Below are 230,686 nucleotides of genomic sequence, written 5' to 3'. Positions count from 1 at the left end.
TCAATCCTTGCAAGATCAACTCACAGAATGGGAAAGTGATAGAAATATTCATGCGGTATTGATTCAGGCTACACCTGGCAAGTCATTTTGCGCTGGAGGGGATGTTCGCTGGCTTTATGAAAGCGGCTTGCGTAAAGACGCGCAGCAGATGGAGTTCTTTTCGCATGAGTATCGATTAAACCATTATATACATCGCTATTCGAAGCCGTATATTGCGCTAATGAATGGAATAACCATGGGGGGCGGGGTGGGTATTTCACTTCATGGTTCGCATCCTGTGGCCACTGAAAATTTTGTGTTTGCCATGCCGGAAACCGGAATTGGTTTTTTCCCGGATATCGGTGCTAGCTATCTTCTGGCAAGGCTGCCTAATTATCTCGGCGTTTATCTGGGTCTAACGGGCAATCGTCTGCGGAGCCAGGATGCATTGGCCGCTGGATTAATCAAAAAAATCATTCCTGCTGACTATTCGCAACAATTCATTGAGCTGTTAAAGGAGACTGATCTTGCGGTTAATCCTCATCAGAAAGTGGATGCTTGCCTCGGAGAACTCCCATTCAATGAAGCGCCGCTGCCAGTGGCTGACATAGTGCAGATTGAAAAACATTTTAAGTTCAATACGATTGAGGAAATTCTTGTTTCCTTAAATGCCGCAGAGGACGAATGGTCACGTGCTTGTCTCGATAATTTAAGACAAAAGGCGCCTTTAAGTCTGAAAATAACGCTCATGCAAATTCATAAATCCCGTTTCTTATCAATGGCTGAATGCATTAAAATGGATTATTGCCTGGTTCGTCATTTCATGAAGGACTCTGATTTTTATGAGGGGGTACGGGCGCTATTAGTTGATAAAGATAAATCCCCGCATTGGAATCCGAAGCAGCTGGAATCTGTTTCAGAAGCAAAGGTGGCTGATTATTTTGAATGCGAGCAGAGTTTAGAGTTGGTGGATTGAGCTTGAATCCCTCTCGTATCACCGGTGAACGACTTGTATCCCGGGGTGAAAGATTTCGAATCCCCGCGGCTGCGACACCCAATCCCCGCGGCTTCGACACCGAATCCCCGCGGCTTCGACCGCGGGGCCCATGCCTGTCGGAGTAGCATGGTCGTCAGGCAAGTCTCAATGTTGCCAAAAAATAGGGTTTAACAGGTAGTCATAAACATGTGTGCTTAACATTAAATTGGCTTCGTGTGGACCCCGCGGTCGAAGCCGCGGGGATTCGGCGCCTGCTAGGGATTCGCCGCCTTTGCTAGGGATTCGGCGCCTTTGCTAGGGGTTCGGTGTCTTCGCCGCGGATTTGGGCAGGGAATTCAACGTCTTGATATTCCCATCCAGTAATTGGCAATATCAATCCGTCTTGTAATCCAGATATCTTCAAACTGCTTTATATAATCAATAAATTGCTGCAGTGCCTGACACCTCCCCGGACGCCCGCTTATTCGAGGATGCAGGCCAATAGTCATTAGCGCCATGCGCTGCTCCTGATAGAGATAATCAAAACTGTTTTTCAAATGGAGATAAAAATCATTGCCGACGGCGAAGCCGGGGTTCGTTGAATAACGAAAATCATTACAGTCCAGGGTATAGGGTATAATGAGATGCTTATCGAGAAAATAAGGTAGATCATCGGCATAACTCTCAGAGTCATATTTAAATCCGCCAATTTCGATAAGCAGTTCACGCGTATGACTGCTTCTCCGCCCGGTATACCAGCCTTCGGGTCTTTTACCGGTTAATTCACAAAGTACATCGATGCATTGAATAATGTGCTTTTTTTCTTCTTTCTTCGAAATTGCGGCGTAATCAATCCAGCGCCAGCCATGGCCTGCAGCTTCATGGGCGGAGTGTTGCAGATAAAGAGCCAGCGCAGGATTCATACGAACTGCCAGACCCGTTAAAAAGAAGGTCAGCGGAATTTGTTTCCGATCGAATAACCGGATTAACCGCCAGATCCCGCAGCGGCTTCCATATTCAAATAAAGATTCCATGCTTAAATTGCGCATGCCCTCCGGTTTGGCCGCCAGAGGAAATTCGCCGCCGTAAGTCTCCGCTATCGAATCGCCATTGACTGGCGTTAACTCAGCACCTTCCTCATAATTGATTACAAAGTTAATGGCGAGTTTAGCGTCGCCCGGCCAGCAGTTTTGCAGCGCTTCGGGGCCATAGCCAACCATATCACGTCGCATGCTTTATCCCAGCTCAAACGAAGTTATGCCATAAATTGAATGAATATCTAACTTCGGTTCTCCTTTTAAATACATACGGGCGGTGGTGAATACTTTTTTCATCTGATAGCGGGTAACCAGCTCGATGGCATGACGATTAGTTTCGGGTATATCCAGATAAACAGGGCTGTCTACAGCTTTTTTACTGAGTTCCAGCAATAAATCATTTGCAATGGCTGGCGTATCAGCAAACAGGGGACCTATACGATATCCCTGATGTGCAGGTCGAATAACCCCATAGCCGCATAATTTATCCTTGTGAATATAAGCAAGACTGACAGTGTCTGGCTGGTTAATCCAGCAGCTAAGAAACGTATCGCGCCGGGCGGGAAAGTGTTTACGGTCATAATCGCTAAGTGTTTTCAAATCCAGCTGTCTTAAATCGATGATAGAAGCATTAGATCCGGCCTTGACTGGTATCGGCTCGAAACGATAACGTGCATTGGTATGCGCTGAGCGGTAACCCAGGCGGCTGTACCGGTTAACCATCTCCGGAACTCCATCGATACCTGCATTACGATGGCCGACATGCTCAAGTCGTTTCCGGGTTAAAGCCAGACCGTAGCCGCTGCCGCGATAGGCTTTGTCGACAATATAAAAACCGCAGAAGGCGAATTGTTCATCATAGCAAACAGCTGAGCCAACAGCGATCACTTTTCCGTTAAGCTTTCCAGCAAAAAAGCCTTCGGGATCCGTTTGAAAAAAACAAGCCATATCATGTAAACCCGGATTCCAGCCTTCTTTTACTGCCCATTCAATGGCTAATTCTGCTTGCTGCCTGTTCATCCGTTCAATGATATAATCCATAACAGTCCTTGCAATAAAAATTTGAAGCCCTCTGATTACTATAGCTTAAGGCATTGTAGTTTTGCGACTTTCAGGCTTTCCTTCCTCCAGACTCATGCGTTCCTGGTTTAAAACCATTTTGGCTTTTTCTGCAAAAATCTGACCCTGCGTTTTGGGGACATAATGGCTAATCAATTCCTGCAGTTTGCGATAAATTTTATGAAATATATCCTGATGCCGATGCTGGCTTAGCGTCCAGGTATTATCATTTAGCGCTTTTCCTAAATGGTCCAGTGTGCTTGCTTCAGTTTTTTGCAGTGATGCATCCCGTAACTGCTCAACAGCTTTGAGCTTAGCCCGTAACAAGGACGGATTTTTATTGGAAAGCTCATCTTTATCAGTGCATTCATTGAGTAAATGAGCTTTATACTGATGCGTTAAATGGTTAAACGTCAGTAAGGTTTCCGTATTTTTTATGAGGGTTTGCGGCTTGTTGTTATCTGGTAAAGCAAGCATCGCATTGTCGATCATTCTAAGTATGTCGAGTCGCTGCTGGTCGGTACTGGCAGTCTTTAGAAACCGGACTTGCAAGGTCTCAAGCGCCTGTCTGTTTGCATGCGAAATGGCTGCTAAATCAAGACTCGAACGGTCTTTTGGTAAAACACCCTCGCAGGCAAACCAGGTTGAATTCCTAAATAATTGTTGCTTTATTTCCTCGGCAGCAGGCCAGGATTTGAATTGGTTCCACAAAGCCAATTTCTCCTGATGCAACTGCAGTTGGGTTTGCATCAACCCTTGAGGGCTCAGATAATACTCATGCAGCCTGAACAGATAGCTGCGATTTTCAGCTGTATCGATAAAGTCTTTTTGAAGAATATATTCAGCTATTTCAGGCGCGGCATAAACCAGGGAGCTGGCCAGATAATCCCTTACTTTAAGAAAATCAGATTGTTTTTCGATAAAGACCGGATGGCTGCCAATCACAGAATGATCCCGCGCTGAGTCCTCATTGGGATTGATTTGCAAAGCAGCCAGGGTTACCGGGTCAATTTCATAAGCTTCATCCCGATAATGAAGCTGCACTTTGGCTAGTTCGGCATCATTAACGCTGACAATATCGAGCATACCACCTTTGGCAAACCCCCAACGTTTTTTATCAGCAACTGATGGCATGTCTTTTTGATTATTTTTATAGGTGGATAGACTAGACTCCTGGCGGTTTCCCAGCGGAGCCATAATTAATTCCTGCATACCAGGTTGCGCTTTGAATTCCCAGGGATTGCGGGATATGGTTTCTTCTCCCTGGTTTTGCAAATAGTTACGGGTATTGGCATCGTAACCATTTGCTACCATATCCGGTGTTTTACGGCAGAGATCGTCCCAGTCATGCGCATTGAATTTGCGCACTTTGTGAAGATTTAACCAGTCCTGTGCTCTGGCGTCTTCCCTGAAAGCATCGAGATGCGCATTAACAAGGCTGAGTTGATAGGGGTCTTTTTCTCCTTTTTTTCGAAGAGAAAGATTAGTATAAGTTCCGCCTTTATTATACCCGCTCCCTGTCCTTCCTTCTTCACGACGGACTACTTGCGTCTTGCTATGGACAATGTCTACCTGGGGTTTTCGGATAAGAATGGTTGCCATGCCGGTCTGATGATGAAACTGAGTATCGAGTTTGGTATGGGTCACCATTTTCTCGGCAAAATCAATCTCAATCTCTTTATCAAACTGTTCGCGAAGCTGACGATAGGTTTTATCAAAATCCACTTCCTGACAATGGAGGATAATCACATCGACATTACTTATTTCCTGCGCTAATTGCTGAACGGCAGTAGTGCCCGGAGTATCGTTACCGCAATTTAAGGTGAAAATTTTGAGTGATAATGGCATGGAGAATCTGAAAAAAGAGGAGTAATTTGATTATAGAATGTAACTAAGTGCCAATGCGAGTCCCTAATCCCGCGGCGAAAGACCACTCGAATCCCCGGCTTCGACCATCCGAATCCCCGCGGCTGCGACCGCGGGGCCCATACCTGATGGCCAAACATACTCCGCAAAGCTTTTAAGTAAGTATATTCTAATAGGCTTCGTGTGGACACGCGGTCGAAGCCGCGGGGATTCGGAGCGGGAAAATATTTGTGTAGATATCTATGGGTCTGCGCCTCAGGGATTCGGTGTTTTATTTCCTGATAATAATCCGATTTTCAACTGTCTTGACTCCATTCACCTGTGAAGCAATTTGCTCAGCCACGTCCGCCTGGCGTATTTTTTTTACATAGCCGCTTAAAGTCACTACGCCATGATCACTGCTTATTTGAATAGGGGCATCTTCAAGAATTTCATTTTCGCTAAATGAGGTCCTGATTGCATTGCTGATTTGCTCATCGCTGTTAGCGAGGAATGGTTGATTGTAACCGCTAAAACCGGAAATGGACTGGCAGCCGGCAAGAAGGCTTAATGTTAATAATGGGATGCAGAATTTTTTCATGGATTGCTCCTGTTACAAATTAAACGGCTAAATTGCGCGTTTTAAAGTCATATGATTTATAAATACGCTACTATAGTAACAGAAAAGGGGCCTGACAAGCTTTATTGAAACAGATTAAATTGTCTGTTGGTGCAATTTCTTTTAAAATACCGCTTTATTTTTTTGAGTGACCTATGTCCGATTTTTACGAAGACTTCAGCAAAAGGCGCACCTTTGCCATTATCTCCCACCCTGACGCTGGTAAAACAACAGTAACTGAAAAACTGCTTCTATTTGGAGGTGCTATCCAGTTGGCTGGAACAGTCAAGGGCCGAAAGGCGGATCGACATGCGACCTCCGACTGGATGGAGATGGAAAAAGAGCGGGGAATTTCCATTACCACATCGGTCATGCAGTTCGTTCATAATGAGCATGTGATTAATCTGTTAGATACCCCGGGACATGAGGATTTCTCTGAAGATACCTATCGCACACTGACTGCCGTAGACTCGGCATTAATGGTAATTGATGTGGCGAAGGGGGTAGAAGACCGTACTGTAAAACTGATGGAAGTCTGTCGTTTGCGCGACACTCCGATCATGACTTTTATCAACAAACTGGACAGGGAAGGGCGCGAGCCTATTTCCTTATTGGATGAAGTGGAGTCAGTTCTTGGAATTCAGTGCGCTCCAGTCACCTGGCCGGTGGGCATGGGAAAACGTTTTAAAGGAATCTATCATTTATATGAAGATGCGGTTTATCTCTACCAGTCAGGCAAAAATGCCCAGAAACAGGAGGCGACACGTATTCAGGGGCTTGATAATCCCGAGCTTGATACCATCCTGGGCGATGCCGCCCAGGAATTACGCGATGAAATCGAATTGGTTAAAGGGGCTTCTCATGAGTTTAATCTTGAGGAATACCTTGCCGGGCGATTGACCCCGGTTTATTTTGGTTCTGCCATTAATAATTTTGGCATAAAAGAGTTACTCGATGACTTCGCCCGGAATGCCCCTGGCCCTCGACCCCGAGAAGCGGTGGAGCGGGAAGTGTTGCCTGAAGAGGAAGCCTTCAGCGGATTCGTCTTTAAAATCCAGGCCAATATGGATCCCAAGCATCGTGATCGTATTGCTTTCTTACGCATCTGCTCAGGCCAGTTTACAAAAGGGATGAAATTAAGCCATCTGCGCATTGGCAAGGAAATTCAGATTTCCAATGCCTTAACCTTTATGGCTGGCGATCGTTCCCATGCAGAGCTTGCAATGGCGGGTGATATTATCGGTTTACATAACCATGGCACCATCCGGATCGGCGATACGTTTACCCAGGGTGAGCAACTTAAATTTACCGGGATTCCTAATTTTGCCCCTGAACTGTATCGCCTGGTGCGTTTGCGTGATCCTTTAAAAAGTAAAGCCTTACTAAAGGGGTTGATTGAGCTTTCCGAAGAAGGGGCTACTCAGGTGTTCAGGCCATTGAACAGTAATCAGCTGATTCTTGGCGCTGTGGGGGTTCTGCAGTTTGATGTCGTTGCCCATCGCCTTAAGAATGAATATAAAGTGGATTGCGTTTATGAATCAGTCAATGTGACCTGTGCCCGTTGGGTTTATTCTGAGGATGAGAAGGCAATGGCTGAATTCAAAACCAAAGCCTATGATTATCTGGCTTTAGATGGCAGCGATTCCTTAATGTATCTGGCGCCGACAAGAGTCAATCTGACTATGGCACAGGAACGTTATCCCAAAATTCAATTTACTGCGACAAGAGAACATTAATGATAGTTAAAACCTTGATGATGACTATGCATTAAGGTTTTAACTGTCCCTCAATTTGCCATGCAAGCAAAATAACTGTATCTTAGTTCCCAATTTTATCACTATGGAGATTTTTAATGTTTAAAAAAATTGGTATGTTCTGTATTGGTGCTCTTCTAAGCACTCAGGTTTTAGCTGCCAATCACTCCCTGGCTCCAAATCTCAGCATTGAATATGATTTGAAGCCAAGTAACCCTGAAAAATTCGCAAATTTTACTTTATTTGAAGTAAAGGCTGAATGTGTATTACAGACAACAGAACCTCAGGCAATCATTCATGTACTGATGGAAAAACGCTCTGGGACAATTGATAAATTACCTATTTCTCAAGGTGAAGAACGGGATCTTTTGATCGAAAATGGAACAGTGCTGGAGCTCAAAGTGCAGTCAGCCGCAGTAGTGGAATTGGAAAACAGAAGCAATAGTGTTATTCATGCTTCTTGCAGGACGGTTAAATAATAACCGCCTCTGCTTCCCGTGGATTGTCTTTTATGTCCGCGGCATCGACCCATACTATCTGCAAAAATGCAGTCGAATCCCCGCGGCATCAACCGCGGGGCCCATGTCTGATGCCCGAACATGCTCTTCAGATGAATTCCAATGTTGCCGAAAATAGCAATTTAAAAGCAGTTAGAAACAAGTCTTTGAAACATTATCCTTAAATTAGCAAAAACCGATATTCTATATAGGCTTCGTATGGGCCCCGCGGTCGATGCCGCGGGGATTCGGAGCGGGGAAAACATTTGAGTAGATAGCTATGGGCTGCGACCGCGGGGATTCGGAGCGGGAAAACTTTTGTGTATATACCTATGTGCATGCCCTGGGATCTAGTAAAACACCCTAAATCTCGGCCAGCGATTTGGCAATTGATTCAGTCATCACCTTTGCATCACCAAACAACATATAGGTATTATCGCGGAAGAAGAGATCATTCTCGACACCTGCATAACCCGCATTAAGGCTCCGTTTCACAAACAATACGGTTTTTGCCTTTTCAACTTCCAATACTGGCATTCCATAGATCGGTGAACTCGGATCCGTTTTAGCCGCGGGATTGGTTATATCATTGGCTCCAATCACAAAAGCCACATCTGCTGTACCGAAATCCCTGTTAATCTCGCTTTGTTCGAACACGCGATCATAGGGGATATTGGCTTCTGCCAACAGCACATTCATATGGCCGGGCATACGTCCAGCAACTGGATGAATAGCGAAGCGAACCCGAATATCTTTCTTCTCCAGCGCATCCACCAGCTCTTTAACGGCATGCTGGGCATGTGCTACTGCCATACCATAGCCTGGAACGATAATCACATCTTTGGCATTGCTCAGCAGGAAGGCTGCATCTTCGCCATTCGCCTGGTGCACTTGCTGATTGCTATGGCTGCCATTGATAGGGGATGATGCACCGCTTCCCTGGATTCCGCCGAAAATCACGTTAATAATTGAGCGGTTCATACCTACGCACATGATATAACTCAGAATGGCCCCGCTGGCGCCTACCAGCGCGCCGGTGATAACCAGGAGGTGATTACTTAAGGTAAATCCAATTCCGGCAGCCGCCCATCCTGAATAGGAGTTCAGCATGGAGATGACGACAGGCATGTCGGCACCGCCAATCGGCATAATCAATAAAAATCCAAGTACAAAGGAAAGCAGGGCGAGCAAAGCAAATGCCCAGAATGGTTGTGCAATAACGAAATGAATTAATAAGGCAAGGATGACAATGCCTAATAAAAGGTTGACCACATTTTGCCCTGGATAGCGCAAAGGCTGGCCAGACATCAGGCCCTGAAGTTTTAAGAAGGCAATGATTGAACCGGAGAAGGTAATTGCTCCAATAATTAATCCCAGACTCATCTCAATCAGGCTTGAGGTATGGATTTCACCGGGTTCGCCAATATTAAAAGCAGTGGGGGACAAGTAGGCGCAAAAGGCGACAAGAACCGCTGCCAGACCAACAAGGGAGTGAAATCCTGCGACTAATTGCGGTATGGCGGTCATGTTAATCTTCAGCGCAATAAAAGTGCCGACGATTCCGCCTGCAATAATCAGGGCAATCAGCAGCCCGTGATGATTCATCCCCGGCATCATCAGCGTGGCGCCAATGGCAAGCGCCATTCCAAATATACCTAATAAATTCCCTCTCCTGGATGTTGATGGGCTGGCCAGACCTTTAAGCGCCAGAATAAAACAAACAGCCGCGATTAAATAGAAAAATGAAATCATTGTCGTCATGACGTTACCATCCATATAATTATTTTTTGTACATACGCAACATGCGCTGAGTGACCACAAATCCGCCAAAAATATTAATTGCAGTGATAAAAATTCCAAGACCACCCAGCCAGCCGATGCTTCCGCTAAGCTGAGTGCCGGTGGCAATGAGCGCTCCCAGAATAATAATACTGGAAATGGCGTTAGTAACGGACATCAACGGCGTATGAAGTGCCGGCGTCACTTTCCAGACCACGTAATAGCCAACAAAGCAGGCCAGGACGAAAATAGTCAGTGTGGCAATATAGGGATTATTTATAAAAACAGCACTAGGCATTTTGGGCCTCCTTAACCGATTGGAATGGCATGTAGGCACCCTGATGGCATAAAAGTGCCTGCTTCATAATTTCATCTTCCTTATTAAATGACAGGGAACCTGGTGTTTCTGCCATTAAGCGGATCAGATTGAGCACGTTGTTCGCATAAAGCTCACTGGCTGTTGCCGGCACAAGACCAGCCATATTGCTTATTCCAATGATGCTGACCTCATTTATTTTGATAATCTGATCCTTCTGACTGCCCTCGCAATTGCCTCCTCTGGACGTTGCCAAATCAACAATGACCGAGCCTTCTTTCATATGGGCAACGGTAGCGCTTTTAATGAGGACAGGCGCTTTTCTTCCAGGTATTAATGCAGTACAAACGATGATATCGGCCATTTGGGCATACTTATCGATCAACTCTGCCTGAAGCGCTTTGTACTCTTCACTCATCTCACGGGCATATCCCCCGCTGGTTTCAGCATCGGCCTCTTCACTGACTTCAATAAATTCAGCCCCCAGACTCTCAACCTGTTCTTTTGCAGCCCGGCGCACATCAAAAGCATACACAACAGCGCCTAGCCGTTTGGCAGTAGCTATCGCTTGTAAACCGGCAACCCCTGCACCCAGGATCAGCACTTTGGCGGGATGAATCATACCAGCTGCTGTCATCATCATTGGAATGGCGCGGTGATAATATTGAACTGCCTCAAGGATTGCACGATAGCCAGCCAGGTTGGCCTGCGAGGACAAACTGTCCATGCTTTGGGCGCGGCTTATCCGCGGGATCAGATTCATGGAAAAAAGGCTCATTTGTCTGGCAGTAGCCCAGCTGACTATTTCACTGTCTATCTGATTGTCAAAAGGACCCACGATCAGGGAGTTTGACTGTAAGCCATCCAGTTCGGAGGGCGCTAATTCACTGACGCAAACCAGAATATTGGTTTGACCCAGCAGTTCCTGACGATTTGCAATAATTTTGGCGCCAGCCTGTACATAATCATCATCGCTAAAGCCTGCAGCAGCCCCTGCGTTGGTTTCGCAGCATACCTGAAGTTCAAGCTTGTTATAATGTTTGACGACACTCGGCGTAATCGCTACACGGGTATCATGTGAATTCTCATTTAAAGCGGTAATTATCATAGTAAAGATCCTTTTTACCAGCAGTATTGATGTGTATCATTCTAGATAATACTCGATTTTACGTTTGGTGGACAGAATCACCGTAAAATTTGAGTTTGCAGTTCTTTAGCGGTTTCGATAAAGTATGCGTCCAATGGAAGTCCAAACTCATCATCATGGAAATTTTGTGTTTTTATGCAGGGATAGCTTTTTTCTATACGCATTCTCTTTATGCTGCTTTATTTGTCCTGATTGGCCTTTTTTTCAAAGCAAGCCGATGGATTCCCCTATGGTTTTTTGCAGCGATCGTCTGGTGCTTACTGCATCAATACTGGGTTGCAGAGCAGGGGATGCCGAATACTGAGCTTATTACAAAAGCCGTAGTACGAGGCAAAGTAGTGTCCATTCCCGCGGTTTCAGAAGACAGAACGCAGTTTCAATTTCGAATCACAGCGCTGGATGGAAAAAAGGCAGATGCTTATGCAATGCTTTCCTGTTATCAGCATTGTCCTGAAATTACCACTGGCCAGAATTGGCAGTTCGAAGTCAAATTGAAAAAACCGCAGCCTCCAGGGAATCCAGGGGCAATAAACTATCGCCAGACATTGCAGGCTCGCCATATCGACTGGACGGGGTATTTAAAAAAAAACGCCGAGCTTCTGCAAGACGACTCAGGATCAGCTGGAATATTAAATGTGCGGCACTATCTTTCGGTTTTAATTCAGCAGCATCTTGATGATCCAATCAGCTCAGGCATTATACAGGCTCTCACCTTAGGCGTAACCAACCATATCGCGAGGGCGGAATGGGATTTATTTCGGCGGACGGGCACTACGCATCTGATGGTTATTTCGGGTGCGCATATCGGTCTGGTTGCCGGACTGATTTACAGTTTATTCCGCTGGTTGTGGACGAGGATTCCAAGGCTTTGCCTCTATCGGCCTGCGCAGCAGGCGGGCAGTGTCGGCGGTATACTGGCGGCATTGGTTTATTCATTGCTGGCTGGTTTTGCAGTACCGGCGCAACGTTCTTTGATTGCTTGTATCTTTATGCTGAGTAAAAACTTTGGCAAACAGAAATTTACTGGCTGGCAGACCTGGCGTTACGCATTATTCATTGTCTTGCTCATTGAACCGCACGCGGTTTTACTGCCAGGATTTTACCTGTCTTTCCTGGCCGTTGCGACATTGATTTCTTCCAGTCAGAGAATCAGTCATTTACGCGGATTCAGAAAAACGATCGCCCTGCAAATTGCCTGTTTGCTGGGTTTAATGCCCTTTACGCTATTCTGGTTTTCTTATGGGGCGGTTAATGGTTTATTGGCGAATTTAGTCGCTATTCCATTAGTGGGTTATGGCATCGTCCCTTTGGGGCTTTTGGGCTTGCTATTGCTAGTGGTTTTTAAAAGCGCGGTGTTTTTATGGCCAGTTACCCAATTAATTCATCTATTAATGGGATATCTCCATGGCATTAATACCTTTGCATGGATTAATTTTGATTTTGGACTGACTAATCTATTGCAACTTTTTGCTTTGAGTTCTGCAATTATAACAGCTGTTTTTCTGCCCGATAAAAAATTGATTCTGGCTGTGATTCTTCTGGTAGTCTCGGCATTGTTTCCTTCCTTCCCCAAGGTTGGGCAGGGAGATTTTATCCTGAATGTATTGGATGTAGGACAAGGCTTGTCGCTTGTCGTTCGAACGGCTAACCATAGCCTGATATACGATACCGGTATGAAGTTTTTTCAGGGAAGCGATATGGCCGAGCTTGCAATCAATCCCTATCTTCATTCAATAGGGGTTAAACAAATTGATAAGGTGGTAATTTCCCATCCCGATCTGGATCATCGCGGCGGTCTGCCCAGTCTTGAAAAAAGCTTTCCCATTGGCGAGCTACTTGTTGACAATGTGAATTTTTATAAACGAGGGCGTAATTGTCATCAGACGCCAGACTGGGATTGGGATGGCATACATTTTCATTTTTTCCCAATAAAACAAAGCTTCAGGGATAAAAATAATTCGTCCTGCGTTTTGCAGATAAGCAGTCGCACCCGAAAAATTCTGCTGACTGGCGACATTGAAAAAAAAGCAGAACATTATCTCACTGAAACCTACGGTAAACAGCTGGCTGCTGATCTATTAGTGGTGGCACACCATGGCAGTAAAACGTCTTCTACAAGGGATTTCATTGATGCAGTAAATCCTGAGTTTGCAGTGATCTCTGCAGGGTTCGATAACCGCTACCATTTTCCGCATGGCATTACACTGGATACATTAAGGGAAAAACATATCCAAATCTACAATACCATAGATTGTGGGATGCTCTCCTGGGATAACTCAGGAGAGCCTTATTGCTATAGAATACCTGAACAACAAATCAGGTATTCGAGAGAACATACTAGTTCAAAGTAAGCGTAGAGCTTTCTTTCTGGGCAGTATGCTGGACCGCATTAGGTGCCATGGTTTTGATAATAGCGAAAAGATCGTTCATCAGCGCAGTATCATCAGGAAAGCCTTCATGCCATCTTAGGGGTAAATCACTATTTTGGCCCATGATTTCTATATAGTCATGCAAATCGTTTAAGGTGTCGACCCTCGTTTTTTCAGGGATGTCACTTATTTTCTTTATATCAAATATTTTGAGGATAGTTTCAGCCAGCTTACTGTTCGCCGCTTTTTCTTCTTTGCCGTATTCACTGGTAATTTTATGCAATACATAAATACAGGTTCCAGCGAGCACATTGGTCAGAAAATCATTCTTTCTCTGTTCAAGATTAATTTCTGGTGCAAGGGCTGATTCTGATAGGTCAGCCTTTTTTTCTGGCTTAAACCGTTTGTCAATATTGTGATAAGTTCCTTTATACCGGTAAATTGATCGTCCAACCGCCTCGACAAACGATGAATTGGCAGTTCGGGTGAGATTCTGTGACGCCAATAGTTTCGTAAACCAGTATTGTTGCTTCGCATGCTCCTCTCGTGCTTCCTTATAAGTGGTATTAATGTTTTTAGTGGCAAATATAAGTTGCTCAAGAGATGGAATCTTAAATGGCATAATAACCTCACTGTTAAAAAATACCAGACGGACTGTGCATAGTTTTTCCCTTCACATTTACCACATTATGGAAATCCAGTTGTATAGTCAAGTCATTTTATTTTTATTGATCAACAGTGAAGAAGAATCAGAAGCGGTTAATAATTGACAATTTAATGGACATATTGTATTATGCGCCAACTTTGTTCTTGCTGGTGAAATTGAATGCGAGTAGTTTTTTTTCTGCTAAGTTGCTGTTTTTTTCTTCCTTCGGCCTATGCAGCGCAAGAAAACTGCGAGCAACAACAATGCATCGCCATTGTTGATGCAGGAAGCACCGGATCGCGTTTACATGTTTACTCCTATGATTTGGAAGACAACTCACCAGTTAATATTACCGAACGATACTCCAAAAAAATAAAACCCGGGCTAGCAACCATCGAGGCCAATGCACCGACTATCGATGCTTACATGACCACGCTTTTTTCAGGCGCGCCAAATTATCCAGTCCCTGTTTACTTTTACTCAACCGCCGGTATGCGCTTATTGCCTCAACCCAAACAACAGCAGATGTATGATCTGGTTCAGCAGTGGTTTGCCAATCAGAGCCAATGGCAGCTTGCAGAAGCAAAAACCATTACTGGTACAGATGAGGGAATGTATGGCTGGCTGGCCGTTAATTATCAGCTTGGCAACTTAAAGGGCAACAATGAGACTGTAGGCACCATGGATATGGGCGGTGCCTCAGTACAAATCGTTTTCCCGGTCAATGCGGCCTCTGAAGCCAACAGCCAGGATATCCGCGAGTTTGATTTATACGGTCAACATTTCAAATTATTTATTCATAGCTTTCTAGGTTTAGGACAAACTGAAGTAACCCACCAGTTTCTTGATGATTCCGTCTGCTTTGCCAACGACTACCAAATGCCTGCCGGCGAAAAAGGGCAGGGCGACGCCTACGTGTGCGAAGAGGAAGTCTCCAGCTTAATGAATGCAGTACATCACGTTAACCGCACCGTACAACCCGTTCTCCAGGCCAACCCGGTTAAAGATTGGTACACAATGGGCGGGGTAGTCGACCTGGTAAAAAGCCAACCCTTCAATTTCATTGATCAGGAATTCAATAATCAATCCCTCCTCGACGAAGCCAATTCAGAAATTTGCCAGCAACAATGGTCTTCTTTAAACAGTCAATATCCCGGTAACGAATACCTCTACGGCTACTGCCTCTTCCCAGCCTACTATTACGCCCTTATGGTAGACGGCTACGGTTTAAACCCGCAACAACCGCTCCACTACCTAAGCGCCGACAAATCCGGCGACTGGACAATCGGAGTTGTCTTAAAACAGCCCAAATCTTACTCGCAAACCATTCAAAATTAGGTATATAATCATAGCACTGCCGTTGTAGCTCAGTCGGTAGAGCAATTGATTCGTAATCAATAGGCCAGCGGTTCGATTCCGCTCAACGGCATAATAAAATCAATGAGTTAAGTTTTTTATTTCCTTCTGATGCACTTCTTTGGTACCGATATTGGTACCTAGATCCAAATGTAATTACTTGATGCTTTTTGTTATTTAGTTTATGAATTGGTTTAAAAAGACTGGGAAGACACTAAATAGAAGCATCGCTTCCACCGTTTTGATGGCTCTACTGGTTAACAAACAGAGCACTCTAACATAAATATATAATTTCAAGATTCTCTATAGGTCAGTATGTATAAAAACAGATCCGAAGCTGAATTGCCTGAATGATACAATGAATTTATAATCGGCACTCTGATAAAAAATGATCTTTAAATAGGGAGATGTTATGAAAGAAAATTATTTTGATGCAATTGATACAGAAGAAGATAAAGATGAATACATGCCTTGGTAATCCAGGGCTGCGAAAGCATTCCCTTTTAGTAGTTTCGCTGTTGATATGAAATTAACTCTAAACAATGATGTGTTTGCAGTAATCGATGATTTCTTAGAACCATCAGATTTTGAGAAAATTTGGAGTTATATTCAAACTGAAAATTTTAAGTTTGTTCATTCTTCCAGATGGGTAAATGCTTTTAGCATCGAAGATGGCGCCCCTTTATGGGGCAACGTTACAATTTCCCATCCTAGACCAGAACCTTGCACTACAGAGCAAGTATATCCTACCGCTACAACAATCGATTTATTTATCCAGGAGCTGATTGTAGGCTCTGCCGAGTTCCCTCATTTGATAGGTCTTAGAGACCGGGATTGGGATTTCTTCTATGCCAGACCTTATCTTTATCCAAGAGGTTCAGGGCTATCTTGGCATACTGATGGAAAATACAAAATCTCAGGCGCCTATGTATATTATTGCCATCCTAACTGGGATATGAATTGGGGAGCTGAATTATTAATTAACCCTATAACTCAAAAAGATTTTGAATATCCTGAAGTAACTTTGATTAATAACCAGAAAAAAAGGGTAGGGTTTCATCTTAACAGTAAAGAGTTAAATACTTATATGGGTGATGGAATAGGGTATTACATTGTGCCGAAACCTAATCGGTTAGTTATTTTTAGGAATGATATTTTGCATTGCATAAAAAAGGTAGAAAACGCCGCAGGAAACCAGATGAGGGCATCAATAACTGGTTTCTTTATGAGTAATGACAAAATACACGAAGCAAAAGAAGCTGAAAATTAAACAATGAATTTACTATATGACATACCACCTGCACAGGCTCAAGAAAAAGTAAATTTTGTTATTTTGATGCCCATAATAGATAAAGTAACTTTATATAATTTTATCCTTAGGCAAGAAGATATCCCTTATAATGAACAACCCAGTCGCTATCAATTTACAAAATGGTCTACCTGGTGCTCAGCTCATTTTTCCTCTTACTCCTTCTTTGTTAAATATAAAAATGCTCTTTTACGATGCAAACAATTTTTGTATGACTTTGGTCCTCTATCCACATTAGATCATGCTGCTTTATATGATCATTGGGTTTGGGAAATGAAGCCGCACATATTGGGGCAGGAAAATATTGGCTGGATGGGTTATGATTATTCAAAGTCAAAAACCTTAAGTTTTTTCTCATATGGAACTAACATTGAACTTCGTTTACTTGAAGGGGATTTAAACGATGATGAGTTCTTAGAGCTAGGTAAGTTTTTTTCTCCTCTCCCATCATCAGAAAAAATTTTAAAAATGAATTTTTTTGAATTATCGTATTGGTCCCGCTACAGCAATTGTATAGAGAATGCTTGCATTGATAGAGATAAATACAAACCACCTTCAAGTTTATGGAATGTAAGGTGGCCCACGCACAATATATTCAAAATCGGTGAACCAGACTGTCTTAACTATTTGAATTTTCTAAATTTAGACTTTATTCCAGACAGCCAAGTGACTTATAGGGATGAAAATCAGGTAGTAGAAACTCAAATCGTACTGTTTCCGAATAATGGAAAGAAAAATCAAATCGCCTGGTTTCGCGTTTTCAATCAGACTTCTTTTCCAATAAAGAAACCAGCCTTCTCCAGATTGCCTAATATGAATTCATTCAGTGGCTATGGCAATTTTAACCTCACTGTCTTGCGCCCAAAGAATGAGATGGTTACGAGCAATATATATATTGCCAGTGTTAATAATTGTTACGGACCACATGATGCTCTTTGGTGGGATGACGAAAAGGCTTATCTATTGCAGTTAAGCGCTGGTGTAAATAATTCTATAGATTATTTTACGAAAATTTTTTGTCAGCTTGTATAGTTAAGGCAGCTTCTTAAAACTGACGCACAGCGCGTATACGGCCTAAGGAACTTGCTTTATCACTGGCGATCACTTCGCCGGTACTAAAGTTTTGCAGCCATGCCTTTGAGACACTCGCTTCAGTTGAGCTCCAATAATAATCAGGTGCAAAGCTTGTTAAACCCTGCTGTTGCAAATTGGTTTTTAAAAGGCTTAACTCATAAATTGAAGGAAGATACCAGCCACCATAGCAAATACTTTGCGTATTCGCTGGTGTAATACAAGGCGTCTCCCCATCTTCTGCAACACTGTATTGATGAGCGAGAAGCGCTGCAAATGTTCCCGTTTGGTTATCAACCGTTTGCTGGGCGATAATTAATCGGGTATTAGTTTCACCTGCGCCGATACCATCCGCGCGTGCATTGGTGACTTTATTCCCGCTTTCACCATTTCGCCACTGAATGCCCTGGGTATAGACGTCATTTACACTGGTAATTAAGCCATGCTGGCCTGTGTCATCGACCCAGAAGACAATACCACCCTGATAGCATTCGCCAATCTGATGGCTGATGGTATTATTGGTACTAATTACATCGCCTTCAATGTGAATGCCGCTACCGGCCTGATAATGGCCAGCTGGCCCTCGTTCGCCCTTTGATCCAGGGATACCCTGTGGGCCTTGAGGACCTGCGGGAATGGAAGCAATTTGCCTGGCTAAGGCTGCAATCTGATTGGAAACCACGACCATCTGGTCTTGCAGCATACCAATGTGCTGCCAGATATCAGTATCGCCTGCTTTTGCACTGTTAAAACACAAACAAGAAAAGGCGGTTATAACTAACTTTTTCATGAATCACCTCATTAACGGTTCCGGGGTTGCTCCTTTGAAATAAATCCATGAAATGCCGCTGGAGGAGATTGCAATTTGGTAATGTACTTCAGGTTATACTGGTGTTGGCCATTCATACCACTGGTTGCAGTAGATCTTTTCCATTGGTTTTTAGAATTTAAGTAGCCCCCAAAGGGGCTTAATAGTTTAAAAAAACATAGGTCTGACCATCAAATTCTACCGATCTATAATCATTAATAAAAAGATCACGAGCAAACGCCTCATAATCAAAATAGCAAATTAAATTATCCGGCAATTGATGGTCATAACACTCATCAAACAACTGTTTGGCAAAATCAACCTCTGAATCATAAACACCTTGGTAATGCTCATCCAACATCAGTCGTGCATCGTCTATCGAATAATCAGGAAGAAGAGCTAAGCCTAGCTTTCCATGTTCTTCAATAAAAGATGCGTACTCCGTAATATTGCTTATTGCTTCGTACTCATGGATCTTGATGTTGCCAAATCCTTCATAATCATGGATGGCGTAATCTCCAGCATTGGGTTCAGTACTGTTATCTAGCATGTCCCAAATGTTCTCCATGATTTCGTCTTCACTTTGTGTGGCATCAATCCAAACACCATGCAGGACTGCATTGTTGTAGGATGCTAAACAGGCGACATAAATTGAAGGGGTATCCATGGGATTGTCTCCTTGTGTTAAGGGAGCAATCCCACACGGGAGCTTGCTCCCGTGGTGGGGTTAAAATTAAAACGGAATTTCTTCTGAATCAGTTCGCAGCATTTCACGCATGTGCGCTAAATGTTGTTCTGCGGTTTTATTGCCTGATTCATCAGCCGATTTAAGGTAGTTGAGTAGCTGAATATGATTGACGACAATGTTTAAGGCTTGGCGAACGTTACCATCATTGTCTGTCCATTGATTAGAACGAAGTTTACCTTCCAGATATACTTGCGAACCTTTCTTTAAATACTCAGCCATTTTAGTCAGTCTTCCAAAAAGTATCAGCTGATGCCATTCCACTCTGGTTTGCCATTCGTCATTTTGTTTGAATGACTCATTGGTTGCTAAAGTGGCGGTGACAAAAGATTGTCCGGCTTTTCCGGTGATGCTCTTAGGATCAGCACCGAGATTGCCAATTAATTGAACGCGGTTTAAAGATGTAGTCATTGTATCTCCTGTTATTAAATGAAGGCCGCATAACAGAAAAACATCCGCATAGGCAGGTGGTTTTCTGTTATGCGGATAGACTCATTTGTTTCAACTGATAAGCAATCGTTGAGTATTGAACAGTTTGACAAAGGAAATTAAGATTTCCAGTTTGTGCAAACTCAATTCGGCTCGCTGAATGTCATGGGAACTGATTTGAAGTCGTTGGCGACTTAAATCATTAACACAACAATCCAGTTCAAACAGCAAATGTTCAATCTCAAGTTGTACTGGTTCCTGTCGTTGCATAGTAAGCTCCTTGAAATAGGGAGGATTAGCCCCAAAGGGACTAGAAAAATCCCGTGGGTTATGCAAAAAAGATCACCGAAACATCGGTTGATTTACCTGATTATTAATGATGATGTGCTTAAAGCACTCCTTGGGCATAAAGCCGTAAATAACTCCTGATGGGTTTCCCTGCTAACGCTCTGCCATGGAATTAGGGAACAAGATGGCATATCACAAGACCTTAGGTTTCGTCAGAGTTACACTGACTCTTCAGTTGTGTTGCTGTTAGATTATCAAGCTATTATTGGGAATCAAGGACTTTTTCGCGTTGATATTAAATGAACATAATTGAACCACGACAGACTTTAATGAATGAAATAATAGAGGGCTTTTCAGAGGAAAATAATGGAAGCAACTTGGACTACCAGGGAGCCAGCCATTTTAATACCAGTTGTATAGATGCAGTAATTTGTTGCTGAGTAAGGTAAAAGCCCCATTTGCAGGGGCTGATAATAGAAATAACATGACTATTTCCATCAATCTCAACTGAACAAAAGGCATTGATATTTGAATCACGGGCAAATGCCTCATAATTGAAATAACATAATCAATTGTCCGGTATTAGATTACTGAAGTATTCTCCAAAACATATCGGGCATAATCAACCATGATTGTTTCACCGTTCAGGTATTTTCTCTAAAAAAAGGAATACCTTCACAGGGAAGAATTTCCAGGGGGGGTAAACTACAAATTAATGAATCACTTTAATTAAGGTTGTCAGATAAGCTGCCAGTGATAACCCAATGGTAACCACAGTTCCTATCATCCATCTTCTTGAGGCCAGAATCTCATCTCTGAGTTCTTTACGAGATTCAAGCATTTCTTGCTTAAGCTCTTTACGAGATTCGTCAAACTCGCGCTTCTGCTCAATAAAACGCTTGTCCCTGTCTTCAAAGATTTTGTTTATAGTCTCAGATAGCATGCTGTTAACCTCGTTATCACTATAGATATTAAAGATTTCCATTTCAGTCAGAAGCTCAACAAAAGCTCTTGCATAATGTTTGGAAGCACCTTTCTTTTCTAGTAGTGTAACACATTTAAGCGAGTCGCATTGAAGTTTCATTAGACACTTGCTCCTTGAAAACCGGATTAAAGTGCCCTGCCGGACATTTAAATCCGGCCACCCTTAGGGCTTTGGTTAAAAAAATTGTATTTCAGTGATCATAGGGTCATTTTTTTAAATTAAAGTACTCAAACAACCATTACAAAGTAATTCTCCTTCCAGCTGCAGGCTTAAAGGGATCAGAGAACGTAAGCTTATTAACAAAGACCGCCATTCATCCAGGTTTAAATAAAGCCACTGGCCATAAGAATCATCTGAGCCATATCCGTTTATGTTCAGCGTGGTAAAAATACATTATCAATGTTTGTTCTTTACTCATACTTTCTCCTTAAAAAAGGAACCATGATCCCCAAAGGAGTGGTTCCCTTTGGGTTAGAATTACTCACCAAAACCGAATTTGGTAGATTTGCCTGATTGTTAAAGAATGAATCCAATAGCTATCCCTGACCAATGTCATGGAAACTGTCCATTAGCGTGAAAAATTATTGTATCTGTAGGATATACAATGAGTCCTTGAGATTTCCCGGCTAAGCGCTCCACCATAAAATTAGGGAAATATATGGTGTATCACAAGACCTGGTGGTTTCGCTTGAGTTTCACAAGCTCGTCAGTTGTGTTTTGTGTATTAAACAGGAAAAAAATACAGAGTTCAAGAGTAAAGAATACTCTGATATTAGATGAAATTATTTGATATTACTTGATATAAATAGATGTATATATTATGTTTATTTACTAACAAAATTATGAGACACTTTACAGTTTCGTTTGCATCCAAAATCATGAAAAATTAAACCCCTATCGGGGTTTAATAAGTTACTGGTTATTACGTTTTTGTATTTTTTTATAATATTGCTTACATGTTCTCAGGGCTTTTGACCAAGATTTAGTTAAACAAAGGGTAGTTTCATATTCCCAGTCAAGAGCAGGATATATTTCTGCTGATAAAAACTCAGTCTTTATCACTTCAAAGCTGGATGCATTTACAAATCTTATCCATAGAAACTCATAAATTCTGCCCTTATCATAACCAAGATACTCCTCTTTTATAAAACATACGGGTAGCTTTATGTATGGTTCACAAACAGTGGGATCATAATAACCCTTTGAATTTTCAACACGCCAAAACGCAGCTGCTTTTTTAGCAAGACATTTTAGTTGCTTCTTTACATCTTTTTCAGCAAAAAGAACGGTCATTTTTTTTCCTTAAATAAATGAGCCGTTCACCAAACAGGTAAACTAACCCATCTGGTTAAATTAAACATATCATAAACAATATGTCATAAATATCCCGACTAAACGTTCCACCATCAAATTAGGGAATAAATGGTGTATCACAAGACCTTTTGGTTTCGTCTGGCTCACACAGACTCATCAGTTGTGTTGGTTTCAGGTTATCAAGGCTTGGCTTGGAATCAAGCACTTTTCGCATTTGATATCAAATGAACTTATTAGATAATTTAGAACAATGTCAGCCTAAATAAGTTTTAGTAATGGCCATGCGAGAATGACCTAACTCGCGGCTTATTATTTCTCTTGCTCTGCGATCCCATTCGAGCTCTATACCTCTGAGCTGCCTTGAAGGTATACCGCTATCAATTGGGCAAATCAGCCTATTGTGAGGATCAAATTGTTGTGTCAATTCACGATATCTTCTTTGAGCATAGGCATGGCGCAAACCGTGACATTTACTTAAGCCCATCAGTTTTAGCTGCTTTTGATAATGACCCAGATGTTGTTTATAGGTTCTATCTTTCGGAATTAATGATTGACCTGCAGATATTTGTTCCATTGTTTTTGACAGCCATTGTCGTTGTTCATCATTGATATTCAATGTTCTTCCAATTCCCCCTTTGGTCCAGCTTGGCTTGATTTTCAGGCTATTTCCTTGCCAGGCTTCGCTGACTATCAATTTAATAGATTCTTCACGGCGCAAGCCAAATAATGATTGTGCTTCAAGTGATAGGCGAATTAATGGATCAGTGCATTTGCTAAAATCATTTTGATGAATGGCTTTGTTATAAGTTGGCACATAACTACGCCGGTTTATTTGATAGGTATCGTTTCCAGGCTTAACAAGATGAGGTTTATCCAGTAACACACCAACTTTGCGCAATTTTGCCATGTAATTTTTAATAGTGGCGGTACTTTTACCTTGAGCTTTCCATAGATCAACCAGAATATAAATATGCTTTGGCTTTAGGCCATTAAGATGCCCCAATTTATATCCCTGCTCATGCAAGTCCTTGATACATCGGTTCAGCATGTGACGCATGTCTGCTTTGCTAGCAAAAGAATAGCCTTTAATATTTTTAACACATTCATTGATAGAGTACTGGGCGCTTTTCAATTTAGATTTACTCATGGAGGTATACCCATAAGGTATTACGTGATTTAATCCCCATCTCATCCCTGATAAGCCAATCAGTTTGGTAGTTACCAAGAATAGGTAAAAGTTCTTTTTTTAATTGTCTGGCATAGAGATAGCGATAGGTTTTGTTTGTTGGTAAGTTGAAAGCGCTTAATGCCATACGCCATTGTGAGAGAATGTCGTCATAATCATGCAATTGAAGCAAGCATTTGTCACTCTGAGTATAGTTATATAATTCAGCAAGAATGAGCGTTTGATTTTTATTACGAAAGGGGATTGTCCTGTCTTCTGAATTAAAAGAAATTTCGCGAGTAATCCACAGCATTTCTTCTTTGGTATGAATCCCCGGAATCACTTGAATTGCTTCGCTAAAAGTTAAACCAAATTGCGTCTGCATACCCATAATAATTTTTGCAATTGTCTGGGGTATTTCAGTCCAGATATCAGGAGATGTTTTTTTCGCTTTTCGAGTATTACGTTGTCGGTATAAGCCAAGGCTTTTATTATCGATATCAGATAAAAGACAATTAATGCCCTGCAAAAATCTTCTGATTGTTGTCATATAATCCATTATTGTTGCTGACTTAATTTTATTTTTCTGCCAGAATTCGATCAGTTGTTCTATGTGATATTTTTTTAGAGCATGCCATGAGTGTGGAACATCGCCCATTAGAAACAAATCATCTATCATTTTATGAATGACGAATGCACAATGTTTTTTATCCTTGAAGCTGCCTCGATTGTCCGTTTGTAAGTATCGGTTGGCAGTCTGTCTCAAAGACTGTTTACGCATTTATTCTACTCTAAAAAGTACTTGCCCTGATTTTGGTTTAGTGTTGATCGAGCGGCTCACTCAAAAGCGATACCAGGCTTGCGCCACTAGGCTCTGTTTAGGGGCAAATCAATCGTTATAAGGCAAACGATATTGCCGGTTTACAGCTGTTTTTTGTTGGTAGTTTTCTCCTTTTTAGTTTAAACAGATTAATGAAGTGACAAAGTAAAGCTTTGTCCTGATTCCTGGTCATTACAGAAGTGTTGATGACAGCAAGTTTAAGAAAACTTACCCTGCTGAGAAGCAGATTATCCATGAGGGTTTCCCGACTTGACGTCCAGCCACTGGGTTAGGGAACAAGGTGGCTCAGCGTAAGACCATTTAGGTTTCGCCTGTACTTCCCAGGCTCATCAGTTACGCTTGATTAAAAATTATCAAAATGATGCTTGCCAGGCAAGCGGTTGGATATGAATATTTTGTCCTGTCGGATCCTGCCCGACAGGACAAAATTATTTAATATATTGATTTTATTATGTAAAATCAAAGGTTGTGTTATGCGTCACTGCAACTATTAGCAGTGACGCATACTATCTAATGTTTCTTATTTTTGAGGATAGAGATCTTCCCAACATGGTTCATAATTTTGACAGTGATAACATCCGCTTTCCATTTCTTCAGGTCCTAGACCATGACAATATATACATTCATTTAAATCATCTTGAGGGAATTTCTTTTTGCATTCAAAACAAAAATAATCGTTTTGGTATTCAATAAGACTATGAGATCCGCAGTAGCAATGAACATCGAAATGATCTTCTAACTTGAAAATATTTATTTTAGTTAATAATTCAACCCATAAGTATTTTTTGTGGCAATTGTTACAGATGCATTTTTCTTCTGAAAATACATTTGGTTTTTTGCATTTTTCACAAGTTGCAAATAAGCTTATTAATTCATATCCACACAATTTGCATGAACTATTAAAAATAATATTTTCTGTGTATCTCGGTCTAATTGCACAAAAAAATCTACAGGATGGACAAACTGATAATCTAATATTTAGACGGTCTTTCTTTATAATGTTAGCTATTTCGTCATGTATATAGTATGTATATACGAATTTTTTATAAGGTCCATACTCTTCTTCGAGTTGTTTGTAAGCGCTTTTTATTTGATAATTAAAATCATAAAAAACAAATTTCCACCGGCTATTCAAATATAAATTTAAAATATATAATCCATGCATTTGATCAGATAACAATAGAGCCTTATCCTTTTCAGACAACGGATTGCAAAAATGAATCCATTTGTTTCGATGATTTTTAATGTTGGTTAGTATATTTTTATGAGCTTTATCTATTGGTGAAGAAATTACTTTTTCTAAAACATCACACATCTCATCAAAATTTATAGAGCAAAAATCCCCACTGAGATATTTATCTAAATTTGGTTGCCCTTTTACGATTAATGACCAGTGCTCACTAATGATTCGAGCTTTTAATAATAGCTCTACACCGGTCCAAAAATTTATATAAGAGAATTTTAAATCCCCATTTATGTCTTCAAGAGATTTTTTTAAAAAGTCTATAGCATTTTCGATAATAAATTGTAACTGTTTTCGATTTTTCATAATTGTCCATTTTGTAATTATCAAGTGCTAGAGTTTTTAACCGATATACTAATCTGAAATAAAATACTCATTTCCTTTTGATATGTATCTTTATATTTTGTATTTTAGTTGAGATTTTGTTCGATTATATTTAATGGTTTTTCTTGTTAATCTTTCTTTATGTTTCACTAATTCTAGCAATATATTTTCTGCGAGATAAACAAAAGTGTAGTCAGTTATATATATATTTTAACTGCAGAAAATAATATTGGAAAAATAATTATAAAAATTCAAGAGAAAGCGGGGCGGCCCTTTTCGCAAACCTTACTATGTAATTATCAGTCAAATCATTCTACAACTCCATGGGAGTAAATTTTAATAAAATAGATTATTTCTTATCTATTTATTTTTGTAATTAATGAATCAGAACTCATCTTGTTTCCATTTAATGGCAATGGCACCCTAATTTTATATAGTTCACCACCATTGACTAAAACAAAAGCCTGCCCCTTAGGTAAAGAAATAACATCATTCACATCAATCATAGGTACAGAAGATGTTTGAACCCGATCTTCATTGGTGGTATTAAAATAAACGCCATCTTCGCCATGAGGAGTATCATTAACCATAGAAACCTGCGTGTAATCAACCACGCCAACTTGGGGCAGCATTTTAACCAACAGGTTAGCTGTTTCTTCATTTTTAACTCGAAGCATAATCAGGGTATTAAAATTGCCTTCTGTTACCTCCGCTTTGGCTTTGGATCCGAGGGCAACCTCCATGTCCTGTATGGTTTGGGCGTATGCTGTAACCTGAAAACCAGCACCACCGGCCTTATTGAGAATCTTCACAAATGAATCCTGAATAATTTCTGATAGCTCGTCACAGTGCAGGTTCAAACGGTAATTAGCGTTACTTTCCTTATAGATCTTCCCGGCTGTAGATACTAAGTCTGATAAAAAAGCCTTGCCGACTGCTTGTGCTATGTTGGGGTTGGTTAAGCTATCAAGTCCAATGTAAATGACTTTTTTCTTTTTAATAGCGGTCATTAGTTCAATCTCATTCTGGCTTTGATTAAATGAGAAAATACCTGTCGCATTACTTTTATTTATTTCTGAGAGGACAGGACCAACACTGGCTGTAATTTTGTCGTAGTAATGTTTGTCCATAATGGCTGCATCGTAGAGATCAATCAGGATTTGATCATGCAGGCTTTCCACATTGCCGGCGGTGATTGTCTTGCTAATATGCTCTTTGATGTATTCAATAACTGCTTTGGTTCTGTCCATTGGAGCTGCATTCTTATTTTTACGGCTTTGGCGTTCTTCATGATGCGTCAGTATTGCATCAACTTGCTTATGATAATCCTGATAGTGAGTAGGCATAATGGTATCTGCATAGGCCATGAGGAGTTGATCAAGACGGCTGATATAAAACGCTATAGATTTATAAGTGATGGGCTGTTTCATTTCTTCCAGACAAATTGCAACGATATTGACGTATTTCCAGGCGAAGGCTGCGAATTGTTTGCCTTCACCTTCTGCTGCAATGGCATCAGTGATACGAGTGGCAACTTCGCTGACCTGATCATAGTTTTTTAATGGGTTGTAGTGGGCTGACAGCTCGGGAAAACCTAAATGGACTATACGAAAATCATACAAGCGACCGGATGCTTCACAGGCTGAATACATATCGCGAACCAAGTCCAGATCGCCTTTAGGATCAACTACAATCACCGCATCGCCATTTCTAATGTCCTGATTGATGAGAATACTGGCTAATCTTGTTTTACCTACGCGAGTAGTACCTACCACAAAGGTATGGCCAACTCTTACATCTTGTGGGATGTAGACCGGATCGTCTTTTTCACCTAAACCATGCAGGTAGGGACTACCTCCCACCGGTGGATCAGGTCTAAATGGATTCAGTTTGGATGAACTGTTGAGTAATCCTGCCACGTATGATTTTTCATGCTTTTGACAAAATTGCCTGATGGCCTGGTACCATTTGCCACGTTGCATAAAGGCTTCATTTTTTATTTGCTTAATTTGGTGCAATCGCTGCGTATGATGTGGCAACCATCGAAAGCCTTTACCCAAAAAGAGCCATTTTTGAGAAACAGGCACTTGAGTCGTAGATAAAGCGTAGTAAGGCATAGCAATTAAACGCCGATGGTAGCGTTTGATCTTAAATGCCTGATATCCCCGGACCAAACTCAAAGTCATCAAACTTAGACCTGCGTAATAGCCCATGTATTGGGTTAATAAAAATAAATGAGGTTGAGTTGCAGCAAGCAAGGCGAGGGCTGTGCAGGTCATGCTGGTATAAATTTCTGTTGGTTCGCGAAGCAAGTTTTCAACGGGATAATTACTCATGATTATCTCCACCAAACCAATGCTTCAAAAAAGATCAGCGCTGCCAGTAAATACCATTTTGCATTTAAGGCGGAATTGATTTGCTCTTGTGCTATTTCATGAGAACTGCGATTCACGAATGCATGGATAACTCGAGGCCATAAGCAGAATAGGGCAATATAAAAGAGGCTGTGCAGAAGAAGAAAGCTAAGCTGATGTAAATGAAAGAACTGGTTAGCTTGGGTTAGCTGCGGGCTAAACTGTATAAGCTGAGGGGCTAACAACACAAGCAGTACTACTGGCAGAACATATTTTGTTATGGCTATAATGGCTGTACGGGTGTACTTATTTAACATGGACAACTCCTCATGATTGGGAAGAACAGAAATCATAAATCCATGACCTTTACGGCATTGAGAATCCTTGGGAATGTAGTTGTTGTTGCTTTACAGGTGATAGCCTCCTTTGCCTCGGATTCGCGAGGAAAGCCCCGTTATACCGCTGGAAAAGCTCAGCAGCTTTACGAAGAGGGGGCTATTAGCGGTACTGAACTTGCACGTCATATTCACGGCGAATAAAATTACCTGGTTCATGTTTTTCCTGCACTAGCAATTTTGGCACCCTGCCTTATAGTATCGGAGGCAGAATTAGCAACCTTGTCGCTCTGTTGGCCTGCTTCATTTACTAAAGCGCCTAAGACCGCTCCTGCCTCACCGCCAAAATGACTGGAAAGCTTTAGCAGTAGCATTGGACCGATAAAATAAAACAAGACCGCCATATTTCTCATGGCTGAAACGGCATCATTTTGTCCTAGAGGATCCAGCACGCTTCGTTCGACAAAACCGACCAGATGCCAGAGGTATTGCAGAAAAATTGCCATAGTGAATAATCCACAGATACTGCCTAATGCCTTCGGGTTGTAGCCGCTTAGGGCCAGAACAACCGGTGTCATAATAATGATAAAAAAGTATAAAAAGGCTTGCATGACCGGCAGTGTTTGCATGATTGCTTCACGCTTTAAAGGCGTGGAGGTCCATGATTTTGTCCATTGACCGATGTTAACCAGCCCCTGGGAAATTGCACCACCAAAAGCCCCATTGGTGTTATCCATCATGTTTTTAACACTATTGGCTTGCATGTCACGGCTGTCATTCAAAAGCATTTTTGCAATATAATCCTCTGAACTTAATTGTGACCCCCATGCTTTCGGATGATTATTCTTAAAGGTGCGCACTCTATCTAATACGGCATAATAATTAAGATGGCTATCAAAGACGCTGGCATTATTGGCCACTTGCACCAAATCGTTTCTCAACTTTGACCACCACTGGTTACAGCTGGGGTAACCTTGTTCTGGAAGATGTTTGGCATCGATATCACCGCGTTCAGCAGCTTTCTCCAGATTTTTATTAGGCGCTTCATTGAAGCTAAATCCAGGAACGGGTTGGCGAGCATATATTTTGCTGTAATACAGCGTTTGAAATACTTTTGATCCAACCCATTTCAAATCTTCTTCACCACCGTATTTCTTTAAGATCTCATCTACCTTCGCTTTGTCATGCTTCTCATTGTAATAAATGCTGCGTGCTTCAAGGAAACACTGGCGATGAAAGTTTAGCGCCTGCTCTCGTACATCAGCTGGTAGATATGTAGAAATCAAATCGCCCTCAATGGACTGCAAGCTATCCGTACAGCCAGTCACCTTCATCAAGCCATAGGTTAAGCCAGACATATAGTTTTGCAAGATTGCAAATCCTAAGGGCATTTTGACATTGGGAGTTAATACATCAGCAAAGGCTTCATCATAAGTTGTTCCAGTATCTTTTAAGGTGGACGTTTTGGCGTCAGAGTCTTTTTTGATACCGCACATGGGCTTAAAGCTCATGGCTTTTTCTTCCAGTGGCACGCAAGGGTAGACAAAGAGTCCGCAAATTAAAAAGGTTATTGCCAGTTCATAAAGAAAGTTGTTAAGGGCGTGTTCTGCGGCATGATGGGTAGAACCACTAGGTGCCAGTACGTTCTTCAAAAAACGATAACCGACCATTAGAAAACCAAGGTATAAAAGCCCTGTCTGCCACAGGGCATTAAATAAGACTTCATACTGCTGCCAGCCTAAATAGGTGGTGTAAAGCGATAATGGGCTAAAAACTACCATATTAGGCTCCTTTGGAATTTGGTTTGACATAAACGGCACCATTTTTCACTTGCGATTGCTCATGGTCATCACCAGGCAAACCTTTAGCGATTTCATTGCTGCGCATGTCCATTAGAAGTCCTAACGTTTCGGTCATCATCTTTTTACGCACGTCATTTTCAAATGCGAGAGAATGGATATCATCATCCAGTTTCTTCAAGGCAAATTTCACCATATCTAAAGCGGGTTTTAGGTTTTGTACTTCTTGCACCTGCAAGCCGGATTGCAATATTCGGCGCATCATCATGGCCTTATCCAACATATTTTGTACGGCAATTTCTTCGGCCAGTTTGGATACTGTTAGAATTTGTTCCTCACGTGGCATTCTTTGAATAGTGATAATGATTTCATCGGTAATCATCAAATTGGATGCGCTGACCAGTTTGAGTTTTTCCTCAGTTAGCGGCCATTGTTTGTCAACCAGTTGCCACAATGCTTTTGATACATTGGATGTACACGTGTTAGAGCTGTCACAACTTTGTAGTAACGCCGATAAACCAATACCAGCTTTGGCATCATGCTTAGTTTTATCCGCGGTATCTTCTGAACTGCTAACATGAATATCGCCCAACACCTTCACAGCCCAATTAGCTGCTTCGACAGGCGTTTTCCAGTTTTGAGTCATGGGAGTAACGGTAGTCGGTTGTTGCTCATTATTGAGGGGTTTGCGGTTTAGCAGAATATTGTATCCAGCAATGACTACATCATTAATGACCTTAATAGGGCGTTGATATTTACCACCAGCATTACCACTTTCTTTGCCTATCCAGGGTAAGCCATACTCATCTCTTTTTTTAGCAATGTTTTTGGCTGTTGCAGTCACATCAACATTTTCAGTTTTGGCGCGCTTGGCTGCATCCAGCCAACCTTGGCTATCAGAAACAGACAACATGCTTTCCATTGGGGATTGTCCTTCTTCCAGCGTCTTTTTAACATCCTGACAGTCTTTTACTTTGACAGAAAACTCATTCATGGCATTTGCTGCGGTATTCTGTAATACGTTATACAAGGCGGGCATGGATTGCTGAAGTTTATACATGGGGAAGCCGGCTACAGAGCCTTTCAAGTTATCAATAACGCCTCCTGGGATATTCATGGCCGAGGATTTCATATCCTGAAAGGTATTGGTAATTGAAACTACAGGGTTAAATCCGTTGCAGGTAAACCCTAAACGAGTATCGACATTTCCGCCAATAGTAATGGTTTGATCATTATTTACTGGTGGCACATAAAGATTTGATGAACCGCCTAGTTTATAGTAATAATCCGATTGATTAGGTAACAGTGAGCTGGCAAGTACAGCTTGTGGGATTATCAAGGCGAATAAAGTCGCAGGTAATTTAGTCATAATAGTTCCTATCGTTTTTGAGGTTGACCCACTTTGGGATATGACAAGGCATGTACCAGCTTTCCTTTATGCTGAATGCAGCCGCGATATTTGCGCCAGACGACAAAGATATAATTGCCGTTTCCTGATTTTTCATCTTTAATGCCCATATCAGAGTTACTGAAATTAATGTTGCGATTGTTTGGATATACCTCCTGCCAAATGACATTTTTGTGATGGGCATCGAATACCACATTAGCTACCACACAGTTTGGGCCACAAGAGTTGCTCGTGCTTTGGGTCACATGAAGACTGTTTTTATTGGTCACGATGTCTGCAGCATGAAGTGCTGCAACTACGGATGCTCTAAAACGTGAGGGTTGAGTAACTCGCATAAGTCTGGGAATTTCATGCCCCCACGACTGAGTTGAAGACCCTATATCATGGTTGAATAACAGATCGGGATGCGTTGCCATGTAGGCAATTTCAGCAAGCTCTGTGCGGTCTGAAACCGCATCTGCTTCACTGATATAGTAAGGATAACCAAAGCGGGTTTCAGGTTTATGCGATAAATAAGGGAAGCGATACACGCCAGCCGGACTGCCAATCACATCGACAACCCGTGTGCGCTCTTCATTAATATGCATGTCAGAAGTTTGTCCTGCGTCATCGCCGAATCCAAGCGCTGAACCTGTTGCTAGTTGATAGGCCTTTTGGTACAAAGCCTGGCTTGCGGGATTCTCATAAAGTGCATGCGCTTCAATCCACGGATTAGTTTCTGGGCGATTAGACACCGTGATAATGAGATCAGGTAAAAACTGTTCAATTGCAGGAACCACTTCCATCTTAGGGGGAAATTTACCCACTGCCCAGGTACAGGAACCAATCACCTTGTAATGCGTGTTGATAAATAGCTTACTTAATACTTTAGCGGCAATACCAAAACTAGTTTCAGGATGAGGTGGTTCAATGCTTTCTGTTGCATGAATCATCGGACTAATCAGCATAGAAATAAGCATCATGACTTTGGCTTTGTTTTTTATTTTCAAGTTGTTCTGCGAGCAATTCGGCCGCTTTGAGGACATCATGTTGTTTCTCCAGGGTATGTCGCTGTGCTTTTTCTGATTTTTCAGTCATTAAAAGAGCAAGCAGATAGCGAGGGGGAATGACTCGAAATAATCCCTGGTAACGTGAGCCTAATAAAACTGCTTCCGCATATAAGCCTTTTTGCGAATCAATATCCCTGATTAAGGCTTCCTGTTGTGGGGTTAATGATTTAAAGCGTTTGACATCGGTAATTTCCTTTTCATCAAGCCCCAACAAAATCCAGGTTTCAATTAGCGATAAAATTTTAGTGGCCTTTTCCGAATTCATGTCCGTAACGTTTTGAGTAATGGCAACTAGCCAAAGACCTAACTTTCTGGCTACTTTAGCAACCAGTAAACAAACGGTTACTACAGATGCAATTTGAAATTGCAAATGAGACTCATCAATAAACAGAAAGGTAGGGCGGTTGTCGTTTTGAGTGGCTTCTGCCATAGCCAAGATTCTTGGTAATAAAGACACCATGACTAAAGCCAGCTTTCCCGTATCATCTTTAATCGCTGAGATATCGATATGAAAAATATCAAAATCCCCTAAAGGTTCAGTAGGCACATTAAAAAAGCGTGATTTGGCGCTGTTAATGACATAACTATTTAATCGATCGTGCATATCTAAAATACGGTCTTTTTTGCGTGGAACTGTTTCCTTTTCCAATCGCCGTTTAAAGCTACTTACGATATGTTCAGTCAACATTTGCGGGATGCCATTACTAAAAGAAGTTAAGATGGCGTCACTTAATACTTCAATTAACAGCGTCTCATCAGCCAAAGTGAATTGCTCTTCCTCCAAGGCATTGGCTTCTGTAATCATGGTTCGCAATGCCAAGGCCAGTTCTGCTAGATAGGAGCGAGAGCCATCATCACAAGCGAGTTCTTCTGAATGAGCAGGCTGTTGAAGATTTTCTTTGAGTGCCATGATTTTTTGCGCAATCAGGGCTGCTTGCTCAGCATTTAGATTATCTGTAATTTCGGGAATGGCTTTATAGGCTTCGCAAAATGGATTTAATGGAACGGCTTCATTCTTTTTATTACTTAGTAGTAACTGTTTGGTTTTTTTACCATGGGCTTTGGCATGAATAAGCATACGGTCAAAGGAGTTACCCATTTCAAAAAGGATAATACGAGCATTTTTAGTGGCCATAAGTGAATTAATCATCCAGCCTGTAGCCACTGATTTACCGCCACCTGAATTGGCAAATAATGCCATGTGGGAGTTTTGGCTGATAAAATCATGATGTAACACGTCAAAGAGAACTGGCTCACCTAAACGGTTAAAAAAAGTAAAACAAGGAAGGTGTCTCGCACCTTGATTGCGCCCATACACAGGCAATAAGGAAGCTAATTCGGAAGCATACATCAGCCGATCAAAACGCAAGTATTTGCGAGCATATTGCGGAATAAAATTAAAAGGTAAAGCATTGAGATAACTGTTGATAGGATGAACATCAAAACAAGACGAAATCAAAGGCATTTTGGCTTCAATAAACAATTCTTTCAGTTCTTTTTCAATGCGCACTACTTCATCTTTCGTGCTAGCACGATAAAAGATCGATTGATTAACCCAAAACAGACGATTTCCCATAGACAATTCATCGCGCGCGGTTTTGATATCTGCTTTGACTTGTGAGGGCTTAAGGCTTGTTCCTACAATGCCTTTTTCAAGACGCATAAGATGTGTATCCAAGGCTTCATCATTTTCAAAAATAACCTGAATGGTGTAGGTAGCGCCTTCGGGAAGTTTATCTAAAAGAGCATATCGATGTTTGGGGTTCGCTTGTGTTTTTTCCCGTGATAGAAGACCAATTTCAGGAGATTCTTTCAAACCGTCAATATATAGAATGCGGTGGTGAAGCTCATCAAATATAAATCCATGTTCATCACTTTGTGGTTCCTGAAATAAGACATTTTGGCTAAAGGTGAAGCCCGCTGGTTTATTGTCTTTTGGATAAGGAAAACAGGTCAGTAATTCTTCAGCGTCAGCTGCAAACCAGCGTATCAGCCATCGATAATAATCTTTGCCAGTTAGCTGTTTTAGTTGAAGACCAGGTGATTGTAGTTTGCTTTCTATTTGAGCCATGACCTCTTGATGCTCTATAACTGCCTGCTCTCTGGTGGCTGGTGTTTTTTGATAGAGGCGATAAAACAAAACTCTGACTCTTCTTCGTCTACCGCGATAAGGAGTGTCAGTTTTAGGATCAACAAATAATCCTTCGGGTCTTGTCATCTTACAAAAAAGATCATTCAATCGTGCCAAATAGTCATGGGTAAAAGATGTCTTGGCAATCTCCGGTGCGATACTTTGTTGGATATGTGTTAGAACTGGTTTTAAGCTGTATTCGTCATTGACATACATTTGCATCACCCAGGGATCTTCTTTGTGTAAAGGAACGACTGTGGCAAACGTATCTCGAATTTTGTTAAAAACAGCGTGTAAGTGTTCGCTAGATGCGGCCTCTGCCGGAATGGAGGCTAACTCAAAGCCTGAACCAATGCTGATACCGTCATTGAGTAAAAAGAAATTAAGCTCATCGTTGAAATCCACCATGGACAATTGATTGGCAAAAGAGGGGTTATGATTCTCAAATCTTTTTTTAATACTCTGTTGGGTGATCGCTGTTTCATTTTGTTGTCCGAGCAGCCAATCACTGACTTGATTAAATAACTTCATTGTACCTCCTTAATAACGCTCTGAAGCCAGGGCAAACTGGTTTTGTTTGTAGAGAAAAAATGCTGTGGTATAGCCTGGTTTCAGCAATTGCTCATCACCGATACGTGCTACATGAGGAAACACATAAATCGGTATTTGTGGGTTATCCAAGGGTTTGAATAAGTGTTGAATCTCGTTGGAAGCGTCTCGTGTATACCCTGAATAATTAACCGTAGTGGTCTGTCTTTTAGGAACAGACCAGCTGGGCATCGCATCTCCTAAGCTTTGCTGATAAAGCTGACTAACAGTTAAACCACCTTCGGGAATGGCAGTGGAACTAACCGAGGAAGATGCACAAGCACTTAATACTAAAGCACTACCTAAGACTAAAATCGTGTGCAGTTTGTTGTAAATGACCATAATCTAATACTCTCCCATTGGTTTCTTTATCAAGGTTTATGGTTTGGGTGATGTGAAACGAAAGCTGTGTCGGTCTGTATCCAATCGATGCTGGAACAAAAACCATGTCGAAACTGCCCTGAATGCGTTTTTCAAGCCAATCCGCTCCCTTCGTTGTTCCTTGGGAAAGAGCGCCACCCAAGGCGTAATTGCCCATAGAGCCGGTAGGTATACTTGTTGTTCCAGTCGCATTGGCGGTAGAGGTCATCTGCCATTGAGAAAGGGCATTACCAAATCCTTTGATGCCATCTGAAGCCATAAGTGCTGTAAGTACTCTAGGTGCATTGGTGAAATATTGGCCTTTGATACAAGGATTACCGTAAGCAGTGGTGAGATAGCCTAAACTTTCGTTATTGACCATTTCAGCGGTTCCGCTCATCTGCTCTTTACCCACAGTTACAAAATGACCGTCATCAAAGACAAATAAAGCGGATGTCACATAAGCTCGAACACAGCTGATATTATCCAAAAAAGAACCAACACCTATTGCATAACCGCTCACTTTCATGCCAGAAATATCAGAGGGTAAAGCGATGCCGTTGGCCGCCATTAAATCCCCGCGATTGACAATCGCCGAAAAGGGGAAAAGGGGCTGCATTAATTTTCCTTCAACCGGTACTTCTCCGATCAGGGCAGATAACAAGGTTGTGCGACCAAGATCAGAACCTGCTGGGATGGTATAGTAGGGAATTAATTGTTTTCCTTCATTTTCAGCTGTACCTGATTTGGTTTGTTGAGTGAGTGCCTTGCTTTTTTCTTTCAACCGCTCCCAGTAAGCCAGTTCAGTTTGACTGTTTTCCTTTTTCATTAATAAGAGATCAATATCTTTAATATTTTTCTCTTTTTCAGGGATTGTCGCCGCTTCCCCATGAACTACATAAGGTTTGTCCTCCTGTGATGTTTCATTGATTGTTTTAAGCGAAGCAATCTCCTCTTTAAGTCTTTCTAAGTCTTTGAGGAGCCCAGAATTGTTGTTTTCAGGTATCTCTGAAGTGCTTAATTTAAGGCGATTGTTTTCAGATTCAAGGCTAGCCAGTTTCTTCTCGGTTTCTTGTAACCTTGCGGCAACATCACGAATGTTGTCGTTAAATTGGCTGGCAATGGCTGCATTCAGGTTATTGGGATCGCTTTGTTGTTTGGCTGGCTCATTGGAATGATGGTTGCTGTTCATTAAAATGAGTACCGCCACGCCAACGACAACCCCGGTTAATACTTTTAATCCGGAATTTTTTTTCATCGTATATACTCCCGACTATTGGCTAACGCAGTGCTGAATGGTCTGTCAGAAACTAGAAAGACTGTGGTTGTATCTTCTTTACCTCGGGGCGCTAAAGTATTGCTGGGGTAAAAGGCAACTGTTTGCCAATTACCAATCATCCGGCGAGGATCGATAATGACCTCCTTGTTTAACAAATTTTTCAACTCTATTGCGGTGACATAAAAATTACCGCCATGCCATGAAATCAAGGGCCGTGCCTCAATGCTTGCCCCATAAAACAGATTTATTTGGCGTCGGGTTTGCATAGGTGTTCTACCTATCCCTTCAGGAATTACCAATAATCTTTGTGGTGCATACAATGACTGAATGGCAAAACGGGTCAGTGTGATGGCATTCATGTCAAAGGAATTTGCGGGTTCTTGAGTGGTGTTGTTTGTCTCTTCCTTACTCTCAAGCAATATTTCAATGGGTTTGCTAACAACGGCTTTTTCTTTAGTAGTGAGATTAAGAATAATTACTTCACCCTGGGGCATGAGCTGTACCAGCAGGCGTTTGTTTTCAAAAGCCTCTTTTCCTTTGAGATATAAAGTATCCTGAACTTTGAGCACTGCAATTTTATTGCCTGCCTCATTGTCCACAATGCTCACTGCCTGAGGGAAATGAACCAGACGTTCTTCATTCAGAGATAAGTCCAGTGGAATGGGTGTTTTATCCCATAACACGTGCTCAGCATCGAGAGCAAATGTTTGAATACTGCAAGCCATGCTCACCAAAGCCAATAGCCATTTAAATTTTTTCATTTGGTTTTTCCTCCGAGTGAGTAGCTAATAAATCTTTAACGAGAGTTTCTGGTTGGGTGTACCCATCAAGGGCAAGCTGAAAGGGGTTTTGCAGACGAGACAGATTTACTTTGACGACTCGGATATGGTAATCAACCACCTTGTCGGCTATGACCATGGGGCTGTCATCTTTTAGTCTTTGGGTAATACGCAAGACCAGATGGACTTCCCATGTATTATCGTCCAGAAGGGTTACATCACCGTCTTCCATGAAACGATAAAGGCTTGCCACCTGGGCGCGATCAAAGAGTTGGGCATCCTTGTAAGCACCTAATGTTTTTTCCATTAATTGCTGATGGCGAGGGGTAAAATAGTAATGGAAGCCCGCGAGATTATTAGTGAACTCTGTTTTTCCCTTGTTTGACCAGGTATTCAATGCAGGTATCAATGTGGCAACAAAGCCTTGTATGTATTCTTTGGGAACTTGATTTTCTTTTATTAAACCTCCGTTGATTGTCATGGCTGGGGTTAGCCAAAACTCGAAGCGATTAGGTAATTTGGCAAGCGTAATAAGTAACCCCACTACAATTAAAATGAGTACAGTAACAAATGCCAGTAGCAAGCGATTGATATGATTTAAACTGTCAACTTTTTTCCAGTAATTAAACATGAGATTTCCTCACAATTTTGGATTTTTGCCAGGTACCGACATGGTGTAGATAGGGAGAGCGCCTTAAGCCCAAACGAGTCAGAATCAAAATGGTTTTCTTCATTAAATAACCATGCGGTTTTCCTGCTTTCAAACGAGCGGCGCGTTTGGGGCATACGGTAATAGAGACAATAAAACCCACCAGAAAACCGACACAGCCACAAGCGAGAGGATATCCGGTAAAGAAACCGCATAGGCTAAACAGAAGGCTTATAGTGGGTGTTGTGATAACTACTATCCAGAATAGCTCTCTTAGACTTAAGCCCTTATAGGCCTCATAATCATGAGATAAATGACGTGATGACGGTTGATTCATGGTAATACCTTAAATCTTGAACTTGGTTATCATGCTGTATCCCACATAGCCTGCGACAATACTGATGGCGAGATAGGTGATTCCCATGACAGCAAAAGTACCGAAGGCCACCATAGAACCGTCATTTTTCTTGGACTCTTCAATACCATGTTGTACCGTGGTGATGAATTTGATAAAGCTCATAACTGCTGCAATAAACAACAATAGACCCAAGCCCTGTCTGACATAGTTGCCAGTCACAGTCATCATGCTTTTATTGCCGTCACTGATATCATCTGCGTTGGAAATCTTTGGGAACCAGTTGTCAGCAAATAAAGCGGGCGCATAATTTAAGGTCATAAAACTCAAAGCCAGCCGTTTTACCCATTGCTTTGTTGTGACGATAGTTGTGTTCATAGTTAACTCCCCTTGACGATTAAAATAAGAATGAATAAACAAAATCCTAAAACGATGCGGATTAAGCGCGAGCCGAGAAGAATTAGAAAACCTTCCTGCTCTTTTTCTGTATGCCCCATGAAATGGTTGATGCACCACATCACTGCAAGGATGACCAGCATGATTGCAATAAAACGGATGCAACCAGAGTAGCTACTTGCCGCAGTATCTCCAGCGGCCTGTTTGAAACTTGCTGCGAATGTTTTAGCAATATCAATTTTGCTCATGGCTACTTCCCGATAAAATCAAGCGACAGCGGCTTAATCGTTTTTGGTTCGATAGCGGGCTTATTGATGTAATCAATCAAGGCATTTCTGATAGCCAGTAAATCATTACGAAGACCTGCGTGAGTTTTTCCATCAGATCCTTCAAAAGACTCAATATGCAATTGAATGCGAGTGTTAGGTTCAATTTCAGCTTGCGCTTCATCCAGTAAAGGCATGAGCGCATTAATTTGATTAATAACTCTGACCAATGTTTGATTTAAAGCTTCTTCACTGGCATGTGACGAAAAAGACAGGCTTAACATCAGCGCTAACAACAGTCGTTTCATTTTTTTCTCCTTACAAATATTTCTTAAAGCGACTTGCGGTGACAGAAACTATGACACTCAACAAGATGCTGACTGGTACAAATACAAAAGCAGGGGTAATGCTTATGGGTATTGCCAGCCATGCAGCCAGCAACATTAATAAAGCTCTTTTGAAATAATGATTTAAGCGATGGAAGACATAGGAAGACTCTCGTCCTAAAGAAGCTGTGCGAATGGCGCGCTGATTAAGCCCATCAATAAGACCCGCAGTCATGGCCAGCATAAATAAGGGGATAGCTGCCAAGAGGATAAGCAGTTTTATCAACATAATTTGTATCGTAAGACTAATCAGCGACCAGACCTGCCTGCTGATATGAATGAAGTCATCAGTAATCTCACTAAGCTCAGAGGTTGTATCAGGAAGTACATTGTCCAGTTCATTTTCAATTAATAGACGCGCTTGTGTTACTTTCTGAGTGACTTCACGAGTAGGAAGTAGCCCGAACCATGTTCTAATCTTCTCTGCTATTGTCGTATCATTGAAATCAGCAACAGCTGATGTCTGGTTTTTGAATAGAGTGGTAGCCGAATTAAAGGATGTATCAAAACCTGAATACCACCAAAGACTAAAAACCCAACCTAATAAGATCAACCAGCCTAATAGAACCAGTACTAACAGACTCATAATGATTCTTTTAGATTGTTTAGGGGGTTGAGTCTTCATTGCCATAGTTCACCTTCAATAAATGCCAGTGGGTAATGGCCTTCTTGAAAGAGAGCCATCAAGTCGTCTACATTGGCTGGTAGCAAGGGGGCTTTGGTTAGTTGTTGAAGGGCTTGTAATTGCTCGCTTTCTGTTACATTGGCAACAAATCCCAACGCATGCGCTGCTTCTAATTCTTCTGCATGTTCTTGAAGCCATTGACGTGAAATCTGATCATTGCCAATGATAAAAACAGACTGGGTGAAGTTTGTTAGTTTGATCTTTTTTCTATCTACTTTTCCCGCAGCTGCATGGCTAGATACTGGTAATCTAGCATCGAGCTTTTCCTGAAGCTTTAAAGATTCTTCGGTTAATTGAGATTGAGCCTCTTTGATATATTGTTCTGTATTGATAATTTGCCATGCGTAGCAAGAAATGCTCATCAATAAACCAGCAATAATGGAGAGTTTCTTCATCACTAAAACCTCCCCAAATCAACTATGCTTGAGTGGCCATTTTTAGAAAGTAGCAACAAAGGGGATGTTTTTTTTGTTACATTCAGTGCTTGGTAACTGAGCTCACCATGGTTCAAACTGATTCGTCCACTATTCACAAGATGTTGTGGTATTTGGTGTTGATTAGCCCATATCTGGATAGATGAGTCATCAAAGCCCAGCAACATTAAATGCAATTGTGTATTCGGGGTTTGTTCTATTGCCTCTGTGAGCATTAACACAATGGTTTTGGCGGTATCAGTTTCTTTCACAAAAAAATAGAGGGTGTCACCTTGGGCTAACTGAACCGGTTTATGGGCATAGGGTGAATAAGGGGATGGATCAAAGTCACCAATTACTGGAACATTGGCAAACAACTTGTTATATGCTTTGTAAAAAGCATTGTTCCATGCAATATTTTTACTGACTTTCTGTGCTTCTTGCTTTGCTGCCAGTTCTGCAAAATGATTACGTTCTGTTTCGTTGCGCGCATTAAGCCCCAGAATATCAATCGGTGTTTGTCTTAACCCCTCATAATAGAATTTGCTTTTATTTTTCATGAGCAAGAGGTATCGTTTTTCCTCCTCTGGCGTTAATTCCCATACTTTTGCTTCATGAAGTTGGCTCTCATTGAGTTTGATTTTATTGATGTCTTGTTCAGAGGTCAGATCATCTTCATTAAGAGTTAATCCCGTTTTCGCCAATGTTTGATCTTCAGTGGCCAAAGTATTTAACGGCTGCTGATTTAAACCGGGGATGTTTAACTCGGCGTGTGTAAGTTCACTCGCACACAAGGCAAGCATTAATACTGGATATTTAAGCATTTTGATCACCAAGAAAATCAGATTCAATCGTTACCACAACACGCTCTTTATTATTGTTTTCGAGCTCAACACGTTGTTGACCAAAATCAATCTGTAATACTGTCCACCCGGCTAATTTGTCGCTTTTTTCCAGTGGAATGGTTTTAAAGTCATATGCAACAGTTGCAATACTGACTTGCTGAATGCTGTCTATGCTGATGAGTTTAAAGGGTAAGGCGGTTACTGGGAGGTACTTAATAGGATGTTCCTTTTTATCGAGCGAATTAATTACCTCATGCAGTGCATCCAGCTTTTGAGATAAGTCTGTACGATTCTCACTGATAAGCTGGTTTATGGTGTTGTCATCTTTGGATTTGAGTTGCTCAATCAATGTGGTCAGTTTATTGAGGTCATGATTGATGGTGCTTAAATCCATCTTCTCATCAGGTTTTTTTGCTGCCTGTTGCAGGTTACTGAGCTGAGTCTGAATTTCATTTAAACGCGTAGTTATAATCTCGACATCTTTTGTTTTTTGCAGGAAATAACATTTGATTACAACAAAACTGCTGATGAGCGCTATTCCCAAACTTGCGATACTTATATATTTTTTGACTAAGGGGCAAGTAATCATTATTTACTCCTTGGCTTTACAGTTGGTTTTAAATGAAAATTCACCTGGCGTAGCAAGGAGTCTTCAATCAGAGTAAAGTCTTGTTGACCAACGAGGACCTCCAGGCCGCCTTTGACAGTTAAAGGACCTAAGTTTCTATCAACCTGAGGTAAAGATTGAGACATAACCGCTTGCAGGCTTTCGGACTGCTTTTCTTTATCGACTAATGTGAAACCTGAATATCGAAGCCACCATTTAACGGCTTGACCAATGGTTTTAACTTCTTGAGGAAAATGGATTTGTTGTACCGCTAGCAATGGATTTACCTGGGCAGCCAGTGGTTTATTGGCAACAGTGGCATAGCGGTTAATTTGTGTAACATCTGCTGCCTGAGTTGCTAAGGTCATCAAGGCTAAAAGAGTAACAAATGATAATTTCAACATGGCAAAACTCCAGCCAAGCTTTATTGCCTGGCTTTTATGGTTAATTGGATTCGACGGCAATACTTTCGGGGTTATCTTGTTTACGGTAGTAAATTTCTTCACGATCCACGTCTACCTGTGACGGTGCTTGGATCCCAAGGGCGATATTCCCATTACGAACAAAGAGAACCTTAATTTTGATTTGACCTTTATCGATGAAGATTTGCTCTCCAATACGGCGTGTAAGTACTAGCATGGGTATAGCTCCGGTTATTATTAATTTTTCAGCATCTGCTTCATGGCAGCGAGGTGCAGTTTTGCAGTTTCGAGACTTGATGGGCGTCTTTCCTCTCTCATTCTTTCAGGTGGCGGTACTCTGCGTGCCTGAGCCGCTCTGCAACTTTCAACAAACTGAGGTAGAGAAGGGGGATAGTTTTTTTGTTCGCGATATACCACCAATACGTCTTTGAAAATTTGGTTATCGAATCGCTTTAAGCCTTCGGACCATTCCTGTTTGGCTAGTAATAGCAACTCTTCATTTCTATAGTTGTTCCACCAAAGTTGTCCATAAATAGCGCCCAAACGTGTGAATAAAATATCTATTCGCAAATCGTAAGTTGATGACGTTTGTGAGTGAGTGTTCATGCTATCCCTCTTACTGAATTGCTTTGATGTCATCGAAGTCGAGGTGCGCTCCTTGACCGCAGGATGCCCAGAAGACATCGAAAGAAGTTTTTGGTATATGACTTCGTTGGCTCTTTTCATTTCTTGCTGACTCCTTTGTTGTTTGTACTGTTAGAACCTGATTCCAGCTTTCCTGAGCTAACCAATTGGCAGGATACTTCCAATTTGGAACCCATTCTCCTTGCTTCTGAAGTTGCTGATGGGCAATGATTTGTTGTTTGAGGGCGCTCATCATTTTGGCGAATAAAGCTTTGTCAGGATTGACTTTGAGAAACTCATTCCAGGTTTTAAGTTTGTCTGCGGGTTGGGGATAACTTTCCCAAAATTTTTCAAACTGTTCGCCTAAACAAACAAGATCAAGATCTGAGTTATGAGGTGTGTCGGGTTTTACTATTTCTTCTGTGTTGGGTTTTGCTGAGTATTGAGTGTAATTACTTGGAATTTCAGTATTTTTTCTCTGGTTTACTATGCCTGATTGCTGTGCCGGCTTTGTGTCGGGTTTATTTTGGTCAGGAATATCTGAATTGACTAAAAGGCATTTTAAAATGAGGTGCATATCAGCAGACTGAATTTGAATTAATCCTGCCTTTTCAAGACCTTTAATAATTCTTCGTAATTGTTGCCGGCTTGGACTGCCAGAGTTGGTAATGCCTTGATGAGGCTCAACATAAAGTGCTTCAGATAATGACTGATAACTTATTCGTCGGTTAACCCCACCAACAATGGAAGTTTTACGATCCATGTAAGGTCTTATACCAGTCAAATACGCAACTTGTTGTACATAAGGAAGACCAGCTAATGCCGATAATTCCTGAGAGTTTATAAATAAAAAATCCATCTTACATCCATCTTTCTTGTTATTACATTTGATATCAATCAGCATCAATCGATATAAAATAATTAAACATATTGTTTAATTTATGATTTATATTTGCGTGTTTGATTGATAGAGTCAATGGATTTTTGAGAGTGTTATTAAATGAACTTAATTGAAACTGAAAGTATCCTGTGCTCGCTAAAGTGAGAAGTAAAAGCCTCAGGCATTGAAGTGTGATCTCATAAATCGTCGTTAGTTGAGCAAATGGATCACCTTAAAAGCATAGGGATGAGATGAAAAAAAGTGAAATGTTTATGGATGGAGAAGTACAGTAAATGCCTATTTTGAGTGCCAGTAGTATGAGTAGACCGTCTCGCAGCATTCCGTGTGATTATAATTTTGCTTTGCCATATGAAGGTATCAATCCAGTTGAAAGCTATGACCTATAATAAATATATCTTTAGAGCTATTTACGTAATATGCCTATACCATCCAAAGATAAACTAGAAAATATAGTTGAGCCTGCTTATATTCCAGGCGTAAGTTATGCTTATGTCGAAGCTAAAGAGGGAAGCGGGCATGAGTTTGCAAGTACTTCACTCGCTGTTGGAAAAACTACAAATTCTGGTGAGGATGAAGTAGATAATGATACTCAATTTCCAGCATCTTCACTTAGTAAAATTGTATTTACATATTTAGTGTTACAGTTGGTCAAGGATAAGCAAATCGATTTAGATGAACCATTACTTCCTATAATGCAACAGAAAGAACGGGAATATGAAAGATTAAAGGTAAACGGTGCCTATCCTGAGAAAGCTATGCAATTAACAGCCAGACATGTATTGACACACACTACTGGATTGCCCAATTTTGGGTCAGGGTCGGATTTATCTTCTCCACTATCCTTTGATGATAAATCAGTTCTAGGCAAGGGATATTCTTACTCAGGCGAAGCTTTTCTTTACTTACAAAAAGTCATTGAAACAAAAACAGGTAAAGATTTAGAAACCTTAGCTCATGAGCATGTCTTTGAGCCTTTAGAAATGAAGCATTCTACGTTTTTACCGCAACCAGATAGCAGAACCAATATTGTATCAGTTCATACTGAGCTAGGGGAGCCGACATCAATCTATGAGAGCATCCCAAATCTTAGGTATGATCTTAAATTGATGTCATCATTGTCTGATCTCAACCAGTCTGAAAATGGTACAATTTATTTATCTGAAAATCCCTGTAAATACTACGTAAAAGGAATGAGTGAGCCAGTGTCCTTTCCTCCAGAAATTGATTTAACAAACCTGGCAACTAAACTGAATAATCCCTCATTCAAACGCGATATCTTAGAGATAACATCAAAAGCAGGTCATACCCCTCATCTTAATGCCGCCGGTACACTACTTACAACAGCCGAAGATTTTTCAAAATTCATGACCGCTTGGTTAAAAAATATGGACGATCCTACTTTCCAACAAGCATTTGAGTTTGAAACGAGTTTCGCACTTTCCGATTTGACACCTGAAGAGTTCAAGCGCCTAAGCAAAGCTGATAACACTCCAAAATACCTCAAGAATGCAACAGGTGATAATTATAAGCGTGTTTCTTTCAGTAAAACGGAGTTTAATGACTTAAAACGTGTAATAGACGAATCTACACAAACAGAAATCAAGGTGTTTAGTGAGAAACTTGTGCCAACAAGGGTTTACAGCATTACGGAAACCTGCGGCCTAGGCTGGCATATATATAAAAATACAGATAATAAGGTAATCGCTTATCAATATGGTGAAAACCTTAATACACGAGCTTTTATGGCTATCAATGTCACAGATAAGAAAGGTGCGGCATTCTTTACAAATTCTGAACAGGGGATGAGTATTGCAACTAAAATATTGAGTTCTCCTGATTTAGCGCCTATTGGTGAGACACAAGCATTATTTGAAAAAATGCCTCAATATCCCCAAAGTGATAAGCCAGGATGGAAAGAAACCCTGGAAGGGATGATCGCGGAAAATCAGGGTGGCATTAAAGACCTTGAAAAGGCTAGAAGTTGTTTTGCGGCAGCGGTTGTGTCATCACCCGATGACACAACCAAGAAGCGTTTAGAATGGTTCGATGCGGTACAAAAATATAAACAAAATAAGAAAGAATTTACACCACCATTGGAATCATTTGCGGGAGTGTATAAGAACCCTTTTGGCGAGAAGAGAGAAATATACAGCAACGAGGGCGCTTTAATATGCAAAGAATTCGACCGTGAAATAAAACTGGTGCGAATCTCTGACACTGACTTTTTACCTGAAAAGAATCAAGATTTCAAAATTAGCATTAATGGAGAGCAAGTGACTATTGAGTTTATCCATAGCAACCCGAAATTTTTATTTGAACAGTCTTTACCAGAATCTCGAGAGCACTCTTCATTTTTTGCAGCTATTTCCGAATTGTCAGGCCGTCAGCCTGCTCAACAGGTACAACATACTGATAGGGTTGATGTGCCTGTGCATGAAACACTAGAAGTGGCTGATTTAGAATCCGCTCGGGATTTAAATCAACGATTTCGAGAAGCTGTGGGCAATATTAGATGTGAGGAGGTAAAACCTTCGGCAGCTGAAGAGGTATTAGAAACAAATAGTTCGCCATCCTTCTCTTAGATACTGGAAGAACTGACAAAAAGTGGGATTTCAGAGCAAGGCCAACAATTGGTATAATATTTAAACAGATCGCTAACAATAAAACTAATTCATATTATGGTTTCTATGGTGGTTTTGGAGTCGTTGAAAAGGGAGTATATTTTTCTCTTTCTTTTGCCATAGAGGATTCTGTAGGAGCCATATACCCTGGATCAGATTTCCTTATTTCTTGCGTTTTATCTCTGTACTGCTTTGTCATTTTTTGTGAAACATGTGATTCTGTAGGTGGTTTATCGACCGCATCTATATGTGTTGATTCAGGTACTTCTCTATGTTTTTGATCCCTAGCCACTGCGACAGTTTGTTCATTATCATTGTGAGCGTTTGTTCTATGTATGACAGCTTTTAGTTCTTGATGAAGCATTATTTTTTTATCGTGCATATTTCTACGATCTATCATGTCTGTTTTAGAATTTTGTATTCGTCTTACAATCTCCTCGTTTGGAGGCTCCGGTAAAACGACAGGGAATTTATTCACAGTATCGAGATAATTTTTAAGTGCTAATGGAGGCTGCCCATGCTTGATATATTCATCAGCGATTTGAGAATATGCCCAGAAATCTCTAATATTAAAACTAAGCTGTTCTTTATTTTCCTGGAGTATTTGATCCATTTTTTCAAAATCACCATGTCGTGCGTAGGCAAGCATTCGCTCTCCTATTGATAATTTTTGGGATATTGCAAGTAAATCTTCTGAATCGATGGTTACATTATCAATAACAGGCTCTAAACCAAGTTTCATCGCACATACATTAACAGCCCTAATGTTTGCTGGTGAAAAATATGCATGAGTAAAATTAACAAACTCATTTAAATCCACTTTTCCTGTGTGCATTGCATTAAACAATTCATTTGTATATTTTCCAGTGTCATGTTTAATAGCGCTACCAACTTTAAATTGCCAATCACCAGTTTCGTCTTTAAAAAAAAGGATGTTTTCAAAACCCATAGCATCGAGGATGATATCTGTTTTTTGATAAAAATCACGATAATGATTTAAAAATTCAATCATAGTGTCTCTGAGCTTAGGGTCGTCATCCAAGCGTTGCAAAATAGCACCAATTCTTTCGTCAATAATTGCATAATTATTAAGATCAAAATCAGATTCATTTACCTCTTTATGAGTAAGCGCTTTATTTGCTTTATCGAACAATTCCTTGTTGTGCTCCATTAAGTAAGGATCGAGTTCAGCAGGTTCTATTTTAAAATCAAATTTTATTTTAGCTTTAAAGCACTGTTCATATGGAACCAATGATAAAGCTGCGTTTTGAGGTTCTTTTCCAGGAAGTAGTACTTGATGGGTTATATGTTGTTCTCGAATACATCGTTGTTTCCCATCTTTATCAAAAGAATCATATAATACAGCATACTTCCTCTCTAACTCGTCAAGCTCTTGTGGGCTAGGATTTTGCTTCATTAATTTAATAACAAAAGGAGCGTCTGGAAATCGATAAAGCATATGAGTCCCCCCCTCTGCAATATGCTCGGCTTTTGTTAAATCAATTGCACCAGACTCTGTTTTTGGTGCTGAGCTAATGGCTAGAATAGGAGAGTCTGTTTCTTTTGGCATAGTCATCCGCCAGGTTTTTGTGACAGATATCGTTATTATAGCCAATTGATCCATTATTGCAGCCTATGGAATCCATAAATCCACTACGTCAGTTCGTTTTGTTTTTCTTATTAAACACCTAAGCTTAGATCAGTTATAACTATAAAAATTAGCTCAGGCTCTATCCAAGATTAGTTTTGAAATCAATTGCAATAATTTCACACGAGGTGTTGAAGAAAAATCATGATTAGCCTCTTTGATGCTATAGGTTGGGATATGACCGATTGGCTGTTGATTTCCCAGAACTTGATCATTTTCAGCAAAGACAATACGAACATCATTGTGTTTAGCAAGATCTCTGTATAATGATTGTGCATCAATGGTTTTGAATTCAGACCAAAAATGCGTAGGAACCTCAATAATTAGATCGGAACGAACTAAACGAGAGTTGCCTTGAATATTTAGATGTGAGCCTGGATTTTTCCATCCTTTCGTGTTAATAAATTCTTCAAAAGGAGACAAAATTGGCGGAGCCAACAAAAGGGTTAATGCATTATGAGGGAGCTCGAGAGCAATAGTAATACAACCTTGGGAATGACCAATAAAAATGCAGTTATCGATATTATAATGATCCTGAATATAGTGGATAATTTTATTTAAGCGTTGGCGCTGAATCTGAAAAGGTAAAGCAATGCATCGGTCATCTAACACTTGTGAATACTCAGCCCGCACTGAAAGCATAGTATCAAGACAGATAGATTCTATATCTACAAACAATCCTCTGGATTGACGTTTTACGCCAAAACCGTGCACAAAAATAACTGCAGTCTTAGCCTGGAGATTACCACTATTAAATTCAACTTCAAAACGCTCATCAGCATGGAGTGTTATTATCTTTTTTAAAGATGTCATATTTATTGCTCATATGATTAAATCTCTAATCATATATATTAATAAATAAATGAGAACCTGTTCTGAAAATTAAAGCGATATCATGGCCTAATACATCCACTGTTTTGAAAAAAAAGCTTAGCCGGGTTACCGGGGCGCGCCGGTGATATGTTACATAGCTTATTTGCATGCAATCATCTTTATACTTCCCTAGGTTGACAAAAATTATATTGACATCAGCAACTATGTTGCATTAAGATTTCAATCTGACTTAAAACCATACAAAAGCAGATTCGTAACGCCATGAAAATTACATCTTAAGTACGCCCCTCTATAGGGCAAATAGAGAAAACCCTTGTTGGTTTCTATTTTTTTATTGTCCTAAAAGACATGCTTAAGAGTAACCCATGCACCACAAACCGATTCAATTTAAAGACCTAAGTCTTATCTATCCGCATAAAACCTGTTTTCAAGACTTCAGTGGCGAAATTCGCTCTGGTGAGCGTATTGCACTGATTGGCCGAAATGGCTCAGGAAAATCAAGCTTACTTAAGATGCTTGGTGGCCTTTGTTCGGCCTCTGATGGCGAGATTAAAATACCTCAGGATGTTCATATTGGTTATTTACCCCAAGTGATTGAAGAGTATCCTGATTTAAGTGGTGGTCAACGATTAAACCAAAAGTTGACCAAGATATTGACTAAGAATCCTAATGTTTTGCTATTAGATGAGCCAACGAATCATCTGGATAGACGTAATCGTCGTTCTTTAGTGCGTAAGCTTCTGCATTATACTGGGACGTTGGTTATCGCTTCTCATGATAAGGAGCTCCTCAATACAATCGCAGATACTCTATGGCATATTGATTTAGGCCAAGTGACTGTATTTCGAGGAGCTTATTGTCATTATCAGCAAATGCTTGACGATAAGAAGGGATCAATTAAACAGGAATTAACACGGATTGCACATCAGAAAAAAGAATCACATCTTGCTCTAATGAGAGAACAAGAACGGAATAAACGTTCTCGTGTTCAGGGTGAAAAAAAGATAGTGCAGCGTAAATGGCCCACGATTCGGTCTCATGCAAAGCTCGCCAATGCAATAACAACAGGAAATAAACGATTAAGTCAGATTAATCAAGAAAAACAACACTTGCTTGAAGAGCTATCTTCTCTAAACCTTCCGGAAACGATTAAATCCAAATTTAAATTAAATGGTATTGACCACCGTAAGCCCTTAATCAGAATTCAAGATGCTTCTATTGCCTATGAGTCTACAGATGTGATTCTTGAAGAGATTCATTTTCACTTGAATGGCTGCGAACGGGTGGCCTTGTATGGGGACAATGCATCAGGGAAGTCCACCTTTGTTAAAGCGCTCTTGGGGGATAGTCAAATTAAGAGAACAGGTGAGTGGACTCTGCCTCAGCGCACTACAGTTGGGTATCTCGATCAGCATTATCAACATCTGGATCGTAACGAAACAGTTCTGGATTTGATGAAAAGTCAGATGCCCCATGCTTCTCATACTGAACTTCGTGTCCATTTGAATGATTTTTTATTTCGCAAAAATGAAGAAGTTGAAATAAAGATCAAAGATCTTTCTGGAGGTGAGAAGGCAAGACTTTCTTTCGCCTTAATTGCTGCCAATCCACCGAAGCTACTTATTTTAGATGAGGTAACCAACAATGTAGACCTGGAAACTCGTACTCATATCATCGAGGTATTACGTCAATTTCCAGGAGCAATACTTGTTATTTCTCACGACCATGATTTTTTAGAATCCATTCACATTGAAACCAGGTACCACGTTCATCAACGGAAGATACATCATTTCAATGAGGGACAATCAGAGGGTGTTCACTATGACTAATCGTTTGCCTAATCACATAGCTCCTTTTATGTGGCATTTTTTAAAACCGTATCGTCGCATGGTTTTTTTATTTATCCTGCTTGCTTTAATGGCTGGATTTTGGGGACCATTTAATAGTTTATTGATTAAATCCTTTATTAATACCCTGGCTGCCAAAACAAGTACGGACTTTTCCTCTTTGTATTGGATTGCTGGGCTACTGGTAGTGAACTTTATTGTTTTTGACAATATCACCTGGCGAACAATCGGGTACTTGAATTATAAATATGAAGCAGTGATTAAAAACCAAATCATTAGCCAAATGTTTGAGTATGTGTTGGGAAGTAGTACGCAATTTTTTCAGGATAATCTATCTGGGCGAATTGCCACACAAATTACCATTCTTGCTGATAATCTCGAGATTATTTTGCACCGTGTGTCGGTCGACTTTCTTCGTGGTGCTTCATTATTAGTGGTTTCATTTATTACAGCCTATTTTGTTAATGTCCTGTTCTTTTATATTTTATTTCTTTGGTTCATTGCCTTTGCTTCATTTAGTATTTGGATGTCGGCGCGATTGGTTCAATTGTCCGATGACCATGCAAATTCTGAATCGCAGCTTGCTGGGCAATTAGTCGATAGCCTGGCGAATCAATCCAATATTCGTATTTTTTCACGGAAAATCTATGAAGTGGAACGTATGAACACGTTTTTTAGCTTGGTACAACGGGCTTTTCAAAGAAAAGAGCTGTTTATTGTTTTGTTATGCTGCGCACAAGGAGGAATGATTGCGGTAATGATGGGTTTGGCATCAATTAGCTTAATTCACTTGTATGGCAAGGGACTGGTGAGCATTGGTGATTTTGCTTTGATTCTTGGGCTTTCCATGGAATTGGGCCATATGATGTGGTACACCATGTACCAAGTGGACCAATTTAACCAAGCGTTAGGCAAGGCAAGACAAAGTTTAAATGCATTAGTCATTCCCCATGAGATACAGGATAAAAACAATGCGTTCCAATTAGTGGTCAGGCAGGGACGAATTGATTTTTCCAAGGTAAAATTTCATTACCAGGGTGGTTATTCCCTGTTCCAGAATAAGTCGGTAACCATTGAAGCCGGTCAAAAAGTGGGGTTGGTGGGCTATTCAGGAAGCGGCAAGTCCACTTTTGTTAATTTGATTTTGCGGCTATATGAAGTAGTGGATGGGCAAATTTTAATCGATGGTCAAAATCTATCCGAAGTGACACAAGAGAGTTTAAGGCAAGCCATTGCCATGATTCCACAAGACCCAACTCTTTTTCATCGAAGCCTAATGGATAATATTCGTTATGGCAGGACAAACGCTTCGGATGAGGAAGTCATTTCAGCCTCCCAGAAGGCCCATGCACATGAATTCATCAGTCTTTTGCCAGAAGGTTATGAGACCTTGGTCGGTGAACGTGGCGTGAAGCTTTCAGGTGGTCAGCGCCAGCGCATTGCCATTGCTCGTGCAATTTTAAAAAATGCGCCCATTTTAATGTTGGATGAAGCCACGTCACAGCTCGATTCTATTACAGAATCCAACATTCAAGACAGTCTTTGGGAGTTGATGCAGGGAAAAACAACCTTGGTCGTTGCACATCGTTTATCGACTCTGTTGCATATGGACCGAATTTTAGTATTCGATAAAGGCCATATCGTTGAAGACGGGACCCATGCTGAACTACTAGATCGCGGTGGTTTGTACAAAACACTGTGGGATGCGCAGGTAGGTGGGTTTTTACCCGATGAACGAAAGGAAGAGTCTCAAGACTTAATGGATAGTTGGATAGCAAATGAATAAACCACATACAGAGTTTAGGGTAGTTAATCATTTACTTACTAACCTATTATCTGGTTTGCAATCAATTTTAAAAGAACATTTGGTGGGCGTTTACGTGTATGGTTCATTCGTCTGGGGTGATTTTGATGAAACAACCAGCGACATTGATGTTCTTGTGGCATTAAACCAAGAAATGACATCAGAAGAATTCGCGGCTTTAGATGATTTTCATTCCAATCTGGTTCGGCATTTTCCAGATTGGAATGACCGAATTGAAGTGGCTTATGCATCGTATAGAATGTTACAACGTTTTAAAACAGAGCAAAGTCAAATTGCTGTCATTAGCCCAGGAGAACCATTTCACCTCAAAAAAGCAGGAACAGATTGGCTTATTAATTACTATTTGTTGCAAACAAATAGCCTCACTCTATACGGTCCATCAGCAAAGTCGATTATTGCTCCTGTATCAAACAGTGAATTTATAGAACACGTCAAAAAACAGGCTTATGCGTGGCAAGATTGGGTTGTTCATACCAGAAATTGTTTAGCGTACCAATATTATGCTGTATTAACTCTATGCAGGGCTTTGTATGTGCTCCAACATCAGAAACAAGGCTCTAAGTTAGAAGCTGGAACTTGGGCTAAAAATCAATTCCCGAAATGGCGAGTTTTAATTCAACGAGCATTAACTAAAACTGAACTAAATCATGCAAGCGATATGTTGACCGGCGAAACCTATCAAGAAGTCACTGCATTTGTGGGTGAAATGGTTCAGCATATTCAAGAGAGAGAAGATGGAAGTCAACCAAGAACAACGGCTTATTGAAGTAGTTTCTTATGATGCTAATTGGCCTATGCAATTTGAACAGGAAGCAGAGCGAATTAAAAAAGCATTAGGCAGTAATTGCATTGAAATTCATCATATCGGTTCCACATCAGTACCTGGTTTGGCTGCAAAACCAGTCATCGCTATGATTCCAGTTGTTTTAGATATTAGCAAAGTGGACAGTGCTAATGCTGCCATGCAGGCATTGGGCTATGAAGCCAAAGGAGAATACGGCATCCCTTTTCGCCGCTATTTCCAAAAGGGGGAGAACCTACGAACACATCATGCTCATATTTTTGAGTTTGGAAGTTCCGAAATCGAGCGGCATTTAAAATTTAGGGACTGGATGAGAACACATCCGGAAGATAAAGAAGCTTATGCACACTTAAAACAGGAGTTGGCGCATCAACATCCCTATGACATTACTGCTTATTGCTTGGGTAAAGAAAGCTTTATTGCAACAATTGATAAAAAAGCAGGATTTAATGGATTAAGAGTGGTGAAGGCATTAACACCGCGCGAATGGGATAAAGTACGTCATTTCAGACAGTTCTATTTTTTTGATAGAGCAGGTCTTTCTGACCCTTACACTTGGACTTTTGAGCATGATGCTCATGTTCATTTCGTTTTATCTCAGGGAAGTGACATGATGGGTTATGCCCATCTGCAATTATGGCCTCACAAGAGAGCAGCGTTGCGTATCATTGTGATTGATGAGGAAAAAAGAAACCATCGATACGGTAGCCAATTCTTGGCGCTATGTGAAAAGTGGCTCAAAAAACAAGGCTATCAAAGCTTGCACGTGGAGTCCTCACCGGATGCGCTAAGATTTTATAGAAATAATGATTATATCGACATGCCATTTGATGATCTGGATGGCTATGAAGGTGATGCGAGAGATACTGCAGTAGGGAAAATACTATGATTCAAATCGAAAAAATAACCCGGGATTTGGCTCAATCCTTATGTCGAGCCATTACAAAGAATTTGCCAGAATACTTTGGTTTACCAGAAGGGAACGAGCACTACGCAATAGGTGTAAATCCATGAATTAACAATAACCATCGCACCGGTATTGCTTGGTTCGGGTCGTTCATTAGTTGGACCTTTGATGCAGGACCTTGAGCTGGAACATTCTGAAACAAAGTATTGGCGGGGTGTTCAGTTGAAATATCGGATTAATCTATCAACCAAGAAGAAATAAAAACAAATGTCTATTTGCCTCAGATTTGGTATTTTGAAGGTTTAAGCACATTAATATTGTAATAAATTAGATGTTCGTTGCAATTGATTAAGGAATATGGGTAATCATTATGAGTGTAAATCTAATCTTGTGCATTTATTCATTTTTGACTTTTGTTTTATTTCCTGCTTATGTTTCGGCTGGAGCAAATTCTATAAATTGGAATAAAAACAAAGTAATAGAGCGTGTTAAGAAAGCAGAAAACCATGTTGCACATCATGGAAAAGAAAATGCAATTTTAGAGTTTCGGAAAAAGTCCAGTCGTATTTTTGCAATTAATTTTGATGGCATAGTTCTAGCCTCTCCAATACACCCTGAAACTGTTGGAACAAATCAAATCAATTTTAAGGACCAAACTGGAGTTTTTGCAGTTAGGGAGGAAATTGAGAAAGCTAAGATTGGTGGAGGTTGGCTAAAAGGACGTTATAGGAAAAATCACATTACTGGTAATTATGGCTGTAGAAAACTCTATATTCATCCGATGCCTGGTAACTACTTTATTGGCTCTTGGTATTACTATCCCGCAACAAAAAAAGGAAACTGTGAGTTTTGAAGAAAGAAAGTTGTGCAAGTAAAACTATTATATTACTCAGCAGGAATTAATTTAGAAAATCTTACCTCCTGGTCTACAACCCAGAACATATCTGAAATTATTTGTTTGAAAAATTGGTGGGGTTTACAGTGGTAACTGGTAATACTTGTTGATTCAACTCGATAATTGTAGTTTTATGAATAATAACTAACCCTTACTGCAGCGGCTACACCACTTTTCCTTATATAATATCTTATCGGCACGAGATTCCCATTGATGGCCATTCTTACAAATCATTATAATTTTGGATTTACCGTTCAAATACTCTGTTGTTAAGCATATACCACCATGTCTGCTGGCGAATTGGTGGAAATAGTCTATTGAATATTTTCGAGAATTTCTACGCGCACAGGTGGGGCATCCCGACTTATTTTTCGTTCGATTATAAATCGTAGCCTGCCAAGTGTGGTTTTCTTTGCATTTCCACCATACTATCTTGCCTACATGCGGAGTAAAGTCAGATGGATTTAATCCTTTATTCAATTCGTAATCCCATTCGGCCAACAGTTCAGGGTAAGAAACAGCTAGGTTATTTGTTTTTGAAGCATACCGGCCATAACAAAATGGACAACCCGTCCCACGTGTTCTACTGTGAGGTGCTGCTTGCCATTCATGACCATCGTTACATTTCCACCAAACTTTAATATTCATGTTTGGAGTTATTTCTTCGGGAAGAACTCCTCCATTTTTTTCATGATGCCACTCGTTAACGAGCTGAGGGGTTATTTTTGCAAAATTCCACTCAGTGGTCGCTTTGTTCGGAACAATACGAGGACAATGAGGGCAACCAGTGGTTTGGCATGAGCGATTATTTAGTGAAGTTTCCCAAGTATGACCTTTCTCACATCTCCACCAGACATTTTTATTTGCCGCAGGGCTAAAATGTTCAGGAGACAATGGAGCATTCAAATCATAAGCCCATTCTTTTGCAAGCTCTGGTTTTTTAGCAGCTAATGAAAGCTCATATGGTGGAGCAGGAAGCTGGGAAACTATTTCCCTATATAAAGTGTTATTAATAAGTAAGCCATTATTAATATAATCCTGTAGCCTTTCGCGCTCTGAATCGGAAAAATCAGTAAACTTAATGATTTGGTTAATGAGACTAGAAATAATTGGAAAAGTATTGCCTGACCATTTAAAAGAGATATCTCGAGCACTTAATAACGATAGTCCCTCTTCTCTTAAGCGAAATAACTGAATACCTTGTTCTTCAAACAATTTTTGCTTGATGGAATCAATGTTTGATCTTAGCTTATGCCAGTAAACACCGTCAATTTCTATCCCAATCTTTTTATCAGGAAGAAATATGTCACATTCGTATTTTTCAATTTTTTCACGCCAAGAAACATTAGGAAACAATGCTTTTATTTCAGTGTAGACAGCAATCTCGATTCTTGATGTTTGAAGTGCGCACTTCGAGCAACCAGTGCCATTGTGAACTCTAGTTCCTACTGTTGCTTGCCAGTCATGGCCATGCTTGCAAGTCCACCAGACCTTTGTTCCACCGCCGGCAATAACATCATGAGGCGTTAATGGCTGGTTCTTACTAGGATGCCAATCTTGAGCAATATCAGGGCGAAGTTGAGCAAGACTGTTGTCATTACATATCTTGCGATTTGTACAGTAAGGACAAGAATTGTTGTATTGTTTTCTTGTTCGGTTTGTAATTGTAGCTTGCCAAGAATGACCCTTTAGGCATTTCCACCATACTTTTTGCTTCGCTCTGGGAGTAAGGTTTTCCGGTTTAAGATTTTTGTTTTTAATTAAGTCAAACTCTTTCAATAACTCAGGGTATTCAGTAGCAAAATTTCTATCCCTTGTTGGTTTTTGGCCAGCACAGTAAGGACAGCCGCATCCACGATTCCGGCTATTGATGACAGCTTCCCATTCATGGTTATTTGGACATAACCACCAGACTTTTATTCCTGATCCAGATGAAACATCTTGAGGTTTTAAAGGTAAATTTTTATGTGGGTGCCATTGTTGTGATAATTTTGGATTTTCTAACTGTAAGGTGCCAATTCTTTTAACCAAACCAAGAGATTGTTCAATTGAACATCCTTTCTTTACCATTTCAATAACGTGTGTATAAGCTCGATTATAGTATTTTGCTGCATCTTTTAGAGTTTTAAACTCTAACCCTTCCACTTGAACAGAAATACCAGTGGTTTTAGATGCAAAATCTGGAGGAGGTTCAAGTCCTAGAGCTTGCTCAGGAGTCCAACCTTTTGAAAGACGATAATTTACTGTGTTTCGGGATTTACCAAATGCTTTAGCAGCACTCTCAAGTGAGTCAAATTCTTTATCTTGAATAACTACTTTTCTCTTCATTGCCTGCTTAGACATTTGCATCGAATCATATGTCAGATGCCGAATAATAGCATTTTCTTAGGCATGCAAGATATAAACATCAACAGCAAATCTCAACAAATGAGTCGGTTTTGGGAACTGCCCTGAGCTTTAGTAGTTCACATCAATAAATTATTATTTAATGAAATTTCTATACTGTATGTCTCTTATAAAATTCTGATTATTCATCATTAGCCTGGTGAAACGGCGAATCTATCTCTTAAATATTTCTATTTACTTGAGGAGGATTTAGCTATCTTATCTAATCGTAATTCTTGAACTTTATTATCACGAATCCACTCAATAGGATGTTTTCTTATTAGTTTTCTGGATTTTTCATTTAACTCAGTATCCTTGGGTAGCATATCCAAAGCAATTATTGGACGTGACATGTGGAGCCGTAAATAATTTTTTTTCAATTGGACCAATAATTTCTTATGGATTTCATCTGTTGCTTGTTCTGGTTCGCATAGGCCAAAAGAATAGATTAAAGCAGCGGTGACTGCAGGGTAATAGGCTTTAATGAGGTTGGCTTCAATTTTGTTATTTAATAATGTTATTAGGCGGGTACGTAATGCTTCTATGGTTGGGTTGATATTCATTGAAATGATAAAGATATGAACAAGTAGAATGCGTATATTTTCAAAAAAATAATCCATCCTAGATAATTGTTCTATAACACTATAGATGCCATTAGCTATTGCTCCATGAATGTTGCGATCATTTTTAAAATATGAATAATCTTCATTTTCTATATTGGGTGCAGGAGGAAATTTTGAACCATTCTGCTGGAGAAAGTGAACGAAAATATCTATAGTAAACGAGCAACTCTGAATGATATTATAAGGTTCTGACAAGTGTATTTCTGTGCTGGAGATATCGGTCAATTTAATTATGTTGTGATCGATGTTATTTTTAATGACCTTCAAAGCAGAGTGAACTATATCTGGTTCGTTTACTCCTTCTATTAAACAGAGTTCCATTACATATTCAAGGACCTCAGAATATTTATTGATACCTTGATGAGTAAGAAAAAATTGATTAAAAAACGGTTTTGACAGTGGTCGAAATTCACTTCGTAAAAATTTTATGTTTCCAAAAAGCAGTTTTTTGAACGTACCAAACTTTCCCAACCCTCCTCCATAACGCTCTTCACGATTTAATTGAGACTCCGGTTCAGAAAACATTAGTAAAATAAGTTTATTAACTAATGTTGTTCCTATGGGATATAAGCTCGAACAATGACTGATTACTTCTTCAAAAATAATAGAAAAAGTTATCGGGTTGTGATTAACTATGTGTTTACAAAACTTTTCGTCAGAGAATAATTCTAATAAAGCCAATGCGTCATTTTGCACACCAGATATATCTTGCATTGCTGTATTAAATATTGGCGGAATACTTGGAGCAATTTCTGAAGTAAGCCTCCTAATATTTTCCTCTATTCCGTCTGATATAATACGATTACATTCATGAAGAAATCTGCTTGCATTTTTAACAGAAAATTTTACAGGTTGTATGAGTTTATAAAACAGATAAATACTTATTGCTACTAATGCATAATTCCAGATTAATAGGACGATTTCGTAGAAAAATGACTGGAATCTATTATCTGAAGTCATATTGTAGTAGCCTGCAGTGCCGTCTAAAAGACCAGATTCAGTAAGAAATATTTTTCTAAAAGGATGGTCTAGTATAGCTATTAAGCCAAGGATGATTAATATCCATAAAATCCTGCGCATGGGTAACCAACCCATATTCAGCCTAAATTTAATAATAGGATCCACTAACGCAAAAAATGCAAGTAAAAATGCTGCTAATGTGATGAAAATACTAATCATATTTTTTTGCACTCTTAATATTTGGAAAGAACCATATTTCAAAAAAATAGCTAATTCTCTGAGTCATTTTTATTTGCGTTTTAGCTAATATATCTCTGATATTGGTCTTACCCATAACTGAAGCGTAAACGGTTTTTTCAGTCATCTATCTATGCGCTCAGATGAGCGCAGCATAGATGGGTTTAAATAGATTGTATGTAACTGCATATAGTAAATAATAATGTTTCCGATTGGTAGGCCAAAGCATGCTATTAAGCTGTTGCTGAATATTTAACTTTTTCTTTAGTACGTCTGTAAATCATTATCATAAAAATAATAGTGATGAGTATAAAAACCAAAATAGATGGTGAAGCTGCTATACTTGTTTTCTTTACAAGTAGTAGAGAAATTAATGGAGCCAGTCCTGCCGATAAACTTGCTGCTATGGAATAAAGTATCGATAAAACGGTACAACGTAGCTTAATAGGAAACATCTCCGCTAGCATGACAGGGACGGTTGCATAATAGGCTCCAGCCGGAATCGCAATTAAGGCTTGACTTAAAATGAATCGATAAAAAACATCTTGTGATAACGAGTTGAAAAACGGTTGAGACAAGATCATAAAGCCTAGGCTGGCAACAACGACAATTGTTTCTCTATTCACTCTATCAGAAAGCTTTCCAATAATAGGGAATATGCTAAGTAAAACTATTAACGATATAATGTTGGAAGTAAGAATCTCATAGTCTTGAAAACTACTATATAAATGAGCTTGCATAGGTCCATAAATATAGATCTGAAAGGTAGTAGTCACGCCCAGGCAACTCAGAACAAATACATAAAAACATTGCATTTTATGATTTTTAATATAATTGGCAGACTCTGCAAGAAGGGAATTAAATTTAGGTTTAGGTCTGTCTGCATAGTACATTATGTATTCCATACTCTCAGGAATGCATAACCGAATGTACAAGCCAATGGATGAGCCTAACAGGGCAAGAACAAAAGGCACACGCCAGATTAGCCAATCGAGCTCAGGGCAGTAAGTAGTAAAATAAGTTACCATTAGTGCTATCAGCGAGGCTACCAACAATCCTGACATAGCACCAAAAGAAGCCCAGCTTCCTGAATAACCTTTTCTTGATGTTTCAGCATTTTCAATAAGATAAGCGGAGGAATTTAGATATTCTGCACCACAAGAGAAGCTCTGGATGATCCTCAGTGCTAATAAAGCAATAACAGAAAATGTCCCTATGGAGCTATGCGTAGGGATGAATCCGATAAGGGCTGTAGATACTCCCATTGAGAGGATCGAGGCTGCCAGGATAATTTTTCTACCATAAATATCGGATAGTAATCCCATGATCATAGCCCCAATGGGTCTAGCGAGATATCCGGCAAAAAATGTTAGAAAGACTAGAATCAAACCTTTAGTTGCATCACCAATCAGATATTTCGCAATGTAAACAGAGAGTAGACCGCAAATAGCCATATCAAATGATTCAATTAGATTGCCTAATGTTCCTGCGAGTATGATTCTAGTTTGATGCTTCATGCGATTATCCTTTATTTAACAGCGCCGAACGGGTTGTTAGTGATTCTTTGTCTTTTATTCGGTCTACAAATAAAAATCCATTTAGATGATCAATTTCATGCTGCAGGATTCGAGCTTCTAAACCTGTAGCTTTTTTAGTAAGTGCATTTCCCTCAATATCGAAACCTGAATATTCGATTTCCATAGCGCGAGGTACTTCACCCATTAATTCACCACAATTCAGACAACCTTCAAAACCTGTTTGGATTTCCTCTGATAATACTTTAAGCGATGGATTGATTAGCACTGTGTCAGGAATAGGGTATTCCGGTTTTCTGCTCTTAGTATAATTTGTACCAAAAACGATAATGCGCTTACTAACTCCAATTTGCGGTGCAGCAACCCCAACAGCAGCTTTTTCTGCCATGATATCAATCAGTGTTTGCGCTAATTCTTTAAGCCAGCTACTTCCAAACTCTGATATATCGATCGCTTCGGCTGTTTGCCTTAAAATAGGATCTTCTTTATCCAGTAGTGTGTTCATAGGTTTCCTGATTGTTAATGATGAGTGTAAGGGTGGGCTTGGTCTTCGCAAGTTTGTCTGGAAAAACCAGGTATTCTTGCATCTGCTTTAATGCAAACTTACCCATGGCTAACAGTTTTTCACAGTGAAGTGAGCTCTTCGTTTGAATATGAGGATTTATCCGTTTTAGCCCGAATGAAAAGATTGCTCTATAAGATTCATATTGAGTGGGGATGGAAATGCCTGTAACGAATCCTGGCTCCATTTGTCTGTACTTTTTAATTTCCTCTGTATAGTCCAAATGAGAGAATTCACTCCATAATTTTGGCTGCTCTTGGGTAATGAAGCTTGGTTGATAGCAGCCATCAAATAACCAAAGCTGTTTCTCAATTAAATTTTGCTCTATAGAAGGTTTAGAAGAGAGGAAAAAGATTTGGCCTGATAGGTTGATAAGAGCAATAGATATATAGTCTGTTTCAAGTAGCCCAATCACATTAGAGAATACTTGACGCATTGTGAAGAAATGCTCAAAGAGAAATTCTTTGGCTTTTGGGTGAAGATTTACTTCAACAGCTGTTACATCCATATTTACAAACTTCTTAAACTGCATGACTTTTCTGTTTTCTTTTTTCCTCATAGGAAGAAATTGATCCAATAGCCAAGTCAATGATTTTTAGTAAATTATTTTCCGATGTGTCGATTGCACGTACTTCTTTGATTAATCCTAACACAAAGTCGGCATAATCGTCATTACTCCCATGAGAAACAGGGTACAAGTGATGACTCTGCTTCAAGATGTAATGAAGTAGAGCTTCATCGATTTCGCTTTTCCTAGGTTCAGTATATTCTTCTTCACCAAAGAGCAACCAGCCTGGGTTTATTTGAAGATGTTGTGCCAGTTGTTTTACTTTTTCATAATCTGGCAGAGCATCACCTCGTATATAACGACGGCAAATTTGTTCAGATGCGCCAGTGAACTCTGCTAAGGTCTTAATACAGATCCCATTAGGCGATCGCGAAGCAGTATGTCCTTTGTCTTTGAGAGTATGGATTAATCGATTTGCGAACGATTGATAGGGTCCTTTACTCATAAATTATCCTTGTAACCATAACATCGTAAAAAAATTATCATATAAAACGATATCATTCAATATCATATTGTATATTAATTTAAATTTCTTGAATTTACATATTGATAATAAAATTAATATTGTATTAATATAAGTTTCGATAAGTGATATCGAATGTTACTTTTGTGCGAATTGGACCCTGGTACTATGTTTTACAGGAGTATGTTGTATGTTTCATGATCAAAAAGTCACCATTTATAAAGGCATTATTCAATATTTGTTAGATTCTACCAATTATTCCCTGCAACGAATTGCCAATTTATCTAACTGTTCAGTCGCTCATCTGCGGTTAATTTATGAACACGAGCGTTTGCCGAAGGAAAGAAAGGTTGAATTGGATCTCCTAAAGCTATTTATTATCGTAATCGATATGGAGTTCAAAGGTGAATGGAAGGCGCGTTTGCAGCTTAAATGATAAGGAATTGGGAGAGTAATAATGCAAGCAGTTAATGAAGTATTTACACAACAAATATTATTTATCAACGATCTCGAAGTTATTATCGGCAAGGACCGATTGACCTTACGGCGCTGGTGGAGTGAAGGAAAGTTTCCCAAGCCAGTAAAATTACATGGCAGAACTTTAGCTTGGCATAAAGAAGTGATTGATAATTGGATTAACCAATATGTCAGATAGACCTCATTTTCATTGTCTGAAGTGGCCAGTGGCTGCTTTAGACAATTGTGTAAATTGTAGTAGTGTAAATGCTAATTCATGTAAATACCTTGAATGCTGTAAGTTGAATCCTGGTTAAAGTTTTTTCTTTTGCGTCCAATTACCTTCCAGTATTAAGTCCTGTCTTATTTTCTAGCGCGGATATAAGCTTTAGGCTAGAATCACTAATAACGAATTTTCTTTGCAGATTTTTGTTCCCGCTAAAAAGAACAATCAGAACTCGCTCAGCAGACTTACTTATTATTAGTTTAACTAGATGAGATTTTATACTAAAAAAGAAATCTTACATATACAGCTAAAATGGGCGTTGGCCACACCCATTTTCATTGCGTATTTTATCTACATCGTTATTTCCGGACCTTTCTCTTTCTGATGCTCCGCCTTCAAGGCTTCAGAGCGCCGTAGTACATCCGCCATTCCAAAAAAGGTAAAACTTAGATCGGCACATTTGGATTTTTTAAGAACTCGTTCATTTTCAGAGTTAAGCGTATCGAATTGGACTGTATTCCTCGAGCGAAATGCGGATTTAACCGCTTCATTAGAATAGATTGAGTACATTTTCCAATTGTCATTTCCAATACATCTCCATACAGGAGTAGAAAAAACGAAGATACCCGTAAGTTGCTTGACTCTTTCTTTGATATTTGTCATTTGAATGGCTCGCATATAATTCACTAAGAACTTTTCATGCTCATCACTTTTTACATCCTTCAATACGCTACTGTATTTATGAGCCTTCTTTGGACTACCAAACTCTTCTTCTACAGCTCTTCTCTTCAAGTTTGCCATTCTTTCGATAATGGATGCTCTTTGTTCATTATAAAATGACTCTAATCCATTTGTCTGAATTGTAATGATTTCATTAGGGGAAAAAGTTTGAATAATTTTGCTTTCTGTACCGCAAGCCTTGAAATAATCCTGTAGATAAGAAGATAGATTTGACAATGTATTTAAAGCAGATTGCTGTGCCCTTATCCTTTTCTCCATATTGTATTCGCAACTTGATATTAAGGATAATTGAACATTTTGAATCAAGCAGCAGGCAGCTTTTGATAGTGTAATTTTGAAAGGCCCTTCCTGATGCGATTGAGGGAATAGGGAAGATACAGCAATAATATCGCCATTTAACCATGGCACCGTCTGATTGGGATCATATATCAGAGACCCTAAGTTCAGCGCAACAGACTTTTCCATAGGAATTGAATCTGTCCATTTGTGCTGACCAATTTCAACATCTGTATCGGCATAGCTACCAATACGAAGCAAAACAGAACTCCACCGAATTAAATCAGATACAACAGCTAAATTACCACCGTTCTGATTAGAGTATTTGCTAAGCTCATACGAGGCTAATTGGTAGCATCGTTTATCTGTCGCTGTACCAAATTGCTCGATAAGTGTTTTGAGATCATTTTCAAATGAAATGAGTGAAATTTGATTCTTTTCTGCAAACTCTGATAATTCCAATAAAGCTGAAGTATTTAAAAGAGACTTAGCATACACCAGCGACAGAAAGCCTGCAGGATTTTTTTCGCGATATTCTCTAAAATCATTCTGATAGAGATAAGGCATAAAAATTGCGGGATCGTGCGCCAACCAGATTTTATAATGGGCATTACACAGAAAATATTGCCTACTTCTCTTTAACATAGGTTCCGGGTCGGAAGAGGTCAATTCTTTTTGTTGCAAGTAATCGATAGCTGTTTTTCCTTCATTATCTTTACAATAAAAATTTGCACCTTTTTCCAACAACCAATATATGGTTTCAAAATGTCCTCTTTCAGCTGCAACATGAGCAGCAGTTTTGCCAGATTGCGGGCCAGGTTCATCAATATTAAAATCCTCACCTTTGACATCCCATAATCTTTTTAATTCGGACAAATCATTAGCTGCAGCCGCCTTTCTAAACTCTAACATAAAAATAAATCTCCAATATTCTCGGGTTGGTATTATACTTGCTGAGCTATTTTTGTCCATCTCTTTCACCTAATTGATACTTCACCTTCAAGCTGGATAAGGTTGTAAATGGTGAACCAGTGCCTTGAATCTTGAAGATGTAACAATGAGAGCGTTTGAGCTGCAATGGTTATTGAACCAGTTTCTTAATTTCTCCCATTTAACTCCACGTTTTACATCAGTATGCACTCTTCGCTTCTGGGGGTTGATAAGACTACAGATTGGTCCGCTTGCATTACAAGCAAATCTTGAATGAATAATGACCATTTTTCTAGAACCTCTTTCCGTTGAGGTAGCATTTCATTCTTATTATATGTTGCCATGATTCTTGGCATTTTGTGGCCTAAACACTTTTCAATGACAACTGGATCAGCATGTAATGTAGAGTTATTGTCAAATCTGGTGTATGCCCATTAGGCGGCCACTCTGTTTGACTGCTCATTAACTTGCACTCCGTTTACAAATTTCACATTATTAACAACTAATGTTAATAGGTTAAACCCTCTAATTTTAATCCATCGTTTTTGAGCCACTTCCATGAGCTTAAAGACCATTGCCAGGGTGGTGTCTCTGGAGCCACAGTTTCTGGACTTATTAGTCCTCAGACGCACTGTAGCGAAGGCAGATTCAATGGGATTGGTTGTCCGTATGTGAATCCAGTGTTCGGCCGGAAAATCGTAGAAGGCCAACAGTTCCTCTTTGTCCTTGGCCAGGCACTCCATCGCTTTTGGGTACTTAGCGCTGTAAAGCTCCACCGTATTATCAAACGCCTTATAGGCCTCTTCTTTGGTCGATGCCATCCAAATCTCATGCAAAGCGGCCTTTACCTTTGGCTGCATCGATTTGGGTAGCTTGTTTAATACATTCGCTGTTTTGTGCACCCAGCACCGCTGTTGCCGTGTTTCAGGGTAAATGGCTCCAAGGGCACTCCAGAATCCCAATGCCCCATCCCCCACGGCTAACTTCGGAGCCGTTGGAAGGCCTCGTTGGCGCAGGTCAGTAAGCACCTCACTCCAGCTCGCTGCGGACTCTCGATACCCATCATTAACCGCTACAAGCTCTTTTACCCCGCTCTCAGTAACACCAATGATGACTAGAAGGCACACCTTGTCATCCATGCGAACCTTGCTGTAAATACCATCAGCCCACCAATAAACATAGCGTTTGTCGCTTAAATCCTGGCGTTGCCACTCTTTGTGTTCATCAAGCCATTTTTCTTTTAATCGCGACACTGTATTGGCTGACAGTCCGCGCGCACTCTCGCCAACTAACGCGGATAAGGCTTCTGTATAATCTCCTGTTGATAACCCTTTTAAATACAGCCAAGGAATGAGTTCTTCCATGCTCTTCGTCCGTCTCAAGTAGGGCGGCAACAACTGACTGCTAAAATGAATACCTGAACCGCTACGATCTCGTACCTTCGGGACTTGAACCTCTACTTCTCCTATCCCCGTCTGAAGCTGTCTCGCGGGGAGATAACCATTCCTGACTACTGCTGGACGACCATCCAGTAAACGCACGTCTGAGTACGCTGAGAGCATCTCTGATAGTTCGGCCTCAACCGCTTTCCTTATCAACTCTTTTGCTCCTTGTCTCAACACCTCCGTTAACGGGTCTTCAAAGCCCTTGGCTACCGCTGGTGTCGATGACTGCTTTAGATTACAATCCTTCATGGCGTATCTCCTTTGTTGATTTGTGTTCCGACAAGAACAAGCAACAGAATACGCCACCTAATTTATTTTGTCATACACCACTTTCGACTATAACTCATGTAATGTTTCGCCAAGTTGAGTGGCAAATGTTCTTCTCAGATCATGCGGTGTCCATTCTGGGATTCCAACACGCTTTTGGATTCGTTTGACTGCACGTGGAATGGCGTTATCTGATAACGGTATTTGATCATCTAAACTGGGTAAGACAAAAGGGGAGCTATTTGTTTCTTTTAATTCGATCAATAGCTTTTTGACGTGATGGCTAAGATGTATTTTAACGACAATTGCTCCTTTAGAGTTTTCTGCTGGGATTGTCCATATAGATTTGTCAAAATCGAACTCTGACCAACGTGCAAGGCGTAATTCAGCAGTTCTTACCCCTGTGAGTAAGATTATTTTAAGAGCGTTTTTAATGTTTAATGATATTTTGTTTTTATCGCTATCTAAGAAGTCCCAGAGTATTTTAATTTCATCAAGGCTTAAATAGCGTTCTCGTGGTTTTTCAGATCCTCCAATATCACGAGAACGGATATTAGCTGCAGGATTTTGTTGTAGGGTTCCTCGACTGACAGCATAATTAAATGCTTGCTTAAGTGAGCTTAGCACTCGATTAGCTTGAATAGGGGCGCCACGTTTTACAATAGTATCTAGCGCTTTTGTAATATCCCTAGCTTGTATTTTTTCTAATTCCATATCGCCTAATAAAGGGATAATATCCATCTCAATCTGTTGTTTAATTTGCAGAGGTTTTTTACGATTTTTTTCAGCATATCCCTCATACCAGGCAAGCATTAGTTTTTTTACAGTATTCTCTTCGCGAAGTTTCTGCTGTTGCTCAAATTCGACAGGATTTATTCCTTGCTCTTTTAAATTTTGGGCTTTGTTTTGAAGTTCTCTTGCTTGCTTTAGACTAATACCTGGATATTTGCCCAAAGTCATTTTTTGACGTTTACCATTCATAGTAAATCGGTAAATCCATGACTTATTGCCGCTAGGCATGACACGAATGCCAAGACCTGTGGATTCAGTCTTCTCGAACCAGTTAGCCTCTGGTCTTAGGTTTTTGATGTAGCTGTCTATGAATTTCATCCCTGGTACCTTATGTGTATTTGGTACCAATTTTGGTACCAAAATTTTTGTATAGGTATAATATCATATGAAACTAATTGAGCTACAGAATTTTATAAATTACTATATATATAAAGGGATGTGAGGAAAATATGAATTCGTTTGATAGTCTTTGAAATCGATGTGATATTGATTCGTAATCAATAGGTCCGCGGTTCGATTCCGCGCAGCGGCATTTTAAAATCAATGGGTTATTAGAAAATTGAATTAAATAATTTAATCGTGTCGAATATGTGTCGAATAACCAAATGTTCAAATAGTTTATAAAAGGTTGGCGAGTTATTATGAGTACGATTATTTATAGTTACAGATCTACCTCGACATCCTCAGCTATCATTGAGGATATTGAATTTGGTAGAACTTCAACAACAAGACGATTAATTCGACCAACGATTGTAGATAATAAAGAACAACCTGATGCAAGCGTTAAAATTGAAATTATTCATCAAAAAGCTGAAAAAGGAACGTTTGAGGATATTCCTACCGAAAAATTATCTGAATATAAGGCTAAAGACATAGGTAAGTTGATTTTAAGTAGTGATGAAACAATTTCCCTCTTTAAGCATCTTTGCAATTTGTATGCTATTCACAAAGAAAATGGTGTCCCCTCTGGTCAACATTCCTTCAAATTTGATAATGATAGTAAATTGGTGCGAGTTGAATCAAAAAGAGCTGAGATTATAGAAACACTTATTCAGCAGGGATATTCGGAAGAAGTGTGGGAAAGGTTAGTTGAAAACTCTCCTGATTTAGCAACTAAACTCAGTCTAGCGCATATTTACCAAAAGCGCCTAACAGCTTTAGAGCAATTTAAAATAATGCTTTCTTGTGATCATAGTGAGCATGATTGGCAATCCTTTTTTGAAAATAATAATTGGATATTTGGTTATGGTCTGAATTATAGGATTTTAAAGACAGTTACAGATCAACCTCACTATGGTGGTGTCGTAATTGAAGGAGTTGGAGCTAATAAAGGCGATTTTTTAAGTGCTACCCAAGGGACTCTAAAATTTACTGTTTTAGTTGAAATTAAAAGAGCAAATACTAAATTATTAGAATCAAAAGAATATAGAAACGATGTGGTATTACCTAGTGAAGATTTAATAGGAGGAGTCTCTCAATTGAGAGTGAATGGTCGGACTTGGGAGCAACAAGGATCTCAAGTACCTAAAAATAGGGATTTGTTAGAAGAAGCCTCTATTTATACAATTCAACCACGAAAAATTTTGGTTATCGGTAATACTAATGAATTAAATAATCGTTTAAAGCGAGAAAATTTTGAGTTATTTCGTAGAGGACAAAGTGATGTTGAAATCATAACTTTCGATGAACTGTTATATCGAGCGCAATACATAGCAGAACATACGGAGGAAATTAAAGGATGTTAAACCCAATGATCAAAATGATTAAGGGAAAAAACTAGTTTTCGAGCTAAAGCCAGCATCGCTCGTGGAGTAAATCTTAATAGAAAGGCGACTTTAGCCGCCTTTTTTATATTTATATTAGTGACACGCAGGAATACAATACTCTTTTCCTTGGTAGTACAGATAATCACCATATTGATTTGATACATTCCAACAACACAGGCCTTGAGTCACATTAGATTGCATTGATTTATTATCTGATGACTTGGCTTTTATTTTCTCTAGACATGATTCTATATTTGAATCAGTCTTATCGCAAAATGCCATCAATTTATTGAATTGATCTGGTTTAATGCTATTACTAGACATATTTTTAAATCTATTTACATCTGTGTCTGAAATTAAGTTAAAAGCATGACAACTCATGGTCATTGCTAACATTGATACTGCTATTGCTTTTTTCATTTATTCATCTACCTCTCAGTTAATTGTAAAAATCTCCATCTAGCCCACCAGTTATTAATCCTTTACCCACTCAAATACCTTAAAACTCTTTAGTTTCACTAGGGTTAAAGTTAAAAGTTTGTCTATTGTTTCGACGTTGGTTTAATTGATTCTTTACTGTTATTTTTCAGAACAGTATTCAGAAAGAGGTATTGGTTTCTTTGCAACCCTCAAATATTCATTATAATTTTTATGGCAACCTTCTTTTGCCTCTGCCTTTTTTGCATTTGCGTACTTAACAGCGCCAATGCCAGCACCAATCGCTGCTACAGCACATCCTTGTAGTTGTGATACTGCTAAAATTACTCCCATTAAAAGAGATAACGTTTTTAAAATTTTCATATTGATACACCTGATTGTTTGAATTTAATGCACTTTCTTGGGGTTGGGTATTTCGAATACATTACAACCGAAAATCCAAAACCCAATAGATGGGGAGTTAACTCCGGATTCTCCTTGTATTGCTCAGTTAAAAATTGAACTCCATCCTTAACGGATTTTTTTTCTAAGAATGGGTAATGATTTCTATAACACTTGGCTAACTTCTCTCCGGAAAATAATTCAAGGGATACCAGATAAGTTGCGAATGCTTGAGTTATAGCTGTATTACAAACGTCTTGATTTTGAGTGTAATTTTGATCTGTGCATGCCAAAATAAAGTCCTTACCAGTATATATTCCTGCAGAATAAGTTGGTTTGATAATAATACTAAGAACCATCAAAATTATTTTTTTGTCTAAAAACATAGCGCCATCCACTATAGTGTTAGTAACAAACATTATTGTGGCAGTGAACACCGGCTTTAGGATTTCCAGCCCGATGTCTTTTAACAAAAGTTCCATCTCTTTTTATACAAGGTTTAACAGTATGTGTTCTTCCATAAGAAGAACTGTATATTGGAGTTTTATAAGAATAGGAGTAGCCGCGTTTTGCATAACTTACAGATATAGATAATAAAGAAAAACAACAGAATCCTAACAATAAAAATTTTGCTTTCATGATAGCCTCATTATAAAAACATGAGTAACAGAGCCGAATTCTTATTGTTGATTTAAAGTAAAATAAAATTACTTGTCGGATGATAACAAATTAACCTGATGATCATATATTAATCACAGAGGCCGGATGGTAAGAAATCCTTAGTATCCTGTCAAGAAAAATATCAAGATTCTTTTAGCAAGCGTCGTCCGTATTAGACGAAGTCGTAATATGAGAAATCATCTTCATTAATGCCTATACAACCTAATAGATTTTTACCTGCATCTAGAAATACGTGGAACTAGTGGAACAAGTGGAACACTCTAGTAGTTACTGGACTTTGGATGTTTCACTATCAAAATCGACAGTGGAACGAGTGGGACAATTAATAGTCGTCAGACCAAACTTTATCAGTGAAAATATAACATCTAGGAATACCAATCCCTTTAATCCTTCGTTTTTGAGAGGCTTTTCCATCATTCCCAGGGACTATCCATCCTGCGTTAATAAGCACTTTATTCAGCATTTTAGGCTCAAATCCTTGGCAAATTTCCTTTCTGTACACTTCTGATAAAACCATATAGATACGGAAACCTTCATCATCAGTTCGATAAAAACCAGCTCGATTGTAAAGTCGTTCACTATTAGGATGATTTTCGCTTTCAAACCGACTTGCTCCTTCTTCGATTAATTCAGCACGCTCCGGCTTATCTTTTTTGCTTTGACGCTGCAAGTAGCTGTAGTACCCATTGCGCTGTACGCCCAATAATCGACACATCATAGCGATTGGCCAGCTCTTCTTCTGTTGGGCTATAAACTCATACTTCATTTCGTTTCTTGAGCAAAGAAGAGCGCCGCCTTTTTTAGGATTTCTTTCTCCATTTTTAGGCGTTTATTTTCTTCACGTAAACGGCGGATCTCCGCCTGTTCTTCTGACAGTTTTCCTTGCCCTCTAAACGCTTGACCATCTGACTCATTCGCTTCTTTTATCCACCGACATAGCATTTCATACTTGATCCCCAGGCTTTCTGCCGCTGCCTTGCGCTCATATCCTTGCTCTAGTACCAGGCTTATCGCCTCCAGTTTAAATTCTTTTGAATATTTTGCTCGTTTTGACATCTTTTTCTCCAGTTAAGGTTATATCTCTTAACTGGGGTGGTCGCTTCTATTAGACCACGTCATATTTTTTTGTTTCTTTAATTTGGTACACGGTGTGTTCCAAATTGGATAGACCTGATAAACATGCAGTTCTTCTAAATTAATTTGATTCGAATGTTTCGTTTATTTCGATTGATTTGCTATAATGTAAATTATAAGAAATTGATTAGTGCGAGGGTTTTATATGAGTTTACATCATATTCCAATTGAATTTGATCCTAAAAAAGAAAAGAAAATAGCGAAGAAATCTTGTAATCATTTGGAAAAGGCATTATTGCAAAATTTTAAAGGGCCAATTTTTTTAAATATAAATAATGAGTCTGTGGAGTTACCTGTATCTATTGTTAACCCTTTAGTTGATCTACTTAATGATATTTCAAAAGGACAACCGCCTAGCGAGATTGAGAAAGAAACATTAACTACCCAACAGGCAGCGGATTTGTTAAATGTATCCAGACCTTTTTTAGTTAAATTAATTGACGCTAAAGAATTGCCTAGTTTCAAAGTGGGAAGGCATAGACGAGTTTTTAAATCTGATTTATTAACCTATAAAGAAAACTCTTTAAAAGAGCGTAAGAAAATCTTACAAAAACTTGTGGATGAGGCCCAAGACTTGGATCTGGGATATTAATAATGGCGCATTTAGTTGTCTTTTGTGATGCATGTATTCTTTATCCCGCACCTATTCGAGATTTATTAATGGAGTTAGCACTTAATGATTTATTGCAATTAAAGTGGTCGCATAAAGTGTTAAATGAATGGATAGATAATCTACTTGAAAATAGACCTGATCTAAGTAGAGAAAGATTAGAAAAAACAGTTGCAGGTATGAATAATGCTTTATTAGATTGTCTTGTGGAGGATTATGAGACTATGGAAGCGAAATTAACTTTACCAGATGTTGATGACCGGCATGTCTTAGCAGCGGCTATAGTTTCTAAGTCAAAATTTATTATTACAGCAAACTTAAAAGATTTTCCTAATAAATATTTGTCAACATTTAAAATTAAAGCATGTCATCCTGATGATTTATTTTTGCGTCTTGCGAATAAAAATAAAGAGAGTTTCGCTGCATCAGTTAAATCATGTTATAAAAAACTGAGGAGACCACCTCAAACTCTAGAACAGTACATATTAACTTTAAAAGATAAATGCCAATTAATTAAAACCGCTTCTTTTGTTGAGCAGAATAAATCTTTCTTTGTTTAGAATGATAAGATTATTAGAGTTAGCATTTTAATGCTTCACGTTGAGTACAGAGAAGTTCAGTTCTCATTTAGTTGTAATGGATTGCTTGACAACTGAAAGTCTTTTTTATTCATGGCAGTAAGTTCTAAAATGGAACTTACTGAAACTCACATCTTTAGAGTCAGGTATTTCTGTGATTTTCAATTGTCCAAAATAAAGTATTTTCATCTTTGGCCAAAGGCTCATCTAAATTAACTGACGTGGTCAAGTAAAACGTTACAACCCAGTTAAGCTATTTTTTGTAACACCAATTTAGCTTGTTTTTCATACTGCTTGGGAGAAACATATCCTAAGAATGAATGAAGACGCTTGCTGTTATAATGCATAGCAATATAACTCAGAATATCCTGTTGCGCCTCCAGACGAGTCTGGTAGTTTTTCCACTGCACTAACTCTTGTTTCAAGGAGCCAAAAAAGCTCTCAGCTACGGCATTGTCCCAACAATCTCCCTTGCGGCTCATGCTCCCTGTACATCCGTGTTGAGTCAACAATCGAGTATAGGGTTTGCTGGCATACTGAACCCTCTATCTGAGTGAACAATCAGCCCACTCGCAGGCTTACGCTGCCAAATCGCCATGCTCAGTGCATCACAGACCAACTGGGCCTTCATGCGAGAACTCATGCTCCAGCCCACCACTTTTCGTGAATACAGGTCGATAACGACCGCCAAATAAAGCCAGCCTTCCTGTGTCCAAATATAAGTAATGTCTGATACATACGCTCGATTAGGTGCGGATACAGTAAACTGACGATTTAATTCATTATTAAATAATGGTTTTTTATGTTTACTGTTAGTCGTCACCTTATATTTCTTTCTATAACAAACCCATACACCAGCCTCTTTCATCAATCTACGCGTCTTCTTACGGCCAATTGGGTAGCCCAGAGCATTCAAAGCCTTCATAATGCGACGGCTTCCATAGGTATGCCTGGAACCCTCTGAAACCTTGTTTATCCACTCGATTAATTCAGCACGCTCCCGCTTATCTTTCTTGCTTTGACGCTGCAAGTAGCTGTAGTACCCATTGCGCTGTACGCCCAATAATCGACACATCATATCGATTGGCCAGCTCTTCTTCTGTTGGGCTATAAACTCATACTTCATTTCGTTTCTTGAGCAAAGAAGAGCGCCGCCTTTTTTAGGATTTCTTTCTCCATTTTTAGGCGTTTATTTTCGTCACGTAAACGGCGTATCTCCGCCTGTTCTTCTGACAGTTTTCCTTGCCCTCTAAACGCTTGACCATCTGCCTCATTCGCTTCTTTTATCCAACGACATAGCATTTCATACTTGATTCCAAGGCTTTCTGCCGCTGCCTTGCGCTCATATCCTTGCGCTCATATCCTTGCGCTAGTACCAAGCTTATCGCATCCAGTTTAAATTCTTTTGAATATTTTGCTCGTTTTGTCATCTTTTTCTCCAGTTAAGGTACATTATATCTCTTATCTGGGGTGGTCGCTTCTATTAGACCACGTCAAACCTCTACATTTGCAACCAAAGATTGAATGCGAGTTAGTAAATCTTGATTAATGGTTGTCAGAATTTTTGAGTTATTGAGAATGTCTTTAGCGATGAAATTCAAAAATTCAACAGTTATTGGATCTGGTTTCTTTGCTCGGGTCATAATGACATTACCTTATCAAGCGTAGTACATTCTATAAGAATCCACGAGGTTCTTTTTTTATTTGTTCTAGTGTGAGTATTTCTGCTGATTTTACTACTCCCATGCACTTTAAAATATAGTCCGTAATTAATTGCATTGGCTTTCTAAGGCGCTCAACATCAACAATAATATATCCAGCAGTTACATCATTACTCATCTTATGGTTCATTAACCGCTTCAATGCATAAGCAGGAATATCCAGACTTTCTGCAATGGTGATAAAAGTACGCCTCAAATCATGTACAGTAAAATGAGAGTTATAGTCGAATCTGGTGTATGGAAAAATAAATTAGGTGGCGTAAACTCCTGTTGATTGTTCCGGAAGAACATAATCAACAAAAGGAAAATACGCCATGAAGGATTGTAATCTGAAATCAGTATCTACACCAGTTGAAAAAATCACTGATCCATTAACCGAATTATTAAGGAATGGTGCACGTGATTTAATTAAGCAAGCGGTTGAAGCAGAGTTATGCGCCATGCTTTCTGACTATGAGGATTTAAAGCTAATCGATGGCAGGCAAGCCGTTGTGCGCAATGGATATTTGCCGGAGAGAACGATTCAAACAGGCATTGGTGATGTCATTATCAAGGTACCCAAGGTGCGGGATCGAAGTGGTTCAGGGATTCAATTTAATAGCAATCTACTGCCACCCTATTTAAGACGTACGAAGAGCATTGAAGAATTAATCCCCTGGCTCTATTTGAAAGGCTTATCGACGGGTGATTATTCGGAAGCATTAGGTTCACTATTGGGAGAACATGCAAAAGGCTTATCCCCAAATACAGTATCTCGGCTAAAAAGCCAATGGCTTGAAGAGCATCAGAGCTGGCAATGTCAGGATTTAAGTCAAAAGCGTTATGTTTATTGGTGGGCTGATGGTATCTATAGCCAGGTTAGAATGGATGACCGCTTATGTTTGCTGGTTATTATTGGTGTTACGGAATATGGTCACAAAGAGCTGGTTGCTGTGAGTGATGGGTATCGTGAGTCATCGGCAAGCTGGGAGGAGTTGCTCACGAGCCTGCGACAAAGAGGTCTTACACATTCACCAAAATTGTCTGCTGGTGATGGTGCACTGGGCTTTTGGAATGCGCTGAGTAAAGTCTATCCCGACTCGCGTCATCAGCGCTGCTGGGTGCATAAGACGGCCAATATTCTCAATAAATTACCAAAATCTGTGCAGCCAAAAATAAAAGACGCGCTGCATGACATTTGGATGGCACCGACTCGCAAGGACGCTTACAAGGCTTTCGATAACACATTGGAATTATTCAGTGCCAAGTACCCCAAAGCAATGGGTTGCTTGAGTAAAGATCGAGAGGAACTGCTTGCGTTTTATGATTTTCCCGCAGAACATTGGATTCATATTCGAACAACAAATCCAATAGAATCCGCTTTTGCGACTGTGCGCTTACGTACAAAAAAATCGCGTAATTGTGGCTCGAGAGATAGCACGCTAGCAATGGTGTTTAAGCTAATGGAATCCGCTCAGAAGCGGTGGATAAAAATTAGAGGGTTTAACCTATTAACACTGGTCGTTAACAACGTTAAGTTTGAAGACGGAGTGCAGGTTGTTGAACAATCAGACAGGAAGGCCGCCTGATGAAATTTTGGTCATACACCAGAATTGACAATAACTCTAAAATGAACACCGGAATTTTTTATCACGTGTGCCATTGTCTTACGTGGTTCAATAATATGACCTGCTGCACCCGGTCCCGGGAAAATATAGTCATTAATTGCTTTTTCTTTTCTGGCAATCAGTAGATCATAAAGAAAGTCAGAAAGGGGGAGGGTGTGGGATTCATTGTTTTTGGTTTTATTGATAGTGAATGATTTTGCTTTTAGGTCGAGATCAGACCATTTCAAAGTCGCTGCTTCTTGTCGGCGTAGACCTGTTAATAAGATTAACAACAAATAATCTCGTAATGTATCGTTTTGGATTTGCTGTAAACCAGCATACCATGCGGCTAGTTCATGAGACTTTATATAGGTCTTGCGTCTTTCAATGCGATACCAGGCGCGTGTTTGGGACAGGCGTTTTACTGGGTTATCGATGAAAAGAGAGTGACCACTGTTGTCTTCATATTGGCCAGCTGCAAAATTGAATAAGGCTCTTAGGATTCTCATGGCAAGATTAGCATAGGCTTCTCCATGTTCATTGCCCAGCTTTTCGTGATATTTAGCTACGCGATCTCTGGTGATCGATAACATTGGTTTACTCTTCCAGCTTGTGAAGGCTTTATCTAATATGTGTTTGTAATTATCTATAGTTCTGGGTTTTAAGTTCTTTCTGGTTTTTAGGTAGTCTTTAAAGACTTGATTCAAAGTTATATCTCGAACCTCAGTTGCCTTCTTCTCAGCAACTGGATCAATGCCCATGGCGATTTGCCCTAAAAGATGCAGGGCTTTGTTTTTTGCCATTTCAGCAGTCAATTCCGGGTAATGGCCTAAAGTAATTCGGCAGCGTTTCTTATTTATGAATTTTTCAACGAAAAATGCTTTTGCCCCTCCAGAAGTAACACATATGCCGAAGCCTTTCAGGTTATCATCGTAATATCTTTTTTGTGTCGTTTTTCCTACTTCCGTTGCTTGAGGAAGAGGGAGGTTTTCTACGTTTGTTTTGTTTATTTTCATAATTAAGTTTTACACTTGTTTTTGAATGTGTCGCAACTGTGTCGCACTTGTGTCGCACAATTATTTAAAATCCATTAATAGAACTTTTAACGTAATAATGCTGTAACATCAAGTAAATAAAGGGATATTAAAAGAGTTTCAAAAAGTGTCTAAGTGGCTAAAACCCATAATTCACTAATTCGTAATCAATAGGCCAGCGGTTCGATTCCGCGCAACGGCATAACAAAATCAATAAGTTACAATTTTTATTTCAGGGGTACATTCTAGCCCCAAGTGCGACAGACATTTTTATACTGCTGTATATAGAGTTCTTTAGGCGTTTTATGGCCAATACATTTCCTCGGGCAGCGGTTCATTTGATCAGCTATTAAATCTAATCCCTGTTGGGTCATCAGTTCAATTTTTGCATTTTTGGATAGATAACGTCTTAAGCCTCCATTCATATTTTCATTGTGCTCGCTAAAGTCAGAAGTGAAAAACTTTGACATTGAAGTGGGATCCACAATCCATGTTTATTAGATCAAAGAGACATCTAATAAACATGGGATGTGATAAAAAAGTGCATTGACTAGTTTGGCTGTTGACCGCTCTAAATGTATTTTATGAACAATTTATCGGTCCAAATCACACTGGCTTGTCTAAAGCCATGCATTAATTATCGTATTTTTTACCGTATTATGTGTATATTGTGATGTATGATTGAAGTCAGTCCAGTTTGAGAAAAAGTTGTTCTATCCTGTGCGCGTTTAGAAGGAACAGAAACTTGCTTCCTATAGATAGACTGGATTAAGTGGAATCACACTAGCCATTTATGGCCATCGGCTTTACGAGTTAATGGCTTGACTTTTTTGGGGACACCTGAATGAACGACGCTATTTTAAATGACATCAATCTGCTTTTATACGGCTATAAACAATTAAGCTGGCTTACGCGTTGGTCTTTTCCAAATGAGCTTGCTATAGCATTAGACGCCTTTGATGCTAATAATCCCACGGCACAGCAGGCAGCTAAAGTCTACGGTGCTTATTTGAACAGCACCGGTGCTTTTACCCGCGGGCTTGTTTCTTCCATAGCTAAACTATCAGTCTTTTCTTCCAAAAGGGAAATAAAGGATCAAAATATGGTCCCTATGACTGACTCTAATTGGTTAATGAGTTTTGAACAAGCCGATACTAACCGCCAAGCGCTAGGACAGTCTTACAAGCCTGGCGATGTAGCGCATGGCCTGGCCATCCTTCACAATGCCGGTCTCTTGACCGGGGAAAATAACCGGCAAGTGCTAGTGCGATCTGATAGGCCTGGGAATATTGCCCCTGTCCTAAACATCTTAAACAACGCAGGGCTCGTACAGTTAGAAGAAGCCGAAGAGCCAGAGCAACTGAATGAAGCTCAAAGCACCCATACAGCCAGTGTGCATGCAGCAACCGATTTAACGATGTGGTTATTAGCCAGTAAATACCTGCAATCGGATTCGCGGCCTGCTGTTTCAACCTGGAACGAGATTGGTACGGCGATTGGTGCTTTATCGCCCTCTGCTGATTTGCCAGCTGAGGTCATTGCCGCTGCCAACCGGGGCATGACAAGGCTTGGGCGCACTCCAATTAACCTCACTGTGGATGCAGAAAAAAAAAGCGCTTGGCTTAAATCTGATAGCCAAACTTCAATTAACCAGCCATCCTGAAATAAGCCTCTTATTAGCAACGATGCAGGCAGACAAAGACAAGTCCCTGACTGTTCCATTAGCTGATTTTATACGCTGGTTATGGACCGAGGTTAAGGATAAGCCTGATTTTATTGTGCCCTTTGCTCAAGCGCTCTATGAAATTCAGCGTGGTTACAATCTTAATAAGCAAGGCATTGATATGGGTGGTAATGATAAACCCATTTGCTATGGTGGTACGGCCAATAAGTTTTGTGAAAAACTTTCAAGCTTATCGCCGTTAATCCAGTTTCTTTATGTTAATAAAAAAACCATTACTAAAAAGCTTAAACAATTAACCGAGGAAGCCACTTTTGGCTTTATTAAAGAATTACGCAACCAGGCCATAACAGGTAGTGAAGCAGAGCGGGAGAGGTTTAAGCAGGTTATTGCCCAATTAACTGATGATGAGAGGGTTAGTATCTTATTAAAGGATGTTTTTACAAAATCGGCCATCGCTAGTGCGGTGAACAACGAGTTTAGCGGTCGATGCCGTGAGGAAGACCTGGTTAAATGCGTGGAGGATTTCCAGGCAGCGTTACCATATTTACAATTTGCTGACCAAAAGGAGCTCAATACCCTTGTTCGTCCACTACCCGATAAAATCCAAGCAAGTGCCAGCCGATTGAACACATTTTTTCAATCATCAACCAACAGTACGGACAATGACCCAATACAGTTTGGCTCATCCAATAGCCAAACCTTTTTGCTTGAGGATGAAGAACTGCCAAAACAATCGCACCGCCCTTAATCTCAAGGAATGAGGAAGGGGCATTAGCAAGGTGTTAAGGGTAAATATGTGTAGACACTTTGATTTAGCAAAAGTAGGTTGAACTGCTTTCTGTAAGTCGGTTCTTAAGAGCGATCTGCTGGAGCGATCTGGTCGTTCCAGCAATAGTTATTTTCAAATTAACAGATTCCTGCTGTCGTTTTCCCATCCAGCAAAGGGGAGTTTTCTGTTTGAATCTGCATATATAATCACCACGAAAGTCAAAATACCCTAAAGTTTATCTCCGCACTAATTACCGTATTTTTTACGGTAATATGTGCATAAATTACGATGTATGATTGAAACCAATCCAGAACGAACAATGATCCCTCGGGCATGTGCGGGTTTATTAATAACATAGATTCATTATTAGAGTTAGGAAACTTCTACTTAATGATGGAAGGTTATTGTGTGGAAAATGGAAAAGAATAACTGATTAGCGAAGACATGGAATCCGTCCATACATAAGTTTAAGCAGCTCCAACCTTTTTTTCCCATAGGCAGACTGGATTAAGTGGAATCAAACTAACCATTTATGGCCATGGGATTTACGCGTTAATGGCCTGATTTTTTTGGATACACCTAAATGAATGATGCTATTTTAAATGACATTAATCTGCTTTTACACAGCTATAAAAAATTAAGCTGGCTTACGCGTTGGTCTTTTCCCAGTGAGCTCGCTATAGCATTGGACGCCTTTAATACCAATAATCCCACGGCGCAGCAGGCAGCCAAAGTCTACTATGCTTATTTGTACAGCACCGGTGCCATTGCCCGCGGGTTTGTTTCTTACATTGCCAAACTATCTACATTTACCCTCACAACAAAGAGTCCAAATATGGTTCTCATTACGAACCCTAATTGGTTAATGAGCTTAACGAAGATAGTTAAAGCGGTTAACTCAGAAGAAATTATGCCGGCTATTAACCGGCCTAACTTCTCTACTGATGAGAAACTCCATGCTAACCTACTAGCAGTAGTTCAGTCCGCTAATCCTAGAGAGGCAACGTATGGCCTGGAAATTCTTAACAACGCTGGCCTCTTAACTAATGAGCAAGCTGATTCTAACCGGCAAGCTTTAGTGCAGTCTGCTAATCCCAGAGGGGTTGCGATTGGTCTAAAAGTTCTTAACGAAGCCGGTTTCTTAGGCGATTATCGTGCTGATGCTTTCCGACAAGCTATAATTCATTCCGCTGAACCCTGGGAGACGGCCTATAGCCTTATAAATCATTATAATGCTGGCCTCTTAACTGGTGAGCAAGCCAATGCCAACCTGCAAACGCTAGTGCAGTCTGCCAAACCTTGGGATGTGGCGATTGGTCTAAAAATCCTTAATAAAGCCAGACTTTTAACCACTGGACAAGCTGATGCAAACCGGCAGGCGCTAGTGAAGTCTGCAAATCCGAAGGGGGTTGCGATTGGTCTAAAAATCCTTAATAAAGCCGGTCTCTTAACCGGTGAGCAAGCTGATGCCAACCGACAAACGCTAGTACAGTCTGCTAATCCTATAGATGCAGCGTATGGCCTGGAAATTCTTCATAAAGATCGCTTCTTAAGCGATGAGCAAGCTGATGTTAACTGGCAAACGCTGGCGGAGTCTGCAAATCCTGGGGACATGGAGATTAGTCTGAAAATTCTCAAGCAAGCCGGCCTCTTAACCTGTGAGCGGGATGACGCTAATTGGCAAGCGCTAGTGCAGTCTGCTAATCCTATTGGTGTGGCGATTGGCCTAAAAACTCTTAACAAAGCGGGCCTCTTAACCGGTAAACAAGCCAATACCAACCGGCAAACGCTAGTGCAGTCTGCTAATCCTAGAGATGTGGCGTATGGCCTGGAGATCCTTCATAGAGATCGGTTATTAAGCGGTGAGCAAGGCGATGCTAACCGGCAAGCGCTAGTGCAGTCTGCTAAACCTGAGATTGTGGCGCATGGCTTAAAAATTCTTAGCTATGCCGATCTCTTGACCGGTGAGCAAGCCGACGCTAACCGGCAAGCGTTAGTCCGGTCTGCTAAATCCAGGGATGTGGCGCGTTGCCTGGAAATCCTTAACAAATCCGGCCTCTTAAGCGGTGAGGAAGGCAATGCCAACCGTCAAGCGCTAGTACAATATGCCAATCCTAAGGAGATGGCAGATGCTCTAAAAATACTTGAAGTCGACTTCTTTAAAACAGGTCTATTAAGTGGGGAGCAAGCCAATTTCAACTGGCAAGCGCTATTACAGTCTGCCAATCCAAAGGAGACGGCGCATTACCTGAAAATCCTTGGCAAAGCCGGCCTCTTAACCCGTCAGCAGGCTAATGCTAACCTGCAAGCGCTATTACAGTCTGCCAATCCAAAGGAGACGGCGTATTGCCTGGAAATCCTTCACAAAGCCGGCCTCTTAACCGATGAGCTTGCCGATGCCAACCGGCAAGCGCTAGTAAAGTCTGCAAATCTTAAGAAGGTGGCAGATGCACTAAAAATCCTTAAAGAAGCCGACTTCTTTCAAACAGGTCTATTAAGTGGGGAGCAAGCGAATGCTAACTGGCAAGCGCTACTGCAGTCTGCTAAACCTGAGGATGTGGCGTATGGCCTGGAAATGCTTAGCAAAGCCGGCCTCTTAACCGGTAATCAAGCCAATTCTAACCGGAAGGCACTAGTTCAGTCCTCACAACCTGCTTTTGTGGCGTATGGCCTAAAAATCCTTGATGAAGTTGGTCTCTTAACCGGTGAGCAAGCCGATGCTAACCGGCAAGCGCTGGTGCAGTCTGCAAACCCTGAGTCTGTGGCGTATGGCATAGAAATGCTTAACCAAGCTGGTCTTTTAAGCGGTGAGCAAGCCGATGCCAACCGGCAAACCCTAGTGCAGTCAGCTAATCATAAGGAGGTGGTGGAGGGTTTGAAAATCCTTAACAAAGCCGGTCTATTAAGAGGTGAGCAAGCTAATTCTAACTTGCAAGCGCTAGTGCAGTCTGCACAACCTGCGTCTGTGGCGTATGGCCTGGCAATCCTTAACAAAGCCGGCCTCTTAAGCGGTGGGCAAGCCGATGCTAACCGGCAAGCGCTAGTAAAGTCTGCTAATTCGGATGGTGTGGCGTATTGCCTTGAAGTTCTTTACCACGCAAGCGTCTTAAGCGGCGAACAAGCTGATGCTAGCTGGCAAGCGCTAATTCAGTCTATTAATCTTGTAGATGTGGCATGTGCCCTAAAAATTCTTAACGAAGCCGGTCTCTTAAACTGTGAACAAGCTAATGCTAACTGGCAAGCGCTAGTGCAGTCTGCTAATCCTGAGGATGTGGCGAAGAGCCTAAAAATCCTTCACAAAGCCGGTCTCTTAAGTGGTGAGCAAGCCAATCCTAACCGACAGGTGGTAGTTCAGTCTACTAAACCTGAATTTTTGGCGTTTAGCCTTGAAATCCTAAACGAAGCTGGTCTCTTAAGCGATGAACAAGCCAATGCTAACTGGCAAGCGTTAGTGCGATCTACTAATCCTCCCGGTATGGCGAAGGGCCTAAAAATTCTAAACGAAGCCGGCCTCTTAAGCCGTGAACAAGCCAATGCGAACTGGCTGGTGGTAGTCCAGTCTGCTAATCCTGCATCTGTGGCATATTGCCTTGAAATACTTAACGAAGCCGGTCTTTTAACCGGTGAGCAAGGCAATTCTAACCGGAAAGCACTAGTGAGGTCTGCTAATCCTCAGGAGATGGCGTATGGTCTGGACCTCCTTAACAAAGCCGGCCTCTTAAGCGGTGAACAAGCTGGTGCTAACTGGCAAGCGCTAGTTTTGTCTGCTAAACCTTGGGATGTGGCGTATGGCCCTACAAGCCTTAACAAAGCCAACCTCTTAAGCCGAGAGCAACATGATGCTAACCGGCAAGCTTTAGTGCAGTCGGCTAACCCTGCTGCTGTGGTGAAGAGTCTTAAAATATTAAACAAAGCCGGTCTCCTAACCGGTGAACAAGCCAATTCTAACCGGCAGGCTGTGGTGCTGTCTGCCGATCCTAAGGAGGTAGCTTATGGGCTTAAAATACTTGGCAATGCCGGTCTTTTAAGTAGTACGCAAGCCGATACTAACCGGAAAGCGCTAGCTCAGGCTGCTAAGCCTAAAGATATGAATACAGTTCTGCTCAGTCTTAAGGAAGCGCGGCTGTTAACCGGTACTCAAGGCCAGGCAAACTATATAGAGCTCGCGGTTAATCATGTCCAGTTATTAACTCACGAACGACTAATGAACTGCTGGAGGAATACGCCTGAGCACTTGCTGACCCAGGCTCGCTTTAACGAGATACTTAGGCTTGCGAGCAGGTATCAAAATAACATAGAAGCCGGTATAACCGCACTGGAGCGCTATTTTAACAGACTAGTTAACCTGCAAGAAACCGAAGAGCCAGAGCAACTGAATGAAGCTCAAAGCACTCATACGGCTAGTGTGCATGCGGCAACTGATTTAACGATGTGGTTATTGGCTAGTAAATACCTGCAATCGGATTCTCAACCTGCTGTTTCAACCTGGAGCGAGATTAGTACGGCGATTGCCGCTTTATCACCCTCTGCCGATTTGCCGGCTGAGATGATTAACGCTGCTAACCGGTGCATGACAAGGCTTGGGCGCACTCCAATCAACCTCACTGTGGATGCAGAAAAAAAAGCGCTTGGCTTAAATCTGATAGCCAAACTTGAATTAACCAGCCATGCAGAGATAAGCCTCTTACTAACCACTTTGCAGGCAGACAAAGACAAGTCCCTGACTGTTCCGTTAGCTGATTTTATGCGTTGGTTATGGACCGAGGTTAAGGATAAGCCTAATTTCATTGTACCTTTTGCTCAAGCGTTCTATGAAATCCAACGTGGCTATAATCTTGATAAGAAAGGCATTGATATGGGTGGTAGTGATAAACCCATTTGCTATGGCGGCACGGCCAATAAGTTTTGTGAAAAACTTTCAAGCTTTTCGCCGTTAATCCAGTTTCTTTATGTTAATAAAAAAACCATTACCAGAAAGCTTAAACAATTAACCGAGCAAGCCACTTTTGGCTTTATCAGAGAATTGCGCAACCAGGCCATATCAGGTTGTGAAGCAGAGCGGGAGAAGTTTAACCAGGTTGTTGCCCAATTAACTGATGATGAGAAAGTTGGCACCCTATTAAATGATGTTTTTACAAAATCGGCTATCGCTAGTGCAGTGAACAACGAGTTTATCGGCCTATGCCGAGAGGAAGACCTGGTTAAATGCCTGGAGGATTTCCAGGCTGCTTTGCCTTATCTACAATTTGCTGACCAAGAGGAATTCAAGGCTCTTGTTCGTCCACTACCCAATAAAATCCAAGCAAGTGCCAGCCGATTGAACACATTTTTTCAATCATCAACTAACAGTACGGACAATGACCCAATACAGCTTGGCTCATCCAATAGCCAAACCTTTTTGCTTGAGGATGAAGAACTGCCAAAACAATCGCACCGCCCTTAATCTCGGGAATGAAAAAGGGGTATTAGCAAGGTTTAAGGGTGAGCATGTAATACACTGATTTTATCGAGAGTCGGTTGAACTACTTCTATCAGTCTGGTTCTTAAAGGAATGGGCTGGAGATCTGGTCGTTTCAACAATAGTTGGAATGTCGCCTTCGCTCATTATTAATAGTGATCATAATATTTTCCCTAAAGCAGTATTAGCCGGGGAGCTCTCATAACCATCAGGATCGTTAAAGGGCATCTGGATATACCCATGGTTTCTATAAAATTTCAGAGCATTTGGCGGGGATTCAATATGTAAACTTTTATACCCCTGACTTTTAAGCCATTTTTCGCATAATCCTAAAAATTGACTGCCGTATTGGTGATTTCTTTTCTCCTCCTTAATAACAATAATACGCATGGCTACCCTGTGATGGGGCCATAGTTGAAGGTGAGTATAACCAATAATTTCGGTACCTTGATATAAAACCCAATGAGTATGTGCATCATTATCAAAAGTCCAGGTGTAAGGATCTGCAAGTCCAGCCTTATCAAAAAAGTAAAATTGCCTGAAGTGGCGCAGCATATTCCATTCTCGTGTAGTTAATGCTTTAACCATTCTTAGTCCATTAAATCCTGTTTTCTTATCAATACTTGTAATAAACTCGTCCTTACCTAAACAATAAGCATCTATATCATCAGGATATTTATGCGCTAATCCTTGTTTTAAGAGAGCATAAGCCTCCCTGTCTTCTGAATGATCTCTCATCCAATCGCGAAATTTTAAATGCCGCTCAATCTCGGGGCTGCCCACCTCAAAGACATGAACATGATGAGTTCTTTGTTTACCTCCTTTTTGGAAATATCGACGGAAAGGCATACCATACTCACCTTTAGCTTCATACCCAATTGCTAACATTGCAGCATTAGCATGTTCTACTCTAGTGATATCTAACACCACAGGTATCATGTCGATTACAGGTTTTGCAGCGAGGCCAGGAACAGAGGTTGATCCAATATGATGGATCTCAATGCAATTAGCTCCCAAAGCAACTTTAATTTCTTTTGCTTCATCAGCAAACTTTAGAGGCCAATTGATATCATAAGGTACCACCTGGACAATTCGATTTTGATTGATAGACATGAGTTATTTCCGTTTTTATGCATTTCAATACTTCGGGGTTTTAATTATTCCAGTAGGAAAACATTGCAAATTTAAGCCCTCAGAAGCATTGACTACTCCCAGAGAAACTATCCCCGGAAGATGTAAATTGTATTTTGGATGCTGATTATTGCTAATCAATGATTTAATTTTTTCTCTCATTTTTCATACTTAAACTCTAGTGCAATTCGATTAATATATGGTTAAATAATAGAAAGTTTATCCTACGTTAATTTTATATGAAAAAAGTATTTTGGGAAGATCCTTACCAACAGCAATTGATAACTTACGTTTCATTAGTAGATAATAATTGTGTCTTATTTGAAGAAACCATAGCTTTTTCTTTTTCAGGCGGTCAAGAAAGTGATAAAGCTTATATAAATGAACTGCCTATTTTAGATTCTCAGATAAAAGGAAATCTTATCTATTATACGCTCCCTGATGGTCATAACTTAAGACCAAACATGCAAGTAACAATGACAATCGATTGGCTTAGGCGTTATCGGCTTATGCGTTTGCATTTTGCTGCTGAATTAATTCTTGAGTTAGTTACTCAAAAACTTCATGTTGAAAAAATTGGTGCGCATATTGCCGAAACTAAAGCTCGTATTGATTTTGCTTATGATAAAAATATTTCCTGCTTTTTAGATGAGCTATTGAATGACTATAATGAAATAATTAACCAAGATAAACCCATTACTACAGGTTTTTCCGATGTGAAAAATGAACGACGTTTTTGGGAAATTGAAGGCTTTTCTAAAGTTTCTTGTGGAGGAACGCACGTGCGCTCGACGGCAGAGGTTGGCTTTATTGCTTTGAAAAGAGTCAATATTGGGAAGTCAAAAGAGCGTATTGAAATAAGCTTGCTTAATTGTGATTTAGGGTTAACGACAGAGAAAAATATCCAGCGTTCTCGCTTACGACTGGAGTGAATTATTTCGTTACATTCTATTGTTATTATAGTCATTACTATCACTATTCCATACAACAGCCATATTTTGATTACTGTTTCAACTATTATTTCCAGTATCAGATTGCGGTTGTTACCCATTCAGCAAAGAGATGCTTCAGTTTGAACCGCACAGATAGTCTACATGAAAGTCAAATATCTACTGTATACATAGACACCAAGCACTGATTACCGTATTTTTTACAGTAATCTGTGTACAAATTATGTATTATGATTGAGGTTGATCCAGAATGGGCAAGTATTTCTCTGCGAACTTACTAGTTTAAGCATTACTAATCCTTGCGTTCATATGAGCAAACTGGATGAAGGTGAGTCACACCAATCATATTAAGATAATTTACACGAGGAATAAGGCATGATTAATGAAAAATATGCACAGAAAGCTAAGCAAATTAAAGAAAAAGTACTAAAAGACTTTTCACCATCTTTGTACGATGGTCATAAAGAGTCATGTAATCAGCGACTTATGAATAGTCTTTATAATTGCAAACCCGTTGTTATGTCCTCATTGCAATCCGGCCATATCTATTATGGTAGTATCGTAGTCGATGATCGAATTTTTGTTGTGGGAAAGGTTAGAGTTTTAGGAAGTAATGAATTCGAAATTTTTCCTTGCGCTAATCCAGTACGCGAGATGTATTTTATCAATTCGTTTGGTCAAAGCCAAGACACTGATTCTCTCGTTGAACCAGTATAGATGGTATTGGTTATGAGGGAAAACATATTATAGTTACAGGAAAAAAAGTCATTGTCGATGGTGTAGTAATTGATTATTCAGTAGAATCAGATGCGCAAGAGGAAGTCATCTATTCACCTCAAAATGCACCTACTTAATTAAAGAATAATTTAATTTATAACATTTATTTATCATTGTTCCAGTATGTATTTTAATGCTTGAGCAATGATATACGTGAATTAATTCTGACTTAATCTGAGGTATGATAATGACAAGGTTCTACCTTGCTTTGAACACCGTCAACCTGGATATTTCGCACTTCAACCGATAGAGGTACTGATTATTTCGAGAGGTTTGAGCAACACGATTATTAGCGGTATCTGGCAATTAACAATATCGACCATAAGAAAATCTTGGTAAACAGGAAGCCTCGATAATGCGTTTTTAGCTGCTGCAGCCAAAGAGTAGGTTACATGCCAACACGAAGAGGAAAAATCTTATTCCATTAAATTTGGGTAATATTCAAAAGCCAATGGTAGTAATTCAGAGCGCTTATTAACACCAAACTTATTTTTAATGTTTACCATATAAAATTCAATGGATCTGGAGGAAAGGTTCAAATACTTGGCAATATTCTTTATTGTATACCCCTTCATATACAAACGCAGGCAATCAATTTCTCGAGGTGTTAAATTAATAGAGAGTGGTTTTTTATTTATACAATTTATCTCGCTTATTTCATTGGATAAGCTTTGCTGAAAAATAGTATTTATTATAGAAATAATGCTGTTAAAATCCCCCAGGCTGTACTGCTCCATTTTTAAGGAGATTCCTAGCAGGCCTACAATATTTGTTCCATTATATAATGGCGATTTTATGGAAATAAACCCTTGTTCATAAAAAACATTAGGGCATTCACTCTTTTTAACAAGCTCGTCATTATTGAGGACGGCATTATAGATCTCAATACTTGGAAGTACCTCGATCTCTTTTAGTTGCAATAATTGTGAATGATCTGGCAGGTCAAAATAATGCAAGATTGAATCATTTGCCCCAAAATATCCACCATCATTTTTTTTAAAATAAACATGATGGTAAATCTGTGATAATTCAGGAATACTTCGATTTTTTAACAAAAACTCATTTAAAAAATTAGTGGTGCTCATTTTCCTCTCGAGCCATAAATTAACAATATATTTAACTGTTAGCCACATTAATTGTAGCGAAATAACTCAAAAAAATCAAAGACAGCATTAGGTTGTTCATAACAATGAACGTCTTGCCAAGTTAACCGCATAGAATTGACGCCTGCATGCTAGAGTCCCTCTCTCCCTTTTTTAATTCAGTCTGTTGCGCTGGACATTATTAGGCCGTTACAGTTTGCATGCCTATGGACAATTTGGTTTTAAGATGCCTTCTGCATTGCTCTTTTCTACAACACCAAATAGTTCGATAAATTTGTCTCTTTCAGTTCCAGTTAGTTTGCTAAAATAGTAATCCATATCAGCTTTATTAATTTCAAATTCTGGGTTTAAATTTGACATAAAACGATAAAGCCCCTTTACTGTGCATTGTGGAATAGGTAGATGGAAAATAGAATTTGCTACAATATTGGGGAATTTCTCATAAGTAATTCCATCTTGAGATAACTGAACGGCAGCTCCTGTTAATGGTGTAACGTCTTTATAGTTTTTACCATCGATTAATAGAGTTTTGTTATCAAATTGCACGTCAAAACCTTCATAGTCTTTATCATCAATGGTTATTTTTAATTTAAGATCTTGATTTTCATTGGATTTAAAAAAATTGTTGTGCCCTAGGGCAATTAGCAATTGATTTATAAATTATTATTTCGCCGTTTTTAAGCGAAGAAACGCCTTTTGAATAAAATTCATTTGTCTCAGTGTTGTAATAGATATTTCCTTTAAAGGAAGGAATATCAAAAGGTTTTTTACTGGGTAACATAATTTCTCCTGAAATGATAAAAAATCTACGCTTATATAAAGAAAGGCTTAATTAGCACAAAGATATTAGAGTCATTAATTAAGTGTCTAAATAATCACTCGCTATCGATTAGCCTCGTGAAACTCATTCGTACTGGTACAACAGCCATATTTTGAATCTTTGGTTCAACTATTATGCTCAAAATTAACAGATTCCTGCTGTTATTTTCCTGTCCAGCAAAGTGGAGTATCTGTTTGAAGCTGCATATATAATCCCCGTTAAGGTCAAAATATATACTGAATTTTATATCATCACTATTTATTTAGTTACCGTATTTTTTACCGTAATATGTGTATAAATTACCATGTATGATTGAAGTCAATCCAGATCGGGCAAGGGTTTCTCTGCCTTACGCGTATCTATTAATGATATAGATTCATCATTAGAGTGAGGAAACTGCTCTTAATGATGGATGTGATTATTGTGTGGAACGCGTTAGTGGCCTGACTTTTGGGGGCACCTGAATGAATGACGCTACTTTAAATGACATCAATCTGCATCTTTACGGCTAAATCAATTAAGCTGGCTCACGCGTTGGTCTTTTCCATGTGATCTTGCTATGGCATTAGACGCCTTTGATACTAATAATCCCACGGCGCAGCAGGCAGCCAAGGTCTACCGTGCTTATTTGAACAGCACCGGTTTTTTACAGCTTGGCTTACCCAATAGCCAAACCTATTTGTTTGAGGATGAGAAGCTGCAAATACAATCGCATCGGCATTCATTCTAAGGTAGGAAGCCCGGCAAGATTATATTTTATCGAGGTGTTATTATTAGCGTTTTGTTTTTTAAAAGGAATATGATAGATGCTGACAGCCAAATTATTAAAGAAATTAGTTTCAGGCTATATCAACAAACCTATGGTATTTCCCTCCCACATACCACCTGCAATCAAAAAAATTATGGAGCAAGAATCGGCTTTTTCTTACAAACATCTCCAAAGTATTGCCGGTTGGATGGCTGAGGGTTCGAGCGATAAAGCCAAACATTCTATCCGAGTTTTTTTAAAAGAACGGTGGCTATTTATTAAAAAAACAGGCTGGGCTTATCCGCGCTATCCTTTTTTGCCAATTAATCAACTTTGCTTACAAATTGCAGAGCAAATTGCCGGAGAAGATGAAGCGATTTGCCAGGTTCTGATGCCAGGAATTAAACAAATTGGCCGTATACCCGCAAGCACCGGCAGTTTAAAGAAGGAAACCGAGGATAATGGACATTTCCCTGTACATAACTATATTTTGGCAAAAAAAGAGGGCATGTTGTTACCCATTGAGTCTATTTATATCGATGCGGTTGCTGATACCAATTGTCTTTTTTCTGATTTTCAAGACAATTCATTAAAACTCCGGTATTCAGTACAAAGCGAGGATCTGTGGAACATAAGGCAAGCGGCAGGTGAATCCAGTAATCGGTTGATGGATAAGCTATTTCAAGTTCATAAGCAGCAGCATGATAACGGTAGTTTGGGTTTTGCCATAAAAAATCTGGCGCAGCATATTCTCGAAAGATCAAATCTGGATGCGGGTATTATCGATACAATAGCCGAAGTGAAACTGGAGCTGGTAACAGAGCCTATCAGAGAGTTTTATGCTATCTGGCGCGCACTTCCCAAAGAAATCAAAAACGAATTATTTCTAATGCGCGAGGGAGGATGTCAGTCTCCAGGATACCCTTTGCCATTGTATTTTTTTCGACTGTTTGCCAGTGTACCCGATTGTCCATTGGAAGAAGAGGAATGGGCAGCACTTCAAAAAAGCCAGCTTACAGAGTGTGCTGTTCGAATAGCCCATACCCTCAATAAATTCCTGTCTGATTATGGGCTGGACGACAATTGTGTTTTAGGTACAAGCCAGAGAGAATCAAAGGCGCAAATTAAAAACTCTCTTCTGGATTTACTTGAAAACACCCTGAATGCGATTAAAAGAAGGGGGCCTGTTTTTGAAATTGAAACGCCACTCATTCTTAGCGAATTGATTACATTCATGCGGGCAGTTGGCACTAGTGTTGACAAGATAGCGGAATTTGCTTCCCCTTGTGTTTACAGCTTTCAGGACTTGGCCACCCTAACTATGATTCCTGACTTATTAGATGCGGCGATTCCTCATATTAGCCCACGTGCTGATGGATTTGAAAAGACTAACCCAATTTATCTGGCAGCCTTAACGGAAGATCAGCAGAAAAAATTTATTACCGAACGCTTATTAAAAAAAATGAGCACTGAGATTGAAACGCGACTTAGTTTTCATAATGTGGGATATCCATTGAAACCAGCCTTGAGGGATCGACTTAACAAAATTCTGATTGCCAAACTCAAGGATGAAGTCCACTGTTTAGCTGATTTGAAAGCCATAGCCCAGCGTTTTAGTGGCGGTGGTCCTATATTGGGGCTGCTTCGTGCATTAAAAAATGACCTGGATCAATATTTTGATAACGACATTGAGGAAGCATTAAGCTTTTATGCAGAGCTCCGTTACAATTGCCAACGTTTCCTAAACAATTGGCTCCTGAAATTTTGTTACCAAAAGATAACCCCTGACAATTTTGAAACCCACTTCTTGAGAATTCCTAATATTGTAATGAGTGGACTGCTTGTCAAATGGTCCGAAAATACAGGGTCATTCGCTGATTATTTGAAGCTGCTAGACAAATGGTCCAGGTGTCCTCGCTTATTGCCTGAGTTAAATGCTTCGAATAAAAAAAAATTGAGAGCCTGGGTTACCAGTGAAACGCTCCTTGAGCAATTGATACAAAAAATGCCAGCCAGTGATAAAGGAGCCACCATTCTATGGTTTCGAGAGAGGATAAGCTCGCGAGTTTTTCTTTATAGATACTGGTCATTTATCCCCGAGAACTTACAGACTGACTTTTTGCTTGCGGTGAATCTTAAACTAATAATCACAAATGTTGATGAATTAAAGCTTGTGCTTGCTTTATTAGATACAAAGGGCAAAAAAGCTCGAATACTTGCACAGTTTCAGCCAGCTGATTTAAAGTGTACACCCGAATATTTAGCTAAACTCCAAAAGTCATTTGCTGTCGATAATCAAGATATTATTGATGAAATTACTTCGTTGAAATCACGATGTCAAAATAGAGACAACTATCCCTGGGGACTTACAGAACTTGATACTCTAAAACGTAATTTAATAGAAAGCGATAGTAGGGATGCATCATTTATTTTGGTTTGGCGACTCCACGCGTGGATTAGCCAAGCGCATATGAATTACCAGTTTGATCCATTAATTTACCGAGTGCTGAGTAGGATTATATCTCAAGAATCAACAAGAATATCATACGGTTTAGAGAGAAGTGGGTCAAGCCTTAATGGAAAGGCACAAGCCATCGCTGAATTAAAGCAGGCGCTTAATGGTTCTTATATTACCCCATTCCCTAATTATAATAGATATAGATTAAATAACCTGCTTAAGTCTATCGATACAGAAACATCTCCAAGGCAGTTATTGCGGTTGCTTGAAACTGCAGAACAAGACTTGGATTACGTGAAAAGCTCCAGGGTGCTCAAATTTATAAAAAAATCAGAGATAGAATTTATAGAAACTGAAATTATAATGTTTACCCAAAAAATCTACACAACGACAGGAGATCGAGATTTCTTAAATAAATTGGTACTATTATATAATAAATACGGCCATGTTGCAGTCGAATCACCCCCAGCAAACTATCCTCAAGACAATAAAGGATTAATACCCTTGCCCTATGTATCGAATCGACATATTCATACAGCAAATACCTTGCTAAGAGCTATTGAGAAAGAAAAGTCTGATTTATACCCATTATTAGAGCGATTATTTAAACAACTTTATTTGATTAAAGCAGACCTTGCAAAGTCTTGCGATATCAACCATGAAAAGCAGTGTTTAGCAGAACAAATTAGAAGCAAGCGAGCGTTAACTAAAGCCTTGATTGAACCAAAACGCATAAAAACCCCAAAAAATATGGAAACAACCATCACCGCAACTCAAATAGAAGAGAAAGTGTATGAGGAAATGAAAATGCTAGGCTTAAAACAATTATTACGGAATTATCCCAGTAAAAAACCTTACAGACCTGAGCCTTCAGAAACAATGATTACAACCAGTAACACTTTACAATTGACTGCTAACAGTGCAACTATCGCGAAAGATGATAAATTACATTTGGAATGCCTGTTTTCAACGCAAGAAGAGGAAGCACAATCCTTATTTGCAAACAGTTATCAATCCTTTTTTAAAAGAAAGCAATTGAATATAACTAAGACCCGTGGAAGCACCGCAGTTATCAAGCATCTTAACAAAAAATCTATGTGAAAATTGGGGAAGGAGTATATATGCAAGTTACCATTATCGGAATCGCTGGAGCATCTGGTTCCGGAAAGACAACAATTGCCAAAAAACTTAGCGCTTACTACGGTGAGGAAAATTGTACAATTATCTCGGCTGACAATTACTATAAAGGCTTGTATTTGGAAGGAATCCCACCAGAAGAACAGCGCGATGTCAATTGGGACCACCCCGATAGAATTGATTTTCAGCTTTTGGCTGAACATCTAAGTAAATTGAAATCAAATGAAACAATTCAGATTCCATTATATGATTTTAAAACCTCAAGCCGTATGGAAGAAACAAAAGAAGTCACACCCAAAAAATTTATTATAGTCGAAGGCATTCTAGTCTTACATCCTAATTGTCTGGTGAAATTGTTTAATACTAAGATTTTTGTAAAAACCGACTCTGATTTATGTTTTATTCGACGGCTAGAGAGAGATACTGAAGAGAGAGGATTCACTCCTGCTGAAGTGGTAAAACAGTATAAACTAACTGTAAAACCTATGTATAAAGAGTATGTCAAACCCTCTAAAAAGAGGGCTGATTTGATAGTTGAGAACAGTAAGGATTTTGCAGAGCATTTACATTTTGACATGACCCCTATAACTCAAGCTGTAGAGCAGGCTGGAAGTCATATAAAACAGAGGCGATATGAGTTATTTTCGAAATCTTTAACACAGGTCACGAGCCAGGAATCGTCACGTTCCACATCTGCAGCTTCTTCCTTATTCTGAATTTTAATCCATTGGGGAGTTGAGAAGAGCGACTATATCACTCCCAATCCCTCTTAGGAAAATTATTTATAAAAGGACCATTTAACACAATAAGATAAAAGGTCCTTTTAGCGTGAAATAAGTGAGGAATGGATTATCATTTATGACAAATCCATACTCATCGTATCAACCTCCTCAGGTTTGGGGGCAATCTGGGTGATATCCTTTTGATGTAATGGGCTGCCACTTTGGCGTAGAGTAGCCAGGGAGGAGGCTATAGAAGTAGTAGCTGCTGACGCTACTTTGCGTTTTCGGAGTGCTGCTAATGCACGCCAAAAACCTTCATCTCCATATAGCTGGCATGGCGTTTTATCATTTTTATTTAGCACATCAAGGTTAGCCCCTATCAATTTCAAATAAGTCATCGCAGTAACATTTCCGATACGCGCGGCACAATGCAAGGGGGTATTCCCATCCTTATCTTGAGCCTCAAAATTTGCATGGCAGTCTAATAAGCGGTCAATAATTTGTTCATATCCTTTCCATAAATGTTGCCAATTTATACATGCTAAGGTATGCATTGGTGTAAAGCCTTGATTATCGGCGATGCTTGCATCAGCACCATTATCTAATAGAAAGTAAATAACTTCTAATTCGTCAGCAAAGGTTTCTGGATCAGTATCAAACAATTCCTGTTCATCTTTTTGCAGAATATTTTTACCTAGTCTCTTTTCATAGTTCGCGATGTCTCGTAATTCGTGAGCAGAGTGTCTTGGATCAGATTGATATAGTTCACGGTTCGCAACCAGATCTTTAGCTTTTTGAATTCTACGAATCAATTCATTAAAAGAAGGAAGATTACTTATAGCACTGTGTAACAAAGTGCGGCCAAAAAACCTATCTTTGGGACTATTAAATTCAGCGCCATGTTTTTTAAGCACCGTTAAAAGACCAATGGGATTGCGTGAGGCCAAAGCTTTAAAAACAAATTCACTGTACCATGCGTTATAAGTAATAATGTTATTCTTCAAATCAATGCCTTCAACTAAAGGTTTTTCAGTCATAGCGCATAAGAGTAAATCGGTAGCTTGTACAGCTCCTCCTTTAATTGTGTGGTTCAGCGCGTGCGCACAAACTTCATTAATATAGGCTTGATTATTTTTAACGTGGTTAAGTAAAAGCCTCATCACTTTCAAATGGTTTTCCGATTCCGATTCTTTTAAAAATTCAGCCAATTTCGCTATTAGGACTAATGGTGAATCGCCATCTTTATTAGTAATCGTGACATCAGCGCCACGTGCTAATAATTTACTCACCGCGTCAATATCGCCTTTAGCAGCAGCTTCATGCAATAAGGTATTACCTTCTTTATCTTGAGTATTAACCTCTTGGTGCTCCTCAAGATAATTAGCGATATTAAGAAATTTATTCTCCTTAGCTTTTAAAATAGCGGTAACCACATCTTTTTTATCAATATCTGGATGGTTAGCAAGTAAAGCTACAACCTCAAAATGTCCTTTTTCAGCAGCAACAACAATGGGATAAACTTCTGCAAACGAAGCATTTTTGCCTTTTTCATTGGGGCTAATACCAGCTGATAAGCGGACGACTACGGTGTTGACATCACCTATGGCGGCGGCTTGCCATAAAGGAACTAAATTTAAAATCCCATCTAAATCAATACGGCCACACTGTTTTATTTTTTGATTTATACGGTTGATTAAAGCTATTCTACGTGTTGGTTCAGTGAGGGCTGCCACATCGTTTAAAGTGTATAAAGCTTTATCTGCGCCGGTAAACCCTAAATTTGTTAATAAATTGCGAGTTACTGGTACACCATCCACAGACACGCCAACGAAATTAAGACCACTAATATCTAAATCATCTAAAAAAGCTAATATCGTTTTTTTTGAGCTACCATAACTTTCTTTTTGGGCTGGAAACTCCATGCCAACAGCATGGTCTAGCAATAATTTCATAAATTGATATTGCTTAATTTTTATTTTTTCAAGTTCGTCCTCTAACTCTTTTATATTATTATTACATTTAGCTAATTCCTCGGTATGATGTTCTTTCTTTTTATTACGTCTACCTAACTCTTTTAAATGATGATCTTTATTACGTTTTTGGAACATAATTTGATTTTCATAAGCATAGATAATGTTTCTATATTTTCTAACCGGACTGCTTATAGCATCTCCCACACTTGCGCCCATCGTAAGAGCATCTCTCACACTGGCCCCTTTAGCAATTAAAGCTTCAACTAGGGGCTCGTTATCATTAACCGCTGCTCGTGCTAGAAACGTTTCATTAGCGAGCATATCAAAAAAACCTACCCCGTTTGCTCCCTTGTCTAATAAATAAAGAGCAATTTCAGTTTTATTCTCTTTGATTGCCATGTGTATACCAGCATTATTAGCCCAAGAAACGCCATTGATATCTTTTATATGGCCATTAATGGGAACACCTGCTTCAACCAACAATTTAACGATGTCTAAATAACCTGCTTTGACTGCAAAAGAAATCAAGGATAATAAACAACCTGACCTACCTTCAATGTAAGCAGAGACATCTGGATTAAATTCTTCTTCTTCAATAAAATAACGAACAATATCAATATTGCCTAATAAAATCGCATCACGCACCGCGCATATAATGGCCTTGTCATCGTCATGTATCCAGAGCCAGCCTTTTAATGCTTTATATTGCTTAACAAGAGGTTTAATTGAATCTAAGTCTCCGGCTTGAATATAGTCAAACAGCTTGTTGATATCTATTGGTTGAACACCAGGAGTAGTATGGGGCATAAAAATTCTCCATTCATTAATTAAAGTTCTTTTAAAAAAATGATAATAAATAAGTTTCGATATTATATGTTTTGATAAATATCTGTTCAAGAAGTATATATAATATCCATGAATTAAGTTACCGTATTTTTTACCGTAATATATGTATAAATTGTCATGTATTATTGCATCTGTAGCTTGTTTTTGAAGCGCTAAATTCTAAGAAAAATTAAGGCAAGATCTGGTGTGGGAATGGAGTAGTTTAAAGACATTTAATAAAATAGTGACAATATGAAGATAAGAGAATTATATAAGAAATTACATTTTATAGTTGTAGGCGATGAGAATACAGGTAGAAGATGTTTTATAGATAAAGCAGTGCTTGATTTTTATGAACCACGTGCTCATATTCTTACAGAAAAAAGAGCTAAATTTCATCCCTATAAGAATGAAAACTTTTGTATATTTTTTGATTCAAAAAATCAATTTCAGCCAATTACTAGAGATGAACTCGTAGATGCTTTTTTTATTACTTTAGACGCATCGCAAATAGACGAAACAAAATCCAATTGGATAGAAAGTACTGAATTTCATATTAACAGGATTGCAAAATATTATCCCCAAAAGCCAATTGTTTTGCTTGTCACCAAAGCTGATCAGTCTCCTTGCGACCATAATCTTATGAAACGTATAATAACTAATTTGCGAAACCAAAATTATAATGTTAGCTATATCGAAACATCGGCGAAAGATGGGCTAAATATTGAGCAAGCAGTTAATCTAGCTGTGGATATGACACTCCACCAAGCGGAAATAGAACGACAATCTGCCAAACGCAGGAAACAGGTAGCGAAAACTTTGATGAAAGATTTGAACCAATACACTTCATTGGGTAATAAGCTAATAGCATATGGCAAGTTAGTTCTTTCATTTGGTCAGTTTGGATTGGCAGCAAGAAAACAAGCTTTAGCTGAACAAATCAAAAGCAAAACTTCAATTAATGTGGAGCACTTTAAAAAATTAAACAAAGACCTGGTCGAATACGAATTTAATCATTCATGTTTTTTTGCAAAACGTTATACCCTCTCTAACTCTCAAGAAAACATTGAGCCAACGCTTGATTTGGGTGAGCTGGGTAGAATTCTTAATAAGGCCAAAATATAGAATAATATATATTTTGTACAGTGTGATATAATGTGCATCTTTAAGCTATGGTAAATTATTATGAAAGAATTTCTAGAGGTTTTAGAAGGTCAACTAGAACACCCATCTGTATTATTTGAAACGATTACTCTTGATGGAAAGGAAGTGAGCCTCAAGTCTGAGATTGGAGATGAGATTTACCTTTTATAAAAACAATATATCACAAACTAATTTGTTTTATGATGTTTCTCCCGAAGAAAGATTAAAAAACATAGGTCAATATACAGTTTTTGCTATTAAGAGCCAGAATAGACACCTTCTTTCCTGGTGCCTATTTAAATTATTAGAGCAAATCCATTTCGCTAGCTTTTCGTTGGCAGGTTCTCCTATACGCATAGTAAGCAAAGATCTGGATAAAGAAGTTCTACCTAATAATTTTACTGTCCTATATTTGTGGTATTTACACAAGCTATTCCATTTAGAGAACAATTTGCCTTGTGACGAAATACTTAAATCTGCCATGGTAAGCATAAATACAAAGAACTTCAGTGATGAATTAGAATCACTTCATAAAATATTGTTAGAGTTATAGTCGAAAGTGGTGTATGACAAGTTAAGTTAGGTGGCGTATTCTGTTGATTGTTCTTAGCGGGAACAAAAATCAACAAAGGAGATACGCCATGAAGGATTGTAGTCTAAAGCTTGCGTCAGCACCAGAGAGAGAAAGAGGTCTAGAAGACCCGTTAACTGAGGTGTTAAGGGAAGGAGCCAAGGAATTAATAAGAAAAGCAGTAGAAGCGGAGTTATCCGAGATGCTGTCAGCCTATTCTGAAGTGCGTTTACTGGATGGCCGTCCTTCAGTGGTTAGGAATGGTTATCTGCCTTCTCGCCAGATTCAGACAGGAATCGGCGAGGTGGAAGTTCAGGTACCTAAGGTAAGGGACCGCAGTGGCTCAGGCATTCACTTTAACAGCCAGCTATTGCCGCCTTATTTAAGACGTACTAAAAGCCTGGAAGAACTCATTCCCTGGCTGTATTTAAAGGGGTTATCCACGGGTGATTATACGGATGCCTTATCGGCATTGGTTGGAGAGAGTGCGCGAGGTTTATCGGCCAATACAGTATCCCGCTTAAAGGAAAAATGGCTTGATGAGCACAAGGAGTGGCAGCGCCAGGATTTAAGGAGCAAACGCTATGTTTATTGGTGGGCAGATGGTATTTACAGCAAGGTTCGTATGGATGATAAACTGTGCCTTCTAGTGATTATTGGTGTCACCGAGAGCGGATTAAAGGAACTTGTTGCCGTTTGTGATGGCTATCGGGAATCAACGGCTAGCTGGGAAGAAGTGCTGTTAAACTTACGTCAACGCGGTCTTCCTACAGCGCCTAAATTAGCGATTGGGGATGGTGCCTTAGGGTTTTGGGGAGCGATAAGCAAGGTTTATCCAGAAACCCGGCATCAACGATGCTGGGTGCACAAAACAGCTAATGTGTTGAACAAACTTCCCAAGTCTATGCAGCCTAAGGTAAAAGCCTCGCTACATGAGATTTGGATGGCTGAAAAGCGAGAAGATGCCTATAAGGCGTTTGATAATACAGTTGCGCTCTACAGTGCTAAATACCCAAAGGCCATGGAGTGCCTTGTCAAAGACAAAGAGGAGCTGCTGGCTTTCTATGACTTTCCAGCAGAGCACTGGATCCACATACGGACAACTAATCCTATTGAATCAGCCTTCTCCACAGTACGCTTGAGAACTCATAAGTCTAGAAACTGCGGCTCTAGAGACACCACTTTGGCCATGGTATTTAAACTGATGGAGGTCGCTCAAAAACGCTGGATTAAAATCAGAGGGTTTAACTTATTAACTTTGGTTATTAATAATGTGAAATTTGTAGATGGAGTACAAATTAGTAAACAGTCAGACAGAGTGGCCGCCTAATGGGCATACACCAGATTTGACAATAACTCATATTGTTACCATTAGCATCTAAAATAGATACTATCTCTATTGCTCAGGGCCAACTGTAAACCTCCCCTTATTAGTGCCAACCGAAACTAGAGTTTTCCGACTTATTTTTAATCAATCTATAATCAAATGGTGACAGATCTCCCAGTGATTCATGCGGTCTTTCTTCGTTATATTCTTTCATCCATTTCCCGGTTATTTCCCGAACTTCATTGAGATTTCTGAACAAATAAAAATCCAGTATTTCATTGCGATAAGTTCGATTAAACCGTTCAATAAATGAATTTTGAGTAGGTTTTCCGGGTTGAATAAACTCAAGAGTAACTCCGTGTTTTTCAGCCCAGTCAGCCAATACCAGAGAGATAAACTCAGGCCCATTATCAAGACGCAGTTTTGCCGGATATCCTCGACTGGCAGCAATGCTGTCAAGCACCCGGGTAACCCGTCGGGCAGGCAGGCTCAGATCCACTTCAATGGCCAGTGCTTCCCGGTTGAAATCATCAACCACATTAAATGTCCTGAATCGTCTGCCACAGTTCAATGCGTCGCTCATAAAATCAGCAGACCAAGTATGGTTAACTGTAGCGGGAACCGCAAGAGGCTCTGGGTTGCGTGTAGGCAATCTCCGCTTTCCTTTACGGCGGATATTCAACTGCAATTCACAGTAAACCCGGTAAACCCTTTTGTGATTCCATGTAAACCCCGCCTGCCTCAGTTTGACAAACACTTTCCTGAAGCCATAACGCGGATAGCGTTCGGTAACTTCCATCAGCTCTTTAATCACCGTCTCATCCTTATTTACTGCCGGCTGATAATAGTAACCTGTGCGACTCAGGCTTAAGGCGGCACAGCTCTGTCTAAGACTCATGCCGTATTCATTTACCAGATAATCAGCCATTTCCCTTTTCTCTGCCGGCTTTAAAGCTTTTTTTCTATCACATCCTTCAACGCACGGTTTTCCAGCGACAAATCAGCGAACATCCGTTTCAGCTTTGCATTTTCTTCCTCAAGTTGCTTCATTCGTTTAATATCTGAGGCCTCCATCCCGCCATATTTAGCTTTCCAGTTGTAATACGTGGCATCGGATATTCCATGCTCACGGCAGACATCCTTTACCAGACGGCCATTCTCTACATATTTTAAAATATTTAATATTTGATGCTCTGTAAATCGGCTGCGTTTCATCGTTTCTCCTCCTCTTGCCTATTATGCCGGAGAAACTCTATTTTTGAATGGTGCTATTTTACGGGAGGGTTACACAACGCTTTGCTGATGTTTATGAAGACCATCTATCTATAAATAAGACGTTACCGAAAATTAAACATCAGTCAAAATATGAGCAATATGAAGAGATATTTTCAAGTCTTGATAACGATCCACTGTCTCTCTTTTTAAATTTGATGACAGATTATATACAATTTGAAACTAGTAGAACCTCCTCTCTTCGAGAACGATTTTTTCGAGTGGTAAGTGGTAAATGGAACCAACATCATGTTGAAACGGTAAAGGGTTTAATACTTTCTAATTTTCTCCATACTATACCCAAACCTAACCTTGATATCGAATTCCTTCTGGAAGGATTAAGATCCCGACTTCTATCTGCAGGACAGAACGTAAACCCTGAGGGCACTTTAGCACAAATCATTAATTTCACTCAGCTCAAATTACATCAAGAGGTAATTAATATCGATGAATTGAATTGTGCCATATCAAAAAATAAAGAGAATAACTTATCTGCAGCTTCTGAACTCTCAGTGCGCAGGTAGACCCTGTTTTCTGTGGAAAATTTTCAACCGGCAATACATTGGAGAAAGTCATAGGTAGAGGCTGACTATTGCCCAATGATTTTTGGGGTACGCTTAAACAATTAACAAGATGCAATCATATAATTTCTACATATATTACGGTAAAAAATACGGTAACTTAATTTGATCAGATGGTTCAAAATACAGCCTCTTTTTATTTGATTTAAGGTGATGATGAGTCTATTAGAATTAAGGATACCTAAAAACTCGGATGATGGTTATTTTGAAACAAAGATTGTTTATTTAGAAAAAGCCTTTGAAACTACCCTTAGTGTGTTCTTTGGAAGTATTTATCATTTACCAGTAGATTTCTTTGCAAATGCTAGCAATCTGACTGTTTTGTATGATGATGAGCCAATTGACTTACCTGAAGATATTTCTTTTAATCTGCTAAAATATCTCACTGGTTTCAATAGACTCTACAACTTACACACCCAATTTACCTGCCATCAATTTGCCTTTATGTTGCAAACTGATGCTTTTGTAGAAGACTATGGGATGGAATTAAATACCTCTCAGGAATCTCAGCAAACTCCAGGAGACATAGTTCAATTTGTTAATCAAACGAGTGAGTTCGGAATGAGACAAAATGCTGAGTTCATCCATTCGGCGGTCTCTTTGGGAAACGGATTATACTTCTCAAAGAATGGTAAATTGCATCCAGGTATCTATACTCTGGAGGCTTTGCTGGCAGTGTATCCCTGCGATTACCTTACTGTGGTCTCAAAAATATATCTGGAGCCGAATCATATAAGTAGCAAATCAAGTATTCACAGATCTTTTAGGAATAAAACCTATTTACGAAATGGGCTTGCATACAGAGCTTTGAACACCAATTGTGAATCTCCTGGACAACTATCACCTCAGGCAATCAATACTCTTTACAGACATGCCTCAAGACATTTCCATCCGGATAAAACAAATTTGCCTCAGGAACAAGCTGAAGTGTTTTTAGGATTAACACAAAGGATCTTTAATTTTCTTTCAGATCCAATAATCAGAAGCGAATATAATGTTTCCCTGCTTGCAGGAAATGATTGGTCTGTTGCACGTATTTTAAATTTAAGCTTTGAGTCTTTGCATGCTTCATCCGTCATTGCTGATTTTGAAGCCTTTATTGCTCTGTTAAAACATTATGGAAGATTCACACCAGCTGAAGAACAAAAAATAAAAAGTGAGCCCCGGTATAAACAGGCCTTATCACAAGTTCCAGACTTTCATTCGAGCGATATAGTCATTCATATTGGTAATGATGTTGATCGTTTGATTAATCAGGATCCTTATCTTCCGACCTCTGTTTCATTTGGAGGAACGAAAAAATATCTAAGTGACACCCTCCATTTCCCCAGGCATACGAGGATTGGTGGTTTAAGAATGTATACGGGAAACGGGCTTGCCATACGCTTTAATATACACACCTTTAATGAACAATCGATGCAATCCGATGAGTTTAAAGAATTACCCCCAGGCTTAATCGATTACTTGGATATTATAAAAGGATTGGAACTGTACTCGGATTATATAAAAGAATTGGAACTGCAGGCAGCTTCAAAAGACTCCCAGGCGCCAATTTTCTTAAACCCTGATTATACGCGAAAAAGACACTTAATTCAGCATCAAAATAACTTTATATATCTTACCGACTCACAGACTAGATTAATACATCTAAGTGTATATCTTGGTGGGAACTTTTATTTATCTAATATTGATTTAAAAGGGGGAGTCGCTTACATTGCTAATGTTGCCTGGCTACAGCAGCATGATCAACTTTCACAGCTGTGGTCCTTAACGGATAAAGATATGGTAGCGCCACACCAACTCAAATCAGCAAAAAAATTAAACGTTGCTGAAGCAGAATCTTTACCAAGACTATCGCGTGAGCAGGCGGAATCCTTTAAGCACTATTTGCTCAGTTTCCAGGCTTCTAAAGAGTATCAATTCCCAGCTTATCTTCATGGGTATAAATTACAAAAAACAAATACTATTCAATATAATGTCGATCCACATCATTCCCAGAGTGTCCTGAAACAAGGTCAAAGCGTTGTATTTTGCAAAGGTAAAAGAAGGGTTACCGAAGCCGTCTACTTAGGTAATTATTTATTTTTGCTTGCGAGTACGACAGGTTACTTGCGAGTAGCCAATATGCTTATGCTGTCTGAAACCGCTGACTGGGACACGCTGTTTGCAGTGCAGCCAATCACTGCTCAGGGGGATGACAAATATGCCTGCGAGATTATTAAATATAGAGAAAAGGTTAAATTTGAACAAATACAGCAACCTTTACTTTATGAATTGCTAGGAATCCCCTTTGACTTAACCAATCTAAGTATGATTACTGAGCAAGTGGTAATTGAACACTATGAAAGACATGTGCAAAATGAAAGCAATCCCGATGTATTAAGAGTTCTAAATTGTGCATACAAATTGCTAATGAATGATTATTATCGCGCATTTTACGGTTCAGAGATACTCTTTGGCGGTGAGCCAGAGTTAAACGTTTATACTTTGCTTAATTTTACCAAGTCTACTCCTCCTGTGGACATCGCAAAGGGATATACTGCTTGCTTAGGATTGATCAGCAATAAGGCTTTAAAAGAGCGTGTAGCGAATGAGCCTGAGTTTGAATGGGCTAGAAAAGATGCCACTGCAACCTTTATTGAGTATCTGCCCGCACCGGTTACAAATGATTCCACTTGGGAGCAACGTAAAGGATGGCGGTTAGGAGCGGATTGTGAGCTTTCGCTTGAAAGTGTATTGGCAAAATGTCCGCAAGCCCGTGTTGCATTTGAACAATTAGAGACGCAATTTCAATTGCAGAAAATTGATATTGGCAAGTTATCAAGTGTGAGTAGGGATAAGTTATTAAATTATCTCTGGGAAAAGGTCAAGCCGCAATTTGCAGAATTATCAATGAAAACAAATAACACAGACCGTCATGGAGCTTCACAATATGGAACTTCTGCAAGAAGTATATTCAGCGCTCCATTAACTAACAATGAAGCAGCATGGACAGACAACCATAATAATTTGGAGTTTCTCATTCAGAATCATAATCGATGAGATGCATTTGTATGGCCATATAGAGATTTGTTAGCATCGGTAAATGTAAATGTAAATGCAAGAGATAAAACAGGCAGAACACTTATGTATTATGCGAACGACTCAAACAATAGCATTGAAAAAAACTTTTAACGGAGAAGAGGGCAGATAGCAGTCCATTATTCCATAAAACTGATTGTCATAATTCGCCGCAACATAGATTTTGACCTCGCATAATTCAATTACGTAATAAGTATCGGTTCAGTCCTGAAGCGGTACTTTTTTTAGCGGCATAATATGCCCGGACATTTTTATAGTTCTAAAATAACCAATAGAGTGAAGGCAATGAATCAAAAAGAAAGATACCATATTTTAGTTTGGAGTTTAACAAGAGGCTGCTCAATTGGTGTTATCAAGAGGCTATAATCTTATTGGTCTATAATTTACACATTGCTTAACCAATATAAAATTCATATGTTTGATTTTTTTAAAAATAAATCTGTTCAAGAAGCACTTAATGACTGTATTTCTTTTTTTGCATCCTTTGCAGAAAATGATTTAACGACATTACGTTATAATATCCCCAGCCAAGAAGTTTGGCGTTTATTTGTAGATGGCTGTCGTCAGAATGGTCGAGGGCTTATTAAATGTCCTATGTTTAATAGCAAACTTCCAAATGGACGGAGTGCTATGAATTATCAATCACTGACAGTAAAAAAATACATTACGGAAATTGAAAAATGTCAAAAATTGGAAGACAGTACACTTTATATGTCAGTAGGGTTTACTTTATCTTGGTGTTTATCTGAAGAAGAGATGAACGATTTAACCATTGGTGACTTAATCAAACTAGATAAAGCCTGGTTTACTTTTGAATTAACAGAGCCTGGTTATTTAAGAGCTATGTATCAAGCTTATGATGAGCTTTTCCAAAAAGAAAATACCCTTAGCATTGCGACCATAAAGCGTATACATCAACTAGCAACAGACAAGGTAGCTAACTTACTTTATGATAACTCAGATAATATGAATGCCAAGGGTGATTTTAGAATTACTGACTCAAGTTTAACGGGTATAAACTTGTCTGAGCAAGGTATTAAAGAGTTTGTGGAAGAATTGCTTTCAGAGCATTCAAGCAAACAAGATATTTATTTACATGCGTCTTGTGGTGGCTCAGAAGGTTTTAATTTTACACGAGCATTTTTTAAAGACATGGAGGATATTTTAAAAAATCAAACAACGAGAGATATAGAGCATTTTAAACAGTATTGCACAGGAGACAATGATCACGAGAAAAATATGTCCTTTCGATATTTAAAGCCTTACTTAAATAATCTACTAACGTGCCAATCTATAGATGAGGTCATTTCAATTGTGCATACCTGCTTAAAAAAATCTGATTTCCGCTATATGCAAAGTTATCAGCCTAACGATACTCAAGCAACATTAGAAAGAACTATGCAGCAATTTATTAGTAAATGTGACTTTTCATTAAGTCAGGCTACTACGCCATTGCAAAAGTTAGAAACTATTATTGATTTTATCCAATCATGTGAGCAGCTACATCCTTTTAGTGATGGAAATACCCGCACTTTTTCTATGTTATTATTAAATTATTTATTGGTTAAAAATGGCATGCCACCAACCATATTAACTGATCCCAATAACATAATTTTAGGCACCAAACAAAGTCTGATAACAGATGTTGTGAGCGGCATGAAGCGTTTCATAACATTAGTAAATGAAAAAAAATTATATGGATTTAACACCAATGAATTTATTGATTTTATTTCACATAAGCCAAGTTTATTGCCACGCTTACAATATTTCATTAATATCACTGGACAAGAAAACCACGCAAAAACAATGTTCAAAAGTGAGCAAACTCAAATGTTTCGTTCTCAGTAAAAAATATTAGACAGTGAACTTAATTCAAAATGATTTTAATCGATTAGAAATTATTCTTTTCCTTGTTGTCCTCACGAATTAAGAGGGTAATCCCCCTAAAAATAACTGGTGTGTTAAAAGTAGGATTTTCTTGCAGTAGCCATGGCTATCGCAGGGTTACAACGCTTCTTAATCACGAGTTAAAAAAGAAAGGTCTTACCTGCGTAAATCATAAACGTGTATATCGTATTATGAAGAAAAATCAATTTTACTGCCGGCGTATGGCAAAAAACAAACACGAACACATGATGGGAAAGTAATTACATTGCATAGCAATACTCGTACCTTAGCTCTCTGATTAATAACCTTGTGCTTTATTAATCACTTTTGTGCTATTATTCGATTAATAAAATATGAGGTTATTATTTATGAAATGGAATTGGCAGCTTGAAAATTGGCCGAATTTTACTTGGAACTCAGATAAATTAGCTGTGATTGAGCATTGTTTTACTGAGAATGGAGGTATTATTATTGGTTCCTCGCAACACATTCCTCAGGAAGGTAAGCAAAACTTATTTATCGATTTAATGTGTACGGATGCTTTGGATAGCTCTGAAATAGAAGGAGAGCATTTAAATAGAGATAGTGTGCAATCTTCTATACAAAAAGAGCTAGGCTTGTCTGCAGAAGCTCCCAGAGCTAGCCCCGCAGAGCGGGGAATCGCTAAAATGATGGTTAATTTATATCAAACGATTTCTAATCCACTAACCCATCAGGTTTTATTTGAATGGCATCAATTTTTAATGGGGGGTAGCCAGCATTTAGAAAATATTGGTCAATATCGTAAGCATGAAGAGGCAATGCAAATTGTTTCAGGACCTGATTATGATCGAAAAATCCATTTTGAAGCGCCTCCTTCAACATGTGTTCCAGCCGAAATGAATCAATTCATTAATTGGTTTGAAAAGAGCTCTCCAGTCGGATCAACGCCTTTACCCACATTAACTCGAGCAGGGATAGCCCACTTATGGTTTGAGAGCATCCATCCATTTGAAGATGGGAATGGAAGAATAGGCCGAGCTATAGCAGAAAAAGCTTTTTCTCAAGGGTTTTCAAAACCAGTAATGACAGTATTGGCAAAAATATTATTAAAAAAGAGAAAGGAATATTATCAACATCTAGGTTTGGCAAGCAAAACCTTAGATCTCACTTCCTGGTTGATATGGTTCGCTAACATTGCTTTAGAAGCCCAACAAAGCACATATTTGTATATTGATTTCATTATTAAGAAATCTGTTATTTTAAAGGAAGCAGAAGGAAAAATTAATCCAAGGCAAGAAAAGGTATTATTAAGATTATTTCATGCGGGACCTGATGGATTTACAGGTGGTTTAAGTGCTAAAAATTATATGAGTATAACAGGCGCACCTATCGCTACAACGACAAGAGATTTGAATGACTTAGTTAAAAAGAATATCCTCAAACGAACCGGCGAACTTAAAGCAACTCGTTATTTTTTAAATCTCCACAAGACTTAAATTGCTTTAGTCAAACTTGATCTGACAGCTGCCGATTTTTTAGAAGTATCTGTCAGGTCAAATTTAATAGGATGTACATAACTAGCTGGGTGTATACTCTGTTGATGGTGAAAGCAATTGTGAGAATACCGAACTTATTGAAGGCCGATTGTTATTGTTTGTTTCCCAAAATGTATTTCGATTTGGACTAACGCCGTTATCAGCAGCGGGTTGATCTGAATCGTATGAAATTCTTGCTGATTCACGAGCTAGTATCTTTTCTAATCCTCTGAAAGTGAATCGATTATAGCAATAACAACTATGCCTTTGATTGATCTGCTCATAGAGTTCCCTAATAAGTGCAATTGACGCTATTCGGCTATCGCTATCTAATAGATTGCGCTTCAAAATATCAAGTTGCTCGAGTCCCCAGGGAGAATCGCCCCTATATTGGCATCTTAATTTCAATTCAGTAATGTCTTCAATAATATCTTGGTTATTGACAGTAAATGACTTTTGAAGTTCAGCAAAACGTTGGGGTGTACAATTTTTTAAATCACCAGCCTGAAACCGTGCAAGGATTTGAGCTTTTTTGCCCTTTGTATTCAATAAAGCAAGCACAAACTCTAATTCAAGAACAGTCGTGATTATTGATTTAAGATTCACCGCAAGCAGAAAGCCAGACTGTGAATCTCCTGGAATTAGCCGCAAGTATCTGTATAGGAAGCTTCGAGAGCTGACCTGCTGGGGGAACTCCAGGATGACGTCTTCTTTATAGCCTGCGGGCATTTTTTCAATTAATTGCTCCAGGCATTCCTCACTGGTAACCCAGGCTTTTAAACGTTCTTTATTCACTGCATTCAGCTTGGGTAGTAAGCGGGGACACCTTGACCACTTATCTAAGAGCCTCAAATAATCAGCGAAAGAGCCTGTGTTTTCGGATAATTTGGCAAGCAGCTTGTTTTTTAAAACTTCAGAAATCCTCCAGCTGTGGGATTCAAAACCATCAGGGGTTATCCATTGGGAGCAAAATTCCAGAAGCCAACCCTCCAGGAAATCCTGGCAATCGGAATCGAGTCTTGTATAAAATTTTAATGCTTCCTCAATATCATTATCAAAATATTGATCCAGATTATTTTTAAATTCCCGAAGCAACCCTAATATAGGGCCTCCTCCACTAAATCGTTGAACCAATGCTTTTAAATCCGCTAAACCATGGACTTCATTCCTCATTTTTGCCATCAGAATTGTGTCAACTTGCGACATTAAAGCAGGTTTGAATGCATATTTTATTCTTTCATAACTGACTAGCGATTCAATCTGACTAATCATTTTGTTTAATAAGGGCTTGTTAATAAATTTTTTCTGCTCCTCTTCGGTTAAGACATTCAGCAATGGATAGAGTCGAACAATATCTAGGAATCCATCAGCACGTGGGGCAATCTGAAGAAGCAGAGCCTTTAATAAGTCAGGATTGACAATAAGATTGCTCAGATCTTCAAAACGGGAAACACAGGGGGCAGTAAATTCCGCTATCTTGTCAACGCTGGTACCAAGCACCCACAGAAATGTAAGAAACTCCTTAAAGATTGATGGCGTTTCAATATTAAAAACAGATCCTCTTGTATTTAGGGCCTCTTGGGCATCAGTACACATAGTCTCGAGAGGCAGCAAGACTCCCTCTTTTTTTGCCAAAATAAATTTATGGACGGGAAAATGGCCATTTTCCTCAGTGTTCTCCTTTAAAGCGCGAGTGCTTGCGGGGATACGGCCAATCTTCCTGATGCCTGGCATCAGGATTTGGCAAATCGCTTCATCCTCACCCGCAATTTGCTCTGCAATCTGTAAGCAGAGTTGATTAATTGGCAAAAAAGGATGCCGCGGATAAGCCCAGGCTGTTTTTTTAATAAAAAGCCATCGTTCTTCTAAAAGAAATCGGATTTCTTCATTCGCTTCAAGCGGCAATCCATCAGCCAACAAGCCGGTAATTCCTCGGATATACTCATAGGCGAAGGCTGACTCTTGCTCCATGATTTTTTGGGTTACAGGACATGTATGGAGATGAAAATCCGAAGGTCTCTTAATATAGCTTGAAATTAATTGCTCTAAAAACTGGGCAGTCAGCATCTATTTAAATCTTCTTTAAAAAGATCTAATGATAGCGCCTTTTAATTTGAAAGGAAGTAAAAGCTTCGTTGCCTAAGGTTACAATGCTGCTTAATCTCTTTCTGCCACCATTAGCCTTTGGGCAGCTTAGAATCAGAGTGAATGAGCATCGGAAAACTGCCCCAATCAATAAGTAGTGAATTTGTGATTATTTAGTAAATTGCCACCGTTTAGTTGATAAATATTTAAACATTTTCTATACTAGATAAGCAAGATATCTTGCCACAGGAGATACTTATGTCAGAAAAATCTACACCAAAAGATAAAATACTGGATAAAGTTTCAGATACTGAACTGGAAAAACTCTCAGGGGGGGTTGGCGGCGGCGACCTGGGGGTTGGCGACATGGGGAGTAGCGACATGTGGCTGAAGACTGGTGGCGGCAAACAGAAAGACAAGAAAAAAAACAAAAAGAAACACAAATAAGCCTCTCATCCATATTCACTCTTTCGCTTCTGGATTAAGCAGCTCCCGGAGCTATAATCAGATCACTAAAATTCAGGCTAATTACTTACGCGATGACTGCGTAAGCCTGGGCGATCATAAATTGATCAATAAAGCCGCTTATGGTATATTAACCGCTCTTTTTTGACAAAAAAACATCTTAAAGGAAAATTGTTTTATGCCTGAAATCGAATGGTCAGTAGAAGAAAGGGCATTTGAATGGGATTTTGCCAAAAAAATATTAATGCCAGAAGGGAGGCTATTGCCGGACGGTAATAAATTGCGCAGGAAAGATTATCCCGGTATTTTAAATCACTCATTTATAATTATAGATCGGCAGATTATTGCTATTTCAGGTAAAGGGATCTATCTGGGGGCAGGAATAAATGGTCATGCAAAACTGGCTGAAGGGGAAAGTGGTCATTTAATCGCTTTAAAAGTGGTTACGAATGAAAAGGAAGCTGCTAATTCTGCCGAGGAGTCTAAAGTAGCTCAAGATTTAGGAATGGCTGGACAAAGAGTAACACGGACAAGCCGCTCAAAGAAAAACCCCGTAAAGCATTATATTGCCTATCAATTTCTCGGTATTCGCTTATTTGAATATATTAATAGGCATAAGGCCTCGCTCGATAAGCGATATGAGCTCGGAATTAAAATTGCTCTTGCTTTAAATGAAATACATACTGGAAAAAAATCCCTTTCAAAAACACCGTATATTCATGGTGATATCCATGGAAAAAACATTGTCGTTAATGAAAAGGGCACTCCTCATTTAATCGATTACGGGCGAGCCAAGCGTTATGATATTGCCGATGCTGACGCATGGCGAGATGATATTGTTAAAATGCTGCATGTGTTTTTTACCCCTTTTTCAGAGCGTATTCGCTGGTATACAGACTGGATTTTCGGTGACTGGCTGGGCGAATATCAGTTTGAATTTAACCCTCCCCCAGAAGCTCCCTCCAAACAAACCATATACGTCTATTTAAACCCCGATGATGTAAGCGGGAGTGGTTTATACTCCTGGGTCCAATATGCCGTTTATGATTCATGGGGAACTTTTCAAAGAGAAATAATTCAACTAGATGCATTAGGGCTTCATCCTTTGACACCTCAGAATTTTAAAGAGAAATGTCGTTTTGAATCGATTGATGATGAACTAAAAACAATGATTGAAGTAAAAGTCCGTGAAATAACGGATAGTAAAGGCTATACCACCCGTGTAGAAAATAGAAATAATGTTTTATTTGACCTATTAAAAAAGCCAAGCGATTTTTATCAAATCAGGAATACCCCAACCGCACTTGATGTTGCTGAAATTCTTAGCTTGTGCCGTATTGGACTAGAACAATATCAGGAGCGATTTACAGGCTTATCTGCAGATGCCCGATTGAAGGCCATTCATAATTTAAATGAGGCTGCTAGGGTCATTTTAGCGCTATATGAAATTTTGAACTCCTTATCTGAGCCCCATGATCAGATTGATTCAATGATAAAAAAGCTCATCGTATCCTGTTGTCTTGGATGGAATGAAGCAGTTCTTAAACAGATTAAAGATAAGCTAAATATCGAATTGGATACCCTGAATTTTGAAGATGCCAGGAAAATAAAAATCAGTTTAGATACAATTATTATGTTGGTCACGAACAAAAATGGCCAGACTAACGGTTTACAATCACCATCGGCTCTAACAGCAGGTTGTACATTTGCGGAAACTAATTATGCATTTTTCCAAAAACCTTGCTCGACCATGACAGAAACGCGTTTGTCTATCCCTAAACAGGGAGACGCTTTTGCCAACCGCGAAACAAGATAGTAATTTTGCAGTGTCTGTTTTACACGTTATCAAAGAGGATGCTGACAGCAAAATAGAGATTGCTAATGCTGCTTTGAGATTAAGAGCGGTGGTTATTACTCCCATTCTAAATAAATTAGAAGCAAATGTTGAATTGAATGCATCAGAGGAGAAATCACTGGGTTTTCTTATCTCTGAACATTCATCGGATGATCCGCAGTGGGAAGGCGTGATGCAGGATTATTCTACCGCTGAAATTAAGAACAGTAAGGAGTTGCTGAAAGAGCTTTTAAGAAGATTTTCGGCAATTATGGATTCGGAAAGAATAAGGGAAAATAATGATGTTAATTGCCTATGCAAAGTAGTGAAAATGATTACTGATTGCTCTTTTTGCTATGTAGAACATCTGGCACGGACAAAGACCGGACAAAGTAAAGTGAAGTTTGAAAGCATCTATGAGTGGATAATGCCGACTGAGGCAGAGCTTGATATGCGAGTACGCCGAACCCCGGAGCATCTTGCCATAACCCGTGGCCTAGGCATGGAGATTGGCACCGACATCGCACCACGTGCTGCTATTCATACTCCAGCATATCGAGCTGGAAAGGCTGCTTTTGCCGCTGCCGATGTCTATCAGAAGGCAAAGGTGGTCGTGGAAAAATATGATGCCGCAGTCGCTGCTATAAAATTGGAAAATGATTCCCCTGATTCTCATAAAACCCATCTAGCAGAGAATCCAGCGCTAAAAGCGCTCGAAGAAAAAATGACTTTTTACAAAATTCCTTTAAACCCCGCGGATCGTCCCAAAGATTTTATAAAACGCGTTCCTGTACCCTATATCCAACATCTCGCAAGCTGGGGTTCCGTGAATGGGGCTCCTTTGCCTTTGATTGCCAGTGCGTCATCAACTGCGGCTAGAGTTTTAGTCGCGTTACACGATCTTGGTTTTTTTTATGACTCATTGGGAATTTTTCAATCCCGATCCGCAGGCTATCTAGCGATAGTTTTATGTGGAGTCATTGTCTATAACGGCCATCATTCCGTAATTGAAGTTGGAGAAATATATAATCGTTTAATTGACTGCGAAGCTGTTCGGCATCTTGAGGCTCTCGCCTCCGGTGAGCCGACAGGGTTAAGTGAAGAAAAGATGCCCTATTATCATATCGGCGATTCTGGTTCTTTAGTTCCAAAAGCACTTCGCGAGCGTGTTTTTTCTGAATATCACAGAAGAAATCAGAGGGATTTAAATGGGGCTATTAAATTAGCTCCTGGTTTATCTCGCTTCTATGATGCCAACACAATGAACAAGAAACAAAATGCGAGTGATGATTCCCTGATTGGAAGGCTGATGATCTAGGTAATGATTAGGGACTTTTACGGTTGGATGAGGATTCGTTTTCAGTTTGATCTGTCTTATCATCTTCCTGTGCTATTTTTTTGGCATGACACTCAACATTCAATGCCTTTTCAAGTACTCTCACAACCTGAGAAGTCACGCGCATCGGATCATACATTGTGGTCATTACTCGCTCCAGATTGTTCAGAACCCGTTGTCTCGCAAGTGTGTCTTCTTTTAAATTCAAGATGGTTTGAAAAAGAAGCTCTGCTTCTGGATCCATCGTGTCCAATAAAACCAAAGGCAATTCTTCTTCGGGACAAAGATTAAAAACAGGGTTCATCATATGGGTCTTGTTTGAAATCACAATCAATCCGAAACCCATCATGTTAATGATAGTTGAGGCATTATCGCAAAACCCTTTTTTGTCGAATTTAATACCGTAGCGAGATTGATGACATAGTGTCCTGAAAGACTCCTCACTCACATCGATATGAAATTCAATGGGCAGGGCTTTAGGTCTTTTTTTGGTGACTTGCAGCTCGAGATCGCTGACTATTTCTTTACATAAAGAATTGAACTCGTTTTCATAGTCATCTAAGGATGATAATTTTTCTACTCTATGCTCTTTTTCTGCGAGCATGCGTTCAAGAGGTTTAAAATCAGCACAAAATCCCAGGCGCTCAGGAAAAGTAGACAATACATATTGTCTGAAAGAATTAAAGCCATTCATATCAGCAAGTACTTTACCTACAATTTTAATCTGAATAGTTGGAACTCCTTTATCCGCCAGCAATTGGGCTAAATTTAGCGTGGCAGTATTTCCTTTGTTTCGTCGGATTGTTCCAAACATTAATATATTATCTGGTCTCTCTTCAGGACCTGGATCATATTTTTGTGCGCTTAATATCGGCGCTGGAATAAGAGATATTCTTTCTTCTAATGAGGATGGTTCAGGGTATGCATTACCGACCTGAAAAAGAGTCCATGCATTGCTTTTAGCTAAGGTCTTGTTATCTGCACAGTGATAAAAATTTTTAGTTCCTGCTGTCTCAAGTAAGCCTGCTTTATCTATCGGATTAAATGTAATAATTTGATCAAAAAAAGGAATTAATTGGGCTGTTTGATAATTTCTTTCTATCTCGGTGGGTTCCTCTCTATTGCAGCTATGCTCGTTAATCAAAGCACATATTTTATATCCTGCTGCTTTTAGCTGGGAAAGATGCTTCGTTGAGAAGCTAAATCCAGTATGAGGAATTCTGAAATGCATAAAAAGAACAGTGTCTTTGGGGATTGTTGTCAAGATACAATGCAGTAATGAATCGCCAATTTTTTTTAGTGCAGCGTAAGTCACACTTAATCTAACAGAGGTATCAAGCGCTTTACTCACTTCAACGGCTAAGCCAAGCTCTTGGGCTCTCAGATAAATTACTTCATGTCCCAAATTTCTTAAACATCTCTCCATCTGACGCGCATAGCTGATGTCTCCTGTATTTTCGGCCTCGAAAGGAGCGGTAGTTATTAATATTTTCACGTCATCGAAGTAGTTAGCAGGGCTTATTTGTATAGTATATATAATAATCACACTGCTAAATTATTATTTCTCCTGAAATAAGGGGGGTCTTAACTCCCTTATTTTATTTTTATTTCTATGATAATTCATTAAGCTATTACTAAAGACGGCGTTGAAATGATTTATTTTAGAGGTATATACAGCTATTCTGGCGAAACCTCTATTTCTTAATGCATAGCTATCTACACAAATGTTTTCCCCGTCCAAGCGCATGAGAATTAAAAGCTATCGAATCCCAGCGGCTTCGACCGCGAGGCCCATGCCTGTTGGAGCATAGTCGTCAGACAAGTTTCAATGTTGCCAAAAAATAAGATTTAACAGGTAGTCATAAACAAGTCGTCTAGCCTTTTAATCGCAATCATTTATTCCTCATGTGATATTTTTAATACACTTTTAAAACATAATGCTAAGATAGCCCAATCCTGGTTATTATTAAATAAAGAATTTCAGGGTGGACTCTTAATGGATAAAGTTAAAATTGATACACAATTAGTCCACAAACTGATTGCGGAGCAATTCCCTCAATGGCAATCATTACATATTTATCCAGTTGCTCAAAGCGGCTGGGATAATCGGACATTTCATTTAGGTGATGAAATGCTGGTTCGCTTGCCTTGCGACAAGCAGTATGAGCCACAGATAGAGAAAGAATATCAATGGTTGCCGTGGCTCTCTAAACAGCTGTCATTTGAAATTCCACAACCTGTCGCACTTGGAAAGCCCTCATCCGCTTATCCCTGGTATTGGAGCATCAATCGCTGGATTGAAGGGGAGTCTGCTTCAAGACAGAATATTCACGATATAAAATGTTTTGCAGAAGTATTAGGAAAGTGTTTAAAAGAATTTCAATCTTTAGATGCTACAGATGGACCTTTAGCGGGTGCGCATAATTTTTATCGGGGCAGTTCATTAAAGGCCTATGATCATGAAATGCAGCTTGCAATTCCTAAAATAAAAAACGCTCATGAAAAAAAACTTGCAGCATCATTATGGAAACGGGCGCTTTCTTCTGAATGGTGCTTAAAGCCAGTATGGGTTCACGGCGACATAGCCGTTGGCAATATTTTGGTCCGCAATGGAAAATTATGTGCCATTATCGATTTCGGTCAGCTTGCTGTTGGTGATCCTGCCTGTGATCTGGTCATAGCCTGGAATTTATTTTCCAGCGAAGAACGAGAAGTATTTAAAAATGCAGTTCAACTGGATAATGAGACCTGGATACGGGCTCTGGGATGGGCTTTTTGGAAAACCTTGTGTTGGCCCATTAAGGGTACAGATGTTAAAGTGGTTTTGCATGAGATTTTTACGGATTACAATGCGCTTAAGTAATGTTGATTAATAAAATCTTTATAATTAGCGAGCTTTAATACCAATTCAATTTGGCTCGAACATCCCAGTTTGTTTTTCATATTTTGGATGTAAGATTCAATGGTCCGAACCGATAATCCTAGCATTCTGGCAATCTCTTTTACTCGCATTCCGTTTAACAAGGCAAATGCACATTCCAGTTCACGTTTTGAAAATCGAGGTTGATGCATACTGGACGTTGATAACATCTTTGATTTATCGGCTGTCCTGATAATTAACTTTTCCCGGCCTGCTTGTTCAAGCAAGCCTGCCGCCTGCTCTTTAAACTTCAAGCCGTATTGATGCAAACGATCGAGATTGCCCAGGTAAAATTTGTTGATAATTGACTTGTTATTCGTGTTAGTCGCAAAACAAAAATACTCAATAGAATCGTCCTGTTTTACTGCAATGGAAATCCCGTTAGAGGTATCAAAATTAATTGCTGCATCGAGGAGCATTTCTGGGCAATCTTCTGTTAGCCAAATAAAATAATTAACAGGTTCTGTGAGATAGGTATCGGGAACCGTCAATTTGCTAAGATAATCTTTTTTAAAAAAATGCTCTGTCCATGCTCTGTCGCTGGAAAAACGAATGGCTGTTCCATCAAAATACATGCGGTAATAGTTAAATGCTGTAATCTCATGTTGTATTAGCTGAGGAATTGTGAGTGCATGAACTGCTTCGCAGGCACTCAATGCGATCGGAGTTTGCAAAATGACTGACACGTTATTGGACCGATCCCTATTATAAACAATTTAACTCATTGTGAGCAAATACAGCTCACTAGGGTGGTGGAAATAGCTCGTCTGAATCCGTCTTCCCATAAATATGATTATGTTATCAGAAACTCCCATCACGAAATCGAGCAGCCCCAGCCGGTCGAATCCTCCTGGTTTGGTGTGTCTTGATTTTATGCATCGCTATCTACACAAATTTTTTTCACGCTACGAATCCCCGCGGCTGCGACCGCAGGGCCCAGACGAGGCGTATTTAAAATATTGGTTTTGCTAATTTAGGATGATGTTTGAAAGACTTGTTCTTAACTGCTTTTGCTATTTACGGCAACATTGGATTCCTCTGAAGAGCTTGTTCGGCAGCAGACATGGGCCCCGCGGTCGCAGCCGCGCGGATTCGACTGCATTGGTGTAGATACCTATGGGCATTGTGTACAGGGCTGTACACGATGCCGTGGGGATTCAGCTTAAGTATAAGCCACCGGCAAATCTGCCCAGCGGGTGGTGTAGCAAGGTGACATTAATTGCCTTTTCATGGACCATGATTTCTGGAAGCCTTCCGCTGCAAGACGTAAGGTTCTAGCCCCATATTTGTGGTTGATGCTATCGATGAGATGCATTAAGGAATCGGACTGCGTTAAGGCCTTATCGGTTGGTTGGTTAAATAAATCAGTCTGGTAGTAGAGTTTGCTTGTCAGATCATTCAACAGCACACCGGACTTATGATAGAAAATGCCTGGCTGATAAATACGCTTTAAACAGTATTTCGCCCATTTGGTAATAATCCGTACATCATCGGTAGGATTGATTAGGCGAAATCCAATCGAGTTGGCATATTGCCTTGTGTCTTCCCGAAAGGGGTTTGAACGAACAAAGACCGACAGGTATTGAGTGATTAATCCCTGTTTTCGCATTTTAGCAGAGGCTGTGGCGCAATGATGGCTAATTGCTTCCTGAATGTATTCGTAATTGGATTGCAAGCCGCCAAAAGAACAAGATGACATAATGGATTGACGCGGTTCTGGCTCCTCAAGCTCCAGGCAGGCAATACCATTTAATTCCATGATAACTCTTTGCATGACCACACCAAACTTTTGGCGCATCAGTGTTTGGTCCGCTTGGGCTAAATCCTTTGCAGTGAAAATCCCCAGGCTATTGAGTTTTTTTGACCACTGCCTCCCAATCCCCCATATATCCGACACCTCGAGCTGATCTAACCATCGGGCTTCATGGCCGCTGACGTCAAACACAGGGGCTTGCAATTTCTTTTTTGCGATAAAATTAGCGACTTTGGCAAGTGTTTTAGTTTTGCCGATACCGATGGATGTGGGAATATGCACGCCCTTGAGAATCATTTTTTGCAGTTTTTCGCAGAAAGAAACTCGTTGAAGCTCGGGTAAAGTGGTTAAATTAAGGAATGCCTCATCTATAGAATAGATTTCTGTTTCTGGCCAGTTTTCTTCAATGAGCCGCATCACCCGGTGGGATAAATCACCATACAGCGTGTAATTTGATGAAAAGACCTGGACTCTGTTTTTTTTACATAAGGTTTTGACTTCAAAAAACGGGGCGCCCATTGCAATGCCTAGTGCCTTCGCCTCATTCGAGCGTGCAATGACGCAGCCATCATTATTACTCAGCACCACAATGGGAGTAGTGCGCAGGTCTGGCCGAAACAAACGTTCACAACTTGCATAAAAATTATTACAATCTATTAGCGCATACATGGCAATTCTCAGTGAAAGGAGTTGTTATAGCCCGCATCCGTATGAGTTATTCTTCTCGGAGTGATTTAAATTGAAAAGTGTACGTCATTCAAATATACTCGTCTTTTCCTGGTTGTGTCAAATATTGACAAAATGAGTAGGGGAGGCAGCAATGGGCAGAGGTGGAAAACGAGAAGGGTCAGGCCGGCCAAAAGGCAGTAATCAATACGGCGAATCAACTAAAGCAATGCGGATACCCCTGTCGCGAATTGAAGAAGTTAAACGTTTAATCAACATCCCGAGTCCATTCACTCTTCCTCTATACAGTTGCAAAGTCAAAGCAGGATTTCCTTCGCCCGCTGATGATTATATTGAAGCTAACTTAAATTTAAATGAGTTTCTAATTCGACATCCCTCCTCAACCTTCCTATTAACCGCCTCTGGGGATTCGATGAAAGATGCAGGCATTCATAACGGGGATTTACTGATTGTCGATAGCAGCCTTGAGCCCGCGCACGGAAAAATTGTGATCGCCGCTCTAAATGGCGAGTTAACAGTCAAGCGTTTATCGCGAATGAATGGCCAGGTTCAGCTTTTACCTGAAAACGACTCCTTTCCACCCATTGATATCACAGATAGTCATGACCTGGTGATATGGGGAGTTGTGACCCATGTAATTCACCAGGCCGTTTAGGCTGTAATAGATTATTTCGCCAAGTCTTAATTCAGTCGAGGCGTTCCATCATCTAATTTATCTTCAGAGTCTGCTTGGGCTCTGTTTTCTGCACTTGATTTTAAAAAACCGCCTTTAATTAAGAGTTTAACCACATCAGGGGAAATGCTGATAGTTTTTGGCCTGTGGATTTCCTTTCTTTCATGTTGTTGAAGCAGGAAACCACAGGATAATTCTTGCAAATCCCCGCTGCTATAGCTCAAGAGCTTTTTATCATGAGGATTAAAAAACAAATAAGTTGCAGGATGTACAGTGAAGGATTTTAACTCATGATCGAAGCCGTAAGTGTCATTAAGACGTTGAATTAATGCCAGTGATAAGGATTTCATTAAGCCGTTGCCCTGGTAAGCCGGTGCAACAGCCCTATTTGCAATGAGAGTATAATTCCCGTCTAAACGAGTGGTCCAGGTAAAAACTATAGGATATTTGGCATTATTTGATGTCCATTCATTTCTTAAATAACTGATGATATTGGAAGTGGTATCATTGACATATGCCATTAGTTTATTGCAAAAGAAACTGTTAATTTCTGCTTTCCTGCAAACGATTATCAGGCTATCAATTCTCGGAGCATCTGTGTGCTCAACAATTAAGGCAATGGCTAATAACTGCTGCTCTTTAGAAATGAGAGCCAGTTGTTTCATTAACTCATCCCCAAACAGCAAAGAAGTTGAATTAATTAAAATGAACACAGGATCTTCCCCTGGAATTTCTCCTAAATTTACTTTTGCAAAAATGTTTTGTAATTCATGCAAATTGGCAATTTTCATGAGGTTAAAATGAGTGATTATGATATTTAAATTATAGAAATAATTTCTCGGATTGCGCGTAGGGTAGACTTAGCGATTTGCTGCCTGCTGTAATAAGCTTCTTCAACAACTTGCTATTATAGGAAATTAAAAAAATATTTGTATATGCATGAATTCTTGACAACATATAGGGTTCAAAATAATATCACCATGATTTAATTAAGTTCAATTGTCGAGCCGTTCCCATGCCTCAGAAAGAAATTCTTGAAAACATCCTCACAGCCATTCGTCAGCGTGAGTCTCCACAGCCAGGGGGCTCATTCTTTCAAAAACAGATATTCCTGATTCCAACAGCTTAAACGTCGCATTGATTCAAGCTGCAGCCAGTGGTTTATGGGAAACGGTTAATGAAATATGTCAAATTACGGGAGATAATCAGCCGGATCAGGTAGCTGTAGATGAGGTATTATTACCGTTGTGCTTATCGCTTAATACCAGGCATAGAATCGATCGCCTCTGTAAACTCGCTAAGGCTGCCAATATTCCTGTCTAAAAGTCTGCTGGCATGGCCATCATTGACAAATTGTTGCAATAGTTCAACTAGCGAGCTGTTTTGAGGTGCCGATAAATGATTGAACACATCGGCAGGAATGTCAGTTAATGCCAAATGGAAATCACTGATTGCATTATGGCATTTCTGGTTAGCGTTGAAAAAACTGCCATAAACTGATCCTTGGGCTGCATTATTTGCTCGTTGCATGTAATCTGATAATAACTTGCTAAGCCTATCGATACTGAGTGTTTCAGCTTCCGTAAAATTTACTAATGAATTGTCAGCGGTGAGTGCGGCAAGTTGTTCATTAAAGCGTCTTAAAAAGTATTTGAATTGATAACTTTGATAAATTAACAAAATGAAATCCCTGAATTGATAAAGATCCATGGGTTGGTTTGAATTATCTTTTTCTGTATCTGGAACATTCTGATTAATATTTTTAAATATTTTACGTAAGTCATATCGGTTAATTCTTAAAATAGGCATTAACATTTTTTTAATTTCAGGATCATTAATTTTCAAAAGATTCAGGGTATTGACTATAGTTTTTTCATCATAAAGCCCGTTTCTACCTCCTGATGCTTCTTTTATCACTGCCAGAAACCTTGCCAAACCAGGAAATTCAGCCAGCGATTTTATATTGAACTGATAGTTTTCATCAGCAATTTGTGATAACTGTTCAAATTGCTTTTTGGGTAAATAAGGTAAAAAGGATTTAAGTATTCCTGTCGCTCTGAAACTGCCCATCTGTTCTCTATCACTATCTATATTTAATTCGCTGAACAGAGGTTCAAAAACGGTCAATTTCCCCGGGTTTACGGTCATTCTTTGAATCACTCTTGTGATTAAAAGAGTATAAAATTCAGTTAAAAAACGAAAGTCGGTCAGTGCGGCCGCTGTAGGGCCACGCCATTGTAATTTTATTAATTGACTTTTTACCTCGTTCTCATCCCATTCGCCATTTTCCAAACTCGTAAGCAGTGCATCGATAAATTGGTCCAGATGGTTCCGGTGATTGGCAAGGGTCCACAGGATGGATGGATAAGTGGTGTTAGTATGAACATGACCGAGAAAAGAGATATCAAGATATTTAATAAAATATTCCGTTAGATAATTAGGGGTTTGAACTAATCTCTCCGTTATTTGATCCAGCGAAAATAAAATAACGGCTGTGATAATTGTATTTTCAGCGTCATTTTTAAGGGTAATTTCGGATAGGGTAGTGTTTGCTGCCATAGAATCCAATTTTATTAAGCCCGCTATTTGGGTTATTCTGTCATCAATATTGATACCAATCATGACCATCTTGATAGCGACAATCTTTGTTATAATATCAATTTTAATTTCAAAAGTTGCTGAGTGATTGCGTAGCGCTAAATTATAGCGATAAGATAATTCAGGAAATTTGAAATCATTTTTTAGTAAAAAAGGTTTAGAATAAACATAATCTGAATTTTGATAGTTTATGTGGGCAAAACTATTAATTATCAGTTGAACATTGACCGGAAGATAGTCTTCTTTTATCAGTTGTGGCGACGTTTCACTTTGAATACAAGCCAGGCATTCCTGATGGAAAAACGAAAAAAAATCCTCAAGCTGCATTTTGGGCTGGATAAAACTGCGTAAAAATGAACTAGGCGTATTAATTAATGCTGGATAGACTGAAAACTCGCCGCTGGATAGTAATTGCTCTTCACCCATCTTCTGGTTAAGCAGAGCAGTGAATTTTTTATCAATTGCATCAAGCATGCCTGCCACAGTATAAGGTTCACCTGCTGTCTGCACAATATAGCTCTGTCGATATTGCCGGAACGTGTCGTGATCAATATCCAGCGTCAGCAGCAGATCAGAAAAATGTTTGTAAACAGCAATCATGTCTATAAAACGAGCCAGTTTTTTGGCAATAGGTAATTGATTACTGGCTTTTAACGTTTTAATTGAATTATCCACCAGATCAATGAATCTCAGTTTCAATTGACTGATAATATACTGATTATTGGTAGAATCACGCTGACTTAACAAGCTGATGCCGTCTTGCTTAAGCTGCTCACAGCGTTTTGCAAATTCCCCATCACTTAAGTCTGGATCACCCCATTCAGATATTGCATTTTCCCAATGAGTAAGCGTTTTGTTATAGCTAGTGTAAAGAGCTTGCTTAAACCTGATAAACGCTTCCATTTCATTGATAATCGCTGAAAAATCAGCTTGTGGATTTTTAAGAGCAGGAACGATGATTAAATACAGTACTGTTTCAAGCAGCTCTTCTTTATTGAGTGTGTTTAATTGCTTTAAAAACACAGCGGCAAGTTCAGGCTGCTGAACGATTAGCATAAAGCAAAAGGCGTCCCACTCTGTTTTACCCTGCTCAGTCAGTAGATAGGCATTAAAATGCAGCAGTTGCACTAACTGGGCTTTTTGTGCTGTTTTTAATTGCTGATAGTTTTGGCCAAACTCATTCCTGGCCTGTGTGAACAAAAAGCTGAGTCTTCTTTTTTCTGCCAGCAGGCTATGCATGGAGTAATTAAAATCCTCTGATTTTGCTTCACTAAACAATAAACCCTCTATTTTTTTAGCTAAATCAAGTAACAGTTCATGTTGTGCTACAGTATCCGTTTGCTGACGGGTTTCCATGTATTCGGCTGCGAGCAGTACTATATTTTGAAAGATCAGATTGCTTTGTGAGTTGTTGATCGTTTTATTTAATCTCAAGCTATATCGTAATAATTTCGCAATGGCCTGATAAGCCGCCTCATCTCTATTTGGGGCTAAATTAGTCAAGATGGTATGGCAAACAAATCGGGCATCATGAGTGGTTAAAGGTTTTGAGTGATCACTGCCAATAATCCCCATTATATGGGCTAATAACTCATTAAGGGCAGGTTGGGCTATTACAGGATCTGAGTGCCGTGATTGTTCAATTAATGCAACCAATGGCTGTTGCTTAGGTTGTTCCCTGTGTGAAATAGTCACAGTGGGATTAAATCCAATTGGCAATGGAGTCGATCCTGCGGATAATGATGAGGCAAAAAGCCCGGTTTGAATCCACTGCTCGCTGGGAAGCTGAATGCCGGTCAGCGATACAGAAGCTACGAATGCGCTGCGTTGCCGATCAAAATAGACGGGGTGCTTCATGCTGGCTTTGGACAAAATTTGCTTTAATGCCGTTGTATTTTCCATTGTAATGATGGGTAAACCTGCTCCGTTAAGGGTCGCTGCTTCATGAGAGGTGGCTGGCAAAAAATGCTCAACTACAATAACTTTAAGTTGATTGGTCTTAGCCATTTCAATCGCTTTTTTTAATTCCTCATCATTCATTTTTTTAATAATGAGTACTTCATTCGCCTGATTTATCGTTCTGACATGAGCGAGCGGCAGGCTGTTTCCAGGAAGTATTACCGATTGACCAGCTAGCCAGGCTTTGTTTTCAAGCGCTACATCCACCAATTGTGGGTCTAATGCTGAAGGGGATGGGCCATGCTGTACATTAACGACAGGCCTCGCCTGTACAAGATAAATGGTGTCGTCTTCCGGTGAGTAAACATACTCAATGTCCATGGGTTTATGATAATGATTGTGAATTATTCTTGCACATCTTGCCAAACGCTCAACAATTGCTGGCGATAAACTGGGAGAGTTGGCTAATTGAGCCGGGTTATTAACCATTGTTAAGGTGCCATCCTGCTCACTGGAAGGTACAATCCGAACCGGCTTTTCAACAATGCTGGCTATCAGAACATGATTAGGTGTAAACCAATAACTATCCACCGGCCCTTTACTGTTGACTACTAATTCACCATGACCTGGCGCAGCTTGCACAAAAACGCCATTACTATTTATATAAATTACCCCCGATTTGACTGCTTCAGCAGTGATCATTTCCTGCAACAATGCCGGAATAAATGGCAGTGCAGTAATGTCATCATTAGCCAATTGGCGTTGCAACAGTGATTTTTCGCTTAAATAAGAGGCTAGCACTGTTCCGATAGCGTCAGAAATTGCCTTGAGATTTGGTTGTACATTAGCAACACTTTCGTTGCCGCCCGCATTCGCCAGTGCTTCTGTGTCTTCTTTGCCGGTACTTCTCGCAATCAGGTTTTTTATTTTGCTGACTAAGGGCGTCAGGTAGTCAAAGGTTAAAGGATGGTTTTTCAGACAGGCTTTAATATCCTGAGCTAATTGTTGTAGCGCTTTTGTGGTATTGGGATTTAAGGCTGGTGGAGTACCCATCGTCAGCGCGATCAATCGCCAGCGTTCAACCAAATCAACTCCGTATTTCATTAAGTGCGATTTGAGTTCATGATGAGATAGTCCAATAAACTCCGGGATGGCTACTCCTGGAACCTGATCAAACAGTTTTTTTAATTGATCCAGATTGGCCGTTTTATTACCGTAATCTTCAGAGTTATAAACAGGCATTTTTGAAATTGTCTTATTTGAGAACTGATAGGTAGATTATAATGCATTTCAGAATGAACGGCCTTGTTTCGGCTAATCCTCATCTTGACTGATTAAAGTTAACATGCTCATGTTGATTAAGTATCTACGAAAAAGGAGTTTGTTTATGCTTCGTTCGCTTATTTCCCCTGTATTCATGGTGCTTGGCTTATCCAGCCCCTCTGTTTTGGCTTCACCCGAGCATATGATCATCCACAATAAAACCGATCTGATATCCAATGCCTTCGTGGATGAAATGCCTGGTCCAAGACCCACTTTAGCGCATTCGACCAGTCGTGTTTTATGGTTTATCGTTCAGACAGGTTGCCGCAAACATAAGGCAGAAGGTATTTGCCCTGCAGTAATCAAAATGGGCATAGACAGAGATAAACCCATCCTGGTGGGTACGCTCTATATTGATATATCTAGCGGTGAAATCACACCCGCGCGTATCAGCGCTAATGGCTTTAATGTGGATGTTGATGCTCCCGGAGAAATTACCATTTCCGAAGATAAATAGACTAAGCAGCAGGGCTAATTATCAAGCCCTGGACTTTTTATAATTTTTGTGCAAGCAGGAGACTAAACAGGCCTGAAATTTGTCTTCCTGATTCATCCTGTTTATGTAGATGGCCCGCTGATTCCCTGTATTCGAGTATTGACCATCCGCTATCCTGATACATATGATAGAGTTCTTCTTTTTGAGGCAGGTAAGTAAAGGATGCTGGCAAAGAATAGGATTTTGATTGAACAGGAGTCACTAAAAAATGGTAGCCTCCTTTCCTGGTTATCTCTTGAAGCGTTTCAAGCAGCACTGGAATACGTTGTGGATTTATAAATTGCAGTGTAACGGTTGATAATACTAAATCATAGCCCTTCGATTCGAGTTCAAATGCCTGATTTAGGTCACAGAGTAGCGTGCTAATATTGGATAGCTGTTCTTTTTCTGCGATTTCCTCAATCGTACTCAATGCGTTTTGATTACAATCAATTCCTTTAACAGAATGTCCCCTCTCTGCTAAATAAAGCAGATTTCGGCCTGAACCGCAGCCCACATCCAATATTGAAGCGTTTTGCAGATGGCTCAAATACGTTTGATAAACGTATAACAGATCATTGTGCACTCTGCCTGTACCATATTTCTTATTGAAGTAGCGTTGGCGGATGCAATAAAATTTAATAGTAGCGGCAAAGTGCTTCTCATCAATGAGGGCAATTTTATGCCATGAGGCCGGCGGGATAATGAGTTGAGGGTTTGTGTGATCAACCCTGCAGCGCGATAACTCCTCCCCATGGCCATTCATAAAAACAAAATCAATTGCTCCTTCTTTAAGCAAAAGCTCACCCCAGGTCCCTTCTTTGGTGCTATGTTTTTCAAGGAAGAATTTCAATTTTCCATGGCGGTCAATTTCGATCTCTTTGTAGCAAATTAATTCGTTATTATTTTCTAACATCCTGGTTATTCCTCTCTGATTTGACAGTTTGTACTTAAAATGCAGGCAGAAAATATGAAATTGTTTCTTAAGCTTGCATCAAAAACCACCCTTGGGTAGTTTGTTTTTCTGTCAGCAAGCGCTAAAAACTGGGAAATTCTACGCCTGGTAATGTCATTCTTTTTAAAAAGCTCTTGGTATCTGCAAAATTCGCAGACGGCTCACCCTGACAATCTTTGCTATTGGCCAAGGTTTCTATCTCGGTGACTGAATTACCACTGAAAAACATATCCGCTAACTTTAGGGCACAAGCAGAGCTTTCCACAATTAAACCATGTCCTGCATAGGGATGCTCCCAGAATAAGGATTCAGGAATCAGTTGATGCATTTCGCGCATAGCCTGAATAGGCGTAACGGGATCATATCGTCCTCCCCAAATAAATACAGGTATATCTAATTTTTTCAATTCCTCAGAAAAGGCCATGGGATTGCGATATTTTTTAAATACACCGCAATCCCTGAATGGGGCAAAATAAAAGGCGTTTGAATCCTGCTCAGCTGGATAATCCCATATTTCCTCACAGACAATATGGCGTGACATACCCGTTAGCGGCAAACTTCTGGTATTCCCTATCATCTTTCTGGCATCTTTTCTGGAGGTGGTATTCGCCAGTTGTTGCAGGAAAATGGGGATAGCCTTTGTGCGTCCATCATAGCCGTAGCTATAATTAAAGATAGTACGAAGTATAGCGAATTGAAGATCGCTATATTTTTCAATTACCTGATCAAATAAATCACTCACAGTCTTATCCCCGCGAATATAAAGGGACATAAACTGCTGCCGGGCAATATTGATGGCTTGGCTGTCATGAAAAGCCGAGTCTAAAATCATGCCCCCGATGTGCTCTGGATATTTAATCGCATATTGCTGGCCCAGCATGGTTCCATAGGAAACACCATAGACAAACCATTTTCCATCTTCCCCGAGCAGATCTTTACGAATTGCTTCAATGTCATCAGCGGCCCGGCCCATTGAATAAATGCCTGCTTCATACGTGGGCATCCAGGGGGAGAGAAAGCGGGTACAACCTAAGCCTCGATGATCGAAACCCACAATATTCATTTTTTTATCAAGTTCTGTTCCACGGAACAGATCAATTAGATTATGGTCTCCGCCAGGACCGCCATTGATAACCAGGAGAGTCGGCTTTTGCGGATTGAATGGGCTTAGAAGTTTATAGTAAATCTGAATTACATCAGCGGCATCTTTTTTCTTTTCAGCACGCAGTTTGGTTAATACATAATGATCATAAGCGCTCGGAGGGGGACAGATAGCTGCATAGACTGTTCCATAGAACATCACTGATGCAAGCAGGAGACATGAATGTATAAGATATTTCATAATTTCTCAATTATTATGTGCCGCTACGGAAGTGAAAGGTTAAATCACTGCCTGATGAGTATCAAGCATTTCTAACTCTTCAACGCTTGTCGGGGCAGGGGCAGAGTGAAAAAGACCAGCTTTGGGGTATACTCCCTGATTTTTTTGCAGCTTTCTCTTTATGTAATTCTGAATATCCGTCTTTTCCATGACATAAGCGCAGGTTTCAGCATCATAAAATTTCTTGCTTATTTTAAGTGAGACACCGTACTTGTATAGCAGTTTTACAACTTCTAAATGCCCATAAATAATCGCCATATCCAATGCATTATCTGAGTAGCCCCTCGGAAATGGGCTAGCATTTTTCTTTAACAGAAATTCGACAATCGCGGTATGTCCGAATGCGCAGGCAACAATGAGTGGGGTACATCCATCCGCAATGGGGGTGTCAATTAAGGCTCCATACCTTACTAATTCCTCGACAACCTCAAAATGATTACCCCGTGCAGCCAGGTACAAGGGGGTTGAGCCATTTGAGTCTGTTTGATTAGGGGATGCGCCATGGCTTAGTAACAAACTAACGCTATCCTGATCACCGTTATCTGCGGCAATTACCAAAGGGGGTTGTTCATGTGTATCCGTTTTATTAGGATTGGCTCCTAAAGCAAGCAGGATTTTCATTAAGTAAGCCCGTTTTTTTAATGCTAACAACGCCAATGCCTGTGGGAATGTTTGGCTTCGCTCAAACATTTCAGCCACGGAAAGATTTGTTTCTTCGATATAAAGCCTGAATATTTCAGAGGTTAGTTTTTCATTACTTGTCATGATTGCGGTTGCTAAGGAGGCTGTTCCCACCGCATCTCTGATATATAACTCATGCTGATTTTTACGTTGCTCCAGTAATGATAAAATATATTCATTAATTGGGGAGAAGTTAAATGTTTTATTACAGGATTCTGATTCAATAATCATTAAATAGAGTCCCATAATCTGATTTTTATTGGCGGAAAAAATAATGGCAATAAACCGGGATAATTCTTCCAGGCTACTAAATTGAGCTGTTTCGTCACAGTCTGTAGCATAAGCTTGATAAGCATTTGCTTCATTTTTGTCCAGAGTAATGACATGCGTTCTATTAAATAAAAGAAATGTTGAGTGGATATCAAAGGCTAATTCTAATAGCCTTGGAAGTTCCGTGGTTTTAAATACAAAACCTACTACTGCTTTTTCTTCAAAATCCTCACAGTCCTTTCCTAAAAATGCGTGAGCATTCAAATGTTTCCTTGGATTTAAAAAATTTGTCGGGCTGTGCATGTGAAGAGACATAATACTGTCTAAACATGTTCGATAAGTCTCGAAGAGGAGAGAGCCAGGATGGCAGGATACGAAATCAGAATGATTAGTATTTGCAATTATATGCAAAGCCTTTTGTAAAAGATACGTTTTTTTATGCCTGATAAGAATCGCACAAAGAGCAGCATATCCGAAACAAAAGCCTTGTTTAGAATGTTTGTTAAAAAAATCAAATTGGGTTGTGCTATATAAATTTGGATGATTTTCCTCAAGATATTTTAGAAAGTGCTGCAGCTTTCTCCTTAAAGTCAAGGGTCCCGGTTTATCAACAGGGACAATCCCTTTTTTTTGAAACAACTCCTCAATGTCCATCCGCTCAGCGTGCTCAGCTGCATTGCGACCAAGTGCATCAACGCTTGTAAAATCAATCGATTTATTCAGTAATTGCCTGACGGTAATTTCATCGCCTTTGCTTGCTGCAGTCATTAATGGTGTGAGCCCATACATGTCGGTATGAGACCAATCAGTGCGATTGTCTTCAAGAAAACGATCAGTCAGTTGGCGATACCCACACTGGATTGCTATATAAACTGGCGTGCGCCCAGCCTTTTCGTTAGCCAGATTAATATCAGCCCCGCCATTTAATAATAAATTAACACAATCAATATGATTATTTTCTGTGGCAATAGCCAGTGGCGGCATGCGGCGGCATATAAGATTGGGGTTGGCGCCATGTTTTAGAAAAATATCAACAAGTTTGGCATATCCCTCTTGGCAAGCTTTCCATAAGGCCGTTTGTTTAAAGCCATCCAATGCGTCGACATCCATACCTGATTCAAGCAACTCTTTAACCAGCTCGGCATGATTAAATTGTGTTGCCAGGTGCAGGGCATTGGCGCCATGGTAAGTCATATTTACATCTATATTCTGTCTTAGGTAGTCACGAACTCTAAGGATATCGCCTTCGCGGGCTGCAGCGAGGAATGGATGGATTGCTTGGGGCATAAGTCAAATTGATTTTATTATTTATACTTGGACAACATTTTATCATTAAAGGGTAGATGAAGGTTAATTAATTCAATTAATCTGACAATTTGTGGTACTATATGCTTCGTTTACAATCCAAGCGTCCCAGAAAATGGATACTAGTTCAGAAAAAGCATTTCCTGACTATAGTGGGGAATTATCTTTTTCTTCCCTGGCTCTGCGAAAAGAGTTATTGAATAATCTTCTCTCGCTAAATTATCACCAGATGACAGCCATTCAGGCACAAAGTTTACCCTTATTGCTGAACAGGACTGATGTTATCGCTCAGGCACAGACAGGCAGCGGTAAAACAGTCGCTTTTGGTTTAGCACTGCTTCATCATTTGAAAACAGACCGGCCTCAAATGCAGTCACTGGTACTTTGCCCCACACGGGAACTTGCTGAGCAAGTCTGCCAGGTTTTGCGCCGTCTCGCCCGGCTTTTACCGAATATAAAAATTTTAAACCTTTCCGGGGGAACTCCAATCAGGGCGCAGTATGATTCCCTGCGACATGGCGCGCACATTATTATTGGTACGCCGGGACGGGTTCAGAAGCATTTAGAGCAAAAGAGTTTGAGTTTGTCTCATATTGACACGGTCATTTTAGATGAAGCAGACAGAATGCTGGACATGGGATTTGTTGACTCATTACGGCAAATACTTGGTTTTTGTCCCTCCAGGAGGCAGACCTTGTTATTTTCCGCGACTTTTACGCCAGAGATTAAACAATTGGCAAAAGAGTTTATGCGTCATCCTCAGGAAGTAAAAGCAGAAGAGCCAGCATGCGCACAAGAGATTGAGCAACGATTTTTTGAAGTAGAGAATCAATCTGATAAATACCCCATATTGAAAAAAATATTAATGCATTATCAGCCAGCTTCCACTTTAATTTTTTGTAATACTAAAGAAAAAACCCAGGAGCTAGCGAGTCTGCTCAAGCAGGATGGCTTTAGCGCCGGCGTTCTCAATGGGGATCTGGAACAGGTAGAGCGGGATCAGGCTATTATTCAGTTTGCCAATCACAGCCGTTGTATTTTGGTAGCAACAGATGTTGCTGCGCGAGGTTTGGATATAAAGGAGCTTCCGGCAGTTATTAATTTTGATCTGGCTTTCGAACCGGAAGTACATGTCCATCGTATAGGACGTACCGGCCGCGCTGGCAGCAAAGGCCTGGCCTTGAGTATAACCACTCCCAAGGATGCGGAGCGCTTATGTGCAATTGAAGAGCTGATAAATGAACCTCTGGTCTGGGGAACAGTGAATGAGTTAAGCGCCATCCCTTCTTCAAGTCTATCGCCATCCATGATCACCCTCGGTCTCATGGCTGGAAGAAAGGATAAGATCCGACCCGGTGATATACTGGGTGCCTTAACAAAAGATGCAGGGCTAAAAGCAGAGGCAATTGGAAAGATTGATATTTTAAGCGCACATTCCTATGTGGCTATTGAGCGAAGTCAAATAGGGAAAGCCTATGCCCAATTCCAGAATGGAAAGATAAAAGGGAAAAAAGTGGGCGTCAAACGTCTGTCATAAAATAGAAGGTTAAATAATGAGTCAAACAGGTACAGTGCAGCGCTTCAACAGAATTAAAGGTTATGGTTTTATCATTTCCGATGAAAATCAGCAGGAAGTGTTTGTCCATTTTTCTGAAGTCCAGGGATCAGGATACAAGGAGTTGACTTCTGGTCAGCGCGTTTCCTATACCTTAAAGACCGGTGAAAAAGGCGACTATGCGACGCAAGTCCAGGTAATTGATTAATTAACGAGTTTTTCTGTATGTTAGATGTTCGAAGTTTAAGCATGGTTTTTGGCAAAAAATCATTATTCCAGGAAGTGGATTTGGTCCTGTTACCCTCGCAACGCTATGGGGTGGTGGGAGCCAATGGCACTGGTAAATCCACTTTTTTGAAAATTCTTGCCGGGGAGGAGTCCGCTTCTCATGGTTCCGTAGAGAGGGCAAAGAGCTTAAACCTTGGCATATTAAAGCAGGATCATTTTCGCTACGAAGACGACAGGCTTGTCGATGTAGTGATTCAGGGAAATGCAGTTTTATGGGAAGCCCTTACTGAAAAAAATAAATTGTATGCCAAAGAGGACTTCACTGAAGAGGATGGGTATCGTCTTGGCGAACTGGAAGAGATTGTTATGCATCATAACGGCTATGATGCCGAGCCTTCCGCAAAAAATCTGTTATCCGGCCTCGGCATTGCAGAGAAATATCACGACAAGCCACTAAGCGCTTTGTCTGGAGGTTACAAGCTAAGAGTTTTACTGGCACAGGTTCTATACCAGCAACCTGATATTATGCTATTGGATGAGCCGACCAATCACCTGGATATTACTTCCATTGCCTGGTTACAGCAGTTTCTAAAAACCTTTCCCGGGCTGCTGGTTTTTATTTCCCATGACCGCAGTTTCCTGAATGAAGTATCAACCAATATTCTCGATATTGATTACGACACTATATTGAATTATCCGGGAAATTATGATCAGTTTGTTGCGACCAAGGAAGAGCGATTGTTATTGAAGCAAAGCGAACTGAAAAATCAGGAAAAGAAGATTAACGCGATGCAAACCTTTGTGGATCGTTTCGGCGCTAAAGCGAGTAAAGCCACACAGGCTGCCTCCCGGCAAAAAATGATTGATCGAATTCAATTGGTGGAAATAAAAGAGTCAAATATTCAGAAGCCTTATTTTAATTTCCAGCAGCGCAAAGCCTCAGGTAAATCGATTATTAATGTAGAAAACATCCATAAATCATTTGCTGAGAAAAGGGTATTAAATAAAATTAATTTTGCCTTATATCGCGGCGACAAATGCGCCATTATCGGACCTAACGGGATTGGAAAATCGACTCTTTTAAAAATTCTCTTAAATGAATTTTCGGCAGATAATGGGCGCTTTGAGTGGAGTGAAACCGTATCAATAGGTTATTTCTCACAGGACTACCACAGCTTACTAGATCCCGAACAAACCATATTACAATGGATGGAAGACAATGTGGTTGCCTCTTCCCAGGAAATACGCAATATCCTGGGTCAGGTTTTATTTCGTGGTACAGATGTTGATAAAAAAATTGCGATGTTAAGCGGGGGCGAATCCGCAAGGCTGGTCATGGCAAAAATCATTCTTGAAAAGCCGAATGTCCTTATCCTTGATGAACCAACAAACCACCTTGATCTGGAGTCTATTGACGCCCTGATTGAAGCCTTGAGGGCTTATCCCGGCACCGTTTTATTTGTCAGCCATAACCGCCATTTTATTGATAATATTTCTACCCGGGTTCTCGTTCTGACTGAGCAGCATGGGGCTAAAAACTATTTAGGGAACTACCAGGAATACCTGGAGCAGTTTGGCCAGGATTATTTGGTTACAGCCTAAGTATTCCGTTGTGGGGATGGAGATGGGCCCCGCGGTCGCTGCCGCGGGGATTCGCATGGTCAAGCCGCGGGATTCGAGTTCGAGAGGTGCTTCCCAGGAACCACGAATCCCCGCGGCGAAAAGACCGCGGGGCCCATCTGGAACTTCACTCGAGACGCTGCAATGGATTAGATGTATAATTCCCCTTTTTGTAAGGAGACCCTATGTTTGCCGTGAAAGCACTGTTCGGAATAAAAGCTAAACAAGTCATCACTCATGTGAATGCCGATTCTCCAAGTCTGGAGACAATCCCTGAAAATACCAATTTTATACGGGAAGGCAGTGGAACAACGACTATTACTGGCTCAATCGTAAAGGTCAACGTGACTGTCAGCAATGCTGCTAGTTTAAGGCTTAGTGGGCAGGTGGGGGCTGGATGTGTAATTTTAAAAGAGGGGAGTGGAACCCTCACGTTCGAAAATGCGGTGGCTGATGATATGCAGTTAACCGTTTATGGTCAGGGAACTATTATTTTCACACAACGACCGAGCCAAAATGTTATCAATTCGATTGTAGTTCGAACAGGGAATGCCCGCATTATTTGCGAAGGCGCACCTTTAAACCTGCCAAGTCAGGGATATCGCCGTCACAATTTAGGCGCGTCTACAAGAAACGCAGTACCTGAGCCGCAATTTCGGCAAACCAGCGCTGCCTTGAGCCGTTTGTCTGAGAATCCCCCTGTGGGAGCTTCGCGTCAAGGAAAGATATTTAATAAGTTGCTTCAGGACCACATAGACTCCTGTAAAGATCGTAAAACAATAGCGACGCTTGTTGCCGAGTTGAACCTATCTGCCGAAGAGGAAATCTTATTCAATGAGTTAAGGGACAGCATTATGATGGACTATTTCACTGATGTGCCAGTGAAATATGGCAAAAGCGTATATAATCTGGATTGGTTAATGGATTGGCATAATAAAGGCAACCCTGATCCCTACACCAAAAAACCAATAGATACCCTGAGCATCTCTGAGTATCCTGCCTATGGGGCTTTAAATGATGCCATTGTTGAGCTTAATAAATTACGGGCAGCAAAAAAAGAGGCGGTTAGCGCAGAAGAAGAACATCCAGTCAATGACCTTTCCATGTAATTTCAAGCGGTCTGACGACATCTGCGTTAGGGATTTTTTCTCTGACGCGCCATAGGGCATGCTGCATGGTGCTGGAATATTCACACAGGGCTTTAACGGGCACCTCCCTGTCTTTCTGTTCCCCTGTTGAAGTAATTGTGCTGTTGTTTTGGACAATCACCCGCAATAGTTTCTGCATTCCTGTATGCCGAATATACTCCGTTCCGGGCGTCAATCCTTCTAATGCGCGTAAAATATGCTGGCAACGCCAGGCGGCGTGATCGAGCGATTCAGTTTGCTCGATTTGCTGGTTTAACAAGCTTCGAATGGCTGATGGATCAGTGATTAAATGATTTAACCAGGCCAATAGGGCTTGTGATTCGCTCAAGCGATTAGTCAACTTTCTTTCATTCACCCAGGTTATGTCATCTAAGAGGCGGTTCATAAATCCATTCATCGTGACATTAAGCCATTCCTGGAGAGGGCTTTTTAGGCTGAACCAGGTTTGTATTTTTATGGCTGCCTCATAGAACTCATCAAAAGCATTCGTGCATTTGAGGTTTGCCACTGCAGTTTTATAGTGGGAAAGAAGCGCATCGATACTTGGATGATTTAGCGGCTCAATTTGCCTCTTTATCTCTTTGATTATGGATGCCACCTTATTGGCTGGCAGGAGTTGGTGTTGCCATTCCCGCTCTACGAATCGGGTTAACTTCAGATGTGCGCGATTTTTGGTACTTAATGAAGAATCATTAACCTCATGAATTAGAGTCCGCTTTAAAATAAGGGTTCTAATCGTGGGAGACGAAATGGTTTTATAGCAGTTGGAACATTGTAAAAGAAAGGTTCTTTCTGTTTCCTGCAACTGGTAATATTTTAGTATTTCCCGGTCGTTTCCTGATTTGGAGAAAAGCGTGTGTAAAATTTCTTTCATACTATCAGGAAGCTCTAAGACAATCTCAGCCAAAGTGGCCTGATTGAGGAGAATTTTATAATGATTCAGTGAGTGGCTAAGTAAAACCTCTAACGCCCATTGCCTGTCCAGAGCATTATTCAACCAGATTTGTATTTTACGTAGACTGCGTTCTTTTTCGCGAAGCCTGTTTAATGCGGCACCATTGAACCGATATTGAACAAGTTCTGTTCTTCTGGCTTCAGGATGGCTGTCATAGCAGGAAACAAAGGCAGTCAGTGCTTTATCATGGGGATCTTTCAACTTATGCTTCGAAATAACCGATTTGATGATTTCATCCGGGGTTTGCCCGTTTTTGGGAGCGGTTAAGCATTCATATAATGCATAAATTAAAACATTATCAATTTGTAATGCATGTCGATTAACTAGCTGTTGCAGGGCAGGGATGCTGGTCTCAATCGCTGGACTAAATAACAGTTTCCATTCATCAGCTGCCAGGGGAAATGATTCAGATAATATTTTTCTATAGTGTTCTTCTTTCTTGATTCGGCCTGACAATAAAGAGGGATGTATTTTCTTTACATGAGTCAGCAGGATATCAACTAATTGCCCCTGCGATGGTTCATGGCCATTTGCCCTCGCCATAAGCTGCAGCAAGTGGTCGCGAACGGCCATCATTGCTTCCATCCTCAATCCTGGCTCATTACCGGGTGCGGCTGAGATAGCGAGTGGATGGTTGGCTTTTTGCTGCCGTTCTACGGAGGCAAACAAGGCATTATAAATCGTCTTGGGTATTGAGCTCAGGCTATCAATAGCACCTAGGCCTATCCCATAAATAAAACCGCCTGTGCCGGATAAAATGGCTTGAATGATTCTGAATTGTTCCCTGGTGTTATACGCTTGATGGCCTGCAATATAGGCTTGTGCAAAGGGTTGGGTTAACAGGCTGAGCAGGGTTTTATCACGATGGATTAAGGGCAATAATGCGCCAACTGTTTTGATGATCAGATCCAGCCCCATTTCCCGGGAAGAAGGAGTGGCAATCTGATTGCCGTCGAGATCGCGATAACCTGAGTGAAGATTGACGATATGCCTCCGGACATAAAAATCATCCGCTATTTTGGGAGAGGGGGCTTGGTAGGCAAGGGCATTATGCATCAGCCCTGGCGAGATTTTTTTTGAAATATTGGCAGTCGAACCTTTCTGCGTTAAATCGGCAAAATAGTCTTTTATTTCCTGTAATGCCAGTAAAGGCTCAACATGTATTCGGGCTTGCTCGGCTATGGCTGCAGCTGTTTCATCACAGGGCAGCGGATAGAAGAACTCAGTTAGCTGAGTAAGATAAGTTAAAACATTTTCATAGTACTGCAGACCTTTTACATTTTGCAGTGGTTTTAATGTGGTAAGTTCGCGTATTAATCGCTCGCAAGTCGCGCGGCTCTGAGGTTTAAAGGCTTCCTCAGAAGTGGTCAGGGTCATAAAATAAGAATGTAAATCCCGATCCTCTTTCGTCAGGGAATACAGGCTAAAAATAAGTTCCTTAAATAAGGAGAAAAAGGCTTCATGGCAAAAGTCAGCTGATAGCTGGGAATGATGTAATGCGTTGTCAAGCGCCTGCCATTTACGTTTGATTTCGGAGTTAGCGCCATGGATTAGGGGCGGCGTAGTTTTATCCTCGGCTGGAAGAAACCGGCTGGCAATTGCCATAAAACAGGCTCGAAAAACAGGGCAATAGACCATTAGGCGTGATGACTGCAGCATTCGTACAACAAATGAAGCACAAAGCTCTTCCTCCTTGTCGAAATTTTTTGGAACTACGCCGATATAAGGTATGAAAATTTCATCTGTTTCACGAATGACCTGGCCATAAAATGCATCCGGTATAAATTCGTCTGGCCCGATGGGATTATAGACGACATGCCCGCGTGTACCGGTGGAGGAACATTGTGCATACTGCAGTTGAAGCGGCCATAGAGGATTGGCAACAGAGAGTGATTGCAGGCATTCTCCAGAACCTGTGTCCCGCGGAAATGCTTCAACACGCAGCGATCCCGCCTCGCGATACATCGGCGTTTGTTTAATATTGCCCTTAGCCGTTTTAAAATGCGTGCCCTGTGGATCTGGCTGAGGAAAAGAAATGATCTCTTGCATGCCATCATCAGTATAAGTGCATGCGAAATGCAGACGATATTTTGTGTATGCCTTGTTTTCAAAATAAGGCGGCTCAGGAAAAAGTGTCGCCATAAGATTGTCCAGCAGGGCACTGTAAAGCGTGTCGGCGTACTCGGCGGGTTGCAGTTTCGTCATATACTCAAAGCTGGTCAGAAGTGCCCCAAGTTCATATCTTATTCCGATTGCAGCATTCATACGCGCCTCGGCAGGCCCTTGCCGATGGAGGCTTAAGTGTTTAAAATGATTGGACCAGTCCGGATCATTCAAGCGAAATGTGTCCATCGCGTCTTCATTCGAGTCATTGATCACACCTCCCCAGTTGGCGCCAATCCCCAAGGCCTGGCCGCGATTATATTGAAAGGGCTGTAAAAATCGAATGAGATAGCGGCTAATGATGGGTAAATAGACAGGGTCAATTATGAAGCTGGCCTGCTGGCACTGTTCTTCCAAAATACGCATGACCATTTCTTCATTGAGCATATTCAATATCGTCCTAGTATCTAAAAAAGGACTCACATAGCAATGGTAACTGGCAGTATTTAACGGGATAAACTGGATACCAAGGCGGCGCAATACCGTTTGCATCCAGTCAAAGAATTCCTGACTAAGCGGAACATCAACCAGTTGGGATAACTGGCGTGCGATCAGTTGCTGCCAATCTGCCCAGGGTAAAAACCCGGGCGTCCTTTTAGCCAGGGCATCGGCATGGCCGCCTGGTTTTAAGGCAAAACCATGAATAGTGAGATAGACACTGTCAGCAAGGCGTCCCGCCTCGCTAATCAGATAATCAGACGTTGAAGTAAAAGGATTTAAATCAGTTTGCTTGTTGGTTCTTACCGCTGGATTAATTGCAGTAACTGGTTCTTTGGGCAAGGCGGGTAAATCTACCTCAATGGAGGGGGAGGCGTTGGTAACAGGATTTAATAAAAGCGGGTAAGCGGACAATAATTCATCAATAGGGCGGGTTGACCAGGTGCTCATCGATTTGAGTAACTGCCATAACTGGTAAACATTACATCCCATATAATGTTTTTTGATCGCTTTGAGAATATTTTGATAGGCCTCGTTTAAAGCCGAAGGATTGAGATCCTGATAAGATGCTTCCTGATGATAAATTTCAATTAAACGGTTGAACCGATTGATCTTGTTATTAATTGCCCGGCTGTGAACCGGGTATTCGCCTAAAAAATGAGGCAGGCGGAATTTGAATGGCGCTTCATGGTTGCAGGGGCTTTCCTGTAATTGACTTACCAGGGACAGTGCCTGTTCGATTGGCGTTTGGGAGGAAGGGGGAGCTTTGTACTGCTCCTGCAAAAGTTGATGGAGCCTGTGCACACAGGCATCATTGCTTAGCATGGCCAATAAAAAATATGCCTGTATTTGCGTATTGGGGCTTAACTGCTCGCGCATGCTGCGCGGCAGTCTGGCTCGCAGCTCTTCCATTAAAATAATGGATTCACTGTTGCTGTCAGGGATACTGATATAGTCTGAAGGCATACTAATTTAACCCGATAGTCCCGGGAGCTTCCGCCTGATTCTGGTCCTCATCATTTGCATCGGCTAGTGGCGGTGCTTGAACCAGGCCTAAATCACTCAGGAATTCCTCATGCGTAGGTACCCGCTTTCTTGAGCTATGTCTCGCAATATCCATCATTTTAATTTGCTTATAATGTTGGTAGAGCTCCTCATAAACATGAGTATACAAGGTCTGTGCCTTTGTGCTTCTTTGCGCTTGCGGCAGCTGTTCATGCAGGGACTTAAACAGGCTGAAATCATTTTTAGCTTTATTGATAAATTTGCGCAATAGTCCCTGGGCATCGTCCTGATTGGCAAACTGAGCTACAAAGCTCAAATCAGGGACTGGGCAATCATTATATGCGCCAAAGCTGCTATGATAACTGGATAAGGAAATACCGCCGAAATCCAGACGTTTTACTAAACTGTCGCAATTTTCTTCTGAAGCATCCGGCGCTAATAAACGGATAATAACTTTATAAAACGCTTTTAAGCCTTTCGTTTCCTGACGCTCTTCGTCATCCTTCAACACTTCAATGGCTGCAATTTGTTTATCAATTATATCTTGCAGATTGCGTTGGGCATTTAAAGTTGATTGAGTTCCCGAACTTTGATCCAGCGTTTGGAAAGCACCCAGGAAATTTATGAGAATTGCGCTGGTTCCCGCAACAGAACCAGCACTGGGCTCATCAATCGAATTAATGGAGATACCGTTGGGATTGGAAGAATCAACCGATTCCAGTTTTAACGCGATGTGGGAATCCCGGTGCAAACTGATAATTTCCAACAGTTTCATCAGCTTCAAAATAGTATTCAGGCCGATTAAACCACCCTGGGCCAGAACCTTCAAAATATTGGTCATGGTTCCTGCCACCAGATCAGTGCTAAAACCAGTTGCCTGACACGACTCACTCCCATTTTTACTGGAGTTTTCACTATTATGAGTTTGCGCTGGGTGCAAATGCCCGTCGGTCGCATGCACTTTTTGATGCGTCCAATTGGCAGAGCCTAACATGCTCATCGGCGCTGCGGATGCGGCACCCGTGGAAAATAAAGTGCTTTCGGCGAGGTGGAGTGCGGCGGAAGCACAGGAGTCTAGCAGGCTTCGTTGCAGGGTATGCATTGCCAGATTATTTTGGGCGGTGTTGGTATTATCTTTTAATGCATGATGCATATTTTTAGCAATTTGCATCAGGGCAATGCCGGTATGCGATAGAGTCAGGCGCAGCGCTGTTATGGCATGGGTAGCGCTATAGTCTTGTTCCAAATGGCTATCCCAGCTGATTTGTTCAGACGCCTGGGCGGACTGATCCCTGCTTTGTAACTCACTGGCTATTTTTAAAGAGGCTTGCGAGCGATTTTTGTCAATTAAAGTGAGGGAGCGGCAGATGCTGAGCATCTCATCCGCTAGTAAAGCCATCGCAGAAGCTGCCCAATAGACTGCTGCCGTACTGCTTCCAACTGTATCATGGGTTGATAAAAGCCCGCCATCCTTCGATGCTGCCGGGTGAATGTCCTTTTTAATTTCCTCCATGAAATTACGGGTAGACGCCTGAATCCGATTGAGCATTTCAGTAAGGCTGGGAAGCGTTGCCATCAACGCTTCATTCTTCTGTGCATCATTGGTATGAACAGCTTTTTTCGATGCTTTGGCAGACAGCGTCACTGGATTACTGAACATGCTATGGGTGGCGACAAGGGAGGCGACCGCTCCGTGCGCGCTGGTGTTCAATTGGCTGGCCATGTCCCTGTTCAGGTTAGGAATGACATGCTGTCCATTGCCTTCTTCAATGCCATCGAGTACCGCCTTGATAACATCTTTAAATTGTTCAAGCGCTTCCGGTTTCGCTAAATCGACCGAGCTATTGGTCGATGCCGAAGCAGAAATTCCAGAGGTATCTTGTTGAGGGTTAGCCAGTTGATGAAGTGCTTTAGCCAACTCGCTAACATGGCTCCATAATACGCTGATAGAACGACCGGCAATAATTTCACTGGTTTGGGCTGCTGCTTCAACAGCTGAGGAATTATCCAGGTTTGCCGCGCAAAGCCGCATAATATTGGAGAGAACGCTGAGATTGGAATGCACGCTGATGCGATCAACGCCGCCTGAGGGCCCTTGCTCTGTTGCCTTCGCAAGTGCTTTTTGTACGCGCCCTTCAGTGGCGGCTTCAGCTGTTTTCGAGACAAGGCGTGATGCGAGCACGAAAACTGATAAGGCTGCCATACGAAAGAGGGCGATGCTCAGGGGTGTGCTAACGCTTTGATCGCAGAACAAGTCTCCGCCTCGCTTCATATGGGACAAGGCTTTCTGCAGAATTTGCAAGCGTTCCTGGGAAAGCTGGGTATTGCGGTCAAAAGTGGCTTGCGTCACCTGTCTGCTTGCATGATATACATTTTTGTCATCCGCCTCGCTCGCCGACTCCTTTTTAGAAAAATGACTTACGGCACTTGCTTCCCTGGCAATCTGGCCAATCATATTGGTTAACAAGGCAGCTGCTGAAGGCATGATGGCAGTGGCTGTTACAGTGCCGCCTGCCCCTGTAGAAGCCGCGGTCTTGGCATGGGTTCGCGCATGTGAATTGTTGTTAAGATTAATTGCCTTATGCACTTTATCAATAATCTGCCCTCCCTGGTTACTGACCAAATCGGCTACTTTATCAACACTTGCTGAAGGCTTTTGCTCTTTAGGATCAAAAGTGAATGCTTTTGTGCTTGCTTCTTTTAATTCATCGCCAGGGATCTCCACTTTGGATAAACCTTTTGCCGTTTCCCGCACCAGTGTGGCTGCATCACTGGGTATTTGCGCGAGGTGGCTCATACCACTCACCATGACGAGTGAAAGATATCGGGTAATCCATTCGATGGAATTATTAGTTGCAATCAAACCCCCACGAAGTTCTTTCAGATAAGTTTTCAGAACATCGTGCTTCATCTCGGTGGGATCATTAAATAAAATTTGCAAGGCTTGAAGGATTGAATCGCGCTGGCCGCTTTTCTCTGACAAAACTGTAGCCGCATTCTTTGAAGCCAGTACAGCTTGAGCAACCCCACTCGCTGTACCGGAGAAACCGGCACTGGGTATGCCTGCAGCTGCGGAGGTACTAACAGTAAAACTAGCGAAGAATTGTGTCATTTTAACATCCCTGAGATATCATTAGAGAAGTGTTGTACTGTATAGAATTGCTTTTTATTGTCAATATTATTACTCAGTTAATCCATCGGAGATTAAAATGAAGTTTCAATATAAACGGCTGGATATAGACAATAATGAAGTAACTCGTCATAGTGCATGGCTTCGAATGCAGGCAGCGGGCGCTCAGCTTATTAACTGGTTTGGTATGGCATGCGAGCTTCATCGCGATTGGCGCAGGGATATTGAAGGATTGGGTGCTTTATTTTCAAAATATATCCCCAATTATCGAAATTTAATGACTAGCTATTTTGAAAAGGGACGGTAGAAATTAGTAAATTATCAGTATTCTTTGGGTGGACGTTCTGGCTTCAGGCGCTAACGGCGAAAAGGGAACCGCTTTCGCAGGTTTTACCCACTTCTTTCAGAAGATTTTGCCGCTGGGTCTGTGCGAAAAAAGCGCTGCCGGTGACCATGAGTTTCCCGGCAAGCAACACCAATCCCAGACCGGTAGCAGCAATGCCAATATTAATTAATAAGGGTTTCCAGCCCGCACGGTGGGTTTGCATGAGTTGGAATCCGGCCTGATAAACTCTGTTAAATTTTACCTGAATAACGCTTTGTATAGTGGTTTTATTTTCAATGCGTGCGATTAATAATTCGCGCGTATAGAGTGATAATTGATGGGCCAGTTTCTTTGCTTGCTTGCCTTCAGTCTGGCTTTGCTTATCTTCTAGCTTGCTTAAACAGCTGCCGTAATCCCACAATTGATTAATTGCTTTAAATAAATTGATGAACTGATTGATGGGGGCATTTCCATTGATGGAAAATGTTTCGCCCCCTGAAAGGGATGAGGGATAATTTGCACCATGCTGAATAAGCGCTTTTATGACTTCAGGATGATTGTTTTGTATGGCCGCACACAAAGGCGTTCCGCCGTCATAAATTGAGTGGTCAATGCTAACGCCCGATTCGCATAAGTAAGAAACAATAGGGCTATAGCCATTTTGAGCTGCGATATAAAGGGGCGTGGTACCATTGGTCATTGCCCGATCAAGATTAGCCGAATGTTTGCCTAATTCAACAACACAATCAAGATGGCCTGCTTCTGCCGCCATCAGAGCTGCTGTAGATCCCTGAGGATCGGTATAGTTTACGTTCGCACCGTGATTAGCTAACTCAGCGATAACCTGGTTATAGCCTTTTAAGGCTGCTATGAATAATGGTGGGGAATTTTCGAAATCAGCGATATCTAAATTAGCATTCACTTTTGCCATTAAAGGGATAAGATGGGCATGGCCGAAGGTGGCAGCCGAAAAAACAGGCGTTAATCCTTCCGGCGAAGGGCGATTAATATCATCAATCTCCGCTAATGCTTCTAAACATTCGCTATGCCCGCCAGCCGCGGCAGCAATTAGTGGGGTTAGACCATGGGCGGTTGCAATTGCCATGTCAGCGCCTGACTCAATTAAGGCCTTGAGTGCTCTGTGATGACCTTTATTGGCAGCGATTATCGCGGGCGTCAGCCCATCTTTGTTCTTCTCGTTCAAGTCTGCAGCATTTTTAGCTAGCTCGACAATGACCGAGGGATGGTTGCGTTCAGCTGCTACATGAACAGCAGTATGACCATTCCTGGGATCGGCGCTCCTGACATCGGCTCCAAGCGCTATCAATTCACCTACAGCCTGGGCATTACCGAAATAGGCAGCGCTATGGATAGGATAAGTCCCGGCTTTATTGGGTTCATTAATTCCACTTTCATGCTTGGCCAACAGATTGAATAATTCATAGCGATTTCTGCATGCCGCAATATGAAACAGATTATTGCCGTCTGACATCTTCATTTTAAAATCAATGGTCGCTTCATTTTCAATCAGGATATGTGTGTGGCCCATCTGTGCTGCTAAATAGATAGGTGTGATTCCCTTCAAGCCAAGTTGGTTATAGGATAAGGAGTATCTGTCCAGGGTTTGTATAACATTTAAATGGCCATGCTGGGCAGCAATCAGTGCGGCGGAATCCTCAGAATGGGCTTTTTTCAGATCTACTCCCAATTCAGCCAGTTGAATAAGTTGTTGGTTATACCCGTATTTAGCATAAAGATATGCCAACTGATGAACTCCTTCACGCCTGGCAATGCGTTTGCTGATGATCTGCTTTGATTTGAGCTGCTCAAATTCTTCCAAAAGAGAGGAGCGGGAATCATTGGCTGTTATAACCAGGCTTGCATTAACACTGATATATTCCCTTCCAAGGCAACGTTTTATCCAATGGATAGCGTTCATGAAAGGGCTAAGGAGGACTGGATAACGAGGGTGGTCACGAAATCCTTTCACTATTAATTGCGCTAGTGCACGCGTATCCTGGGTTTCCTGTGCGAATACTTTCTTTTGATTAATATCTCGAAATTTCCATCCTTTACCCGGTCTGTAAAATAAAGCCAGGGCATGATTATGATTAACCAGTTTGATACCAATAGTCTTTTTGTTGGCAGTTGAGTGTTTCTCAAACAGCAAGCCCAGTTCATCAAGATAGGCTTTAAGTTCGTATTCATTATAAATGAAGGGCAGGCCCTGAACGATTTTTAACCCGCCGAGCGCCCTTATTTCATCTCTTGAGGCGAAGCTTGAGATGGTTTCGATATCATCTTGATTGATGCTTTTCCCTTTGCTAAACAGCTCATCAAAATCGGAGGGGGTCTGATATAAAGTCAGGCTATCCAGGAAAGGCAAATGCTTCTTACCTGTATTTTGGTTTGCAGCGTCTGACTCAATCAATTCAATTTCCTGCTCAAAGCAATCCTCTTTTTCTATAAGGCCTGCCTCAAGCCAGCAAAGGCCAAAACCATTGCAATCGCCTCCTGTGGATGGATAGCCAGAATTTTTTTGTAGTTCAAGGATGCGTTGATGAAGAGGCATTGTGACTGGATTTGTTCAGGATGCTCGTATTTTAATCTTGTTCGTATTAAGTTTCAACCAGATGGTGTGTACTGTGATTGGCTTTGTGACTCAGCTGATGCCTCCGTTTTTGATTCCTGTAAACGCTCTTTATAATGATGAGTTACTTTTTTCAAAAGGTTGGGATTCATCCCATGCAAATTATCCCCGCCTAATTCATTCACAGTGCGGGCAAATCCGTAGGTAGGGAAAAAATAATTGAGCGCAGGCCTTAAGGTTTTTGGTAAAACCTGCTCCGCAAGGATATGCCCATTTGCAGAGTTCGCACAATAGACTATAGCACTGGTACAGCTTTTCGTCTCAGGATCTATTTCGGCGGCAAACCCCGCCCGCCATTCATTCATATCGCCCGTATGATAGGCGCCTATCACATCCCCCTGATCATTTGTAACAAGCCCGATACCCAGTCCCCAGGTGACTTGTTCCTTATCTTTTGGGGGAATGTTTATTGCTTCAACCAATTTATCCTCTGATTGTGGAAAATAATCTTTGTCCATTGAATAAACAGGTTTTGCAGGTTCGAAAGCATAATTCAATTGATCATCATTGACCCAGGCACTGATAAATCGGGCATAGTCTGATGCGGTGGTGTGTAAACTATTGGCTGCGACAGGGGCTGCACCATAGCTGCTGCCAGGCAAGTTTAAAGCATGCGGGGCAAAGATATTTGCCCAGGCCAGAGTTTCAAGATCAGTTTCAGTAAGCGTTTCGATAGTTTTTTGTAAGCAGTCAATACCTGGTCCGGAATAAGCGTAGTATGTGCCCGGTTCAAATTGAAATAGATAGGGCTCCTTGTCAAAAATATGCAGGCCAGTCCGGTGTGACAGGATTATTTCGGCAGTTAATCGTTTTGCCCATTCCCACTGTTCAGGCTTGAATTTTTTGAGGAAAGGGTTGTCAGCATCTGCAAAGGGTTTCCCATTTTCATCCCGGAATACTTCGTGAAGGGGCGTTTTCAAATTAAATTCACGGCTGCTGGAGTTGAATTTTCCAAAACCGGGAACCGCTTCATCGGCCTGATTGGTTGCTATGAGCTTTAAAACCAGATAGGCAAATACCGGTTTGCTCAGTGAAGCGGCACCGAAGCGGGTTTCCTGGGTCACGGATTCCTCGCCCGTTCGAACACTTCCCATGGACATGCTTGATATCTGCCCATTACGATAAGACGCAAGACTCACTCCGGGAATTTTTCCGGCATCCATAAGTTCTTCAGCCGAGTGCTGTGTGAACCCATTGATGCCATCGACTTCCTGAATTTCAAGCGCCGTGTCTTTCATTAATGATGGCCCGGGATGAGCCAGAGGCAATGACAAGGCCAATCCGGTTGCCCAGGCCTCAGCGGCATGCCCGCCATTGTGGAGCCTGCAGCCTGTGTTTAATTCCCGAGCCAGTGACATCGCCGCCTGGGTTAAAGGCTCACCGCCATGCGCGCCGGTTTCATGCGTTCCCGCCTGCAGATAGACATTTACGTTTCCTGTAGGCAGCTGACGTCCGGAAAGTCTGTCATGCCGGGATTTCAGCATGCCCAGTAGATATTGCTGCTCTTCTTTATTGGCCAAGGGCGCACGCCAGGTTTCATCCGCCTCGTAAAGTACCGGGCCGTCCCACTTTTCAGTCGGGGGACCCCACCAGACTGAAGGGGATTGGGCAATCACTTGTCCATAAATATCGGGATGCATTTTAGCAGTGTATAAAGCTTGCAGCCCACCCATGCTTTGTCCGCATAGGCCTGTTCGTTGCGGATCATCTACGGCTTTAATGCCTGCCTGTCTCAATGCACGGGGTATGGCGGCAAGCATCGCATCGGTTTGCGGGTTACAGCCATATTCTTTCAGCCTTTGCATGTCTACCCATTGCCCTTGTTCATTCACCGGCGGAGTGGGCGAGACAAATACGGCAATTGCAGGGGCCATTTTTCCCTCAGCAATTAAATTATCCAAAATGGTTGTTGTGTTCATGCTATTGCCAAAAGCGTCCTGGCGCAAATGCATGTCCCCATCGAGCATCACTTGAATATTGTAGTCTTTGGTTTCTGAAGGGTTATAACCGGCTGGGAAATAGATCTCCAGTAACTGCTCGCCTGGTTTGCTCTGATAATGTGCCTCTACCGGCTCACTGAGCTGACCCTCGGCACTGAGCACATGCGTTTGCAGGCGGCCTTTGCTTGTTAACTTAGGATTTTCGTACACCGAAGTGACAATCTTTCCATCTGACAAAGCGATTTTATTGATAATATCGGGTTTTTGACTCAGCTTTCCGGGTTTGACATCCGGATGCATAAAAAAATCGCTGCTCTCATTAGGGGCTATAGTACGTCTGGCTGTCCACTGGCCATTCGGCTCCAGTGTCATGGAAACCATATGATCTTGTCCGGCTGCATCGTGATAGCCTAACAGCATCTCATTTGGGGTTGCTTCAGGGTTTGGAGTATATACAAAGGTTGCGGTCAGTGCAGATAATGAATTATCAATCACAATGTCAACCACTCCTCCAGCCACATTTAATCGAATCGAATCTGGCATTTCATTTAACCCGGGTAGTTTATATATATTGTAGCTGAAAGGGCATGGGTGAGGCTCTTTAAAAAAACATCGGCACCAGGGCTACACTAATAGAAAATACATTAATTGTTTTTACTATGTCTTATAATGCTGCAATCCGCTGGTTGCCAAGAGGATATTACAAACTGCCAGTGATTCAATATTTACTGCTTGATGAGCAGTTGGAGTATTTGATTTCTCCAGCAATCATAGAGGTTTATGATTTAAAAAGCAGTGTAACTCAGGTGTTGGACCATATTGAGCGCTTGGTACCTGATAAGAAAGCTCTCAAAATACATTTTAAATCCATTACCAAAAGCTATGGTCGACATCGCCGCGACTCTCTGCAGTTCGACAGATTGATCAGGCAATGGTTAATAAGAAATCATTTATTGGAGCCTAACTCCCGCACTGCCATCCTGTTAAAGAAAACACAGTTAAAATTATTTAAAGATGCGCTTTATTTATTGGATATTGACTGCAAAACAAGAGGGCAGGCCTTTGTCGCTCATTTATGGTCAATTGCTCTCAAGGCCACACCCAAGCGCATACCTGAAGTGATTAAAACAATCTGGAAAAGCCGCTATGGTATCAAACGAATGACCCCTGAATATTTAGTAAAGTATAATGAGTTCTACGCTCATCTTCAGTGAGTATGAGTTCTGGATGTCGAATCGGTGCAGGCGCGAGCTTGAGAAAATGCATTTTCATGAACCAGAGTATATCTTTGTCAAATACGTCTTTGCGAGCTAACGGCGAAGCAATTGTCTGAAGCACTATTCAGGTCTGGATCTGGATTACTTCACTGCGTTCGCAAAGACGGCAGTGTTGTGGATAAGTTTATACTGTCCTTTGACCTGCCAGTCTGTACACTCTTCTGATTTATCTAGTAAAAAGCCTTGTATTTAGTGGACAGACTTCTATTTTTACCCCTGCATGATTGACTTTCAGTTATCCACAAAAACTGTGGATAACTGTGTGCATAGCTTGTAGTAATGCTGAATATTAAAGGAAAAAAGAGGCTGCCCAGACATTTCTCAGTCTGCTATTTAGCGAAAGGAGACAGGGCGAATAAACTTCACCTTTATTTCCGCATCTTTAACACAGGACAGCGATTTTATTTGGTCGATAATTTCCAGCGCGGCTGCTTTCTGAACTTTCTCCAGGCTCATTCTTATTTCATCATAGCCTGGAATATCACTGGGCTGGACAATAAACTGATGGATATGGGAAGTGATCCGCTCCCCGATAGTTTTTTGAAGAAGCTCAAAGTTCATCTCGGCATGAGTCGCATAGAAGTTTAGAGTACAGCTGCTTTTTTTACTTTTAAACTTTTCTTCCAGGGGTTTAATCACTAGCAGAATGAGAACAATAAGAGCGGTGGCAACAAGGGCTGCATGATAAAGGCCGCCGCCGACAGCAAGTCCAATACCGGCTACGGTCCAGATGCTGGCTGCTGTTGTCAGGCCGCGTACCACATTGCCTTGCAGCAGAATGGCGCCTGCACCTAAAAAGCCAATGCCGGAAACTACTTGTGCTGCGATACGTGAGGGATCAAGAACTACATTGGGGGTGCCGAGAATGTCTGAAAAGCTGAAAGCCGAGACAATCATAATCAGGCATGCACTCACGCAGACAAGCATATGGGTACGCAAACCCGCGGCCCACAGTACCCGCTCGCGCTCCAAACCAATAACACTGCCTAACAGAGCTGCCAGACAAAGGCGCAGGACAATTTCCAAATGAGATAGCATCATGGCTTAATAACTACTTGATTAAAATGAAAAACAGTATATCATGGACGAATGAATTACGCATAGTTATCCTTACATCTCTGAAACCCCGTGTGATCCTGGCTTCTATGTCTCTCGGCTTATAAGAGGGATCCAGAATACTCATAAATAGCTGGACCCTGCGGACAAGCCCATAGCTATCTACACCAGTGCATGAGAATTAAAAGCTATCGAATCCCCGCGGCTGCGACCGCGGGCCCACACGAAGCCAATTGAATGTTAAGACCTTGTTTATGACTAGCTGTTAAATCTTATTTTTGGGCAACATTAAAACTTGTTTGAGGACCATGCTATTCCTACAGGCATGGGCCCCGCGGTCGGTGCCGCGGGGATTCGGTGGTCGGTGTGGCGAGGATTCGGATGGGGGAATACATTTGTGTAGATAGCTATGGGACAAGCCGCAGGGCGTAGTGGTGATATGTTTAAGGCATAGGACGTGATCTAGCATCTTCATTTTAAACGCAAAAAGGTATATCCAGTGCCGTTAAATATTTTTAAAACCAATTTCGTTCCGGTAAATGCCCCTTCACCCTGAACTGGCCCTTCGTTAATGGATAGAAATCCATTTTCACATTCAAGTATATAAGAGTAAGATCTGCCATTCTCCACCTCGCCATGAACAGTATATTCCATTCGAAAATGGTCATTTTCGCGGGAAGCCGTGGCCACAGCATCAAAAACATAAGTCAAGCCAGGGCTGATGTAACGTCCTTCCCCTTGCCAGGAGCCGCTCAGTTTATCGCACAGGGTGGCGGCAAAGGCGGTGCTGCAGGATAGCAGCAATGTCAGAGGAAATAATAGTATTTTGGCTTTCATCCTAAATTCCTTTAATAATGAGAATTAAAGCGATTCTAATCATGCAGAGAATGGAGGAAAATGTCGAGCAGTTAATTTCTGCTCTTGGAATTATTTATGGGCTTTAGTTCACCCAGCTGATCTCGAGTGCTAAAGACAAAAGCTTACCTTGTTTTTATTCAGTGTGTCATAATCTGGACTTTTGGGCTTTAATTTCAGGGGTAAATGATGCCAGGACCAAACAGGAGACTTGTTTAAGTGATCAATATTCAGCCGACTAATTTACTGAGCTCTCAAAATGGATAAGAACTTCTGGCTTCAAAAATGGCAATCTAAAGATATCGGTTTTAATCAGCAGCAACCCAATAAACTGATGCAGCGATATTTTCCCTCTCTGAAATTAGAGCCGGGCGCCCGTATTTTTGTGCCCCTCTGCGGCCAAAGCATCGATATGCTCTGGCTTGCAGAGCAGGGTTATCAGGTGATAGGGGTAGAGCTCAGTGAGTTGGCCTGCTCTGCTTTTTTTGATGAAAATAAAATCGATTACCGCATTGAACCAATTAAAAATTTTACTGTCTTTTACAGTGATAAAATTACAATTTACGCAGGTGATTTTTTTAAAATAAGCCAGGCAATGCTGGGCAGCATTGATGCTGTCTATGATCGCGCTGCATTAATTGCCTTACCTGAGGAGATGCGCAAGTTATACTCCAATCACTTAACCGCGCTAATAAGCGCCGGAACAATGATGCTTTTGATTATAACCACTTATAATCAGGATGAAATGAGAGGTCCGCCATTTTCAGTCGATGAGCAGGAAGTGGAAGCACTTTACAATAACCGTTTTGCTATTACTCAATTGTATAAAAAGCCATTCGAGGTTTCTGCCCATTTGCAAGCGAGGGGATTGAAACAAGCTGTGGAACAGGCTTATTTGCTGGTAAAGGGATAGTATTATTATCGGTTCCCGGCGCAGACCATGAGACTACTCGAATCCCCGCGGACTGAGACCACCGAATCCCCGCGGCTTTGACCGCGGGGCCCACACGAAGCTAATTTAATGTTAAGAACACCTGTTTATGACTATCTGTTAAATCCTATTTTTTGGCAACATTGAAACTTGTCTGAGGACCATACTTCTTCAACAGGCATGGGCCCCGCGGTCAAAGCCGCGGGGATTCGGATTCGGAGCCGCGAGTAGTCGCATGGGTGACACCACGGGGATTTGGTTTCGCCTTTAGTTGGATTAGACGAATAATCAATAAAAGAGTATAATAATCCGCTGCACTCACACCATTCTAAAACGCAACCCTCGTTGATGGAGTTTTAAATGTTGACTTACAAAATAGCGGTGCTTGGTGAATCCGACACAGGAAAGACTCAACTCATTCATCGATTAGTAGGAAAAGCATTTCAATCCCAGTATAGAAGTAGCATTGGTCCGGATTTTGATCCTTATAATCACAACGAGCGCCGGGTTCAATTATGGGATACTCCTGGAAATCCTAAATTTATGAGCCTTGGGACAGCTTTTCTCAATAATACACAGACTATTCTATATTGCCTTGATGTTTCGTCGAGCAATCCTCTGAATGTAAGGGATTATCAAAGGAAACTTGATGATATCGAAGAGCTCTACCCCAAAGCGAAAATCATACTGGTTGCAACTAAATACGATAAAGATATCAATGAGCATGCACTTGCCTGCTTCAAACAATTAGCCAATGACAATGGTTTTGAATACTTTTTAACCTCTTCAAAAACGGACCAGGGCATTTGTGAATTAAAAGCAAGCCTTGATACCGCGATATCTCAGCCCGATAACAGAGGAAAATATCGCAACATTGTTAATAGATTAATTAGCAATATTAGTAGGGGTGTGAATCGAAGAACCTGCGGCGACAAATCATCAAAGGTCGCTTTACTCAATGCGGCGTTAGAGGATCTCGATGATGAGAGCCAGGATTTTGATGAAAATGCATTTAAACTCAGGATTCAGAAGATCTGCGAAAAGCGCAGGCATTTCCTGAATTTCTTCAAACCCCACAGTGTTCAGGAGTTCAAAGTTATGCTGGATGAGAAGGATGAATCACCGCTTTTAGCCACGCCGCAATAGCGGGGAGTTCCGGCACTCAGGATAAACATTAAACAAACTTCTTTATACTATCTGATAGTTTTTTTATATTATGACCAGTAAAATCGTCCCGTTCACTGGTCAGTGTTGTTCTTTCAATTAATTCAATAAAATAACCCCCAAGATCTTTCACAATAAAAAACTGTTTTAAACCGCTAATTGGATCAGTAATTATTTCTGTGGATGTCCTGGAAATTCCGTTTTTTTCGCATACATTCCAATTGCTTTCAAGATTGTCAACCTTGAATGCGATATGGTGAATTCCTTCCCCGAATTTTCGGTAGTATTTTTTAAACACCGTTTCCTCATTCATTCCTTGGGTGATAACACAAAAGATTGTGGGATTAGATGGCAGGGTGAGAACATAATTGATCATGTCATGGTCGGGATCACAGACAGTTCCTGAATTGATACATTTTTTATATTGAAAGTTAAATCCAAGAAAATTAATGTGAAACTCAGCGGTCTTTTCTGCATTTTCTACAATCAGGGTATAGTGATCGATTTCTCCAAGAGATAATTTTTCGCCTTTATACAGCATATCAGGAAACATACGGCTTCCAGAACAGGGTTAATTATTCCTAAAAATATAGTCATTGAGCGGGACAATTGCAAAAGCACTGCTTAAAGTGTAAGCCCTAATAATTTCTTAAGAATGCAGTGCTACCATTTTCACATCGTAATTACCATAAAATTCTTATGACAAAAAATGCATATATTATGGGTATAGGCCCTGCGGGTTTGGCTGCTGCGCTTGCATTATTAAGTAAAGGTTATTCGGTTCACTTAATTGACTCAAGATGTGAGGATGAATTATTCAAGCGCAGGCAGGGAGTCGTCATAAATAAGGATACAATCGCTGATTTTTTTGATTTAACCCAGCTAAAAAGTAAGGGCTTTTATCTTAATAATAGAAAAGAGTTTCATTGCAGGATCATCGCTCCCTACAATGAATCATCACTTGATCTCGACGAAGAAGATCAACTAGATCTCTCCTTTTTTAAATTAATTGAAAATGAAAATACAGTAGTGGCGGTCGGCGATTTGCAGCGTTATCAATACAATAAATTAAAATGCATTTATGCCCGCAGGGGTTATACATTTAACGAGAATAGTTATGAGTTTACAGAGGAACAACAGCTTGTTTTTCATATGGGCGATGCAGAAATTATCGAAGTCCAAGCCCAGGAGCAAAAAATAACATTAAAAATTGCTGGCGAGCAACAGAGCTATGGATTTGATTTATTGATTGATGCTTCCGGAAAAACCGCTAAATCCTTCACTCCAATCTGGAACCAGCAAAATCCACAATTTGCGATAGAATATGAGAAGCTAGAGAATCCAGAGCACAATGCATTTGGCATCATCAGTTTATCGATCCAGAATGCTCCTTTTGAAATGATAGGAACACCCGTAATCACTCCCCTGGATGGAAAAATGGGCCTTTCACCTGTCAAAGTTCAAGAGTTGAAAGAGCTGGGATGGGAACATGAACGTTCGCCGGTGTTCTTTCTAAAATATTCAAAAACACAGCAGACGGTTTATGCAGCAGGTGAGATCCCTGAATGTTTATTGGCCGAGAATAATCCCGCAAAGATAACACAATGGTTTCATCGGCTAATGCAGCTTCGCCTGAATAATGAAAAATTCAGGACAAAACTGTCCGGACTTGTTTCTGTTTTTAAAATAGATATTGAAATAGCCAATTGTTATGCCATGCCTCTTCCCCTGGGCGGGAATTTTTGTGTCATTGGCGATGCCTTTATGCCCGCTAATTTTCTATTGGGGCACGGAATTGGAAATGCCTTCGAGGATGCAAATGAACTATTGGAGATGGTCGACAATCAGTTTATTAATCAGGACTTTTACAGGGAAGAGCGTGTGCAGGAATACAGGGAGATTCTGAGTAATTTTAAAGATCTTATTGAAAGCAATGAGCAGCTCGCCAAGCTGGAATATCAGCTCATGGGGCCTAAATAAACTATTTTATTGGCTATAATTAAGTTTTAAAAATGGGATCTCAATTGACATGGAGGTTAGGATGACTACTTCGCGGGCAGACTTTTATAAAGCCTCTCCAGAAGCGCTGAAGGCTATGATGGGTCTTGAGCGGTTCGTTAATGAATGCGGCCTGGATAAGGGATTGATTCATTTGATAAAACTTCGGGTTTCGCAAATCAATGGCTGCGCATTCTGTGTGGATATGCACTCCGCTGAAGCGCTAGGGGGGGGCGAAACGCAAAGGCGCCTGAATACAGTAGTAGTGTGGCGAGAAGTCCCATTTTTTACTGAGCCGGAGCGGGTCGCCCTGGCTTGGGCCGAGGCGATCACATTATTATCTGAAACGCATGCCCCTGATGATGTTTATGAGGAGTTGCTTAAGCATTTCAGTGAAAAGCAGGCAGTCGATTTGACTTTGGCAATTATCACGATTAATGGCTGGAACCGTCTTGCAGTGGGTTTTCGCAAGCTGCCAGGATAATTAGACTGCCTGGCGCCGTCTTTGCGAACAAAGTGAAGAAATCCAGATCAATGCCGGGATAGGGCTCCGTTCTGGATTGCTTCGCCAAGGCTCGCAATGACGGGTATTTATTGGACTCTTCCCGGGGTTTCAATTTTCCCCAGACTATTCTCAACTTCTTTGATTGTGTCAACCCCTCGAGAGCGCCAGAACATGGGCGATCTTCCGGATGCATAGCTGTAGGCACCCAAGATGGCCATTCCTGGAATCACACCGGTTAAGCAAATACTGATTATAGCCAGGGTATTGAGTGTAAAGCGTTTCCAGGCTGAGTCACGATGCGAGCCAATAATTTTCTTATCGGCTTCGGTTAATTCTTTTTTGAATTCCTGGATTCTGTCAAAAGCCAGGGGATGTTTTTCTTCATCAGTCAATGTCGCCTTTAATCGGGTTACAATCTCGAGTTTCTGATGGGCCACAGCGTCCGTTTGTTTCTCCAAATGTTTTATATAATTGTCGATTGAAGGGAGAATTTCATCGGTGATGGCATTTAAACATTTTCTCTGTGTTTCACTGTTGAGATCTTTGATAAGTCTAATGCGTTCTTCTTCGCTTTGTGTACGCTTCCGATCGCGCAACTCGCGAAGTTCTCTTTCGAGACGTTCCTTATCCTGTTTCAATCCAGAGATCTCCCTTTCCTGGGCTTGCCCATTACGATTGGATTGTTCCAGTTCAGCATCCAGCTTTACAACTTCAGCTGCTAACAGGAGCTTCTCTTGTTTCAAAACTTCATTCTTCTGGACAAGTTCTGCAGATTCCTGTTTTAGCCCGCTATTTTCAGATTTTAAGATCTCATTTTCTTTGCTTAGTGCTTCTTTAGCGCTCTCTGCTTCTTCGAGCGAGCCCTTTCTGACCTCAGCCTCTATACGAAGCTGGCTATTGTGCTTTTCTACCTCGTCTTTACGCCGGTTTAATTCTCTGCGTTCTTCGTCAACAGCTTCTTTCTCAGAAGCCAGTCTTTGAATAGAAACTTCCAGGGTCTGCTTCGTTTTTTCAGCATCTACCAGTTGCTTTTGCTGGGCTTCAGTTTTGGCCTGCAGCTCAGCATTCTGCTTTTGCAATTCCTGTCTTTGTTCGCTTAATTGCTGACGCTCTTTTTCCACAGCCTCTTTCTCAGAAGCCAGTCTTTGATTCGAGACTTCCAGTGTCTGTTTCGTTTTTTCAGCATCCACCAGTTGCTTTTGCTGGGCTTCAGTTTTCGCCTGCAGCTCAGTATTCTGCTTTTGCAATTCCTGTCTTTGTTCGCTTAATTGCTGGCGCTCTTTTTCCACAGCCTCTTTCTCAGAAGCCAGTCTTTGAATAGAAACTTCCAGCGTCTGCTTCGTTTTTTCAGCATCTACCAGTTGCTTTTGCTGGGCTTCAGATTTTGCCTGCAGCCCAGTATTCTGCTTTTGCAATTCCTGTCTTTGTTCGCTTAATTGCTGACGCTCTTTTTCCACAGCTTCTTTCTCAGAGGCCAGTCTTTGAATAGACACTTCCAGCGTCTGTTTCGTTTCTTCAGCATCGGTCAATTGCTTTTGCTGGGCTTCAGTTTTTGCCTGCAGCTCAGTATTCGCTTTTTCTGTCCCAGCTAATAGCCTGTTTTTCTTTTCCAAATCAGTGAGCAGCTCGAGTTGTTGCTGAATAACATCGTTTTTTTCTAATTTTAATTGTTCTGATTCTCTTATTAAGATCGTATGCTTTTCTTGAAGTCTATCGAGGAGCTCGCGCACGCCTCGAAGTTTTTTCAGGGTTGTGATCAATTCCTCTTTATCTTCAGTCAGGCTTTCTTTTTCAGAGGTGAGAGCCTCTACTTTTTTTCGATAGCTTGCTATTTCCTGTTCAAGTTGTGAAACGGTCTCTTTTAGAACCTCTTTTTCAGAGCTTAATGTGCCCTCGGCCTCAATCGATGCAGAAAGGTCATTCTGCAGTGATTCCATCTTCGATTTGAACTCCTCAAGCGATGACAGCATGTCCTTCGCAAGCATTATCCTGAAGCATTTTACATGGAGTGCGAATTGAGAGTTTTTATCTCCTTGTTCAGGTAGATAACGAGCAGCATAATCGCTTAATTGATATAAATTAATTTGCAGCTTTTTCAAATACTCATCTGTAGGCGTTATATTGACTGCCTTTAGATCGCGTTGAAAGTTGATTAATTTATCGAACAAAACTTCAAAGTCAGACCAGCCTGGTTCAGGATAAAAATATTTTCTTAATAAGGAGTCAATTTTATCAAGGGCTTCACTATCTTCTCTAGATAACCCATAGATTTCAATAATATCGCTTTTAATCAATGGCCATAGCAGGTCGATATTTTCTGGATAGTTTGAATCAGAAACTTCGTTTATTCTTTTTTGCAGAATATCAAGGAACCTTTTATCCTGTTCCGTATCAGCATTTTCTGCATCAGAATTCTTTTTTACCATTGAAAAGCAAACGGTTTTAAAACCATTGCTCAATTTGACATGATTAGGTGTATCAAGAACGGCAATAAAATGCTCCAGTTCGCGTTCCAGATTGTCCTGGTATTGAGTAAAGGTTTTAATAAGTGATGACTGTGCATCGGCTTTCACTTCCTGCAACAGATTGATTAACTCATTATTCCTAATCTGTTCCGGATTACTGGCTAATCTGGCTATAGCGGTGATTACTGCGCCAACCCCTACAGGAGCTGATTCGCCAGCTTGCCTTGCCTCTTCCGTTTGTTTCAGAGTTTGTAAGGTCTCTTCAAATTGACCGAAAGCAGAGACGATGGCCTGATAGAGTGTCCATCTTGTTTCGGGCGTTAAATCAGCAGACAAATAACTCTGGCTGATTTTTTCGACCACCGCGGCAAAACCTTCTTTAATCATTTTCTTGCCAGAATCAGTGGCCAGCAAGTTAGCGACTGTTGAGGAAGTGATGGCTGCCCGACTTGGGTTTAATATTGTCCAGCTTGAAGACATAGAGGATGAAACTGACAGATCAAAATCCTCTTTGGGGGCATCGCCCGGTTTGGAAATAGCAGCTAGAAATCCGGATACCAGCGCGTCAGTGGCCTGGGCCAGTAGTTTATCAATACTGGAGCTGGCATCGATACCAAAATCCTTAAACAGTTTTTCCCGTGCCATTTTGGCATGTTCTTCATTCACAAATCCGGAAACAGGGGGGATGACGCTGCTTAGCGGCACATATTTACCCTCGTGCAAAGCCTCTCGGAAAAGCTTATTTCGTTTCCCTAAATAGGCATAATTGGTGTTACCAAAGTGTCGGTAAGCATCAATATTGTCCATTATTTTCCAATAGGAACGAAAGCAGGCAGAAACCAGCGCCTCGGAATTGATTTCCGCCTCATAGGTTTCGCTATCGTTTTTCTTTCTGGCGAGGGGATTTTGCCCATCAATAAACTTATTGCTGGCAAGTGATTTAATCACCCGTTCAAGCAAGCCTTTTGGTGTTGGTTTTTCAAAGGTTCTTAAGTCGAACGATGCTTGATTAGTATTCAAAAAGCGAAGAATTTTTAAAAACAATAATTTTTGTGCCTGTTTGGTATTGGCTATTTTTTCACTGGATTTAACGCGTATATTCGGAACAGGGGCTCCGGTTTGATCGCAATTATTTCCTGAGGAGGCCGTACCGTGATGGCCAGGAATTGTAATAGCGGAAAATTTGGCATCCTCATGGGTAGGTGCCTTCGGTACAATAGGGGTGAAGCCCCAGCTTCTTTCATCATCATAGTAAATAATTTCAGCATGATTGACGATCTCGGGAAGGGGTTGGTAAAACAGGGCATCATCCCATCCATAAAGGGGCACATCCCCTGGGACAGGATCAAGGACAAAAATATTTAACCGGGTTTCAATTGTCGATCGGCTTTCCCAAACAGCCTTCAACTGCGGCACAACTTCCTGTTTCAGTTTTGCAGCGATAACGGCGTTCTTTAGGAAAGGGCCCACCACAGGATCGGCTTTAAGTAAGCCTAGGAATTGATCGAAACTGACATCTCCTTTGGCCTTGCACTCATTGAATTTGTTCTTGATCGCATTCATGTAATGCGTTTCTAAAATGGTGGCTACACCGCCTCGGCTATGCGCAACAATGCCTATAGAGTTTTCACCGAGTGAAATGGCTCGAAGCATTGCTTCCATACCGCGGGCTATGCGGCTGTAGACAGCTTTTCCCAAAGTGTCCGGGCCAATTATAACTTCTACTTTATCCGAAAAATAGGGAGTTTCCTCATCACGGCGTACGCCGTCTGAATCGATAGTTCTAGCCCCAGAACTTAAGGTTTCACCAAAGGGGTAGTTTTTAGGATCCTGTTCGGGAAGGGGGGTATCGAAAGTGTCTGTTCCCAAATGAAATAAAAACATGCTATCACCTAAATAAACTGATCATCCCTCATTACAAAACCATAACTCCATTTACTCGTATTGATAGAGGCATTATACGGGGTAAAGCTTAAAGTATTCTTAAATTAACAGCGATATCTACATGATTGGATATACTGAGCCGTTGTAAGTTTTCGGCCGTTCTGTTTCAATGTGGATACCGATAATCAGGAATTCAGGGACGATTGAGCCATGACTATCAAATTTTTCAAAAATGTTGACGAGTATCAGTTATTTTTTAGTGCCGTTGAAAATAATAATTTACATGTAGTGGAACAGGTTATTCCTTATCTTTCCAGTATCAATCGCTATCATCAGAAAGGAGAAATTCTGTGTACTGCTTTAGCAGTTGCCGCAGGAAATGGTTATCTCGAAATGACACGCCTTCTGCTGGCCAATAAAGCCAATTTTGATGCCCCGGTTTTACAATGCCTGTTCTCTTTTCCCGAGGGCAATCCCGTTATTGTTTCAGAAGATGAATTTAAGGAACCAAAGGAAGGCGAATTGCTGTTCCGCTATCCTGTTATTTCAAATCCGTTAATGATGGCGGCTGAGAAAGGGCAGAAGGAGACCTTCGAACTGCTTAAAGAGGCCGGCGCCAATCTTCATCAGTTAACGCTTAATGGTCGGCCCATTTTTGTCAGCGTCGAGAAAGGGAACCTGGCGATGCTTTCTTTGTATTTGGAAGCGGGAATTGATGTAAACGAAAAAAATGAGGAGGGGGATACGCTTTTGCATCGTGCTGCGAAATTATCTGACCCAGTGATTACCCAGAGGCTGCTTCGGGCGGGGGCAAATACAGATATTCTGAATTTGGCTGGTCAAAAGCCCGTTCATTATGCGAAAACTGAAGAGGTTAAAAATTTCATTTTATATGGACCTGATTATTGGAAATGTCCCTGCGTGCTCTTATAATCAGTGCTCGCTAAACAGGGGGAGAAAAGGATGTGGTATGGGAAGAAATTTTACCAGTTTCGACGGATAGTTTGCGTTACTCTCTTTATATTTTCCCAGCAGGGGAAAGCAACCAGTCAAGCCATTGATGAACAAATAAAACAGTTTGTCTCCTCCCATCAGCAAGAACAGCTTTCCCTGCTTGAGGAGTTAGTCAATATCAACAGCGGCACCAACAATTTGCCGGGTGTTCGCAAAGTAGGGGAATTATTAAAATCTCAATTTGAAGCACTTGGTTTTAAATTGCGTTGGGAAGAAGAGCCTCCTTCGATGCAGCGTGCCGGTACTTTAATTGCTGAGCACAAGGGCGGCAAAGGAAAGCGCTTACTCTTGATCGGCCATCTGGACACTGTTTTTCCCTCCAATAGTCCTTTTCAGCAATTTAAGCGAAATGGTAAGCAGGCCATGGGCCCGGGTGTCATTGATGACAAAGGCGGCGATGTTGTTATCTTATATGCCTTAAAAGCCTTGCAGGCTGCGAATTCTTTGAAACAGGCGAATATTACCGTAGTGCTAACCGGTGACGAAGAGGATTCAGGCAAGCCCACTTCCATCTCAAGGCAGCCGCTCAGGGATGTCGCTAAAAATTGCGATCTAGCCCTCGATTTTGAAGGCGCAGTGACGATGGATACCGCGACGATTGCGCGCAGGGGCATTACTAACTGGGTAATGAGCAGTCAGGGAACGGAGTCTCATTCGGCGCAGATTTTTCAGCGGGGGGTGAGTTATGGTGCTATTTATGAATTAGTTCGTATTCTGGATACGATGCGGGAACAGCTTTCCAGCGAAAAATACTTATCTTTTAATCCCGGTTTTATTTTAGGTGGAACCAGTGTGGATTATGACAACAGCGACTCCCGTGGTGTAGGATTTGGCAAGGGAAACGTGATTGCTAAAACCGCAGTAGCGAATGGAGACCTGCGGTTTATTACGGAGAAGCAGAAAGAAGAGGCACAGAAGAAAATCGCTGCCATCATCAATTCGCATCTGGCAGGCACTAGTGCGGCGATTCGCTTTGAGGATGGTATCCCAGCCATGCCGCCAACCCCCGCTAATCTGAAATTATTGGAAGAATACAGTCAGGCTAGTATGGCGCTTGGACATGGGATGATCAAACCTTTGGATCCGGGATTGAGAGGGGCAGGGGATATTTCATTTATCGCCTCCCAGGTCTCGGCATCATTGGCTGGATTGGGCCCATCAGGTTCAGGGGTGCATTCAGAACTGGAAACTCTGGATATTGATTCTCTCGGTATTCAAACTGAACGGGCTGCTTTGTTGATTTATAAGTTAACACAGGAACATTAATCAGGAGCTAATTTTCATGCGAATTGCTTTTTTATTTTATGATGGCATGACAACACTGGATATTATAGGTCCCCATGAAGTATTAGCCCGTTTGCCGGGTGTTACAGTTCACCGGGTAGCCAAACAGGCAGGCGTGATCCAGAATGGCCTGGGTTTAAAATTGATTGCTGATTATTCGCTATCCGAGGTGGCTGAGACCGATATTCTTGTTATTCCGGGAGGTGGAAAAGCGACCAGTCTTTCCGATGAGCCAGAAATCCTCGACTGGATCAGATCGATCCATAGAGACACACAATGGACCACTTCAGTTTGCACGGGCAGTCTGATCCTGGGTGCTGCAGGGCTTCTGCAAGGCAAAAAAGCCACCACGCATTGGGCAGTAATGGATAGGCTGAAGCACTGGGGAGCTATGCCTGTCACAAAGCGTATTGTTGAGGATGGCAAAATTATAACGGCAGCCGGTGTATCGGCAGGGATTGATATGGCCTTGCTCCTGGCAGCTAAGCTTGCAGGGAAAGAAGCCGCTGAAACATTGCAACTAGGGATTGAATATGATCCCGAGCCGCCTTTTAATGCAGGTTCCCCAGTAAAAGCCGGACCGGCAATCTATCAGCCTTTGCAGAAACGTTTGCTTGATATTTTTGAAAAAGTATAAACTGTCTTGACTTTTGTTTATATTAAAAATGCTAGGTACCGCTTTATGCTCGCGCGGTCGCAGCCCATAGGTATCTGCACAAATATTTCCCCGTCCGAATCCCCGCGGCACCGACCGCGGGGCCCATGCCTGTTGGAGTAGCATGGTCGTCAGACAAGTTTCAATGTTGCCAAAAAATAGGGTTTAGCAGGTCGTCATAAACAAGTGTGCTTAACATTAAATTGGCTTCGTATGGGCCCCGCGGTCGAAGCCGCGGGGATTCGATGGTATCCACCCTATTTCTCAAGATAATCCCTAACTTTGTTAAAGTCATTTTCACCTAATAAGGTACGTATTTTTGAATGAAAAAAGAGGCGATTCCTCAGGCTTTATGCGCGGCACGTAAGCACTGATAAAATGGTTAAATACGTGAGGATCCCTCAGAGCTGGTGAACAGCAATTTCAAACATTTACCTCTATACTTTCAAGTATGTAGCTAAATATTGAATGTCATGAAAGAAAAGAACGACCTGCTTTCAGACTGGGTGAAGAAATCTGACTCCAAATCAGCCCATGCGCTTGCAGAAATTGTTAGCTCGGCGCAAACGGCCTATGGCAACTTCAAAACACTTTCCAGTTATCTAAGACAAATAAATGAGAACCACGAACTGGACTCTTACATTCGTGATGTAGAGTTTGCAATATTTGCCTATGAAAAGCTGGAAATGGATCAGCTTATTACCAGCGAAGACAATCTTGATACGGCAGTGGGGAAGCTGACAGGATTAATTAACAGCCGCAGCTTCGAGCGTTTTATCAACCGGCTTGAAAAAGTTGCTTTTGCACAAACAGATTATAACAATACGGTAGAATCTGCTGTAATGGCGTTTAATGAGAAAAAAGAAAATAGAGATAATCCAATCCGTCAGACGACTGTTGATAATGTAGCGATAGTGCCAATGCAACATCTGATGCGGTATCCTATTCTGATGGTAGCACTCCAGCACGAAATTAAGAAAACGAATCCTTCTGCAAAAACAGAGACATTAATTCAATCCTCCTTAGACAAGGTTGAATCCTTTGCAGTGCATTTTGAAAAAGCAAAAGAGATAAATGATACATTAACCAGTTTTGATAAGGGGCTAGGTGAATTAAAGCAACAGGCTCATCGATTAATGGAAAAGGACAGTGTGGCTGGCATCGAAGCTGCTAAGCTACATGCCGAACTGCTTGCCCTGCGTGATGATTATGCCAATGGTAAAATATCACTTGATAGTTTCAAACAGGAAAGCGAAAAAGAAATTGAAGCAGCACAGAAAACTGAATTAAGTAAGCATGGAGGCATACTGGATTTTCTTTCTAATTTATTGCAAAAGCTCACCGGAAAGACAATACAACCTAAGCCAATTAAAATCACCAGTGAAATGAAAGCCTCCCTGCAGGAATTAAAAGAATCGGCAAAACCGGAACCAGCTGCAGACATTGAAAACTCAGACACTGAAAGCATGAGTCCGTCATAATTGACTGTTGAAGACTTAGGATTTAATCTGAAATAGCCAAGAGAAAAACTTGTTAAGGATGACTATGAAGCGACTTCCTGGGTTATTACGTTGTGTATTTTGTACCATGGCATTTCTATTTCTCATCTCTTGCAGTGAAAATGAGAATACATCGAAAGTCGCAGAAAAAAGACCCGTTAAGGCCATTCAGATAGGTAATGCAACTGTTTTCGAAGGTCGATTTTTTCCCGGAAAAGCAAAAGCATCCCAGGAGGTTGAACTTTCGTTTAATGTTAATGGTTCCCTCATTGAATTACCGGTAAAAATTGGTGACAAGATTAAGAAGGGGGATCTGGTCGCAAAACTTGATCCCCGGGATTTTGAAGCCAAGGTAAAAGCGGCTAAAGCGGAGTTCATTCGTGATAAACAAAATTTTCAGCGCGCAAAAGAACTGGTAGGCCAGGGACATATTTCAAAATCGGATTATGACCTGGTGGAATCAAAATGGATTATGTCTCAGTCCAATCTCGAACTGGCTGAGAAAGCATTCATCGACAGCATCATCAAGGCACCTTTTGACGGACAGATTGCCAATTTATATGTTGAAAATTATCAGTCCGTTTCAAACCATCAACCTGTTGCCAGACTACTGAATATTTCAGAAATAGAAATGATAATCCAGATCCCTGAAAGCGCCATTAGCCTGATGCCTCATGTGACTAACATAATGGTCCAGTTTGATGCTTTCCCCGGTCGCTCTATATCTGCTCAAATCAAAGAAATCAGCAATGAAGCCTCCCCTGACACCCGCACTTATCCGGTGACACTCATTTTAAAGCAACCTGAGGATATTGAAATTTTGCCGGGAATGGCGGGTAAAGCGAAAGGTGATATAAAACAAAAAAATGACCAGGCTGAGTTGACAGTGCCTGCAGCTGCTGTAATGACGCAAGGCTCCACCAATAAATCCTATGTGTGGCTGGTAGACCCAAAAAATGGAAAAGTGCATCAGCAGGAAGTTCAACTGGGTGAACTGACATCAACCGGCATATCTGTCTTAAAAGGAATAAAAGCTGGCGATTGGCTGGTGATTGCAGGTATCCACAGTCTCAAGGATGGGGACGTGGTCAGCATTTTAAATCAAGAAGATAAATAAGAATGAATTCGCTTGCTAATAGTGCGGTTAAAAGCAAAAAGGTGGCCTGGTTTCTGGTAATCCTGCTAACCATTACCGGAACTGTCTGTTTCTTTAATCTGGGGCGGCTGGAGGATCCCGAGTTTACGGTAAAAACAGCCATTATCACCACTCATTACCCAGGAGCCAATGCGGAACAGGTAGAGTTGGAAGTGACCGATTGCCTTGAGAAAAAAATTCAGGAAATGTCGGAGGTGAAGGATATTTCTTCTATCTCAAGGCCTGGACTCTCCATTATTAAAGTCAATATTAAAAATGAGTATTGGTCAGATCGTCTGCCCCAGGTCTGGGATACTTTAAGAAAAAAACTAAAGGACGTTCAGGGAAGTCTGCCGCCTGGCGCTAGTATGCCTGTAGTTGGGGATGACTATGGTTATGTCTTTGGATTTCTATTGGCAATCAGTTCAGACGGCTTCAGTTATGCCGAACTTGAACATTATACCAAAGCATTGCAGAAGGAATTAAGTATTGTACCGGGTGTTGCCCGGGTAGACCTCTGGGGCGTGCAGGAAAAACGTATTTATCTTGATATTTCCAACACACAGTTTTCACAGTTGGGTATCACAATTGCCGATTTGGAGCGAACTTTAAAATTACAAAACCAGGTGGTTGATGCGGGCTATGTTGATTATCAACAGCAACGCTTACGTGTTGCGCCGACAGGAGAGTTTGACAACGCGGAAGAGATTGGCGATTTGGCAATTACTCCTGAGTTAAAGACAAAAGGAAACAAGCAAAGCGATGAAATTATTCGCATTCGCGATTTTGCCCAGTTAAAAGAAGAATATATTGAGCCCCCGCAACAATTGATGCGCTACTCTGGTCTTCCCGCTATCGGTATTGCACTGGCTCCATTACCCGGGGTCAATGCTGTGGAGGTAGGAAAAGCAATCGATAAACGCATTGAAGAAATTCAGGCTGGTTTACCCAGAGGCATTGAGATACACAAAATTTCCTGGCAGTCAGACATTGTAGCTGAGTCAATTAATGCTTTTTTAATCAACCTGCTTGAAGCCGTTGTAATTGTTTTAATTGTATTAACCTTTACGATGGGCTTTAGTGCAGGAATGATTATCGGAGTGTCCGGCCTTATTCTTGCAATTCTGGGTACATTCATTGTCATGCAGATATTGCACATTGATCTTCAGCGGGTTTCATTAGGGGCGTTGATCATTGCCATGGGCATGATGGTTGATAATGCTATCGTTGTTGCGGATGGATTTATTACCCGTTTAAAGAAGGGGATGGATCGGGAAACTGCCGCGATCGAAGCGGCAGACATATCAGCATGGCCGCTACTGGGGGCAACCGTTGTAGCCTGCATGGCATTTTACCCCATTTTTGCCTCCACTTATGATACGGGAGAATATGCGGGCAGCCTGTTTACAGTGATTGCGGTTTCACTCCTGCTGAGTTGGGTGTTGTCGCAAACCGTAACCCCTCTGCTCTGTATTTCCTTTATGCCTCAGCCAGCGGAAACAGCTAACCAGGAGGATCAATATAATAGCCGTTTTTATAATGCCTACCGTTCGCTGCTTGAAACTGCGGTTCGATATCGTTTAACGTTTGCAGCATCCATGATGGCCTTGCTCCTATTATCGATCATCGGCTTTCGTTTTGTACCCATTATGTATTTCCCTGATTCCTCGCGCTTTCAGGTCATGATTGATTACTGGGCGCCGGAGGGAACACGCATTCAGGAGGTTGCTGCCGATGTTAAAAAACTCGAGAAAAAACTGCTAGACGATTCCGGGGTAGTGAGCGTCAATAGTTTTATCGGACAAGGTCCACCCCGCTTTTATCTTCCAGTGGAATCCGAATTTCCTTATCCTTCCTATGCACAAGTCATTGTGAATGTTAAAAATTTGCAGGAAGTAGATCGCCTGGTGGCTGAATTACCCGCATGGAATAAAACGAATTTTCCCCAGTCCTTAGTCCGTGTAAGAAAATATGCCGTTGGCGCATTTAATAACTGGAAAATTGCGGCGCGTTTCAGCGGTCCGGCTAATGCCGATCCTGCCGTATTGCGTGACCTTGCCGAGCAGGCCGCGGCAATATTGAAAGCAAGTCCCTACGCCATCGATGTTAGAACCGATTGGCGTGAACGGGTATTGCAAATGGTACCTGATTATCAGCAGGAGCGCGCACGATGGGCAGGTATTTCGCGTCTGGATTTGGCACAGGCTTTGCGAAGGGCAAGTGATGGCATACCCATCGGGCTTTACAGAGAAGAGGATAATTTGATTCCAATTATTCTGCGTCAACCTCAGGCAGAGCGTGAACGTGCTGCGGTTGATCTTCCCACCCAGCAAGTCAGCACTGCCCTGAGTACTAAAACAATCCCGGTGGCCCAGGTCATTGACGGTATTGAATTATCCTGGACTGATCCCATCATTTGGCGATGGGATCGCAAGCGAGCTATTACGGTACAGTGCTCCCCTTATAAGGTTACGGCAAGCACGTTGAGAAACAGTGTTTTACCCCAGTTTGAAAAAATTAAACTGCCTCCAGGGTACACACTCACATGGGATGGTGAATACAAAAGCAGTAAGGAATCTGCTGATGCACTGAAACCTGGTTTGTTTCCAGCCGTTATAATCATGCTTATGATCATTGTGATGTTATTTAATGCCTATCGTCCACCTTTAATTATCATTGCTGTTATTCCCTTTGCAATGATTGGGGTCACTGCAGGGTTATTAATGACTGGAGTGCCTTTTGGATTTATCGCCTTATTGGGAGCGATGAGCTTATCCGGGATGATGATTAAAAATTCTATTGTTTTACTTGATCAGATTAATATCAATCTGGCAGAGGGAATGAAACCTTATCAGGCCGTCATTTCGGCGGGCGTCAGTCGTTTGTCTCCGGTCGTCAATGCGGCTGTGACAACAATTTTAGGCGTAATCCCTTTGCTCCAGGACGTTTTTTGGGTGTCACTGGCGGTAACAATTATGTTTGGGCTAACAGTGGGAACAGTGATAACAATGTTTCTAGTACCTGCTTTTTACTGCATTTTATATCGCATACAGGACATAAAATCGCCGGGATAGTGGGCGGCGTTGAATAATTATTATCACAAGCCGACTTCCCGCGTTTTATACGCGGGATCCAGGAAATCACACAAGGGACTGCTTTGGAACGCATAAAATTAATCATAGTCGCCGTTTTACTGGCAATTGCTGGTGCAGTGATCCCAACTCTCATTGTCATGTACCTTTCAATAGAACGTGCAATCAATACTGAAAAAACTCATTTGTCCAATATCTCAGATGAAGTGATTGAACGAGCTGAGAATACGGCTGCAGCCGCGAGAAAGGCTTTATATGAGTTGGGAGAAATCAAAAACACAGATGCCTGTTCTCCGGCACACCTTAATGCCATGCGTAAAATTGCGATTGATAACAGTATGGCGGTGGAAATCGGATTTTTTGAGAAAGGGTTTTTGAAATGTACGATCTGGGGATCTGTAAAAAGTAATGTTTCACAGTTTACACCGGATTTAATTACCCCCCGCGGTTTTGGCGCCTCTTTTAATGTAAAATCATTACTCAGAAATAATAAACTGCTTATTGCGTTTCAATACGACAATTATTACATTCTCGTCGACCCTTTTCATTTTGTAGACATCCTGGTTGATCCTTCGATACAGATAGCCTTGACCACGCAGAAAGGGCAGTTGATTGCGGAACAAAATCAACCGGATATGAAACTGGTCAATCAATATATAAATGATCATCAGCAGGTTGATGATAAAATTATCGCGTCCAGCCAAAGCGAGTCCGGTTTAGTAGCGACTGCAGTCGAATCGCGTGAAGTGTTATATACAGAGTTGAGAAAAGAGTTAGGTTTATTGTTGCCGCTGGCTCTTGGAATATCAGTTTTTATTATTGGACTGGTTATCTACTTTTCACAGCACCGTCTTTCGATAGCGGGAGAACTGGCGGCTGCAATAAGGAATAAAAAGCTGACACTCTGTTACCAGCCAATTGTTGATTTAAAAACTGGCCAATGTGTAGGGGCCGAAACACTGATTCGATGGAACCGTCCGAATAATGAGTCCTTTTCCCCTGATGTATTTATCCCCGTAGCAGAAAAACACGGCTTAATCTCGCAAATTACCGAAATGGTTATTGATATGGTAATTGCCGATCTGGGTAAGCTGCTGGCCGTTGATCGGGAGTTACACGTCTCCATCAATTTAAGTGCTAATGATATTCACAAAGGGCAGATTTTAAAGGTGCTTGAGGCCAAACTGGCAACTACATTTATTTTAAACAGTCAGATCTGGTTGGAGATTACCGAACGGGCTTTTTTAGAGCTTGCCAGCACCAGGGAAACGATAAAAAAAGCAAGGGAGTTAGGTTATATAGTCGCGATTGATGATTTTGGTACTGGCTATTCCAGCCTGTCTTTCCTGCAAAATCTGGAACTGGATATATTAAAAATTGACAAGTCATTCACTGAAACAATCAGTACGGACTCAGTGACCAGCAGTGTAACCCCTCATATTATTGATATGGCGAAAGCCTTAAATCTTAAAATTGTCGCCGAAGGGGTTGAAGAAACTGCCCAGGCCGATTGTCTGATTGCAAAAAAAGTAGAATACGGCCAGGGCTGGCTATTTTCAAAAGCCCTTGCTGTTGATGATTTTATTGCATTTTATAAGGAAAAAAATAAAAAAATATAAGTGTGGTTTCGACTATACTAAGCATACAGCAGGACACATTTGAAAATTAAAAGGAATTTCCTATGTTGTTCAATCCCCTAGACAATCGCTCGCTGTATAACGTTTATGACTGGGCTATGAGAGTTATGCAACCCATATCCGATTACAGTCTGACCTTATCCAAACGATGCCAAAGAATAGCCAATACACTGGACCTGCCAGTAACCCTCCCTTATTTATCGAAGGAGCAGACTGATACAATCAGTCAGTTTATGCAGACCTCGGTAAAAACATATCGAGAGTTAGCCGGAAGTTTCTATGTTTATCATATGATTACAAATATCTATGAGAAGCCTAAATTTGATATCAAGGAAGTGCAGATTGGAGAGGACTACCACGATATTTTTGAAGAAATTATCGATGAGAAAAGTTTCTGCAATCTCATTCATTTCAGGAAACGGGATATTGACAATAGTGCTTTTCCGAAGATGCTTCTGGTAGCCCCTATGTCAGGCCATTATGCGACATTGCTGAGGGATACTGTAAAAGGCCTATTGCCGTTTTACGATGTTTACATCACTGATTGGAAGAATGCCCGGGATGTCCCTTTGAAGGAAGGTGCCTTCGATTTAAACGATTTTATAGATTATATTATTTCCTATTTTAAACAACTGGGCCCGGATATCTCAGTAATGGCGGTTTGCCAGCCCACCGTGCCAGTTTTGGCTGCAATAGCCTTAATGTCTACTGATAATGACCCCCACCTTCCCCGATGCGCAATACTACTGGGCGGGCCGATAGATACGAATCAATCGCCTACCGCGGTGAATCGTCTGGCGGTATCAAGAGGGGATGACTGGTTTCAGCAAAATGTAATTTCCATGGTACCGGGTCATTTCCCTGGCGCCATGAGACTGGTTTATCCAGGTTTCATGCAGCTCTCCGGTTTTATGAGCATGAACATGCAAAGGCACATCGAATCTCTTTTAAGCGCAATTCACAATTATGGTGCAAATCAGAAAGACAAGGCACTTAAAACCATACAGTTTTATCTGGAGTATTTCTCGACAATGGATTTAACCGCCGAGTTTTATATGCAAACCATTTATACCGTTTTTCAGGAACATTTACTGGCTAGAGGCCGATATAAATCAAGAGGAAAGGATATACGTTTGCAGGATATTAAAAAAACCTCCATTTTGGTTATTGAAGGCGAACGCGATGATATTACTGGCTTGGGTCAAACCAAATCAGTGATTAAATTATGTAAAAATCTTCCAGAGGCTATGAAAAAATACTATCTGGCTCCAGAAGTAGGTCATTATGGGCTATTTAATGGCAGTAAATTTCGTAACACAATTATTCCCGTAATACAGGATTTTTTAAGTTCCCATTGCTGTGCTGTATCAGATGATAAAAAGACAATCGGACGGAAATAATCGAGAGATAGACATGGGAATAATCCATTATAGGAATATTAGGGAAATAACAGGGGATATTCTTAAAATTGCTATACCGCTGACCCCTGGCAGCCACTCTGTTCCTGTGCCCAGACTAGATGATCTGGCGCTGATTCATACTCCCTCAGGCATGACACTATTGGCACAGATTATCAGTTTGCAGCAGGATGTTGCGAGCTTGCAGGTATTTGGAAGCACCAAAGGTTTATCAACAGATTCCTCTGTGAGTTTATTGGGACATTCAATGAGGGTCAGCTATACGCCTGATATATTGGGACGGGTGTTTAATGGGGTTGGAAAGCCTATTGATGATGGCCCTACGCTTGAACAGGAAGATAAAACACCTATTCGCACGCCAACAGTGAACCCCACCCGCCGGATCCTTGCATCGAAAATGATCCGTACCAATATCCCCATGATTGATGTGTTCAATTGCCTTGTGGAAAGCCAGAAAATACCCATCTTCTCTATTGCCGGTGAGCCCTATAATGAATTATTGGCGAAAATTGCCATTCAGGCCGATGCCGACATGATTATTTTTGGCGGAATGGGTTTATTGTTTGATGATTATTATGCCTTTCGTAAAACATTTGAAGATCATGGCTCAATAGCGCGCACGGTAATGTTCGTCAACCAGGCCTCAGATCCGATTCTAGAGCGATTGCTGGTTCCGGACATGGCATTGGCAGTTGCAGAAAAAATGGCAGTTGAGGAAGGTAAGCGGGTGCTGGTTTTGCTAACGGATATGACTGCCTTTGCTGATGCCCTGAAAGAGGTGGGGATTGCTATGGAGCGTATCCCTTCGAATCGCGGATACATGGGCGATTTATATTCTCAATTGGCAAGACGATATGAAAAAGCCTGCGACTTCCAGGGAGCTGGTTCAGTAACTATTCTATCAGTAACTACCATGCCGGGTAATGATGTAACCCATCCAGTTCCTGATAACACTGGCTACATTACTGAAGGTCAGCTTTATTTACATTCCGGAACAATTGATCCATTCGGTTCGCTGTCGCGGCTAAAGCAACATGTGATTGGCAAGCAGACACGTGATGACCATGGGCAAATCATGAATACCATGATTCGTTTTTTTTCGGCCGCCTGCGAAGCTGAGCAGAAACAGGCCATGGCATTCGAAATTACTGAATATGACGAGCGCTTACTAAAATTCGGCCAGCTTTTTCGCGATCGCTTTATGAATATCAAAGTGTCTTTGTCTTTGGAAAAGGCACTGGATTTGAGTTGGAAAACATTGGCTGAGTGTTTCCATGAAAATGAATTGTTAATTAAACAAGAATTAATCGCTAAATATTTTAATGTTCAGGTGCCGGGAGAAAAAGATGACGCAAGTCAAATTGAATAAAAGCGCATTGAGTCTTCAACAAAAGAATTTAAAAAATTATGAGCGCTATCTGCCTTCACTCGAGTTAAAAAGAAAAAAGTTATTATCAGTTCGGGTCCAGCTGGATGAGCAGATAAAGCATGTACAAGCAGAAGAACTGCGAATAAAAGAAACAATACAAAATGATTTGCCCATGGCCTCCGCGATGCTTCCACAGCTTGGACGGTTGATTAGCATACAAAGCATCAATGTTCATGAAGAAAATATTGTCGGCGCAAAAGTACCAGTGTTCGGCTCTGTAGAGTTTAACATCAAAGAGTATGCCTACCTGAATACGCCTCATTGGTTTGAAACAGCGATCGCCTTAATTAGAGCGCTTGTCGAGCTTGGACTGCAAATAAAACTTTTATTATCAGCGCAGGAAATTTTAGCCGGGGAAATTAAAACAGTGACACAGCGAAAAAATTTATTTGAAAAAGTATTAATTCCTGAGGCTTTAAAGCAAATCCGTCTGATACAGATTTTTCTGTCCGATAATGAGCGGGCTGGAGTAGTCAGTTCAAAGATAGCTAAAAGGAAAAGGCCGGTATCATGAGCATTGTTTCCTTTAAAAAATTAACCGTCTTAGCCAGCAACCGCAATAAAAATCAGGTAATAGATAAATTACAGGCATTAGGCTGTATGCATTTAATTTCTCTTAAACCACAGGACAAATCCGCTTTAACCCGCATTTCAACCAGTCTACTGGAGGAAATTAACAGCGCACTGCGTTACCTCAAAGATTCACCGGAGCAAGGACGCCAGCGTTTGCAATGGAAACAGTTTAATCCAGATGAAATTGTTAAATGCATTTTAAGCAATCAAAAACAAATGAAGGAGTACGTCGATAAACGGGATTTTCTAATGAGCCGGATTCACCAGTTATCGGAGTGGGGCAATTTTCAACTACCTGAGAAGACAGGGCTTGCCGGTATCAAATTATGGTTTTATAAGCTCTCCTACAAGGAAGCTGCAATGATACCCAATGATAAGGTGGTTCAGGAAGTCTATCGCAATAATCGCTTTATATTTCTTGTTATACTCGCGCGGGAAGAACCCCAGGGTGAGGCTTTCTGTTCCCGGCGTATTCATACCGGGGCCATCCCATTAAATGGTTTATACAGTGAATTGGAAGCAGTCAATGAACAGATTGATGAGCTGGTTGATGAACGCCGGAATCTGACGCGCTATCGCTTTTTATTGTCACAGGAGATTGCGCGATTTACCGATCGCAGTCAATTTAATAATGCTCTGGAAAAAGTCAGTGATAATCATAATTTCTTTCTGTTACAGGGATGGGTGCCGCAATCTCAAATTGATGCGATGTGCTCATTCTGCAAGGCAGAGAAACTGGGGCTGACGATAGAAGATCCAAAGGCAGGGGAGTTACCGCCTACGCTATTGGAGACTTATTCCTGGATGGACGGCGGGCAAAAGCTGGTAAATTTTTACCAAACACCAGGTTACCATAGCCTGGATCCCTCTGTTATGGTTTTTTTCTCATTCTCAGTATTTTTTGCAATGATACTGGCAGATGCAGGCTATGGAATCATTCTCGCAGTATTAACCCTGTTTAGTTGGAAAAACCTGGGTAAACGAAACTCATTGGCCTGGTTAAGACCTTTATTGCTTACGATTTGTATTTTTTCGATCATTTATGGTGTACTTCTGGGTAGTTACTGGGGCCTTGAACCGAAAGCTGGCAGCCTGCTGGCCCGGTTAAAAATTATAGATATTCAAAATTTTAAATCGATGATGACTCTGGTGATTGTAATCGGCTGTCTTCACATCTGCATTGCAAGCGGCATGCGTGCCTGGTTTGCCCAGGATGTCAGCGAACGAATCAAGGCAATTGGCATAATACTATTCATTATTGCGGCCTTAGTCTGGGGATACGGTCTAATGAACCATAATAACGGGATTGCGAAGGGCGGTATCTCCTTATTAATTATCAGCCTCATAATAATGCTGTTTTTTGCTTCGAACGAGCCGGTGAAGGGCTTTAAATCATTGATGCTTAGAGGATTCCACGGCTTAGCAGCCTTAATGGAGTTGCCCTCCCTGTTTGGGGACATTCTTAGTTACCTGCGCCTGTTTGCATTAGGGCTCGCAGGTGCTTCCCTGGCCCTGACTTTTAATACCATGGCATCGCATATTGCAGAATCCAGCTGGTTGCTGGCTGGGCTGGTTTTAGTGCTCGGCCAGACATTAAATTTTGTTCTATGCCTTATGGGTGCTTTGATACATGGCCTTCGTTTAAATTATATTGAGTTTTTCAAATGGTCTGTCAAAGAAGATGGATATAACTATCAGCCGTTTAAAAAGCAGGAGATATCGCATGAATGATTTGATGATAATGCTGGGATGGATGGGGATAACGGCACCAATGGCGCTTGCAACCATTGGCAGCATTTACGGTTGCGCAATTGCAGGCCAGGCTGCAATTGGGGCAATGCTAGATATGGAGGGCGGCTATGGTAAATACATCGGTGTATCAGTACTTCCTTCCACCCAGGCAATTATGGGAATTGTTATTATGTTTTCTCTCAATCGTGCCGTCACCCCTGCCGTAGCGGGGGGATTATTCGGCATTGGCATATTGAGCGGTATAGCCCTTATGCTCTGTGCCATCCAACAAGGTATTTGCTGTGCCAGTGCGATTAATGCAACCAAAAACAAACCAGAGATTTTTGGTTTGTCAATCGCACCTGCAGCAATTGTTGAGGGGTTTGCAGTGTTTATCTTTGTATTTGCTTTGGTACTGAGTACCGGATTATAGGGAGCTTTCTATGGATGCCAGTCAGGATAAATCCCCCGCGATAATTTCACAGAATATTGAGAGTCTGATTGCACAATTAAAGCAGGAAGGCGTAGAAGCCGGTAGAGAAGAAGCCGACAGACTGATCAATGAGGCTAATAAAAAGGCCAGTGAAATTCTCAATGAAGCGCAAATGAAATCACAACGTTTACTTGAAGAGGTACATCAGCAAATCCTGCTTGAAAAGAAGGCCGCTGAGGATGCATTGCAGCTTGCGGCAAGAAATATGCGCCTGGAGCTGAGGCAAAATTTAATGCATCGTTTTGCCGAAGAAATAGGCCGAATTACCCGCAAAGAGTTAGACAACGAGGCATTTTTAAGGCAATTAATCCTGATGATTGCTGCGGATACAAAAGAGCAACTGCAAAACTTCAAGAGCAACCAAGTGGATATTCTGTTGCCGGGAAAGGTGCTAAGTTTCGAGGAAATACGTAAAAATCCTGATTTGATGGACAAGGACCCCCTGAAGGAACTGGTGCAATCGATTACGCACCAAATGCTTAAGGCGGGCATGAGGGTAACGATAAATCCTGATGCCAATAAACCTGCTGGCATTAAAGTGCATCTCCAGGAGGAGAACATTGTTTTAGATCTTAGCGAAGAGGCCGTAAGCAGTTTACTTGTGAAGCATATGCAGCCTCGTTTCAGAGCCCTTTTAGAGGGTTTATTACAATGAGCAGCCCATTTTACATGCTAGTTTCGAGCTTGCCGCGCATACCCAGGCATTTTAAAGTGAGTGCCCCGCCTATTTCCAGAACCCAACTGGAGAAGCGTCTTCAGTTACTTCCCAAAGAGCAGTTAAGCCAACTTTATGCTATTGAAACGCTTATATGGAAAAGTTGGTTCAATCCAATGCAGTCGGTTGAGCAAACAAAAGCGGATTACCATAAGCTCGCAGAGCATGCAGGCGATTATATTGGTAATATCATGCGCTGGTTTCTCGGTTTTCGAAGTATTCTGGCAGCAATCAGAATGCGCAATTCAAAGCGGCGAAGACCTGAAATCCCTGAAGACTACTGGATTAGCCGCTGGGGAAGACGGCTCATTAACCAATGGGACGAGCCTGAGTTTGGCCTGAAAAACGTCTATCCCTGGCTGCCGAAAATAAACACGGACATTCACGAAAACAATAGCGCAGTGGTGGAAGAGTTTGTGTTGACAGAAGTCTGGCGCTATCTGGCAAGAATAGAGACGGGACACTATTTTGATTTTGAAGCGCTTGTGATTTATGTGCTGCGATGGAATATCATCCAGTACTGGTCAGGTTATAGTGAAGCTAATCTGAGCGACGAAGTGGAAAAATTGGTGAGAGCGATTAGCGAAGCGCCATAATACCGGTCTTGCAAGCCCTGGAGAGACAATCCAGAATGTTTTATCCCAAATTGCTTTGGGACTGCTCACCGAATTAGCAGGGATGACTAAAAGGATTAATTATTATGAATAACCCAATAACTGCGAGAGTAATTGCTATTCAGGAAGGAATTGTCCATATAAGAAAAGAGGGAAATCAGCCAATCACAAAGAATGAAATTATCTATATATGTCCCCTGCAAGCAGAAGGAGAACGCCAGGAGGAAATTATGGCTGAAATCCTCCACGTTCGCGGGGATACGGCTATCGCACAGGTTTTTGAAGAAACAAATGGAATAGCTGTTGGTGATGCGGTCTTGCAAACCGGAAAGCAGCTTTCTGTCACCCTGGGACCTGGCCTTCTGGGAATGGTGTACGATGGATTGCAAAATCCGCTTCATGATTTTGCACGCCAATATGGATATTTTCTTCCGCGGGGTATTCGGGAAAATCCTGTCAATTTGGATAAGAAATGGGTTTTTTCTGCCTTGGTAAAATCAGGGGACATAGTTAGTGCTGGCAGCGTTCTTGGCACTGTTCAGGAAGGCCGGTTAACGCATAAAATTATGGTTCCCTTTGATATGGGAAAGCATTTGCGTGTAGAGTGGATACAGCAGGGCTCATTTACAGCCGAGATGCCTATTGCAAAACTAAGCGATTCAAATCATAGAAACCATGAAATTACGATGATTCAGCGCTGGCCTGTCCGTGCGTCAATATCTCAGGCACTCATGAATAATAATCTCACAAAACGGCTTTATCCTTCAGAGCCAATGATAACAACTTTAAGACTGATTGATACGTTTTTTCCAATTGCCAGGGGAGGAACGGCTTGTATACCCGGACCTTTTGGGGCAGGCAAAACAGTTTTACAAAATCTGATAGCCCGTTATTCAGACGTTGATATTGTGGTTGTGGTAGCCTGCGGCGAGAGGGCTGGAGAAGTAGTTGAGACTATTACCGAATTTCCCAAGTTAATTGATCCTAAATCAGGCGGCAGCTTGATGGACAGGACAATTATCATCTGCAATACGTCTTCAATGCCGGTCGCAGCGAGGGAAGCGTCCATTTATACAGGGATTACATTGGGAGAATATTATCGTCAAATGGGCTTTAATGTGCTATTGATTGCTGATTCGACCTCACGCTGGGCACAGGCCATGCGCGAGACCTCAGGGCGCATGGAAGAAATTCCCGGAGAAGAGGGGTTTCCAGCTTATTTGAACAGCAGTATTCATGGTCTTTATGAACGAGCCGGGATTATCGAATCCCCGGACCTGTCAAATGGCAGTCTTACCATCGTAGGAACTGTGTCCCCTGCAGGGGGTAATTTTGAAGAGCCAGTAACGCAATCGACTTTAAGTGCTGTTAAAACATTTCTTGGTTTAAGTTACGATCGAGCCTATAAACGGTATTATCCGGCAGTTGATCCTTTAATTTCCTGGTCGCGCTATGTGGAACAGCTAAAGCCTTGGTTTGAAAATAATCTTGAGCCGGGTTGGATTGCAAAAGTGGAGCAGGCGACAGCCCTCTTGCATCGGGGGCAGGATATTTTCAACATGATGCAGGTGACTGGTGAAGAGGGTATTACTATGTCCGATTATATTAGCTATCAGAAAGCATTAATGCTGGATACGGTTTATCTGCAGCAGGATGCCTATGATTCTGTCGATGTTTCAGTGCCGATTTCCCGGCAGAAAGCACTATTTAATTTGCTTATTAATATAATGAATAAAGAATATGATTTTAAAGAAAAAGAGACTGCGCGTGGTTTTTTTGTTAAATTAACCAGCTTATTAAAAAATTTAAATTATTCGTCTTTGCAGTCCGAACAGTACAAGCATTACTACCGGCAGATCACTGGACTGGCAGAATTGTCTTACCAATATGATTACTAACGAAAAGTGGAACAGTCTGGCTGTGTGGATGGCGCGTCTTGAAATTAATGAAAATGATTTGCTTGAAAAATTCATTATCGGCAGTGGAAGAGGCGGGCAGAATTTACATAAAACCGCTTCAACAGTTTATCTCAAGCACATTCCATCCGGCCTTGAAGTAAAATGCCAGGAAGCGCGAAGCCGGGAAGACAATCGTTATTTTGCAAGAATGCGGCTTTGTGAGAAATTAAATAGCTTAATCAGCGATGAGAAATCCAAACAGCAGCAGCAAATTGAAAAGTTAAGAAGGCAGAAAAGACGGCGATCGCGGCGCGCCAAACAAAGAATGCTGGATGAAAAATCAAAGCAAAGTAAACTCAAGCAGTCCAGAGCCAAGCCGCAATCCTTCGATTAGTAATTGTTCTTCTACTATACTAATAAAAGCCCAATACACGGTTAATTGATATGAATCTTACCGAAGAAGATGCTGAGAAACTGCAGCGTCAGCTAATAAAGTTGCTGGAACAATATATTGAGAGAATGCAAAAAGCCAGTAAGGATTTACTGGCCTCCTCCCCATTTGAGGTAATGGCTCGAACGCAAACTGCAAATGAGGCAGCCTATAAAGGTTATCTTGACATCCATCAGCAAAATAATGCTAAAAGCGACGAAGCCTTTAAGGCATATAATGAAACCTGCGATCGCAATAATGCAGAGTCGCGAGCCGCTTTTGACAGCTATAGGGCTGGAGAAATGAGTTATGAAGATGCCTTGGCTATCAAAGAAAAGAATGACTTGGCCAATAGTAAAGCCTATGATTTCGCCTGTTCAATTAAAGATCAAAACGACTCGGCCAGCATGAAAGCCTATGACGAATATCGAAATGCTTTTGATGCAAATAACAAGACCTGTGATCAGGTTATCAGAAATGCCAACAGCTTCGCCCTTGCGGATACTGTAGCAAAGAATGCCGATATGACGAAAGATCTTGAATCCGCTATGGCCGAAAATGAATCCAGTTCAGATATGAAAACTGCCGAATCCAGCGTAGAAGAATCCCCTGAGGAAAATGCCTCTACTTCTTTACGCTAAAGTAGGCTGGGCTGTAAAGCCCAGCATTATCTAAATCAAGACGGAAGTGACCTGCGTGCAGACTGGTTGTAGAATGCATTAATTGAATCGATAATCAGAGACCATTATGCATTTTGAAACAGGAGATCTGGTATATTCTCCTTCCGACTTAACGCTTTTCAGCAAAAGCCCTTTTGCTTCCTGGATGGAACACCTGGCATTAACTAATCCAGATTTATCACCTTCTCCGGATGCAGACGATCCAATGAGCACTATACTGCAGAAACAAGGGGAGTCTCATGAGTTGGGGAAGTTACTGCAGTTTGACGGGGAGGGTCTTCATGTAGTTAATCTGGCACAGTGTAACACTCTGGATGATTGCATCGAATCAATGAGAGCGGGTGCGGGTATCATCTATCAGGCGCCATTGGCACTGTTACCGTTTAGAGGGCGTGCAGATTTCCTTGTCAAAGTGCCGGGGCAAAGCCTATTGGGTGATTATCATTATGAAGTGTGGGATACCAAGCTCGCCAGGAGTATTAAACCAGATTTTATCCTGCAACTTTGTTGTTATTCAGAAATGCTCGAATCAATCCAGGGCAAAAGACCTGAAAAGATCACCATTTCTCTGGGCTCAGGAGAAAACAAAACCTTTCCACTGAGGGATTATTTTTATTACTACCAGCAAATTAAAGAGAGGTTTCTGAAAGCGCATCAGCAATTTAACGCCAGTCTATCTCCAGATCCTTCCAACTCAGGCACCTACGGCAGATGGACCACTTACGTCAAACAATTGTTCGAAGAGCGCGATCATTTGGCGCAGATTGCAAATATTCGTAAAACCCAGATTAAAAAATTGAACAAGGCAGGGGTTTTCACTATGCAGGGCCTGATTGAGCATCCTGGCTCAATAAAGGGCCTCAGTAAGGAAGTTTTTGTCCGCTTAAAAGCACAGGCTCAAATTCAAAAAGCCAGTAAACATCACGCGATCCCCTTGTTCAAATTGCTCGAAAACTCCAGGGACGCAGGGCTTTCCTTACTCCCGCCAGCCTCTCCCGGCGATATATTTTTTGATATAGAAGGAGATCCCCTTTATGAGGGCGGACTGGAATACCTTTGGGGAGTGACCTATTTTGCAGAAGACGGCAGCAGGGCATTTAAGGATTTCTGGGCCCATAATCCGGAAGAGGAAAAAGCCTGTTTTGCTGCATTTATAGACTGGGTCTATCAGCGATGGATGCTGTATCCTGATATGCATATCTACCATTATGCCAGTTATGAAATCACCGCATGCCGCCGGTTGATGGGACGATATGGAGTCTGTGAATATGAAGTCGATCAACTGCTTCGCAATGAAGTATTTGTCGATTTATACAAAATTGTAAAAAATGCGCTATTGGTCGGGGAGCCGCGTTATTCAATAAAAAATATTGAACATCTGTACCGTCCCAAACGGGAGACCGAAGTAGCAAGCGGCGGGGATTCGGTTGCGGTATATGAGTATTGGCGTGAAAATCCTGACGGATTCGATTGGAAATCATCAAAAATCCTTAAGGCAATACGGGATTATAATCGGGATGATTGTGATTCAACCCAGGAGCTTGTCGATTGGCTAAGAAAAAGACAATCAGAGGCTGGCATTGTGTTTCGCGGAAAGCCTGATTATATAGAGCCTGAAATCAGGGAAGAAGTGACGGAGGCTATGCAACTGCGCGATAAGTTATTGAACATATCTGAGGAGCTAGTGCCAGAGGAAGCCTCTATAGCAAGATTACTTGCCTGGTGTCTCGAGTTTCATCGGCGTGAAGCCAAACCGCTTATCTGGAAACTGTATGAACGCCTCGACATGGACGAAGAGGAGCTTCTGGAGGATATCGAATGCCTGGCTTATTGCAAGCGCACTGAAAAAGAGCCTTATTTACCCAGCCCAAAAGCACGGCTGAAAGTTTATGAGTATGCCTTTGATCCCAGACAGGAGTTCAAGGCAAATGCCAGTTCCTATTATGTATTAGGAAAGAAAAATCCAGAGGGAAAACATCTGAAAGTGACTTTTCATAAAGAAGGAAGCCAGCTCAATGAGGGCTTAATTGCCTTACAGATGAAGGAAGAACTGCAGGAGATTATCACACTAATTCCCGATGATTATATCAATCCAGCTCCCATCCCGTCTGCAATTTATACGCAAGCCATGCGATTCATGCACGATCGATTAAATAATACGGCGATTGGCGATTTTCTAAGCCGATCTTATCCGCGGATAAAAAACAGGCTATATGGCCAGGCCATTGCCCCAAGTCACAACCCGGCTGAGCGATTAAGCCAGATCATTGATGCAGTGCTGCACCTGGATGAAAGCTATCTGGTTATTCAAGGGCCGCCAGGCGCTGGAAAAACTTATACTGCCAAACATATCATTGCGGAGTTAATCTCGCAGGGTAAAAAAATTGCCATTACTTCCAATGCTTACAAAGCATTGAACCACTTACTCTGCTGTACAGCAGAATATTGCCGGGAACAAGGCATTCAGGGGCATTTTGTTTCCACCAGGGAAAGCGATGGGATGCTGGAAAGGCAAAATATCAAGCTGGTTAAAAACGATAAAATCATCGATGAATTGCAAAAGGCCTGCGTCATTGGCTCCACGGCCTGGGGCTTTTCCCGGGCAGAGTTAGAGCAGCAGTTCGATTATTTATTCGTTGATGAAGCAGGGCAGGTCAGTGTTGCCAATTTAATCGCGATGAGCCAATCCGCCAAAAACATTATACTCATGGGGGATCAGATGCAGCTGCCCCAGCCCTGCCAGGGAAGCCATCCTGAAGAAAGCGGCTCTTCTATTCTTGATTATTTATTGCATCATAGCCCTACGATTTCGGAAGAAGCAGGGATTTTTCTCGGCACAACCTATCGCATGCATCCGGCGGTAAATGAATTTATCAGTGAAATGATTTATGAGGGAAAGCTCGAAACAGCAGCAGATAATCATCAGCGGATCATTCGGGTTCCTGCCGGATATGAAGGGATCCTCAATAAAGAGGCAGGCATTATCCCTGTACCCATTGAACATGAGGGAAATACTCAGGCAAGTGAAGAGGAAGTCGAGACCATTAAAAGTCTGGCGCAGCAATTATTAGGCCGCGTCTATATTGAGAAAGAAGGCCAGGAAAAACTCGTAACTTGGGAGGATATGCTGTTTGTAGCCCCCTATAATCATCAGGTCAATAAACTTCACTATGCCTTGGGGGTACAGGCCAAAGTGGGTACTGTGGATCGCTTCCAGGGGCAGGAGGAGGCAATCGTATTTTTAAGCATGTGTGCCAGCGATGCAGAGGAGTCACCTCGAGGGCTGGACTTTTTATTAGACAAAAACCGCCTTAATGTGGCAGTTTCCAGAGCGAAATGCCTGGCGATTGTGGTTTATTGCCCTAAACTAATCAATGCCACAGCCACTTCGGTGGAACAGCTCAGCCAGATTAACCTGTTTTGCCGGTTAGCGGGATCCTGAATATGAGAGCATGCTCCGCATACTTACTGCGGCTTGTCCGCAGTATCCAGCTCACAAGGGCTGATCAATCCAGAGCTTTTAAGAGCATTTTGGGATACTGCGAACAAGTCGCAGTACGTAGGTTAAAGTTAAGTCGCAGTACGTAGGTTAAAGTTAAGTCGCAGTATGTAGGTTAAAGTTAAGTCACAGTCCGCAGCCAATGCACGTTGGGCTAGCTAATCAAAAATATTTTGATCATAATTAGTGTCAGCTGAATCAATCTACTTAATCCAGGGAAAGGCATGCGATTAAATACGATCAAGGCTGTTGTTGTGGGGTTGGGTCTGCTGGATGCATGGCAGCTAGCATATGCATCCAGTTATCAAAAATTAATCGATTTGGCATATGACAATCCTTCCCTTATTAATAATACTGTTAAAAAAGCGGAAGCTATTATTGGCAATAGCATTTTGTATGGCATTTATACCTATAATGGTGTTGTTGGTCCATTGTCCGGTAGTTCAACCAGCAAACAATGGTATAACTATCCTTATGGAAGGCTTGCCTATCGTTTCCATCCAAAATGGGTTGGGGCAGTTGATGTAACCCATCTTGAATACATCAATATTGTATTCCCGGTGAATAGTATGATTCGGTATGCTTCAACTGCTATTGTGCTCCAGGCAGTCGATGTTACACCAAAATTGAGCTACATGGTCAATGAAAACCTGGCGATTGGTGCTGCTATGAATATTGACACTGCTTATAAAGTGCAACTGGATAATGTTGTTGATCCATATGGCGAATTAAAAAATCATTCCTCCGACGATCATCCGGCCTTAGGTTGGGGGCTGGGTGCCGTATATACTGCGCCTACCAAAACAACCTTGGACTTAAGTTATTTCTCAAAAATCATTCATCACACTGAAGGGACAAGTACCTGGGGGATGGCTCAAAGTAAAAACTACGCACTTTCGTATCCGCTCCCGGCAATCGCAACCTTCAGTATTGCCCAGACTATCCAGGAAAAATGGCGGGTAAAAGGGAGCGTCAGATACCAGTGGTGGGATGTTTTTAAAAATTTGGTTTTAGAAAATACGGCTTTGGGGAAAAGCAATGTTGTCCCCCAGTTTTTTAATAATACATGGATATATGGCCTGAGTGTCCGCTATCAATCAAGTGATAAATTGGGGCTTTCATTAGGGGCAGAACATCATCAAAGCCCACAAACTATCCTTTACAGAAGTGCAGGGCTGGCATCCTACAAATCAGTTGCCGTAGGAGCAGGTTTTGATTATGCATTTACAGAGACATTAAAGGGACAATTTATTTACGGCCATGCGTTTTCAAATGCCCCTATTAACAGACTGGCAAGTGTAGGGTTCGAAAAAGGTAAGGAAAAAATAAACGGTAACGTTTTTGATTTTACTCTGACCTGGCATATTTAATTGAATCGATGCAAAAACCCCGTTGGGGAGTATTTAAAAGGCAATAATGTTTTCTTAATGTTCTATATGTTATAATATTAAGCAATTTGATCATGGATTAATTGCACATGTATAGCCATTTATTTTTTCTAAACGACGCATTCATAAAAAAAGTACATGAAAAAATCCCGCATATTTCCATGCCTCTGATCCTGGAGTTTGCTGTTTACTATGAAGTAAAAAAACAGTTCAATATTGAGGATTTAGACTTGGATGATGCGAACTTGCCGGACTATCGAACTGTTGTTCAAATGTACAATGAACATATTTCCCAGACTACAGGACTTGCGCAGTCGGATATTTATTATTCCTTTATTATTCTTCAGAAATGTAATGATTTATTTATTTTACTGCGAAATGCCCACCATTTATTAGAATCTGCTATCTCGACTCTAATGACAGCAGGTTTTACAGAAAGTATTCCTGCCGGAAACGCAGGGCTGTTACGACAACAAGTTCTTAGCCAAATTCGGGACAGAGCAGGATCCTATATTCTGACAGCCTACGATATGATAAGTGTTAGAAATAGCGTCTCGAGAAATTCTTTTCCTGTAAAACAAGCGATTTCTACCATTGAAGAAACCGTATTCCTGAAACAATTGTGCACAAATTTAGAGCAAGAACTCAAAAGGAATAACCCTACATTTGCAGCAAGGGCTCTATGGGGGGTAATAAGAAGCGGCTGGGAGAGAATGCAGGAAATATTCAATCGAGACATGCTAGCGCCTGCAGTTGCTTCAAATCCAGCTGAGATAGAAGAAATTCCAGACAATGACGATCTTGGAGACTTGCCCGCAGTATTATTTAAACCAAATGGAAAAATTGATTTCGATTCCCTGTTAACGCCTGCCCCAGAAGAGCCTGTTGTATTTCACATGGATAACGATGAGCATCTAGCGGAGCTGGCTTCTCAAGAGGGATTTGAATATAGGAAGCATATTGATGATCAGAATAATAAACTGGACGTAGTCGGGATTGATTTGTTATCTGGTGGTAAGGGCGCTGTGGCCAGAGAAAGAATAAAGGAAGGGGAAATTTTTACGGTCTATGTGGGCGATGAGCTAACTGAGGATGAGGCCAAAACTAATCCAAAATACCAGGGACAGACGCATTATTTTATGCGCATTGGCTCCTCCAAAACTATCATTGACGCCAGGAAAACAGGCAATGTTGCCCGCTTTTTCAATGAGGGTAACGTAACGAATGCAGAATACCAGATTCGAAGATTCGTAGAAACTACAGGAACAATTGGAAAGGAAATTGTGGTTACCGCAACAAGGGATATTAATCCCGGAGAGCAAATACTGGTTGATTATGGAAAAGCCTATGAATATGGCGAAGACATACAAAAGATTTTTCTGCATAAATCCGATGGTCCCTACAATTCCAGACAACTTTTACACAAATATCGGGAGGAATATTCCGATACCCTGATTCAATTTGATAATAGAGGAGAGGATGAGAAGGCAAATAAGCCGGGCCAATTGCATGGTTTATATTTTGACGAGCTTGAAAATAGTATTGTACCGGTGGCTTTAGCTGATATTTTAGCCAACAAACCTGTGGTCAGATCAATGCAGAACCCGGATCTTCCTGTCCTTTTCCTTAAAGAAGATAATCAATTACAGGAGAATAGAACCACTGAGCGGCTTAGTAGTTTAATGGTGGCCTCCTATCTGGGCCATTATGAAGGCGTTGTCGCATTACTGAAAATGAATGCAGATCCTTTGATGCAATCGCGGCGTGCCGGTTTCTCCAGCCTTCATATGGTTATGGTGGGTGAATACTATGGCGTTAGCACTGGCGATTCAAATTCAAGACGCAAAATTATTAGTGAGTTTAAGGTCGATGCGAACCTGTTACTGGCCGATGATGATGAGATGACGGCTTTTGATTGGGCATTGAAGCTGGATAAAAGCGACTGTCTGGAAGAACTGATTAAAGGCCTCACGCCTGCCGTCCTATCCAGTTTGCTTAATCACAATGATAGGGCAGCAGACAAAATTGCCAGGCTGATAGGAGAGAATAAACTGGATCACTGCCGCATTCTATTTGATGAGATTGCGAAAAGAAGTCATATGCATAAACCGGATATAAAAACACTTTTAAATCATTACAGTCTATTCGTTCAGATAACCCAATCCTCTGAAAATGCCAGGAATCCTGTATTATCACCGCTTGAATTATGGAAGAAAATCGAAGCTGGCGAATATACACCTCCCGTGAACCCAAATGATAAAAAACGACGCCGCGTTTCTGCTCCTGCTAAATATTCCGGCGAGCTTTTCTTCAACGAGAAAAAGAAGAAAACTGAGCGGAAGGCTTCTAAAAAAGAGGAGAGCGGAAAGACAAAGGAAAAAGATGTGGTGCTTAGCCCGGCCTTGTTTGGAGAATCAACCTTGAAAGTAAAAACGCGCAAAAGCAAGGATGTCCAGGAGCAAACTTCTTTGGATTGTAAGAAATAAAGGGGGGGCTCCAATTCCGGCGTGCGTCCTAACTCCGGCGTGTATCCTAACTCCGAATTCCCGCGTGCATAATAGCTCGAATTCCCGCGGCTTTGACCGCGGGACCCACACGAAGCTATTTAGAATATCGGTTTTGCTAATTAAGGATAACGTTTAAAAGACTTGTTTTTAACTGCTTTTAATTGCAATTCGGCAACATTGGAGTTCACCTTAAGCGCATATTCTCCACCAGGCATAGGCCCCGCGGTCGGTGCCGCGGGGATTCGGAGCGGGTTAATGCCCGCGTGCATCCTAACTCCGAATTCCCGCGTCTTCGACCGCGGGACCCATACTCAGCTATAGTGCTAGATGACATAGCAAAACAGGTGTTTACATTCCAATGGCTGTACAGCCAATCGATTCATGCTACAGTTAACCCTCAGTTAGCTGTTTTGCGAAATGACTATGGATTGGAATAAAAATCGCCAGGAATACGAAGCCAGGCTTCGCGACATCAAGCCATTTTTGGAGAATGGCAAACTTACCTCTATAAACAATATTCTTCCTTTACTTGAAACAGCCATTAAGCCCTATGACAAAGTGTGCCTGGAAGGGGATAACCAGAAACAGGCTGATTTTCTTGCGCGCAGCTTATGTGCGCTCAACCCAAAAAAAGTGTACGGTTTGCACATGATTCAGTCCGCGGTAACCCTGGCGGAACATCTTGATCTATTTGAGCGGGGGATCGCTGAGAAAATTGATTTTGCTTTCGCCGGGCCGCAGGCCACGCGTCTGGCGATTATGATCCAGCAAAATCAGTTAAAAATTGGCAATATCCATACCTACAACGAGTTATATGCGCGCTATGCAATGGATCTGACGCCGAATGTCGCTTTAATCACCGCAGAAAAAGCGGATCATCAGGGTAATTTGTACACCGGTCCCAATACCGAGGAAACCCCGAGTATTGTTGAAGCCACTGCATTTAAAAACGGATTGGTCATTGTTCAGGTCAATGAAGTCGTCGAGCAGTTACCCAGAGTGGATATTCCTGGGGATTGGGTGGATGTCATAGTACAAGCGCCAACACCTTCCTACATTGAACCGCTGTTCACCCGTGATCCGGCACAGATTGATGAAGTTAAAATTTTAATGGCGATGATGGTGATTAAAGGGATCTATGCCCCTTACCAGGTGAACCGCCTTAATCATGGCGTAGGCTTTAACACCTGTGCTATAGAACTTATCCTCCCCACCTATGCCAATTCACTGGGATTAAAAGGTAAAATCTGCCAGCACTGGATGGTTAATCCGCTGCCGACTCTAATTCCTGCAATTGAGGATGGATTTGTAAACTCTATTTTCTGCGTAGGCGGTGAAGTGGGAATGAATGAGTACGTACGGGCTCGGGGAGATGTGTTTTTCACTGGCCGTGACGGATCGCTTCGCTCTAACCGATTATTTGGACAGCTTGCCGGGCATTATGCCTGTGATGTCTTTATTGGCGCAACCCTGCAAATGGATGCCCAGGCAAATAGCTCAACAGCGACCAAAGGCCGCATTGCCGGCTTTGGCGGCGCGCCTAATATGGGCTGTGATACGCTTGGCCGGAGGCATTCTTCCTACGCCTGGCTAAAGGCCGGTCAGGAAAAAAACAGTCATAATCCTCAGGCAATGCCGCGAGGGCGTAAACTGGTCATTCAAATGGTTGAAACCTTCCAAAGCGCTGGCAAGCCGACTTTTGTGGAAAAACTGGATGCCTGGGAACTGCAGAAAGAAATGCATGCAGATTTGCCGCCCATTATGATTTATGGCGATGATATATCGCATGTCGTCACCGAGGAGGGCATTGCAAATCTGCTTTTATGCAAGGATATCAATGAGCGTGAACAGGCTATCCGCGGCGTTGCCGGGTACACGCCAATGGGTCTTGCACGCGACAAGGCAAAAACAGATGAGCTTCGTTCCCGCGGCATTATTCAGCGCCCCGAGGATTTGGGGATTCAATTGAAAGAGGCAGATCGCGACTTGCTGGCAGCGAAAAGCATTCACGATTTGGTTGAAATTTCAAAAGGGCTTTATTGTCCGCCCAATAAATTCAGAAGTTGGTAAGAACTATGGAAAAGTATCAATACAGCTTTGATCTGCCGAAATCACTTCCAGATGAGCCAGTTACCAAAGTAGGGGTGGCCGGTTCGGGAAATCTTGAGGTGATTGTCAGGCCGAAAGCGGGGCATACGGGGATTGAAGTGAATACAGCAGTTCCCGGTTTTAAAACAAGCTGGGACGCGGTAATTGAGCGTTTCGTAGAGGATTATCCCTATGCAGGGCTTGAAATTCGCATCAACGATGCAGGGGCAACACCCCCTGTTGTTGCACTTCGTTTGCGCCAGGCCATTGAAACCTATCAAACCGGCTACCAGAGGAAAGATAGCTATATCGAAGCAACGGCACGCAGCCGTATCTATTCCCTGGTGGACAAGGACAGTTTCTCCGAGTTTCTGCTCGAAGAAAACACGCCAAGTCCGACATTACCGCAACTGAGTATGCAGGTGGGAAGTGATGATGGAGTCGTTATCGGTACTGCATCCATTGACGGTAAAAAGCTGGCGATTGTTTCCCAGGAAAAAGATTTCATTGGCGGGGCAGTTGGCGAGGTGCATGGAGCGAAAATAATTGGGCTTATCAAATATGCAATAAAGCAGGAACTGTCGACCATTTTGTTTTTAATTGACAGCGGCGGGGTGCGCTTGCAGGAAGCCAATGTCGGGGAAATCGAAATTTCAGAAATTATTCGCGCCATTCTTGAAGCCAGAAGTGCGGGGATTAAAACAATCGGTGTAATTTGCGGGAGTAATGGTGCGTATGGCGGCATGGGTATCATCAGCGGCACCTTAAATTATCTGATTGCGAGTCAAAACGCCCGAATTGGCGTATCCGGTGCCGAAGTAATTCAGGCTGTTAAGGGCGCTGAGGTGTTTGACAGCAGCAATCGGCCGCTGGTATGGCGTGTTTATGGAGGACGCACGCGCTATCTTCAGGCTGCCGTTCAGGAATACACTGGCCAAAGAATGACAGATGTCTTGAATGCCATACAAAAAGCCATGCGAAATTCTGATTTACAGAAACTGGATTTAAAGTCACTGCTTAAAGAGCATGAGTTCCTGCAAAAGCGAATCGCTTCTGCAGGTGATTGTCAGGAAGAAGGGGAATGGTTGAAAAAATATCATCCGGATTTGTATGAGCAGGATATTTTTAATTGTTCAGATGAACAGTTTCTGGATTTAATGAAGGAAAACCCAAATGCCAGACCATAACATTTCTTTAAAATTGCTGCTTGATAAATGCTTCGATAGTACTGAAACCGAAGTCAATCAGAACGTTGTCCATGGCAGCGGGAAAATACAAAATACGCGTTTTAATATTCTGGGAACGGTTGAAAATACGGATTTTGGGATAGATGAAGCCATGGAAATGGCGAAACATGTTTTGACTCTTGTTGAAAGCGGCGACAGAGATCCCATACTGCTTCTTACCAATGTGACAGGCCAAAAATTATCGATGCGCGATGAGTGGTTAGGGATGTATGCCTATTTTGGGCATTTATTAAAATGTCTGCATCTGGCACGTGAAAGCGGCAATAGACTGATTACCCTGGTCTACAATCAGGCAATAGGCGGCAGTTTCATCGCTTTTGGTATGATGTCCGATCGAATTTTTGCTCTGAAGGGTACAGAGTTGGCGGTCATGTGGCTGGAGGGGATGTCTAAGGTAACCAAAATCGATATTGATATCTTGAGAAAAATTAGCGAGACCTCTCCTGTTTTTGCTCCTGGAGTTGAAAATTTTCAGCGTCTTGGCGGTTTGCACAAGGTGCTGGCACTTGATGAAGTGGCTTCTGAATTGCTCAATTGCCTGCAAGAGCCCAGTTTAAAAGAAGATAAACGGGCTCAGCTTGGCCAATCTTACGGTGGTCGGAAAGAAGCCTATAACATCATCAAAACGATTGAAAGTTTATGACTTATTTAAGACACAGCTTATGCTATCTGGATAAACAAAGTGTCCCTGTTAACAACTGCTCTGCCGAGCAACTCCGCTTGTTTCAATATTGGCTCCATTGCGGCTATCCATTGATTGTCACCCGCCAGAAGCCGCAGCTAGGTGCAGGGGAAATACAGCTGGCCATTCCTTATGTTCTGCCTGAGCAGGCTAAAAAAATACGTGTCAGTTTTATCGTATCCTGTTCAGCGATAAGGGAAACAAGGGATCTGCCATTACTTAGTGAGATTTTTCCCCATCTGGGCAGCAGCAAAATCAGAGTATATGGTTCCTATTGCTGGCAGTATCTGACAAAGGAAATGTATATCCAGCCCCAGTCTGATTTGGATTTACTAGTCACCTATGACAATCAGTCTTTATCCGCCTTAGCAGACTTATATAGCCAATTACAAGCCCAATTTCCGAAGCAGGCCATTGACGGGGAGATACGGTTTTCGGGAGCAGGTGATTGCTCCTGGAAAGAACTGTTATATTTATCAGCGAATGAATCCATTTTATTTAAATCGATTCGTGAGTTGAGTTTATTAACAAGAGACCGCTTATATGCATCATTTCCAGCACTCCTTTTCTAGCCCTAATCAGCTCGCCCGTTTTTATGCCAAAAAAGCGGTACGTGCTTTATATGAGGAAGTGGCTTTATACCCTAAGCCAGGCTTGGTGAGTTTTGTTGACAGCGGTGCGCATCAGGACATGGACGGTCCCTTGTTTTTTCGCAGTCTGTTTGGCCTGAGGCATTATTTCTTCAAACTCGGCTGTCAGGCCGCCCAGGAGCTTGTGCCGCGAAATCTCCTACCCTTGGGAATAAAGGCAGAAAAGACCATGCAGCAAATCACCGGTGGAATTAATACCCATCGGGGCGCTATTTTTTCAATGGGTATTATGTGCGCTACGATTTGCAATTTGAGCAGGCGCTTTGCCCGCTTTTCGCTGAGGGATTTGCAATTGGCTATAATGGAGCATTGGGCTCAGTATTTACAAAAAGAACATGTGAATGGAAATACTCATGGCGCGGTTGTTAAGCAACGATATGCCGTAGCGGATGCCAGGCAAATGGCGATCAACGGGTATCAGCTGGTTTTTGATGCCTACACTGATCTTTTTACAATCCATCAAGACAGTGTTTTTTTTGGCCTGTTGGCCTATCAGCGTTTTCTCCTCGCACTCGATGATATCAATGTATTGTATCGCACAGGGCCTGCGGGGCTTGCCTTGGCTCGCTCCCATATTCAGCAAGAAATTTCCTCTGATAACCGTGAAAAATCAATTGAGGCAGCGAGACATTTACATGTGTTATTTTCGAAAGCTAACATCAGTCCCGGCGGAGTGGCCGATATGCTGGCCCTACTTTTTTTTCTTCGGCAAATTTTTGGAAAACAAGCGTGAGAATTCTATTTATCTTTGCGGGCCAGGGATATCAGGACAATAATCTCTTTGATTATTTTCAGGAGGATCAGGAAACGCTTGCCCTGATGGAGTCGTTTTCGTCCATGTCGCAATTAAACCTGCGGGGCCCGAACCTCCCTATTGACAAACCCCGTTTTGCCCAAATTATTATTGGCTGTTATCAATTGATTTTGTTTTCGAAAATCAGGCCATTTCTGGCGAATCATCAGATAGAACTGGCGGGCTACAGTTTGGGGGAGGTGAGTGCATTTCTGGCAAGTATTCATGGAGATGCCGGACAAAGCATTGCACTGCTTGAACAAAGAACGCAATTAATGAATGCTCTAATTTCCGAAGCGGCAATAGTAGATAACTATGATTTAATGTCGATAAAAGGGGAGTTTGACTGGGATAACATTCAAACTTTAATTGCCGAATCGCATTGCTATATTGCTATTATCAATTCGCATAAACACCTGGTTATTGGTGGAAAATGCGCTGATCTGAAGCAGTTAGTCGAGCGGCTTTCATCTGAAGGGATGCGGCAGGCAAAGTTTTTAAATATTCATTTGCCATCCCATACCCCTTTCTATCAGCAGGCTAGTTCTGATTTTAAGCAATTTTTGAATAAATCCTATTCAGATTGTGTTATGGAGTATCCCATCATCAATCCTTTAATCTTGAAAAAAGTGTATACAGCGGAAGAGGAGCGAAAATTATTAGCTCAGGAATTACAGCAAAGTCTGGATTGGTTTAATGTGTGCAATTTAATTAAAGAATATCAATATGATCTGATAGTCGATTTGGGGCCGGGCGATTCCATGAGTAAAATCCTCGGTGCTTCCGGAGCTTCTTTCACCGCGGCACTCACAAGCGCTTCACACTATCGTAGCCTCAACGGTTTTTTACAGTCATTTCAGCAGTTAATTTGAATCTCAAACTTTATGGCTCTTATTTGGTCGATTGAGTTTCTTTGTGTTCTATAAGATAATGACGTGAACACTACATAACGAACAGCAATAGCCGTCTCAGCATATAATGAAACAAAAAGTTGAAAATCCCATCCATTCTACGAACAGGTTCTTTCTCCCGGGGAAAATATTTTTTCCCCATTGTTTTGAAAAAGAACAAATTAATGGCAATAACTATTACGTTTTACGAGTCTCTACCGCTGGTAGTTTAAAGACTTATTTTAATAGAATGGTACAGATGCACACGCGTCTGCCGGAATCGTTGGTCTATTTTGAGTATTACAGCAAATACATTGCGAAAAAGAGGGGGTTTGGGGAAAAGGCAATATTGTTTATAAGTGAAGCGGAGGGAAATCTTCTGGCTAACAGGCTTAGCGAGCTTGAAAAAAATAAACCCGTGATAACACTGGACAGTGAAATGCCTGCTATTGTCAAACACTGTGTCCGCTTGCTTGGCTTTACCCAATTTTTCAAAGAAGATCTCTTCTGTGAAAAAATTGATGAAATACTACAAGATAAGCAACTTGTCGATGTCGATAAAATATTGGGAATTGTCATGGCAGAATTGAATCCAAAGTTTTTTTGTCCCGGGCAGAAAAAAGATAAAGGATTTAGTCGCTGGCAGGGAATATTAGATAGTTACTTCGAGCATCTTTCTTTATTGAAGCAACCGCCGGCCAAGAAGCGCAGGATAGAAATAAAAGAAAAACCGGAAGCGCCAATTCTAGAGATAGAAGAGTTCCTGTCCGAGACGATTGATATTTCTCAGCATGAAGACGGATTAGAGCCTGTTTTGGAAAATAATAGTCCTGCAACAGTTAATGAGCTTCTCGTTTTTCAAGATACCGATTACTTTGATGAGCAATATTTGTTTAACAGCTTTGTTCCATGAAATCCTTTGAGTATTCTCCAGAGTTAAGACGCCAACAATCGACCCTCGGGGCATCTACTATCGAATCCCCGCGGCATCTATTATCGAATCCCCGCGCCATATACTTCGAATCCCCGCGGCTATACTTCGAATCCCCGCGGCAACGACCGCGGGGCCCATGCCTGGTGGTCGAACATGCGCTGTGAATTTTGCAATGATGCCGAAAAATAGCGAGTGAAAAGGTAGTTAAAAACAGGTCTTTGAAAATTATAATTAGCAAGACTGATATTCTTAACAGGCTTAATGTGGGCCCCGCGGTCAATGCCGCGGGGAGTCGTCCCTTAGGAAATGCTTGCCAGCTATTTACTAATCATCAGATTAAAAAATAGTGCATCGTAGTAAACGATAGTAGAGCGGTTCATAAATTCAACAAAAACCCTGTCATTATAGGTTCCTTTAATTTTGGCAAACTTACCTTCTCCACCGACAATATCACCATCTCCTCCCCCTGCCAGCTCCTCAACACCTGGCTCTTTTACACTAATAGGAGGTACCAATGTTGCATCCATAAACGTTCCACAGGTTCCTGCCTGTCTGCCAAGGGTATAAATGACGCCATCGCTTAGCTTATATTCTATAAATTCGGTAAAGCAGAGAGTATCTCCATCGGCGGAGATATTCATGTCTTTACCCCATACCCTGGCTGTGCCTACGGTTTTGTTGGTTACCGGATCTGTTAAAGGGAACATAGTGGTGGGAAAGCAGGTTGTTCCACACCAATCGTTAAAGGATTTCCACTTGGGTGCTGGTGTGCCTGTATTCGCTTCAGGGGCACCATTAAAATAAAGTAAAATATTTTTATTTTTACTGCCGCTAATGCTTGAAACATCATTATCAGCATAACAGGTGGTGAAAACTGCAAAAGGAATTAAACCCAGAATAAAACGATTCATACAACGGACTCCACTGATTAAGACTGCGATATTTTTGACCAAGCAAGATGATCGCTTGTCTTAAGGAGTATAGAACAATAGTGCTCTATTTGTGCAATAATGCATCGATTTGTTTAGAAAATAAATATTTCTCTTGCATTGGGCGTTTTATAATACCCGGCGCTAACCATGGCATATAGTAATTATTTCATTTATAGTCATGGATGCTGCAAGTTTTTAGTTTTTGAAGTCAGTATTTTTTAAACAAGGAATGTTCATGAAAAAAAAAGCTTCTAATCAGGATGTAAACTCTTCAAAGCCGGGTAAGTTAAGTAAACTCTGCCTCAGCGTATTGGCAGCCACTTGCGTTGGTTTATCAGTCAGTAACACAGCCCAGGCCTATTGTATCCCAGCTTTTCCCCAGAATGGAGATGTGGTAACTTGTCTTCCACCAACCAATCCACTGGCACCCTCATTTTTTTCTGCTGCGAATGATCTCACCGTCAACGTTGAAAGCGGTGCCTCTTTAGGCGTGCTGCTCGGTTTGGGTGGAACGGCTTTGGCTCTACCTGGAAATAATATTACTTTAAACAATAATGGCGTGATTGATCCATCCTTGTTGGGCATACTAACCATTTTATCAACCGGCGCCTCTATTGGAAATACAAATCCAAGTACTGTTAATGTAACCAATAACGGCATCATGAGGGGAACCAGCGGCCTTATTGGGGTCAATCTGGCCAATTTAACAGGTATGGCTTTGGCTGTACAAAATGGTATTGGCGGGGTTACGAATTTTGTTAACAACGGCTTCATTAATTCTGTTCCCTTATTAGGGGTTGTCTTGTTTCCTGCTGACATTCCTGTATTAGCCGCTACGGGCGGCGGAGTGGTACACGGCATCAATACCGGAACAATTGTAGGCCGTATGGCATTTGAGTCCAGCGGTACTCCCGGCGTGGGACATACCTTTGTCAATAGCGGTAATATTCTTGGCGGACTCTCCATGGGAGTAAATAGCGTCAATACCTTTACTGCTGTGACTGGTTCTACAGTGGCTGGAATAGGTTTGGGCGTTTATCTGCCCGTATTAGGCTTGAATCTTCTGTTTGCCCCCACGGGTGTCATTGATGGTGGTTTTGGCGGTAATAATACATTAATTTTGCAAAATGCCGTAAATGGCACAGGATCAGGCACTGCAGGTGTTGGCTCGGCACCTTCCGGCACTTACATTAATTTCCAGCATCTGGTTGTGAATAGCGGCACATGGAATGTCTCTGGTCCTGGCAGCTACCTGGATGCGGTTTTAAATGGCGGTAATGCAGTCATTGACACCAATACCTCATTGGGGATCGGTTCGATTACCGGCAATGGCGGTATCATCCAGCCTGCTGTAAACGGCCTCAATGTTCCTAACCCTATTCTTTTGGCTGCAGGTGGATTAACCGCCCTGGTGACGCAACCGCTGTTAACCTTATCTGGAGGCATTACGGGCACAGGTGCCTTGACCAAGGCAGGCGCAGGGGTTTTACTATTGACTGGTGCTGCCACGCATACAGGTGGAACCAATATTGCCGAGGGAACTTTGGCTATAGGGGCTGGAGGAAGCTTACCGGCAACAGGGCTTGTTAATTTGACGCAACCGGGCGCTATCCTGGATATTTCTGCAGCCATCGGTGCCCAGGTTCTTGGTAATTTAAACGGAGTGGGCGGCAGCCAGGTTGTGCTTGGTGCCAATGATTTAATTATCGCAGGGATTGGTGCTGGAATATTTGACGGATCTATTGGCGGAACAGGGGGTTTAATTAAAAACGGTCCTGGCAGTCTGGTTTTGAATGGCATCAACCCACTGACTGGAACCACCACCGTGAATGATGGCCTTCTACAATTAAACGGCAGCGTTGGAGGAGACTTACTGGTTAATGCAGGCGGGCGTTTGGAAGGTGTAGGGACCATCGGCGGCAATGCAATCATTAATGGCACCATTGCCCCGGGTCTCGGATTAAGCATCGGCACTCTTGATGTGTTAGGCAATTTGATTCAAAACCCTGGATCTATTTTTGAAGTGCAGGTTAACCCACTCGGTCAATCCGACTTAATTCAGGTTGCAGGCAGTGCTATTTTGAATGGCGGGCTTGTAAATGTTATGAGTGTCAATGGATTGCCTTTCGTAATGGGGACTTATGGTATTTTAACTGCAACTGGCGGTGTTACCGGGACATTTGCAGGTGCCTTGCCTTTAATGCCTTTCTTGAACTTCAATTTGTTATATGGACCAAACAGCGTAAGCCTGCAAATTGCACGCAGTGCCTTGCCCATTTCAGGGGTGGCAACGTCACCTAATCAGTCAGCAGTGGGTAATGGACTGGAATCCCTGCCGGATAGCAGCCTGTTAAAAATGCTTATTTTGAACTTGCCTACTGTTGAATCCGCGCAACAGGCTTTAAATAGTCTTTCAGGTGAAGCCTTGGCGTCAGTCACCTCAAGCTTGATTACAGCAGGGCAGTTTGTTGAAAATACCATGCTGAATCGCCTGACATCACCGATGGACTATCAGAAAGATCCAAACCGTCCTTATGGCGCGATCAATTTCTGGGCTCAGGGTGTGGGTAATTGGGGACACCGGGATGGTAACTATAACTATGCTCGAGTCAGAGTGAACAGCGGCGGTATATTCATTGGGGCTGACGCGAATACCGATGCGACCCGATTCGGTGTATTTGGCGGGTATAGCGAGTTGAAAAACAAGGTTAATCAGCGAAGCTCAACCGTGGATGTAGATACCTATTATCTCGGCCTCTATGGCAGTGCGCGTATGGATCACTGGATTGTTCGGGCGGGGGGGGCCTATGGCTGGAATGATTTCGATTCTGTAAGGCATGTGGTATTTCCTCGAGTGGATGAGTATCTGCGTGCTGATTACAACGGCAATACGGCACAGGCTTTCCTTGAAGCCGCTTATGCACTGGATAATAGCTGGCAGTTAGAGCCATTTGCCAGATTAAGCGACATCGATGTGGCGACCGATTCTATCCATGAAAGGGGCGGTATCACTGCGCTTAATGGCTGGGCCCATCACCAGAACATTGCATTTACCACTCTGGGTGCAAGGGTAACTCCTTTGTTTGTGCAAAGAGATACTTATAATATTACCGGGCATGGATTGCTAGGCTGGAATCATGCGTATGATAATCTGAACCCTTATGCGACTTTTGCTTTCCCTGAAGGCGGCGGGTTTACAGTATCAGGTAACCCCATTGCAAGGAATGCCCTGGCTATCAATGCGGGAGTGGATGTATTGGTTCCTGCTAAGTCCGTGACCTTAACACTCAATTATATGGGTCAATTGGCAGATCGGGTTCAGCAAAACGGTGTCATGGGCGTTGCTTCCTGGCGCTTTAATTAATTAGTTTCCCATGATGAGGAGGCGAAAGCCTCCTCCTCTCTTTTTATTCTTCAAGGATAATCAATGCAAAAAATAGTTCCCTGTTTATGGTTTGATAAAAATGCAGAAGAGGCCGTAAATTTTTACCTGCAGATTTTTCGTGGTTCCAAGATTGTGCAAGTAAGCCATTATGGTGAGGTGGGGCAGGAACAGCATGGAATGCCTGCCGGAACTGTTATGACGATAGAGTTTGAACTCAATGGGCAACGCTTTACAGCACTCAATGGCGGCCCGATATTTAAATTCAATGAAGCCGTTTCCTTGCAAATCTATTGTAAAACGCAAGAAGAAATTGATTATTATTGGCAGCATTTGGGAGAGGATGGCGATAAATCGGCCCAGCAGTGCGGCTGGTTAAAGGACAAGTTCGGGTTTTCCTGGCAAATCGTTCCAGAAATCCTCAACGAATGGATGCAGGATAAAGACAGAGCCAAAGCAAATCGCGTAATGCAGGCGCTTTTACAAATGAAAAAGCTGGATTTGAATGCTTTGGAGAAGGCTTGGAAAGGCTGAATTTATAGCCCGATTTCGGGAAGTTTTACTTGGTATGATTGGGCTCATGCGTGGGCCCCGCGGTCAAAGCCGCGGGGATTCGTTATGGGATGGTTCACACTATTCCGAATCCCGCGGTTCAACTCCCGAATCTCCAGTACCCACCCGCCACTCCCCGCGCTACTAGCTCGCAACTCTCCGCGCTACTAACTCGCAAATCCTCGCGCTACTAACTCGCGAATCCCCGCGCTACTAACTCGCGAATCCCCGGGCATCGACCGCGGGGCCTATGCTCGGCATTACAAAGGCCGATCCTCCGCCACAATTATGTACTATCATTACTCCATATGGATTTATATAATCAATAGGGAGTTATGATGAATACAAAGAAGAAGATCTCCGTCAGTTTGCCCAATATCTGATAAAGAATTCAAAGCCCAGCCTGGATGTAATCGCTTTTGCAAGATCCAAGAAAATTTCATTCAAGACATTTATTGAATTTTATCTGGACGAAAAAATCAAGGCAAGCCATCAAAAGCCTGATGTCGTTGCCGAAGAGTTTTTAGATGATTGGAAAAAAGGGCTTAGAAAACTCTATGGAAGCGATCTGATAAATAAAAATAATCTTGTCCTGGAAACAGTAGTCAAGAAATTTGCCTCTAATTATGATAACAATAATTCCCCTGCTTCCCCATCCCCCTAATAGGCAGGCGATGAAACACAGCCTATAAACCTGTTATACTCTTGCAGATTAGAGTAAAGTTAGGCTTATGAATAATAAAAATAATTTCAGCTGCTGGCTGTGTGGAAGCCGCTTGCTTTTTCTGAAAAGGCAGGGTGTTTCACCCGAATCTCTTGCGAGCAGTGATTTCGCCGTCACTGATGCGCATTACGGTACTAGCCTGAGTATTTACCAATGCAAGAACTGTGATTTTTTATTCTGCCCAGAAGCACAGAAGATAAATGATTATTATTCCTCAATGGAGGATAAGGCTTATGAAGAATCGCAAGCGCCACGGCAAATTCAGGCGAGAAAACTGCTGGAGGTCATTCGCCAGTATAAAAAAAAGGGTAGCTTTCTGGATATCGGTGCGGGAATTGGTATATTAGTGGGAGAGGCCTTGAAATATGGTTATGAGGCCAGCGGCATTGAGTTAAGCCAGTGGTTTGTGGAAAGGGCAAAGGCGAACAATCTGCCTATATTTTTAGGTAGCTTTCCCAATGCTTCAACTGATCAGCAATACGATGTCATCACGTTGATCGATGTACTCGAACATGTGCAAAACCCCTTGCAATTAATGGCCGATATTTCTGCGTATTTGAGCAAGGATGGAATTACAGTGATAGTAACGCCTGATGTTTCTTCAATCGCTGCAAAATTATTGAATAAAAAATGGTGGCACTACCGCATAGCCCATATTAGTTATTTTAACCGAAGGACCTTGCTTTTGGCCGCTGAAAACAGCAATCTGGAAATCATCCAATGGGAAAGGCCCTCCTGGTATTTTTCAATGGATTATCTGTTAGACAGATTAAATAATTACTTGCCTTTCGCGGCTCGACTTGCCCGACTTACATGGTTTAAACAGCGGATAATTCCATTAAATCTCCGTGATTCCTGGATGATTATTGCGAGGAGGAAAAAATAAATATGCACAGCTATTTATCCATCGCTCGTATTGATAATTGGCCTAAAAATCTGCTTATGTTCGCCGGTATTGCGCTTGCTGCTATTTTTAGCCATTTTTCTATCCCTTTCTCCTGGTTGCAGTGCATGCTTGTGTTCTTTGCTCTTTGCTTTGCATCATCTGCCAATTATGTATTGAACGAATACCTTGACCGGAAAACGGATAAATACCATCCGGTTAAAAAAAACCGTGCTTTGGCCAAAGCGAAAACCAACAAAACGCTGATTATTATTGAATACCTATTGTTATTATCTCTGGCTTTAGGATTAAGCAGTTTTTCCCACCTGAATGTTTTAATTGTTTTAAGTGTTTATCTCTTAATGGCCTGGTTCTATAACATCCCGCCTGTACGTTTAAAGGATCTAGCCTATATTGATGTTTTATTGGAGTCCGTCAATTACCCCCTGCGGGTAATCATCGGCTGGCTTTGCGTCTTGCCTCATTCCCTGCCTCCCTCATCGCTTATTCTGACTACCTGGGCCATTGGTGCGTTTACCATGAGCATGAAACGCGTGGCGGAGTATCGTATTTTTCAAAGCAGGGAAGAGGCAGTGGCTTATCGAAAATCCTATGCCTTCTATACTACCAATACGCTGATCTTATCAGCCTTTATCTATGGCTTATTAACGATATTTGGTATTACGATTCTGATGCTGAAATACAAGGCAGAGCTAATCATTTTGATGCCGTTTCTTATTGGATGGATGGGTTGGTATTTTCTAATGGGGTTGGAGCATAATTTTGATATTATTTATCCTGAGAAATTAATATTTAACAAGATTTTTATCGGTTTATTAATTTTGTTAATTCTGATGTGCCTGATTTTATTAAATACGAATATCCCTTCATTTCTTATTCTGGTCAAGCCTGTGCATTATTCCGGATGAAACCTGGCAGGGTTTATCTGTACAAACTCATTGCCCTTTAATACATAAATATGGCGATGAGGATAATAACGTATAATCCTGTCATTTTCTTTGCCTCGATCCTGGGCAATAATTACAGGATTTGTATCGAACCATGGCTGCATGAAAATTGTGGCCAATTGATCATCCTCATCGCCAAGCAAAACCACTGCCGGTTTGAGCGTTTTATTAGTGATATTCTCCAGCAATTGCTTATTGCTCTGTCGGTAATTAGTCCCGTAAAGTTTGTAACGCTCAGGTATCACTATGAGTAAGGTATTCACTGTCAACAATCCGAGGGAAAACGCAATAATTCCCCGCCATTCATTAAGCGATAAGCGCGAATTAAAGCGTTTGCGAAACAAGGCTGGTATTCTGCTCAGGCAGATTGCGCTGAGAACAATAATGATACTGGCTATCTCATATAAATAGCGAGGGCCAAAAATATCATAGGTGTATTCAGATAGAATCAGACTGAAATAGACAGAAAAGAAACTCGCTGCCAACAATCGGCACCATGGCTTCTCAATTTGCAGAAAAAATAACAGGAACGCCAATAAAAGGGAGGACATGGGCCAGCCAAAAAGCTGAGTGTGCAGCAGTTTCATGTATTCGACAATACGGGTAATTTGCTTTTGCCAGTTGGTAATACTGTCATTGGATAATAAATCCTCCCCTGGAATAACCTGATTACCAAAATATTTCTGATAACCAGTCAAAAAAGCGGAGCCGGTTGTTTGCTCATTGTAATAAAGAAAGAAGAGAAGAAAAGCGAGTACTGTAGCGCCCAGAAAAGCCATCGATTTAAACCGTTTTCTGAATTGCGAGAATAAGATCCAAATGCTGTAGATCAAAAAAGGTAAAACAAAAAATAATGCGGACTGCGGGCGGGTAACTAAATAATAGCCGAGGGAAAAACCAGCTATCAGCGCATTGCCTGTATCGCATTTTTTTACTGTCCTGATATAAAATAAGGCAAAGAGAGTGGCTGCCAGAAGAGCGGTTGAACGATTATCGAATTCGGAGGAGAGAAAAAAAATAAAAGGCGACAATATAAAAAGAAAAATCGTTATTCTGGCTGCAAAACCGCCTGCGATTTCCTTTGCCAGATAATAGCTGGTGATGAGGGTCAGTGCCCCAAGCAATGGGTTTATTATTGCCGGCTGATTCAATAGCTGCCCAATTGCCAGCAAGAACATGTGGCCAGGCGGGTAAAAGGTATAGAATCGCCCATCATTAATAAACCACGGTGTATTGAAGAACTCTCGCAGTGGATGACTGGCTAATGTCCAGTGTCCACTTAAAAATATTTTCGAGCCGGCATATTGCGCCATAGAATCCATTTCGACCGGCAGATGATTGAATAGCTTGCCAGATAGGTAATAGCAAAGCATAAAAAAGAACAGGGCGCTAATCCCAAGAAACTGATACTCCGGAATTCTGCCCAGCCTGCTAAAGGCGGATCCGACGGTAGCAAATATGTTTCTGGGGAAATTAAACAGACAGAGCGCATAAAGAATTAAACCGCCCAATAGTAAAATAAAAATATTAACAAGTAAGGCAAGTTTTATGGCATCTATCTTTCCCAAAGTACTGAGAAATAAGCCCAGGGCAATCAAGGAGGGGAATAGTGAGCGCTTGGTTTGATTCACATGCGAATTCAATTAACGGAAATAAGTATTTCACTAAGAGCTTAGCCTTTAGTCAACTGGATAGAGAAAAAATAAAATCCTGGTGTACTAGGATTCCGGGTTTGGATAAAAAACCCTATAAGGGCGGGTATGTTTATTAACTATTGCAAATTTTGTCAGTTGATGCGGCCTCACTTCTTCCTTATGAAAAATGTCAAGCACTTCGATATGTCTGATGATTTCAGCATCACCGACAAGCGAGCGATGGCAGCGCCAGGGCACTGCTTCAGCACACATAATTGCAACCTGGTGATCAGCATCAATAATGGCGTTCAGCTCTTTCAAGCCCTCAAAAAATGGCTTGGTCTGCATATAATCTGCAAAGCCGCGAAAGCTGGCGTTATGCCAACCTGTATTGATAGATTCAGCGAATGTTTTGCGTAAACCGCCTAATTTATCAAGATGGGTATACTTAATTTTTTCCTTGCTCAATGATTTGCCAAGACTGTCTTTATTAAACCAGGGGACATGACGAGACCGAGGCACGGTACGAATATCCACCAGATGCCTGATTCGATAATGTTGGAGAATTTCGATAAATTCCTCCAGGGGATGGGTTGAATGACCTATTGTATATAGTTTCTTCATAATAATAAGTCTAGATAGCGTTTACAGCCAAAAGCAAGTGTTGCTTTCATGTACTATAGTTGTTTAGGTGCAGTAAACAAAAAGGAAAATAATGGAGGGAACTATTATGAATAAATTAATTTTTGCACTGGCGGGATTGGTTTCGCTCATGTTGTCCGGTTGTGGTACGCAGAATGCTTTTAATGAAACAGGAAGTGCCGTAATGGGAACGGGAGCGAGAGTTGTTTCTACGACTGGTACGGTAGTCCAAAAGTCAGGTACTGTTGTGGTCAAGGGAACACGTACTCTGGTAGGTGGAGTAGCTACGGCAACTGACCGCGTAATTTTCCAGAAAAAAGGCGTGGTGTATAGAGATGGTCATGCCTATCATATTAAAAATGGCCATTATGTAGCTGCTGATTGATCCTTGAATGATGCCATTCCTGCTTAGGCTAGGGGATGGCATCGCTGATTTTGATTGCATTGAGTGCCTGATAAAGGTAATAATCTTCGCTTTCATTCAGCTTTTCAAGGTAGAAAGATGAAACATTATGTATTAACGGGATTTATAGCTGCAGCTTTTTCTTTTTCCAATGCGGTGCATGCCGATTTCAATTTTTATTCTCATAACACTGACGCTTGTCAGCACGTAGCTGGACAATGGGCTGGATCAGGAAAGGCCACGAATTGGTTCATTGGCGAATGTAAATATCATGGCTCAGGCACAATCCAAACCGCTGATGCGGGCGAGCATTTCAGTATTGAAGTGACAGCTGACAAAGATTCTGGCAGTTTTTTCTGCCCTAAACATACAGTGAACCGGTTTACAGGAACCTGTGTTAATGGAATCGCTGTATTTGATACCGAATACGGTAGTATGAACGGCAATTTTTCAGAAAATTCTGGCGATGCCCAAGGCACATTAACGGTTGGTCCCGGAATGACCGCGGAAGTGAGTCTGGAATTTCATCGGGTTTCTTAAGTAAACGTCATTGCGAGACCGAGTGAGCCTCGATTCAATCTATCTGTCCAACTTAAGGGAAACATGAGAGAACGCCAACCTGCTATTTATATAATGGCTAATAAACGTAATGGAACACTTTATACAGGAGTAACTAGTGATCTCCTAAAAAGAGTTTATGAGCATCGGTATGCTGAGCTTAATGGATTTACGAAAAAATATAATTGCAAGATTCTAGTTTATTTTGAATTAACAGATAGCATGATAAGTGCTATTTCTCGGGAAAAACAATTGAAAAGTGGTTCAAGAAAAAAGAAATTATTGTTGATTGAGAGGTTTAATCCTTCTTGGTCAGATTTATACGAGACATTAATTTAACCCGTCATTGCGAGCCTTGGCGAAGCAATCCAGAGCGGAGCTTGAATGCGGCACAGATCTGGATTGCTTCACGTTGTTCGCAAAGACGGGAAGCGAATGAGTATTATGCCCTTGCCCCCCGTCATTGCGAGCCTTGGCGAAGCAATCCAGATCGGAGCTTGAATGAGTCACAGATCTGGATTGCTTCACGTTGTTCGCAAAGACGGGAAGCGGATGGGTATTATGCCCTTGCCCCCCGTCATTGCGAGCCTTGGCGAAGCAATCCAGATCGGAGCTTGAATGAGTCACAGATCTGGATTGCTTCACGTTGTTCGCAAAGACGGGAAGCGAATGAGTATTATGCCCTTGCCCCCCGTCATTGCGAGCCTTGGCGAAGCAATCCAGAGCGGAGCTTGAATGAGGCACAGATCTGGATTGCTTCACGTTGTTCGCAAAGACGGGAAGCGGATGGGTATTATGCCCTTGCCCCCCGTCATTGCGAGCCTTGGCGAAGCAATCCAGATCGGAGCTTGAATGAGGCACAGATCTGGATTGCTTCACGTTGTTCGCAAAGACGGGAAGCGGATGGGTATTATGCCCTTGCCCCGTCATTGCGAGCCTTGGCGAAGCAATCCAGAGCGGAGCTTGAATGAGGCACAGATCTGGATTGCTTCACGTTGTTCGCAAAGACGGGAAGCGGATGGGTATTATGCCCTTGCCCCGTCATTGCGAGCCTTGGCGAAGCAATCCAGAGCGGAGCCTGAATGCGACACAGATCTGGATTGCTTCACGTTGTTCGCAAAGACGGGAAGCGGATGGGTATTATGCCCTTGCCCCCCGTCATTGCGAGCCTTGCGAAGCAATCCAGATCGGAGCTTGAATGCGACACAGATCTGGATTGCTTCACGTTGTTCGCAAAGACGGGAAGCGGATGGGTATTATGCCCTTGCCCCCCGTCATTGCGAGCCTTGGCGAAGTAATCCAGAGCGGAGCTTGAATGAGGCACAGATCTGGATTGCTTCACGTTGTTCGCAAAGACGGGAAGCGAATGAGTATTATGCCCTTGCCCCCCGTCATTGCGAGCCTTGGCGAAGTAATCCAGAGCGGAGCTTGAATGAGGCACAGATCTGGATTGCTTCACGTTGTTCGTAAAGACGGGAAGCGAATGAGTATTATGCCCTTGCCCCCCGTCATTGCGAGCCTTGGCGAAGTAATCCAGAGCGGAGCTTGAATGAGTCAAGATCTGGATTGCTTCACGTTGTTCGCAAAGACGGGAAGCGGATGGGTATTATGCCCTTGCCCCGTCATTGCGAGCCTTGGCGAAGCAATCCAGAGCGGAGCCTGAATGCGACACAGATCTGGATTGCTTCACGTTGTTCGCAAAGACGGGAAGCGGATGGGTATTATGCCCTTGCCCCCCGTCATTGCGAGCCTTGCGAAGCAATCCAGATCGGAGCCTGAATGCGACACAGATCTGGATTGCTTCACGTTGTTCGCAAAGACGGGAAGCGGATGGGTATTATGCCCTTGCCCCCCGTCATTGCGAGCCTTGCGAAGCAATCCAGATCGGAGCTTGAATGCGACACAGATCTGGATTGCTTCACGTTGTTCGCAAAGACGGGAAGCGAAGGGGTATTAGGCCATTCCCTCGTCATTGCTTCACTTTATCCGCAAAGACGGATCCTACGAAGCATCTACCACGATTTGCTGTGCCGTAAATAAAGTATTGATAATATCCGCCTGGGTGGTTGCAGGGCCTACCAAATCCCCATTGATAACAATTTCCTGATCGGTTTTTGCTGTAACATCCACTGGAGTGGCTTCAGTTCCGTCAAAATGGCCCTGGGTGCTGATTGATAAGGTTGTGGTATCGGACTGGGCGTCATAAGCAAAATGCAGGTAATGGGTTAGATTTGATTCGTTTTCACCCTGAAGCAATTGCGATAAATCCAGTTTATCTTCCTGGGGGTTAAAATCAGTAATGATATCGCGCTCCGGGCTTCCTTCTACACCATGATCATTCGCCTGCCAGAGGAAAATGTCATGGCCCGCGCCGCCAGTTAACGTGTCATTCCCCTTGCCGCCAATCAGGATGTCATTACCATCTCCGGCAATCAGCAGGTCGTTTCCTCCTTTGCCATCCAGCATGTCATCGCCGAATACCCCCCTTAGAACGTCTTCCAGTTCAGAACCTACCAGATGGGTATTGCTATGATCATTCTGCGTATTTTCAAGATCATGAAGCGCAGAATTAACTACCGTCAGCTCAATAGTCTGGGGAGCAGATTCCAGCGGATTATTATCACCAACATCTGAAATAGCAGTGACGGTAATACTATGTTCGCCCTCGCTTGCATTTTGAAGGTGAAGTTGCTGCAAATGGCTGGCGGAAATTTCCCAGGAGCCTTGAGCCAACATCAGACCAAGGGGATTACCGTTCTCATCAACTGGAACAGCGTCGCCCAAACCATCCAGACGTACTCTCAATTCATTAGCCGCCGGGTTTACAACCTCTGCCTGGATATTTAAAGGGATAAGTATGGCAAGCGCTGCAACAACCGAATGGTACAGAATATTCATCTCTGGATTATCAGCGCGTGCTGCAACAACAATATCCACGATGTCAGTGTCAGTTAAGGAAGGTCCGCCTGTATTGCCCAGGTCATTGCTGGTCATCGTCAGGGCATCAGGGCCAAAATAATTCGACAGGCCTTGATATTGCACACCTAATGCCAGCAAATTATTAATATCATCGACTGTTCCGGTTAATACCAGATGATTAGTCAACTCGCCCGAAACCGTTACGCCTGCTACGCTGCCGGATAAACTTAACAAGCCATGATCGACTGCCAGTGTTACGGTAACCGGATTGGCGCCCGCATCAACATCAGTGACTCTGAGGCTGTTAATAGTAAGGATTTCATCTTCGCCAGCTTGCAAGGGAACCAGTGGGGTGATATTCACCGGTGCGTCATTGACGGGTTCGATATGAATAGGGACATTGGAAACCGCCGAAAGGGCAGGGCCTCCAGAATTGCCATTGTCATTCGTGTTAATTACCAGGGTATCTTGTCCGTTGTAGTTTAAATTGCTTTGGTAATGAAGGTTACCATTCAAAGCCTGGTTAATCGCATCGATTTGCCCGGTTAGAGTAACTTCATTACTCATATTGCCAGTGACTAGGATGCCGCTTAAAGAGCCGGTAAGTGATAATACCCCATGCGCGACCGAAAGCGTAACCGTCATATTACCATTGGCCTCCCGCGCGTCGATATCGCTAATCTGAATATTATTGAGAACAATGCCCTGATCTTCCGATGCAATAAAAGAGGCAGGATGAATATTAATCGGCGCATCATTGACCGCAGTAATATCAACAGCGACGCTCACTTCGCGGACAGGGCCTGGGGCAGCCTGATTATCGACTGTTTGAGCCTGTATGCTTAATTCGGCATTTCCATTAAAATCGCCAGGTAAGAATACAATGCTGCCCAGATTAGAGGAATTGACTTTGAAAACCCAGGTCCATTCGCCGGTTGAACTGTCATACAGTTTGTTTTCCAATGTGCCATTGACGCCAGCCGGGAGTTGAATTTCAGCGCCTTCAGGAACGCCCTTAACAGTAATCAGTAATGATTCCGCTGCATTTTCCTGCACGTTGCTGGCAGACCCATTATAGCTGTCTACATTATCTCTAGCCTGGAAATTAAGATTAATGTTAATTTGTCCATTTTCCATTCCGCTGGCAGTACTGTCCGCTCCGGCGCCAATGATATCTACCGGATCGCTGACTGGATTAATATCAAGATGTATAGTCTGGCCGCCACCTGAACCGGGTAGGGCTGCGAGCGCTTCTTTTGTGAAGGCGATAACCTGCAAATCCAGGCTGCCGCTAAAGTTTTCCGGGGCAATCACCTTAATGCTGGATAAATCGAAGCTGGCAGCGTTAACTGTGATTTTCCAGTCGCCATTACCCATGTTTTGCGCAGAACTAATCAGAAAATCATCAGGAACACCACGTATCACCAATGAGACAATCTTCTCTGAGCCATCACTGTCTACAGTACTGACTGTCATGCCTGATAAAGGAATTCCTCCTGCAACATCTTCATTGCCGCTAAAATTGAACTGACCGCCAAAATGAACCGGATCATTGACTGGCAACACCTCAAAATTTAATATTTTGGTATAGCTTGCACTGTCAATGACAGCTAGCCCCTGGCTATCCAGCGCCTGGTCAACGAGGCTAACAACCGCTGTGACACTCACATTGCCGCTGAAATCATTGAGCGGCTTGAATTGCAGATGGTTTAAATCGTTGACTGATACGGTCACATAGCCATTGGCGTCGACTGCCAGGGGCGCACCATTACTGTCAACAAAAACGCCCTTGGCGGGATCGACTTTGAGCCGTACACTATCAATTTGTTCGCTGTTATCCACATCAGCGGATGCGACATTCAAGCGTAAAATGACTAGCCCATCTTCATAAGCTGCATTAGGAAGATTGACATCGGAACCGTCGGATACCGGTTGTTTGTCGCTGTTCAAACCCTCTGTTTGTACAACCTGAAGACTGACCGCCGGCGTATGGTTCGGGTCGTTAATGGCAGGGTTTGCAGGTACATCGACTACTGGGGCGACATCGACTGGTGCCGAAACGTAACTGCCGCCCGTGTTGGAATCACCGCTGGCCATATTGGCTGCTGCCCAATTTAAGGCAAAGGGCAGGCTGCCTGAGTAGTCCACTGGTGTTTGCAGAATGACCTCCCCTACACTCAGGTTTCCAGAAGAATCTGCATTGACCTGAATGACATAGCGATCATTAACAAAATCATAAATAACCCCGCTGCCTGACAGTTCAAATCCGGAAGGGAGGGGGCCTTGTATCAACAGTGCATAAACATCATCACTCGTACCATTGCTCAGAGATAACATTGAGGAGAGCTGGCTGCTGATATTCTGCGGAATATCTTCTACTGTGTGAATAACAGCAGGAGTAATGGTAATAGTGCCTGCTTCTACAGGGGGATCGCCAGGGCCACCACCGCCGCCAGTAAAATTCAGTGTGATGGAAGTGGATCGAGTGGCTGGATTACTAATATCCTGTTCATTATTATCTCCCAAATCCCGGACTTGAGCGTGGAAAGTCACATTGATTGGGCCGTTATAGCCAAATTTGGAGCTGATCTGTAAATTATCCAGTGCAGAAGCAGGTACAATCCAATTGCCTACGCCATCATAAATCCCACCGATGACCACAAATTGATTGCCCAAACCGGTTATCACCACGACTTCTATGGTCTCCACACTGGAAGGATCCAAATCCTGGAAGGATAAATGCCCCTGTGAAGATGCATTAGTGGACAAATTAACCGTTGTACCGTTAAGGGCATTGATGCTGGTGAGAACGCCGCTATTATCGGGTGCGAGGATATTGAGCGCGGCATCCGGTTCAACAACCGCCTGCAGGTCAATATGCAGATTTCCCACAATATCTTTGCTTACAGTAGGGTTGCCATCAGCATCTTGCTGGCTGACCGAAGTGATTGCCCGTAGATTGATATCTGCATCCGAATCTTCTGCCGCACGTATTTGCAGGGATTGTCCCTGTAAAAGCCCATTTAACTGGCTGGAAGTTAATGTAACAGAGGTATCACCTATAGTAGTTATAGCCACGCCATTGATGAATAATTGTGCTCCCGAAGGAATGTTTTCGATACGAAGGCCAGAAATAAATTCCTGGCTGTCGCTGAATGCAGGCGGACGCCAGTTCACTGTCGTCATGCCGTCTTCAATACCTGCAGAATTTCTCGCATAATCGCCGGCATCAATCACCGGGGTTACATGGATGACAATTTGCTTGTCGATTGAAATATAATTACCATCATTTTCAGTGACCACAATATGTGCATTCAGCGTCATATCGGCAGTACTGTTTGGCGGCGGTATGACAATTAAATCACTTAGGGTAGTGAGGTTAATTTCATACTTAGGCTGGCCGTTAGCATCCAGGCCGACATAAGTCATGGTCACTGTATTTCCATTACTATCCAGTAATTGGGCGCCGGCTGGAAGATTGGAAATCACCATGGTGATTGTTTCTGATGTGTCGGTTGGCGCCAGGGCTTTTTCGCCGGAGAGCAGTTTAAAGTCGAGACGAGCCTGCCCGTCTTCTGCGATCGTTGTTTCAACGCCATTATTGATTGCTGACCAACCGGTATTCGTTACATCAAAGACGGGGACATCAGACACCCCTTTGAGATTAATGAGGATATCCTGGGCGCTGGTAATTTGCGTATCGGTTTCTACGCCGGTGCTCAAAGTGGCCTGGTCAATAACCACCGCCTGCACCTTAATCGAGAAATCGACATTGCTTTCAGGTACAGGATGCAGGCGCACGTCAGGGAAATCCGTATTATTAAACTGATAATAATTTTTACTGCTATCAACCGCATCTTTATAATATTGATATTGAATGGTATGGCTTTGTCCCTGATTATCGGTATAAGTAAGGGATAAATTATGTAAACCTGCACCCAGGCCTGCAACATTCAGCGTTGCACCATTGATTGAAAAATAAGCGCCGTCAGGAAGATTGGAAATCCGCAAAAATGTATTTTCAGACAAGTCAATGTTATCCGCAAGCTTACTCAGATTTATAAAGCTCCCCAGATTAATTGGCGCATCTTCGTTAGAAACGACATAGGGTTTATTGATATTTAACAGGATGTTATCGGCGACCGGCTTGACATCGATTGTCAACTCAATGGGTTGCGATTGAGCATATTGAAATCCACTCAGGAAATTAGCATTTTCCTTACTTACGGCAATTGCCTCCACTTTAACCATGCCGCTGTAATCATTTGCCGGATTGATCTGCAGGCTGCCGATATTGGCGGGACTGACTTTATAATAGCCATTAGCGTCTGGCGTCAGGCCTGTACCAATCAATACGGCATTGCCTGAAGTTATTTTTACCAGATAGTAATCAATGGACTCTGAGCCGTCTGTATCCTGCAAGGCGGCTTTAATTTGTAATGCAATATTGGCTGCATCCTCCTGTCCCACATAGTGCTGGTTAGTCTGTGCCATATCCCAGACCGGGACATCGGCAATTCCTTTGACATCAATGGTTAAACTGCCAGTAATTGCTGCTTTGGACAGGGTGTTGCCATTGACTTCATAATTTATGGTGGCTTTCACTGTGAAATTTAAATTGGCGGTATAACTTGAAAAATCGGCGCGCGGTACGAAGGTTACACCGTTTAAGGAATAGTGGATCTGGTCGGAGCTGTTGAAGGCTTGTGGAGGAATAACAAAATACGTCACACCGCCTTCAACGACAGTGCTTAAGAGAACCCCATTGTAATAAAAGTCACCATAACTGGTCGCCGGTACTTGAATGAGCACTTTGCCGATGCTCTCGCCATTATCAAAATCACCAATGTCAATGGCCATATTGATGGGGATTGCCCCTTGGGGATTGACCAGCACTTCATTACTGTCGCGGCCAACATCTTCCACGCCAGATGCGGCGGCTATTGCAATAGTCGCGGCTTTATCATTGATGGTCAAGGTAATATTGGCATTGTCAGTGTCGCCATCGAAATCGCGCACATCAAAGCGGACATTTTTTACCAGATTCACTCCATCATGATCAATGTTGGCGCTGCTGACAAAAAAGACACGTCCATCCGCAAAGACATGGAGCACACCGATGACCTGGCCATTGGCATCATTATGCAGCGTAATCTGGTTGTCGCCAGTCCCAGTAATTGTATATTGCGTATTACCATCCCAAACTGAAACAATTTTACCCGTATCTGCCCCTTCTCGAGCTGTGGGCAGCAGGTCTACTGTCGAGGTGGTAGCCCCTTCAGTAATCGCAGCAAAAGAGGTATTCACGGCATCCGGAAGATCGTCCTGCACCGTAACAGGTAATTTTGCCACTGCGCTGCTGTCGCCGTCTGCGTCCTTGGCAATGACAGAGAAAATAATATCCAGATTATTTTTACTGGAGACCGCTTCAACAGGATGATCAATCGCGCCTAATAATGTGAAGGTATAGGTTCCCGAGGCATTCATTTTGAGGGTGAATTTGCTAACACCATTGGCGGTACCACGATAAATATCATTCACTGCATCATAGGAAAGGACAATAGGAACACCCCCTGATTTCCACTGGCCGTCGACACCGGAGTTAAAAGCCTGGACATCAATGCTATAGCTGGCCACGGTGTCGCTGCCTGTTTGCACCGTTATAACACCGTTTGCTGTCTCACCAGTTGAGGCGGCGGTAGATCCCGCATGGTTGCCTGTACTGGAATTAATATCGCTTTCTTTAACCGTAATAGCGCCTATTGGATTAATAATTGGCAATACACCGTCGGTAATGGTTGTGATCAGGTTAACCGGCGCGGCCAGCTTGTCGCCATCGCTGTCGCTGATTTGCACCGGGGTGTTAATGCTGATTGTGTTGCCATTGATATGCACATAACCGGTATTATTGCCGGTTTGCAGATGATCCAGCGGTTTATATTGTGTAAACGTGGTCGATACATCGACATCTTTCCCATTACTGCTTTGCGTCGCATTCACGGTCAGGGTGAGTATTGTGTTACTACCAATCTTTCCTGTTATGGTATGGGTATTATTATCATAAGTGAAACTGATGGTCTGGCCGCCTGATTTCAATTCGCTGCCCAGTTCACTCAGGATAGAATTAATAACAGTGCTATCAATCTGGATAGATTGAGGCAGGAGGCGATCAATCCCTGCGGCGACAGTGAAGGATTTAACATCACTAACCGGATAGCCGTTTGCAATAGACAAACTGCCTTCAGTTACTGCCAAACTTACAGTCTGTCCGCCTTGCGGATTAGCGCCATCATTAATAGAGACATTCAGGACAGCGCTGTCTGAATCACCATCTTTATCCCTTGCCGTAACATTTAAGGGCAGATTGAGAATATTGTTAAGACCCTGATCGAGTGGGCCATTCAACGTGACTGAATAGCTGCCGTTGTCATTTAAACTAATTTCAGCCAGTAATTGCTGGTTGTGATCGAAAACTTTAATACTGTGATCGCTAATGGTTGTGGTGGTGCTGTAACCATTGCTGGTCAGATTAGCCAAAGCAGGTTGATTGATGTCAAAACGGATGCTGGCAATCGGATCACTGCCAATATTAATATCCATAACTCCAGAGCTGCTGCTTGATCCATCCTGCACAATGGTGACCGCATCATTGATAACCGGATTAACACCGTCAGTCACGGTGGCAGACAAATTAACGGGATTAACCAGTAAATCGCCATCGATATCGGCTATTTGAACCTGGTAATTAATCCTTATCTGATCATTAATCAATGTCACGACACCGCTATTATTAGAAGCCAGATGGGAGAGCGGTTGATACAGGGTGATAATTTGCGTTAATGATAAATCCTGGTTTGCTTGTAAGGTAGTGACCAGCTTAATTTCCAAAACCATTTCACCACTGCCAGAGCGGAGAACGATGCTGTCGTTATTAACTGTGGCGACGAGTGATTCTGTCTGTCCGCTGACTGTATTAAAAAATCGAAGATCCGCCTGCAACTCAGCTGCCAGTGCTGCAGGATTTTGGATGGCGAAAGTACCTAAATCGAAGGGATCTGAACCATTATTAAGGACAATCAGGCTAGGACTTATGGCCGTTACCGGATAAGTGAGCGGCGCCAGATCGCCTTCAACCAGGCTAGTGGATATAGCTTGTCCACCGCTTGAGGGATTTCCGTCGGTAATGGTAATGACTAATGAATTGCTGGCAAAATCGCCGTCACCATCAATGACGGTATAATTAAGAGGCAGCTGTTGTATAAAATCGTGATCCAGACCATCAACAGTTTGCAGGCTCCAACTGCCATCCTGATTAATCGTTAGCAAACCTTTATCGGTTGTCACTGAGTAACTGCTATGGCTGGCGTCATAGGTATAGGTCGTACCGTTCACTGTAAAGCTGTAAAGGCGTCCCCCCTCGACATTCAACTGATACGAAGAAGACAGGTTACCAAGGACTGTATCGCCTTCAATCACGCTGGCGGTAACAGGTTGGGGATTGGCTACTGAGTCAGTAATATGGACAGGCACAGTGACCGTTGCGCTATCGCCATCGGTATCAATGGCAATAATATTAACCGGAAGGGTAACAGTGTCCTGGCCAGCTTGAGTATGATCCACTGGTTTGTACAGTTCAAAATCAACTAAAGCCTGATTACCTTGATTGGTTAAAGTCGCATCAAAGACAGCTACTTTGATGTTATTCTCAATATAGTAGCCATGCAAAACGCCATTATTCATTTCAAGCAATACGGGGTGGCCATCCGAAAACAGACCACTGTTTTCACCATTGGTGTAATTAAAACTGAGTGTTTTAATCGAATCGGAGCCGATATCAATCAAAAAATGCGCTGAACTCGAAGTGGCGCTTGCTGTGACGGGTTCTACCAGACTGATATCGTCCACATGGATGAGTTGTGGCGGGGCGCCGTCCAGGACGCTGATTGTAACCTGCGCCGGATTAGCCAGAGAATCACCATCAGCATCTATAATTTGTACGCCAGCCTTAATGGTAATCTGATCGCCTGCCAAATGAACCAGACCTGTATTATTGGTCTGGTTGTGGTCAATTGGGCCGTTTAAAGTGATTTTCAAATGACCATCAACATTGTACTGGTTGCTGTTCTGATTAGCGCTTAACTCAATGACCACAATGGCTGAACCGTTAAGGGAGCCGATTATTCGATTATTCTGCAGAATAAAATCGAGCGCTTGGCCATCGACTTTAATTTCCTGGCTCAGTTCACTGAGTAAATCATTAATAGTCGCTGGATCAAAGCGAATGGTTTCGGGAAGCAGGCGATCGCCGCTGCTTTGCAAAACAAAATCAGCCACTGGACTGGTAACAGGGTAAGTACCGGGAACCAGGTCTCCTTCAATGAGTGTGGTTGATGCTTGAGTGGTATAAGATTGACTGGGCGCATCGTGAATGCTTAAGTGGATTTCTCCCAGATTACTCTGATCGCTGTCCTTGTCCGTCGCGCGTACTGTCAACAGCAGTTCAGAAACATCATTTATCTGATCAAAAGGGCCTTTCAGGGTAGCCGTGAAACTGCCATCGGTATTCAGAATAACATTTAATAATTCCTGCCCATTGCTTGGGCTTAGCGGATCATTAATTGTAATGCTGAGCACATTGTTATTGATTTGATAACTCGTCTGATAACCGCCGCTGGTTAGACCGCTTAACGAATTATGCATCGCATTACTGTCTTCAAAGACTAGCGTGGCTATTTTGTCACTGCCCAAATCCAGGAGAACTTGCCCCAGAACCACTTGCTGTATAGTGGCCTCAGTAAATGCAATGCTATCCTGACCGAGTGCCGGCGGATTAGCATCATTAATTTGAACGTGGAGATTAACTGGATTTTGTAAGGGATCGCCATCGCTGTCTTTGGCCTGTAACTGGAGATCAAAATCAATACTGCTGCCATTTTGCCTTATAATCCCGCTGCTATCGCCATTGTTCTGATGATCAAGCGGTTTATATTGAATGAGTTCGGCAGAAATCTGGATATTCTGGCCAATATTAACGGGGGTTAATTTGAGCTGAAGAACTACTTCATTGTTCGTGTCGACAGCTGTTAAAGTAATGACACCATTGACCACCGTGGAGGTTACATGCAGGGCCAGGCCGCCAGCAGTGATTTCCTGATTAAACTCCTGAATAAAGCTATTTATAAAATTATCGGCAAAACCAAGGCTTTCAGGCAGTAGTCGGTCAACACCAGCCTCAATACTAAACTGATGATTGGTGGTCACCGGATAAGCGCCTTGAATGGCGTCCAAATCCCCTTCGGTGGAAATCAGTTGTGAAGAATTGCCCCCTGCTGCATCAGGACCGTCAGTAATGCTAATACGGATATTTCCCTTGGCGATATCATTGTCCGCATCAATCGCTTTAATGGGAATAACCAGTGTTATTTTATTAGGCGGTTGATCCAGGGCTTGAAACAATTGGAACTGATAAGAGGGGGTTCGGGTTTGCTCCGCATTGGGAATAACTGCGGACAGGCTTAGTTTAAAAACTGTAATATCGGTTCCCCGCACAGCCGCTGTAATCGTATGGCTATCGCGGCTAAGGTTATAGATAAGTGCTTCGCCGTTTGAAGTGAGCTGGCTGGCTTGTAAAATTCGCAGGGCGTCGCTGCTGAACGTCAAATCTTTTGCCAGATCACTGCCGAAGTCAACCTGAATCGTTCCATTCATCACCTGATGTTCAATGGTGGTATCCACCAGGCCTGTTTGTTGTATGCTATGGATGAGGGGCGCATCGTCCTCAAAATGAATTTTGCTGCCAATTTCAATTGTCGCTGTGGACACATCGCCTGAGGTATCTTTTAAAGTCAGGCTGGCCTTAACCAGATTAGTCAAAGATAAGCTTTCATCAGTGGAATCAGGGTTATTATGATAAAGCCCATGGTATTGAACGACCGTTATTTTCCCGCTGCTTTCATCAATCCCGATAGCGAATACGACAGTATTGCCGCTTTTACCCAATACCCGATCATTTTCAAGCACCAGGGTAATTGGACTGCCATCGCTGGCGCGTAAAGCAGAGGGCGAATCACCGAGCTCCAGCGCATAGCGGGTTGTAATAGCGCTGGCTGGCTGATTAAATTGTGAACCACTGGAAGATAAAATATCTCCCTCGGCAATACTCAGTGGTTTCCCATAATTGAAGGGATCGCTAAGATTGCCCTGACTGGCATTACTGTCTCCATATTTTAAAGTAATTGATTCATCAAGGGTTAGTTCACCGTCATTTAAGGCAAGCATCGCCTCCGGCTTGGGATTGCGAAGCCCTAAAATATTATTTTGTTCAATAGCGAAGCGGGCATCATTTTCAGCAAACCGTGTATCATAACCTGCACCGACATGGCCTAAGCTAAACAAAGGTTTATCGGTGTAAAAACTGGCTCCGCCGCTCTGGAGGGGCGCTTCACCCGCAGCAGGAGCTTCTAACTGTTCTATCAGTTTAAAAATATCGGTATCGCCCAACTGCGTTTGCTTCAATAATTGTTCAAGCGGCGTTTCCGGTATCTTGTTAAGAAGGGGACTTATCCCGTTGAGCTGAAAAGTATAAGCCTGATCCGGCAACAGCGAAATCGCAGGCTGAAACAAAAGCTTGATCAGCGAATGACCCCCTCCCAGCAGTACGACGGTATCGCCTGCATGAATAAGGGAGCCTTGTTTAAGAATCTTGCATTGTCCGTTCTCATTTGTTCGAACCAGCAAACCCTGAAGTGCCTGTACTTCACCAGAAATTGCCTGTGCTGCCATGGATACCTTATGCTTCTGCTTTGTTTAGAATTTATTTTATAAATATATAGCAGAAACAAATTAAATTGCGTTGTAATTTGACAGTTTTGTCTTAATCTTAACAATTACCAATGAGCTAGTTGTATTTTGTCTGATATAAAAGGAGCATTGTGCTTCTATTTGACTAGAATTATTCATCCTCATATAATCGTTAAAAACATTAAGGATGATTTGTCGTGCGCTTTGTTTATTTATGGAATGATCCCGATCGAACCCTGTATGACATTTCAACTGTCCCCCAAAATTTGCTAGTTATACGCCCCAATGCCGCAACCACTTTATCAATTCTTGCTGAGAGATTGAAGCTGCTTCAAGTGCAATACCCAAAGCTTGAATTGAATTGGCTTGAATGTCCCCTGACTTGTGAGTTGGCTGTAAAGCCAGTTTATTTGCGCAGCAGTGATAAAATCAGCTGTCTTTATGATCACCATGAGTTAGCTCGCTGGTTTGACAAAGGCGTTAAGCCTGACCCGCTTGGCAAGGCGCAGGGTGTAACTGCAAATTCTTATGCCTTGGCAACTCCTAAAAAAATTCTTGAGTTTGTTATGGATAATATAAACTCGGCTGTAAAGGCTGCCATACGAGCAGAAAAAGAACAGACAGGCAACGCAGATATAGAAGAAGACATTGAATACGCCATCAATTTTTTTGTATATGATTTTACCCAGAATCCCCCGGCTAAAATCCCTGTGCAGCCAGGTAAAGAAGAGCTTCAGCGGCTTAAACGAACTGAAAAGTATCTCTCCTGGGAAGAGCCTTCTTTTATAGACTGGTTGTTTTGTGGGTTTTTTAAGGAAGAAAAGCCAAAAGATCTGCAAAGTGAGCGCTTGCTGGTTGAACGCGAACCAATGATACCTTAAGCGAGCGCAGCCGGATATTCCTTCAAAAACATCAAGTACCCCCCGGGGAGAACGTCCGAATTCCCTTGGCCCCAACCCTATAGCTATCTACACAAATGTTTTACCCGCTGCGAATCCCCGGGGCTTCGACCGCATTTCTGTAGATAGCTATGGGCCCCCACCGAGGGAACCACACAAACCCTATTCAGCCCTAAGATCTAAAAAAATAACGTACATGTGCCAGCAAACTTTGTAACAAACTATGCCTGTCAGTTCCTTCAACAGGAATCTGGGCATGACGCAGGTTTTCAATTGCTTTAACGCCTTTGACCACAACGGTACTCATTTTTTCCATCAGTTCCGGTCTTGCTGCAAATAATTTCCCGATTGTGTCATGGGTAATTTCTATAATTAAGCATTCTGTTTCCATAAAAAGAGAGCCGCGGCAGGCAGCGCCGGTCAGCATGGATATTTCCCCAAAATAATTACCTGCCTCATAGCTTTCAAAAAGTAAGGGTTTCTCCGTTTGACTGTTAATATAGAGAGAAGCCGACCCGCTATAAACAAGAAACAGGGAATCATTATGGCCGCCTTCAATCAGCAGCCGTTCTGGCGGCCCATATAGTCCATAATGACAATGTTCCACCAGGAATTGAATTTCCTCTCCATTCAAAGAATGAAATAAATCGATTTGCTGTAGAAACTGACTGATTTCATCAGCAGTCAATATTGGCTTTTCTGCTATAACTTGGCCAGTCAGTAAAATATTTTCACGCAGGCAGCGATACCAGAGTACAGAATAAATTTCATCTTTCAGAAAAAGAGGGTTAATTTCCGCTGTAGTATATTCCAGATGATAGGTGCTTGTTTCCTGGCCGCACTCCATAAGTGTTGCACAGGGTTCGGGTTCATTGTGGACTTTACAGGATTGCAAAGCTGTTTCGATTAAAATGCGTTTAAACCGATAGGGGGAAATGGCCTGGCTGATAGTGATTGTCAGTGATTGTCTGTTCACCGCATGAGGCTGGGACAGATTTTCGATGAATAATTGCGAGATTACCGAGTTGGGAATCGATAAAAGATTTCCTTCAACATTGAGCAAGTTCACAAAGCGCCAATTCACATCGATCACTTTCCCTGTCAGTGTCTGCATTTCCCCATAGACAATAATCCAGTCTCCCTCACTAAATTGTTTGGTTGTATTTAAACCAATGCCGGCAAAGACGTCGCTAAGGGTAGCTTGCGCAGAATAACCCAGAATAATAGCCATAACCCCCGAAGCGGTAAAAATACCAAAAACGGATTTTTCGAATACGAAATGAACAATAGCAGCAACGGTGATAATTAAAAAAAATAAAGAAACCAAATCTTTGAAAATCTTAGGAATCAATATGCCGGACTGCCGTAAAAGCCGTTTCCATATAAAAATATGAATGATTTGATTGGCAATAAAAAATAAGGAAAACCACCATAAACATTCCAGAACGATTTTGATAAACCGCTGTGCATCGTTACCGCTAACCAGCGCCGTAATATCTTTCTCAAAAGCATAGAGAACGCTGAAAAAAAGGAACACTCCAGCGGCAAATAAGACTTTATGGTGACTTATTTCCTTAACAAATTTTTTCAGAATAAAATTATAAAAGTTCACCGCCAATAGAAGGCTTAAGATTAATAAAATTGTTTTGGACAACTCATGAATGTTCATAGCATGAGCTTAAGAGGTTTGTATTCCAAGTGTAGCTCAACAATAGTAAGAAGGAAATTTTCCAAGGTCATTGATTTAATATAAATTCCACAGTCTAATTGAAATATTCATCCGGTCTGTAGGGTTATTATGCGCCTGATAAAATTTGAAAGCCTTTATAATGGAAGCGAGTGGATAGATGATCTTTATGTCTATCTTGATGAGCAGGGGAATATTCTCAAACTGTCTCCCATAGCCGATGAGTCAATGCAGGCAGAAGAAATAAAAGGCTGGGCGATTCCTGGTTTTGTCAATGCGCATTCGCACGCTTTTCAATACGCAATGGCCGGCGCTACCGAGTTTATATCCCGGCATGCGCAAACTGACGACTTCTGGACTTGGCGCGAAGCCATGTACCGCACTGCACTGGAAATGACTCCAGAACAAATGGAGCGTACAGCATTGATGCTTTATCGGGATTTAACCAGGCAGGGATACACCAGCGTTGTAGAGTTCCATTATCTTCACCATGACCAACAGGGGAAAGCCTATAACAATCTTGCGGAGATGGGGGAGCGTCTTGTTCATGCCGCACAGCAGGCGGGGATTGCAATTACATTGGTGCCTGTCCTCTATCAGCAATATGATCTGAAAAATGACTACAAACCAGAGCAGCGTCGTTTTATTTCCCATAGCTTGAATGATTACTGGAGGTTATATGAAGCAACAAAAAAAGCCTGCAGTTATTATTCGCGCGCCAAAATTGGAGCAGGAATTCATTCAATCCGGGCTGTTTCACCTGTGAATATTATTGAATTTTGTCAAACAATTGAAAAGTCTGTGCCCATTCACATGCATATTGCCGAGCAGATGGGGGAGGTGGAACAATGTAAGCAGGTATTAGGGTTAAGGCCTGTTGAATGGTTTTTAGATGCCGTTTCGGTTGATCGGCGCTTTAATCTTGTTCATGCCACCCATCTTCTGCCCCATGAAATCAAACAATTGGCTAAGAGCCATGCCAATGTGGTTTTGTGCCCTTCAACTGAGGGCAATTTGGGGGACGGCATTTTTCCATTAGTTGCCTACATGGAGAATCAGGGCAGTTTCTCTATTGGAACAGACAGTCACATCGGCGTATCCCCCTTTGAAGAACTACGCTGGCTGGACTATGGGCAACGTTTGCTAGGCCAAAAAAGAAATCTTCTGTGTTTGGGAAAGGTTGGAAATAGTGGGGAAATATTGTTCAATCAGGTTTCACAAGGCGGCAAATTAGCAATAGGATCATGGGCTGGCGATATGTTCAATATGGGCTCTCCTTTGGACTGTGTAATCATCAATAGCAAACACCCACGACTTGAGGCAGCTACAAAGGCGAACCGATTATCGAGCTTGATTTATTGCTGCGATCAGACGGCAGTTGCTGGTGTTTTAATGAATGGAAAATGGGTTTATTCAAAGGTTGAATAAAGTTGTAGAGCAGCTGCTGTGTAGCCCGGTTGCAAACAACCGGGAAATCGATTTATACGTTACCAAGCCATTTCAGACCAATATAAGGCCCGTTAAAGGCAACATTGGTTTCTTCAGGGATATCGGAAAGTGCATGCTGGGCATTGAAATAGTTAACCCACATGTAACCCGCATCAAGCGTCAGTACCCCGGTACCCAGTAAGTGGTTGTATTTGGCGCCTGTTTTCGCTTCCAGTTCAGGCACGGTGGTCCATTTGCTGGCAGAGGTATGCAGTCCAGTTGTTGGCGAATGATGATTAATATCGCTATCACCAACAAGCAATGCTGCTGCGCCATTCGCATAAATGGCAAAGGCATCATTGAAATTGTAGGTCATATCCATACCTACACGAGGCCCAAACCCTTTAAATTCTAAATTACTTCGATATGTTGTTGCATTGAGGCTGTAAAAATTTTTCACATCATGCTCAAGACGCAGATATTGAAAACCGCCATGGAAACGAATATCTTTATAATCACCGAAGTCAACATGCTGTCCAAATTCAAAGTTAACAGCATCCCATTCCGGCTTGGCTGAGCTGGTAAAAGGTATATCAATCAGGAAAGTCTGGCTAGACAGAAGAAAGGTTCTTGTTGTTCTTTCACTATAATGGTACCAGTTGACATTTAAGTCATTACCAGTATTGAAATGATAAGAGCCCTCGAGCTTGAATCCCCAATCCCATTCAGGTCTAAACTCATTTCGCAGCTGGCGATCGCCGGTGATGAGCGAACCAATGTAGATGGTGTTGGCGCTGTAAGATGGTTTTAAATATAAGGCTTGTATACCGATATCCCAAGCTGTAGAAGGGCAAGGAACCGTAACATTACCCGGCTGGCATATTGGTCCCATTGTACCGGCAAAACTTGAACTGCTTACTGACACTAGAACAGCTAAAGCAGTTTTTTTTAAATCTAACATGCATGTCTCCATATGACTTATTATTCAGGATTCATTCAACCTCGAAAAAATCCAGCTGCATGTTAGCATACATTTTTATAATCAATAAGTTTTACCAAAGGATAACAAACCAGTCCGGCATAGGCGCGAGAACTCATCTGCTGCTATTCACCTGCCTGACGGCATTCGTTTCGGGCATTTTCATTACAAAGGGCCACACAGTTTTTATCATCCGCACTTTCGCACTTGCTGATGCATTTTTGCAGGATATCCTGTACACAACGTCCCTGATCGGCATCCTGATCCTGTATCTGCACTTCAGGAATCCCATCTGCTGCATACACGGATGCAGCGAATAAAATCCCGATCCAAAAAATTGCTGTCCTCATTACAGACTCCTTGTATCCTGGCCGTCAGGGACGAGAAGAAGGTATAACGATTAAGGTAAGACTCAAATTTTATACCAAGCGGTACCTGGCCAGAGTTATCACCGCTTTGGCTATTCGAATAGGTCATTACCTGTTGTTGCCATTGTTGCCATTGTTGCCATTGTTGCCATTGTTGCCATTGTTGCCTGGATTTTGATTGTAATTCGAGTTCTCGCTATTACCCGCGCCATTACTATTTCCTGGGCCAGTACCTGTATTGTCCGATCCCCCTGAATTTCCTGAGCCACCGGAATTACTGCCTCCTCCCTGTGCGACATCCGAACCACCCCGACAAATGGGGGGACGGTATTTATCAAGCAGGGTACCTGCCCTGCAATCCCAGGTAATTTCTCCACCGGACTGCACCGTTGGGGTTAAGATGATAGTGCCATTACCGGCCTGAGGGGTATAGGAGATGGTTATTAAGCCGTCCTGGATATTGATAGAAGAGACCCCCGATGTAGCGTTGGGCGGTGAATAGCCTGCTGCGTTATTATCAGCCGGGAGAGTGCCGTTTTTAATCTGGGCGGAGTCAGATACAGCCAGTTTAGCAGTATTAGCCAAACTTAAACCCTCTGTTACTCGAGCGCGTATTGTATAATCCTGATAAGCGGGAACCGCAATGACGGCTAGAACTCCAATTACCGCCACGACAATTAACAGCTCAATTAATGTAAATCCTGCGTTTTTCATAGAATATTTCGAATAATCCTTATTTTTAAAGTGTAGCACTTCCCGATAATTGTGTCTGCTATTCCCGGGGAAGGTGATTGCTAATAAAAAACTTCCTCAGTATGATATTGAAGACAAATAGGGCAAAGGAAGCTGTAAGGAGTGTGTAATGGAATTATCGGCTCTGCAACTCGATCATTTTCTCACGAATGGTTATTTAATTATTGAGAAGTTTTTTACTCCATCCATCTGTGAAACCCTGATCGACAGAATCAATTTTATTATTAATGACTACCAACAGGAACTCCCGGTTACTGTATTTACTTCGGAAACCCAGGACCATGCCAAAACCGAGTATTTCCTGAATTCGGGTGATAAAATCCGTTTTTTCTTTGAACCGGAAGCCTTTAATCAACAAGGGAATATGATTAGGCCTCTGGAAAAGTCATTGAATAAAATAGGCCATGCCCTGCACGAGCTTGATCCAATATTCAAGCTCTATTCGCGAAGCGAGCGCTTAAAAACGATTTGCCATCAATTGGGATTTGAAGTTCCCAGCCTCATACAGTCAATGTATATTTTTAAACAACCAGGAATAGGTGCAGAAGTGAGTTGCCATCAGGATGCCACGTTTCTGCATGGACAAAAGGATGTCCTGGGATTCTGGTTTGCTTTGGAAGATGCGACGCTGGAAAATGGCTGCTTGCAGGTGATGCCTAGCCCTACGATAATACCCTTATCCCGAAAAATGATTAGAGATAATGAAAGGATTTATTTTGAGGACTACTATCCTTTACTGTGGGACGATAAATACAGTCTACCCTTGGAGGTCAAGCAGGGAAGTTTGATTGTGATCCATGGGCGTTTGCCGCATCGGAGCAATGCTAATCACTCAGTAAAATCCCGTCATGCTTACAGTTTACACGCCCTGGATGCCGCCTATCCTTATCCTGAAAGTAACTGGCTGCGTATGCCAAAGGGATTGCCTGTCTGGTAAACTATGGTTTTATGTTGTGGCAGAAGCGATGAGAAATTCATCTGGTATATCCATTGAGACGCTTGTATTAGTTGCTGTCTGGAAGCAGCCATTTATTTTCCAGGGCTGTTTCAGGGTAAGCAGTCAGTCGAATGAAAAAAAGGTGATTAATTTTTTATTCCGCTGTGAATATAATGATTCTTTGGCTAAGGAAACAATTCCTGACGAATTTTTACCCGATTCCTATCAATTCACCCATCTTTATACTGATGAATCCTCTATAAATCTGAATGCTGAATTTTCAGGGTTTGAGGATACGCTTTATGTTTTAAAATATGCCCTGCATCAGACTTTGTGGTCGATGTTAAGCAATTCGAAACATCGCCATGTATCCATTGACGATATGGCGATGAAAGCCCTTTACAAAAAAATAGAACCTATCCTCTATCATACAGGGCAATGGGAAAAGCTGGAAGAGGATATCGGTTTTGCCGCCTCAATTGATTTTTGCCCGCAGGAACAAACAGGGAAAAGGGCGATTGAGGTTTTATTCAATGGATTAAAGCGTCCGTAATTGGAGCCATAGATTTCTACACAACTGTTTTTACCGCTCCGTATCCCCGCGGCTTCGACTCATAGCTATCTACACCAGTGCATGAGAATTAAAAGCTATCGAATCCCCGCGGTGGAGACCATCGAATCCCCGCGGCTTCGACCGCGGGGCCCACACGAAGCCAATTCAATGTTAAGCACACTTATTTATGACTAGCTGTTAAATCTTATTTTTTGGCAACATTGAAACTTGTCTGAGGACCGTAATACTTCAAACAGGCATGGGCCCCGCGGTCGGTGCCGCGGGGATTCGGAGGGGAAAACATTTGGGTAGATACCTAAAACTGTTTCCCAAAAGTCACTCCAAAAACAATCTTGTTACTATCCGCCTCGTTCACGTCGAAATCCACATTAGGGGTTATTTCCATATCGGGCTTGATATGAAAAATATGCCCCAGGGTTAAGCGTCCAATCATGCGATCAGGCTCTCCCTTTTCATATTTAATCCCTGGGCCAACCCCCATGGTAAAATGGCCGAGAAAATTATAGGTCGCCAGCGCGAAAAGCTCGGTTTCATTATTGTGCTCTTTATTAATTGGTGTATTCTCGGCGATAATGCTAAACCCAAAGGGCAGGGTGAGCATGCGATGATATTCCAGACCGTAAGTGAAATGAGCGCCTTGATCAATATAATGACCCCCTAAGAATACGCCAAGCATATTATGATAAGTCTCGCGCGCATGGGCTTTGTTTTGCGGCTCATCGGCATAGCTCAGGCTGGCTGCCAAGCTTAGGGTAAAGAAAATAGGTAAACAAGATTTCAAAGACTTATCCCTGCAGTCAAAAAATTAAGGATAACAATAACCTGATTTTTTTAATAGCCTGTTTTATCGATGAATGACCACACCTACATGGGGAGGATGCGGCTCGATAAAGGTTTTTTTCTGGAGAATCATTTCTGTTTTTTGCATCCCTTGCTCCCAGCGCGAAAGGATGGATGAGGCGCTGAAATCGGCATCTTTTGTTGAAGATTCCCAGGGTTTTTGCTGGTATTGGATTTGCACAATATCCATACTGGTTATACATCCTAGTGAAACCAGCTTCAGGTTTTCGGGGTCTTGCTGTTTTTCGGGTGGTAACTGGGCATAGAGAGCCCGTATAGCCCGGCGCAGATTGTGCATGGCTTCGTAATTTTTTCGATGCTCTTCATAACGGCTGCTATAAATAATTTCAAGGTTTCTTTTCCTCACCTCGTCGAGCGTTTGCGGTAAATTACCCTCCGGACTCCACAGATCGATCATAAAACAGAGCGAGTTAACCCGAGGCATATCATCAAGCACGACCGATAGGGGGGTGTTGGAATAAATACCGCCATCCCAGTAATATTCTCCATCAATTAGAACAGGGGGAAATGCAGGCGGGAGGGCACCGCTGGCCATGACATGCTCGGGTCCAATTTTTTCAAATTTGGAGTCAAAATAGCGGATTTGCCCCGTATGTAAATTGGTCGCCCCCAGACTTAACCTGATATCCCCTCGGTTTAAATAGTCAAAATCAATT

At 41.6% G+C, this 230,686-nt stretch carries 179 protein-coding genes, 1 tRNA gene and 7 pseudogenes (2 of these 187 only partly in view); 94 read left to right on the top strand and 93 right to left on the bottom strand.

The features are described 5' to 3' along the window. On the top strand, nt 1–955 hold the 3' portion of the coding sequence (locus tag DYH42_RS10010; protein ID WP_058522320.1) for an enoyl-CoA hydratase/isomerase family protein. Its footprint begins 95 nt before the window's first position; only the last 955 of its 1,050 coding nucleotides appear in the window; its start codon lies off the left edge, out of view; its stop codon occupies nt 953–955. 356 nt (nt 956–1,311) lie between these two features. Here DYH42_RS10010 and DYH42_RS10005 read toward each other — a convergent pair whose 3' ends face one another. The 4 genes from DYH42_RS10005 to DYH42_RS16795 form a co-directional block, all read right to left on the bottom strand. Beyond that, complete coding sequence (locus tag DYH42_RS10005) at nt 1,312–2,187, bottom strand: polysaccharide deacetylase family protein (protein ID WP_058522321.1); 876 nt, start codon at nt 2,185–2,187, stop codon at nt 1,312–1,314. A 3-nt stretch (nt 2,188–2,190) separates the two neighbouring features. Continuing rightward, nucleotides 2,191–3,033, bottom strand: a complete 843-nt coding sequence (locus DYH42_RS10000; protein ID WP_058522322.1) for a GNAT family N-acetyltransferase — start codon at nt 3,031–3,033, stop codon at nt 2,191–2,193. A 45-nt stretch (nt 3,034–3,078) separates the two neighbouring features. Further along, nucleotides 3,079–4,899: a hypothetical protein gene (locus DYH42_RS09995; protein WP_058522323.1), complete on the bottom strand. Its 1,821-nt coding sequence runs from the start codon at nt 4,897–4,899 to the stop codon at nt 3,079–3,081. A gap of 289 nt (nt 4,900–5,188) precedes the next feature. Further along, nucleotides 5,189–5,497, bottom strand: coding sequence for a BON domain-containing protein (locus tag DYH42_RS16795; RefSeq protein WP_058522324.1), 309 nt, complete (start codon nt 5,495–5,497; stop codon nt 5,189–5,191). A 173-nt stretch (nt 5,498–5,670) separates the two neighbouring features. Here DYH42_RS16795 and DYH42_RS09985 point away from each other — a divergent pair, with 173 nt between their 5' ends. Together DYH42_RS09985 and DYH42_RS09980 are read left to right on the top strand one after the other, a co-directional pair. Beyond that, the gene (locus DYH42_RS09985) at nt 5,671–7,251 is read left to right on the top strand and encodes a peptide chain release factor 3 (RefSeq protein WP_058522325.1); all 1,581 of its coding nucleotides are present in this window, start codon (nt 5,671–5,673) and stop codon (nt 7,249–7,251) included. Nucleotides 7,252–7,367: 116 nt separating this feature from the next. Continuing rightward, nucleotides 7,368–7,748, top strand: coding sequence for a hypothetical protein (locus tag DYH42_RS09980; protein WP_058522326.1), 381 nt, complete (start codon nt 7,368–7,370; stop codon nt 7,746–7,748). 381 nt (nt 7,749–8,129) lie between these two features. Here the strand turns inward: DYH42_RS09980 and DYH42_RS09975 are convergent, their stop codons facing one another. Genes DYH42_RS09975 through DYH42_RS09965 form a run of 3 tightly spaced genes read right to left on the bottom strand, consistent with a single transcriptional unit; the run spans nt 8,130 to nt 10,969 of the window. Next, entirely contained in the window at nt 8,130–9,527 is a 1,398-nt protein-coding gene (locus DYH42_RS09975; RefSeq protein WP_058522327.1) for an NAD(P)(+) transhydrogenase (Re/Si-specific) subunit beta, read from the bottom strand. A 19-nt stretch (nt 9,528–9,546) separates the two neighbouring features. Continuing rightward, on the bottom strand, nt 9,547–9,843 hold the full coding sequence (locus DYH42_RS09970) for a proton-translocating transhydrogenase family protein (RefSeq protein WP_058522328.1): 297 nt from the start codon (nt 9,841–9,843) through the stop codon (nt 9,547–9,549). Next, on the bottom strand, nt 9,836–10,969 hold the full coding sequence (locus tag DYH42_RS09965) for a Re/Si-specific NAD(P)(+) transhydrogenase subunit alpha (RefSeq protein WP_058522329.1): 1,134 nt from the start codon (nt 10,967–10,969) through the stop codon (nt 9,836–9,838). Before DYH42_RS09965 ends, DYH42_RS09970 begins: the two co-directional genes overlap by 8 nt. Nucleotides 10,970–11,124: 155 nt before the next feature. On the opposite strand from DYH42_RS09965, the gene DYH42_RS09960 reads away from it, so the two are divergent. Then, nucleotides 11,125–13,359, top strand: a complete 2,235-nt coding sequence (locus tag DYH42_RS09960; protein ID WP_058522330.1) for a DNA internalization-related competence protein ComEC/Rec2 — start codon at nt 11,125–11,127, stop codon at nt 13,357–13,359. Here the strand turns inward: DYH42_RS09960 and DYH42_RS09955 are convergent. Then, on the bottom strand, nt 13,346–13,999 hold the full coding sequence (locus DYH42_RS09955) for a hypothetical protein (protein WP_058522331.1): 654 nt from the start codon (nt 13,997–13,999) through the stop codon (nt 13,346–13,348). The genes DYH42_RS09960 and DYH42_RS09955 overlap by 14 nt on opposite strands. 204 nt (nt 14,000–14,203) lie before the next feature. Here DYH42_RS09955 and DYH42_RS09950 point away from each other — a divergent pair, with 204 nt between their 5' ends. The 4 genes from DYH42_RS09950 (at nt 14,204) to DYH42_RS09935 (ending at nt 17,720) form a co-directional block, all read left to right on the top strand. Further along, entirely contained in the window at nt 14,204–15,361 is a 1,158-nt protein-coding gene (locus DYH42_RS09950) for an acetate and sugar kinases/Hsc70/actin family protein (RefSeq protein ID WP_058522332.1), read from the top strand. A gap of 18 nt (nt 15,362–15,379) precedes the next feature. Beyond that, nucleotides 15,380–15,452: transfer RNA gene (locus tag DYH42_RS09945), tRNA-Thr, on the top strand. Nucleotides 15,453–15,902: 450 nt separating this feature from the next. After that, complete coding sequence (locus tag DYH42_RS09940) at nt 15,903–16,649, top strand: 2OG-Fe(II) oxygenase (protein WP_058522333.1); 747 nt, start codon at nt 15,903–15,905, stop codon at nt 16,647–16,649. Between the two features lie 3 nt (nt 16,650–16,652). Further along, on the top strand, nt 16,653–17,720 hold the full coding sequence (locus DYH42_RS09935; protein ID WP_058522334.1) for a hypothetical protein: 1,068 nt from the start codon (nt 16,653–16,655) through the stop codon (nt 17,718–17,720). Nucleotides 17,721–17,733: 13 nt separating this feature from the next. Here DYH42_RS09935 and DYH42_RS09930 read toward each other — a convergent pair whose 3' ends face one another. From DYH42_RS09930 to DYH42_RS09875, 11 genes are all read right to left on the bottom strand, one after another. Continuing rightward, a complete protein-coding gene (locus DYH42_RS09930; protein WP_058522335.1) occupies nt 17,734–18,549 on the bottom strand; it encodes a DUF1566 domain-containing protein in 816 nt (271 codons plus the stop codon). A gap of 178 nt (nt 18,550–18,727) precedes the next feature. Continuing rightward, complete coding sequence (locus DYH42_RS09925) at nt 18,728–19,234, bottom strand: antirestriction protein ArdA (protein ID WP_058522336.1); 507 nt, start codon at nt 19,232–19,234, stop codon at nt 18,728–18,730. A gap of 66 nt (nt 19,235–19,300) precedes the next feature. After that, nucleotides 19,301–19,723, bottom strand: a complete 423-nt coding sequence (locus tag DYH42_RS09920; RefSeq protein WP_058522337.1) for a single-stranded DNA-binding protein — start codon at nt 19,721–19,723, stop codon at nt 19,301–19,303. A 90-nt stretch (nt 19,724–19,813) separates the two neighbouring features. After that, the gene (locus DYH42_RS09915) at nt 19,814–20,011 is read right to left on the bottom strand and encodes a hypothetical protein (protein WP_058522338.1); all 198 of its coding nucleotides are present in this window, start codon (nt 20,009–20,011) and stop codon (nt 19,814–19,816) included. 730 nt (nt 20,012–20,741) lie between these two features. After that, entirely contained in the window at nt 20,742–21,113 is a 372-nt protein-coding gene (locus DYH42_RS09910) for a hypothetical protein (protein ID WP_058522339.1), read from the bottom strand. Nucleotides 21,114–21,926: 813 nt separating this feature from the next. Then, nucleotides 21,927–22,307 (bottom strand): hypothetical protein, encoded by a 381-nt coding sequence (locus tag DYH42_RS09905; protein WP_058522340.1) that lies wholly within the window; start codon nt 22,305–22,307, stop codon nt 21,927–21,929. Between the two features lie 274 nt (nt 22,308–22,581). Beyond that, on the bottom strand, nt 22,582–23,475 hold the full coding sequence (locus tag DYH42_RS09900; protein WP_058522341.1) for a phage integrase N-terminal domain-containing protein: 894 nt from the start codon (nt 23,473–23,475) through the stop codon (nt 22,582–22,584). Further along, nucleotides 23,468–24,274 (bottom strand): phage integrase N-terminal domain-containing protein, encoded by an 807-nt coding sequence (locus DYH42_RS09895; RefSeq protein ID WP_058522342.1) that lies wholly within the window; start codon nt 24,272–24,274, stop codon nt 23,468–23,470. Before DYH42_RS09895 ends, DYH42_RS09900 begins: the two co-directional genes overlap by 8 nt. Before the next feature lie 580 nt (nt 24,275–24,854). Then, nucleotides 24,855–25,883: a hypothetical protein gene (locus DYH42_RS09885; protein ID WP_058522343.1), complete on the bottom strand. Its 1,029-nt coding sequence runs from the start codon at nt 25,881–25,883 to the stop codon at nt 24,855–24,857. A gap of 374 nt (nt 25,884–26,257) precedes the next feature. Next, on the bottom strand, nt 26,258–28,237 hold the full coding sequence (gene traD, locus DYH42_RS09880) for a type IV conjugative transfer system coupling protein TraD (RefSeq protein ID WP_058522344.1): 1,980 nt from the start codon (nt 28,235–28,237) through the stop codon (nt 26,258–26,260). 2 nt (nt 28,238–28,239) lie between these two features. Then, nucleotides 28,240–28,572 (bottom strand): hypothetical protein, encoded by a 333-nt coding sequence (locus DYH42_RS09875; RefSeq protein WP_058522345.1) that lies wholly within the window; start codon nt 28,570–28,572, stop codon nt 28,240–28,242. A 12-nt stretch (nt 28,573–28,584) separates the two neighbouring features. Here DYH42_RS09875 and DYH42_RS09870 point away from each other — a divergent pair, with 12 nt between their 5' ends. After that, nucleotides 28,585–28,794 carry a hypothetical protein gene (locus DYH42_RS09870; RefSeq protein ID WP_058522346.1) on the top strand — a complete coding sequence of 70 codons (210 nt, stop codon included), beginning with the start codon at nt 28,585–28,587 and terminating at the stop codon, nt 28,792–28,794. A gap of 11 nt (nt 28,795–28,805) precedes the next feature. Here the strand turns inward: DYH42_RS09870 and DYH42_RS09865 are convergent, their stop codons facing one another. The 20 genes from DYH42_RS09865 to DYH42_RS09770 are packed head-to-tail and all read right to left on the bottom strand — an operon-like array spanning nt 28,806 to nt 44,535. Further along, on the bottom strand, nt 28,806–30,371 hold the full coding sequence (locus tag DYH42_RS09865; RefSeq protein WP_058522347.1) for a conjugal transfer protein TraG N-terminal domain-containing protein: 1,566 nt from the start codon (nt 30,369–30,371) through the stop codon (nt 28,806–28,808). A gap of 1 nt (nt 30,372) precedes the next feature. Next, entirely contained in the window at nt 30,373–31,758 is a 1,386-nt protein-coding gene (locus DYH42_RS09860) for an integrating conjugative element protein (protein ID WP_058522348.1), read from the bottom strand. Between the two features lie 8 nt (nt 31,759–31,766). Continuing rightward, nucleotides 31,767–32,759 carry a TIGR03756 family integrating conjugative element protein gene (locus DYH42_RS09855; RefSeq protein WP_058522349.1) on the bottom strand — a complete coding sequence of 331 codons (993 nt, stop codon included), beginning with the start codon at nt 32,757–32,759 and terminating at the stop codon, nt 31,767–31,769. Further along, on the bottom strand, nt 32,734–35,508 hold the full coding sequence (locus DYH42_RS09850; protein ID WP_058522350.1) for a conjugative transfer ATPase: 2,775 nt from the start codon (nt 35,506–35,508) through the stop codon (nt 32,734–32,736). The genes DYH42_RS09855 and DYH42_RS09850 overlap by 26 nt, the downstream gene beginning before the upstream one ends. Nucleotides 35,509–35,517: 9 nt before the next feature. Then, nucleotides 35,518–35,907: a TIGR03751 family conjugal transfer lipoprotein gene (locus DYH42_RS09845; protein ID WP_058522351.1), complete on the bottom strand. Its 390-nt coding sequence runs from the start codon at nt 35,905–35,907 to the stop codon at nt 35,518–35,520. After that, nucleotides 35,864–37,183, bottom strand: a complete 1,320-nt coding sequence (locus tag DYH42_RS09840) for a TIGR03752 family integrating conjugative element protein (protein WP_058522352.1) — start codon at nt 37,181–37,183, stop codon at nt 35,864–35,866. The genes DYH42_RS09845 and DYH42_RS09840 overlap by 44 nt, the downstream gene beginning before the upstream one ends. Further along, entirely contained in the window at nt 37,180–37,965 is a 786-nt protein-coding gene (locus tag DYH42_RS09835; protein WP_058522353.1) for a TIGR03749 family integrating conjugative element protein, read from the bottom strand. The genes DYH42_RS09840 and DYH42_RS09835 overlap by 4 nt, the downstream gene beginning before the upstream one ends. Continuing rightward, on the bottom strand, nt 37,952–38,614 hold the full coding sequence (locus DYH42_RS09830) for a DUF2895 family protein (RefSeq protein ID WP_058522354.1): 663 nt from the start codon (nt 38,612–38,614) through the stop codon (nt 37,952–37,954). Before DYH42_RS09830 ends, DYH42_RS09835 begins: the two co-directional genes overlap by 14 nt. After that, on the bottom strand, nt 38,607–38,969 hold the full coding sequence (locus DYH42_RS09825; protein WP_058522355.1) for a TIGR03750 family conjugal transfer protein: 363 nt from the start codon (nt 38,967–38,969) through the stop codon (nt 38,607–38,609). The genes DYH42_RS09830 and DYH42_RS09825 overlap by 8 nt, the downstream gene beginning before the upstream one ends. Before the next feature lie 9 nt (nt 38,970–38,978). After that, nucleotides 38,979–39,308 carry a hypothetical protein gene (locus tag DYH42_RS09820; RefSeq protein WP_115317151.1) on the bottom strand — a complete coding sequence of 110 codons (330 nt, stop codon included), beginning with the start codon at nt 39,306–39,308 and terminating at the stop codon, nt 38,979–38,981. 59 nt (nt 39,309–39,367) lie between these two features. Next, the gene (locus DYH42_RS09815; protein WP_058522357.1) at nt 39,368–39,631 is read right to left on the bottom strand and encodes a hypothetical protein; all 264 of its coding nucleotides are present in this window, start codon (nt 39,629–39,631) and stop codon (nt 39,368–39,370) included. Between the two features lie 2 nt (nt 39,632–39,633). After that, nucleotides 39,634–39,957, bottom strand: coding sequence for a hypothetical protein (locus tag DYH42_RS09810; RefSeq protein ID WP_058522358.1), 324 nt, complete (start codon nt 39,955–39,957; stop codon nt 39,634–39,636). A 10-nt stretch (nt 39,958–39,967) separates the two neighbouring features. Next, nucleotides 39,968–40,666, bottom strand: coding sequence for a TIGR03747 family integrating conjugative element membrane protein (locus DYH42_RS09805; protein WP_058522359.1), 699 nt, complete (start codon nt 40,664–40,666; stop codon nt 39,968–39,970). Further along, nucleotides 40,657–41,115, bottom strand: a complete 459-nt coding sequence (locus DYH42_RS09800; protein ID WP_058522360.1) for an integrating conjugative element protein — start codon at nt 41,113–41,115, stop codon at nt 40,657–40,659. Before DYH42_RS09800 ends, DYH42_RS09805 begins: the two co-directional genes overlap by 10 nt. Before the next feature lie 2 nt (nt 41,116–41,117). Continuing rightward, the gene (locus tag DYH42_RS09795; RefSeq protein WP_058522361.1) at nt 41,118–41,957 is read right to left on the bottom strand and encodes a TIGR03759 family integrating conjugative element protein; all 840 of its coding nucleotides are present in this window, start codon (nt 41,955–41,957) and stop codon (nt 41,118–41,120) included. Next, the gene (locus DYH42_RS09790) at nt 41,950–42,567 is read right to left on the bottom strand and encodes a hypothetical protein (RefSeq protein WP_058522362.1); all 618 of its coding nucleotides are present in this window, start codon (nt 42,565–42,567) and stop codon (nt 41,950–41,952) included. Before DYH42_RS09790 ends, DYH42_RS09795 begins: the two co-directional genes overlap by 8 nt. Continuing rightward, nucleotides 42,567–42,989 (bottom strand): PFGI-1 class ICE element type IV pilus protein PilL2, encoded by a 423-nt coding sequence (gene pilL2 / locus DYH42_RS09785; protein WP_058522363.1) that lies wholly within the window; start codon nt 42,987–42,989, stop codon nt 42,567–42,569. Before pilL2 ends, DYH42_RS09790 begins: the two co-directional genes overlap by 1 nt. 40 nt (nt 42,990–43,029) lie before the next feature. After that, nucleotides 43,030–43,224, bottom strand: coding sequence for a carbon storage regulator (locus tag DYH42_RS09780; protein ID WP_058522364.1), 195 nt, complete (start codon nt 43,222–43,224; stop codon nt 43,030–43,032). 20 nt (nt 43,225–43,244) lie between these two features. Beyond that, nucleotides 43,245–43,613 (bottom strand): hypothetical protein, encoded by a 369-nt coding sequence (locus tag DYH42_RS09775; RefSeq protein ID WP_058522395.1) that lies wholly within the window; start codon nt 43,611–43,613, stop codon nt 43,245–43,247. Between the two features lie 10 nt (nt 43,614–43,623). Beyond that, on the bottom strand, nt 43,624–44,535 hold the full coding sequence (locus DYH42_RS09770; RefSeq protein WP_237758944.1) for a hypothetical protein: 912 nt from the start codon (nt 44,533–44,535) through the stop codon (nt 43,624–43,626). Nucleotides 44,536–44,948: 413 nt separating this feature from the next. Between DYH42_RS09770 and DYH42_RS09765 the strand changes: the two genes are divergently transcribed. Further along, nucleotides 44,949–47,114 (top strand): serine hydrolase domain-containing protein, encoded by a 2,166-nt coding sequence (locus DYH42_RS09765; RefSeq protein ID WP_058522366.1) that lies wholly within the window; start codon nt 44,949–44,951, stop codon nt 47,112–47,114. A 103-nt stretch (nt 47,115–47,217) separates the two neighbouring features. Here the strand turns inward: DYH42_RS09765 and DYH42_RS09760 are convergent, their stop codons facing one another. Both DYH42_RS09760 and DYH42_RS09755 read right to left on the bottom strand, forming a co-directional pair. Next, entirely contained in the window at nt 47,218–48,723 is a 1,506-nt protein-coding gene (locus DYH42_RS09760) for a hypothetical protein (protein ID WP_237758945.1), read from the bottom strand. A 153-nt stretch (nt 48,724–48,876) separates the two neighbouring features. After that, nucleotides 48,877–49,614, bottom strand: coding sequence for a hypothetical protein (locus DYH42_RS09755; RefSeq protein WP_058522368.1), 738 nt, complete (start codon nt 49,612–49,614; stop codon nt 48,877–48,879). A 386-nt stretch (nt 49,615–50,000) separates the two neighbouring features. On the opposite strand from DYH42_RS09755, the gene DYH42_RS09750 reads away from it, so the two are divergent. The 5 genes from DYH42_RS09750 (at nt 50,001) to DYH42_RS09720 (ending at nt 55,869) form a co-directional block, all read left to right on the top strand. Beyond that, on the top strand, nt 50,001–51,464 hold the full coding sequence (locus DYH42_RS09750) for an ABC-F family ATP-binding cassette domain-containing protein (protein WP_058522369.1): 1,464 nt from the start codon (nt 50,001–50,003) through the stop codon (nt 51,462–51,464). Next, nucleotides 51,457–53,268, top strand: coding sequence for an ABC transporter ATP-binding protein (locus DYH42_RS09745; RefSeq protein WP_058522370.1), 1,812 nt, complete (start codon nt 51,457–51,459; stop codon nt 53,266–53,268). Before DYH42_RS09750 ends, DYH42_RS09745 begins: the two co-directional genes overlap by 8 nt. Continuing rightward, entirely contained in the window at nt 53,261–54,073 is an 813-nt protein-coding gene (locus DYH42_RS09740; protein ID WP_058522371.1) for a nucleotidyltransferase domain-containing protein, read from the top strand. Before DYH42_RS09745 ends, DYH42_RS09740 begins: the two co-directional genes overlap by 8 nt. After that, on the top strand, nt 54,042–54,998 hold the full coding sequence (locus tag DYH42_RS09735) for a GNAT family N-acetyltransferase (RefSeq protein WP_058522372.1): 957 nt from the start codon (nt 54,042–54,044) through the stop codon (nt 54,996–54,998). Before DYH42_RS09740 ends, DYH42_RS09735 begins: the two co-directional genes overlap by 32 nt. A 388-nt stretch (nt 54,999–55,386) precedes the next feature. Next, a complete protein-coding gene (locus DYH42_RS09720; protein ID WP_058522373.1) occupies nt 55,387–55,869 on the top strand; it encodes a cache domain-containing protein in 483 nt (160 codons plus the stop codon). Nucleotides 55,870–56,055: 186 nt separating this feature from the next. Here the strand turns inward: DYH42_RS09720 and DYH42_RS09715 are convergent, their stop codons facing one another. The 6 genes from DYH42_RS09715 to DYH42_RS09690 all read right to left on the bottom strand — a co-directional run bounded on the left by DYH42_RS09715 (nt 56,056) and on the right by DYH42_RS09690 (nt 63,226). Further along, on the bottom strand, nt 56,056–58,254 hold the full coding sequence (locus DYH42_RS09715; RefSeq protein WP_058522374.1) for a zinc-ribbon domain-containing protein: 2,199 nt from the start codon (nt 58,252–58,254) through the stop codon (nt 56,056–56,058). A 233-nt stretch (nt 58,255–58,487) separates the two neighbouring features. Continuing rightward, on the bottom strand, nt 58,488–60,098 hold the full coding sequence (locus tag DYH42_RS09710; RefSeq protein WP_058522375.1) for a hypothetical protein: 1,611 nt from the start codon (nt 60,096–60,098) through the stop codon (nt 58,488–58,490). A 251-nt stretch (nt 60,099–60,349) separates the two neighbouring features. Further along, nucleotides 60,350–61,633, bottom strand: a complete 1,284-nt coding sequence (locus DYH42_RS09705; protein WP_058522376.1) for an MFS transporter — start codon at nt 61,631–61,633, stop codon at nt 60,350–60,352. Nucleotides 61,634–61,637: 4 nt separating this feature from the next. Next, nucleotides 61,638–62,156: a peptide deformylase gene (gene def, locus DYH42_RS09700; RefSeq protein ID WP_058522377.1), complete on the bottom strand. Its 519-nt coding sequence runs from the start codon at nt 62,154–62,156 to the stop codon at nt 61,638–61,640. Further along, on the bottom strand, nt 62,137–62,745 hold the full coding sequence (locus tag DYH42_RS09695; protein WP_172465006.1) for a flagellar biosynthesis protein FlgJ: 609 nt from the start codon (nt 62,743–62,745) through the stop codon (nt 62,137–62,139). Before DYH42_RS09695 ends, def begins: the two co-directional genes overlap by 20 nt. Next, nucleotides 62,735–63,226: a helix-turn-helix domain-containing protein gene (locus tag DYH42_RS09690; protein ID WP_058522378.1), complete on the bottom strand. Its 492-nt coding sequence runs from the start codon at nt 63,224–63,226 to the stop codon at nt 62,735–62,737. Before DYH42_RS09690 ends, DYH42_RS09695 begins: the two co-directional genes overlap by 11 nt. 208 nt (nt 63,227–63,434) lie before the next feature. Here DYH42_RS09690 and DYH42_RS09685 point away from each other — a divergent pair, with 208 nt between their 5' ends. Then, nucleotides 63,435–63,680, top strand: a complete 246-nt coding sequence (locus DYH42_RS09685; protein WP_058522379.1) for a hypothetical protein — start codon at nt 63,435–63,437, stop codon at nt 63,678–63,680. A gap of 21 nt (nt 63,681–63,701) precedes the next feature. After that, the gene (locus DYH42_RS09680; protein WP_058522380.1) at nt 63,702–63,899 is read left to right on the top strand and encodes a helix-turn-helix transcriptional regulator; all 198 of its coding nucleotides are present in this window, start codon (nt 63,702–63,704) and stop codon (nt 63,897–63,899) included. A gap of 378 nt (nt 63,900–64,277) precedes the next feature. On the opposite strand, the gene DYH42_RS09675 is transcribed toward DYH42_RS09680, so the two are convergent. From DYH42_RS09675 to DYH42_RS09660, 4 genes and pseudogenes are all read right to left on the bottom strand, one after another. Beyond that, nucleotides 64,278–65,915: a glycosyltransferase family 88 protein gene (locus tag DYH42_RS09675; protein ID WP_083503038.1), complete on the bottom strand. Its 1,638-nt coding sequence runs from the start codon at nt 65,913–65,915 to the stop codon at nt 64,278–64,280. A 152-nt stretch (nt 65,916–66,067) separates the two neighbouring features. Then, nucleotides 66,068–66,277 (bottom strand): annotated as a pseudogene (locus tag DYH42_RS16790) (site-specific integrase); the annotation flags it as partial. 30 nt (nt 66,278–66,307) lie between these two features. Continuing rightward, nucleotides 66,308–67,567: an IS256 family transposase gene (locus DYH42_RS09665; protein WP_115316897.1), complete on the bottom strand. Its 1,260-nt coding sequence runs from the start codon at nt 67,565–67,567 to the stop codon at nt 66,308–66,310. An 87-nt stretch (nt 67,568–67,654) separates the two neighbouring features. Next, the gene (locus DYH42_RS09660) at nt 67,655–68,695 is read right to left on the bottom strand and encodes a tyrosine-type recombinase/integrase (RefSeq protein WP_058523925.1); all 1,041 of its coding nucleotides are present in this window, start codon (nt 68,693–68,695) and stop codon (nt 67,655–67,657) included. A 323-nt stretch (nt 68,696–69,018) separates the two neighbouring features. Between DYH42_RS09660 and DYH42_RS09655 the strand changes: the two genes are divergently transcribed. Next, nucleotides 69,019–70,122, top strand: coding sequence for a Shedu immune nuclease family protein (locus DYH42_RS09655; protein ID WP_058523926.1), 1,104 nt, complete (start codon nt 69,019–69,021; stop codon nt 70,120–70,122). Between the two features lie 114 nt (nt 70,123–70,236). On the opposite strand, the gene DYH42_RS09650 is transcribed toward DYH42_RS09655, so the two are convergent. The 4 genes and pseudogenes from DYH42_RS09650 to DYH42_RS09630 all read right to left on the bottom strand — a co-directional run. Next, the gene (locus DYH42_RS09650; RefSeq protein WP_058523927.1) at nt 70,237–70,563 is read right to left on the bottom strand and encodes a hypothetical protein; all 327 of its coding nucleotides are present in this window, start codon (nt 70,561–70,563) and stop codon (nt 70,237–70,239) included. 159 nt (nt 70,564–70,722) lie between these two features. Continuing rightward, nucleotides 70,723–70,944, bottom strand: coding sequence for a hypothetical protein (locus DYH42_RS09645; RefSeq protein ID WP_011946179.1), 222 nt, complete (start codon nt 70,942–70,944; stop codon nt 70,723–70,725). Beyond that, nucleotides 70,941–71,444, bottom strand: coding sequence for a hypothetical protein (locus DYH42_RS09640; RefSeq protein ID WP_058523928.1), 504 nt, complete (start codon nt 71,442–71,444; stop codon nt 70,941–70,943). The genes DYH42_RS09645 and DYH42_RS09640 overlap by 4 nt, the downstream gene beginning before the upstream one ends. 857 nt (nt 71,445–72,301) lie before the next feature. Beyond that, nucleotides 72,302–72,699 (bottom strand): annotated as a pseudogene (locus DYH42_RS09630) (transposase); the annotation flags it as partial. Nucleotides 72,700–72,922: 223 nt separating this feature from the next. On the opposite strand from DYH42_RS09630, the gene DYH42_RS09625 reads away from it, so the two are divergent. Next, nucleotides 72,923–73,369, top strand: coding sequence for a helix-turn-helix domain-containing protein (locus DYH42_RS09625; RefSeq protein ID WP_042637187.1), 447 nt, complete (start codon nt 72,923–72,925; stop codon nt 73,367–73,369). A 2-nt stretch (nt 73,370–73,371) separates the two neighbouring features. Beyond that, nucleotides 73,372–73,947 carry a PIN domain-containing protein gene (locus DYH42_RS09620; RefSeq protein WP_040146624.1) on the top strand — a complete coding sequence of 192 codons (576 nt, stop codon included), beginning with the start codon at nt 73,372–73,374 and terminating at the stop codon, nt 73,945–73,947. A gap of 266 nt (nt 73,948–74,213) precedes the next feature. On the opposite strand, the pseudogene DYH42_RS09615 reads toward DYH42_RS09620, so the two are convergent. The 3 genes and pseudogenes from DYH42_RS09615 to DYH42_RS09605 form a co-directional block, all read right to left on the bottom strand. Next, a pseudogene (locus DYH42_RS09615) lies at nt 74,214–75,395 on the bottom strand (IS3 family transposase). A 63-nt stretch (nt 75,396–75,458) separates the two neighbouring features. Continuing rightward, entirely contained in the window at nt 75,459–75,608 is a 150-nt protein-coding gene (locus DYH42_RS09610) for a type II toxin-antitoxin system PrlF family antitoxin (RefSeq protein WP_115317041.1), read from the bottom strand. A gap of 31 nt (nt 75,609–75,639) precedes the next feature. Further along, nucleotides 75,640–75,900, bottom strand: a pseudogene (locus tag DYH42_RS09605) (integrase); the annotation flags it as partial. Nucleotides 75,901–76,000: 100 nt separating this feature from the next. Here DYH42_RS09605 and DYH42_RS09600 point away from each other — a divergent pair. Further along, nucleotides 76,001–77,254 (top strand): IS256 family transposase, encoded by a 1,254-nt coding sequence (locus DYH42_RS09600; RefSeq protein ID WP_115317039.1) that lies wholly within the window; start codon nt 76,001–76,003, stop codon nt 77,252–77,254. Nucleotides 77,255–77,286: 32 nt separating this feature from the next. Here DYH42_RS09600 and DYH42_RS09595 read toward each other — a convergent pair. After that, nucleotides 77,287–78,288: pseudogene (locus tag DYH42_RS09595) on the bottom strand (tyrosine-type recombinase/integrase); the annotation flags it as partial. A gap of 263 nt (nt 78,289–78,551) precedes the next feature. Next, nucleotides 78,552–78,740, bottom strand: a pseudogene (locus DYH42_RS09590) (IS30 family transposase); the annotation flags it as partial. 410 nt (nt 78,741–79,150) lie between these two features. Between DYH42_RS09590 and DYH42_RS09585 the strand changes: the two are divergent. The 3 genes from DYH42_RS09585 to DYH42_RS09575 all read left to right on the top strand — a co-directional run bounded on the left by DYH42_RS09585 (nt 79,151) and on the right by DYH42_RS09575 (nt 86,202). Then, the gene (locus DYH42_RS09585; RefSeq protein WP_058523386.1) at nt 79,151–79,969 is read left to right on the top strand and encodes a hypothetical protein; all 819 of its coding nucleotides are present in this window, start codon (nt 79,151–79,153) and stop codon (nt 79,967–79,969) included. Next, nucleotides 79,905–80,738: a hypothetical protein gene (locus DYH42_RS09580; protein ID WP_058523387.1), complete on the top strand. Its 834-nt coding sequence runs from the start codon at nt 79,905–79,907 to the stop codon at nt 80,736–80,738. The genes DYH42_RS09585 and DYH42_RS09580 overlap by 65 nt, the downstream gene beginning before the upstream one ends. Before the next feature lie 604 nt (nt 80,739–81,342). Further along, nucleotides 81,343–86,202, top strand: a complete 4,860-nt coding sequence (locus tag DYH42_RS09575; protein ID WP_058523388.1) for a hypothetical protein — start codon at nt 81,343–81,345, stop codon at nt 86,200–86,202. Between the two features lie 174 nt (nt 86,203–86,376). On the opposite strand, the gene DYH42_RS09570 is transcribed toward DYH42_RS09575, so the two are convergent. Further along, nucleotides 86,377–87,330, bottom strand: coding sequence for a bifunctional GrpB family protein/GNAT family N-acetyltransferase (locus DYH42_RS09570; protein ID WP_058523389.1), 954 nt, complete (start codon nt 87,328–87,330; stop codon nt 86,377–86,379). Between the two features lie 257 nt (nt 87,331–87,587). Between DYH42_RS09570 and DYH42_RS09565 the strand changes: the two genes are divergently transcribed. Both DYH42_RS09565 and DYH42_RS09560 read left to right on the top strand, forming a co-directional pair. Next, a complete protein-coding gene (locus DYH42_RS09565; protein ID WP_058523390.1) occupies nt 87,588–88,280 on the top strand; it encodes an alanyl-tRNA editing protein in 693 nt (230 codons plus the stop codon). Nucleotides 88,281–88,673: 393 nt separating this feature from the next. After that, a complete protein-coding gene (locus DYH42_RS09560; protein WP_058523391.1) occupies nt 88,674–89,015 on the top strand; it encodes a hypothetical protein in 342 nt (113 codons plus the stop codon). A gap of 476 nt (nt 89,016–89,491) precedes the next feature. On the opposite strand, the gene DYH42_RS09555 is transcribed toward DYH42_RS09560, so the two are convergent. The 3 genes from DYH42_RS09555 to DYH42_RS16595 form a co-directional block, all read right to left on the bottom strand. Further along, a complete protein-coding gene (locus DYH42_RS09555; protein WP_058523392.1) occupies nt 89,492–90,160 on the bottom strand; it encodes a response regulator transcription factor in 669 nt (222 codons plus the stop codon). Between the two features lie 222 nt (nt 90,161–90,382). Further along, nucleotides 90,383–90,826, bottom strand: coding sequence for a hypothetical protein (locus DYH42_RS09550; protein ID WP_058523393.1), 444 nt, complete (start codon nt 90,824–90,826; stop codon nt 90,383–90,385). Continuing rightward, nucleotides 90,792–90,959: a hypothetical protein gene (locus DYH42_RS16595; protein WP_172464992.1), complete on the bottom strand. Its 168-nt coding sequence runs from the start codon at nt 90,957–90,959 to the stop codon at nt 90,792–90,794. Before DYH42_RS16595 ends, DYH42_RS09550 begins: the two co-directional genes overlap by 35 nt. 598 nt (nt 90,960–91,557) lie before the next feature. Here DYH42_RS16595 and DYH42_RS16590 point away from each other — a divergent pair. The 3 genes from DYH42_RS16590 to udk all read left to right on the top strand — a co-directional run bounded on the left by DYH42_RS16590 (nt 91,558) and on the right by udk (nt 96,057). Continuing rightward, a complete protein-coding gene (locus tag DYH42_RS16590; protein ID WP_157062387.1) occupies nt 91,558–91,728 on the top strand; it encodes a hypothetical protein in 171 nt (56 codons plus the stop codon). A 76-nt stretch (nt 91,729–91,804) separates the two neighbouring features. Continuing rightward, a complete protein-coding gene (locus DYH42_RS09545; protein ID WP_058523394.1) occupies nt 91,805–95,305 on the top strand; it encodes a hypothetical protein in 3,501 nt (1,166 codons plus the stop codon). Between the two features lie 20 nt (nt 95,306–95,325). After that, entirely contained in the window at nt 95,326–96,057 is a 732-nt protein-coding gene (gene udk / locus DYH42_RS09540) for a uridine kinase (RefSeq protein ID WP_058523395.1), read from the top strand. Between the two features lie 140 nt (nt 96,058–96,197). On the opposite strand, the gene DYH42_RS09535 is transcribed toward udk, so the two are convergent. Then, nucleotides 96,198–98,843 carry an ankyrin repeat domain-containing protein gene (locus DYH42_RS09535; protein ID WP_058523396.1) on the bottom strand — a complete coding sequence of 882 codons (2,646 nt, stop codon included), beginning with the start codon at nt 98,841–98,843 and terminating at the stop codon, nt 96,198–96,200. A 270-nt stretch (nt 98,844–99,113) separates the two neighbouring features. Here DYH42_RS09535 and DYH42_RS09530 point away from each other — a divergent pair, with 270 nt between their 5' ends. The 3 genes from DYH42_RS09530 to DYH42_RS09520 all read left to right on the top strand — a co-directional run bounded on the left by DYH42_RS09530 (nt 99,114) and on the right by DYH42_RS09520 (nt 101,905). Beyond that, a complete protein-coding gene (locus tag DYH42_RS09530) occupies nt 99,114–99,986 on the top strand; it encodes a P-loop NTPase family protein (protein WP_058523397.1) in 873 nt (290 codons plus the stop codon). A 60-nt stretch (nt 99,987–100,046) separates the two neighbouring features. Next, nucleotides 100,047–100,175 (top strand): hypothetical protein, encoded by a 129-nt coding sequence (locus tag DYH42_RS16850; protein WP_272946868.1) that lies wholly within the window; start codon nt 100,047–100,049, stop codon nt 100,173–100,175. Between the two features lie 470 nt (nt 100,176–100,645). Continuing rightward, nucleotides 100,646–101,905, top strand: a complete 1,260-nt coding sequence (locus DYH42_RS09520; RefSeq protein WP_058506442.1) for an IS256 family transposase — start codon at nt 100,646–100,648, stop codon at nt 101,903–101,905. A 100-nt stretch (nt 101,906–102,005) separates the two neighbouring features. Here DYH42_RS09520 and DYH42_RS09515 read toward each other — a convergent pair. Then, nucleotides 102,006–103,117 (bottom strand): IS3 family transposase gene (locus DYH42_RS09515; RefSeq protein WP_115316899.1). Its coding sequence is split into 2 segments (ribosomal slippage): nt 102,006–102,865 and nt 102,865–103,117, totalling 1,113 coding nucleotides; the frame shifts between segments, so codons are not numbered across the junction. Nucleotides 103,118–103,164: 47 nt separating this feature from the next. Here DYH42_RS09515 and DYH42_RS09510 point away from each other — a divergent pair. From DYH42_RS09510 to DYH42_RS09490, 5 genes are all read left to right on the top strand, one after another. Beyond that, nucleotides 103,165–103,698 (top strand): hypothetical protein, encoded by a 534-nt coding sequence (locus tag DYH42_RS09510; RefSeq protein WP_058522203.1) that lies wholly within the window; start codon nt 103,165–103,167, stop codon nt 103,696–103,698. 210 nt (nt 103,699–103,908) lie between these two features. Then, entirely contained in the window at nt 103,909–106,797 is a 2,889-nt protein-coding gene (locus DYH42_RS09505) for a hypothetical protein (protein WP_131793040.1), read from the top strand. Between the two features lie 453 nt (nt 106,798–107,250). Then, the gene (locus DYH42_RS09500) at nt 107,251–108,684 is read left to right on the top strand and encodes a Fic family protein (RefSeq protein WP_131793039.1); all 1,434 of its coding nucleotides are present in this window, start codon (nt 107,251–107,253) and stop codon (nt 108,682–108,684) included. Nucleotides 108,685–108,794: 110 nt separating this feature from the next. Further along, a complete protein-coding gene (locus DYH42_RS16920; RefSeq protein WP_162263077.1) occupies nt 108,795–108,983 on the top strand; it encodes an IS3 family transposase in 189 nt (62 codons plus the stop codon). 108 nt (nt 108,984–109,091) lie between these two features. After that, nucleotides 109,092–110,201, top strand: a complete 1,110-nt coding sequence (locus DYH42_RS09490) for a Fic family protein (RefSeq protein ID WP_058522200.1) — start codon at nt 109,092–109,094, stop codon at nt 110,199–110,201. Nucleotides 110,202–110,282: 81 nt separating this feature from the next. Here the strand turns inward: DYH42_RS09490 and DYH42_RS09485 are convergent, their stop codons facing one another. Next, nucleotides 110,283–112,307, bottom strand: coding sequence for a hypothetical protein (locus tag DYH42_RS09485; RefSeq protein WP_058522199.1), 2,025 nt, complete (start codon nt 112,305–112,307; stop codon nt 110,283–110,285). A 276-nt stretch (nt 112,308–112,583) separates the two neighbouring features. Between DYH42_RS09485 and DYH42_RS09480 the strand changes: the two genes are divergently transcribed. From DYH42_RS09480 to DYH42_RS09470, 3 genes are all read left to right on the top strand, one after another. After that, a complete protein-coding gene (locus DYH42_RS09480; RefSeq protein ID WP_058522198.1) occupies nt 112,584–112,772 on the top strand; it encodes a hypothetical protein in 189 nt (62 codons plus the stop codon). Between the two features lie 196 nt (nt 112,773–112,968). Then, nucleotides 112,969–114,606 (top strand): protein kinase domain-containing protein, encoded by a 1,638-nt coding sequence (locus tag DYH42_RS09475; protein WP_058522197.1) that lies wholly within the window; start codon nt 112,969–112,971, stop codon nt 114,604–114,606. Further along, nucleotides 114,584–115,942, top strand: a complete 1,359-nt coding sequence (locus DYH42_RS09470) for a hypothetical protein (protein WP_058522196.1) — start codon at nt 114,584–114,586, stop codon at nt 115,940–115,942. Before DYH42_RS09475 ends, DYH42_RS09470 begins: the two co-directional genes overlap by 23 nt. Nucleotides 115,943–115,949: 7 nt before the next feature. Here the strand turns inward: DYH42_RS09470 and DYH42_RS09465 are convergent, their stop codons facing one another. Next, the gene (locus DYH42_RS09465) at nt 115,950–117,455 is read right to left on the bottom strand and encodes a hypothetical protein (protein ID WP_131793038.1); all 1,506 of its coding nucleotides are present in this window, start codon (nt 117,453–117,455) and stop codon (nt 115,950–115,952) included. Between the two features lie 501 nt (nt 117,456–117,956). On the opposite strand from DYH42_RS09465, the gene DYH42_RS09460 reads away from it, so the two are divergent. After that, complete coding sequence (locus DYH42_RS09460) at nt 117,957–118,823, top strand: aminoglycoside phosphotransferase family protein (RefSeq protein WP_058522194.1); 867 nt, start codon at nt 117,957–117,959, stop codon at nt 118,821–118,823. Here DYH42_RS09460 and DYH42_RS09455 read toward each other — a convergent pair. Further along, entirely contained in the window at nt 118,805–119,566 is a 762-nt protein-coding gene (locus DYH42_RS09455; RefSeq protein WP_058522193.1) for a helix-turn-helix transcriptional regulator, read from the bottom strand. The two genes, DYH42_RS09460 and DYH42_RS09455, sit on opposite strands and share 19 nt — an antisense overlap. Before the next feature lie 476 nt (nt 119,567–120,042). After that, complete coding sequence (locus DYH42_RS09450) at nt 120,043–121,302, bottom strand: Y-family DNA polymerase (RefSeq protein WP_058522192.1); 1,260 nt, start codon at nt 121,300–121,302, stop codon at nt 120,043–120,045. A gap of 151 nt (nt 121,303–121,453) precedes the next feature. Between DYH42_RS09450 and DYH42_RS09445 the strand changes: the two genes are divergently transcribed. Beyond that, entirely contained in the window at nt 121,454–121,975 is a 522-nt protein-coding gene (locus DYH42_RS09445) for a LexA family protein (protein WP_058522191.1), read from the top strand. 26 nt (nt 121,976–122,001) lie between these two features. Here DYH42_RS09445 and DYH42_RS09440 read toward each other — a convergent pair whose 3' ends face one another. Continuing rightward, entirely contained in the window at nt 122,002–122,784 is a 783-nt protein-coding gene (locus DYH42_RS09440) for a hypothetical protein (RefSeq protein ID WP_058522190.1), read from the bottom strand. A gap of 460 nt (nt 122,785–123,244) precedes the next feature. Then, nucleotides 123,245–127,732 (bottom strand): PEP/pyruvate-binding domain-containing protein, encoded by a 4,488-nt coding sequence (locus tag DYH42_RS09435; protein ID WP_058522189.1) that lies wholly within the window; start codon nt 127,730–127,732, stop codon nt 123,245–123,247. 145 nt (nt 127,733–127,877) lie between these two features. Between DYH42_RS09435 and DYH42_RS09430 the strand changes: the two genes are divergently transcribed. After that, nucleotides 127,878–128,270 (top strand): hypothetical protein, encoded by a 393-nt coding sequence (locus DYH42_RS09430; protein ID WP_058522188.1) that lies wholly within the window; start codon nt 127,878–127,880, stop codon nt 128,268–128,270. Nucleotides 128,271–128,307: 37 nt separating this feature from the next. On the opposite strand, the gene tehB is transcribed toward DYH42_RS09430, so the two are convergent. From tehB to DYH42_RS09415, 3 genes are all read right to left on the bottom strand, one after another. Further along, nucleotides 128,308–129,204: an SAM-dependent methyltransferase TehB gene (gene tehB, locus DYH42_RS09425; protein ID WP_058522187.1), complete on the bottom strand. Its 897-nt coding sequence runs from the start codon at nt 129,202–129,204 to the stop codon at nt 128,308–128,310. Between the two features lie 121 nt (nt 129,205–129,325). Continuing rightward, the gene (locus tag DYH42_RS09420; RefSeq protein ID WP_058522186.1) at nt 129,326–130,585 is read right to left on the bottom strand and encodes an alpha/beta hydrolase; all 1,260 of its coding nucleotides are present in this window, start codon (nt 130,583–130,585) and stop codon (nt 129,326–129,328) included. Between the two features lie 39 nt (nt 130,586–130,624). Beyond that, nucleotides 130,625–132,862, bottom strand: a complete 2,238-nt coding sequence (locus tag DYH42_RS09415; RefSeq protein ID WP_058522185.1) for an ankyrin repeat domain-containing protein — start codon at nt 132,860–132,862, stop codon at nt 130,625–130,627. A 133-nt stretch (nt 132,863–132,995) separates the two neighbouring features. On the opposite strand from DYH42_RS09415, the gene dbpA reads away from it, so the two are divergent. The 4 genes from dbpA (at nt 132,996) to DYH42_RS09395 (ending at nt 137,392) form a co-directional block, all read left to right on the top strand. Beyond that, entirely contained in the window at nt 132,996–134,417 is a 1,422-nt protein-coding gene (gene dbpA, locus DYH42_RS09410) for an ATP-dependent RNA helicase DbpA (protein ID WP_058522184.1), read from the top strand. 16 nt (nt 134,418–134,433) lie between these two features. Next, on the top strand, nt 134,434–134,643 hold the full coding sequence (locus DYH42_RS09405; RefSeq protein ID WP_058522183.1) for a cold-shock protein: 210 nt from the start codon (nt 134,434–134,436) through the stop codon (nt 134,641–134,643). 17 nt (nt 134,644–134,660) lie between these two features. After that, nucleotides 134,661–136,265 (top strand): ABC-F family ATP-binding cassette domain-containing protein, encoded by a 1,605-nt coding sequence (locus DYH42_RS09400; RefSeq protein ID WP_058522182.1) that lies wholly within the window; start codon nt 134,661–134,663, stop codon nt 136,263–136,265. A gap of 203 nt (nt 136,266–136,468) precedes the next feature. Beyond that, a complete protein-coding gene (locus DYH42_RS09395; protein ID WP_058522181.1) occupies nt 136,469–137,392 on the top strand; it encodes a hypothetical protein in 924 nt (307 codons plus the stop codon). Here DYH42_RS09395 and DYH42_RS09390 read toward each other — a convergent pair. Continuing rightward, nucleotides 137,373–141,953: a hypothetical protein gene (locus tag DYH42_RS09390; protein WP_237758934.1), complete on the bottom strand. Its 4,581-nt coding sequence runs from the start codon at nt 141,951–141,953 to the stop codon at nt 137,373–137,375. The genes DYH42_RS09395 and DYH42_RS09390 overlap by 20 nt on opposite strands. A gap of 1 nt (nt 141,954) precedes the next feature. Then, nucleotides 141,955–145,104 carry a hypothetical protein gene (locus tag DYH42_RS16700; RefSeq protein WP_174905238.1) on the bottom strand — a complete coding sequence of 1,050 codons (3,150 nt, stop codon included), beginning with the start codon at nt 145,102–145,104 and terminating at the stop codon, nt 141,955–141,957. 97 nt (nt 145,105–145,201) lie between these two features. Here DYH42_RS16700 and DYH42_RS09380 point away from each other — a divergent pair, with 97 nt between their 5' ends. Continuing rightward, nucleotides 145,202–145,429, top strand: a complete 228-nt coding sequence (locus DYH42_RS09380; RefSeq protein WP_058522180.1) for a cysteine hydrolase family protein — start codon at nt 145,202–145,204, stop codon at nt 145,427–145,429. A gap of 43 nt (nt 145,430–145,472) precedes the next feature. Here the strand turns inward: DYH42_RS09380 and DYH42_RS09375 are convergent, their stop codons facing one another. Beyond that, on the bottom strand, nt 145,473–148,019 hold the full coding sequence (locus tag DYH42_RS09375) for an ankyrin repeat domain-containing protein (RefSeq protein ID WP_058522179.1): 2,547 nt from the start codon (nt 148,017–148,019) through the stop codon (nt 145,473–145,475). A gap of 53 nt (nt 148,020–148,072) precedes the next feature. Next, a complete protein-coding gene (locus DYH42_RS09370; RefSeq protein WP_058522178.1) occupies nt 148,073–150,580 on the bottom strand; it encodes a serine hydrolase in 2,508 nt (835 codons plus the stop codon). A 116-nt stretch (nt 150,581–150,696) separates the two neighbouring features. Here DYH42_RS09370 and DYH42_RS09365 point away from each other — a divergent pair, with 116 nt between their 5' ends. Next, nucleotides 150,697–151,251 carry a hypothetical protein gene (locus DYH42_RS09365; protein ID WP_237758933.1) on the top strand — a complete coding sequence of 185 codons (555 nt, stop codon included), beginning with the start codon at nt 150,697–150,699 and terminating at the stop codon, nt 151,249–151,251. A gap of 396 nt (nt 151,252–151,647) precedes the next feature. Here DYH42_RS09365 and DYH42_RS09360 read toward each other — a convergent pair whose 3' ends face one another. Both DYH42_RS09360 and DYH42_RS09355 read right to left on the bottom strand, forming a co-directional pair. Continuing rightward, the gene (locus tag DYH42_RS09360) at nt 151,648–152,355 is read right to left on the bottom strand and encodes an MgtC/SapB family protein (protein ID WP_202814575.1); all 708 of its coding nucleotides are present in this window, start codon (nt 152,353–152,355) and stop codon (nt 151,648–151,650) included. A gap of 486 nt (nt 152,356–152,841) precedes the next feature. Beyond that, on the bottom strand, nt 152,842–153,207 hold the full coding sequence (locus DYH42_RS09355) for a hypothetical protein (protein WP_058522176.1): 366 nt from the start codon (nt 153,205–153,207) through the stop codon (nt 152,842–152,844). A 277-nt stretch (nt 153,208–153,484) separates the two neighbouring features. Here DYH42_RS09355 and tmpT point away from each other — a divergent pair, with 277 nt between their 5' ends. Together tmpT and DYH42_RS09345 are read left to right on the top strand one after the other, a co-directional pair. Continuing rightward, the gene (gene tmpT / locus DYH42_RS09350) at nt 153,485–154,138 is read left to right on the top strand and encodes a thiopurine S-methyltransferase (protein ID WP_058522175.1); all 654 of its coding nucleotides are present in this window, start codon (nt 153,485–153,487) and stop codon (nt 154,136–154,138) included. A 378-nt stretch (nt 154,139–154,516) separates the two neighbouring features. Further along, complete coding sequence (locus tag DYH42_RS09345) at nt 154,517–155,302, top strand: Rab family GTPase (RefSeq protein ID WP_058522174.1); 786 nt, start codon at nt 154,517–154,519, stop codon at nt 155,300–155,302. Nucleotides 155,303–155,330: 28 nt separating this feature from the next. Here the strand turns inward: DYH42_RS09345 and DYH42_RS09340 are convergent, their stop codons facing one another. Beyond that, complete coding sequence (locus DYH42_RS09340) at nt 155,331–155,873, bottom strand: VOC family protein (protein WP_058522173.1); 543 nt, start codon at nt 155,871–155,873, stop codon at nt 155,331–155,333. A 146-nt stretch (nt 155,874–156,019) separates the two neighbouring features. Between DYH42_RS09340 and DYH42_RS09335 the strand changes: the two genes are divergently transcribed. Both DYH42_RS09335 and DYH42_RS09330 read left to right on the top strand, forming a co-directional pair. Continuing rightward, entirely contained in the window at nt 156,020–157,300 is a 1,281-nt protein-coding gene (locus tag DYH42_RS09335; RefSeq protein WP_083503032.1) for a hypothetical protein, read from the top strand. A gap of 61 nt (nt 157,301–157,361) precedes the next feature. After that, complete coding sequence (locus DYH42_RS09330) at nt 157,362–157,802, top strand: carboxymuconolactone decarboxylase family protein (RefSeq protein ID WP_058522171.1); 441 nt, start codon at nt 157,362–157,364, stop codon at nt 157,800–157,802. 107 nt (nt 157,803–157,909) lie between these two features. Here the strand turns inward: DYH42_RS09330 and DYH42_RS09325 are convergent, their stop codons facing one another. Then, the gene (locus DYH42_RS09325; RefSeq protein WP_058522170.1) at nt 157,910–162,172 is read right to left on the bottom strand and encodes a hypothetical protein; all 4,263 of its coding nucleotides are present in this window, start codon (nt 162,170–162,172) and stop codon (nt 157,910–157,912) included. Nucleotides 162,173–162,382: 210 nt separating this feature from the next. Between DYH42_RS09325 and DYH42_RS09320 the strand changes: the two genes are divergently transcribed. The 27 genes from DYH42_RS09320 (at nt 162,383) to DYH42_RS09190 (ending at nt 197,126) form a co-directional block, all read left to right on the top strand. After that, a complete protein-coding gene (locus DYH42_RS09320; RefSeq protein WP_058522169.1) occupies nt 162,383–163,105 on the top strand; it encodes an ankyrin repeat domain-containing protein in 723 nt (240 codons plus the stop codon). 30 nt (nt 163,106–163,135) lie between these two features. Beyond that, complete coding sequence (locus tag DYH42_RS09315; RefSeq protein WP_058522168.1) at nt 163,136–164,452, top strand: M20 family metallopeptidase; 1,317 nt, start codon at nt 163,136–163,138, stop codon at nt 164,450–164,452. A 16-nt stretch (nt 164,453–164,468) separates the two neighbouring features. Beyond that, nucleotides 164,469–165,107 carry a DJ-1/PfpI family protein gene (locus tag DYH42_RS09310; RefSeq protein ID WP_058522167.1) on the top strand — a complete coding sequence of 213 codons (639 nt, stop codon included), beginning with the start codon at nt 164,469–164,471 and terminating at the stop codon, nt 165,105–165,107. Nucleotides 165,108–165,598: 491 nt separating this feature from the next. Then, nucleotides 165,599–166,606 (top strand): hypothetical protein, encoded by a 1,008-nt coding sequence (locus DYH42_RS09305; protein ID WP_058522166.1) that lies wholly within the window; start codon nt 165,599–165,601, stop codon nt 166,604–166,606. 64 nt (nt 166,607–166,670) lie between these two features. Next, the gene (locus DYH42_RS09300) at nt 166,671–167,741 is read left to right on the top strand and encodes an efflux RND transporter periplasmic adaptor subunit (protein WP_058522165.1); all 1,071 of its coding nucleotides are present in this window, start codon (nt 166,671–166,673) and stop codon (nt 167,739–167,741) included. A 2-nt stretch (nt 167,742–167,743) separates the two neighbouring features. Further along, nucleotides 167,744–170,833: an efflux RND transporter permease subunit gene (locus tag DYH42_RS09295; RefSeq protein WP_058522164.1), complete on the top strand. Its 3,090-nt coding sequence runs from the start codon at nt 167,744–167,746 to the stop codon at nt 170,831–170,833. A gap of 83 nt (nt 170,834–170,916) precedes the next feature. Continuing rightward, nucleotides 170,917–172,470, top strand: a complete 1,554-nt coding sequence (locus DYH42_RS09290) for an EAL domain-containing protein (RefSeq protein ID WP_058522163.1) — start codon at nt 170,917–170,919, stop codon at nt 172,468–172,470. Nucleotides 172,471–172,532: 62 nt separating this feature from the next. Continuing rightward, nucleotides 172,533–173,888 carry a polyhydroxyalkanoate depolymerase gene (phaZ, locus tag DYH42_RS09285; RefSeq protein ID WP_058522162.1) on the top strand — a complete coding sequence of 452 codons (1,356 nt, stop codon included), beginning with the start codon at nt 172,533–172,535 and terminating at the stop codon, nt 173,886–173,888. A gap of 13 nt (nt 173,889–173,901) precedes the next feature. Beyond that, nucleotides 173,902–175,275 carry a V-type ATP synthase subunit B gene (locus DYH42_RS09280; protein WP_058522382.1) on the top strand — a complete coding sequence of 458 codons (1,374 nt, stop codon included), beginning with the start codon at nt 173,902–173,904 and terminating at the stop codon, nt 175,273–175,275. Then, the gene (locus DYH42_RS09275) at nt 175,253–175,849 is read left to right on the top strand and encodes a V-type ATP synthase subunit D (RefSeq protein ID WP_058522161.1); all 597 of its coding nucleotides are present in this window, start codon (nt 175,253–175,255) and stop codon (nt 175,847–175,849) included. The genes DYH42_RS09280 and DYH42_RS09275 overlap by 23 nt, the downstream gene beginning before the upstream one ends. Beyond that, the gene (locus tag DYH42_RS09270; protein ID WP_058522160.1) at nt 175,846–177,639 is read left to right on the top strand and encodes a V-type ATP synthase subunit I; all 1,794 of its coding nucleotides are present in this window, start codon (nt 175,846–175,848) and stop codon (nt 177,637–177,639) included. The genes DYH42_RS09275 and DYH42_RS09270 overlap by 4 nt, the downstream gene beginning before the upstream one ends. Next, nucleotides 177,632–178,072: an ATP synthase subunit C gene (locus DYH42_RS09265; RefSeq protein ID WP_058522159.1), complete on the top strand. Its 441-nt coding sequence runs from the start codon at nt 177,632–177,634 to the stop codon at nt 178,070–178,072. The genes DYH42_RS09270 and DYH42_RS09265 overlap by 8 nt, the downstream gene beginning before the upstream one ends. 10 nt (nt 178,073–178,082) lie before the next feature. Further along, complete coding sequence (locus DYH42_RS09260; RefSeq protein ID WP_058522158.1) at nt 178,083–178,787, top strand: hypothetical protein; 705 nt, start codon at nt 178,083–178,085, stop codon at nt 178,785–178,787. Then, on the top strand, nt 178,784–179,443 hold the full coding sequence (locus DYH42_RS09255; protein ID WP_058522157.1) for a DUF2764 family protein: 660 nt from the start codon (nt 178,784–178,786) through the stop codon (nt 179,441–179,443). The genes DYH42_RS09260 and DYH42_RS09255 overlap by 4 nt, the downstream gene beginning before the upstream one ends. A 104-nt stretch (nt 179,444–179,547) precedes the next feature. Beyond that, nucleotides 179,548–181,359 (top strand): V-type ATP synthase subunit A, encoded by a 1,812-nt coding sequence (locus tag DYH42_RS09250; RefSeq protein ID WP_058522156.1) that lies wholly within the window; start codon nt 179,548–179,550, stop codon nt 181,357–181,359. Continuing rightward, nucleotides 181,349–181,753 carry a peptide chain release factor family protein gene (locus DYH42_RS09245; protein WP_058522155.1) on the top strand — a complete coding sequence of 135 codons (405 nt, stop codon included), beginning with the start codon at nt 181,349–181,351 and terminating at the stop codon, nt 181,751–181,753. Before DYH42_RS09250 ends, DYH42_RS09245 begins: the two co-directional genes overlap by 11 nt. A 50-nt stretch (nt 181,754–181,803) precedes the next feature. Next, a complete protein-coding gene (locus DYH42_RS09240; protein ID WP_058522154.1) occupies nt 181,804–182,430 on the top strand; it encodes a hypothetical protein in 627 nt (208 codons plus the stop codon). A 106-nt stretch (nt 182,431–182,536) separates the two neighbouring features. Beyond that, nucleotides 182,537–185,911 (top strand): TM0106 family RecB-like putative nuclease, encoded by a 3,375-nt coding sequence (locus DYH42_RS09235; RefSeq protein WP_058522153.1) that lies wholly within the window; start codon nt 182,537–182,539, stop codon nt 185,909–185,911. A 281-nt stretch (nt 185,912–186,192) separates the two neighbouring features. Then, on the top strand, nt 186,193–187,338 hold the full coding sequence (locus DYH42_RS09230; protein ID WP_058522152.1) for an OmpP1/FadL family transporter: 1,146 nt from the start codon (nt 186,193–186,195) through the stop codon (nt 187,336–187,338). Nucleotides 187,339–187,445: 107 nt separating this feature from the next. After that, nucleotides 187,446–189,842: an SET domain-containing protein-lysine N-methyltransferase gene (locus DYH42_RS09225; protein ID WP_058522151.1), complete on the top strand. Its 2,397-nt coding sequence runs from the start codon at nt 187,446–187,448 to the stop codon at nt 189,840–189,842. Between the two features lie 444 nt (nt 189,843–190,286). Next, nucleotides 190,287–191,933, top strand: coding sequence for a malonate decarboxylase subunit alpha (gene mdcA, locus DYH42_RS09220; protein WP_058522150.1), 1,647 nt, complete (start codon nt 190,287–190,289; stop codon nt 191,931–191,933). Between the two features lie 5 nt (nt 191,934–191,938). Further along, the gene (gene mdcD / locus DYH42_RS09215) at nt 191,939–193,138 is read left to right on the top strand and encodes a biotin-independent malonate decarboxylase subunit beta (RefSeq protein WP_058522149.1); all 1,200 of its coding nucleotides are present in this window, start codon (nt 191,939–191,941) and stop codon (nt 193,136–193,138) included. Next, nucleotides 193,125–193,841 (top strand): biotin-independent malonate decarboxylase subunit gamma, encoded by a 717-nt coding sequence (locus tag DYH42_RS09210; protein WP_058522148.1) that lies wholly within the window; start codon nt 193,125–193,127, stop codon nt 193,839–193,841. Before mdcD ends, DYH42_RS09210 begins: the two co-directional genes overlap by 14 nt. Continuing rightward, nucleotides 193,838–194,452, top strand: coding sequence for a malonate decarboxylase holo-[acyl-carrier-protein] synthase (mdcG, locus tag DYH42_RS09205; protein ID WP_058522147.1), 615 nt, complete (start codon nt 193,838–193,840; stop codon nt 194,450–194,452). Before DYH42_RS09210 ends, mdcG begins: the two co-directional genes overlap by 4 nt. Next, nucleotides 194,424–195,263 carry a triphosphoribosyl-dephospho-CoA synthase gene (locus tag DYH42_RS09200; RefSeq protein ID WP_058522146.1) on the top strand — a complete coding sequence of 280 codons (840 nt, stop codon included), beginning with the start codon at nt 194,424–194,426 and terminating at the stop codon, nt 195,261–195,263. Before mdcG ends, DYH42_RS09200 begins: the two co-directional genes overlap by 29 nt. After that, nucleotides 195,260–196,195 carry an ACP S-malonyltransferase gene (locus DYH42_RS09195; protein WP_058522145.1) on the top strand — a complete coding sequence of 312 codons (936 nt, stop codon included), beginning with the start codon at nt 195,260–195,262 and terminating at the stop codon, nt 196,193–196,195. The genes DYH42_RS09200 and DYH42_RS09195 overlap by 4 nt, the downstream gene beginning before the upstream one ends. Nucleotides 196,196–196,301: 106 nt before the next feature. Then, a complete protein-coding gene (locus DYH42_RS09190) occupies nt 196,302–197,126 on the top strand; it encodes a hypothetical protein (RefSeq protein ID WP_058522144.1) in 825 nt (274 codons plus the stop codon). Between the two features lie 338 nt (nt 197,127–197,464). Here DYH42_RS09190 and DYH42_RS09185 read toward each other — a convergent pair whose 3' ends face one another. After that, on the bottom strand, nt 197,465–198,058 hold the full coding sequence (locus DYH42_RS09185) for a hypothetical protein (protein WP_058522143.1): 594 nt from the start codon (nt 198,056–198,058) through the stop codon (nt 197,465–197,467). A gap of 256 nt (nt 198,059–198,314) precedes the next feature. Here DYH42_RS09185 and DYH42_RS09180 point away from each other — a divergent pair, with 256 nt between their 5' ends. The 4 genes from DYH42_RS09180 to DYH42_RS09165 all read left to right on the top strand — a co-directional run bounded on the left by DYH42_RS09180 (nt 198,315) and on the right by DYH42_RS09165 (nt 204,549). Then, the gene (locus DYH42_RS09180; RefSeq protein ID WP_058522142.1) at nt 198,315–201,443 is read left to right on the top strand and encodes an autotransporter outer membrane beta-barrel domain-containing protein; all 3,129 of its coding nucleotides are present in this window, start codon (nt 198,315–198,317) and stop codon (nt 201,441–201,443) included. 63 nt (nt 201,444–201,506) lie between these two features. Then, complete coding sequence (locus tag DYH42_RS09175) at nt 201,507–201,995, top strand: VOC family protein (protein WP_058522141.1); 489 nt, start codon at nt 201,507–201,509, stop codon at nt 201,993–201,995. A gap of 749 nt (nt 201,996–202,744) precedes the next feature. Continuing rightward, nucleotides 202,745–203,623 (top strand): class I SAM-dependent methyltransferase, encoded by an 879-nt coding sequence (locus DYH42_RS09170; RefSeq protein ID WP_058522140.1) that lies wholly within the window; start codon nt 202,745–202,747, stop codon nt 203,621–203,623. A gap of 2 nt (nt 203,624–203,625) precedes the next feature. Then, on the top strand, nt 203,626–204,549 hold the full coding sequence (locus DYH42_RS09165) for a UbiA family prenyltransferase (protein ID WP_058522139.1): 924 nt from the start codon (nt 203,626–203,628) through the stop codon (nt 204,547–204,549). Here DYH42_RS09165 and DYH42_RS09160 read toward each other — a convergent pair. After that, a complete protein-coding gene (locus DYH42_RS09160) occupies nt 204,537–206,219 on the bottom strand; it encodes a glycosyltransferase family 39 protein (RefSeq protein WP_058522138.1) in 1,683 nt (560 codons plus the stop codon). The two genes, DYH42_RS09165 and DYH42_RS09160, sit on opposite strands and share 13 nt — an antisense overlap. Before the next feature lie 87 nt (nt 206,220–206,306). Next, the gene (locus DYH42_RS09155) at nt 206,307–206,846 is read right to left on the bottom strand and encodes a DUF488 domain-containing protein (protein ID WP_058522137.1); all 540 of its coding nucleotides are present in this window, start codon (nt 206,844–206,846) and stop codon (nt 206,307–206,309) included. Nucleotides 206,847–206,952: 106 nt separating this feature from the next. Here DYH42_RS09155 and DYH42_RS09150 point away from each other — a divergent pair, with 106 nt between their 5' ends. From DYH42_RS09150 to DYH42_RS16585, 6 genes are all read left to right on the top strand, one after another. Next, the gene (locus tag DYH42_RS09150; protein WP_131793035.1) at nt 206,953–207,249 is read left to right on the top strand and encodes a hypothetical protein; all 297 of its coding nucleotides are present in this window, start codon (nt 206,953–206,955) and stop codon (nt 207,247–207,249) included. 117 nt (nt 207,250–207,366) lie between these two features. Then, on the top strand, nt 207,367–207,807 hold the full coding sequence (locus tag DYH42_RS09145; protein ID WP_058522135.1) for a hypothetical protein: 441 nt from the start codon (nt 207,367–207,369) through the stop codon (nt 207,805–207,807). A 63-nt stretch (nt 207,808–207,870) separates the two neighbouring features. Beyond that, nucleotides 207,871–208,164 (top strand): GIY-YIG nuclease family protein, encoded by a 294-nt coding sequence (locus tag DYH42_RS09140; RefSeq protein ID WP_058522134.1) that lies wholly within the window; start codon nt 207,871–207,873, stop codon nt 208,162–208,164. Continuing rightward, on the top strand, nt 208,134–208,796 hold the full coding sequence (locus DYH42_RS09135) for a hypothetical protein (RefSeq protein ID WP_147287636.1): 663 nt from the start codon (nt 208,134–208,136) through the stop codon (nt 208,794–208,796). The genes DYH42_RS09140 and DYH42_RS09135 overlap by 31 nt, the downstream gene beginning before the upstream one ends. Then, nucleotides 208,789–209,295 carry a hypothetical protein gene (locus DYH42_RS16455; RefSeq protein ID WP_172464991.1) on the top strand — a complete coding sequence of 169 codons (507 nt, stop codon included), beginning with the start codon at nt 208,789–208,791 and terminating at the stop codon, nt 209,293–209,295. Before DYH42_RS09135 ends, DYH42_RS16455 begins: the two co-directional genes overlap by 8 nt. A gap of 75 nt (nt 209,296–209,370) precedes the next feature. Next, the gene (locus tag DYH42_RS16585) at nt 209,371–209,604 is read left to right on the top strand and encodes a hypothetical protein (RefSeq protein ID WP_172464990.1); all 234 of its coding nucleotides are present in this window, start codon (nt 209,371–209,373) and stop codon (nt 209,602–209,604) included. A gap of 222 nt (nt 209,605–209,826) precedes the next feature. On the opposite strand, the gene DYH42_RS09120 is transcribed toward DYH42_RS16585, so the two are convergent. Further along, nucleotides 209,827–221,526 carry a T1SS-143 repeat domain-containing protein gene (locus DYH42_RS09120; protein WP_058525031.1) on the bottom strand — a complete coding sequence of 3,900 codons (11,700 nt, stop codon included), beginning with the start codon at nt 221,524–221,526 and terminating at the stop codon, nt 209,827–209,829. A gap of 215 nt (nt 221,527–221,741) precedes the next feature. Here DYH42_RS09120 and DYH42_RS09115 point away from each other — a divergent pair, with 215 nt between their 5' ends. Continuing rightward, on the top strand, nt 221,742–222,425 hold the full coding sequence (locus tag DYH42_RS09115) for a hypothetical protein (RefSeq protein WP_058525030.1): 684 nt from the start codon (nt 221,742–221,744) through the stop codon (nt 222,423–222,425). Nucleotides 222,426–222,615: 190 nt separating this feature from the next. Here the strand turns inward: DYH42_RS09115 and DYH42_RS09110 are convergent, their stop codons facing one another. Continuing rightward, entirely contained in the window at nt 222,616–224,112 is a 1,497-nt protein-coding gene (locus tag DYH42_RS09110) for a mechanosensitive ion channel family protein (RefSeq protein WP_058525029.1), read from the bottom strand. A gap of 129 nt (nt 224,113–224,241) precedes the next feature. Here DYH42_RS09110 and hutF point away from each other — a divergent pair, with 129 nt between their 5' ends. Further along, entirely contained in the window at nt 224,242–225,558 is a 1,317-nt protein-coding gene (gene hutF, locus DYH42_RS09105) for a formimidoylglutamate deiminase (RefSeq protein WP_058525028.1), read from the top strand. Nucleotides 225,559–225,610: 52 nt separating this feature from the next. On the opposite strand, the gene DYH42_RS09100 is transcribed toward hutF, so the two are convergent. The 3 genes and pseudogenes from DYH42_RS09100 to DYH42_RS09090 all read right to left on the bottom strand — a co-directional run. Continuing rightward, entirely contained in the window at nt 225,611–226,519 is a 909-nt protein-coding gene (locus tag DYH42_RS09100) for an Lpg1974 family pore-forming outer membrane protein (protein WP_058525027.1), read from the bottom strand. A gap of 143 nt (nt 226,520–226,662) precedes the next feature. Beyond that, complete coding sequence (locus DYH42_RS09095; protein WP_058525026.1) at nt 226,663–226,887, bottom strand: hypothetical protein; 225 nt, start codon at nt 226,885–226,887, stop codon at nt 226,663–226,665. Between the two features lie 327 nt (nt 226,888–227,214). Next, a pseudogene (locus DYH42_RS09090) lies at nt 227,215–227,619 on the bottom strand (pilin); the annotation flags it as partial. A 148-nt stretch (nt 227,620–227,767) separates the two neighbouring features. Here DYH42_RS09090 and DYH42_RS09085 point away from each other — a divergent pair. After that, the gene (locus DYH42_RS09085) at nt 227,768–228,595 is read left to right on the top strand and encodes a phytanoyl-CoA dioxygenase family protein (protein ID WP_058525025.1); all 828 of its coding nucleotides are present in this window, start codon (nt 227,768–227,770) and stop codon (nt 228,593–228,595) included. Between the two features lie 28 nt (nt 228,596–228,623). After that, entirely contained in the window at nt 228,624–229,148 is a 525-nt protein-coding gene (locus DYH42_RS09080) for a hypothetical protein (RefSeq protein ID WP_058525024.1), read from the top strand. A 316-nt stretch (nt 229,149–229,464) separates the two neighbouring features. On the opposite strand, the gene DYH42_RS09075 is transcribed toward DYH42_RS09080, so the two are convergent. Together DYH42_RS09075 and DYH42_RS09070 are read right to left on the bottom strand one after the other, a co-directional pair. Further along, nucleotides 229,465–229,950, bottom strand: a complete 486-nt coding sequence (locus DYH42_RS09075; RefSeq protein ID WP_237759068.1) for a hypothetical protein — start codon at nt 229,948–229,950, stop codon at nt 229,465–229,467. A 63-nt stretch (nt 229,951–230,013) separates the two neighbouring features. Then, a protein-coding gene (locus DYH42_RS09070) for a patatin-like phospholipase family protein (RefSeq protein WP_058525023.1) crosses the window boundary here: on the bottom strand, nt 230,014–230,686 show its 3' portion. 452 nt of this gene lie beyond the right edge of the window; only the last 673 of its 1,125 coding nucleotides appear in the window; its start codon lies beyond the right edge, outside the window — the gene reads right to left on this strand; the stop codon is at nt 230,014–230,016.

The organism is Legionella birminghamensis, from assembly GCF_900452515.1.
Taxonomy (GTDB): Bacteria; Pseudomonadota; Gammaproteobacteria; order Legionellales; family Legionellaceae; genus Legionella_C; species Legionella_C birminghamensis.
The sequence above is the reverse complement of the archived record's forward strand: the minus strand, read 5'-3'. Positions and strand labels throughout refer to the sequence as shown.

Bases quoted from the DNA above. Each gene is read 5' to 3' on its own strand.
- DYH42_RS10005 (WP_058522321.1), bottom strand. From the start codon at position 2,187: ATGCGACGTGATATGGTTGGCTATGGCCCCGAAGCGCTGCAAAACTGC.
- DYH42_RS10000 (WP_058522322.1), bottom strand. From the start codon at position 3,033: ATGGATTATATCATTGAACGGATGAACAGGCAGCAAGCAGAATTAGCC.
- DYH42_RS09995 (WP_058522323.1), bottom strand. From the start codon at position 4,899: ATGCCATTATCACTCAAAATTTTCACCTTAAATTGCGGTAACGATACT.
- DYH42_RS16795 (WP_058522324.1), bottom strand. From the start codon at position 5,497: ATGAAAAAATTCTGCATCCCATTATTAACATTAAGCCTTCTTGCCGGC.
- DYH42_RS09985 (WP_058522325.1), top strand. From the start codon at position 5,671: ATGTCCGATTTTTACGAAGACTTCAGCAAAAGGCGCACCTTTGCCATT.
- DYH42_RS09980 (WP_058522326.1), top strand. From the start codon at position 7,368: ATGTTTAAAAAAATTGGTATGTTCTGTATTGGTGCTCTTCTAAGCACT.
- DYH42_RS09975 (WP_058522327.1), bottom strand. From the start codon at position 9,527: ATGACGACAATGATTTCATTTTTCTATTTAATCGCGGCTGTTTGTTTT.
- DYH42_RS09970 (WP_058522328.1), bottom strand. From the start codon at position 9,843: ATGCCTAGTGCTGTTTTTATAAATAATCCCTATATTGCCACACTGACT.
- DYH42_RS09965 (WP_058522329.1), bottom strand. From the start codon at position 10,969: ATGATAATTACCGCTTTAAATGAGAATTCACATGATACCCGTGTAGCG.
- DYH42_RS09960 (WP_058522330.1), top strand. From the start codon at position 11,125: ATGGAAATTTTGTGTTTTTATGCAGGGATAGCTTTTTTCTATACGCAT.
- DYH42_RS09955 (WP_058522331.1), bottom strand. From the start codon at position 13,999: ATGCCATTTAAGATTCCATCTCTTGAGCAACTTATATTTGCCACTAAA.
- DYH42_RS09950 (WP_058522332.1), top strand. From the start codon at position 14,204: ATGCGAGTAGTTTTTTTTCTGCTAAGTTGCTGTTTTTTTCTTCCTTCG.
- DYH42_RS09940 (WP_058522333.1), top strand. From the start codon at position 15,903: ATGAAATTAACTCTAAACAATGATGTGTTTGCAGTAATCGATGATTTC.
- DYH42_RS09935 (WP_058522334.1), top strand. From the start codon at position 16,653: ATGAATTTACTATATGACATACCACCTGCACAGGCTCAAGAAAAAGTA.
- DYH42_RS09930 (WP_058522335.1), bottom strand. From the start codon at position 18,549: ATGAAAAAGTTAGTTATAACCGCCTTTTCTTGTTTGTGTTTTAACAGT.
- DYH42_RS09925 (WP_058522336.1), bottom strand. From the start codon at position 19,234: ATGGATACCCCTTCAATTTATGTCGCCTGTTTAGCATCCTACAACAAT.
- DYH42_RS09920 (WP_058522337.1), bottom strand. From the start codon at position 19,723: ATGACTACATCTTTAAACCGCGTTCAATTAATTGGCAATCTCGGTGCT.
- DYH42_RS09915 (WP_058522338.1), bottom strand. From the start codon at position 20,011: ATGCAACGACAGGAACCAGTACAACTTGAGATTGAACATTTGCTGTTT.
- DYH42_RS09910 (WP_058522339.1), bottom strand. From the start codon at position 21,113: ATGAAACTTCAATGCGACTCGCTTAAATGTGTTACACTACTAGAAAAG.
- DYH42_RS09905 (WP_058522340.1), bottom strand. From the start codon at position 22,307: ATGACCGTTCTTTTTGCTGAAAAAGATGTAAAGAAGCAACTAAAATGT.
- DYH42_RS09900 (WP_058522341.1), bottom strand. From the start codon at position 23,475: ATGAGTAAATCTAAATTGAAAAGCGCCCAGTACTCTATCAATGAATGT.
- DYH42_RS09895 (WP_058522342.1), bottom strand. From the start codon at position 24,274: ATGCGTAAACAGTCTTTGAGACAGACTGCCAACCGATACTTACAAACG.
- DYH42_RS09885 (WP_058522343.1), bottom strand. From the start codon at position 25,883: ATGAAAAATCGAAAACAGTTACAATTTATTATCGAAAATGCTATAGAC.
- traD (WP_058522344.1), bottom strand. From the start codon at position 28,237: ATGAGTAATTATCCCGTTGAAAACTTGCTTCGCGAACCAACAGAAATT.
- DYH42_RS09875 (WP_058522345.1), bottom strand. From the start codon at position 28,572: ATGTTAAATAAGTACACCCGTACAGCCATTATAGCCATAACAAAATAT.
- DYH42_RS09870 (WP_058522346.1), top strand. From the start codon at position 28,585: ATGATTGGGAAGAACAGAAATCATAAATCCATGACCTTTACGGCATTG.
- DYH42_RS09865 (WP_058522347.1), bottom strand. From the start codon at position 30,371: ATGGTAGTTTTTAGCCCATTATCGCTTTACACCACCTATTTAGGCTGG.
- DYH42_RS09860 (WP_058522348.1), bottom strand. From the start codon at position 31,758: ATGACTAAATTACCTGCGACTTTATTCGCCTTGATAATCCCACAAGCT.
- DYH42_RS09855 (WP_058522349.1), bottom strand. From the start codon at position 32,759: ATGATGCTTATTTCTATGCTGATTAGTCCGATGATTCATGCAACAGAA.
- DYH42_RS09850 (WP_058522350.1), bottom strand. From the start codon at position 35,508: ATGAAGTTATTTAATCAAGTCAGTGATTGGCTGCTCGGACAACAAAAT.
- DYH42_RS09845 (WP_058522351.1), bottom strand. From the start codon at position 35,907: ATGGTCATTTACAACAAACTGCACACGATTTTAGTCTTAGGTAGTGCT.
- DYH42_RS09840 (WP_058522352.1), bottom strand. From the start codon at position 37,183: ATGAAAAAAAATTCCGGATTAAAAGTATTAACCGGGGTTGTCGTTGGC.
- DYH42_RS09835 (WP_058522353.1), bottom strand. From the start codon at position 37,965: ATGAAAAAATTTAAATGGCTATTGGCTTTGGTGAGCATGGCTTGCAGT.
- DYH42_RS09830 (WP_058522354.1), bottom strand. From the start codon at position 38,614: ATGTTTAATTACTGGAAAAAAGTTGACAGTTTAAATCATATCAATCGC.
- DYH42_RS09825 (WP_058522355.1), bottom strand. From the start codon at position 38,969: ATGAATCAACCGTCATCACGTCATTTATCTCATGATTATGAGGCCTAT.
- DYH42_RS09820 (WP_115317151.1), bottom strand. From the start codon at position 39,308: ATGACCTTAAATTATGCGCCCGCTTTATTTGCTGACAACTGGTTCCCA.
- DYH42_RS09815 (WP_058522357.1), bottom strand. From the start codon at position 39,631: ATGAGCAAAATTGATATTGCTAAAACATTCGCAGCAAGTTTCAAACAG.
- DYH42_RS09810 (WP_058522358.1), bottom strand. From the start codon at position 39,957: ATGAAACGACTGTTGTTAGCGCTGATGTTAAGCCTGTCTTTTTCGTCA.
- DYH42_RS09805 (WP_058522359.1), bottom strand. From the start codon at position 40,666: ATGGCAATGAAGACTCAACCCCCTAAACAATCTAAAAGAATCATTATG.
- DYH42_RS09800 (WP_058522360.1), bottom strand. From the start codon at position 41,115: ATGAAGAAACTCTCCATTATTGCTGGTTTATTGATGAGCATTTCTTGC.
- DYH42_RS09795 (WP_058522361.1), bottom strand. From the start codon at position 41,957: ATGCTTAAATATCCAGTATTAATGCTTGCCTTGTGTGCGAGTGAACTT.
- DYH42_RS09790 (WP_058522362.1), bottom strand. From the start codon at position 42,567: ATGATTACTTGCCCCTTAGTCAAAAAATATATAAGTATCGCAAGTTTG.
- pilL2 (WP_058522363.1), bottom strand. From the start codon at position 42,989: ATGTTGAAATTATCATTTGTTACTCTTTTAGCCTTGATGACCTTAGCA.
- DYH42_RS09780 (WP_058522364.1), bottom strand. From the start codon at position 43,224: ATGCTAGTACTTACACGCCGTATTGGAGAGCAAATCTTCATCGATAAA.
- DYH42_RS09775 (WP_058522395.1), bottom strand. From the start codon at position 43,613: ATGAACACTCACTCACAAACGTCATCAACTTACGATTTGCGAATAGAT.
- DYH42_RS09770 (WP_237758944.1), bottom strand. From the start codon at position 44,535: ATGCTGATTGATATCAAATGTAATAACAAGAAAGATGGATGTAAGATG.
- DYH42_RS09765 (WP_058522366.1), top strand. From the start codon at position 44,949: ATGCCTATACCATCCAAAGATAAACTAGAAAATATAGTTGAGCCTGCT.
- DYH42_RS09760 (WP_237758945.1), bottom strand. From the start codon at position 48,723: ATGCCAAAAGAAACAGACTCTCCTATTCTAGCCATTAGCTCAGCACCA.
- DYH42_RS09755 (WP_058522368.1), bottom strand. From the start codon at position 49,614: ATGACATCTTTAAAAAAGATAATAACACTCCATGCTGATGAGCGTTTT.
- DYH42_RS09750 (WP_058522369.1), top strand. From the start codon at position 50,001: ATGCACCACAAACCGATTCAATTTAAAGACCTAAGTCTTATCTATCCG.
- DYH42_RS09745 (WP_058522370.1), top strand. From the start codon at position 51,457: ATGACTAATCGTTTGCCTAATCACATAGCTCCTTTTATGTGGCATTTT.
- DYH42_RS09740 (WP_058522371.1), top strand. From the start codon at position 53,261: ATGAATAAACCACATACAGAGTTTAGGGTAGTTAATCATTTACTTACT.
- DYH42_RS09735 (WP_058522372.1), top strand. From the start codon at position 54,042: ATGGAAGTCAACCAAGAACAACGGCTTATTGAAGTAGTTTCTTATGAT.
- DYH42_RS09720 (WP_058522373.1), top strand. From the start codon at position 55,387: ATGAGTGTAAATCTAATCTTGTGCATTTATTCATTTTTGACTTTTGTT.
- DYH42_RS09715 (WP_058522374.1), bottom strand. From the start codon at position 58,254: ATGTCTAAGCAGGCAATGAAGAGAAAAGTAGTTATTCAAGATAAAGAA.
- DYH42_RS09710 (WP_058522375.1), bottom strand. From the start codon at position 60,098: ATGATTAGTATTTTCATCACATTAGCAGCATTTTTACTTGCATTTTTT.
- DYH42_RS09705 (WP_058522376.1), bottom strand. From the start codon at position 61,633: ATGAAGCATCAAACTAGAATCATACTCGCAGGAACATTAGGCAATCTA.
- def (WP_058522377.1), bottom strand. From the start codon at position 62,156: ATGAACACACTACTGGATAAAGAAGATCCTATTTTAAGGCAAACAGCC.
- DYH42_RS09695 (WP_172465006.1), bottom strand. From the start codon at position 62,745: ATGCAGTTTAAGAAGTTTGTAAATATGGATGTAACAGCTGTTGAAGTA.
- DYH42_RS09690 (WP_058522378.1), bottom strand. From the start codon at position 63,226: ATGAGTAAAGGACCCTATCAATCGTTCGCAAATCGATTAATCCATACT.
- DYH42_RS09685 (WP_058522379.1), top strand. From the start codon at position 63,435: ATGTTTCATGATCAAAAAGTCACCATTTATAAAGGCATTATTCAATAT.
- DYH42_RS09680 (WP_058522380.1), top strand. From the start codon at position 63,702: ATGCAAGCAGTTAATGAAGTATTTACACAACAAATATTATTTATCAAC.
- DYH42_RS09675 (WP_083503038.1), bottom strand. From the start codon at position 65,915: ATGGACAAAAATAGCTCAGCAAGTATAATACCAACCCGAGAATATTGG.
- DYH42_RS09665 (WP_115316897.1), bottom strand. From the start codon at position 67,567: ATGAAGGATTGTAATCTAAAGCAGTCATCGACACCAGCGGTAGCCAAG.
- DYH42_RS09660 (WP_058523925.1), bottom strand. From the start codon at position 68,695: ATGAAATTCATAGACAGCTACATCAAAAACCTAAGACCAGAGGCTAAC.
- DYH42_RS09655 (WP_058523926.1), top strand. From the start codon at position 69,019: ATGAGTACGATTATTTATAGTTACAGATCTACCTCGACATCCTCAGCT.
- DYH42_RS09650 (WP_058523927.1), bottom strand. From the start codon at position 70,563: ATGAAAAAAGCAATAGCAGTATCAATGTTAGCAATGACCATGAGTTGT.
- DYH42_RS09645 (WP_011946179.1), bottom strand. From the start codon at position 70,944: ATGAAAATTTTAAAAACGTTATCTCTTTTAATGGGAGTAATTTTAGCA.
- DYH42_RS09640 (WP_058523928.1), bottom strand. From the start codon at position 71,444: ATGGAACTTTTGTTAAAAGACATCGGGCTGGAAATCCTAAAGCCGGTG.
- DYH42_RS09625 (WP_042637187.1), top strand. From the start codon at position 72,923: ATGAGTTTACATCATATTCCAATTGAATTTGATCCTAAAAAAGAAAAG.
- DYH42_RS09620 (WP_040146624.1), top strand. From the start codon at position 73,372: ATGGCGCATTTAGTTGTCTTTTGTGATGCATGTATTCTTTATCCCGCA.
- DYH42_RS09610 (WP_115317041.1), bottom strand. From the start codon at position 75,608: ATGACCCGAGCAAAGAAACCAGATCCAATAACTGTTGAATTTTTGAAT.
- DYH42_RS09600 (WP_115317039.1), top strand. From the start codon at position 76,001: ATGAAGGATTGTAATCTGAAATCAGTATCTACACCAGTTGAAAAAATC.
- DYH42_RS09585 (WP_058523386.1), top strand. From the start codon at position 79,151: ATGAACGACGCTATTTTAAATGACATCAATCTGCTTTTATACGGCTAT.
- DYH42_RS09580 (WP_058523387.1), top strand. From the start codon at position 79,905: ATGCAGAAAAAAAAAGCGCTTGGCTTAAATCTGATAGCCAAACTTCAA.
- DYH42_RS09575 (WP_058523388.1), top strand. From the start codon at position 81,343: ATGAATGATGCTATTTTAAATGACATTAATCTGCTTTTACACAGCTAT.
- DYH42_RS09570 (WP_058523389.1), bottom strand. From the start codon at position 87,330: ATGTCTATCAATCAAAATCGAATTGTCCAGGTGGTACCTTATGATATC.
- DYH42_RS09565 (WP_058523390.1), top strand. From the start codon at position 87,588: ATGAAAAAAGTATTTTGGGAAGATCCTTACCAACAGCAATTGATAACT.
- DYH42_RS09560 (WP_058523391.1), top strand. From the start codon at position 88,674: ATGATTAATGAAAAATATGCACAGAAAGCTAAGCAAATTAAAGAAAAA.
- DYH42_RS09555 (WP_058523392.1), bottom strand. From the start codon at position 90,160: ATGAGCACCACTAATTTTTTAAATGAGTTTTTGTTAAAAAATCGAAGT.
- DYH42_RS16595 (WP_172464992.1), bottom strand. From the start codon at position 90,959: ATGTTACCCAGTAAAAAACCTTTTGATATTCCTTCCTTTAAAGGAAAT.
- DYH42_RS16590 (WP_157062387.1), top strand. From the start codon at position 91,558: ATGGCATTAGACGCCTTTGATACTAATAATCCCACGGCGCAGCAGGCA.
- DYH42_RS09545 (WP_058523394.1), top strand. From the start codon at position 91,805: ATGCTGACAGCCAAATTATTAAAGAAATTAGTTTCAGGCTATATCAAC.
- udk (WP_058523395.1), top strand. From the start codon at position 95,326: ATGCAAGTTACCATTATCGGAATCGCTGGAGCATCTGGTTCCGGAAAG.
- DYH42_RS09535 (WP_058523396.1), bottom strand. From the start codon at position 98,843: ATGCCCCATACTACTCCTGGTGTTCAACCAATAGATATCAACAAGCTG.
- DYH42_RS09530 (WP_058523397.1), top strand. From the start codon at position 99,114: ATGAAGATAAGAGAATTATATAAGAAATTACATTTTATAGTTGTAGGC.
- DYH42_RS16850 (WP_272946868.1), top strand. From the start codon at position 100,047: ATGAAAGAATTTCTAGAGGTTTTAGAAGGTCAACTAGAACACCCATCT.
- DYH42_RS09520 (WP_058506442.1), top strand. From the start codon at position 100,646: ATGAAGGATTGTAGTCTAAAGCTTGCGTCAGCACCAGAGAGAGAAAGA.
- DYH42_RS09510 (WP_058522203.1), top strand. From the start codon at position 103,165: ATGGTGCTATTTTACGGGAGGGTTACACAACGCTTTGCTGATGTTTAT.
- DYH42_RS09505 (WP_131793040.1), top strand. From the start codon at position 103,909: ATGATGAGTCTATTAGAATTAAGGATACCTAAAAACTCGGATGATGGT.
- DYH42_RS09500 (WP_131793039.1), top strand. From the start codon at position 107,251: ATGTTTGATTTTTTTAAAAATAAATCTGTTCAAGAAGCACTTAATGAC.
- DYH42_RS09490 (WP_058522200.1), top strand. From the start codon at position 109,092: ATGAAATGGAATTGGCAGCTTGAAAATTGGCCGAATTTTACTTGGAAC.
- DYH42_RS09485 (WP_058522199.1), bottom strand. From the start codon at position 112,307: ATGCTGACTGCCCAGTTTTTAGAGCAATTAATTTCAAGCTATATTAAG.
- DYH42_RS09480 (WP_058522198.1), top strand. From the start codon at position 112,584: ATGTCAGAAAAATCTACACCAAAAGATAAAATACTGGATAAAGTTTCA.
- DYH42_RS09475 (WP_058522197.1), top strand. From the start codon at position 112,969: ATGCCTGAAATCGAATGGTCAGTAGAAGAAAGGGCATTTGAATGGGAT.
- DYH42_RS09460 (WP_058522194.1), top strand. From the start codon at position 117,957: ATGGATAAAGTTAAAATTGATACACAATTAGTCCACAAACTGATTGCG.
- DYH42_RS09450 (WP_058522192.1), bottom strand. From the start codon at position 121,302: ATGTATGCGCTAATAGATTGTAATAATTTTTATGCAAGTTGTGAACGT.
- DYH42_RS09445 (WP_058522191.1), top strand. From the start codon at position 121,454: ATGGGCAGAGGTGGAAAACGAGAAGGGTCAGGCCGGCCAAAAGGCAGT.
- DYH42_RS09440 (WP_058522190.1), bottom strand. From the start codon at position 122,784: ATGAAAATTGCCAATTTGCATGAATTACAAAACATTTTTGCAAAAGTA.
- DYH42_RS09435 (WP_058522189.1), bottom strand. From the start codon at position 127,732: ATGCCTGTTTATAACTCTGAAGATTACGGTAATAAAACGGCCAATCTG.
- DYH42_RS09430 (WP_058522188.1), top strand. From the start codon at position 127,878: ATGCTTCGTTCGCTTATTTCCCCTGTATTCATGGTGCTTGGCTTATCC.
- tehB (WP_058522187.1), bottom strand. From the start codon at position 129,204: ATGTTAGAAAATAATAACGAATTAATTTGCTACAAAGAGATCGAAATT.
- DYH42_RS09420 (WP_058522186.1), bottom strand. From the start codon at position 130,585: ATGAAATATCTTATACATTCATGTCTCCTGCTTGCATCAGTGATGTTC.
- DYH42_RS09415 (WP_058522185.1), bottom strand. From the start codon at position 132,862: ATGCCCCAAGCAATCCATCCATTCCTCGCTGCAGCCCGCGAAGGCGAT.
- dbpA (WP_058522184.1), top strand. From the start codon at position 132,996: ATGGATACTAGTTCAGAAAAAGCATTTCCTGACTATAGTGGGGAATTA.
- DYH42_RS09405 (WP_058522183.1), top strand. From the start codon at position 134,434: ATGAGTCAAACAGGTACAGTGCAGCGCTTCAACAGAATTAAAGGTTAT.
- DYH42_RS09400 (WP_058522182.1), top strand. From the start codon at position 134,661: ATGTTAGATGTTCGAAGTTTAAGCATGGTTTTTGGCAAAAAATCATTA.
- DYH42_RS09395 (WP_058522181.1), top strand. From the start codon at position 136,469: ATGTTTGCCGTGAAAGCACTGTTCGGAATAAAAGCTAAACAAGTCATC.
- DYH42_RS09390 (WP_237758934.1), bottom strand. From the start codon at position 141,953: ATGCCTTCAGACTATATCAGTATCCCTGACAGCAACAGTGAATCCATT.
- DYH42_RS16700 (WP_174905238.1), bottom strand. From the start codon at position 145,104: ATGACACAATTCTTCGCTAGTTTTACTGTTAGTACCTCCGCAGCTGCA.
- DYH42_RS09380 (WP_058522180.1), top strand. From the start codon at position 145,202: ATGAAGTTTCAATATAAACGGCTGGATATAGACAATAATGAAGTAACT.
- DYH42_RS09375 (WP_058522179.1), bottom strand. From the start codon at position 148,019: ATGCCTCTTCATCAACGCATCCTTGAACTACAAAAAAATTCTGGCTAT.
- DYH42_RS09370 (WP_058522178.1), bottom strand. From the start codon at position 150,580: ATGCCAGATTCGATTCGATTAAATGTGGCTGGAGGAGTGGTTGACATT.
- DYH42_RS09365 (WP_237758933.1), top strand. From the start codon at position 150,697: ATGTCTTATAATGCTGCAATCCGCTGGTTGCCAAGAGGATATTACAAA.
- DYH42_RS09360 (WP_202814575.1), bottom strand. From the start codon at position 152,355: ATGATGCTATCTCATTTGGAAATTGTCCTGCGCCTTTGTCTGGCAGCT.
- DYH42_RS09355 (WP_058522176.1), bottom strand. From the start codon at position 153,207: ATGAAAGCCAAAATACTATTATTTCCTCTGACATTGCTGCTATCCTGC.
- tmpT (WP_058522175.1), top strand. From the start codon at position 153,485: ATGGATAAGAACTTCTGGCTTCAAAAATGGCAATCTAAAGATATCGGT.
- DYH42_RS09345 (WP_058522174.1), top strand. From the start codon at position 154,517: ATGTTGACTTACAAAATAGCGGTGCTTGGTGAATCCGACACAGGAAAG.
- DYH42_RS09340 (WP_058522173.1), bottom strand. From the start codon at position 155,873: ATGTTTCCTGATATGCTGTATAAAGGCGAAAAATTATCTCTTGGAGAA.
- DYH42_RS09335 (WP_083503032.1), top strand. From the start codon at position 156,020: ATGACAAAAAATGCATATATTATGGGTATAGGCCCTGCGGGTTTGGCT.
- DYH42_RS09330 (WP_058522171.1), top strand. From the start codon at position 157,362: ATGACTACTTCGCGGGCAGACTTTTATAAAGCCTCTCCAGAAGCGCTG.
- DYH42_RS09325 (WP_058522170.1), bottom strand. From the start codon at position 162,172: ATGTTTTTATTTCATTTGGGAACAGACACTTTCGATACCCCCCTTCCC.
- DYH42_RS09320 (WP_058522169.1), top strand. From the start codon at position 162,383: ATGACTATCAAATTTTTCAAAAATGTTGACGAGTATCAGTTATTTTTT.
- DYH42_RS09315 (WP_058522168.1), top strand. From the start codon at position 163,136: ATGTGGTATGGGAAGAAATTTTACCAGTTTCGACGGATAGTTTGCGTT.
- DYH42_RS09310 (WP_058522167.1), top strand. From the start codon at position 164,469: ATGCGAATTGCTTTTTTATTTTATGATGGCATGACAACACTGGATATT.
- DYH42_RS09305 (WP_058522166.1), top strand. From the start codon at position 165,599: ATGAAAGAAAAGAACGACCTGCTTTCAGACTGGGTGAAGAAATCTGAC.
- DYH42_RS09300 (WP_058522165.1), top strand. From the start codon at position 166,671: ATGAAGCGACTTCCTGGGTTATTACGTTGTGTATTTTGTACCATGGCA.
- DYH42_RS09295 (WP_058522164.1), top strand. From the start codon at position 167,744: ATGAATTCGCTTGCTAATAGTGCGGTTAAAAGCAAAAAGGTGGCCTGG.
- phaZ (WP_058522162.1), top strand. From the start codon at position 172,533: ATGTTGTTCAATCCCCTAGACAATCGCTCGCTGTATAACGTTTATGAC.
- DYH42_RS09280 (WP_058522382.1), top strand. From the start codon at position 173,902: ATGGGAATAATCCATTATAGGAATATTAGGGAAATAACAGGGGATATT.
- DYH42_RS09275 (WP_058522161.1), top strand. From the start codon at position 175,253: ATGACGCAAGTCAAATTGAATAAAAGCGCATTGAGTCTTCAACAAAAG.
- DYH42_RS09270 (WP_058522160.1), top strand. From the start codon at position 175,846: ATGAGCATTGTTTCCTTTAAAAAATTAACCGTCTTAGCCAGCAACCGC.
- DYH42_RS09265 (WP_058522159.1), top strand. From the start codon at position 177,632: ATGAATGATTTGATGATAATGCTGGGATGGATGGGGATAACGGCACCA.
- DYH42_RS09260 (WP_058522158.1), top strand. From the start codon at position 178,083: ATGGATGCCAGTCAGGATAAATCCCCCGCGATAATTTCACAGAATATT.
- DYH42_RS09255 (WP_058522157.1), top strand. From the start codon at position 178,784: ATGAGCAGCCCATTTTACATGCTAGTTTCGAGCTTGCCGCGCATACCC.
- DYH42_RS09250 (WP_058522156.1), top strand. From the start codon at position 179,548: ATGAATAACCCAATAACTGCGAGAGTAATTGCTATTCAGGAAGGAATT.
- DYH42_RS09245 (WP_058522155.1), top strand. From the start codon at position 181,349: ATGATTACTAACGAAAAGTGGAACAGTCTGGCTGTGTGGATGGCGCGT.
- DYH42_RS09240 (WP_058522154.1), top strand. From the start codon at position 181,804: ATGAATCTTACCGAAGAAGATGCTGAGAAACTGCAGCGTCAGCTAATA.
- DYH42_RS09235 (WP_058522153.1), top strand. From the start codon at position 182,537: ATGCATTTTGAAACAGGAGATCTGGTATATTCTCCTTCCGACTTAACG.
- DYH42_RS09230 (WP_058522152.1), top strand. From the start codon at position 186,193: ATGCGATTAAATACGATCAAGGCTGTTGTTGTGGGGTTGGGTCTGCTG.
- DYH42_RS09225 (WP_058522151.1), top strand. From the start codon at position 187,446: ATGTATAGCCATTTATTTTTTCTAAACGACGCATTCATAAAAAAAGTA.
- mdcA (WP_058522150.1), top strand. From the start codon at position 190,287: ATGGATTGGAATAAAAATCGCCAGGAATACGAAGCCAGGCTTCGCGAC.
- mdcD (WP_058522149.1), top strand. From the start codon at position 191,939: ATGGAAAAGTATCAATACAGCTTTGATCTGCCGAAATCACTTCCAGAT.
- DYH42_RS09210 (WP_058522148.1), top strand. From the start codon at position 193,125: ATGCCAGACCATAACATTTCTTTAAAATTGCTGCTTGATAAATGCTTC.
- mdcG (WP_058522147.1), top strand. From the start codon at position 193,838: ATGACTTATTTAAGACACAGCTTATGCTATCTGGATAAACAAAGTGTC.
- DYH42_RS09200 (WP_058522146.1), top strand. From the start codon at position 194,424: ATGCATCATTTCCAGCACTCCTTTTCTAGCCCTAATCAGCTCGCCCGT.
- DYH42_RS09190 (WP_058522144.1), top strand. From the start codon at position 196,302: ATGAAACAAAAAGTTGAAAATCCCATCCATTCTACGAACAGGTTCTTT.
- DYH42_RS09185 (WP_058522143.1), bottom strand. From the start codon at position 198,058: ATGAATCGTTTTATTCTGGGTTTAATTCCTTTTGCAGTTTTCACCACC.
- DYH42_RS09180 (WP_058522142.1), top strand. From the start codon at position 198,315: ATGAAAAAAAAAGCTTCTAATCAGGATGTAAACTCTTCAAAGCCGGGT.
- DYH42_RS09175 (WP_058522141.1), top strand. From the start codon at position 201,507: ATGCAAAAAATAGTTCCCTGTTTATGGTTTGATAAAAATGCAGAAGAG.
- DYH42_RS09170 (WP_058522140.1), top strand. From the start codon at position 202,745: ATGAATAATAAAAATAATTTCAGCTGCTGGCTGTGTGGAAGCCGCTTG.
- DYH42_RS09165 (WP_058522139.1), top strand. From the start codon at position 203,626: ATGCACAGCTATTTATCCATCGCTCGTATTGATAATTGGCCTAAAAAT.
- DYH42_RS09155 (WP_058522137.1), bottom strand. From the start codon at position 206,846: ATGAAGAAACTATATACAATAGGTCATTCAACCCATCCCCTGGAGGAA.
- DYH42_RS09150 (WP_131793035.1), top strand. From the start codon at position 206,953: ATGAATAAATTAATTTTTGCACTGGCGGGATTGGTTTCGCTCATGTTG.
- DYH42_RS09145 (WP_058522135.1), top strand. From the start codon at position 207,367: ATGAAACATTATGTATTAACGGGATTTATAGCTGCAGCTTTTTCTTTT.
- DYH42_RS09140 (WP_058522134.1), top strand. From the start codon at position 207,871: ATGAGAGAACGCCAACCTGCTATTTATATAATGGCTAATAAACGTAAT.
- DYH42_RS09120 (WP_058525031.1), bottom strand. From the start codon at position 221,526: ATGGCAGCACAGGCAATTTCTGGTGAAGTACAGGCACTTCAGGGTTTG.
- DYH42_RS09110 (WP_058525029.1), bottom strand. From the start codon at position 224,112: ATGAACATTCATGAGTTGTCCAAAACAATTTTATTAATCTTAAGCCTT.
- hutF (WP_058525028.1), top strand. From the start codon at position 224,242: ATGCGCCTGATAAAATTTGAAAGCCTTTATAATGGAAGCGAGTGGATA.
- DYH42_RS09100 (WP_058525027.1), bottom strand. From the start codon at position 226,519: ATGTTAGATTTAAAAAAAACTGCTTTAGCTGTTCTAGTGTCAGTAAGC.
- DYH42_RS09095 (WP_058525026.1), bottom strand. From the start codon at position 226,887: ATGAGGACAGCAATTTTTTGGATCGGGATTTTATTCGCTGCATCCGTG.
- DYH42_RS09085 (WP_058525025.1), top strand. From the start codon at position 227,768: ATGGAATTATCGGCTCTGCAACTCGATCATTTTCTCACGAATGGTTAT.
- DYH42_RS09080 (WP_058525024.1), top strand. From the start codon at position 228,624: ATGAGAAATTCATCTGGTATATCCATTGAGACGCTTGTATTAGTTGCT.